Below are 229,699 nucleotides of genomic sequence, written 5' to 3'. Positions count from 1 at the left end.
GTAGCCGACTACCAGCTCTGACCCGCCAGCCGCGCAGAAAACAGCGCCCCGGGTTTCCGGGGCGCTGTTTTGTGCTTTCTGGAGTTGCCCGACGGCGGTCCGGCGGCACATTGACACGGACGCGCCGGGATTTGGCCGGGAAACCAGCGCCGCGGCCCTCAAAGTGCCCCCGGACCGCCGCCGGCGGCGGCTACTGCGGGACGTGGAGGCCGTGGAAGGCCATGGTGATGATGTCGTCGGCCAGCTTCTCGGGGGAGAGGGAGCCGCCGGGCTTGTACCACTCGACGATGGAGTTGATGGTGCCGAACAGCAGGCGGGTGACGGTGCGGGGGTCGATGTCCTTGCGGAGGGAGCCCTCGTCGCGAGCCGCTGAAATCAGCGCCGCCACCTTGTGGTCGAAGGTGCGCCGGCGTTCCATGGCGTCGCGCTCGATCTCGGTGTTGCCGCGCAGGCGCAGGAGCAGGGTGACGAACGGGAGCCGGTCCACCAGCACCGAGATGGTCTCGCGCAGCACAAACTCCAGCCGGGCCTCGGCCGTTCCAGTTTGAGCTTGCGGCTGGTCCAGAATGGCCTCAAGGCCGCCCAGCGCGTGGTCCAGCGCGAGCTTGAGGAGGTCGCCCTTGGACGGGACGTGATGGTAAATGGCGGACTTGGAGATGCCCAGGTTCTCGGCCAGGATGCCCATGGACGTCGCGTCGTAACCATGGCGGTTGAAGACGTCAACAGCGATCACCAGCACCGACTGCTGGTCGTATCCGGGGCGGCCGCGTTTGGTGGTTGCTGTGGTGGGCATAGTCGCTATTTTCTCACGATCGGGAGAGCGGTCAGCCCCGGCGGGCGGCGTCGCTTTGTGGGCTGCGCCGCCCGCCGGGGCTTCACGGGACGGGTGTCAGGCCTTGGGGCGGAGGTCGTAGATCCGGCGGAGCTTGCCGTTGGACCGCTCCAGGGAGCCGGGCTCGACGACGTCGACGGCGCAGGAGGAGCCGACGTGGATCTTGATCTGCTGCTGCAGGACCTTGGCGGCCGAGGCGACATCCTCCACCGTGACGGTCTCGCGGCGTTCGATCCTGACGGTCAGCTGGTCCATCCGCTGGCCTTCGGGGCGGGTGAGCTCGAGCTGGAAGTGCGGGCTCAGCTCGGGGATGCGGAGGGCGATCTCCTCGATCTGCGAGGGGAACAGGTTCACGCCGCGCAGGATGATCATGTCGTCGCTGCGGCCGGTGATGCGGCCCATGCGGCGGTGCGCGGGGCGGGCGGTGCCGGGCAGCAGGCGGGTGAGGTCCTTGGTGCGGTAGCGGATGATGGGCAGCGCTTCCTTGGTGAGGGAGGTGAAGACCAGCTCGCCGGGTTCGCCGTCGCCCAGGACCCTGGAGGGGTCGAATGCGTCGATGATTTCGGGGCGGAAGTGGTCCTCCCAGATGTGGCTGCCGTCCTGCGTCTCGACGGCCTCGCCGGCGACGCCCGGGCCCATGACCTCGGAGAGGCCGTAGATGTCGCAGGCCTTGATGTTCATGGTGGTCTCGAGCTCGTGGCGCATTTCCTCGGTCCACGGCTCGGCGCCGAGGACGGCGTACTTGAGCGAGGTGGACGCGGGGTCGATGCCCTGCTTCATCATGGCGTCGGCGATGGTGAGCAGGTAGGTGGGGGTGGCCAGGATCGCGTCGGGCTTGAAGTCCTGGATCAGCGTGATCTGGCGTTCGGTCTGGCCGCCGGAGATGGGGATGACCGTGCAGCCCAGGGCCTCGGCGCCGGCGTGGGCGCCCATGCCGCCGGTGAACAGGCCGTAGCCGTAGGCGTTGTGGACCTTCATGCCGGGGCGGACGCCGGAGGCGCGCAGCGACCGTGCCACGAGCTTGGCCCAATCCGCGAGGTCCTTCTTGGTGTAGCCCACCACGGTGGCGCGGCCGGTGGTGCCGGAGCTGGCGTGGATGCGGGCCACCTCGTGCTGCGGCACGGCGAACATGCCGAAGGGGTACTCCAGGCGGAGGTCTTCCTTGGTGGTGAAGGGGAACTTGCCCAGGTCGGAGAGCTCGCGGAGGTCTGTGGGGTGAACACCGGTCTCGTCGAACTTGCGCTTGTACAGGGGCACACGGTCGTAGGCGTACGCCACGGTGTGCTGCAGGCGGCTGAGCTGCAATGCCTCAAGCTCGTCGCGGGAGATGGTTTCTTCGCGGTCCAGGACGGCTTCGCTGGCGGGGGCGACGGTTTCTTGGGTCATCTGGGGTTCCCTGTTTCTATTTCTTGGAGATGGTGCGGCTGCGGCCGCGGAACTCGGCGACGAGTTCTCCGGCGGGGAGGTCGGTGGGAAGCTGGCCCGGCGCCGTGGCGGCAGGAGCCGTGCCGGGTGCCGCCGTCGGGGTTCCCGCAACGGGATCGGCGGCGTAGATCTGGATGTCGTACAGGCCGCTGCGCCCGGTGCTGGCGCGGCGGTTGGCGACGGCGGTCAGCACCTGGCCGCGGAACGCCGGCTTCAGGAAGTTAATGTCGACGCCGGCAGCCACCGTGATGTTTCCGGCGTCGGCCGGGCCCGGGTTCGCCGGGTTGCAGGCCAGTGCGAAGGCTGTGTCACCAAAGGCGAAGATCATTCCGCCGTGGGCCATGCCGAAGCCGTTGAGCATTTCCTGCCGGAGGGTCATGCGGATGGTGGCGTGCCCCTCGTCCAGGGCCACCACCTCGATGCCCATCCATTCCGAGGCGTAATCGCCGTCAAGGATGGGGTGGGTGGTCGCGGAAACCGTCAGTTCAGCCATGCGTCATTGCCTCCAGCTTTATTTACCGAATGTTCATTAGGTAATCCCAAAAGGCGCTTTCTGTCAAGAGTTGGCGGGGTTGTGAAGCCCCCGGGGAGGCCCGCCGGCGGCAGGAACCCGGCGGGAGAAAGTAGGCTGGGAGGGAAGCATTCCTCCACAGCAAAGGGCGGGCCATGGCCAAGGGGATCTACGTCAGCGCGACTACGCCGGGATCCGGAAAGTCGCTGATCGCGCTGGGGCTGGCGGACACGCTGCACCGGCACGCGGACCGGATCGGCTTCTTCAAGCCGGTGGTCCACGGCTCGGACGCGGCGTCGGACCCCATGGTGGCCCTGATGAAGGCCCGGTTCGACCTCGATGACCAGCGCTGCCGCGGCGGGCTGACGTTCGCCGAGGTGCGGGCGCTCCTGGCCGAGGGAAACCGGGCCGAGATCGACGCCCGCTGCGTGGAGATCTTCGCCGAGATGTCGCGCCACTGTGACGTGGTGATCGTGGAGGGCACCGACCTCACCGGCCAGGACGCCGCCGTCGAATTCGACCTCAACGCACGCCTCGCCAACAACCTGGCCGCCTCCGTGGTCGCCGTGGTGGGCGCGAAGGGGCGCACCGTCGAGGAGGCCGCCGACGCCGTCGAGGTTGCCCGGAAGGAACTGGCAGCCGAGCGGTGCAGCCTGCTGGCCATTATGGTGAACCGCGCCGACCCGGAGGATGTGGACGGGATTGTGGCGGCGGTGAAGCCGGGCACGTCCGGCCGGCCCGTGTACGTCTTCCCGGAGCTCGACGACATTGCCCGGCCCACCACCGGCGAGGTGGCCGCGGCCCTGGGGATCCGCCAGGTGGCCGGCCGCCAGGACATGGAACGCGACGTCCGCTCCATCAAGGTGGCGGCCATGAACGTGGCCAACTTCCTGCACGTGCTCGACGACGGCGCGCTGGTGATCGTTCCGGGTGACCGGGCGGACGTGATGGTGGCGTGCCTGGCGTCGTCGTTCTCGCCGGAATTCCCGGTGCCGTCGGCGCTGATCCTCACCGGCGGCCTGGCCCCGGACCCCAACATCTACTCGCTGCTGGCGCAGGCGCCGTTCCCCGTGTTCGCCGGCCCGGACGACACCTACACCACCGCGAAACAGGTCTCCGAGGTCCGCAGCGAAATCTGGTCCGGGCACCGCCGCAAGGTGGCCTCGGCCGTGGGGCTGTGGGCCAAGCGCGTCGACGAGGCGGAGCTGGTGGAGCGTCTGCACCTCCCGCGGCTGGAACGGATGACGCCGCTGCGGTTCCTGCACGACCTCATCGAACGGGCGCGGCTGCAGCGCCGGCACATCGTGCTGCCGGAGGGCAACGACGTGCGGATCCTGCGCGCCGCGGAGATCCTGCACCGCCGGGACGTCTGCGACCTCACCATCCTGGGCAAGGAATCGGAGGTCCGCGAGCTGGCGTCCACCCAGGGCATCGACATCTCCGGCATCACCCTGGTGGACCCGGCCACGTCCGAGCTGCGCCAGCAGTTCGCCGAAAAGTACGCGGAGCTGCGCGCCCACAAGGGCGTTGACCTGGCCCGGGCCCTGGAAGTCATGCTGGACGGCAGCTACTTCGGCACCATGATGGTGCAGCTGGGCGTGGTGGACGGCATGGTCTCCGGCGCCGCGCACACCACCGCGCACACCATCCGCCCTGCGCTGGAGTTCGTGAAGACCCGCGACGGCGTGAAGATCGTCTCTTCGGTGTTCCTGATGCTGATGCCGGACCGGGTGCTGGTCTACGGTGACTGCGCCGTCAACCCGGACCCGAACGCCGAGCAGCTGGCCGACATTGCGCTGGCGTCGGCGGAGACCGCCAAGCAGTTCGGCGTGGAGCCGCGGGTGGCTATGCTGTCCTACTCCACGGGCGGGTCCGGCAGCGGCGAGGCCGTGGACAAGGTCCGGCAGGCCACCGACGTCGTGAAGACGCGCCGCCCGGACCTCGCCGTCGAAGGTCCCATCCAGTACGACGCCGCCGTGGACGCCGCAATCGCGCAGTCCAAGATGCCGGGCTCGAACGTCGCAGGGCAGGCCACCGTGTTCATTTTCCCGGACCTCAACACCGGCAACAATACGTACAAGGCCGTGCAGCAGTCCTCCGGTGCCGTCGCCGTCGGGCCGGTCCTGCAGGGGCTCCGCAAGCCGGTGAACGACCTTTCCCGCGGCTGCACCGTGGAGGACATCGTGAACACGGTGGCCATCACAGCGGTGCAGGCGCAGTCGGTGGAGCCCGCCGTCGAACCGGCCGCGGCGGGCGCCCACGCGTAGCCTCCGGTCAGCTGTTTTCCGGCTCGACCGGACTGTCCGGATCCTCCTGCCGGGCCGGTTCATCCGCCAGGCCCTCCGGCGTGAGGTCCAGGTCCTCCACGTTCTCCGGGGGCTCGGGGGCCTCGCCCACCTCGGGGGCCTTGTAGTTTCCCGTGTCGTTCAGGGCGGGGTTGGCGCCCTCGACGCCGGTGGGGTCCTTCGTCCCTGATCCGGTGCTGGCGTCGGCGTCGTCGGGGTTGGTGCCCTCGGGCTGGGTGGCGTTCTCGGTCACGGGAGTCCTTTCATGGGTTGCGGCAGTGGTCCGCCGACTCTAAGTGCCAGCCCGGCCCGATGCAATGGCGATACGATCGAACTTCACCGACCACCGCTGCAGCCAAAGGCTTAGGAGGCCCAGTGCTCGTCCTCGTCATCAACTCAGGTTCGTCCTCACTGAAGTACCAGGTCCGCGACGTGGAGGCAGGCAGCGTCCTCGCCGAGGGGCTGGTCGAGAAGATCGGGATGGGCAACGGCGGCGAGGGTGACGGCCAGATCGAGGGCCCCCGGGACCACGCGGAGGCGCTGGAGCAGGTGGACGCGGAGATCCACGCGGCCCTCGGCGACCGGACGCTCGACGCCGTCGGGCACCGGGTGGTGCACGGCGGCGAGCGCTTCGCCGAGCCGGTCCTGGTCAACAATGAGATCACCCGCGCCATCGAGCGGCTCAACCCGCTGGCGCCCCTGCACAACCCGGCGAACGTGCTCGGCATCCGCGCCATCTCCAAGAAGTGGCCGGACATGCCGCAGGTGGCCGTGTTCGACACCGCCTTCCACCGCACCCTGCCGGAGCACGCCTGGCGCTACGCGGTGCCGGACGAGCTCTACACCAACCACGGGATCCGCCGCTATGGCTTCCACGGCACCTCGCACGAGTATGTTGCGCACCGGGCGGCGGCGCTGCTGGACGTCCCGGTGGACGAGTTCGACGCCGTCATCGCTCACCTGGGCAACGGGGCCTCGGTCACGGCCATCCGCGGCGGCCAGTCCGTGGACACGTCCATGGGCTTCACCCCGTTGGAAGGCCTGGTGATGGGCACCCGGTCCGGCGACCTGGACCCGTCCATCCTGGTCTTCCTGGGCCGGGCCGGCTGGTCCCCGGAGGACATCGACGCCATGCTCAACCGCCAGTCCGGGCTCAAGGGCCTGGCCGGCAACAACGACATGCGCTCCGTGGTGGAGGCCTCGGAAGCCGGCGACGCGAAGGCCGCCATGGCGCTCGCCGTCGCCTCCTACAGGCTGGCGAAGTACATCGGCGGCTACCACGTGGCCGTCGGCGGGGCGAAGGCCATCGTCTTCACGGCAGGGATCGGGGAGAACTCGCACCAGTTCCGCGCCCTCGTGGCGGAGCGGCTGGGGGCCCTGGGTGTGGAGCTCGACGGCGGCCTGAACCGGGAGCGGTCCAAGGAACCCCGGGTGATCTCGTCGCCGTCGTCGGCCATTCCGGTGCTGGTGGTGCCCACGGACGAGGAGCGGGCCATCGCCGAGGCCACAGCTGCCGTCGTCACCGGGGCCCGGATATGACCGAACCCAAACAACTCCCTCCACTGCCCCTCCGCACAAAGCGATTGGTGCTGCGCCGCTTCGAGGCCGGGGACCTGGACGCGTTCCACGCCTACCATTCGCTGCCCGAGACCGCCCGGTTCCTGCCGGGGGAGGCCAAGAGCTACACCAAGTCCATGGAATCCGTGGGCAAGTACGCCAACTTCGTCTTCGAGAAGGAGGGCGACTGGATCTGCTGGCCATCGAGGCCGCGGACTCGCCCGGCCTTCTCGGCGAAGTGGTGCTGAAGTGGCTGCCGGGCTGCGGCCAGGCCGAGATCGGCTGGAGTCTGGCCCCGGAGGCCCGAGGCCGGGGCATCGCGTCCGAGGCCGCGGCGGCCCTGCTGGATGTGGGCTTCGGGGAACTCGGCTTCCACCGGATCGACGCCAAGCTGGACGCCCTCAACACGGCCTCCGCGGCCCTGTGTGAACGCCTCGGGATGCGGCGCGAATCCGTCCAAATCGACAAGTGGCATTACAAGGGTCAGTGGGCCACGGAAGTCGTCTACGCGATCCTCGACCACGAATGGACGGCCCGCCGGCAGGCTTAGGGCGCCGCGGCAAATGTCCCATGACGCGCTAAAGGCCCAGCGCTACGGGTATACCGCAGCGCTGGGCCTTTTCCGCATCGCCAGTCAGGAACCGCGTCGCCAGTCAGTAACCGCGCCGGCCTACGGGGCCGGTGCAGTGCCCGTCGGGGTGGGCGACGGCGTAACCGTTGCCGGTGCGGTGGCCGTCCCCGCGGACTGCGTGGGCTGCGATCCCGCCGGTGCCGTGGCCGTGGATGTAGCAGCCGGTGCGGAACCCGTCGGGCGGGGAGTGGCGCCGGAGGTCGCACCCGAAGAGGCCCCGGGAGAGGCACCAGTAGTCGCGCCCGGCGTGGCCGAGGGGCTCGCGGTCTGGCTGCTCCCGGGCGCCCTGCTGGGAGCAGTGGTCCCGGAACCGCCCGGCGTGGCACTGGGGTCGCTCTGGATGACCTCCATGATCTGCGCCTTGAAGGCATCCAGGCGCCCCTGGATCTCCGAGAGCGGCACATTCTGCAGGTTCCGGCCGAACTCCGCGATCTGCTGCCAGAGCTCGTTAAGCCGGGCCGAGCTGTCCGCGCTCAGCGGCCCGTCCAGGGTGAGGACCAGCTGGTCAGCCAGGGCATAGGTCAGGCAGCGCAGGCAGTTGTAGTTCGCGGCGGCGGACAGGTTCTCCGGCACCACCACATCGGCCTGGCCCACAATCAGCACCACCTGGAAGCCCACCGCCACGGCGGCGCAGTCCGCGCAGCTGGCGAAGGCGTAGGCCTCGTTGCGGGTGGTGACGTCCTCGCCGTCGTCCGCCCACACCAGCGCGAAGGCGACGTCGTACACCACCGAGCCGTCCGTGGTGTTGACGGCGAGTGCCTGGTTGCCGTCCTCCTCCGCCGCAGCCGGCCGGTCGAAGGGGAACACCCACGACGGCGCCTCGGCGGCGGTCCCGGCGTCGCGCGGTACCAGGACCATGCTGAGCTGCGGCTTCTCACGGGTGGGCTTCTCCGCGCCGGCGGGCCAGAGGACGACGGTCCGCCCGGCCTGGCCTTCCCGCATGACGGTGGTGGACCCGGCCGGGAAGATGGCGGTGGTGGCGTCGGCCAGGGTGCCGCGCTCGTAGGGCTGGACCGGGCGGTAGGTCTCGCCGCCGGGCCACCAGGCCCAGGCGAGGCCGGCCACCATGGCGCCCATGACGGCGAGGGCTGTTCCGCGCTGGAGGGCCTTGCCGCGGGTCTTCGTCCACAGGGCCGTCACCACCTGGCGGACCAGCCGGACCAGGATGTACAGGATCCCGAGGACGGGAAGCGCGACGGCGGCGATCGCCAGGAGCCGCACTGCGGCGTCCAGGATGTCCCCGCTGGCGAGGGCGTTGTTGAACATGGCGTACTGCTTCTGCCCGCTGTCCCAAGCGGTGCCGAGGAGCCGTGGCAGGGACACCACCATCATCACCAGGCTGAACGCCAGCAGCGGCACGGTGATCAGCACCCATGCCGTGACCACGGCGCGGGCCCACGGCTTGAGTACCTGCGCTTCCGGGTCCTTCCGGCGCCACGGCAGCAGGCTGAGCAGGGTGGGCTTGATCCGCTGGAACAGGTCCGGAACGCCGGTGGCGTCGGCCAGGATGTGGTACCCGTCAAAACGGACCAGCGGCAGGAGCTGCCGCACCATCTGCAGCACCTGGGTCACCACCACCAGCAGGAGCGCGTCGAACCCGGTGGCCCACCAGATGCCCATGATGGCCACGGCCACGATCGCGTTGAAGTAGAGCCCGCCGAGGTCGGTCCGGATCCGGCCGGCCCGGCCCAGCCGGTAGGAATCAGTGACGTCGGTGAAGAACGCGGGCCAGATCAGGTACAGCCCGGTGCCCATGGCCCCCGGGGTCGCGCCGCCGCGCCGGGCAGCCGCGGCATGGCCGAATTCGTGGAACCCGGCGGACAGCACGGTCACAGCCAGGATGAGCAGCACCAGGCCCGGGTTGGCGAACGCCTCATGCGTGGCCGAGGCCAGGCCTTTCACCATCAGCACCCACCAGCAGCTGGCGAGGAACGCCACGGTCACCAGGACCACAATCAACGGGCTGAAGAGCACGGCGAAGGGCGCGGTGATGCGGCGGGTGCGCTCCGGGTCCGTCACGGTATAGCGGAGCTTCATGCCCAGCAGCGGGTCGGCCTTGCGGACCTCGGGCTGGGAGCCGTCGGCCAGCCGCAGCAGGCCCAGGGGCAGCAGCTGCTTGTCGATCAGCGTCTGGACATTTTCGGCGCTGATGAGCCGTCCCGACCCGGCGCTGGCGTGGCTGGCGATTTCCTCCGGGCCGCGGGAGCCGTCCACCGCCTCCAGCACCTGGTAAAGCAGCGGCGTAAGCTGCAGGGTCTGGCCGTCGGCGCGGCGCACCAGGGCGGGCGGTTCGCGGTAGCCGGAGCCCTGGGTCGCACCGAGGAGCTGGACGCCGTCGGCCAGGGCCGGAGGAGGCTGGGTTGCGGTGGCGGTGCCGGCCGCCGTCGGGGTCCCGACGGCGGCATTTCCGGCGGAGGGCTCGGCGGCCGTACCGGCGGACGACGGCTGGGCGGACGCCTGCTGGGCAGGGGAAAGCGGCGGGCCGTCCGGGGTGGACGGCCCGCCGTGCGGGGTGCTCATCCGGGAAGCTACTGCCGGAGGTCGGACTGCTGGTCGGCGGAGGCGGTGGCCTCGCCCGTGATGTCCTGGTTGATGATGGCGTCCTGCTGGGACACGGCGAACGCGTTGCTGTCGATCGAGCCGATGTTGGCGGCGACGGCGGCGTCGATCGGGGCGGCGACGTTGGCGTTGGCGGCCACGGCACCGTTGATCGGGGCGGCGAGATCGGCGGCGGCGTCCAGGTCCACGTTGACGTTGAGCAGGTTGGAGTTGAGCGCTCCGGCCACATCGGTGGGCAGGGCGCCTTCCTCGACCGTGGTGTCGGTGGTGCCGGTGTCGCTGCCGTCGGTGCTGCCGGTCTCCTGGTCGATGGTGCTGTCCTGCGTGGAGTCGGCGGTGGCGTCGGCGTCGATGCCCTGGTTGATCACCACGCCCTGGTCCGAGAGGGCCTGGGCGTCGGAACCGAAGGACAGGATGTTGGCCGAGGCGGCGGCGTCGATCGGGGCGGCCACGTTGGCGTTAGCTGCGACAGCGAGGTCGATCGGGGCCGCGGCGTTCAGGCCGAGGTCCAGGTCCGCGTTGAGGTCCAGGACGGAGGCCACTTCCTTGTCCGGAAGAGCGGTGCCTGCCTCGGCCATCAGTTCGGCGTCGCTCAGCGGGGTCATTCCCTGTTCAGTGCTCACGATTTAGCTCCAGTTCCGGCACGGATTCTGCTGCCCCCAGTGAGCAGTTTCTAACCGTCGTGCCTGATCAGGGTCAATAGTAAGCATGATGAGCATTTATTCGGTAGAAGACTTTCACAAATTCCCCGCCCCTGGGGGAGGCCGGTACCCGCCGATTTGACGCGAATGGCCGCTATGACGGGCGTCATAGCGGCCATTTGTGGTGAATGGGCGCACCCAACACCGAACTGCGGTGAGTCGGCTACTTCAGCCCGGCGCCGGGCAGCAGCTCGGTCGCGCCCAGGGAGTCGGCGACGAACGCGTAGTCCCACGCCCGTTCCTTCCACTGCACGTACCGGCCGGAGGCGCCGCCGTGGCCGCCCTCCATCTCGATCTTCATGACGATCGGCTCGCTGCCGGTGTTGAGTTCGCGCAGCCGCTGCACCCATTTGGCGGGCTCCACGTAGAGCACGCGCGTGTCGTTGAACGAGGTGACCGCCGCGATCTTGGGGTAGGCCACGGCGCGGACGTTCTCGTACGGGGTGTAGGACTTCATGTACTCGTACACGGCGCGGTCGGTGATGGGGTTGCCCCATTCCTCCCACTCCAGCGCGGATAGCGGCAGTTCGGGGTCCAGGATGGTGGTGAGGGCGTCCACGAACGGGACGGCGGCCACCACGGCGGCGTACTTCTCCGGCGCCAGGTTGGCGACGGCGCCCATCAGCAGGCCGCCGGCGGAGCCGCCCATTGCCGCGATCCGGGCCGGGTCCACCCAGCCGGACTGCGCCAGCCAGTCGGTGGCCGCGATGAAGTCCGTGAAGGTGTTCTTCTTGTGCAGCTTCTTGCCGGTGTCGTACCAGTTCCGGCCCAGTTCCCCGCCGCCGCGGATGTGCGCGATCACAAACACGATGCCGCGGTCCAGGAGGGAGAGCCGGGGGATGCCAAAGCCGGGGTCCATGCTCATCTCGTAGGAGCCGTAGCCGTACACCAGGCCGGCCGCCGTCGAGTCCTGCGCCACCGAGGCGTGCCGCAGCACCGACAGGGGGATCCGGGTCCCGTCGGACGCCTCCGCCCACTCGCGGGTGGCCACGTAGTCGGAGGCGGAGTAGCCGCCCAGCACCGGGCTTTCCTTGCGCAGCAGCAGCTCGCCGGCGGGCTGCTCGGCGGTGGGCAGCACAAAGTCGTACACCCGGGACGGGGTGAAGTAGGAGGTGTAGCCCATCCGGATCACGGGGGCCTCGTAGTCGGAGCCGGCCACGCCCGCGGTGTAGAGCTCCTCCTCGAAGGCGGGCTCCACCGGCGCGCCCTGCTCCGGCGTGCCCAGCCCGGCCAGCGGCAGCACCTGGACCCGCTCGATGGTGTCCTTGCGGATGGAGACCACCAGGTGCGTCGACGTGACGCCGGCACCGTTGACACGCACCAGGTCGGAATGTTCGACGACGGCGGTCCAGTGCTGCTCGGCCAGCGGCTTGGCGAGTTCGGCGGGGTCCACGAGGGAGACCATGGAGTTGACGGCGTTCTTGTTGTGCGTCAGCAGGATCGCCTCGGACGTCTGCCCCGCGGCGTCCGCGAGCAGGAACGGCTCGGCCTCGTAGAGGATGCGCTCGTCCCGGGAGATCACGGTGGCCAGACCGGCGTCGAGCGCGTCGAAGCGCAGCAGCCGGGTCTCGCTGAACTCCGAGCAGCCGATGCTGAGCACCAGGTGGCGCCGGTCGGCGGAGAGCTCGAAGCCCAGCCACATGGCGACGTCGTCCTCCTGGTAGATCAGCTCATCGTCGGCGACGGGCGTGCCCAGGACGTGCGCCTTCACCTGATACGGCCGCCAAGAGTCGTCCACCACGGTGTAGAAGATGCGGCTGCCGTCGGGGGAGAAGGCGATGCCGTAGAAGACGTTCTCGATCACGTCGGGCAGGAGCTCCCCGGTGCGCAGGTCCTTGATGCGCAGGGTGAAGCGCTCGTCCCCGGCGTTGTCCACGGCGTAGGCGTACAGATTCCCGTCGAGGGTGACGGCGGCCCCGCCGACGGCGAAGAACGGCTTGCCCTCGGCTTCGGCGTTCCCGTCCAGCAGGATTTCCTCGCCGGGGATCCCGACGCCCACCTCGACGGCGGGCGGCGTCCAGTCGGCCACCCGGTCACCGGTGTCCTCGGCCCGGACGCGGCACTGGATGCCGTACTCCTGGCCCTCCACCGAGCGGGTGTAGTACCACCAGCCGTCCTTGCGGTTGGGCACGGAGAGGTCCGTCTCCTGGGTGCGGCCCTTGATCTCCTGGAAGATGGCCTCGCGCAGCGGCTGCTGGTGGGCGGTCACCGCCTCTTGGTAGGCGTTTTCGGCCTTGAGCAGCTCCACCACTTCAGGGGATTCCTTGTCCCGCAGCCACTCGTAGTTGTCCTCGAAGACGTCACCGTGGTGCGTGCGGAGGGCGGGGATTTTCTTGGCAACCGGGGGCTGCGGGGACTGCTGCACAGGAGTCTGGGTCATGGCTCCAATCTACCGGCCGGGCGGCCGACGGCGGGCTGGCGCCGCCGCTGTGCGTGGCGGGGCTCGTCTAGGCTGGCGGGCATGGGGGAATGGATGGCGGCTCACCGCAGAATCGTTGTGCTGGTGGTGCTCGTGGCCGCTTGGGGTGCGGGTTCCGCCCTTTTCATCAGCTGGGGCCGCCGGCCGGAGGACGTATTCTTCAACGCCGCGATGTGGGCCGTCTTCCTCGCGGGCTCCTGGTACTTCGACGCACGCCGGCAGCGCAAGATGGAAGCCAAGCTGGAAACACTGGGCGGCATGCTGGTCTACGTCCGCTATCCGGACTCGCTTCCCGGATCCCTCAGCGGAATCTGGAACATGGGCGTCGCCTCGTTAGCCGGGACTGGCGAGATGACTTTTCAGCCGGCTGTCTACGACACGCTTGAGCCCTCCGGCCGGCCCACCACGTTCAGCGCCATGACTGCGGTGTCCAACGAGCCCAGAACGTTGGACCGCAAGGACAACAAATACGTCACCCAGCGTGGTTTTCAGACCATCAGGCTCGCGACCGACAAGGGGGACATTGAAGTAGCTGCCTTGCCGGAGACGCTCCGCAGGATTCACGACGCAATCCGCGAGGGCGACGGGACAGACTGAGCCGGGGCGCTGGCGCGCCTTTAGTTCCCGTTCTGCAACCCGTTCGCCGCGATGTACTCGCCGAGAGTCCCGGAGGCCAGCGCGGCGGCCACCGCGGCGGTGGCGGCGCGGTCCTCCACGATGATGGACTGCCCGTCCCGGCTGAAGCCCGTGCCGGCAGTGGGGAGGGTGAAGAACATGGCATTGCCCGGGGGTGTGCTGCGCAGGCTGAAGGCGAGCTGCTCCAGGGCCTCCACCGTGAGCCCGGGGGACACCGTGACGTGGGGGAGGACCGTGGACACCAGCTGCTTCACCGTATTGCGGTCCGTCAGCCCGCCTTCGGCCGCCATCTTGGCCATCACCGCCTTGAGGAAGGTCTGCTGGTTCCGCACCCGCTGGTAGTCGCCGTCCGAGAAGGCGTGGCGCTCGCGGACGAACGCCAGCGCCTGCACCCCGTTCAGCCGGTTCACCCCCGGCGGGAAGTACACAAAGTCGTCCACCGTCCCCTGGAACGGCTGCCTGATGTCCACGTCCACCCCGCCCAGGGCATCGGTCATGGCGGCGAAGCCCTGGAAATCCAGCATCACAGTGTGGTTGATGGGCTGGCCCAGGAGCGATTCCACGGTCTGCGTCATCAGCGGCACCCCGCCCAGCTCCAGCCCGGCGTTGACCTTGGCCGCGCCGTAGCCGGGGATGGTCACCCAGAGGTCGCGCATGATCGAGATGCCGTAAATGTTCTGCCGGTCGGCCGGGATGTGGATGAGGACCAGGGCGTCCCCGCGCTGGTCCGACGCGGCGCCGGACGCCGCGACGGCCCGTTCATTGATCCGGCTGTCGCTGCCGATCAGCAGGATGTTGAGCGCCTCAGGCGGCGGATCAGGCGTGGGCGTGGGGGTGGGTTCCGGTGTGGGGGCTGCAGTGGTCTCCGGTGCCGGGGCGGAGGTTTGCACCGGCGCCGCGGTTTCGGTCCGCGGCCTGTTGATCAGGAGCGTGGCCACCACAATTCCCATGACCGCCAGCACGGCAACAACAGCGACGGCGATGGTCCGGCGGCGGTTCCTGCCGCCCGGGGCCGCGGCGGAGCCTGCGGCTGCTTCAGCTGGTTCCGGCGACGTTCCCATGGCCGGACATTACCACCGCGATACGCACAGTAGGGGCAGGATGCGCGTTTGATCGGGAGGCGAAATACAGGCGTCCTGTTCCTCGCAGCCCACCGCGGGCAGAGGCTTTGGTGCTTGACGCATCTCCGCCCTTCCGCATATCCTGAACGAACGGTCGGTAATTATTTATCGGATATGCATAGGAGCAACCATGGCAGCGCAGACCCTGCAGTCAGTGCCCGGAGAGCCCACGTCGGCGCGGCACGAACAGAGCCTTGAGGATGTGGCCCGGCGCGACGCTGAAGGCCAGGCATACTTCGACAAAGTCATGGCGGAGGATTCGCGGATCGAACCCCGCGACTGGATGCCCCCGGCATACCGCAAGACCCTGCTGCGCCAGATCTCGCAGCACGCGCACTCGGAGATCATCGGCATGCAGCCGGAAGCCAACTGGATCTCCCGTGCCCCCAGCCTCAAGCGCAAGGCCATCCTCATGGCCAAGGTCCAGGATGAGGCCGGCCACGGCCTGTACCTGTACTCCGCCGCGGAGACCCTCGGCCAGCCGCGCGACCAGATGATGCAGGACCTGATGGACGGCAAGGCCAAGTACTCTTCCATCTTCAACTACCCCGCCCGCACCTGGGCTGACATGGGCGCCATCGGCTGGATGGTGGACGGCGCCGCTATCGCCAACCAGGTGCCGCTCTGCCGCGCCTCCTTCGGCCCCTACGGCCGCGCCATGGTCCGCGTCTGCAAGGAAGAATCCTTCCACCAGCGCCAGGGCTTCGAGATCCTGCTGGAACTCTCCCACGGCACGCCGGAGCAGAAGCAGATGGCCCAGGACGCCGTCAACCGCTGGTACGCCCCGGCCCTCATGATGTTCGGCCCGCCGGATGACGATTCGCCTAACTCCAAGCAGTCCATGGCCTGGAACATCAAGCGCTTCAGCAACGACGAGCTCCGCAACCGCTTTGTCGGCATGATGATGGAGCAGGTCAAGGTCCTGGACCTCACGCTCCCGGACAAGGACATCCGCTTCAACGAGGAAACCAAGAAGTGGGAGCACGGCCCCCTGGACTGGGACGAATTCCACGAGGTCCTTGCCGGCCGTGGCCCCTGCAACGCCCAGCGCCTGGAACGGCGCCGCGAAGCCCACCACAACGGCGCCTGGGTGCGCGAAGCCGCCGCCGCATACGCGGCAAAGCAGGCCAAGAAGCAAGCAGAGAAGGAAACCGCAGCATGACCACCCCCGAACCCCACGCAGGCAACGTCTGGCCCATCTGGGAAGTCTTCGTCCGCTCCAGCCGCGGCCTCTCCCATGTCCACGCCGGCTCCCTGCACGCCCCGGACGCAGCCATGGCCCTGCGCAACGCCCGCGACCTCTACACCCGCCGCAATGAGGGTGTGTCCATCTGGGTGGTCCCGGCCGACGCCATCGCCTCCAGCGACCCGGACTCCAAGGGCGCCTTCTTCGAATCCCCGCAGGGCAAGGACTACCGGCACGCGACGTACTACACCAAGAGCGAGGGCGTGAAGCACCTGTGAGCACCTCACCTGAGACCACGGCAACCCCCGCACCCGCGGAAGAAACAGGCGGCCACGGCGACCTCAACGTCGGCGTCAAGGCAGCCGGCGGCAGCGGCGAGGCCACGGCCAGCGCCACCCGCATCACGCCCGGCAACGCCCTCCGCCCGGAGGACATCGCCCTGGCCGTGAGCAGCGGCAGCGCGAAGCCCACCGAGGACGTGGCCGAAATCGCCCTGCGCCTGGGCGATGACGCCCTGATCCTGGCGCAGCGCCTGGGTCACTGGATCTCCCGCGCCCCGGAGCTGGAAGAGGACATCGCCCTCGGCAACATCGCCCTGGACCAGCTGGGCCACGCCCGGTCCTTCCTCAGCTACGCCGGGGGACTGGACGGCCGCTCCGAGGATGACCTGGCCTACTTCCGCCGCGAGCACGAGTTCCGCTCTGCCTCGATCTTCGAACAGCCCAACGGCGACTTCGCCGTCACCATCGCCCGCCAGTTCGTGGTGAGCTACTACCAGTTCGAGCTCTACAGCCAACTGACGCAGTCCACGGACGCCACCCTGGCCGGCATCGCCGCCAAGGCCGTCAAGGAAGTGGACTACCACCGGGACCACAGCGCCCAGTGGGTGCTGCGCCTTGCCGGCGGCACGGACGAATCCCGCGAAAAGATGATCCACGGTTTCAAGGTCATCTGGCCCTACGTGGACGAGCTGTTCCGCGACGACGAGCTGACCGCCCGTCTCAGCGCGAGCGGCGCCGCCGTCGAGCCCTCCAGCCTGCGCGCCGAGTTCGACCGGCTCACCGGCGAGGTCTTCGCCGAGGCCGAACTGGAGGTCCCCAAGGTCCAGCCCGCCCCCGGCGGCGGACGCAGGGGCCTGCACTCGGAGCACCTGGGCTACATCCTCGCCGAAATGCAGGTGCTCGCCCGCGAGTACCCCGGAGCCAGCTGGTAACCACCATGGAGATGTACGTCAGCCACCCCACTGCCGCGGAGGCCCGCCCCGCGGAGCAGAAGACTCCCGAGCAGAAGGCCTGGGACCTCGCCGCCACCGTCACCGACCCGGAAATCCCGGTCCTCACCATCGAGGACCTGGGAATCCTGCGCGACGTCAAGGTGACGAAGGAGCCCAACCCGGCCGACGGCGGTATGGTCCCCACGGTCCATATCACCATCACACCGACGTACTCCGGCTGCCCGGCGATGGACGCCATCCGCGATGACCTGAAGGCTGCGTTCAACCGCGAAGGCTACCCCAGCGTCAGCGTGGACATGGTCCTCTCTCCGGCGTGGACCACGGACTGGATGAGCGAGGCCGGCAAGGCCAAGCTGCAGGAGTACGGCATCGCCCCGCCGTCCGGCCACTCGGCCGCCGTGCGCCACGCCGGGCCGGTCCGCCTGTCCCTCGCCGTCAAATGCCCGCAGTGTTCCTCGCTGCACACCAAGGAACTCACCCGCTTCGGTTCCACCTCCTGCAAGGCCCTGTACGTGTGCCAGGACTGCAAGGAACCGTTCGACTACTTCAAAGTTTTGTAAGGAAAAGCCATGACTGTTGTCCGCCAGACCGCCGCCGAGCAGGCGGCAGCCACCGGCCGCCGTCGTGCGTCCTTCCACCCGCTGACGGTCGATGAGGTCCGCCGGCTCACGGACGACGCGATCGAGGTGACGTTCGGCGTCCCCGCCGAGCTCGCCGGCCAGTTCGACTACCTCCCCGGCCAGTACGTCGCCCTGCGCACCACGCTGCCGGACGAATCGGGCGAGCCGAAGGAGATCCGGCGCAGCTACTCCATCTGCGCCGAGCCGCGGAGCTTCGCGGACGGCAGCAGCGAGATCCGGGTTGCCATCAAGAAGGACCTGGGCGGGCTTTTCTCCAACTGGGCCAACTCCGAGCTCAAGGCCGGAGACGTCCTGGACGTGATGAGCCCCATGGGGGCGTTCATCTCCAAGCACGGCCGGGACGGCAAAGAGCAGAACCTCATGAACTCCATGAACCACCCGGAGGAGATGGCCAGCGAACGGGCGGGGGAGCCCGGCTCCTTCGTCGCGATCGCCGCCGGATCCGGCATCACCCCGGTGATCGCCATTGCCCGCACCCTACTCGCCGCGCACCCGGAGACCCGCTTCGACCTCGTCTACGCCAACAAGGCCGCCATGGACGTGATGTTCCTCGAGGAACTGGCCGACCTGAAGGACAAGTACCCGTCCCGCCTGGCCCTGCACCACGTGCTCTCCCGGGAACAGCGGATCGCCCCGCTGCTGAGCGGCCGGATCGACGCCGAGAAGCTGCAGGCGCTGCTGGGCACCGCCATCCACGCCGACGACGTGGACGAATGGTTCCTCTGCGGCCCGTTCGAGCTGGTCCAGCTCTGCCGGGACACCCTGGCCGACCGCGGCGTGAACCCGGACAACGTCCGGTTCGAGCTGTTCACCACCGGCAAGCCGGACCGCCCCGAGGGCAACGCCGGCCGCCCCGTGGTAGTGGACGAATCCCAGGCCACGTTCAAGATCACTTTCAAGCTGGACGGTCTCCAGGGCGAGGTGGCCAGCCCCACGCACGCCCGCGAATCGATCCTGAACGCGGCGCTGCGGGTCCGCCCGGACGTGCCGTTCGCCTGCGCCGGCGGCGTGTGCGGAACCTGCCGCGCCAAGGTGGTGGCCGGGTCCGTCACCATGGACGAGAACTACGCGCTGGAGCAGGACGAACTGGACAAGGGCTACGTGCTCACCTGCCAGTCCCACCCCACCACGCCGGAAGTCACCGTCGACTTCGACGTCTAACAGCCCGCCCGCCTTCCGCCCCCACCTCAGGAGCCCCATGATTTCCCTCTCCATCGACGGCGGCATCGCCGAGATCGTCCTCGACGCACCGTACAAGCTCAACTCGCTGGACGAGCAGGCCCTCCGGGACCTGTCGAAGGCGTACGACGACGCCGCTGCCGCCGCCTCGCGCGGCGAGGTGCGGGCGCTGCTGCTCAGGGGAGAGGGCCGGGCGTTCTGCGCTGGCCGGGACATCGCCGGCGTCACGCCGGAAACGGACGATGTGCAGGGCTACCTGGGCGGGCTGCTGCAGCCGCTGCTGAAGAAGATGAGTGAATTCCCGGCCCCCACGTTCGCGGCTGCCCAGGGCGCCTGCCTGGGCGTCGGGCTGGGCCTGCTCCTGGCCACGGACGTGGTCTATGTGGCGGAGAACGCCAAGTTCGGCTCGCCGTTCGCGAACCTGGGTGCCACGCTGGATTCCGGCGGCCACTGGTACTTCACCGAACGGCTCGGCATGCACCGCACGCTGGACCTGATCTACACCGCCGAGCTGATGAGCGGGGCCGAGGCCGTGGCCCAGGGGATGTTCAGCCGCGCCATGCCCGCGGCCGAGCTGCTGGAGTCCACCCGCGCCATCGTGGCGAAGGCCGCCACCGGCGCCACCAGTGCGTTCAACGCCAGCAAGGAGCTGGTGGCGCACATCCGGGACCAGCGGCTGGGCCTTTGGGAGTCCATGGCCGAGGAGAACGCGGAGCAGGCACGGCTCTGCAAAACCGAGGACTATTCAGAGGGGTTCCGGGCGTTCCAGGAGAAACGGAGACCCGTCTTCAAAGGCTAGCGGCGCTGGCAGAGGGGGCCGACAGCGTCCATGATGTCTAAGTACTCGTATTTTGTTGAAGCCATTCTCAACTAGAGGCTGCGCTTGTAGGGTTCCGTTATGACTTTGGGGAGAGCTGTAACAAAGGCTGTTATTCCTGCGGCGGGCCTCGGCACACGTTTCCTGCCGGCCACCAAGGCGATGCCGAAGGAAATGCTGCCCGTGGTCGACCAGCCGGCCATCCAGTACGTTGTTGAGGAGGCTGTCCGCGCTGGCCTGACCGATCTCCTGATGATTACGGGGCGCCAGAAGCGCGCGCTTGAAGATCACTTTGACCGGGAGCCCAGCCTGGAACGGGCCCTGGATCTCAAAGGCGATGTTGAGAAACTTGAAGCCGTCCGGCGCGCCTCAGCTCTGGGACCCCTCTACTACGTCCGCCAGGGCGACCCCAAGGGGCTGGGCCACGCCGTGCTCTGCGCCCGCCAGCACGTGGGTGACGAGCCTTTCGCTGTCCTTCTGGGCGATGACCTGATCGACGAACGGGACGAGCTGCTGAGCACCATGATCGAGGTGCAGGCCCGGACAGGCGGCTCGGTGATCGCCCTGATCGAGGTGGACCCCGCTGAGATCAGTGCCTACGGCTGCGCGGACATTTCAGCAGTCGACGGCGAAGGCCACGTGCGCGTCAACCGTCTGGTGGAGAAACCTGCCGTGGCCGACGCGCCGTCCAACCTGGCCGTCATCGGACGGTACGTGCTTCACCCGGCAGTTTTCGACGTGCTCGAGGAGACGGAGCCCGGCCGGGGCGGTGAAGTCCAGCTCACGGATGCCCTGCAGACTCTGGCCACCTCGGACTGCGAGGGCGGCGGTGTCTACGGTGTGGTTTTCAAGGGCCGCCGATACGACACGGGCGACAAGCTGAGCTACCTGAAGGCCGTCATCTCCATCGCGTCGGAACGGGTGGAATTCGGCGAGGAGCTCAAGGCCTGGATGAAGGCCTTCGTCAGCTAGCGACGGCGGCGCCGCTACCGCGTATCCAAATCCTCGAACACCAGAAACGTCTGCGTATCCAGTACCCCGGGCATGGACTGCAGCTGGTCGAAGATCACTCGTCGCAGGTCGATGTTGTCCAAAGCGCGCACCAGCAGGATGACGTCGAAGTCCCCGCCCACCAGCGCGATGTGGTGCACCTCGGGAATGGCGCGGAGCAGCTCGCGCAGTTCCCGCCAGGAATGCTGCCGGACCTTGAGGGTCACGTAGGCCGACGACTTGAGGCCGGCCTTGATCGGATCCACCAGCGCCGTGAACTTGGTCAGCACGCCCTCGCCGGTCAGCCGGGCAATCCGCGTGTAGGCGTGGGCGCGCGAGATATGGACGTTCTCCGCCACCTGCGTGACGGACATCCGGCCGTCCCGGGTCAGCTCGGCAATGATGTTCCGGTCCACGTCATCCAGCGGCACCGCCGTCTGCTCCGGCTCGTTCTCTGCCATTTCGTCCACAACCTCCGCCGGTAACCCAGCTCACACTTACGATTCGTCTTCCAGAATAGTCCATTTTTTGGGTCTTCTCCACGATTTACCCCTGGGCTGGATACGAAACAGCGCATCGCCCCATACTTGGAGGTAATAGTGGCTACAGAAGGACGGACCAATGACGATCTCCGCAGACCACACTGCGCAGCCCCCGGCAGCCGAGGAGCAGACACCCGGCCCCGCGGCCCCGGACGCGGCCGCCCCGACGGGCGCATCCAACAACGCCGCCAGCGAGGCCGTGCGGAAGTTCGGCATCTCGGTTGAGGACTACATGCTGCCCGCACGGCACCAGATCCAGATGGTGGGCCCGGACGGCACCCTGACCCCGCACACCGAGCAGGGCACCCAGCCCGGCCACGAATACTCCCTCCCGGGAGATGAGGAACTGCTGGCCGCCTACGAGCAGTTGGTGGTCGGACGCCGCGTCAACGACCAGAACTCCGCCCTGGTCCGGCAGGGCCGCATGGCCGTCTACCCGTCCAGCCACGGCCAGGAGGCCTGCCAGGTGGCCGCCGCCCTCTGCCTGTCCGGCGGCGACTGGATGTTCCCCACCTACCGCGACTCCGTTGCCGTGATGGCCCGCGGCGTGGACCCGGTCCAGACCATGACCCTCTTCCGAGGCGACTGGCACGGCGGCTATGACCCCGCCAAACACAAGGTCGGCATCCAGTGCACCCCGCTGACCACCCAGCTGCTGCACGGCGTGGGCGTGGCGCACGCCGCCAAGCTGCGCGGCGAGGACACCGTGGTCCTGGCCATGTGCGGCGACGGCGCCACCAGCGAAGGCGACTTCCACGAGGCACTGAACTTCGCCGCCGTCTTCCACCTGCCGGTGGTGTTCTTCGTCCAGAACAACCAGTACGCCATTTCCGTGCCGCTGGCGCACCAGTCCGTGGCGCCCTCGCTCGCCCACAAGGCCGTGGGCTACGGCATGGCCGGCGAACGCGTGGACGGCAACGACGTCGTCGCCCTCCTCGCCGTCCTGGGCCGCGCCGTCCGGCTCGCCCGCGAAGGCTCCGGCCCGCTGCTGGTGGAGGCACACACCTACCGCATGCAGGCCCACACCAACGCCGACGACGCCACCCGGTACCGCCAGGACAGCGAAGTCGCCGAATGGGTGGCCAAGGACCCGCTGAGCCGGATGAAGACCTACCTCACGGACCGCGGGCTGCTCGACGACGACCGCGCCGGACGGATCGCCGAGAAGGCCGAAGCCGTCGCCGCCCAGCTCCGCGAGGGCCTGAGCGAGGACGTCCCGGTGGAACCGCAGGACCTCTTCAAGTACGTCTTCTCCACCCCCACCCCGCAGCTGCAGGAACAGTCCGCCCTGCTCGCCGACGAACTCGCCCGCGACGCCGCATTGACCTCGGAGGCCGCACGATGAGCCCCACCATCACCACCTCGTCCGAAGCCAACGGCAACGTCAGTGCCGCCACCGCCCGCGCTGCCGCCACCGCCGCAGCCGTGGCAGAACAGAGCGGCCCGCAGACCATCACCCTGGCCAAGGCCCTGAACACGGCCATGGCCGACGCCATGCACGCGGACCCCTCGGTACTGGTCTTCGGCGAGGATGTCGGCATGCTCGGCGGAGTCTTCCGGATCACCGACGGACTGACCAAGACCTTCGGGCAGAGCCGCTGCTTCGACACTCCGCTCGCCGAATCCGGCATCGTGGGCATGGCCGTCGGCATGGCGATGAACGGCATGCGCCCGGTCATCGAGATGCAGTTCGACGCCTTCGCCTACCCGGCCTTCGAGCAGATCGTCAGCCACGTCGCCAAGATGCACAACCGCACCAAGGGCGCCGTGAAGCTGCCCATGGTCATCCGCGTGCCCTACGCCGGCGGCATCGGGGGAGTGGAGCACCACTGCGACTCCTCCGAGGCCTACTACGCCCACACCGCCGGTCTCAAGGTTTACACCCCGGCCACCGTGGCCGACGGCTACCGGATGCTCCGCGAGGCCATCGACTCCCATGACCCCGTGATGTTCATGGAGCCCAAGAAGCTCTACTGGTCCAAGGACCAGGTGGACCTGGACGCGCTCCGCGCCGAACACGCCGAGAACACCGAACGCGGCACGTCCTCCGAGGGACGCGCCGCAGTCGCCCGGCCCGGCACCGACGCAACCCTGATCGCCTACGGTCCGTCCGTCCCCACCGCCCTCGCCGCCGCCGCGGCCGCCGCCGAGGAAGGCCGCTCGCTCGAAGTGGTGGACGTCCGCTCGATTGTGCCGTTCGACGACGAGACGGTCTGCGCCTCGGTCCGCAAGACCGGCCGCGCCGTGGTCATCGCCGAGGCCCACGGGTTCGCCTCCGTCGCCTCCGAAATCGTGGCCCGGGTCCAGGAACGCTGTTTCCACCACCTCGCCGCGCCCATTCGCCGGGTCACGGGCTTTGATGTCCCGTTCCCGGCGCCGAAGCTCGAGCACTACTACCTGCCCGGCGTGGACCGCATCCTCGACGCCGTTGACGACCTCCAGTGGGAAGACTGACCATGAGCGAACCGAAAGTATTCCTCCTCCCGGACCTCGGCGAAGGCCTCACCGAAGCCGAACTCGTCAACTGGCTGGTGGCCGTGGGCGACGAAATCCGCGTCGACCAGCCCATCGCCGAGGTTGAAACCGCCAAGTCCATGGTGGAGGTTCCCTCCCCGTACGCCGGCACCGTCGCCGTGCTGCACGGCGAGCCCGGCCAGACCCTCGACGTCGGCAAGCCGCTGATCTCCGTGACTCCGGTCGGGGCCGCGTCGGCTGAGCAGGCCGTGGCTCCGGCGGCCGCGCCTTCCGCAGCTGCGGACGCCGCCGCCGAGGTCTACCGCGAGGAAGAGAAAGCCGGCTCCGGCAACGTCCTCATCGGCTACGGCACCCCAGGCGGCCACGGCGTGGCCCGCCGGACGCGGCCGCGGAAGGCCGCCGCGGCAGAGTCTGCCGGTGCCTCGGCTGTCGCCACTGAGGTGTCCGCGGCCGAGAAGGCAGCCGATGACCTGCTCCTGATGCGGACCCGGGTGCCCGGCAAGCTGGGGGCCGTTATTTCTCCGCTGGTCCGGCGGATGGCCAAGGACCATGGGGTTGATTTGGGGGAACTCCAGGGGTCCGGCGCCAGCGGGCTCATCATGCGCCGCGACGTCGAGGCGGCCATCAAGCCCTCCGCGCTTGAGCGTCCGGCGGCAGAGCCTGCTGCAACCACGCCGGCAGCAGCGGTTCCAGCCACCGGTGACACCGACGCCCGCACCGGGCTCGGCATCACCGGCCGGACTCCGGTGCGCGGCGTGCGGAAGGCTGTCGCGGCGAACATGACGCGCAGCCGCTCGGAGATCCCGGAAGCCACCGTATGGGTGGACGTGGACGCCACAGCCCTCGTGGAGATGCGTGCCGCCCTGAAGAAGGCGGACCCGCACCACACCCCCGGCCTGCTGGCGTTCATCGCGCGCTTCGTCACCGCCGGGCTGAAGAAGTTCCCGGAGCTGAACACCCGGATTGTCACCACCGAGGACACCGCCGGCGGAGCATCCCAGGAAATCGTCGCCTTCGACGGCGTCAACCTGGGGTTCGCGGCCCAGACCGACCGCGGCCTGATGGTCCCGTCGGTGCGCAACGCGGACAAACTCAGCGCCCGCGAACTGGACGCCGAGATCCGGCGGCTCACCGCCGTTGCACGCGACGGCAAGGCGACCCCAGCAGAGCTCGGCGGGGGCACCTTTACCCTGAACAACTATGGTGTCTTCGGGGTGGACGGCTCCGCCGCCATCATCAACCACCCCGAGGTGGGAATCCTGGGGGTCGGGCGCATCATCGACAAGCCTTGGGTGGTCAACGGCGAGCTCGCGGTCCGAAAGGTCACCGAGCTGACCCTCACCTTCGACCACCGCGTCTGCGACGGCGGCACCGCCGGCGGGTTCCTGCGCTACGTGGCCGACGCGATCGAGAACCCGGGAGGCGTGCTAGCGGACCTCTGAGGCGGTAGGGACCGTGCGGGCGGAAAGGCCGCTCGCGCGGTGCCGCCTTCCAGCATCCGGCCAGCTCCGGTGGGTAGACTCGAGGGCAGAACATCGCACCAACGACGCCGGACCAACACCCGGCATACGGAGATTCTTCATGTCACGATGGCTCGAGGTTGGCCCGGACAACTACGTCCTGACCACCCAAGGTTCCCTGCTCAACACCGGCCTGGTGATCGGCTCCGAGCGTGCCTTGGTGATCGATACCGGCAGTGGGCCCCGGCAGGGGCGCGAGATCCTGGACGCCGTGCGGGAGAAGACCCAGCTGCCGCTGGTGGTGGTGAACACCCACGCCCACTACGACCACTTCTTCGGCAACGCCGTGTTTGCCGAAGCCGGAGTGACCGAGTTCTGGGCGCACGAGAACTGCGCCGCCGAGATCGCGGAAAACGGAGATGCCCAGCGCTGCGCCGTGGGCGCCGATGAGCCCGAGATGGCAGCCGGGGAGGGCGACCACGTCGAACTCGTGGTCCCGAACGCGATCGTGAAAGACCAGCCAGTCCTTCTGGATCTCGGCGGCCAGAACGTTACGCTGTTTTTCTTGGGCCGCGGGCACACCGACGGCGACCTCCTGATTGGCACGGCCACCACCCTGTATGCCGGCGACCTAGTGGAGCAGGGCTCCCACCCGTCCTTTGAGGATTCTTACCCCGAAGAGTGGGCCGACGTTCTCAGGCACGTCTCCGCGCTCCGCCACCGTTACGAATTCCTGATCCCCGGGCACGGGGAACCCTGCAGCGACCAGTTCGTGAAAACCATGGCCAACACCATGACCACGGCGGTACGGCAGGCCACCCAAGCGACCCGCGAGACCCCCGATGACGCCACCAAGGCCATCCCGATCCTGCCCTACGGGCCGGAGCAGTCCCGGTGGTTCATCAAGCGCCTGCAGGAGACCCGGGCGCACCACTAAGTCCGCGGCTTGGGGCGGTCAATGGTAAGGGTACTCACGACTGCCCCTAGAATTGCGGTTTGGACCAATTCAAACGAGCACCGCAGCCGCCTGTGCTGTGAGTCCCAGGGGGGACCAATATGCCCGATCCGGTGGACAACAACACAGTCAACGCTGCCACAGAGGCAGAGCAACCCGAACTCCGGCGCCGGCGCGACCGCCGCCGGGGCGGCGATTCCGACGCCCGGACAGGAACCATGCCGATCACACCCTCCGACGTCGCCGACACCACAGCGGGCAACAGGACCGCGCGTCCGTTGCGCCGCAATTCCTGGGCGGAAGCCGCCGAGGCGGCGGACGAACGGAAAGCCGCCACTGGCGCAAACCCCGTGATCCGGCAGGTGCCGACAGCGCCGCACCAGCCGGTGTCCCCGCCGACGGTGGCCGCGCCGGCGCCGGCTCCGTCCAATCCCGCCCAGCAGGACCCTGAGGTCCCGGATGAAGGGACGGCCGCCGTCGACAGTTCCGTGGTCCCAACGCGTCGATCCGCGGTGCCGGCGGTGCCCGAAAGTGCCCCCGCCGTGCCCGCACTCCCGGGCCGGGCGGCCCGTTCCGCCAGCCGGGCAGCGGCACTGACCGCGCCGACCCCCGATTTCATCAATTCCCCGGGTCTTTTCGTCCGCGAGCAGAAGCCCCGGCCTGTCGGAGGCCTTCGGGGAGCGATCTACACGCTGACCGGCGGCGGGGTAAACCTGGGTCCCAGCGCCCGGCAACGCGAAGAGGACGAACTTGCCCGCCGCATCTCTCGCCAACTCCAGGGCAGCTACAACACCGCTGTCCTGAGCCTCAAGGGCGGCATCGGCAAGACGTCAACGACGGTCGGGGTGGGCCTCACCCTGGCCGAGTTCCGCGGCGATCCGCCGTGCGCGATCGACGCGAATCCGGACTCCGGCGATCTGGTGGAACGTGCTCTTGGCGAGGGCATCTACCAGCAGCAGAGCCCCCGTACCATCACTGACCTGCTGAGGAACATTGAATCCATCGATTCCCTCACGGCTTTGGCCCGCTACATGCACCACGCCGGCCGGCTGCACCTGATCGCCGGGGAGCAGGACCCCGAAGTCTCCGATTCCCTGACGGCCGAGGAGTACCTGCGGATCCGGAAGCTCATCTCCGGATATTACTCAGTTGCCCTGACCGACTGCGGCACTGGGGTGACCCACAATGCGATGAAGGGCATCCTGCAGTCCGCGGACAACCTGATCATCGCCGCGGGCTACGCCGTCAGCGGCGCCAAACGGGCCCGCAGCACCCTGCACTGGCTGGCCGACCACGGGTACGAGGAACTCGCCCGCAACGCCATTGTGGTCATCACCGACAAGGATGAGGTCTCCTCACGGGTCGACAAGGACGCGATCGAAGACCACCTTGCCGGTATCTGCCGCCAGCTGATTGCCGTACCGCATGACCGCGGCGTGGCCGACGGCGACCTGGTCACCCTCGATGTGCTCCGCCCGGAGACGAGGCGTGCGTACCGTGAGATCGCCGCCGCAATTGTGGACGGCTACGTCTAACGGTGGGGCGGGGTAAACAAGTTGTCTCTCGCCGGGGACCGGCTTAGATTTAGGCATGACCAACAACCTCGGGGATGACGCCGCCCTGCAGCTGCAGGACCTCCTGATGGGAACGGAGAACGTCGAGGATTTTCTCGGCCGCCTCGCCGAATTCTCGGCGGCCATGCTCAGCCGGGCCGCCGGCGCGGGGATCGAATGCGGCGTGACGCTGCAGCGGCGGAAGAAGATCACCACCGTGGCCGGGAGCAGCCCCCGGGCCGTCATCCTGGACCGCATCGAGCAGCACCTCGGCGACGGTCCGTGCATCGAAGCCCTGCGGACCCGCTCCGTGGTGCTGCTGGCGGACGTCGATACCGATCCGCGCTGGCCCGAGTACCAGCTCCAGCTCGCGGCCCAGGGCGTCCGCAGCACTCTCGGCGTGCCCCTGGAAATCGGCGACGACGCGTCCGCGGCCCTGAACTTCTTTGCGCCCGACACCGGCCTGTTCACCGAGGACATCATCGTCGAGGCTGCCGGGTTCGCCGACCTTGCCGAACGGTCCCTTCGCCTCGCCGTCCGGATTGGGACCGCTCAGTCCCGGGCCGAGGACCTGCAGGCGGCCATGGAGCACCGCACCTCGATCGACCTGGCTTGCGGCGTGGTGATGGCACAGAACCGCTGCTCCCAGGAGGAAGCCATGGCCATCCTCACCCGGGTGTCCAGCAACCGGAATCAGAAGCTCCGGGATGTCGCCGCCGACGTGCTACGGAACCTCACCGCAGAGGAAGTCCGCACGCACTTCGACGCCTGAGCCGGCGGGCCACCGGGTGGACCCTAGGATGAAGGGGATGACCACCACCAGCACCGCGCCGTTCAGCCTCCGCAGCATCGCCGTCCCCGCGTTTGGCCCGGCCCTGCTATTCAGCATCGGCGAGGGCGCCATCCTGCCCGTGGTGGCACTGACCGCCCGCGACCTCGGCGCCTCCGTGGCCGTCGCCGCCCTGGTGGTTACCCTGATCGGCCTGGGCTCCTGGTTCTTCAACCTGCCCGCCTCCCTCATCACGCTGAAGTTCGGAGAACGCTGGGCGATCGTCGGCGCCGCGGCCGCCAGCGCCCTCGCCCTGGCCGCCGCGGCCCTGTCACCGCTGGTCCCCGGCGGGCTGTGGCTGCTTGCTGCGGCGATGCTGGTGGTGGGCATGGCCGCGAGTGTCTTCAGCCTGGCCCGTCAGAAATACCTCACCGAGGCGGTGCCGGTTCTCCTGCGGGCCCGGGCGCTGTCCACCCTCGGCGGTGTAAACCGGATTGGCATCTTCCTTGGCCCCTTCATCGGCGCCGCCGCGATGCAGGTGGCCGGCATCACCGGCGCCTACTGGGTGGGCGTCGCCGCGATGGCCGCGGCCGCCGTCGTCTCCGTCCGCATCCCGGACCTGGTGGCCGCCCCCGCACCCGAGGAGGGCGTCCCCGCCCAGCAAGCGACGCTGCGCAGCGTGGCCGTGTCCCACGCCGGGGTGTTCCTCAGCGTGGGTGTGGGCGTTCTGCTCCTAAGTGCGCTGCGGGCTTCCCGGCAGGTGGTGATCCCGCTCTGGGCCGAGCACCTCAGCATGGATGCAACACAGGCATCGCTGATCTACGGGCTCTCCGGCGCCATCGACATGCTGGTGTTCTACCCGGCCGGGAAGCTGATGGACCGCAAGGGCCGGCAATGGGTAGCCATCCCGTCCACCCTCATTATGGGCACGGCCATGCTGCTGATCCCGCTGAGCGCCGGCTTCGTGGGGCTGCTGCTCGCGGCACTGCTGATCGGCTTCGGCAACGGCATCAGCTCGGGCCTGAACATGACGCTGGGCGCCGACTTCTCACCCGACAACGGCCGCGGCCAGTTCCTGGGCATCTGGCGGTTCATGGCCGACGCCGGGGCCACCGGCGGCCCGGTGCTGCTCTCCGGCGTCACCGCCGCGGCGTCACTGGGGGCCGGCGTGGCCGCCACCGGCGCGCTGGGCTTCGCCGCCGCCCTGGTGTTCGCTGTCACCATCCCGCGGCTGAAACACCGGCGCAACTACTGAGGGGGCCGGGACGCGCCGCGCCAGCTGCCGAACCACGTATGCCGCGTCCCGATCCACGCCGCCGATCAGGCCCGAGGTGAGCGCGTACTGGAAGGGCATGCCCACGAAGAACAGCCCCGGCGTCCCGGGCGCGGCGCCCCGCCGGGTCAGCGGCCAGCCCGACGGCGCCAGCTCCAGCCCGTCGATCCAGCCCAGGTCCGGGAGGTAGCCGGTCGCCCAGATGACGGTCCGCACGGCGGCGGAGCTGCCGCCGTCGAACACGGGCTGGCCGTCCGCGGTTCCGGTCATCCGGGGCACACGCTCCACCCCCGCGCGGTCCAGGTCCTTCGGGGAGATCCGGATCAGGGGTGCGCCGCGCCGGTGGAAGTCCGCGGCCACCTTGCGCCCCACCGGCGTGCTCAGGGTCAGAACCGAGTGGATGAACCGCCAGTAGACCCCGCCGGTGTAGCGGAGCAGGGGATCGGGAATGTGCGGGGTGGGCCGGCCGGACAGGAGCACCCGGCGGGTGCCGGCCAGCTCCAGAGCGATTTCAGAGCCGGAGGTTCCGGCACCCACCACCAGCACGTCGCCGTCGGGGATCTCGGCCGGGCTGCGGTATTGCGAACTGTGGAGCTGGCGGATGGCGGGGTCCAGCCCGGCTGCGGCGCCCGGGATGCGGGGGAGCGCATTGGCTCCGGCCGCCACAATGACGTTTCGGGCCAGTACCGTGCCGGACGCGGTCTCAACAGCGAAGCTGCCCCCGGCCCGGCTGACGCGCTCCACCCGGACCCCGGTCCGCACCGGCAGCCTGAAATGCTCCGCGTAGTCCTCGAGGTAGTCCGCGAACGCCTCCTTGCCCGGGAACGTGTTCCGCGGCGCCGGGAAGGGCAGGCGGGGGAGGCCATCGTGCTGGGCCGGGGTGAACAGCTCCAGGGAATCCCAGCGGTGGCGCCAGGCGTCGCCCACCCGCGGGGCGCCGTCCAGGATCTCGAACCGCAGACTGGTCCGGGCCAGGTGGTACCCGGCGGCCAGGCCTGCCTGGCCGGCTCCGATCACTGCGGCATCCAGCTGCCGACTGTTCTGGTTCATGGCCTGCTCCTTCGTGCGAGCCCTCCGACGTCCTACTCACTAGAATACCGTTCTACTGAGTGGAGCGATAGTCTAAATTCATGGTCAAAACCACGCGGAGAACGGTCCAGGCAGCCGGCACCCGGGACGTGATCGTCGAAGCGGCCGGGCGGATGTTCGCCGCCGACGGCTACGTCCGCACCACCATCGACGGGATTGCCGCGGAGAGCGGCGTGGCCGTCCAGACGGTGTACAACTCGGTGGGCAACAAGGCGGCCCTGCTCTCGGCCGTGCTGGACCGCGCCGCCGCGGGGCCCGGCGCCCCGGCGGGCGTGCTGGACTTCATGCGGGAGCGCACGCGCCAGGCCGCCGACTTCAGCGCCCTGGTGGACGTGCTGGCGGACTGGTTTGCCGAGGTCCACCCGCGCACCGCCGGGATCAACGCCGTCATCAGCCAGGCCGCGGCCGTGGACCAGACGGCGGCACGGCTGGAGGTGGACCGGGCGCAGCAGCGGCTCCGGCGCTATGAGGAGGCCGCCGCCGCTGTGCGGGCCCGCGGCGGGCTCAGCTCCGGGCTGTCCGACGCCGAGGGGGCCGCCGCCATCTGGTCGCTGGGGCACCCGCAGGCCTACCGTGCCCTGGTGCACGACGCCGGCTGGTCCGTTCCGGCCTACCGTGCGTGGATTGCCAAGGCGCTGGCGGCAGCGCTCGCCTAGGGTGCCGCCGCCGTCGTCCCTCCCGTCCGCTGGATGGCCGCGGCGAAGACCGGCAGGGCGCGCCGGATCATGTCCTCGCTGGCTGTGAGCGAGATCCGGAAATAGCCCGGGGTCTCGAACAGGGTGCCCGGCAGCACAAACACGTCCCGGTCCGCGAGGGCGGCGGTAAACTCCTCATCGTCGCCGGCCGGGGTGCGGACAAACAGGTAGAACGCCCCCTCCGGCCGCGTCACCTTGTAGCCCAGGCCCGTCAGGGCGTCCACCATGAGGTCGCGCTTGTGCTGCAGCTGCCCGACGTCGATGGAGAACTGTTCCAGCCGCGGCAGCGCGTACTGCAGGAGGGCGTTGGGGTAGATCCAGCCCATGGACATCTGCAGGGCGCTGACCGCGTCCCGCAGCGGGCCGCGGTCCGGCATGGTGGGCGGCAGCGCCAGGTACCCGATGCGCTGCCCGGGCGCCAGATGGGTCTTCCCGTACGAGTAGGCCAGGAGCGTGTACGGATAGTACTCGGCGGGGCTGTGGAAGCGGGCGCCGTCGTAGACAATCCGGTTGTACGGCTCGTCCGAGAGCAGGTACACCCGCCGCCCGTTGCTGCGCGAGGCGCCCTCCAGCATGGCCGCCAGATCCTTCATCAGCGACGGCGGGTAGATCCGGCCGGTGGGGTTGTTGGGCGTGTTGACGATCACCACCCGGGTGCGCGGGGTGATGGCCGCCCCCAGTGCCGCGAGGTCGACGTCGAACGTGTCCGCGTCGCAGCGGATCTTGACCGGCACCAGCCCGGCCTCCAGCACCAGCGGCTCGTAGAAGAACCACGGCGGCAGGGTGAAGATGACCTCGTCGCCCGGATCGGCCACGGCCTTCAGCGCCAGCGGGATCGCGGTGAAGCCGCCTGTGGTGAGGTGGATGTCCGCCGGCTCGAACGGCATGCCCAGCAGGCGCTGCAGGGACGCCGCCGCCGCGGCCTGCGCCTCCGGCTCGTTGGTCTTGTAGGCGAACCAGCGTTCGTTCCGGGGCCGCAGCGCGTCGGCCAGCGCCTCGACGTAGGCCGCCTGCGGCATCTGGTGCGGGTTGCCCAGGGCCAGATCGCAGATCCCCGGGACGTGCTGGCGCCGGGCGTAGACAGAGTCGCGGAGGAAGGTGTTGATCCGCTGCTGCGAGGGGACGGAGGCGAGGGTGGCGGCGCGCCGGGAGATGCCGGGCGGGACGGTCGATGCATCGCTCCGGGATGGCGAAGAATCTCTGCTCATGGCAGCCCCTCAAGACGTGGCGGCGTGGCCGGACGGATGGGCAACGCGCTGCTGAGGCAGTGGCTGCGCGGGACCTATTGTGGCCCTCGGCGGCCCGGATGTAAACGGCCTTTGGCCGCGGGTATCCGGGCGCTCGAATTCGAGTACCGGGTACTCGGGCGGAAGCTAAGGGGCCTTAGTACCGTCTGCTGAGGGCGCCGGAGCCTCCACTCCGGCCCCGCGTTGGACGGCACGGAAGTGCCGCCGTCAGGGTGCACCCGTGACTATCTGCGCATGGAGTCCGCCCGTCCGGGTGATGCGCATCGACGTAAAAATGAGGAGATCCACATGTTTGGAAAACAGTCCCGTTGGTTCGCGCCGCTCGCTGCAACAGCAGCCGTTCTTCTGGCCGCTTCGCCCGCGAGTGCAGCAGTCGAGCCCGATGTCATCATTCCGGCCTCGGAGTCGTGCAAAACATTTGATCTCGGCCTCGCAGCCGAGGGCGGCAACATCAGGCAGATCGACTTCAGTAACGGCGACTTCTTTCAGGTCGGTACGGGAGTGGTCCTCACCTGGATCAACATGAGCACCGGGAAGACGTACACGGTGAAGACGTCCGGTTCCGTGAGCAAGTACACCCAGAATGCGGACGGAACGTGGACGTTCACCGCCACCGGACACAACGGCTATGTCTACTTCTCCGGAGACAGGCCCGAGGGGCCCGGGGCCTACCAGTACACCGGACGGTTGGTGCTCACCATTGACTCGCCCATAACCAACAACGTGAAATCCGTGGACGCCACCGCGGGTAAAGCCGTGGACATCTGCGCGCGGCTCAGTTAACTGCCGTTGCACCTGACGAGGCCCTGGCGTCGTGGTGGCGCCGGGGCCTCGACATCACCGGAAATTGCGGCAGAATGATCCTGCCGGTCCAGCACAGGGTTCACCCGGGCTCACTCCCGGACCAGCGCCGACACATCCAGTGATTGCGAATGACCAGCACTTCAGGAGATGACATGTCCCTCGTCCGCGTGCACAACTTCTCAGTCTCCCTCGACGGCTACGGCACCGGCGAAGGCCAGAGCCTCGACGCCCCGTTCGGCCATGCCGGCTCACGGCTGATGGAGTGGGCGTTTGAAACGCTCACCTTCCGCGATATGGGCCTCCACGGGGAGACGGCGGGATCCCGCGGCGTGGACGAGGCGTTCGCCAGCCAATGGGGGCGCGGGATCGGCGTGGAGATCATGGGCCGCAACAAGTTCGGCCCGCAGCGCGGCCCCTGGGAGGACGAGGAGTGGAAGGGGTGGTGGGGCGACAACCCGGTCTTCCACACGCCCGTCGTGGTGCTGACGCACCACCCCCGGCCGGTCCTGGAAATGGCAGGCGGAACCACCTTCCACTTCGTGGCCGCCGCGGCCGCCGCCGCGCTGGAGCAGGCCCGCGCTTTGGCCGGGGATGCGGACGTGCGGATTGGCGGCGGCGCCAGCACCATCCGGCAGTTCCTCGAGGCCGACCTGATCGACCACATGCACGTGGTGCTGGTGCCGATCATCCTGGGCCGCGGCGAACGGCTGTGGGACGGGCTGGAAGGACTGGAAGAACGCTACGAAATTGAAGCGACCCCGTCGCCGAGCGGCGTGGTCCACTTGGTCTTCACCCGCCGCGCGGGCGGGTAGGGCTGCCGGCCGGGCCGCCCGGGCGCCTGTCAGCGGCGGGGTGCGTGGCGCCGTCGGGCAGCATGCCCGAACAGCCAGACGCCGGTGACCGTCGCGAGGTACCCGGCGATCACAATCAGCGCGGTGCCGGCCCAGAAGTAGTGGGTGGTGCTGTCCTCCACGCCGCTGCCCGCGGCGACGCTCAGCAGGGAGAAGCCGGCGACGGCGGCCGCGGCGAGGCCCGCCAGCAGGGACAGCCCCAGCCACAGGTGCGAGGACGCCCAGTGGTGCCCGTACCCGTCCCAGACGTTCCAGCGCGGGCCCTTGCGGATGATCAGCCAGCCCGCCGGGATCATGAACACGGCCACCACCAAGAACGCGGCCACCACGTCGGCGGGCCGGTGCCACTGGTTGATCAGCGTGGACACCCCGGTGGCGACGGCGAAGCTGCCGCCCAGGAATCCCACCATCGGCCGCCAGCGCGGGGAGACCATGAGGAACACGGCCGCCGCGGCCGACGCCGCCAGGGTGGTGTGCCCGGACGGCAGCGAGTTCAGCTCCAGCGTCTCGATCCCGCGGTAGGGCCGGTCCGGGCTGAGGTTCTTCAGGATCTGGGTGGCCACGTTGGAACCGACGCAGGCCGCCACCGCGATGCCCGCGGCCGCCCAGCGGCGCTTCACTACCGTGACAATGAGGACCACCACGGCGGAGATCAACAGGGACACCGCGGGCAGCCAGTCGAGCAGCTTGTTGGCGGCCTTGCCGGCGGTGCCGTGGATCTCCACCGCCTCCACGAGGGCGGATTCGTCGATGAACTGGCCCGTGGTGGTGCGGACAAAGAAGTAGTACGTCGCGGCCAGGGCGGCCATGCTGGCGAGGGTGGCCAGCAGGAACAGGAAACCGGTGCCCCGGCCCTGGCGGGGCTCGGGCGCGCGGGACGGCGGCTGCGGGTACCCCGGAGCCTGCTGCGTGCTGGTGTGTTCCTGCCGAAAAATCACCATCACAGGTTCCCACAGAACCCTGCGAACTTTCTGAGGACGCCGCAGCGGCGCGCAGGTAAGGTTTGGCCCATGGACACCGCTGCTCCGCACCCGGACCCCGCCTTCCCCCGGTTCCACCCGCGGCCGGCGCAGGGCTGGATCAACGATCCCAACGGGCTCTGCTATACGGACGGCCGCTACCACGTGTTCTTCCAGCACAACCCGGACTCGGCGCGGCACCACAGCATCTGCTGGGGGCACCTGAGCTCCCCGGACCTGGTGCGCTGGGAGGAGGAGCCCCTGGCGCTGCGGCCCCAGCCCGGCGGGCCGGACGCCCTGGGCTGCTGGTCCGGTGTGGTGACGGACGACGGCGGCGTCCCCACCGCCGTCTACTCCGGTGTGGACATCGACGGCGGCCACTCCCGGGTGGTCCTGGCGCGCGGGGATGCCTCACTGCGGACGTGGACGCAGGACGGACATGTCGCGGCCGAGGTGCCCCCGGACCCGCAGGTCACCACCGTCCGCGACCCCTTCCTCTTCACGTTCGGCGGCCGCCGCTTCGCCCTGCAGGGCGCCGGGCTGGCCTCCGGCCACGCCGCCGTGCTGCTCTACAGCGTGGACGACCTGCGCTCCTGGCGGTACGAGGGGATCTGGTTCAGCTCCGAGGACCCGCTCGCCGCCCGGCATCTGCCCGCGGCAATCTGGGAGTGCCCGCAGCTGGTCCGGCTGCCGGACTCCTCCGGCGCGGAGACCTGGGTGCTGATGGCCTCGCTGTGGCACCCCGGTGATCTGCACACCCACCCCCACGGTGTGGGCTACCTCCTGGGCTCCCTGGCGGCCGGGCCTGCCGGGCTGCCGGTGTTCATACCGGCGTCGGGCGGGAAAGCGGACCTGGGGCCCGAGTTCTACGCGCCGCAGATCCTCGCGCTGCCGGACCGGGCGCTGCTGTGGGGCTGGTCCGCGGAGCTCGAGGACAGCGAGGACCGTCCCGGGCGCAGCCAGGCCGAGACGGACCGCGCCGGCTGGGCCGGGATCCTGACGTTCCCCCGCCAGCTGTCCGTGCACGGCGGGGTGCTCGCGGTGGAACCCGCCCCGGAGCTCCGCGGCTACCGCGGGGCAGTACTCCACCACGGCGCCGCGGGGACCGTGGCGCTGCCTCCGTTTGCCGAGGTCCGGGTGGCCGGGGGAGAGGGCACCCTGCGGCTGGTCCTGGTGTCCGTGGGGGATCCAACGGACGGCCGGCGGCGGACTGTGTTCGCCGACGCGGTGGCGGGCGGCGACGAGCTGCGGATCTTCCTCGACGCCTCGATCGTGGAGGTCTACCGCCACGGGTCCGTGCCCACCACCCTGCGCGCCTACCCGGGCCCCGGCGAGGAGTGGCACCTGGAACTGCCGCACGGCGCCGCGGCCGACGTCTGGGAACTGCGGGACCCGGAGCGGGCGGAGACCGTCTTGTAGCAGCGCAACCAGCCCGTCCGCGGCAGGCGGGGCGCTTCAGCCTCAGCCGTGGCGAGGGGGTACGGAAAGGCTGAAGACGTTCGGTTCGGCACCTGATCCGCAACCTTCGCAGCAGCCGTCGGCTCCGCCGTCGCGCTCGGTGGCGGCGGCTGGGACGGCGCAGCAGGCATCGCCCTTCCAGGCGTTGATCCCCTCACGGACAGCGATCCCGGCGATGACCAGTGCGGCGCCCGCGTCCGCCCACCACCAGCCCAGTGCGGCGTTCAGCACCAGGCCGACCAGCAGCACGGCGGAGAGGTAGGTGCACAGCAGGGTCTGCTTGGAATCTGCCACCGCGGTCCTGGATCCGAGCTCCCGTCCGGCCCGCCGCTGGAGCCAGGACAAAACGGGCATGATGGCCAGGCTCAGGGCGGCGATGACAATGCCCGGTGTGGAATGCCGGGCCTCGCCGCCTCCGGCCAGCGATCTCACGGAGTCCACGGAGACGAACAAGGCCAGCGCGAAGAAGGAGATCGCGATGATCCGCAGGGTCAGGCGCTCGCGGAGTTCAGGATCTTTGGCGGAGAACTGCCAAGACAGGGCGACGGCGGAGGCGACCTCGATCACCGAGTCGAGGCCGAAGCCGATCAGGGCCGAGGAATCCGCCGCGTTGCCCGCCCAGAGCGCGACCACGGCCTCGACGAGGTTGTAGGTGATGGTGGCGGCGGCGAACAACCGGATGCGGCGGCTCAGGATGGCGCGGCGCTTGGCCGCGGGCATGGCCGGGGTTGGTGTGCTCATGCCAGGCACGTCCCGTCCGGGGCGCAGCAGGCCGGGTCGACGGCCAGCACCACGCCGAGCAGGTCCCTGATCGCATGGCCCAGCCGGGCGTCGGCGAGCTCATAGCGGGTCCGCCGGCCGTCCGCGGTAGTAACGACGAGGCCGCATCCCCGCAGGCACGTCAGGTGGTTGGACATGCTCTGCCGCGAAACCCCCAGGGAATCCGCCAGGTCCGACGGGTACGAGGGCGCATCCGCCAGGGCCAGCAGAATGCTCGCCCGGGTGGGGTCCGAGACCGCGTAGCCGAAGCGCGCCAGCACCGGGGCGTGGGTGAAAGTTTCCATCCACCCAAAGTACAGCTGGGGCTGTATTCACGCAATCGTGTAGTGCGGCGCTGGGGTTGTCCATCACCCCTGTGACCTGATCCGCTGCGGGGTGCCGGTATGAAAGGATGATCCGGTGACTTCCCCTGCCCCCGCCCTGCTCCGCCGCGCACGCGGCCGCCGGTCCGTGGGCCTGGTCGCCCTGGTGCTTCCGCTGCTGGTCGGTCTGGCAGCGTGTTCAACCCCCGCCCCCACAATTGCCTCCGGCCCGGCCGCCTCCCACAGTGCACCCGCGTCCGAGGGCGCCGCCCCGGCCGCCCCGGCCCCGGAAGCCGGCGGCGCGGCGTCGTCCGCTGATCCGTCCGGACCCGCCGCCTCCGGAGTTCCCGCTGCGGTGGAAGCGGCACTGCAGGCGCTGGTGGCCTCCGCACCGCAGCCCAGCACGGCGCAGGTCCGCGAGAGCCTGGCTGCGGCGGGGTTCGCGCCGGCCGCCGTCGAGGTGTCAGCGGCCCGGACCCCCACCGGACTGGCGGCGGACGCCGTCGAGGTCGGAGTCCTGGGCGACAACAACGAATGTGTGATGGCGCAGCTCCGGGCGGGAACGGTGGCCACGTCGGTCTTGCCGGTTCTTCCGAACGGGCGCTGCTTTATCGGCAGCGTCCAGCGGTAGGCGACAGGAGAGGGCATGTCCAACGTACTGAACCGCCGCGCCGTGGTTGCGCAGGAAACCCGCCGCACCCGCCGCGGGCGCTCGCTGATGGTTGTCCAGGTGGCCGGCGAGCTGCTGATCACCCTGGGCGTGATTGCCGTCCTCTTTGTCGCCTGGCAGCTGTGGTGGACCAACGTGGAGGCCGACGCCGCCCAGGAGTCCGCCGTGAAGCAGTTCGTCCAGCAACACCAGGCGCCCATCCCTGACGCGGCTGCAGCCCCGGCCCCGGCCGCGCCCGTGGATCCCGCGAACGTGCCCGTGGCCAGCGCGCCGGCCCATGGCGCGGCGATCGGCGTCATCTACATCCCCCGGTTCGGCGAGACCTACAGCCGGCCCATCATCGAGGGCACCAGCCGCGACGTGATCGACACCCTGGGCCTGGGCCGCTACGCCGGAACCGCCATGCCCGGGGCCGTGGGAAACTTCGTGATGGCCGGCCACCGCCAGACCCACGGCGCCGTCCTGGACAACATCCACACCCTGGTGCCGGGCGACAAAATCTACGTCCAGACCGCCGACGGCTTCTACACCTACGTCTTCCGCAACCAGGAGATCGTGCTGCCGGACCGGACAGACGTGATCGCGCCCGTGCCCACCCAGCCCGGCGTCGCGCCGGACCAGCGGCTCCTGACCCTGACCAGCTGCAACCCGCGGTTCGGGTCAGAGGAGCGCATCATCGCATACTCGGTGTTCGACTCCTGGCAGCCGCTCAGCGCCGGGCCTCCGGCGGCCATCGCACAGCAGCTCGCCGCGCTGCAGGGGAAGGCATAAACCATGTACCTCTGGATTTTCCGCCACCTCCCCGGACCCCTCTGGGTGCGGATCCTGCTCTCGGCCGGGCTCCTGGCCGGGGCCGTTTTCCTGCTGTTCGACGTCGTGTTCCCCTGGCTGGCCGACGTGACCAACCTGACCGACGTGACGGTGGGCTGACCCGTGCCCGCCAGCCCGCCGCCGTCGTCCCCGTCCGCTGGCCCGCCGCCCCTGCCGCCGCTGGAGGAGCTCCTGGCCGCCGCGCACGTGGTGAGCCTGCCCATGCGGGTGAAGTTCCGCGGTATCACCCGGCGGGAGGCGCTGCTGCTGGACGGCCCGCGCGGCTGGGGCGAGTTCTGTCCCTTCCCGGAATACGGCGACGCCGAAGCATCCCGCTGGCTCGCCGCCGCGGTCGAGGCCGGGTGGCACGGCTTCCCTCCGCCGGTGCGGACGCTGGTTCCCGTCAACGCCACGGTCCCCGCGATTCCCGCGGACCGGGTGCCGGAGATCCTGGTCCGGTTCGGCCGGGTGGACGCCGTCAAGGTCAAAGTCGCCGAGGCCGGGCAGACCCTCGACGACGACGCCGCCCGGGTCGCCGCCGTCCGCGCCGCCCTGCCCGACGCCGCGATCCGGGTGGACGCCAACGGCGGCTGGGACGTGCCGGCCGCCGTGGAGGCACTGACCCGGCTGTCCGCCGTCGGGCTGGAGTACGCCGAACAGCCGGTGCCGGGCATCGCCGGCCTGGCCGAGGTGCGCCACCGGCTGCGCGCCGCCGGGGTCCCGGTGCTGATCGCCGCGGACGAGAGCGTGCGCAAGGAGGACGACCCGCTCAAGGTGGCCCGCGCCGGCGCCGCTGACCTGATCGTTGTGAAGGTGGCGCCGCTCGGGGGAGTGCGGCGCGCCCTGGACATCGTGGCGCAGGCCGGGCTTCCCGCCGTCGTCAGCTCCGCGCTGGACACCTCCGTGGGCATCCGCGCCGGCCTGGCGCTCGCCGCCGCGCTGCCCGAGCTGCCCTACGCGTGCGGGCTGGGCACCGTCTCGCTGCTCGCCGCGGACGTCACCCGGGACTCGCTGGTGCCCGACGACGGCGCCATCCGCGTCCGCGACGTCGCCGCCGACCCGGGGCTGCTGGCGGAATACGCGGCCGCCCCGGAGCGCCGGGACTGGTGGCTGGAGCGCCTGCGCCGGGTGCACGCGGTGCTGGCTGCCGGGGAAGCACGCGCGTGCTAGTAAAGTAGGTGCGGAAGCGGCGAAGCAGCCGTGGAAAATGGCTTGTGGAATGGAATATTTGTTAATGACGACTCCTGGATCCCTGCACGTTGACGAGGCGTCAGATGCCAAGGCCGCGGACGGCCAGGCCGCTACCAAAGACGGGCTGCTCCGCATTGTGCAGGGCCTGCGGCGGGTGGACACCGGAACCTACGCGCTCCGCATCCGGCTGGCCGAGAAGCTGGGCATCGGCACCATCGACATCAACGCCATGGCCTTCGTGGGCGAGGTGGACGGCCTTACCCCCAAGGACCTGGGCAAGACGCTGAACATCACCACCGGCTCGGTCACCGCCATGGTGGACCGGCTGGAATCCAAGGGCTTTATGGTGCGCAAGCCCAACCCCACGGACCGCCGCAGTGTGCTGCTGCACCTCAGCCCGGAGGGCAACGAGGCCATGCAGTGGGCCAACGACCACTTCGCCGCCGCCGCCCGGGCCCTGCTCGAGTCCTCCTCCAAGGAGAGCGTGGCGGACATCGCCGAGTTCCTCGAGGGCATCGGCCAGCGGCTCATGGACGCGGCCAACGCCCCGGAAGCGGACTGACCTTCCCCCGCGACGCTCCCTCAGATCCGGCAGGCTCCGCCGCGACGCTCCGAGTTCACCCGGACTTCATCTGAGAGTCGACTCCACGTCGCCCGCGGCTGGAACGTTAGGGAGGCCCCCAATCCACCGTGGAAGGTCTCCCATTGTCTGTTTCCTCCGGACGCAAGTTCTCCCTGCTCCCCATGCTCGGCCACACCAAAGGCAAGCGCAGCGCCGTCACCTGCGCGCTGAAGTGCGACAACGCCTGCTCGGGCGAGGTGTGCAACACCAGCTCTAACAGCTACTTCCGGGACATCGCCTCGGCCACCATGTCCCGCCGCGCCGTCCTGGGCTTCGGCGCCGCGGGTGCACTCGCCGTCGCGTTCGGGGATGCCCTCACCACGGCCGGACCCGCAGCAGCCGACGGCGGAACGGGACTGTCCGCGGCAGCCAAGGACGGCTACGGCGCGTCCAAGCTCCGGTTCTCAGCGATCGCCCCGGTGGATGCCGCCGTCGACCGTTTGACCGTGCCGGAAGGCTTCACCTGGCAGCCCGTGATCCGCTGGGGCGACCCCATCTTCAACGACGCCCCGGACTTTGACCTGGGGAACCAGACCGCGGCGGCGCAGGCCCGGCAGTTCGGCTACAACAACGACTACACGGACATCACGGAGCTTCCGGGCAGCAAGGGCCGCCGCGCCGTCCTGTTCGCGAACCACGAGTACACCAACGAGGCCATCATGTTCCCGGCGTCGATGGCGGCCGCGGACGTCCGGGCCGTCGGCGCCGCCGCGCACGGGCTCTCCGTGGTGGAACTGGAGCGCAAGAACAAGAACAAGCCGTGGTCCTACGTCAAGGGCGCCCGGCTGAACCGCCGCTACCTGAACTCGACGGCGTACGAGCTCACCGGTCCGGTAGCCGGCTCGCCGCTGGTCCGCACGTCCGCGGACCCCTCCGGCCGCCGCATCCTCGGCACGCTGGGCAACTGCTCCGGCGGCACCACCCCCTGGGGCACCATCCTCTCCGGCGAGGAGAACTTCAACGGCTACTTCGTGGCGCCGGGCACCTCGGACGCGGACAAGCGCTACGGGCTGACCAGCAAGCCCACGGCCCGCCAGTGGGAACTGGACGACCCCCGCTTCGACACCCGCAACCCCGGCTTCGAGAACGAGGCCAACCGGTTCGGCTGGATCGTGGAAGTCGATCCGTTCGACCCCGACTCCACCCCGAAGAAGCACTCCTCCTTGGGCCGCTTCAAGCACGAGGGCGCCAACGTGATCGTGGCCGAGTCCGGCCACGTGGTGGCCTACTCCGGCGACGACGAGCGCTTCGACTACCTCTACAAGTTCGTCTCCGCCGAGAAGTACCGCGAGGGCGACCGCAAGCACAACATGACCCTGCTCTCCGCGGGCGACCTCTACGTGGCCCGCTTCACCGGCAACTCCCCGTCCTCCGAGATCACCGGCACCGGCGAGGTCCCGGCCGACGGCGGCTTCGACGGCACCGGCGAATGGCTTCCCCTGGTGGTGGGCGGGAAGTCCAAGGTGCCCGGGATGTCCGTCGAGGAGGTGCTGGTTTACACCCGCCTGGCCGCCGACAAGGTGGGACCCACCAAGATGGACCGCTGCGAGGACGTCCAGCCCAGCCTGCACACCGGCAAGGTCTACGTCGCGTGCACCAACAACTCGGACCGCGGCAAGCTCGGCAAGGAAGGCGCCACCGAGGTCAACCCCCGCAACGCCAACCGCGACGGCCACGTCGTGGAAATCACCGAGACCGGCGACCAGACCTCCACCGCGTTCACGTGGAACCTGCTGATGGTCTGCGGCGACCCCTCCACCGGCGACGTGACCTACTTCTCCGGCTTCCCCGCGGACCAGGTCTCGCCGATCTCCTGCCCGGACAACCTCGCGTTCGACTCGGTGGGCAACCTCTGGATCTCCACCGACGGCGCCCCCTCCGGCATCGGCAAGGCCGACGGGTTGTTCAAGGTCACCCTCGACGGCGCCGAGCGGGGCCGGGTGGAGCAGTTCCTCGCCGTCCCGCGCGACGCCGAAACCTGCGGGCCCATCATCCACGACCAGGAACGCAGCGTGTTCGTCTCCGTGCAGCACCCGGGCGAGGACGGCACGTTCGACGCGCAGCTGTCCTTCTTCCCGGACTACGTCCCGGCAGGCACGACGCCGGCGCGCGGCCAGGCCCGTGCCCCGCGCCCGTCCGTGGTGCAGGTGTTCCGCACCGACGCCTAGCTCCTCCTGCATAGCAACGCGGGGTCAGATCCGGCCCATGTCGGGGCCCTTCTTGGGCGATATCTGACCCCGCGTTGCTTCCTGCGGGAGCGTCGGCGGGTGGGCGGAACTGCTAATTTGAACAGTGTGAATAATCCGGCCGAAATGGTTGTCCCCAGAGTCCAGGCAGCAATTGCAAGCGCGTTCGGCGAAGAGTACCGCGGGACGGATCCCGTGGTGCGGCCCTCGCAGTTCGCGGACATCCAGATCAACGCCGCCATGGCACTGGCCAAGAAGGTCGGCCTGCCGCCGCGGGACGCCGCCGCCCGGATCGTCGAGGCCCTGGACCTGGACGGCATCTGCACCGGAACCGAGATCTCCGGGCCCGGCTTCATCAACCTCACCTTCGACGGGACCTGGATCGAAGAGCTGCTCAACGCCGAGTCTCCCGGCACCCGGCCGCTGCCGGCCGCGGAGGCCCAGCGCGTCGTCGTCGACTATTCCTCCCCGAATGTGGCGAAGGAAATGCACGTGGGGCACCTGCGCACCACGGTGGTGGGCGACAGCCTGGTCAAGGTCCTTGAGGCCCTGGGCGACACGGTGATCCGGCAGAACCACATCGGCGACTGGGGCACCCCGTTCGGCATGCTGATCGAGCACTGGCTGGAGATCGGCGAGGACTCCCCGGAAGCGGCGCTGCTGGTGGATGACCCCAATGCGTTCTACCAGGCTGCCCGCGCCAAGTTCGATGCCTCGGCCACGGACGAGGACGGCTTCGCGACCCGCGCGCGGCTCCGGGTGGTGGCCCTGCAGGGCGGCGACGCCGAGACGTTTGCCGTCTGGCAGCGGCTAGTGGCGCAGTCCAAGCGCTACTTCAACGCCATCTACTCCATGCTGGGCATCAGCCTCACCGACGACCACATCGCCGGGGAAAGCTCCTACGACGAGCATTTGGCACAGCTGTGCCAGGAACTCGAAGACCGCGGCATCGCCCGCATCAGCGACGGCGCCCTGTGCACGTTCCCGGCCGGGTTCACGGGCCGCGACGGCGAGCCCATGCCGCTCATCATCCGCAAGTCCGACGGCGGCTACGGCTACGGCACCACGGACCTCGCCACCATCCGGTACCGGGTCCGCGAGCTCGGGGCCAACCGCGTCCTGTACGTGGTGGGTGCGCCGCAGAACATGCACCTGCGCATGGTGATGGCCACCGCCCGCGAGGCCGGGTGGCTGCCGGACACCGTGGAGGCTGTGCACGTGCAGATCGGCAACGTGCTGGGGGAGGACGGGAAGATCCTGAAGTCCCGCTCGGGCGCCCCGGTGAAGCTGATGGCGCTGCTGGAGGAGGCCGTGGACCGCGCCCGCGCCGTCATCGACGCCGGCCGCCCGGAGCTCAGCGAGGCCGAACGCGCCGTGACCGCCCGGCAGGTGGGCATCGGCGCCGTCAAGTACGCGGACCTTTCCACCGGGCACGACACCGAGTACGTCTTCGACTTCGACCGGATGCTGGCCCTGAGCGGCAACACCGGACCCTACGTGCAGTACGCGGCCGCGCGGATCCGCTCGATCCTGCGCAAGGCCGGGGTGCTGGAGCGGTACACCGGGCTTGAGTTTGGGGTGTCCGACGGCGGGTCGACGGCGGCGGTGATCTCCGTCGTCGAACCTGCCGAACGCGCGCTGGCACTGCACCTGCTCGAATACGGCGCCACGCTGCACAAGGTGCGCGAGACGCTGGAGCCGCACCGCCTGTGCACGTACCTGTTTGAGCTGGCCCAGCTGTTTACGTCCTTCTACGACCAGTGCCCGGTGCTGAAGTCGGAGGACTCGGTGCGGGAATCGCGGCTGGCGCTGTGCGCGCTGGTGCTGCGCCGGCTGTCCGAGGGGCTGGACCTGCTGGGTATCGAGACGCCGGAGAACATGTGAGCGCAGGGGAGCCGGACCCGGGCGCTGCAGAGCTGAGCGCGGTCGATGCCGCGCGGATCGCCGTCGCGGCCCTGCTCCTGGAAGGGGTGCGGTACGTGGTGGTGGCGCCGGGGTCGCGCTCGGCGCCCATGGCCTACGCGCTGGCCGAGGCTGAGGCCGCCGGGCGGGTGGAGCTGCTGGTGCGGATCGACGAGCGCGACGCCGGGTTCACGGCCCTGGGCCTGGCCCTCGCCACCGGTGCGCCCGCGGCTGTGCTCACCACGTCCGGGACTGCCGTCGGCAATCTCCTGCCCGCCGTGATGGAGGCCAACCACGCGGCCGTCCCGCTGGTGGTGGTCTCGGCCGACCGCCCCGTGGAACTCCGCGGCACGGGCGCCAACCAGACCACCGTGCAGCTGGACCTGTTCGGGGAGCATGTCCGTTTCGCCGCCGACGTGCCCGCCGGCAGCGACCCGCGGCGCGCCGTGGAGACCGCGCTGAGCGCCGCCACCGGGGCGTTCGAGGACACCCCGCCGGGGCCGGTGCAGCTGAACCTGGCGTTCCGCGACCCGCTGGTCCCTGCGCCGGGCGACGGCTTGCCCGCGGAGTCCGGCCGCCGCGTCTACCGCACGCCGCGCGGCCCGCTGGCGCTCGACTTCCCGCCCGCCTCTCCCGGCCTGCCGGAGCGCCGCACCGTGGTGCTGGCCGGGCACGACGCCGGCCCGGTCGCCGAGGCGTTCGCCCGAGCGCACGGCCTGCCGCTGCTGGCCGAGCCGTCCTCCAACGCCCGGTTCGGGCCCAACGCTGTGGGGCCGTACCGGATTGTCCTCGACGCGTTCGGGCCGGAGTCGGCGCAGCCGATCGAGCGGGTGGTGCTGTTCGGCCGGCCCACCCTGTCCCGGCCGGTGAGCGCACTGCTGGCCCGCGCCGACGTCCCCTCCGCGCTGTACCAGCCGGTGCCTGTGGCCTGGTACGAGCCGGGCCGCCGAACCGAATTGCCGCTGAACAATCTGGCGGACCTGGCCGACTTCGCCGGCCGCGGCTCGGCGGCGTGGCTGGATGCCTGGCTGCTGGCCGGCGCCGCCGCGCAGCACGCCGTGGACGTGGTGCTGGCCGGGCCGGCGGACGAGCCCGATGCTGCTCTGCCTGCTGTGACTCGGGCTGCCGCGTCCGGTCCCGCCGTCGGGGCCCTGGTCTGGAAACACACGCGCGGCCAGCTCGTGCTGGGCTCCTCCAACGGCATCCGCGACGTCGACCTCGCCGGGGCGCCCGCCGCCGAGCCGGCAGCCGTCGTGTTCGCCAACCGCGGCCTGTCCGGGATCGACGGGACGCTCGCGACGGCCACCGGCATTGCCCTGGGCGGCCGGCAGGAAACCACGGTGCTGCTGGGCGACGTCACGTTCCTGCACGACGCCGGCGGGTTGCTGCTGGGCGCCGGGGAGGAGGAGCCCGACCTGCGGATCGTGGTCCTCAACGACGCCGGCGGGGCCATCTTCGGGCTGCTGGAGCACGGCGCCGTCGAGGCCGCGGGCCGGTACGGGACCGCCGTCGAACGCCTCTTCGGCACCCCGCATTCGGTGGACCTGGCGGCACTCGCGGCGGCCTACGGCGTGGTGCACCACTCGGTGGGCACGACGGCGGAGCTGGACGCGGCGCTCTCTGTGCCGGTGGCCGGCCGCAGCATCATCGAGGTGCGGACGGACCGGCGCGGGCTGCGGGACCTGCACGGACGCATCCGGGCCGCAGTAGGCACAGCTGTGTCCGGAGTCCTCGCCCCGGAGTAAACCCCGGGCCGTTAGCCCAGCGCGACGAGGCGTGCCCTGCGATGCGCTTCATGCTGGGCGACTCGCTTCATACCCCACGCGCCGGTACACCCGCCGCGTCAGGACTTTCGCGCGTCGCAGGACAGGAACCGCGTCGCAGGCTGAGGCTGCGCCGCGGGACGGGACGGGACTCTGACGATGCGAATTGCAGCCGACGACGCGGATCGTGGCTAGCGCCCCGACGCGTGGCTGGCGACGCGTCTGGTGCTGGGCGACTCGCTTGATACCCCACGCGCCGGTATACCCGCCGCGTCAGGACTTTCGCGCGTCGTGGGAGAGGAAGCGAGTCGCAGGCTGAGGTCCGGCCGGTGTGAAGAAGCCAGATGACGCGGATCGTGGTTGGCGCGCCGAAGCCTGCCCGGCGACGCGTCTTGTGCTGGGCGACTCGCTGAATACCCCACGCGCCGGTACACCCGCCGCGCCAGGATTTTCGCGTGTCGCAGGACAGGAACCGCGTCGCATGATGAGACTGCGCGGCGGGACGAGACTCTATCGACGCGGATCGTGGCTGGCGCTTCGATGCGCGCCCGGCGACGCGTCTCGTGCTGGGCGACGCGCTTCATACCCCGCGCCGGTACACCCGCCGCGTCAGGATCTTTGCGCGTCGCAGGGCAGGAAGCGCGTCAGGATCTTTGCGCGTCGCAGGGCAGGAAGCGCGTCGAGGGTATGGCGGCGACGCGGGGAAGGGTGATCGCATCGCAGGGCAGGGCGCGCCGCGCGGGGTAGGGAGCGCGCCGGGTTGTCCACATAGGCGCGATGGGTGATGGTGTGGGGCGGCGGCGAGGTGCGACCTTCGTGGGATGAAAGAGCTCCCCAAGTTGATCCTCACCCGCGAGAACGTCCAGCAGGGCCTGACGCCCAAGGACCTGGCCAGACGCTGCCGCTCCGGGGCGCTGGTTCGGGTGCGCCGGGGCGTGTATGTCGACGGCGGCATCTGGCGGGCGTTGGAACCTTGGGACCAGTACCGGGTCCGGGTCAGTGCAGCGGCGGAGACCTTTGTTGCTCCAACCATCTTCGCGTGGCACTCCGCCGCATCGGTGTGGCGCGTTCCGACCATCGGGCTCCGGCACCCCGTCCACGCTCTGACCTTGCAGAACGACGGCGGACGCTCGCGGGCGGGAATCCTCCGGCACTACGTTCCGGCGGCCGGATTGAAAGCCGTCCGGCGGGAAGGACTCCTAGTGACCGAGAGGGTCCGCACGGTCCTGGATCTCGCTGCCTTCACACCGTTCGCCGAGGCCGTTGTGCCTTTGGACCATGTACTCAAGCCCGACGACGGCCAAGGACTGCCGGCTCTCACGAAAGAGCAGCTCCTGGCTGGAGCCGACGGTCTCTACACTGCCGCCGCCATGAAGCGGATCAGGACTGCGGTGGACTTTGCCGATCCAAGGTCCGGATCCCCGGGGGAGTCGTACGGCCGGGCACTCATGTGGATTGCCGGGTTCGAGCCGCCGGAACTCCAGCGCGAGATGCGTGACGGTTCGGGGCTGGTTGGTTACACGGACTACTTCTGGGAGCGCGTGCGGCTGGCCGGCGAGTTCGACGGCGTCGAGAAGTACGTCAAGCCCGAATACCTGAAGGGCCGGACCGTTTCACAGGCGGTCGTGGAGGAGAAAGCACGGGAGGATCGGATCAGGGCCCTGGGAAACGGTGTGGTCCGCTGGGTGTGGGCTGACCTTATGGCCGCCGGGCAGCTCGAGCGCAGGCTGGCAGCGGCGGGCGCGCCCCGACGTCGTGCGCGTTCTGCCCGGTGACGGCGACGGGCGAATTGCCTCATGACGCGCAAAAGCCCTGGCGCCGCGGTATTCCGGTAGCGTCAGGGCTTTTGCGTAGCGTCAGGCAGGAAACGCGTCGCCGAGGGGGGTCCGCTGGGTGTGGGCTGATCTGATGGTTGCCGGGCAGCTCGAACGGAGGCTGGCAGCGGCGGGCGTGCCCCGGCGTCGTGCGCGTTCTGCCCGGTGACGGCGATGCGCATTCTGCCTCATGACGCGCAAAAGCCCTGGCGCCGCGGTATTCCGGTAGCGTCAGGGCTTTTTCGTAGCGCCAGGCAGGATGCGCGTCGCCGAGGGGGATCCGCTGGGTGTGGGCTGACCTTATGGCCGCCGGGCAGCTCAAGCGGAAGCTGGCAGCGGCGGGTGTGTCCCGCCGTCGTGCGGTGTCTGCCCTGTGAGGGCGATGCGCTAACTGCCTCATGACGCGCAAAAGCCCTGGCGCCGCGGTAGGCGAATTCTAGGGGTCGTTGCAACACCTGTTGGTTAGGTGGTTAGTAGTAAATCACGCAGACGCTCGGCTGGGGTATCCCAGCCGAGCGTTTTGCGTGGGCGGCCGTTGAGTTCCTGGGCGACGTGTTCGAGGTCTTCGGGCCCGTATGCGGACAGGTCGGTGCCTTTGGGGAAGTATTGGCGCAGCAGCCCGTTGGTGTTCTCGTTTGACCCGCGTTGCCAGGGGCTGGCTGGGTCGCAGAAATAGACCTGCATGTGCGTGGCCATGGTGAAGGACTTGTGGCCGGCCATTTCGGCTCCCTGGTCCCAGGTCAGGGAGCCTCTCAGGTGCTCCGGCAGTGTGCTCATGGTCTTGATCAGTCCGTCGCGAACGGTTTCGGCGGTGTGGTCGCCGGGGAGGTGGACGAGCATCACGTAGCGGGTGGTGCGTTCGACCAGGGTCCCGATCGCGGACTGGTTATAGGCGCCGGTGATCAGGTCGCCTTCCCAGTGTCCGGGGACGGCGCGGTCCTCGATCTCGGCCGGGCGTTCCGAGATCATGACCATCGGGTCCACGAACCGGGAGGCGCGCTGCTCTCCGGTCCGGTGGGGTTTCCGGCGGGTCCGGCCGGTGCGCAGGGCTGCCTGGATTTCGCGTTTGAGTCCGCCTCGTGCCTGGATGTAGAGGGCCTGGTAAATCGTTTCTGGGCTCACACGCATCTCCGGGTTGTCGGGGAACTCTTCGACCAGGGTGTGGCTGATCTGCTCCGGTGACCAGCGTATGAGCAGTTTGCCCTTCACATAATCGCGCAGGTCGGACTCGCCAGCGAGCTTGGCGTCCTTGGGCCGTGCGCGCCGTGCGGCGGCTTTCCGCTGCGCCCCGTGCGGCATATAGCCCATCACGACATCGGTATTCCGGCCCAGCTCCCGACTGATCGTTGAAGGCGCACGGCCCAGCGTTTGCGCGATCGCCCTTACCGAGGAACCTGCGCTCTTCAGGTCCCGGATCATCTCCCGCTCCTGCACGCTGAGGAAGCGCGGATCGATGGCTTTCTCCAGTGCTGATACCGGCATCGGTGGGATCAGAACCGTTCCGGTGGTGCCGGCGGAAGAGATCATAGTGGTCACACCACGTTTGTAGCCGACCACCCGGCCATCGGGGTAAATGCGTCGGCCGCCGGACTTGCGGATCCCCTGGTCCCACTCTTCCGCGGTCCGCAGATGGATCCCGACCGCCGCGGCAGCCTTCCGCCGACTCACCCCGGTCGTACGCAGCCGGAAGTACTCACCCCGTCCCGGGTGAGGACCCGCCCCCGGTTTCCCATAGCTTTTCAACCCGGCTTTACGCACCCAGCCGGCGCACGTGTCGGGGCTCAAGCCGAGCTCCCTTGCAGCCTGCCTCGTGCTCTTGAGCCGGTCGAACACGACGAAGAACTCATCCTTCTGCTCCTGCGTGTAAATCCTCTGGCCAGCCTGCCGGTTCCTCGGTGCCCTCACAGGGAGCCGCGATTTATGGACCCACTGGTAGCACGTCATCTGATTGAAGCCGAGTTCCCTCGCAGCCGCGCCCACACTCCCACACCGGTCCAGCACCGAAAAGAACTGTTCCTTCTGCTCCAGCGTGTACTTCCTTCGCCCCGCTGTTTCTTCCGTTAAAGACGGCACGGTCGTTGCAACTCCCAAAAATCTTGGGTGTTGCAACGACCGCTAGAACCCGCCGTATTCCGGTAGCGTCAGGGCTTTTGCGTGTCGCCGGGCAGGAAGCGCGTCGCCAAGCGGCACGCGGACCCGCCGCGGCGCGGAACCTACTCCGCGATGTCGATGTGCGTCGGGTCGAGGACGCGGCGCAGGAACTCCTTCGTGCGGTTGTGGGTGGGGGCGCTGATGACCTGCTCGGCCACACCCTCTTCCACCACCACGCCGCCGTCCATGAAGACCACGCGGTCGGCCACTTCGCGGGCGAAGCCCATCTCGTGGGTCACCACCAGCATGGTCATGCCTTCGCGGGCCAGGTTCCGCATGACGGCGAGCACGTCGCCCACGGTCTCCGGGTCCAGGGCCGAGGTGGGCTCGTCGAACAGCATGAGCTCGGGGTCCATGCTGAGCGCACGTGCAATAGCGACACGCTGCTGCTGGCCGCCGGAGAGCTGGTCCGGGAAGCGGTCGGCGAGGTGTCCCAGGCCCACGCGCTCCAGGTTGCGCATGGCCACGGCGGACGCGTCCGACTCGCTGCGCTTGAGCACCTTGGTCTGCGCGATGGTGCAGTTCTTCAGCGCGCTCAGGTGCGGGAAGAGGTTGAACTGCTGGAAGACCATGCCCACCTTGCGGCGCATCTTGTCGATGTCCACATCCGGGTCGGTGGCCTCGAAGCCGCCCACGTGGATGCTGCCCTCATTGGGCTGCTCCAGCAGGTTGACGCAGCGGAGCAGGGTGGACTTACCAGAACCGGACGGGCCGATCAGGCAGACAACCTCGCCGGGCTCAACGTTCAGGGTGATGCCCTTGAGCACTTCGTTGGATCCGTACGACTTGCGGAGGTCCGTGATGGCCACACCCGCGGCCTTGACGGCACCGCGGTCATCGGCGTTCTGTACGACGTCGTTCATGACTGTCCTGCCTATCGCTTCGTCCGCGCGGAGCGGCTTTCGAACTTCCTGGCCAAGAGGCTCAGCGGGATGGTGATCACCAGGTAGAAGGCACCGGCCACCAGGAGCGGCGTGAGGCCCGCGCCCAGGCTGGAGATGCCGTCGCGGCCGAACTTGGTCAGCTCGTACTGCGAGGCGGTGAGGCCCAGCACGTAGATCAGCGAGGAGTCCTTGGTCAGCAGGATGACTTCGTTGGTCAGCGGCGGCAGGACGATCCGGAACGCCTGCGGGATGACGATGGAGACCATCGCCCGCCACTGCGGCATGCCCAGGGACCGGGCGGCTTCCATCTGGCCCTTGGGCACGGCCTGCAGGCCGGCGCGCAGGGTCTCGGCGATGTAGGCGGCGGCCACCATGCCCAGGGAGATCATGGCCACGACGGTCACGTTCCAGGAGACGCCGAAGGCCAGCGGCACACCGTAGCCGAAGGCGATGAACACCAGCAGGGCCGGGATGCCGCGGAAGAACTCGATGTAGCCCGTGGCCAGCCAGCGGTACAGCGGGAACGAAGAGAGCTTCATGAGGGCCAGGAGCAGGCCGCCGGAGAGGCCCACCATAAAGCCGAGGGCCGTGTAGATGAGGGTGTTCTTCAGGCCCACAAGGATGATGTCCGGGAACATCGGGCCGATCTTGCCGAAGTTGAAGACGCTGGTGCTGATGGTCTTCCAGTCGGTGGCCAGGATCAGGGCGACGACGGCCACCACAAAGATGCCGGCTTGGACGTACAGACTGACTCTGGCTCGTTGACGTGCGGTCATTGCCATGGTGTTCTCACATTCGTTTCGCGCACGTGAGGCCCCGTACTGGCTGATATCCAGCGGTACGGGGCCCCAACTGCGTAGGTCTCAGGCCAGGGTGCGGCTACTTGGTGGCTTCGCCGAACCAGGTGGTCTCGAACTTCTTCAAGGTGCCGTCGTCGGTGATGCGCTTCAGCGTGCCGTTGACCTGGGTGGCCATGGCGGTGTTGCCCTTCTTGATGGCGATGCCCAGCTTTTCGCCGGTGGTGAAGTCCTCCACGCGCTTGAAGTTCGAATCGTCCTTGATGGCGTAGCCGAGGACGGACTGGTTGCCGAGGGCGGCGTCGATGGTGCCAGCCTTCAGTGCCTGGACCAGAAGCCCGGTGTCCTCGAACTGCTGGGCGTCGAGGCCATTGTCCTTCGCGTACTGGGCGCCGGTGGTGGCCTGCTGGACGCCCACCTTCTTGCCCTTGGCGCCGTCGAGATTCGTGATGCCGGAGGCCGTGCTGGCCACCAGGGTCAGGTCGTCGTCGAGGTACGGGTCGGAGAAGTCCATGACCGACTTGCGGGTGTCCGTGATGGAGACAGAGGAGATGGAGACATCGCACTGGGTCAGGGCGGTGCCGGTCTCGATGGCCTCGAAGGAGCTGTCCACAACGTTGAGTTCGGCCTTCAGGTCCTTGGCCACCTCGGCGGCGATGTCCATGTCGAAACCGACAATCTTGCCGTCCTTCTGGAATTCGAACGGCTCGTAGGGGACGTCCGAGCAGACGGTGAGCTTGCCGGCGTTGATGAGCTGCACGCCTCCCTCAGAGGTTGCGGCGGGGGTGGAGCTGCCGCCGCAGGCGGTGAGGGTGAGAGCGCCGACGGCGAGGAGGGCGGCTGCCTTGGCGGACATCTTTGCCGTGGCGAGGGACTTGAGCTGCATGGTTTCTTCCCTTTTGTTGCAGGTTATTGCAGGAGCAGGCGTGACTTAATCGGCTTATAGTGTATCGCCGAAATAGAGATGTGCATCACAGGAAACTTAGTTTCACCATTGGATAACTATTGTCGAGACTAGCGCAAGCCTGCCCTGGCCCCCGGTGTCTCTTATCCCGGACTCTAGCTGTTGATGCCGAGCGACTCCAGCATGGGGCGGAACTTCGCCCACGTCTCGGCGAGCTCGGCTTCCGGCACCGAGCCCTCCACAACGCCGCAGCCGGCGTACAGCCGCACGGTCTCCGGGGACTCGATGACGGCCCCACGCAGTGCGATGCCCCATTCCCCGTTGCCGGCCGCGTCTAGCCAGCCGACCGGCCCCGCGTAGGGGCCGCGGTCCAGGTGTTCCAGCTTGCGGATCAGTGCTCCGGCCACCGTGGTGGGCGTGCCGCAGACCGCCGCGGTGGGGTGCAGGGCGTTGATCAGGGCCAGGCACGTGGGGACATGTCCCTCCACCTCGGTCAGCTCGGCCTTGACGTCCGAGGCGAGGTGCCACACGTTGGGCAGCTCCAGGATGAACGGCTCGCTGTGCGCATTCATGGCCTCCGAGAACGGCGCCAGCTGCGTGGTGAGCGACTGGATGGCGATGTCGTGCTCGTGCCGCTGCTTCTCGGACCCGGCCAGCACGCGCTCGGCGAACTCCAGCGGGGAGCCGGCCATGCCGTCGGCGTCGCGGCGGTCCAGGGTGCCGGCCAGGACGCGGGCCTGTGCGGTGCGGCCCTCCACCTGGATCAGCATCTCCGGTGTGGCGCCCACCAGACCGTCCACGCCGTAGGTCCAGCATTCGCGGTACCGGGCGGCCAGCTCGCGCAGCACCTGCGCGGCGTTGACGCCGGTGGGGAGCGTGGCCACGATGTCGCGGGCCAGCACTAGCTTCTCCAGGGCGCCGGCCCGGATCTCCTCGACCCCGGCGGCGACGGCGGCCATCCAGTCTTCCTCGCTGAGCGACCCCGTGTGCAGCGTTGCCCCCGCAGCCAGGGGCAGGGGGCGGACGACGGCGCGCCCCGCCGCTGCGGCCGGGTCCCCGCCAGACCCGTTCCCCACGGTGCCGTCCCCGGCCAGGCCAGGTTCCGACGTCGGGCCGTCCGCCGCGTTGCAGGGGAACGTGCCGCCGCTTCCGAGCCAGCGGTCCAGGGCGGCGCGCGCACCCGCTTCGGTGAGTTCGACGTCGTCGAACGTCAGATGGGTGAGCCATGCCTTGCCGTCGCGCAGCCCCACGACGATTTCGGGGACGATGAGCCGGGACTCGTGCGCGGAGGCCTTGGAGAACGCGAAGGAACCGAACGCCACCGGGCCGGTACCGGGCCACTCCACGGTGTCCTCGATCTGCGCCTCGAGCACCAGATGGCGCCACCACATGTCCGCCTCAAGGAACCGCTCGGGCCCCGTGGCGGTGAAGCGGGCCACCTCGCCGAAGCCCACCAGCCCGGCTTCGCGCCGGGACCAGCAGAGGACGTCGTCGCGGACCAGAAACGACGGCAGCCCCCCGGGGAACGATTCGGCATCGAGGGGGACTGTCAGTGTTCTGATAATTCGGGTGGAGAACGCGCTCGTCATAGTGAGACCACACTACTCCCGCCGGGCGTGGCGGCCCGCTCACGCCGTGCTCCGGCCGTGCTCCGGCCCTGCTCAGGCCCTGTTCAGGGCGTGGTTCGTGGGTGTCCCGAACATTTGAGACAATGGCAGGGTGAACCGAGCATCCTTGGATAAGCGTCCGGACGAAGTAGCCACGATGTTTGACGACGTCGCCCCCAAATACGACGTCGTCAACGATGTCCTTTCCATGGGACAGACGCGCCGCTGGCGCAAGGTTGTGGTCGAGGCCATGGATGTGAAGGCGGGCCAGCGGGTGCTGGACCTCGCTGCGGGCACCGGCACCTCCAGCGAGCCGTATGCCGACGCCGGCATCGACGTGATTGCCTGCGACTTCTCCCTCGGCATGCTCAAGGTCGGCAAGCGCCGCCGCCCCGACATCGACTTCATCGCCGGTGACGCCACGCGCCTTCCCTTCGCGGACAACTCCTTCGACGCCAGCACCATCTCGTTCGGCCTGCGCAACGTCAACGAGCCGAAGAAGGCGCTCGAGGAGATGCTGCGGGTCACCAAGCCCGGCGGCAAGCTGGTCATCGCCGAGTTCTCCCAGCCCGTGGTGCCGCTGTGGCGCACCATGTACACCGAATACCTCATGCGCGCCCTGCCCGCGATCGCCGTCAAGGTGTCCTCCAACCCGGACGCCTACGTCTACCTCGCCGAGTCCATCCGCGCCTGGCCGGACCAGGACCACCTCGCCGCCTGGCTGAAGGACGCCGGCTGGGAGTCCGTCACCTACCGCAACCTCAGCGGCGGGATCGTGGCCGTGCACCGCGCCGTCAAGCCCGGCGGGCCGGCCACGGACCCTGCCGCGGGCGCCAAGGCGCTGGCCAACCACACCGGACCGGTCGCGAAGCTGCGCCGCAACACCCGGCCCGCGCGTTAGTCCAGCCGCCGTGAAAGTACTGATCGTCGGAGCGGGTCCGGCCGGGTCCACCGCCGCCTACTACCTGGCCAAGGCAGGCATCGACGTCACGGTGCTCGAAAAAACCAGCTTCCCGCGCGAGAAGGTCTGCGGCGACGGGCTCACCCCGCGCGCCGTCCGCGAGATCCAGAAGCTGGGCCTGCCGCACCCCGAAAGTGACGGCTGGCGCCGGAACAAGGGCCTGCGCCTCCTGGCCGGCGGCCGCAGCATCGAACTGCCCTGGCCCGAGGTGTCCGACTTCCCGCAGTACGGCCTCATCCGGACCCGGCTCGGCTTCGACGAGGAACTGGCCGTCCACGCCCGGTCCGCGGGCGCCGTCGTGCTGGAACGGCACAGCGTTACCGAGGCAATGCGGAACGACGACGGCCGGGTCACCGGCGTCCGCGCCGCCCTGCTGGACGAGTCCGGGCGCAAGACGGGGGAGACCCGCGACTTTCCTGCCGACGTCGTCCTCGCGGCGGACGGCAACTCCACCCGCACCGCGGTGTCGCTCGGCATCCGGAAGCGCGACGACCGGCCGCTGGGCGTCGCCGTCCGCACCTACTTCACCTCGCCGCGGCACGACGACGACTGGATGGAAGGCTGGCTGGAGCTCCCCGGCCGCGACGGCAAGCTGCTGCCCGGCTACGGCTGGGTGTTCGGCGTCGGCGACGGTACGTCCAACGTGGGCCTGGGCATCCTGAATTCGTCGAAGGAATTCGGCAAGCTGGACTACAAGCAGGTCCTGCGCGAATGGACCGCCGGCATGCCTTCGGAGTGGGGCTTCACCCCGGAGAACCAGGTGGGCGAGATCCGCGGCGCCGCGCTGCCCATGGGCTTCAACCGCACCCCGCACTACTCGCCCGGTCTGCTGCTGTTGGGCGACGCCGGCGGCATGGTTTCCCCGTTCAACGGCGAGGGCATCTCCTACGCCATGGAGTCCGCCCGGTTCGCGGCCGAGTTCATCATTGACGCCTCGGCCCGCGCCGCGTCCGGCGGGTGGGATGCGTCCGACGCCGACGCCCGGCTGGCGGGGTACGCGGACCATGTGCGGGACCAGTGGGGATCGCACTTCACCCTGGGCCGCGCGTTCGCCACGTTGATCGGGAAGCCGGCCGTGATGAAGCTGGCCCTCCGGACGGGCATGCCCATTCCTGTGCTGATGCGGTTCGTGGTGCGGCTGCTGGCCAACCTGACCGATCCTGCTGCCAAGGGGTTCGAGGACCGGGTCATCCGGGTGCTGGAATCACTGGTCCCGGCAACGTCCAACTCGGCGCCCGCACCACTGGACATGTCCAGTGCGGACACGGCTTCGCACTCCAGCGCCAACTCCGCGGATTCCGCCACAAAAGTTAGGGTTAACCCGTGACCAACTCTGCAGACCAAAGCTGGAGGCACGCCGGACACGGCACGCCGAGCTCCGAGCCCAGCCTCAACACCACGGCCATCGCCACCGGATTGCAGCTGCCGGCCGGCTTTGCCGCGATCGCGGGGGACCCCGAGCTGGGCCCGGCGATCACCACCAACCTGGCGCGGGTGGAGAAGAAGCTGCGCGAGGCCATTGCCAACTCCGATCCGCTGGCTGACGCGACGTCGCGCCACCTCGTGGAAGCCGGCGGCAAGCGCATCCGCCCCCTGCTGACGCTGCTCTGCGCCCACCTGGGTGACGCCTCCCGGCCCGCCGTGGTGCAGGCCGCCGTCGTGGTTGAACTGACGCACCTTGCCACGCTCTACCACGACGACGTGATGGACTCCGCGCCGTTCCGCCGCGGCGCCCCCACTGCGCACGAGGTGTGGGGTAACTCCGTGGCCGTCCTCACCGGCGACCTGATCTTTGCCCGCGCCTCCATCCTGGTGTCCGAGCTGGGGTCCCGCGCGCTGGGCATCCAGGCCCGCACCTTTGAGCGGCTCTGCCTAGGCCAGCTGCACGAAACCGTCGGCCCCCGCCCGGACGAGGACCCGGTGGAGCACTACCTTTCGGTCATCGCGGACAAGACCGGCTCGCTGGTGGCGGCCTCCGGACAGCTCGGCGCGATCTTCTCCGGCGCCGACGAGGCCTATGAGCCCGTGCTGGTGGAGTACGGCGAGAAGGTGGGCGTCGCGTTCCAGCTTGCCGACGACGTCATCGACGTCACCGGCGTCAAGGTCAAGTCCGGCAAGTCCCCGGGAACAGATCTGCGCGAGGGTGTGCCGACGCTGCCCGTGCTGCTGCTGCGCAAGAAGGCCGACGCCGGCGACCAGTCTGCCGTCGAACTGCTGAAGCTCATTGACGGTGACCTGAGCTCGGACGAGGCCCTGGCTGCCGCCGTCGCCGGTCTCCGGGAGCACCCCGTGACGGCGGAATCCTGGGTGGTGGCGCGGGCGTGGGCCGACGAGGCGATTGCGGCCCTGGCGCCGCTGCCCGAGGGTGTGGTGAAGGCCTCGCTGACCAACTTCGCGCTGGCCGTGGTGGACCGCGCCAGCTGACATTACTCCGGTCCCGGGTCTACCGGGCTGCCAGCCTTAAACGGAATGGCCCCGGTTCCTCACAACGTTTCGATCCGTTGTGCGGAACCGGGGCCATTTCTCCGTTCGCATCAGGTCCACCGGAGGCATTTAGTGAACCCATGAACGAGCATATGACAGGAATGTCACATTGTCTAGCCCGTTTGTAAATTCACTGTCACGGGCTTTCCGCGGCCCGGTCGTGCGGAATCTCCCCACCTCTGGGCTGACCTCGGCCTGGGACTGGCTGACACGCCGTCCGGCCCGTCCAAACGTGGGGAAACCCGGCGCCGGAACTGTCCACATAGGCGGCTGCGCGCCTGTTACTCCGCCGCGTCCGGGACTGTGCTGGGTGGATGGACCTCGCAACATACCTGAAGTATGCCGGTTCGGTGGCCCGGACGGGGACCCTGCTGCAGGCAGGATTCTCCGAGCGGACGATCCGGAACGCGGTGTCAGCCGGGGAATTGGTACGCCTGCGCCATGGAGGGGTGGCACTGAGTGGCGCGGCCCCAGACATGGTCGCGGCCGTGCTGGCCAACGGGCTGCTGTGTTGCGCGTCGGCAGCCCCGTGTCAGGGACTGTGGCGGCTTCACGCCCCTGTTCGGCTGCATTTGCTGTGCCGGCATGGCGCCGCCGCCGGCGTCGTTATCCACCGAGGAAGCCTTGTTCCGCCGGAGTTTCCCCGGCCCGTGGCCGGGCTGACTGACACCCTGCTCCACGCCCTGCGGTGCCTGCCGCCGGTAGAGGCTGCCGTGATGGTGGAAAGCGCGCTCTTACAAGGGCGCACGACGCTGCCCTACCTGAGGCAGCGGTTGCCGGGCAACCGGAACGGGGCCGCCCGCGGGGTCCTTGAGCTGGTCGACGGCACGGCGGACTCGGCGATTGAAGTCGTCGCCAGACTTTTATTCAAAAACCAGGGAATCCACACGCAGACGCAGGTTGAGCTGCCCGGGATCGGGCGGGTGGACTTCCTGCTGGAAGGGTTCCTGATTGTGGAGATCGACGGAAGCACCCACCTTGAGCCGGCGCAGGTGAAGAAGGACCGGCGGCGGAACAACGCCAGCACCCTTTCAGGCTATGTAGTGCTCCGCTACGGGTATCAGGACGTGGTCTACAACCCGCAGAAGGTCATCGACGAGGTGTGGCAGGTGCTGCGCGGACGAGTCATCCGCTGAAACTCCCCAAGTATGAATTTCCGGTGCCGCAGATCACCGGCGGTTTGGCTCGACACTCCGGTGGAGGCCGCCAAACATGGGGAGGACCAGCGGCCGCCGGAGAACCAGCCCCTAGTCTTCGTCCTCGAAGGCCCACTCGAACATGTCGAAGACGAACTCGGAGAAGGTTCCTTCTTCGCTCTTCCACTGGCCGCGGGCGTTGTTGCGGCGGTACACGATGGGGTCCGGGATGCTGAGGTCGGCCACCCGGAAGCCCCAGGTGAACTGTTCTTCCTCGTCCTCGAGGAACATGAGGAAGCCTTCGTCGTCGACTTCGAGCTCTTCGGGGTCCCAGAAGTAGTGGTACGCCTCCATGATGTCCTCGCAGCCGCCCACCGCGAGGTAGAACTCCCGGAGGACCAGCGGGACCTGGAACTGGTGCTCGGCGAGGGCCGAGTCGAGCTCATCGGGGGCCAGGCCGTCCTCTTCCTGCCATTCGTCTTCGAGATACTTCGGAACAAGCGCGCGGAACTTCTCGAGGAACATGTCAGTCATGGTTCCCATCCTAGCTAATCCCGGGGCTTGCCCTCGGCCGTGTCCAGGCCGAGCCGGTGCCAGCCGCGGACCGCCAGCGGGACGAACCACTTGCGCCGCCACGCCGTCACCCGGAAGGCGAAAACGACGACGGCCACGGCACCGGCGGTCACGGCGTTGAAGGTGCCCGTCACGGACAGCGCCACCGTCAGGGCAGCCCCGGTAAACGCCGGCAGCGCATAGATGTCCTTCGGGTCGAACAGCTGCGGCACCTCGTTGGCCGTGATGTCGCGCAGCAGGCCGCCGCCCACCGCCGTCGTAACCCCCAGAAGCACTGCCGCCACGGGGTTCATTCCGGCCGCCATCGCCTTAAGCGACCCGGTGATACAGAAGAGGGCCAGCCCGCCGGCGTCGAACAGCACCAGCAGCGACGTGTACCGCTGCACACTGGAGAACAGGAAATACACCAGCACCGTGGCCAGCAGCGGCGGCGCCAGGTAGGCCGGGCTGATGAAGGCCGTGGGCGGGCCCGCATTGATGATGATGTCGCGGATGACGCCGCCGCCCAGGCTGACCACCGAGGCCAGCAGCAGGGAGCCGATGATGTCGAACTGCTTCCGCGCCGCGAGCAGGGACCCGGAGACGGCGAAGAAGAAGACGCCGGCCAGGTCGAGCCAGATCAGGACAGCGCTGAAGGAAAAAGTCATGGAGCGTCCCGGTCGGATCTCGAGGGGCAAATGGGGCGGCTCCAAGGTTACGCTAACGGCTATGAATAGCCCCATCCTGATCGCCTGCGCCCATGGCACCTCCAGCGCCCAGGGTGCTGCCGAAGTCAACGCCCTCCGCGACGGGATCGCCGCGCTGCGGCCGGGACTCGACGTCCGCGAGGCCTACGTGGACGTGCAGAACCCCGAGCTGCCAGCCGTCGTCGAGGGCCTCCCGGCGGGGGAGACCGCCGTCGTGGTCCCGCTGCTGCTCAGCGTCGGCTACCACGTCAAGGTGGACATCGCCCGGGCCGTTAAGAGCCGTCCGGGCACCCGCGCCGCCGCCCCGCTGGGCCCGGACCCGCGGCTCGCCGCGCTGCTGGACCAGCGGCTCCGGGAAGCCGGCGTGACGGACAACGACGCCGTGATCGTCGCCGCAGCCGGGTCCTCCGACCCCACGGCAGCGCAGAACGTCGAGGTACTCGTGGAACAGCTCCGCGCCCTGCGGTCCAATCGGATCGTGGCCGCGTACGGCGCATCGGCCAGGCCCTCCGTGCCTGAGGCCGTCGCCATGCTCCGCGAGGAGGCAGCGGGTGGGGCCGGCGCCGGCGAATCCGCCGGGGGAGTGGACCTGGGCGGCCGCGTGGTGATCGCCGCGTACCTGCTGGCCCCGGGGTTCTTCCACGACCAGCTCGCCAAGGCCGGCGCGGACCTCGTGACCGCGGCACTGCTGCCCTCGCCGGTGCTCGCCGAGATCGCCCTGGAACGCTACGACGCCGCCCTCGCCGCGGGCTGAGCACCTCCTGTTTCAAGCACGATTCCATGCACACCACCCCTGCCACATCAAGGCCCTCCGGCACTTCGTGACGATTTATTGCCCAAGGTGACCTAGCGTTTCCGCACCGTTGGAACGGCCCAAAAGCCCGCCCTACAGTCGATCCATGACTGATACAGCTCTAGCCGGAGCGTCCCCGGACCAGGCCGCACCGGCCCGCGCCAAACGCCCCACCAGCCGCCCCGCCGCCAAGCCGCACGGGCAGTGGAAGGTGGACGGCACCGCCCCGCTGAACGCCAACGAAACCTGGAAGCAGGAGGACAACGGCCTCAACGTCCGCGAGCGTATCGAGTCCCACTACTCCAAGCACGGCTTCGACTCGATCGATAGCACCGACTTGCACGGCCGCTTCCGCTGGTGGGGCCTCTACACCCAGCGCAAGCCCGGGATCGACGGCGGCAAGACCGCCACGCTGGAACCGCACGAGCTCGAGGACAAGTACTTTATGCTGCGCGTCCGGATCGACGGCGGCGCCCTTACCACCGAGCAGCTGCGCGTCATCGGCCAGATCTCCGTCGACTTCGCCCGCGACTCGGCGGACCTCACCGACCGGCAGAACATCCAGCTGCACTGGATCCGGGTGGAGGACGTCCCGGAGATCTGGCGCCGCCTCGAAGCCGTGGACCTCTCCACCACGGAAGCCTGCGGCGACGTGCCCCGCGTCATTCTCGGCTCCCCGGTGGCCGGCATCGCCACGGACGAGATCATCGACCCCACGCCGCTGATCCACGAGCTCGCCGAACGCTTCATCGGCGACCCGGAGCTGGCCAACCTGCCGCGCAAGTTCAAGACCGCCATCACGGGCCACCCCAGCCAGGATGTGGTCCACGAGATCAACGACGTCGCCCTGGTGGGCCTGGTGCACCCCGAACTGGGCATCGGCTACGACCTCTGGGTGGGCGGCGCGCTCTCCACCAACCCCATGCTGGGCAAGCGCCTCGGCGCGTTCGTCCGCCCGGACCAGGCCGCCGACGTCTGGCTCGGCGTCACCAGCATCTTCCGCGACTACGGCTACCGGCGCATGCGCACCAAGGCCCGGCTGAAATTCCTGCTGGCCGACTGGGGCCCGGTGAAGTTCCGCCAGGTCCTCGAGGACGAATACCTCGGCTACAAGCTCGACGACGGCCCCGCGGCGCCGAAGCCCGCCACCCCGGGCGACCACATCGGCGTGCACGAGCAGAAGGACGGCCGGTTCTTCATCGGCGCCACCCCGCTGGCCGGCCGCCTCTCCGGCACCCAGCTGGTGAAGCTCGCCGACACCCTCGAATCCCGCGGATCGCAGCGGCTGCGCACCACCCCGCACCAGAAAATCGTGGTCTTGGACGTGCCCAAGGACGAGGTGGAGCCGCTGGTGGCCGAACTGGACGCCCTGGGCCTCTCCGCCCGGCCGTCCGTGTTCCGCCGCGGCACCATCGCCTGCACCGGCATCGAGTACTGCAAGCTGGCCATCGTCGAAACCAAGGTCACGGCCGCCACCGCGGTGGCCGAGCTGGAACGCCGCCTCGCCGACCTCGTCGAGACCGGGCAGCTCCCGCAGGCCCTCTCGCTGCACATCAACGGCTGCCCCAACTCCTGCGCCCGGATCCAGACCGCGGACATCGGCCTCAAGGGCATGATGCTTCCCACGCCCGACGGCGACCCCACCCCGGGTTTCCAGGTCCATCTGGGCGGCGGGCTGGCTTCCAGCAGCCGCGAGGAGGCGGGCCTGGGCCGCACCGTCCGCGGCCTCAAGGTCACGGCCGGCGAGCTGCCCGACTACGTGGAGCGTGTGGTGCGGAAGTTCGTGGCCGACCACACCGAGGGCCAGACCTTCGCCGAGTGGGCGTTCGCGGCCGACGAGGGTGACCTGCAGTGACCAGCGCGCTCCGCACCCACGACGAGCTGAAGGTCCTCGCCGAGTCCGGCGCCGCCGAGCTCGGCTGGGACGCCCCGGCCCGCGAGGTGATCGCCTGGGTGGCGCGCAATTTTGAGCTGCCCGCCGTCGCCGTCGCCTGCTCCATGGCCGACGCCGTCCTCCCGGCGCTGGTCGCGGACCAGCTCCCCGGCGTCGACGTCCTGTTCCTGGAGACCGGCTACCACTTCCCGGAAACCTACGCCACACGCGACGAGGTGGCCGCGAGCCTGCGCATCAACGTGGTGGACGTGCTGCCGGAGCAGACCGTGGAGCAGCAGGACCGGCTCCTCGGCAAGGACCTCTTCGCCCGCGACGCCGCCCAGTGCTGCGCGCTGCGCAAGGTGGCCCCGCTGCGCCGCACCCTGGCCGGCTACGAACTCTGGTTCACCGGGGTCCGCCGCGACGAGGCCCCCACCCGCACCAACACCCCGCTGGTCACCTGGGACGAGGCCAACGGCCTGGTCAAGGTCAACCCCGTGGCCGCCTGGAGCTTCGACCAGCTGGTCCAGTACTCCGACGACAACCTCCTCCCCGTCAACCCGCTGCTTTCACAGGGCTACCCGTCCATTGGCTGCCAGCCCTGCACCCGCAAAGTGGCGCCCGGCGACGATCCCCGCGCCGGACGCTGGGCAGGAACCGACAAGACAGAATGCGGACTACACGTATGAGCACTTTCCTGACTGAGGAGCCCACACAGGTGACTGACGCTCCCGTTTCCACACGCCTCTCGTCCCTCGACACTCTTGAGTCGGAGGCGATCCACATCATCCGCGAGGTGGTTGCCGAGTTTGAGCGGCCCGCGCTGCTCTTTTCCGGCGGCAAGGATTCTGTGGTGATGCTGCACCTGGCCACCAAGGCGTTCTGGCCCGGGAAGGTGCCCTTTCCTGTGCTGCACGTGGACACCGGGCACAACTTCCCGGAGGTCATCGACTTCCGGGACCGGACCGTGGAGCGGCTGGGGCTGAAGCTCGTCGTCGGCAGCGTGCAGGAGTTCATCGACTCAGGCGAGCTGGCCGAACGTGCCGACGGCACCCGGAACCCGCTGCAGACCGTGCCGCTGCTGGACGCGATCCAACGCAACAAGTTCGACGCCGTTTTCGGCGGCGGCCGCCGGGACGAGGACAAGGCCCGCGCCAAGGAGCGCATCCTGAGCCTGCGCGACGAGTTTGGCCAGTGGGACCCGCGCAACCAGCGGCCCGAGCTGTGGAACCTCTACAACGGCCGGCACACCGTGGGCCAGCACGTCCGCGCGTTCCCCATCAGCAACTGGACCGAACTCGACGTCTGGCGCTACATCGAGCGCGAAAACATCGAGCTGCCGGGCCTGTACTACGCCCACGAGCGCGAGGTCTTCGCCCGTGACGGCATGTGGCGCGCGGTGGGCGAGGTCTCGCAGCCCCGCGACAACGAGGCCGTCACCACCAAGACCGTCCGCTACCGGACCGTGGGCGACATGTCCTGCACCGGCGCCGTCGAATCCGCCGCCGCCACCGTGCGCGACGTCGTCATTGAAGTTGCCGCCTCCACCATCACCGAACGTGGCGCCACCCGGGCCGATGACCGCATCTCCGAAGCCGCCATGGAAGACCGCAAGAAGGACGGCTATTTCTAATGAGCACGGAAACTTTCCTCCCCGACGCCGGGCAGGACGCCCTGCCCACCACGCTGTTCCGCTTCGCCACCGCCGGATCGGTCGACGACGGCAAGTCCACCCTGGTGGGCCGGCTCCTGCACGACTCGAAGGCGATCCTCGCCGACCAGCTCGACGCCGTCGCCCGCACCTCCGCGGACCGCGGCTTCGGCGGGGACGGGGCCACCGACCCCAGCGGGAAACAGCGGATCGACCTGGCGCTGCTCACGGACGGCCTGCGCGCCGAGCGGGAGCAGGGCATCACCATCGACGTCGCCTACCGCTACTTCGCCACGGGCCGCCGCAGCTTCATCCTCGCGGACTGCCCCGGGCACGTGCAGTACACCAAGAACACGGTGACCGGCGCGTCCACCGCGGATGCCGTCGTCGTGCTCATTGACGCCCGCAAGGGTGTGCTGGAGCAGACCCGCCGGCACCTGTCCGTGCTGCAGCTGCTGCGCGTGGCGCACGTGATCGTGGCCGTGAACAAGATCGACCTGGTGGACTTCAGCGAGGACGTGTTCCGCGCGATCGAGGCCGACGTGCAGCAGGTGGGCCGGGAGCTGGGGCTGGGCCGCAACGAACTGAACACGGGTGGGCTCGCCGATCTTTTCGTCATTCCTGTCTCCGCGCTCGACGGCGACAACGTGGTGGACCGCTCGGACCGCACGCCCTGGTACGACGGACCCGCGCTGCTGGAGGTCCTGGAGACCCTGCCTGCCGCGGACGAGCTGGAGAGCCACCTGGAGAGCTTCCGCTTTCCTGTCCAGCTGGTGGTTCGGCCGCAGGGTGCGCTGGCGCCCGACGCCGTCGCCGCCGGGCTCGACGCCGCGGCGTACCGCGACTACCGCGCCTACGCCGGCCAGATCACCGAGGGCTCGGTGAAGGTGGGGGATACGGTCAGCGTGCTGACGCCCGGCCAGGACCCGCGCACCACGACGGTGGCCGGCATCGACTTCGCCGGCCATTCGCTGCAGGAGGCCACGGCCCCGCAGTCGGTGGCGATCCGGCTCTCGGACGAGATCGACGTGGCCCGCGGGGACACCATCGCGGCTGCCGGGACCATCCGGGAAGCCTCGGCGGACCTGTACGCGGCGCTGTGCTGGCTCTCGCCGAAGCCGCTGCGTGAGGGCGCCAAGGTGCTGGTCAAGCACGGCACCCGCACGGTCCGTGCGATGGTCCGGAACGTGACGGGCAAGCTGGACCTTGCCAGCTTCCAGCTGGAGCCCACGTCCACGCTGGAGCTCAACGACATCGGACACGCCCAGCTGCGGCTGGCCGCGTCGCTGCCGCTGGAGAACTACCTGCACCACCGCCGCACCGGGGCGTTCCTGGTGATCGACCCGCTGGACGGCAACACCCTCGCCGCCGGCCTGGTCAAGGACCACCCGGGCGACCACGAGGACGAGCGCTACTCCATCTGAGCGGGCGGGAACTGCCGGCCCTGCACGGCCGGCAACGATCTGGCGCTGCTCCAACGATCTGGCGCTGCGCTATGGGTTCTGCGCCCACGAAAGGCGCTGTCGACGCGGGAATACGGCAGCGCCCGCGCCGTTGCGCGTCGCGAGGAAATTTGCGCCGCGGAGAGCGCACGAGGTCGCCGGACACGTGCGAGGTCGACGGAAGCCTCCGGCGGCGACCTCGCAGGTTTCCCCCGAATTGGGCGCCCGCGCCCCCTTGCCACCGCCCCCGCGGACCACGATCATCGTGAGGGGAGGCGCCGTGGAGGTCATCAACAGCAGGCTCATCAGCTGGGCGTCGATCCTGGATGACGCCACCCGCCAGCAGGCGATTGCCACCGCGCAGCTGCCCATCATCTATCCGCACCTGGCGCTGATGCCGGACGCCCACCTGGGCCTGGGCGCCACCGTGGGGTCCGTCATCCCCACGCTGCACGCCGTCATCCCCGCGGCCGTGGGCGTCGACGTCGGCTGCGGCATGATCGCCGTCCGCACGCAGTACGCCGTCAAGGACCTGCCCAAGGACCGCAAACCCCTGCGGGAGGGCATCGAACACGCCGTGCCGCTGTCCGCCGGGCACTACAACCACCGCATCAGCCCCACCGCCGTGCCGCGGATCGCCGAACTGCGGCGCCAGGCGAAAGCGGCGGGCTTCGACCCCGCCCGGGACGCCGCCAACTGGGAGCTGCAGCTGGGGTCGCTGGGCTCGGGCAACCATTTCATTGAGGTCTGCGCGGATGAGGCGGACACCGTCTGGCTGTTCCTGCACTCCGGCTCGCGCGGCGTGGGCAACAAGCTCGCGCAGCGGCACATCGCCGAGGCCCGCAGCGCGGCCCGGGCCCGGCACATCGTCCTGCCGCACCCGGACCTGGCCTACCTCGAGGAAGGCACCCCGGAGTTCGACCGCTACATCACGGAACTGCACTGGGCCCAGCACTTCGCCCTGCTGAACCGCGAGGAGATGATGGACCGCGTGGTGCGGCAGTTCGAGGCTTGGACGGGCGGGTCCGTCCGCGAGGCCGAGCGGATCAACTGCCACCACAACTTCACCGCCAGGGAACAGCACTATGGCAAGACCGTCTGGGTCTCCCGCAAGGGCGCCATCCGGGCGCAGGCGGGGGACTCCGGGCTGATCCCCGGCTCCATGGGCACCGCGTCCTACGTGGTGGTGGGCCGCGGGAACCGCGAGTCCCTGAACTCCTCGCCGCACGGCGCCGGGCGCGAGTACTCCCGGAACGCTGCCAGGAAGGCCTTCTCCATGGCCGAGCTGAGGGCCGCTATGAAGGGCATCGAGTTCCGGCCCAGCGAGGCGTTCATTGACGAGATCCCGGCGGCCTACAAACCCATCGACCAGGTGATGCGCGACTCCGCGGACCTGGTCACGGTGCGGCACAAGCTCCGGCAGTTGGTCAACGTCAAGGGCAACTAATCCCAGTTGCGCCCGGCCCGCGGCCGCGTCGTTGGGGCCCGGATGTGACGCTGCATGAACTCGCGTGACCCCCGGTTTCCGGGCCGTTGAACCCAGTTAAGAGCTGTCCCTATGGTGAACCAATGACAACAACGGAACGGCTCTACAGCAGCTCCCGCCGGGATTTCCGGGGCCGATGTAGCCGGCGCTGACCACCCGCCCGGCCATCCCCGAACCTCCTCGAAGGACCCCTTCCCATGTCATCCACTCCTGAACCCGAAACCAAGTCCGGCACGTCCGGCACCAAGCCCGCCACGCCCGGCACCACCCGGATCGTCGCCGGCGAAACCGCCAAACCCAAACGCAAACGCACCCTGGAGATCAGCCTCGCCGTCGGCCTGGCGCTGCTCATCGGTGCCGGAGCCGCCGTCGCGTCCGTGAACCGCACCAGCGAGAGTGCCGCACCGGCCGCCGTCACGCCCGCCACCGAACTCAAGCTCGGCTACTTCGGGAACATCACCCACGCCCCGGCCCTCGTCGGCGTCAGCCAGGGCCAGCTCGCCAAGAACCTGGGCGGGACCAAGCTCAGCACCCAGGTCTTCAACGCCGGCCCCGCCGCGATCGAGGCCCTCAACGCCGGCGCCATCGACGCCACCTACATCGGTCCCAACCCCGCCATCAACTCCTACGTCAAGAGCAAGGGCGAATCGATCAGCATCATCGCCGGTGCCGCCGCCGGCGGAGCGCAGCTGGTGGTCAAACCGGAGATCGCCTCCGCCGCGGACCTGGCGGGCAAAAAGCTCGCCACCCCGCAGCTGGGCGGCACCCAGGACGTGGCCCTGCGCGCCTGGCTCGGCGCGCAGGGCTACCGGACCACCACGGACGGCGGCGGCGACGTCGCCATCAACCCCACCGAAAACGCCCAGACCCTGAAACTGTTCCAGGACGGCAAGCTCGACGGCGCCTGGCTGCCGGAACCGTGGGCCTCCCGGCTGGTGCTCCAGGCGGGCGCCAAGGTGCTGGTGGACGAGAAGGACCTGTGGGAGAAGGGCGAGTTCATCACCACCGTCCTGATCGTCAACAAGAAGTTCGCGGCCGCGCACCCGGACACGGTCAAGGCGCTGCTGAAGGGCCACACCGAGTCGGTGGACTGGCTCAACGAAGCCCCCGCCGCCGAGAAGTCCACGGTCCTGAACGCAGCCCTCAAGGAATCCGCCGGCGCGGCCCTGCCGGACGACGTGATCGAGCGGTCGCTGCAGAACATCACCTTTACGGCCGACCCGCTCGCCGGCACCTACCGGAAGCTGCTCCAGGACGGCGTCGACGCCGGCACCACCACCCAGGCCGACATCAACGGCATCTTCGACCTCACCGCACTGAACAGTGTGCTGGGCGCGAGCCCCGCCGGGACGAAGGTCTCCGCCCAAGGACTGGGCCAGGACTAGCCAGTCCTGTTCCCCGGCCCGCCAACAGAAGTAAGGACGTGACCATGCCAGTCGTACTGGAAAACCTGGGCAAGCGCTTCGGCGACGGCGCCCCGGTGCTGGACGACGTCAACGCCACCATCGGGCAGGGCGAATTCGTCGCCCTGCTCGGTGCGTCCGGCTGCGGCAAGTCCACCCTGCTGAACATCATGGCGGGACTGGAGGCGCCGACGTCGGGCGCCCTGGAGGTGCCGAGCGACGGAGCCGCGTTTATGTTCCAGGACGCGGCGCTGTTCCCCTGGCTGACCGCGCGGGAGAACATCGAGCTGGCCCTGAAGCTGCGCGGTGTCGGAAGGGCCCAGCGGCGGGTGAAGGCGGCCGAGCTGCTGGACCTGGTGCATCTGGGGGGCGCGGGGGACAAGCGCCCGCACGAGCTCTCCGGCGGGATGCGGCAGCGGGTCTCCCTGGCCCGGTCGCTGGCCCAGGACCGGCAGCTGCTCCTGATGGACGAACCGTTCGCCGCACTGGACGCGATCACCCGCGACCTGCTGCACGACGAGCTGGAGCGGATCTGGAAGGAAACCGGCCGCACCATCGTTTTTGTCACCCACAACGTGCGCGAAGCCGTCCGGCTGGGCCAGCGTGTGCTCCTGCTGTCGTCCCGGCCCGGCCGCGTGGTGCGGGAATGGCACGTCAGCGAAGAGCACCGCACCGACGCCGGACTGGCTGGAGCGCTCACCGGCGAAATCACCGCCCGGCTACGCGAGGAGATCCGCCGCCATGCCAAGTAAACACACCCCACTGCTGGAACCAGCCGGCGCGCCGTCAGTGCACGCGGCCCTCACCCGGTCTTCCACTGGTTCGGCTGACCTGCGTGAGCTTGAGGCCGGGCTGGATTCTTTGCAGTCCGACGCCGTCCGCAAGGTCAGCGTCGACTGGAGCCGGATCCTGCTGCCGGTGGCCGCGATCGTGGCGCTCATCCTGGTCTGGCAGCTGTACGTGTCACTTGGTTTTAAGCGCCAAGACCTGGTGCCCGGGCCGCTGGATGTGGCCGCGCAGTTCGGAAGGCTCTGGTCGGACGGCGCACTGCAGGAGGCGGTGTGGACCTCGCTGCAGCGCGGGCTCGCCGGGTTCCTCATCAGCGTTGCCATTGCCACCCCGATCGGGCTGCTGCTGGCGCAGGTGGCCCCGCTGCGCCGCGCCTTCGGCCCACTGATCTCCGGGCTGCAGGTGCTGCCCTCCGTGGCGTGGGTGCCCGCGGCCATCATCTGGTTCGGCCTGACCGACGCCACCGTCTACTTTGTGGTGTTCATGGGCGCCATCCCCTCGATCATCAACGGGCTGATCTCCGGGGTCGACCAGATCCCGCCGCAGTACCGCAGCGTCGGCACGGTCCTGGGCGCGTCCCGGCTGCAGCTGGCGCTCCAGATCATCCTCCCGGCCGCCCTGCCCGGGTACCTGGGCGGGCTCAAGCAGGGCTGGGCCTTCTCCTGGCGCTCGCTGATGGCCGCGGAAATCATCGCCGTCGGAGGCTCCATCGGCTTCGGCCTGGGCTCCATGCTGAACCAGGGCCGCGACCTGTCCGACATGGCCATCGTGATGTCCGCGATCCTGCTGATCCTCGCCGTCGGCATCCTGATCGAGCTGCTGGTGTTCGGCCCGATCGAAAAGCGGCTGCTCCGCCGTCGCGGGCTCCTCGCCGGCAGCACCCGCTAAGCCCGTCCCGCACACATCCCGCACACAGCAACGCGGGGTCACTTACAGCCCAATATCCCCGGATTTATGGACCGCAGGTGACCCCGCGTTGCTGTTGTCTGCCGCCGCGGACAGGCCTACACTCGCGGCTATAGGCCGGTATGCGGCCCATCCAGCCACATTCTGAGGAGACAGCCGTGGCACCAAAATATGGAGTGCTGGCACTGGTCGAGGCGAAACCGGGCAAGGAACAGGAGGTCTGGGACTTCCTCAACGAGGGCCGGGACGTGGTGCTCAAAGAACCCGGCACGCAGACCTGGTACGCCTTCCGGGTCAACGAGTACACCTTCGGGATCTTCGATACCTTCGACACCGAGGAGGCCCGGCAGGCGCACCTCAACGGCGCCATCCCCGCGGCCCTCGGCGAACACGGCCCCACACTGCTGTCGAAGGACCCGGACATCAAACTGGTGGAGCTCATCGCCGTGAAGTAGCCCGCCGCCGCCCCCGCCGGGCACCTCGACGCCGGGCACCTCGACGGCGGGGTACTTCACTAGCAGTTCCCAGCACGCGCCAACGCGTACGACGGCGGGCCCCCGGGTATCGGTGGGCTGCGGGCGGTGCGTCGATTTACCGAGAATGGCCGCCATCCGGGATGGTTTAGCGGCCATTCGTGGTGAATGGGTGGGTCCGGGCGGTTGGTGGCGGCCATTCGTGGCAAATGGGTGGCCCCTAGGAGGTCCTGGAGGTCCAGTGCGCGTCGATTTACCGAGAATGGCCCCTATACGGGGTGGCGCCCCTATCCGGGGTGGCGGTCCGGGGGCACATTGACACGGACCCGCCGCCAGGCGGGCCCGGAAAGGCTCCTGCGGCCGCCAAAGTGCCCCCGGACCGCCGACCGGCCGCCGACAGACCGCTGACCGGCCGCTGACAGGCCGCCGGCGGCAGGGCTTTGTGACGCGGCATTACCCTGCGTGAACGGGTGTTTCCGGACCGTTGTTCCGCCTGATGACGCCGCCCTATCGTCGATGCATGGCACTTCAGGACATATACCCCACGGCGCTGCGCCTCCTCGGCCGGCCCGTTCTGGTGGTTGGCGGCGGCCCCGTCGCCGCACGCCGCGCCAAAGGACTGCTCGACGCCGGCGCCCAGGTCACGGTGGTGGCGCCCCTTGCCTGCCCGGCCCTGGAAACCCTCGCCGGCGCGGGCCTCCTCGCCTGGGAGCCGCGCGCGTACCGCAGCACCGACGTCGACGGCGTCTGGTTTGTGCAGACCGCCACCGGCGATGCCGCCGTGGACGCGCAGGTCGCGGCCGACGCCGAGGCGCAGCGCATCTGGTGCGTCAACGCCTCCAGCCATGAGGCCTCCGCCGCCTGGACCCCCGCCGTCGCCGTCGTGGACGACGTCCACATCGCCGTGAACGCCGGGGGAGACCCGCGCCGCGCCATGGCCCTGCGCGACGCCGTCGCCACCGCCCTGGACACCGGCGACCTGCCGCTGCGCCGGCAGCGCGCCACCACCGCCGCCGGTTCCGTGGCCCTGGTGGGCGGCGGACCCGGCGACACCGGGCTCATCACCGTCCGCGGCCGCCGGCTCCTGGGCCAGGCCGACGTCGTCGTGGCAGACCGCCTGGGCCCGCGCGACCTGCTGGCCGAACTGGCCCCCGACGTCCGCGTGATCGAGGTCGGCAAGACCCCGGGCCACCACCCCGTCCCGCAGGCCGAGATCGACCGCATCCTGGTGGACGAGGCGCTGCAGGGCCACCGGGTGGTGCGGCTCAAAGGCGGCGACCCGTACGTCCTGGGCCGCGGCGGCGAGGAAGCCGAATTCTGCCGGCAGCACGGCGTCGAGGTTGAAGTGGTCTCCGGCGTCACCTCCGCCATCTCCGTTCCCGCGGCTGCGGGGATCCCGGTCACCCACCGCGGGCTGGCCAAGGGCTTCAGCGTGGTCACCGGCCATGAGGAACTGGCCGAGGTGCCGGCCCGCGCGGACCACACCGTGATCCTGCTCATGGGAGTGGGCCAGTTGCGCGAATCCGCGGCCTCGCTGGGACGCGCCGGTTTGCCAGCGGAGACGCCTGTTGGCATCGTAGAGAATGGTTATCTGCCGGACCAGCGGGTGACCATAGGAACGCTCGGGACCATCGCGGACCAGGCGGAGGCCGCAGGCGTCGCGAACCCCGCCGTGATCGTGATCGGTGACGTGGTCCGCGTCAGCCCGTTCGCGCCGTCGCACTTCAAGACCGCGGACTACAGCACCACCACCCCGAACGCGCCCCGCTCCACCCAGACCCGTGTACTGACCCCCTAACCCGTCGCTTGCAGAAGAACGAAGGAACACAGCCGTGTCAACGAACACCCCTGTAGGAACTGCCGCCCGCCCGCTGCGCATCGCCGTCGTCGGCTCCGGACCCGCCGGTGTGTACGCCGCGGACATCCTGACCAAGAGCGAGGCCGTCAAGAGCGGCGAGCTCACGGTGAGCATCGACCTCTTCGACCGCTACCCGGCGCCCTACGGCCTGATCCGCTACGGCGTGGCCCCGGACCACCCGCGCATCAAGGGCATCGTCAACGCCCTGCACAAGGTCCTGGACCGCGGCGACATCCGCTTCTTCGGCAACGTGGACTACGGCACGGACCTCTCCATCGAGGACCTCCGCACCCACTACGACGCCGTCATCTTCGCCACCGGCGCCATCAAGGACGCAGACCTGAACATTCCCGGCATCGAACTCGAGGGCTCCTACGGCGGCGCCGACTTCGTCTCCTGGTATGACGGCCACCCGGACGTCTCCCGCGAATGGCCGCTGGACGCCAAGGAAATCGCCGTGATCGGCAACGGCAACGTGGCCCTCGACGTCGCCCGGATGCTCTCCAAGCACGCCGACGACCTCCTGGTCTCCGAAATCCCGGACAACGTCTACGCCGGGCTGAAGTCCTCGCCCGTCACCGACGTGCACGTCTTCGGCCGCCGCGGCCCGGCCCAGGTGAAGTTCACCCCGCTGGAGCTGCGCGAGCTGTCCCACTCCAAGGACGTGGACATCATCCTCTACGCCGAGGACTTTGAGTTCGACGCCGAATCGGACCGCCAGATCCAGAGCAACAACCAGACCAAGACCATGGTGGGCACGCTCACCAACTGGATCGCCGAGCAGCCCGAGGACCTCTCCGAGCTCACGGCCTCCCGCCGCCTGCACCTGCACTTCCTGCACAGCCCGGTGGAGGTCTACGGGGACAATACCGGCGAAGCCGGTGCTCCCGGCCGCGTCGCCGGCATCAAGTTCGAGCGCACCGAGCTGGACGGCACCGGCAACGCCCGCGGCACCGGCGAGTTCATCGACTACCCGGTGCAGGCCGTGTACCGCGCCATCGGCTACTTCGGGTCGGCCCTGCCCGAGGTCGAGTTCGACCACAGCAAGGGCGTGGTCCCGAACGACGGCGGCCGCGTCCTGGATGCGTCCGGCGCCCACGTCCCGGGACTCTACGCCACCGGCTGGATCAAGCGCGGACCCGTGGGCCTGATCGGCCACACCAAGGGCGACGCCCTGGAAACCGTGACGTACCTGCTGGAGGACCGGGAGAACCTGCCGGCCGCCGCGGCGCCCGCCCCGGAGAAGATCGTGGAACTTCTGGAGAGCCGCGGCGTGCAGTACACCAGCTGGGAAGGCTGGCTGGCCCTGGACGCACATGAGCGGTCCCTCGGCGAGCAGGCCAGCGCCGAAGACGGCAGCGTCCAGCGCGAGCGCATCAAGGTGGTTCCGCGCGAGGATATGGTGGAGATTTCCCGCGGCGGGGTTGCCGCGGAGGTCTAAGCCACGCCTGTTTCAGTCAACGCGGGGTCATTCCGCGCCCGTCCCCGAGGGGATTATGGGCGCGAAATGACCCCGCGTTGTTTGTTGGGGTGGCCGCAATCCGGGGTTTGGTCAGTAGGCTTACTGTCATGGATGAACAGCGCACGCCAGGAGCCCGCCGGTGAGGCTCCGGCACAGCAACGCGTCGGGCCGCGGCTACCGCCGGGTGGCCGCCGGGACCGGCTTCAGCTACAAGGACCTGGACGGCTCCACCCTGCCTCCCGGGCCGGTGCGGGACCGGCTGGAAAGCATCGGCATCCCGCCGGCGTGGACGGACGTCTGGATCGCTCCCTACGACAACGGGCACATCCAGGCCACCGGGCTCGACGCCGTGGGCCGCCGGCAGTACATCTACCACCCCAGCTGGCGCGAGAAGAAGGACCGGCTGAAGTTCGACCGGTCCCTCCAGCTCGCCGAAACCCTGCCGGCCGCCCGGCGCCTGGTCACCATGGACCTGCGCTCCGAGGGACTGGGCCGGGAGCGGGTGCTGGCCGCCGCCTTCCGGATGCTGGACAGCGGCTCGCTGCGGGTGGGCTCCGAGCGGTACACCAACGAAAACGGCAGCCACGGCCTCGCCACCCTGCTGTGCGCGCACGTGAGCGTGCGCAAAGACGTGCTCAAGCTCAGCTTCCCGGCCAAGAGCGGCAAGACCTGGGAGTCACGGATCACCGACGCCGACCTGGCCGCCGTCGTCCGCCAGCTCAAGCGCCGCGGCGGCAACGCACGGCTGCTGGCGTACAAGGAGGGCCGCACCTGGCATCCGGTGTCCAGCTCCGACATCAACCAGTACGTCAAGGAGCGCACCGGCCAGGACTTCACCGCCAAGGACTTCCGCACCCTGCGGGGGACTGTGGCTGCGGCGGCCAGCCTGGCGCGGACCGGACCGCAGCCCAAGGTGGCCGCCCGCAAGCGCGCGGTGAGCCGGGCCATGGTGGACGCCTCTGAGGTCCTGGGCAACACACCCTCGATTGCTCGGAAAAGCTACGTGGACCCGCGGGTGCTGGACCACTTCGCCGCGGGGGAGACCATCGACCCGAAACGGCTGGACTCCGCCGAATCCGAGGTGCGGGCACTGTTGTACCGCGAGGGCGACGTGGTTCCGCTGCGGAAGGCCTCGGGTCAGTAGCATCCTGCCCAGTAGGGGCCCAGCCCAGTAGCGGGCTGCCCAGTAGCTGGGTGTCCGCCCTCAGAAAACGGCGTTCAGGAACCCGACCACGATCGCGGTCCACCAGCAGGCCTGCGAGATGACCAGGCACACCAGCAGGTGGGTCCGCTGCCCGGTGCTGAGGTCCGCGAACCGGGCATCGCCGGGCAGCCGGGCCAGCCGCCGCATCAGCGGGATCAGCATGATCCCGTTCAGGCTGAGAACCAGGACGGCGGCCAGCTTGAGGTCCGTCATCGGGCTGGCCAGCCGCGGGGCCAGGAACGCGCCGGTGGCCAGCATGACGGCGAGGCCGCCCCAGATCAGGGGCGTGGCGGCGCCGTCGAGCCGGATGGTTTCGGCGAGTTTCCGCCGCCCGATGAGCCACAGGAAGCCGTGCCAGTCCAGCAGGATCACGGCCCCGAAGGCCACCACCATGCCCAGGACATGCAGCACGACGGCGAGGTTGTGGACCAAACCGTCAGGGTGGACGGCGGTGGACGCGGTGACGGACAGCAGCCACGCCGCAGTGGCGGCAAAGCAGAGGAGAATGACGAGGCGCCGGGTGGACCGTTCGGATTCACGGTGCCGCCGGAGGGTGCGCCTGCTGACGGGAACGTAACTCATGGGTGGGGCCGATCGTGGGGCTAGCTCAAACTTTATCCCCAAAATTTAGGCCCCAACAGGGAGGGAACCTACATCCGGCCGAAGCGGGCCCGCACCAGCGCGAACACCCCGTAGGCGATGAAGCCCGCACCGATTGCCAGGAGCAGCGCGGGCCCGAACGGGTGGTCCCGCAGGGCCTTCAGGCTTCCGTCCAGGCCGGTGGAGGAGGCGGGATCGTTGGTGGCGGCGGCGATGACAAACAGCAGCCCGGTCAGGACCAGCGCCACGCCCTTGGCGATGTGGCCGGCGACGCCCAGGCTGCTGACCAGGTGGCCCCGCCGGGTGCCCTCGAAGTGGGCCAGTTCCTCCTTGAACTTCTTCCCCAGGCCCTTGACCACGAAGTAGACCCCGATCCCGATGATGGTCAGGCCCAGGGCGATCAGCGCCGGCACCCCCAACGGATGGCGGACCAGGGCGGCGGTGAAGTCCCGGGTGGAATCGCCGGAGTCACCCGGGTTGCCCGTCGCGAACTGGGCGAAACTCAGCCCCACACTGCCGTAGGCGATGCTGAGGAAACCCGACGAGATGAGCTTGCCGATGCGCTGCTTGCGGGGGAGGTGCCTGGCCCGCAGCGTGGCCTCGCTCAGCTGCCACAGCGAGAGCCCGGCGCAGGCGATGAACCCCGCCCACATCACCGCCGGCCCCCACGCGTTGGCTGCGAGCTGTTCGATGGCGCCGGTGGGCTCGGCCTGGCCCGGGGCGCCGAGGACCAGGGCCACGGCGATCGCCCCGATCACGATGTGCAGCAGCGCCATCACGGCAAAACCGGAACGGGCGACGACGTCGAGCGCCGCGCTGTTCGACGCGGACTCCGCCGCGTCCACGGCATCGCCGAGGGTCTCGCCTTCCATGCCGTCGAGTCTACGCAGTGAGGCGTCCGGACCCGGAACTATCAGGTTCTTCATAAGTGTGCTTACTATAGCCGGGTGCCCGCCTTTCCGGAGGCGGCAGTTCCCGGTTCGAATGCAGACGATAGGAAGCTCGACATGGCAGGTAATCTTGTTGCCCGATCCATCCACGACCTCACCGCAGGCGCCTGGTTCGGCGGTTCGCTTATGGGCGCCATCGGATTGAACGGCGCGACGGCGGAGGCGAAGGACCCGGCCGAACGCACCCGGCTGTCCAGCCTGGGCTGGAAGAAGTGGGCCCCCGTCCAGACGGCGGCTTTCGGTGCGCACTTCGTCTCCGGCCTCGCCATCATGTGGGAGAACAAGGGCCGCATGGCGAAGCAGGACGGCGTGATGCGCCTCAGCGTCGTCAAGTCGGTTGTTACGCTCGCCGGTGCCGCAGTCAGCCTGTACGCGGGGCTCCAGGGCGCCAAGGTGGACAAGTTGGCCAGCGAGGGTGCCAAGGGCGCCACGGAGCCCAAGCCCGGCGCCTCGGAGGAACTGCGTTCCGCCCAGCAGCAGCTGAAGGTCCTGCAGTGGGCCATCCCCGTTTTCGCCGGCACCGTGATTGTCCTCGGCGCCAAGCACGGGGAAATGCAGCGCCCCAAGAACGTTTTCGCGGGTCTCGCACGCTAAGAGCGCACGGCCTCGAAGCCAAAGGCCCCCGCGCCGGACGTCCTGTCCGGTGCGGGGGCCTTTGTTCTGCCGCGGCTACTGCTGGATCCACTCCGCGCAGGAGTTGAGGTTCCGCTGCACGCTGTCGACGGCGGCCGCCTCGTCGTGCGCGGCGATGGCGTCGGCGAGTTCGTCGTGGCCTTCGTGCGGGAGGCCGTTGAAGCCGGCACGGCCCTGCTGCCGGAGCAGGTCGGCATGGAAGACGGCGCCGAAGCTGATGTAGAGCTCGTGCAGCAGGGGATTGCCCGAGGCTTGGGCCACGAAGACGTGGAAGTCCCAGTCCGCCTGTGCCCACGCGCTGAAGTCCCCGGCCAGCCAGGCGTCACGGCGGGTGGCGAGGAGCGCGCGCATGGCCGCGACGTCGTCGTCCGTCGCATGGCGGGCGGCCAGCCGGGCGGCCTGGGTGTCGAGCCCCACCCGGACCTCCAGGATGTGCACCTGCGAATGGTCCCGGTACATGCGCCGGGCGGCGCCCGAGATTTCGCTGGTGGCCCGGACGTACGTGCCGTCACCGCGGCGGACTTCCAACATGCCGCTGTGTGCCAGCGCCTTCACCGCCTCGCGCAGGGTGCCGCGCGAGACGCCGAGGGCTGCCATCAGTTCAGGTTCGGCCGGGATCCGCTGCTGCAGCGGCCACTCGCCCGAGTGGATCAGTTCCCGAAGCTTGGCGGTGACTTCCTCGACCAGCGGCGGCCGGTGCGACGTGCTGAGTGTCATCGCCGGACCTCCCCGGCCGGCTGCGGTGCCGGCTGCGGTTCCGTGGGCCGGGGCGCCTTCGCCCGCGCGGTGAGCAGATGCCCGACGGCGATCTGGCCGAGTGCCACGGCCAGCAGCAGGACCAGCGGCAGTGTCCAGGATCCGGTGGAGCTGTGCAGCAGCCCCATGCCGAAGGGCCCCAGCGTGGCCAGCAGGTACCCGACGGACTGTGCCACCGTGGACAGCGCCGTGGTTTCCGCGGTGGTGCGGCCGCTGCGGCTGATCATCACCATCACCATCGGGAAGATGCCCAGCCCGAAGCCCAGCAGCACCGCCGTCAGCGGCGCCCAGTCGACCGGGAGGACCAGCATGGCCAGGACGCCGGCGGCCATGGTGATGGTGGACAGGTAGAACGCGGTGCGCTGCATCCGGGGCCGTGAGCCGATGGCCACCAGCACCATGCCCGCCGGGACGGAGACCAGCTGCATCAGGCCGAACATCAGCCCGCTCTCGGAGGCCGTGAGGCCCAGGGTGACCAGCATGTACGGGAACCAGCTGAGCACGGAGTAGGCCAGCAGGGCCTGCACGGTGAAGCCGAGCGTGATCAGCACGCCGGTGCGGGTCCGCAGCAGGGGCCAGGGCGACACCCGGCCGGCCTTGACGGCCGGGGCGTTGCGGTGGGCGTGCAGGGCAATCGGCAGGAAGCCCAGGCAGGCGCCGAGCGCCAGGAAGCCGATCGCGCCGACCCCGGCCGACGGCGAGCCGAGCTGCTGCGCCACGGGGACGATCAGCACGGCCACCGCCGTGGCGCCCGTGGTCATGGTCACCGTATACAGGGCAGTCATCAGCGACGTCCGGTGCGCGAAATGGACCCGGATGAAGGACGGCATCGCCACGTTGCAGATCGCCAGCCCGGACATCCCGACGACGGTGCCCGCCAGCAGCATGCCGGTGGACGGAATGCCGCGGACCAGGAGGCCGCCCGCAAGCAGCACGAGCGAGAGCAGGATGGCCTTTTCCAGGCCCAGGAGCCGGGTGAGCCAGGAGGTGGCGGCGCCGGCCACGGCGAAGCAGAGGGTGGGGACCGACGGGATGATGGCGGCCACCAGCGGCCCATAGCCCAGGACCTGCTGCAGGTCGTGCAGCAGTGCCGACGCGCCGGTGATGCCGGCGCGCAGGTTGAGGCCGATCAGCACAATCGCCACGACGCCGGCGATAGCGACGCCGCGGGGTGGGCGCGCGACGGCGGGAGGTGCTGTCTCGGGGAGGGCGGATGTCGCCGTGCTGCTTGCCATAACCAAAGGTTAGACGTTTGATGTTTGCCGACTAAACTTTAGTGGCGAATATCTCGGCAAGTGACACGGCCCGGAGGGGCAGGCATTCGGAGGCCGCCACGGCCGCGGCATAGCCCTCCGGCGCCGGAACGGGTGTAACCAGGAGGCCGTGGACCGCGGTATTGCCCGCGCATTCCGCAAGGAACGGGCCGGCCGGGCCAGCGGGGCCGGAAGTGCCGCCGATGCCCGCCGGGACCAGCCGGACGCTGGAAGGTGGCACAGCCAGGCCAACACCTGCGGCTTTCAGTACGGCTTCCTTCGCCACCCACCATCGGATCCGGCCTGCGTTCGACAGTTGAGGGGAGGGCAGCCCAGGGCCGTCCGGCGCCTCGCGCTCCTCCGGGGCGAGGACGAACTCGTCGAAGCCCGCGAACATCTTGCCGGGAACCCTTTCGATGTCCGCGCCAAGGCTGGTTCCCGCAGGACCTGCGGCCGCCATGACAGTTCCGTGGCTGCGGGACATGCTCAATGCGACGCCCTCGATCGCGGGTTTGCCGTGGTCGGCGGCGCCGCAGCTGCCGCAGATCCGCCGGACCGCCAGCCCGGCGGCGTCGGCTGGCCGCAGCCCCAGCCGCCGCGCTGCCAGCAGCCGGAACAAGGCATGGGATGCGTGGTAGTCCAACCGGTCCTCCGGACGCCGGAACCGGTGCGAGGCGTCGCGTTCCCGCGGAGACAACCCCCCGAGGCTCCCGGACAACCCGGTCTCTCCTCCCAACCCGGCACGGCCCGCGGCCTCCTGGAGCACGGTGGACGGCATCGCCACGTACTCGATTCCGGCGCCAGGGTGGCCTGGCCCCGTCACCGCTTGCTGATCCTTCGGTACTGCGCAATCGCCAGCGGGGCAAACACGGCGATGATGCCGACGCTGCACAGCACCGAATACAGGAGGGCGTTTTCAGCCGGCCAGCCGCCCGGGGCGCCGAATCCGGCCGGGGCCGCATTCCCGAAGAGGTCGCGGGCGGCGGTGGCGACGGCGGTGACCGGATTCCATTCCGCAATGACGCGGAGCGGGCCGGGGAGGGAGCTGACGGACACGAAAGCACCCGAGACGAAGGTGACGGGGAACAGCCACACGAGGCCCAGGCTCTGGGCGACTTCAACGCTCCTGGCCGTCAGGGCAATAACAGCCCCGATCCAAGACACGGCAAAGGCAAACAGGAGGAGCAAGGCCAGCGCGGCCAGGGCGGAGACCGGCCCGGTGGTGATCCGCCAGCCGATGGCCACGCCGCAGAGGAGCGTTACAGCGACGGAGAGCACGCTCGTGGACAGATCGGACGAGGTGCGGCCCAGGATGACGGCCACGCGGGACATCGGCAGCGAACGGAAGCGGTCGATCAGCCCGAGCTGGAGGTCCTTGGCCAGGTAGACGGCCGTGAACGAGGCGTTGAAGGTCAGCGTCTGCGCCAGTATGCCGCCGATCAGATAGCTGCGGTACTGGTCGCCGCCGAGGGTGCCGCCGAAGACGAAGCCCAGCAGCAGCACGAACATCACGGGCTGCACGATCCCGGTGACCAGCGCGCCGGGAGTGCGCAGGACATTGATGAGGTTGCGCCGGGCAATGACGGAGCTGTCCCGGAAGGCTGCGGTGATGGCGCTCATGCGGGCACCCGGGCTTTCTCCGGAGTCAGCACTTCCGTAGTCCCGGAATCCGGGGCCGCCGCCGCGGCGTGTCCGGTCAGTCGCAGGAAGACGTCGTCCAGGGTGGGGCGGCGCAGGGAGGCCTCGTCGACCGGCAGGGCGCGGGCGTCCAGTTCGGACAGGACCCGGACCAGCAGCCGGTGGCCTTCCGGGGCGGCGATGGAGACGCGCAGGTTCTGCGGGTCCTGCTCGGCCCGGAGACCCAGGCCGGCGGCCCGCTCCAGCACTCCGGCCGCGGCAGAGAGGTCGGCGGCGTCGCGCATAACGACGTCGATCCGTTCCGTGCCGGCGCTTTGCTTAAGTTCCGTCGCCGTTCCCTCGGCAATGACGCGGCCGTGGTTGATGACAGCAATGTGGTCCGCCAGCCGGTCGGCCTCCTCAAGGTACTGGGTGGTGAGGAGGACAGTGGTGCCGTCCGCCACAAGGCTTGATACGACATCCCAAGTGTCCAGGCGGCCGCGCGGGTCGAGCCCGGTGGTGGGCTCGTCCAGGACCACCACCTTGGGCCGGGCCACGATGGCCCCGGCGAGGTCCAGCCGCCGCCGCATGCCGCCGGAGAAAGTGCCGGAGCGTTTGCCGGCCACGTCGGTCAGCCGGAAGCTTGCGAGCAGTTCGTTCGCCCGGGCAGCTGCGGTCCGCCGGTTCATGCCGTACAACCGGCCCACCATGTGCAGGTTTTCGAAGGCCGTGAGCTTCTCATCCACAGCGGCGTACTGCCCGGACAACCCGAGGTTGCGGCGGACCAGGTCCGGATCGGTCAGGACCGAGTGGCCGGCGATCCGGGCGTCACCGTTGTCCGGGGACAACAGCGTGGTGAGAATCTTGACGGTGGTGGTTTTGCCGGAACCGTTCGGTCCCAGCAGGCCCAGCACGGTCCCTTCGCCGGCGTGCAGCGTGAGGCCGTCCAGGGCCTTGAAGCTGCCAAAGCTCTTGCTGACGTTCTCGACCCGAATCACTGCGAGGCGGCGAGTTCGGCGACCTTGCGCGGAGCCATGTCCGTCCAGGTCCGGGACACGTAGTCGAGACAGGCGTCGCGGCTGTCCGGGCCGAACATTGTCACCCAGCCCTGCGGTACAGCGGCGAAGGCCGGCCAGAGGGAGTGCTGCTGGTACTCGTTCACGAGTACGGAGAACGTTGCGGACTTGTCATCGAATGGATTCGTCACGGTGACCTTTCCTGTCGGTGCTTGCGTTCGGACAGCCCCTCTTGTGGAGCAGAGGCATCATTGGTTATTCGTCTCCGCCGTCCAGGCGGATGGCCAGCGCGGGCATAATTGCGCTGAGAGCCACCTCACTCAACATCTGGGAGTGCCGGTCCGCCACGGGAACGTCGGTGATGGCCCCGGTGATGAAAGGCCGCCACGCATCGCTGCCGGGAGTGCCTGAAGGCACGGCACGGGTGGCCCGGAAAAAGAGCAAGTCGCCGTCGAACATCTGCGGCTGCTCGTTGCGGATCAGCCGGGCAAGTTCAGGGAAGTTCCCCACCATGGCGTTGACGGAGTCCAGCGGAACGGTACCCAGCGGGTTGTGGTGTTCGCGCAGGATTTCCTGGGCGCGCTGCCCGTCCAGCCCGGCGATGTCCTCGTCCTGCAGTTCATAGCCCTGGGCGTCGAGGTAGCTGGCCCACAGTCCCGGGCCGGTCCCGACGTCGGCATTGTCCTCCTGGTTGCCGGGGAAGGCATCAAGGATGGACAGGAACGCCACCTTCTCGCCGATTTCCTGCAGCCTCGTGGCCAGCCGGTGGACCAGGTGTCCGCCGAAGGACCAGCCGATCAGGTGGTAAGGGCCCTGGGGCTGCACGGAACGGATCTGGGCAATGTAGTCGTCCGCCAGGTCGGTCAGGGTTGCGGCCCCGACCGGGTGGGTGTGGCCCGGTTCCGTCCCGGGCATCTGCAGACCGATCAGGGGCCGTTCGGGATCCAGCGTGCCCAGCATGGAGGCGTAGCCCCAGCTGATGCCGGAGGCCGGGTGCACAGCGAAGAGCGGAAGTTTGGTTCCCGCGGACCGCAGGGGCAGCAGCTGCCGCAGGCTGTCTGCTGCGCTCTCCTCCGCGCCCTTGGCAGCCTCGCGGAGCAGGGCCTCGACCGTGGGCGCCCGGAACAGTGACTGGACCGTCAGATCCGTGCCCAGGGCAGCGTTGACCTTGGCGATCAGTGGCTGCGCCAGGAACGAGTGCCCGCCGAGCTCAAAGAACGATTCGTCCACGCCCGCCCGGTCCAGGGACAGCACCTCGGCGAAAATCCCGGCAACGGTCTTTTCCCGCGGGGTCCGCGGACCCCGCCCGGCGCGGCGGCCGGTGCTGCCGGGATCCGGCAACGCACCCGCGTCCACCTTGCCGTGTGGAGTCAGGGGCACCTCAGTGATGATAACGACGGCGGCCGGCACCATATAGTCCGGCAGCAGCCCGCGCACATGGTTGCGGACGGCGTCGGACAGGTCCCTGTCATCGATTCGGCTGTCATCGCCGGTGTCCGCCTCCTCGGAGGCGTCCGCCGGCACGACGTAACCGATCAGGCGCACACCGCTGCCGGCGTCAGTACCGCCGTCGCTTCCCACGGTACGCACCACAGCGGCGCGGATGCCTGGAGCGCTGCGCAGGGCCCGCTCCACCTCGCCTGGCTCTACGCGGAAGCCGCGGATCTTCAGCTGATCATCGTTGCGGCCGGCGAAGACCAGCCGGCCATCGGCGTGCCGGTACACCACATCGCCGGTGCGGTACATTCGTTCGCCACCGCCGGCGAAGGGATCCGCGACGAACCGCTCGGCCGTCAGCTCGGGCCGGCCGCGGTAGCCGCGGGCCAGTTGCCGGCCGGCGATGTAGAGTTCGCCCGCCGCGCCGGGCAGAGCGTGCTGCAGCCTGGCGTCCAGGACGTAGAGCCGCGTCCCCGCGGTGGGTGTGCCGAGCACGGGTTCCCCGCCGCCGCCGACACGGGCCAGGGTGGTATCCACCGTGGCCTCGGTGGGGCCGTAGAGGTTCCAGCCCTGGACGCCGGGGTGCGCCGCCACCATGTCCCAAAGCCCGGCGTCGAACGCTTCCCCTCCGAGGGCCAGGCTGAAGGGGCCGGCTTGGCAGCCCTCGGCCGCGTGCGCATCGAGCAACCGGGTGAAGACGGGCTCGGCCAGGAGCTGCCTCAGGTAGCCGGGCGTGGTTTCCCAGGCGTCGATGCGGTGTTCCGTGAAGTAGGCGGCGAGCTGCCGGGAGTCGCGGCGGGTCTCGTCGCTGATCAGATGCAGCTCGTGGCCGGCCACCATCCAGAGGACCGGGTCCCAGGAGGCGTCGAAGCCGACGCCGGTGGTGTGGGCCACCCTGCGGTGACCGGCGATCGCCAGCAGCGTGCCGCGGTGAGAGGCGAGCAGCGCGGCCAGGGCGCCGTGGCTGACTTCGACGCCCTTGGGCCGGCCAGTGGAGCCTGAGGTGAACATGACGTAGGCCAGCTCGTGCGGGGCCGGCCTGGTATGTGCAGCCAGGCCGGCGGAGTCGCCGCCCAGGTCCTGGCCGGCCGCCTGCCCCTTGCCCTCCGGCGCCCGGAGGTCTTCCAGCACCAGCAAACGCGGCCGGACCGTCAGGTCCGCGAGGAGGGTGTCCGCCCGCTCCGCCACCGCACGGCAGGTGAGGATCACCGGCGGGGCGGCGTCCTCGATGATGGCAGCGGCCCGCTCGTCCGGGTATTCAGTGTCGATCGGGTTGTAGACGGCGCCTGCAGCCAGCACGCCGAACATGCTCTCGACCGTTCCCCGGGAACGGGGCAGCAGCACAGAGACCACATCGCCGCGGCGGACGCCGGCCCCCGCGAGGGCCGCGGCAATCCGGGACGCGGAGGCGGCGAGGCCCGCATAGGTCAGCGTTCCGTCCTCCGCGACCAGCGCGGTGCCGTCCGGTGTTGCGTGGACCGCCGCGGCGAGGGCCGACAGGATGTCGGGCTCCGCGCCGGAGCTGGCTGCCGGTGCGGCCCCTTGGTCAGACCGGGACCCGGCGGTGGCCGCCATCAGGGTGCGGGCGTCCTCTTCACCGAGCAGGGGGAGCGCGGAGACCGGGGTGTCCGGGGAAGCCGCGGCGAGTTCAAGGAACCGCCCGAAGCCATCGGCCAGCCGCCGTGCGGTTGCTTCCTCGAACATCGCGGCGTTGTAGTCGACCGTGCCGGTGAGTCCGGCGCCGCCGTCGCTGTCAGAGCCGTCGCCGTCGGGCCGGAAGGTGAAGGAGAGGTCAAACTTGGCCTCGCCCGACGCCGTCTCCGGCTCGGGGTCCACGCGGACTCCGGGCAGTTGCGGAACCGCCGGCACCTCGTTGTCCACAGTGAGCATGGTCTGGAACAGCGGGTGGCGGCCCAGCTCACGGTCCGGATTCACGGCTTCGACCAGACGTTCGAAGGGCACATCGTCGTGGTCGAACGCTGCCAGGATACTTTCGCGCGACCGGCTCAGCATGGTCCGCAGGCTGGGGTCGCCCGCAGCGCCGACCCGCAAGGGCAGCGTGTTCACAAAGAACCCGACCAGTTCGCGCAGCGCCGGGTCCGTCCGTCCGGCCGTGGGGGAGCCGATGACAAGGTCGTCCCCGGCGCCGCTGCGGTGCAGGAAGGCGGCCAGCGCGGCATGGAGCGCCATGAACAGGCTCGCGTTCGACGCCGAGGCCAGGCCGTTGAGTGCGGTGACGCTGGCGGGATCCAGCCGGAACAACAGCTGCCGTCCGGGCTGGCGTGATTCGCGGGGCCGGCGGTGGTCCGCCGGCAGCATGAGTTCGGCCGGGATGCCGGACAGGGTGCGGCGCCAGTGCTCCAGCTTGGCGTTGAGCGCGGTCCCGTCGAGCTGCTGCCGCTGCCAGTTGGCGTAGTCGGCGTACTGCAGGGGCAGCGGGGCCTGACCGGCAGCGGGGTCGCTCCCGCGGGCCGTCGTGTAGGCGGCGGACAGGTCCCGCGCCAGCGGGGCGAGGGAGGCGCCGTCGCTCGCGATGTGGTGCATCACGAGGTGCAGGACCCACTCCGGCGCGTCGGCCGCCGCGACCCGGATCAGCCTCGCCCGTAGCGGCAGCTCGGTGCGGACATCGAACCCGCGTTCGGCGTCGTCCTGCAGTATTCCGGGGACTTCGTCGGGGGTGGCGGCGCTGACGGCCAGGCGCATGCCGGCGCCGTGGGTGGCGTCGGACGGCTCCAGGACCAGCTGTTCCGGCACACCGCCGTTCTCCGGATAAATGGTCCGGAGGACTTCGTGGCGCCGGAAGAGGTCAACGACGGCGGAGGCCAGCGCCTGCTCGTCGAGCGCCCCGGTGAGGCGCACCGCCAGGGAGATGTTGTAGTCGGCCGACCCCGGATCCAGCTGGTTGAGGAACCACATGCGGGACTGGGCGTAGGAAAGGTCCAGCCGGGCGGGCCTGGCGGCATCGGCGCCGGACAGCCAGTCCGTGAGCGACGCCGGCTCCGCTGTGTGTTCCTGCGACGCTTCTTGGGCAGCGCCCGGCGCCGTGGCCGATCCTGCGGATGCCGCGGCGCCCAGGGTGCCCGTCTGCCGGTGCACGGCAGCCAGCAGTCCGGCGGGTGTGGGCTCATCGAAAAGCCTGCGCAGCGGAAGTTCGGTGCCGAAAGCCTCGCGGATGCTGCCCATCATTGAGACCGCGAGCAGGGAATGCCCGCCCAGCACGAAGAAGTCATCGTCCATCGAGACCCTGTCCACGCCCAGGATTCCGGCGAAGATCCCGCACATGGTGCGTTCGTCCGCGGTCCCGGGAGCGGCACCCCGGCCGGTGCCGGCAGCGGCGGACGGCGCCGGAAGGGCCTTCCGGTCCAGCTTGCCATGGGGCGTCAGGGGGATGGCGGGCAGGTGCATCAGAACGGCCGGGACCATGTAGTCGGGCAGGCCGGCCGCGGCCCGGGAGCGCAGCTCTTCGGGCGTGGCCGCGCCCGTGTAGTAGGCCACGACGCGGTGGGCGGGATCGCCGTCGGCCACGGCCACGGCACGGTCAACCTGCGGATGGCTGGACAGCGCGGCCTCGATCTCGCCGAGTTCGATCCTGAAGCCGCGGACCTTGACCTGCTCGTCGGTGCGGGAGAGGAACTCGAGCGAGCCGTCCCGCGTCCGGCGGACCAGGTCGCCGGTGCGGTACATCCGGCTGCCGTCAGCGGCGAAGGGGTTGGCCACGAAACGGGAGGACGTCTCGGCTGGGCGGCGGTCGTAACCGCGGGCCATGCCGGGACCTGCAAGGTACAGCTCGCCCGGGACGCCGGCCGGAACAAGCGCCAGGTACTGGTCCAGGACAAACGTGTCCGTGTTGGCGATGCCGCGGCCGATGGCCGGTGAGCTGCCGCTGATCTCCGCGGTCACCGAGTCCACGGTGAATTCGGTGGGGCCGTAGAAGTTGTGGGCCGAGACCTCCGGTGCGTTGGCCAGTTGCTTCCACAGTCCGGCGGTCACCGCCTCTCCGCCGAGGGCCAGGAGCAGGGGCTGCTTGCGGGTCGCGTCGAGCAGGCCGCTCTGCAGGAGCTGGCCGGCATAGGACGGGGTGGTTTCCAGCACGTCGATGCCGTGGCCGCGGCAGTACCCGGCGAGCGACTCGGCGTCCCCCCGGACGTCGTCGGCAACCATGTGCAGCTCCGCCCCGGCGACCAGCCACAGCATCGGATCCCAGGCGGCGTCGAAGCCGAGCCCGGCAATGTGGGCCACGGACACGGTTCCGTCCTGTCCTGCCGCCTCAAGGCGCGGGGCGTACAAGGTGCGGTGGTGGTGCCGGTAGAGGTTGGCGAGGGCGCCGTGCGGCACGGCCACCCCTTTGGGGCGGCCGGTGGAACCGGAGGTGTAGAGCACGTAGGCCAGATCTTCGCCGCCCGGGCGGCGCTGTGCCAGGGCCGCATCGGTGATGCGCGCACCCGCCGCCAGCAGGCTGCTGACGTCCAGCGTCCGCGGCCCTGCGGAGCCGTCCGCACCTGCCGCCGGCGCACCGGAAATCACGACGGCGGGAGCGCCGTCCTCGAGGATGATCCGGATGCGCTCCTCCGGGTAGGAAAGGTCCACCGGGATGTAGACGCCGCCCGCGGCCAGTACGGCCAGCGCGGCAGCAACGGCGTCCGCCGTGCGGGGAAGGGCCACCGCGACCCGGTCGCCCGGCTCCACGCCGGAGGCCACTAGTCCCTTGGCGATCGCCTGGACCCGGCCATGGAGCCCGGCGAAGCTGGAGCCGGCGCCGGCTCCGGCGCTATCGACGAGCGCCGATGCCTCGGGGGTCCGCGCCACCGTGGCACGGAAGGCGTCGACGACCGTTTCGGGGGTATCGCCGTCCACGCCTGCATGAAGGCTCTGTGCCAGGGCGAGCCGGTGCTGCTCCGGGGACTGGATCCGGAGCCGGTCCAGGGTGATCCCGGGATCGGCGGCGAACTGGTCGACGGTGGCCAGGAAGCCGGCCACGAGCTGCTCGACGGTGGCCCGGGTGAACAAGGCCGGGTTATAGGCCAGCGAGCCGCGGATGCCGGCCGCGGCGTCGTCTTCGCCGGGGTTTCCTTCAACGCCGGGGTTTCCTTCAACAAGGTCCAGCAGCAGGTCGAACTTGGCACCGCCCGGTTCCTGGCTGAGGTCCGCGGTGGCTTCGAGACCGTCCATGGAGAGCCCGGCCGCTGCCGTGTTCTGCAGGGTGAGCATGACCTGGAAGAGCGGGTGCCGGTGCTGGGAGCGGCCAGGGTTCAACTCCTCGACCACACGCTCGAAGGGCGCGTCCTGGTTGGCGTAGGCGTGCAGGTTGGTATACCTGACGCTCTCCACGAGCTCCGCGGCGGTGGGGTTGCCGGACGTGTTGGTCCGCAGCACCAGGGTGTTGACGAAGAAGCCCACCAGTTCGTTGAGCCGGGTGTCCGTGCGCCCGGCCACCGGCGTGCCCAAGGGGATGTCCTCGCCCGCCCCGGACTTGGTGAGCAGGGCCGCGAGCGCGGCCTGCAGCACCATAAAGAGGCTGGCGTTGTGTTCCCGGGCCAGCGCGTTGAGTCGGGCGCCGGTTTCCGGGCTGATGGTGAGGGGAACCGACGCCGCCGGTCCGGCGGCGCTCTGCGCACCGCGGATGAAGTCGAACGGCAGCCGCAGTTCGTCGGGCGCACCGCGCAGTTCGCGGGTCCAGAACTCAAGCTGGCGGGAGATGGCGCTCGCCGGATCTTCCTCGCTGCCCAGTTCGTCGCGCTGCCAGAGCGTGTAGTCGGCGTACTGTACCGGCAGTGGCGCCAAGGGGGTATCCGTGCCGGCCGCAAGTGCGTTGTACGCGAGGGAGAGATCCTGCGCGAGCGGGGCGAGGGACCAGCCGTCCGCGGCGATGTGGTGCAGCGTCATCGCGAGAACATGGTGGTCCGGTGCAAGCTGGAACAGCACGGCGCGCAGCGGCAGCTCTTGGGTGACGTCGAAGCCGCGCCGGGTTTCAGCGGCGAGGGCACCGGCCAGCGACCCGGCGGTGCACTGGACGGCCAGCAGCTCCACCGGCTGCTCCGACAGGATCCGCTGGGCGGGTTCGCCGTCGACCAGCGGGAAAACCGTCCGCAGGGATTCATGCCGGTCCGCGACCCGGTTGATCGCACCGTGAAGCGCCGGGACATCGAGGGTGCCCACCAGGTCCAGCACCACGGGGATGTTGTAGGCGCCGGACCCGGGATCGAACCGGTTCAGGAACCAGAGCCTGCGCTGGGCAAAGGAAAGCGGAATGACGGCCGGGCGTTCCGCCGGCCCCAGGGTGTTCGTGCTGCCTTCTGCCAGCTCCAGGGTCGCGGCGAGGGCGGCCACGGTGGCCTGTTCAAACACGGTCCGCAGGGCCGGAGCAACGCCGGCCCGGTCCCGCAGCAGGGCCACCAGCCGGGTCGCCAGCAGGGAGTGTCCGCCGAGGTCGAAGAAGTCGTCGTCCAGCCCCACGGCGTCGAGCCCCAGGACTTCCTTGAAGGCCTCGGCCACGATCCGTTCCCGCTCGTTGCGTGGCGCGGAGACCGCCGATTCCGTCTCCGGTGCGGGAAGCGCGCTGGTGTCCAGCTTGCCGTTGGCGGTCAGCGGGATGGCCGCGATCTGCTGTACTGCGGCGGGCACCATGTAGTCGGGCAGCTGCCGGCGGAGAAGCTGGCGCAATTCCGCCGTGTCCAGCTCCGTCATATCCGGGTCTGCGGCCGTGACGTAGCCGAGCAGCTGGTCGTAGCCGGCGCGGTTCCTGGTGACGGCGACGGCAGCGTGCTCCACGCCGTCGAGGCTGCGGAGGACCTCTTCGATTTCGGCAAGCTCGATCCGGAAACCGCGGATCTTGACCTGCGCATCCATCCGCCCGCGGAATTCGAGCGTCCCGTCCGCGAGGCGCCGGACAACGTCGCCCGTGCGGTACATGCGGGAGCCGTCCGGGCCGAACGGGTCCGCGACGAACCGTTCGGCGCTGAGACCCGGCATGTCCAGGTAGCCGCGCGCCAAGTTGATGCCGGCGACATAGAGCTCACCAATAGCGTTATCGGGGACGGGGTTCAGCCCGGAGTCCAGGATGTAGTGCCGGCTGTTGGCCACGGAACCGCCGAGCGTTGGTCCGGTGCCGGGCTGCATCACGGCGGTCAGGGAATCGACTGTCGTCTCGGTGGGACCGTAGAAGTTGTAAGCCACCAGCCCGTCCTTCTCCGCGAGGGCGTTCCACAGCGGGGGGTCCACGGCCTCGCCGCCCAGGGCCACAACGGACGGGTGGCTGCCCTGGTCGAACAAGCCGCCGGCGAGCAGCGCCTTGGCGAAGGAAGGGGTGGTTTCGATCGAGTCGATGCCCGTGCCGGACAGATAGGTGCTGAGCGCTTCCGGGTCGCGGCGGGTCTGGTTGTCCACGAGGTGGAGCTCATGGCCGGCGATCAGCCAGAGGATGGGGTCCCAGGATGCGTCGAAGGAGAGCCCGGCGGTGTGCGCGACCTTTAGCTTCCGTCCGAGGCGCTCTTCCGCGGGCAGGAAGATGCTGTCCCGGTGCGAGGTGTAGAGGTTGAGCAGGGCGAGGTGTTCGACGCCGACTCCCTTGGGCCGGCCGGTGGAGCCGGATGTGAAGATGACGTAGGCCAGATCCTGTTGCCCGGCGGGGCACTCCAGCGCCGACCCGTCCTTGCCGTCCAGGCAGGACGCCATGAGGGGGGCGTCCAGCACCGTGACGGGAACATCCGTCGCGAGTTCGGCATGGCCGTTGTCCCCGCCGGTGAACGCGGCGGACGTCAGCAGCCGGGCCGGGGCAGCGTCTTCGAGCATGCCCTCGACCCTGCCCGCGGGATAGTCCGGGTCCAGGGGCAGGTAGGCGGCCCCGGATTTCAGGATCGCCAGGATCGCGACGGGCAGCAGGACGCTGCGGTCCAGCCGCACGGCGACGGTCTGCCCCGGTCCTGCCCCGTGGCTCCTGAGGAACCGGGCCAGCTGGTTCGAGCGGGTTTCCAGCTCGCCGAAGGTGAGTTCTCCGTCGGGCGCGATGACGGCGGTCCGGGTGCCGCAGTCCTGCGCATTGAGCCGGAATTCCTCCATCAGGGTGTGCCGGGGCAGGGCCGCGTCCCCGGCGTCTCCGGCGGCCAGCAGCGAGCGTTCCTCGACGGCGGTGGTTACAGACAAGCCGGCGAGGAGGGAATCGGGCTGGCTGGCCACCTCGGTGAGGAGCCGGACAAAACGGGTCAGGTGCTCCTCCAGCTGCGTGGTGCTGTAGAGGGCGGCGTTGGCTTCGAACTGGGCTCTAGGTCCCGGTTTTGGGGGCGCGGCTGAATCATCGGCGGATCCGGCGTCGAGCCCGTGGAGGATGATCGAAAGGTCGTCGATGGGGCCGGTGGAGAGGATGTTCATGGTGCCGCGGGCGGGGCCGAAGCTGATGTCGTCCAGGACGGGCAGGATGTTGACTGAGGGGCCCCGGTAGCCGCTGTGGGTGTTGAACTCCTCAAAGCGGCCGCGCTGGTGGATCACGGCTCCGCGCAGGGTGGTACCCGCGGCAGTGATGGTGTCGCGGACAGTTGCGCCGGGCTCGACAGCAATCCGGATGGGCACGATGTTGGAAAGCATCGACGGCGTGGATTTGGCCAGTTTGCCGCGGCGTGCGGTCACGGGCAGGGCCACGGAAACATCGCGTTCGCCGGTGATCCGGTGCAGGTACAGTGCGGCCGTGGTGAGGACCAGGGCCGGCGCGGAGCCGGCGGCGGCCTGGAGGGCCGTGGCGGCAGTGGCCGGCAAGGTTGTGGCGGCGCGGACCAGCGACGTGGCTGCGCCCGTGGGCCGGCCGGCAAGTCCTACTGCGGCCGGCGCATCCCGCAAGTGGTCTTCCCAGTAGGCCCGGTCGGCGTCGGCGGCATCCGAGCCGGCGTAGTCGTTTTCGGCTGCCAGGAGGTCGGCGAGGGCGCCGAACGCCGGCGTGTCTGTGTTTTTCCGGTTCGGCGGACTCTCCAGCAGCCCTTGGTAGAGCTCCGCCACACGACGGAGCACCAGCACGGCCGAGTAGCCGTCCAGCATCAGGTGGTGGACCCGCTGGTAGAAGAAGTGCCGCTCGTCGGAGAGCTTGATGAGTTCCGTGTGGAGCAGTTCATCCGTGACGACGTTACGGGCGAGGCCCAGGTCCGAGTCCATCAGCGCCCTGGCTTCGGCCTCCGGGTCCTTCGCACCGCTCAGGTCCGTGACGTCCATCCCGGCCGAGGTGGGGCGGGGGAATTGGAACGGACCGGCATGGTCCTCTCCGAAGGACATGTTGAGGGCATCTGTCCCTGCCACCGCCCGCGCCACGGCGTCGGCGAGGACCGGTACATCGAGTGGGCCCTTGATCTCGACGAACTGGCCGATCTGGTACATCGGATTCTCCGGAGCCAGCTGCTGCGCGTACCAGATACCACGCTGGGCGGGACTCAGGTCGAGCCGGCCGCCGGAGTAGTCGGGCTGGGCATTCGCGTGATTCGGGGACATGTTCCTTCTCGGGTATCTCGAGGGGCTGGGTGGGCGCATCCAGGGCACACGAATGGGACCTGCGCTGTGATCTCAGACAGAATGATCCCCGGCAGGCCGGCCAGTGCGGCCGGGCTGCCGGGGATCAGGGGGGTGCCGGCAGTGTTACTGGAACTGCCCAAACTGGAAGGGGCCGGTCCCGCCCGTATCCACGAGCGGGCCGTCCACCAGAGGACCGTTGATCAACCCGCCGTCAATCAGCGGACCGTCGATCAGCGGACCGTCGGTCAGCGGGCCAAAGGTGACCTGGTTGTTGGACACGGGGTCGCTGGCCAGGTCAGATACGGCGGCCTGGGCCGGCAGCGACGTGGCGGCGAAGGCAGAGAAGGCCAGTGCTGATCCTGCAGCGATCCGGGTAGCGGTCTTGAGGGTCCTGTTCACGTTCATCTCCAGTCAGGTAGCCGTATAGATTCCACACACCAAAAAGGCGTCATAGGGTCATTCGGACCTGCCGGGAAACCGGATGGGTGGGGCCGGGCGTCAGCCCTTGTGCCGGGCCCGCAGGATCAGCTTGAACAGTTCGCCCAGGAGCAGCAGCAGCACGGCCGGAACCAGGCAGGCCAGCCACTGCTGGCCCGTGAGCGCCACGGTGCCGAACAGGTCCTGGAGCACGCGCATCTGGGTGATCAGCATGGAGCCCACAAAGGCCCAGGCGAACGCCCAGAGCAGCTTCGGGTTGGAGATGGTCGAGGGCCCGAAGGCGCTCTCGGTGGGGAACCGCAGGTTGAGGGCGACGGCGATGTTCATCAGCCCCAGCCCCACGATGGCCATGCTCTGGCCGACCTCGAGGGAACCGTAGGAGGTCTTGCCGATCTCCACGAGGACCAGCGTCGCGGCCGCCATGAACAGCCCGGCGATGAACAGGCGCACCATCATCGACCGGACGATGATCGGCTGGTTGAACGGCCGGGGCTTGCGGTCCATGATGCCCGGCGTCGCGAGGTCCAGGCCCATCACGGCGCCGATCGGCGCGACGATCGCCATGTGGATCCACAGCACCTGGGCGGGGCTGAGCAGCGCCGTGCCGGCGATCGCGAACGCGGAGGACCCGATGAACGCGAGGATGAACATAAACAGGTTGGCCACCTGGATCCGGATGAACTTCTGCAGGTTGTCGTACACCAGCCGGCCCTGCTCGACGGCGGAGACAATCGTGGCGAAGTTGTCGTCCGCGAGGATCATCTTCGCCGCGCCCTTGGCGACATCGGTGCCCGTGATGCCCATCGCGATCCCGATGTCGGCGGCGGCGATCGCCGGTGCGTCGTTCACGCCGTCGCCGGTCATGGCCACCACGTGGCCCTTGCGTTTGAGCACCTCCACCAGGCGGACCTTGTGCTCGGGCGCCACCCGGGCGATCACGCCGATGCCGTCCACCTGGCTGTCGGCCTCGGCGTCGCTCATGGCCGCGAACTCGGCGCCGGTGACCGCGCGGCCCCGGATGCCCAGCTCTTCGGCGATCGCGGCCGCGGTGACGGCGTGGTCGCCGGTGATCATCCGGACCCGGATGCCGGCGTGCTTGGCCTTGGCGATGGCGGCCACGGCCTCGGCCCGCGGCGGGTCCACCTCGCCGATCAGCGCGCAGATCTCGAGGTCCTGCATCAGGGCCATCAGGTCGCCCGTGGGCTGGAACGTGGCCGGATCGAACTCGCGCTGCGCCAGGGCCAGCACGCGCCGGCCCTTGCTGGCAATGCGCTCGTTCGCTGCGAGAACCTTCGCCCGCATCTCCTCCGTGAGCGTCTCGGCGCGGCCGCCGGGCATCCGCCCGGACGAGGACCTGTTGAGCACCACATCGGGGGCGCCCTTGACGTAGGCGCGGATCACGGGCCGGCCGTCGGCGCCGGGCATCCGGTGGAAGGTGGCCATGAACTTGTAGTCGGAGTCGAAGGGCACGGACGCCACCCGCGGGTTGTTCCGGCGGAACTCCTTGACGTCCACACCGCCCTTCTGCGCGAGCACGTACAGCGCCGCCTCCGTGGGGTCGCCGATCACGGTCCCGTCGTCCTGGATGTCCGAGTCGTTGCACAGCGCGCAGGGGAACATCACATAGTCCAGGTCCTTCTCGGCGTCGCCGTCGGTCCGCTGGACCTGCCCGTCGAAGCTGTAGCCCTCACCTCCCACGGTGTAGTGGTGCTGCACGGTCACGAACTCGCGTACGGTCATCTGGTTCAGGGTGAGGGTGCCGGTCTTGTCGGAGTTGATCGCCGACGTCGACCCCAGTGTTTCGACGGCGGGAAGGACCTTCATGATGGCGTTCCTCTTGGCCATGTTGACGGACCCCACCGACAGGATGGTGGTGACGACGGCGGGCAGCGCATCCGGGATGGAACCGACGGCCAGCGCCACGCCGATCCCGAAGAGCACCGCGAACGAGTCGCCCTGGGCCAGCCCCATCACCACGATCGCGACAAACGCGAACAGTGCCGCGATGATGATGAAGATGGTGAGCCGGTCCACCTGCTTGGTGAGGGGTGTCTTCTCCTCCTTCTGCCCGGAGAGCAGGTGCGCGATGTGCCCGACCTCCGACCCCATGCCGGTGGTGGTCACCAGGATTTCGCCGTGGCCGCGCGTCACGTTGGTGTTCATGAACGCCATATTGAGCCGGTCACCGATGCCGACGTCGTGCCGGTTGATGGCCGCGGTGTCCTTCTCGACGGCGACACTCTCGCCGGTCAGGGCGCCTTCCTCGATCTGCAGGGTCGCGGCCAGGATGATCCTGCCGTCGGCGGGGACCCGGTCGCCGGCGTCCACCACCACAATGTCGCCGGGCACAATCTGCTCGGCGGGGATTTCCGCCATGTCGCCGTCGCGCCGGACCTTGGCCATGGCCTTCATCATCTGCCCCAGGGACGCGGCGGCCTGCTCGGCCTTGCCCTCCTGGTGGTAGCCCAGCCACGCGTTGAACAGCGTCAGGATGGCGAGTCCGATCGCGGTCCCGTATTCCGCGATCAGCAGGCTGACCAGCGCCGCCACCACGAGCACGATCTGCATGTAGTCCCGGTAGTGCTTGAAGAACCGTTTCCAGGTGGGCTCCTGCTCCGCGGCGGCCAGGGCGTTGGGCCCGTACTCCTGCAGCCGCTGCTGCGCTTCGGCCGCGCTCAGCCCGCGGGCCGGGTCCACCCCCAGTTGGGCCGCCACCTCCGCCGGAGCCAGCGTGTACCACGTCGCTTCCGCCTCGGTGGAAGCGACGGCAGCCGCTGCTCCAGGGTTGTCGTTCATGGGGTCCTCCTCATCACGGCGCTGCTCAGAACGGGGTCGGAATGTGCCGCACCGCGAGCGTTGACTCGCGGTAGTCTCCGGCCTTCTGGCGCTTCGGCAGTTCGACGTCGAGCCCCGGGAAGGGGTCGTAGGGCACCTGGCTGAGCAGGTGGGTGATGATGTTGAGCCGGCCGCGCTTCTTGACGTCGTTGTTCGCGACGTACCACGGCGCCCAGGCCGTGTCGGTGGCCTCGAACATGGCGTCCCTGGCCCGGGAGTAGTCGTACCACCGCTTGTAGGACTTCAGGTCCATGGGCGAGAGTTTCCAGGTCTTGCGGGGATCGTCCATGCGGCTCTGCAGCCGGCGGGTCTGTTCGTCGGCGCTGACCTCCAGCCAGTACTTCAGCAGGATGATGCCGGAGTCCACCATCGCCTTTTCCACCAGCGGGGTCATGTTGAGGAACCGTTCGGTCTGCTCCGGCGTGCAGAAGCCCATCACGCGCTCCACGCCCGCCCGGTTGTACCAGCTGCGGTCGAAGATGACCACCTCGCCGGCGGCCGGGAAGTGCGCCATATAACGCTGGAGGTACATCTGGGATTTCTCCCGGTCCGTCGGTGTGGGCAGGGCCACCACCCGGAACACCCGGGGGCTCACCCGCTCCACGATGCGCTTGATGGTGCCGCCCTTGCCGGCCGTGTCGCGCCCTTCGAAGACGATGCAGACCTTGGCCCCGGTGTTTTTCACCCATTCCTGCATGGCCACCAGTTCGCCCTGCAGGACGGCCATCTCGGCCTCATATTCCTTGCGGGGCATCTTGGTCCGGCCGTCGTCGCCGGCACTCTTTTTGTTCTTCTTCTTACCCACGATCGGCCTCCTGGACGGGTTCTTCCTAGGACGAATCCGGCAACCGTTGCGGAACCCCCGGCGGGACGCATCCTGCGCCCACGGCACGGGGCGGCGGGCGCCGGCACCGGTCGGTGGATCAGGAGCGCTGGTCCGTGGCACTGGTCCGTGGCACTGATCAGGCACTGTCGGGGCACCGGTCGGAGGCACTCTTGCGCAGCGTGATGTCATTCCCAGTGTTCTCCCGCGCAGGAAGCACGGTCTACGGCACTAAGACCCTAATCAGCGCGGGTGGCGGGCGCTCAGCCGCTGCACGGCCAGCGCGAGCCACAGCTGCACCCGGTCCGAGGTCTGGGCCGGGTCGTAGCCGGTGAGCTCGGTGATCTGGGCCAGCCGGTAGCGGACCGTGTTCCGGTGCAGCGTCAGCTCCTCGGCTACCGCGGCCACGGAGCCGTTGTTGTTCAGGTAGCTCTCCAGCGTGGCCATCAGGTCGGCGCCATGGGCGGCGTCGAAGTTCCGGAGCGGGTTCAGGGACTCGTTCGCCATGTCCGCGAGCGGCACATCCTCGCTGGCCAGCAGCAGCGATGTCAGGCTCAGCCGCTCCGGTTCGTTCACTGGCAGGCCGTGGCTGGCGGCGTCGCGGGCCTCAAAGTAGCTCCAGCGCAGGCCGTTTGGTTTGGTGTACGCGCCGCCGATGCCGATGGTGGCATGGATCCCGGCCTCGGCCAGATGGTCGCTGAGGCCCTTGGCCAGCGCACTGGCGCCGCCGCCGTCGTCGGGAATAACGGCCACCAGGTCTTTCCCGACGACGGCGGTCACCGCCTTCTCCAGCGGCTGCGGCAGGGAGGACGCGCCCAGCTGTTTGAAGTGCGCGGCGGATTCGGCCAGCAGCACCACGTTCCGGCGGGTGCTGTTCACGCCGATGCCGGCGAGGCGCCGGGTGGCTTCGCTGGGCTCCAGGGTCCCGTGGATCACGTCTTCCAGGACCTGCCCGGCCAGGGCGCGCTGGGACTGGCGCTGCTTGACCATGTTGTTGAGTTCCACGCTGATTAGGTTCTGCGCGTAGCCCACAATCCCGGAGTCCTCGAACGGCTGCTTGACCCAGAGGGTGCACGCGTCGCGCCGGCCGGTGGGGATGGGGAACGAGGCCCAGCCGTCGGCGGTCGGCGCGGGATGGCCCGGCACGCTGTTGTAGAGCTGGGCGGTGAACTGGGTCAGCACAATGTCCGTGCGCAGCATCGACCCCAGGTGTTTGAGGAGCTCAGCCAGCCCGCCGCCGGTCAGCAGGGCACGGGCCAGGATCTGGTGCCCTGCAATCAGCCGCTCCAGCTTGGTGAAGTGGTCCGCGGACTGGGCATCCGCCACCAGCTTGCCGATCGCGATGAACGGGGTCTCGTACGGCACCTCCACCACGGGCAGGCCCCAGCGGTTGGCCTCGGCAATCAGCGCCGGCGGCACGGCGTCGTGCGTCAGGCCGACGCCGAAACCGATGCCCACAGCGCCGGCGCGCTGGACCTGGCGGACGAAGCGGCGCTGCTCCGGGGCGCTCTTGAGCCGCATGCCCGTGGTGAGGACCAGTTCGCCGCCGTTGAGGAACCGCTGCGGGTCCTCCTGCTCCGTGACGGCCACCCACACGATGTCCTGGTGCCAGGTGGTCTCGGCGAGGCCTGCCTTGGCGAGTTTGAGGGAGGGAACCCCCAGCAGGGCAGCGAGTGAAATGGCCATGGATTCAGGATAGCCGGGGGCTGGTCAAGCGCACTAAAGCCCTGCGCCGCGGGTGTGCAGCTGCCTATTCCCTGACTTGGCCCCCTGGCATAGGCTCGGACCAGTCGCAGGTCCCGTCCTGCCCGCCCTTCCCCGCCAGCACGAAAGAGGTTGTACACCGTGGTTCAAACCTTGCAGAACTTCATCAACGGGGAGTTCGTCACCCCCGCCGGCACCGTCCAGCTGGACATCGTCAACCCCACCAACGGGGAAGTGGTGGCCAAGTCCCCGGTCTCCGTGCAGGCCGACGTCGACGCCGCGATGACCGCTGCGAAAGAGGCTTTCGCCAGCTGGAAGCACGTCACTCCCGGCCAGCGCCAGCTGATGCTGCTGAAGCTCGCTGACGCCGTCGAGGCCAACAGCGACGAACTGGTCGAGGCCCAGCACCGCAACACCGGCCAGGTCCGCTCCCTGATCGCCTCCGAGGAAGTGGCCGCCGGCGCCGACCAGCTGCGCTTCTTCGCCGGCGCCGCCCGCATCATGGAGGGCAAGTCCGCCGGAGAGTACTTCGAGGGCCACACCTCCTACGTGCGGCGCGAACCGATCGGCGTCGTCGCCCAGGTGGCACCCTGGAACTACCCCTTCCTCATGGCCATCTGGAAGATCGGCCCCGCCCTGGCCGCTGGCAACACCGTGGTGCTCAAGCCCTCCGACACCACCCCGGAATCCACCCTGGTGCTGGCGCGCCTCGCCGGCGAGATCTTCCCGGCCGGCGTGCTCAACGTGGTCCTGGGCACCGGCGAGACCGGCGCCATGATGGTGGAGCACAAGGTCCCGGGCCTGGTCTCCATCACCGGTTCCGTCCGGGCCGGCATCGCCGTCGCCTCCGGCGCCGCCAAGGGCCTGAAGCGCGCCCATCTGGAGCTCGGCGGCAAGGCCCCCGCCATTGTCTTCAAGGACGCGGACATCAAAAAGAGCGCCGCGGCCATCGCCGAATTCGCGTTCTTCAACGCCGGCCAGGACTGCACGGCCATCACCCGCGTCCTGGTCCAGGACGAGGTCCACGACGACGTCGTCGCAGCCATGGTGGAACACACCAAAACCCTGCGCACCGGTTCGCAGAACGACGAGGACAACTACTTCGGCCCGCTCAACAACGTGAACCACTTCAACGCCGTGACCTCGGTGGTGGAGCACCTCCCGGCGAACTGCCGGATCGAAACTGGCGGCCACCGCGCCGGCGAAAAGGGCTTCTTCTTCGAGCCCACCATCATCACCGGCGCCAAGCAGACCGACGACATCGTGCAGAAGGAGACCTTCGGCCCCGTCATCACGGTGCAGAAGTTCAGCACCGAGGCCGAAGCGATCGAGCTGGCCAACGACGTCGACTACGCCCTGGCCTCCAGCGTCTGGACCACGGACCACGGCACGGCCATGCGCGTCAGCCGCGACCTGGACTTCGGCGCGGTGTGGATCAACACCCACATCCTCCTTACCGCCGAAATGCCGCACGGCGGCTTCAAGCAGTCCGGCTACGGCAAGGACCTCTCCATGTACGGCGTGGAGGACTACACGCGCATCAAGCACGTGATGAGCGCGCTGGACGCATAACGCAGTCGCGTAACGCCCCCATCCCGCTCCGCTTCGGCCAGGAACCCTGCCGGCGTGGCCCGAATCAATCCTGAAAGGCTTTCCCATGACCACCACCGCCCATGACATCACCTACCGTCTTGAGCAGAAGCGCCGCGTCCAGGCCGACTTCCCGGGCCCCAAGTCCGTCGCCCTGACCGAGCGCCGCAAGTCCGTCGTCGCCGCCGGCGTCGCCTCCAGCGTCCCCGTTTACGTTGCCGACGCCGACGGCGGCATCATCCACGACGTCGACGGCAACTCGTTCATCGACCTGGGCTCCGGCATTGCCGTGACCAGCGTCGGCGCCTCCGACCCCGCCGTCGTCGGGGCCGTGAAGGAAGCCGTGGAGCACTTCACCCACACGTGCTTCATGGTGACGCCCTACGAGGGCTACGTCGCCGTCGCCGAGCAGCTGAACCGCCTCACCCCGGGCGACCACGAGAAGCGGACCGTGCTGTTCAACTCCGGCGCCGAGGCCGTGGAAAACGCCGTCAAGGTGGCCCGCCTGGCCACCGGCCGGGACGCCGTGGTCGCCTTCGACCACGCCTACCACGGCCGCACCAACCTCACCATGGCGCTGACCGCGAAGGCCATGCCGTACAAGACCAACTTCGGCCCGTTCGCGCCGGAGATCTACCGCATGCCCATGAGCTACCCCTACCGCGAGGAAAACCCGGAGATCACCGGTGCCGAGGCCGCAAAGCGCGCCATCACCATGATCGAGAAGCAGATCGGCGGCGACCAGGTGGCCGCGATCATCATCGAACCCATCCAGGGCGAGGGCGGCTTCATCGTTCCCGCCGAGGGTTTCCTGCCGGCGCTGGCGGCCTGGGCCAAGGACAAGGGCATCGTGTTCATCGCCGATGAGGTCCAGTCCGGTTTCTGCCGCACCGGTGAATGGTTCGCCGTGAACCACGAGGGTGTTGTCCCGGACATCATCACCATGGCCAAGGGCATCGCCGGCGGTATGCCGCTCTCCGCCATCACCGGCCGCGCTGACCTGCTCGATTCCGTCCACCCGGGCGGCCTCGGCGGCACCTACGGCGGCAACCCGGTGGCCTGCGCCGCGGCCCTGGCGTCCATCGGCTCCATGGAGCAGTACGGCCTCAACGCCCGCGCCCGCCACATCGAGGAACTTGCCCTCGGCAAGCTCCGCGAACTGGCGGCTGAACAGCCGGTCATCGGCGACGTCCGCGGCCGCGGCGCCATGCTGGCCATTGAGCTGGTCCAGGCCGGCTCCAAGGAGCCCAACCCGGAGCTGACCAAGGCTGTTGCCGCGGCCTGCCTCAAGGAGGGTGTCATCATCCTCACCTGCGGCACCTACGGCAACGTGATCCGCCTGCTGCCGCCGCTGGTCATCAGCGACGAGCTGCTGCTGGACGGCTTGGCTGTCCTGGCCGCGGCCATCAAGGCCCACGCCTGACCCCACGGGGAAAGCACAACGCTAAACACGCAGCAGAGCCGCGGACTCCGGTCCGCGGCTCTGCTGCGTTAAGCGCGGCTCCGCCTCGGCTGGGCCGCCCGGAGCCCGCGCCCGGAATGGGGCCGAAAGTCACGCACTTTGCACGCCATTTCCGCGCTGCGCTGGGCTAGAGTCGTTCCTACCACTGCAGGAACGCAGACCGGCCGACGTCGCCCGGAACCCCCGGAGCTCGGCTGGCCTCTGCCACAGACCCATAAGGGGTTCATACATGCGATACGTAGTTGGCTACACTCCCACCGACCGCGGCGCCGACGCCGTCGCGCTTGCCGCCGCCGTGGCCCATGCCCAGGGCGCGCAGCTGGACCTGGTCTACGTCGTGGACCGGAAAACCCCTTACGTCGCGATGAACCCCGACGGAAACCGCGTCAGCGCCGAGGAACAGAAGGTGCTCAGCGCCGAACGGGAGGGGATGTCCCTCGTCCCCAAGGACATCGAGGCCCGGTTCCACGTCCGCCAGGCCGACTCGCATGCGGCCGGTCTCATCGATGCGGCGCTCGAATACCAGGCCGGCCTGATTGTGGTGGGCGCCGCCAGCGCCGGACTCTTCAAGCGCTACACGATCGGCAGCGCGGCCAACGCACTGCTCCACGCCTCGCCCGTCCCGGTGGCGCTGGCACCGCGCGGCTACCGCCGCACCGAGCCCGTCACGCGGCTGACCCTCGCGGTGGGCCAGCGCACCGGCGCGGAGGCGGCGATCGACGTCGCGGTTGAGTCCGCCAAACGCCGCGGCGTTCCGCTGCGGCTGGTCTCCCTTGTGGAGCTGGACGCCGAGGGGGACAGCGGCGAAAACATCAACGCGGCGCATGTCCACGCCAATACCGTCCTCACCGCGGCGGCGCACCGGCTCCCGGAGGGACACCACGTCAGCGTGGAGGTGGCGCACGGGCGCACGATTGAAGAGGCGATTGACGATCTCGAGTGGGACGAGGGCGAGGTCCTGATCGTGGGTTCATCCCGCTTGGCAGAGAAAAACAAGCTGTTCATCGGCAGCACGGCCCACAAGGTGCTCCTGGCCCTGCCGGTGCCCATGGTGGTGGTCCCGCGCGAGTACGAACGGACCACCACGCACCCGGGGGTCTGACCAAGGAGTCTGATCAACGACAGGGCCGGCTGCCCTTCCGGGGCGGCCGGTCCTCTTTTGTGCGGCGTTGTTGTGCGGGGCCTCAGGCGGCGGCGCGGGCCAGCTTGCGGTTCAGCGAGTTCTTCCGGGCCGTGAGCAGCATGTCCACCGTGAGCACCAGCAGGGCCAGCCAGACGACGCCGAAGCCGATCCAGCGGTCCGTGGTCATGGGCTCGTGGAACACGGCCAGCGCCACGATGAACTGCAGCACCGGGGCGAAGTACTGCAGCAGCCCGATCGTGGTCATCGGCAGCCGCCGGGCGGACGCGCCGAAGAACAGCAGCGGGACGGCGGTGATGATGCCGGACGCCGCGAGGAGCCAGAAGTGTGAGGCGCCGTAGGCCGTCAGCGTGGCGGCTCCGGTGAGGGCCAGGACGGTCATGGCGACAGCCGCCACGGGCGCCAGCACCATCGTCTCGACGGTGAGGCTGGTAATCGCGTCGGCCCGCGGGCCCACACGCTTCTTGACGAAGCCGTACAGGCCGAAGCTCATGGCCAGCGTCAGGGCAATCCACGGCAGCTTGCCGTAGGACACCGTCAGGACGCCCACGGCGATGAAGCCGATTCCGACGGCGGCCCACTGCAGCGGCCGCAGTTTCTCCTTCAGCACCACCACGCCCAGCAGCACCGAGACCAGCGGGTTGATGAAGTAACCCAGCGAGGCTTCCACGGCCTGGCCCGTGGTGACGCCGTAGACGTAGGTCAGCCAGTTCACCGCGATCAGGACCGAGGCGATGATAAGCGGCCCAATCACCGTGCGGTTCCGGAACGCCGCCCCCAGGACCCGCCACGTCCGGGTGATGGTGATCAGCAGGACGCAGAACACCAGGGACCACAGCACGCGGTTGGCCACGATCTCCACCGCGCCCGCCGGCTGCAGCAGGAAGAAGTACAGGGGCATCAGCCCCCACAGGCCGTAAGCGCCGATCCCGAAGATGATGCCCGCCGTCGTATCCGTGTCCACGGCCTTGAGGGCGGCGGGAGGCCGCCGGGACGGGCTGCCGCCGGGAGCGGAAGCGGCGGCGTCGCTCAGCGCGGCGGGGGAGGGGGAACGGTCGGGGGTAGGCACAAGATCAATAACACCACCTGCGGGACCCCTATTCCTGCCTTTGGGCAGCGGGGCATGCCGGCGGCGCGCCCCGCGGGTTGGGTCACTGCCGCGCGGCGCCCTGCGAGTTGGGCCACGGGGACGCCCGTAACGCCGGGCGGACACTTAGAATAAGGAATTGTGCGCTGCTCGACTGGCGCAGCCGCCAAGACTTACGAAGGGCTTCCGGTGTCCAACTCGGCCGAAAACACGTCCAAACGTCCGCTCCGCGTCGCGATTGTCGGCGCCGGACCGGCCGGCGTCTACGCCGCGGACATCCTGACCAAATCCAACGAGGTCAAGGACGGCGACTTCGAGGTCAGCATTGACCTGTTCGAGGCCTACCCCGCCCCCTACGGCCTTATCCGCTACGGCGTCGCGCCGGACCACCCCCGGATCAAGGGGATCGTCAACGCCCTGCACAAGGTCCTGGACCGCGGGGACATCCGCTTCCTCGGCAACGTCACGTACGGCCGGGACCTGACCCTGCACGATTTCCGGGCGTTCTACGACGCCGTGATTTTCTCCACCGGTGCCATCAAGGACGCGGACCTGGACATCCCCGGCGTCGGGCTCCAGGGGTCCTTCGGCGGCGCCGATTTTGTCTCCTGGTACGACGGGCACCCCGACGTGCCGCGGGACTGGCCGCTGAATGCCAAGGAGATCGCGGTGATCGGCAACGGCAACGTGGCTCTCGACGTCGCCCGCATGCTGGTCAAGCACGCCGACGAACTGCTGGTGACCGAGATCCCGGACAACGTGTACCAGGCCCTCAAGAACTCCCCGGTCACAGACGTGCACGTGTTCGGCCGCCGGGGTCCGGCGCAGGTCAAGTTCACGCCGCTGGAGCTGCGCGAGCTCAGCCACGCCAAGGACGTCGACATCGTCCTGTACCCCGAGGACTTCGAATTCGACGAGGCCTCGGACGAGGCCATCCGCGGCAACAACCAGATCCGCACCATGGTCACCACCCTGACGAACTGGCTGGTCGAGGAGCACGCCGAGGCCGAGGAACCGTCCTCCCGCCGGCTGCACCTGCACTTCCTGCACAGCCCCGTCGAGATCCACGACGACCCCGAACACCCCGGCCAGGTCTCCGGCATCAAGTTCGAGCGGATGCAGCTGGACGGCACCGGCAACGTGAAGGGCACGGGGGAGTTCCTGGACTACCCGGTGCAGGCCGTCTACCGGGCGATCGGCTACCACGGTTCCCCGCTGGACGAACTGGAATACGACGCCCGCCGCGGCGTCATCCCCAACGAGGGCGGCCGGGTGCTCGACGCCGACGGCAACCCGGTCCCGGGCATCTACGCCACGGGCTGGATCAAGCGCGGCCCCGTCGGCCTGATCGGCCACACCAAGGGCGACGCGCTGGAGACCATCGGCTTCCTGCTTGAGGACCGGCTGAACCTGCCGCCGGCGCAGAACCCGGACCCCCAGGCCATCATCGACCTCCTCGAGGAACGCGGGATCGAGTACACCACCTGGGAAGGCTGGAACAAGCTCGACGCCCACGAACTGGCCCTCGGCGCGGAGTGGACCGAGTCCGCCGGCGCGGACGGCGTTGCGCGGGAACGCATCAAGGTGGTTCCGCGCGAGGAAATGGTGCGCATCTCCCGCGGCTAGTGCGGGACCGCGCGGCGTGCGCTGCTCCCTCCATCTTGCGACGCGGTTGTTCTCCTGCGATGCGCTAAAGCGCCGACGCGCCGGTATTCCGGTGTCGACGGCGTTTTAGCGCATCGCGGGCTCGTTGCCGCGTCGTGGGTCTGTAAGCGCAGCGAGCAAGTACGACGTCGGGATCCGGCATAGTGGGCAGCTCCGCAACCCTGGGTCCATGCTGCGCCCGCCGTCTTGCGATGCGCTCGTTGCCGCGTCGTGGGCCTGTAAGCGCAGCGAGGAAGTACGACGTCGGGATCCGGCATAGTGGGCAGCTCCGCAAGGCCAGTGTCCCCCCGTTGCGCTCTCTGTCCCGCGCTGCGCTCGCTGTCCCACGACGCGCTCGTTGTCTTGCGACGCGCGAAAGCGCTGGCGCGCCGGTATTCCGGCGTCGAGAGCGTTTTAGCGTAGCGCGGGCTCGTTGCCGCGTCGCCAGGCCGACGGCGCAGCGCGGGCTGGCTCTGGCGGGCGCCCGGAACGCCCAGTAGACTCGGTTCGACCTGGCTGCTTCTGGCATGCCGTCGCGCCCGTCCGGTGGGAGTTCAATGAGGAATCCGATCCATCCGGCAGTGCTGCACCCGCCGGCAGGCGGGGTTCCCGCGGCGCTGCGCCAGCAGTATGCCAGCGCCGGCCACGAACAGCTGGACGCGCGGGGCCACGGGCTCCCGGCCAACCTGCAGCTGCCGGGCCTCAGCACCCTCATCCAGGAGTCCTGGCGGCGCTCCGCCGAGCTGCACGCCAACCCGGACAACCCCGAGGCCCCGCTGGCGATGGACCGCGAGGAACTCGAGGAATACCGGCGGCAGCACCCGTTGGCGGCCATCATGCCGGTCATCCACAAACTGCTGGTCCTGCCCAGCCACGACAGCGGGATGCTGGTGGCCGTGGGCGACGAGGTGGGCCGGCTGCTCTGGGTGGAGGGCGACGCCGTTATGCAGCGCCGGGCCGAGGGCATGATGTTCGTTCCCGGCGCCGACTGGTCCGAAGCCACCGTCGGCACCAGCGCCCCTGGCACTGCCCTGGCCCTGGGCCGCGGCATCCAGATCTCCGGCGCCGAACACTACAAACGCTCCGTCCACCCCTGGAGCTGCACCGCCGTCCCCTTCCACGACCCGGATTCCGGCGCCCTCCTGGGGGTCGTGGACATCACCGGGACCGAGTCCGCCGTCGCCCCTCACACCCTGTCGCTGGTGGAGGCCACCGTGGCCGCCGCCCAGGCGCACCTTCGCGTGGAACGGCTCCAAGCCGCCGCAGCGCGCCAGTCGGCCGCGGCGCGGCGCCGGAGCCCGGCACCAAAAACCGCGGACACACCCTCGGCCACCAGCCTGTACCGCAACAGCCTCCAGCTCCTGGGACGGGACCAGGCACTCCTCAGCATCGACGGCAACACCGTGGCCCTGTCCGGCCGGCACAGCGAGATCCTGGCCCTGCTCAGCACGCACCCCGAGGGCCTCAACGCCGAGGAACTCTGCGCGCTCCTGTACCCGGGCGGCGGGTCCACCATGACGCTCCGCGCCGAAATGGTGCGGCTGCGCAAGGTCCTCCAGCAGCTCAACCCGGCCGCCGTCCCGGAATCCCGGCCCTACCGCCTGCCCCTTGACCTGGTGCCGGACTCCGGGCAGGTCCTCAACTGCCTGCAGCGCGGCGCCCACCGGATCGCCCTCGAGATCTACCGCGGCGCGGTCCTGCCCCGGTCCGAAGCCCCCGGCATCGCCGAACTACGGCAACGGGTGTCGTCCCTGCTCCGCGAGGCGGTGCTGACCGACGGCAGCGCCGAATCGCTCCTCAGGTACGCCGAACTGCCGGAGGCCAGGGACGACGTCGAGGTCCGGCTCGCGGCGCTGAGGCTGCTGCCGCCGCGCTCGCCCCGGCGGGCCGCCGTCGTCGCCGATCTGGAGCGGCTCGACGCCGAACTGAGCGCCTGACCTGCGACTGACCCGCTCCCGGGGAGCCGGCGTGACCTGCGTCACGCGGCTGCAACCTGATTGCAACCTCCCGGCTCCTAGGCTGAACGCAACGGCGGCGCCGTCACCTGGCCGCCCTTCATCTTGCACAGCAAAGGAGCTGCAATGACTGTCTACGCACAGCCCGGTACCGAGGGCTCGAAGGTCACCTTCAAGGACCGCTACGAGAACTGGATCGGCGGCGAATGGGTTGCCCCGGTCAAGGGCCAGTACTTCGAGAACATCACCCCCGTCACCGGCAAGGCCTTCTGCGAGGTCGCGCGCGGCACCGCCGAAGACATTGAGCTGGCGCTGGACGCGGCCCACAAGGTGGCCCCCTCCTGGGGCAAGACCTCCGTCGCCGAGCGCGCCGCGATCCTGAACAAGATCGCCGACCGCATTGACGAGAATCTCGAGATGCTCGCCGTCGCCGAATCCTGGGACAACGGCAAGCCGATCCGCGAGACCCTCAACGCGGACATTCCGCTGGCGGCGGACCACTTCCGCTACTTCGCCTCCGCCGTCCGCGCCCAGGAGGGCCGGCTGTCCCAGCTCGACGACGACACCACCGCCTACCACTACCATGAGCCGCTCGGCGTCGTCGGCCAGATCATCCCCTGGAACTTCCCCATCCTGATGGCCGTCTGGAAGCTGGCCCCCGCGCTCGCCGCCGGCAACGCCGTGGTCCTGAAGCCGGCCGAGCAGACCCCGTCCTCGATCCTGGTGCTGATGGAGCTCATCGGCGACCTGCTGCCCGCCGGCGTGGTCAACGTGGTGAACGGGTTCGGCGTCGAGGCCGGCAAGCCGCTCGCCTCCAGCCCGCGCATCCGCAAGATCGCCTTCACCGGCGAAACCTCCACGGGCCGCCTGATCAGCCAGTACGCCAGCCAGAACCTGATCCCGGTCACCCTGGAGCTCGGCGGCAAGAGCCCCAACATCTTCTTCAACGACGTGGCAGACAACACCAGCGACGCGTTCTACGACAAGGCACAGGAAGGCTTCGCGCTCTTCGCCTTCAACCAGGGCGAAGTGTGCACCTGCCCCTCCCGCGCCCTGATCCAGGAAGACATTTACGACTCCTTCATGGCCGACGCCGTGGCCCGCGTTGAGAAGATCATCCAGGGCAACCCGCTGGACACCGACACTCAGCTCGGCGCCCAGGCCTCCAACGACCAGCTGGAGAAGATCCTCTCCTACATCGACATCGGCAAGCAGGAGGGCGCCAAGGTGCTCACCGGCGGCGCCCGGGCCGAGCTGCCCGGGGACCTGGCCGGCGGCTACTACGTCCAGCCCACCATCTTCGAGGGCCACAACAAGATGCGGATCTTCCAGGAGGAGATCTTCGGCCCGGTGGTGTCCGTGACCCGCTTCAGCGACTACAGCGATGCCATGGGCATTGCCAACGACACGCTCTACGGCCTCGGTGCCGGCGTCTGGTCCCGCAACGGCAACGTCGCCTACCGTGCCGGCCGCGAGATCCAGGCCGGACGCGTGTGGGTGAACAACTACCACGCCTACCCGGCGGGCGCGGCGTTCGGCGGCTACAAGTCATCCGGCATCGGGCGCGAGAACCACGCGATGATGCTGGACCACTACCAGCAGACCAAGAACCTCCTGGTCAGCTACAACGAGAACAAGCTCGGCTTCTTCTAAGCCGCAGCATCCCGGGCGGGGCGGGCCACCATCCGCCCCGCCCGCACCACGCGGGCCATATGGCCCGACGGCGGCCGCAACCGGGTGCCTTGGTGAGCACGCCGTGCGGTTCCGGTGAACGCAGTTCCGATGAAGGAGGGGCACCTGATGCCTGACACGACGCTCCATGCGGCGGTGACCCGCCCCGGGGAGGACTTCTCCCGGGTGGCGCTCACTGCCGAGGCGGTGGAGCTGCTGCGCAAGCTGTGGCTCCAGCACGGGCCGCTGATGTTCCACCAGTCCGGCGGCTGCTGCGACGGGTCCTCGCCCATGTGCTACCCCGCAGGGGAGTTCATCACCGGCGACTCGGATGTGCAGCTGGGCCTGTTCGACATCTCGGACGGCGTGCAGCCGCAGCCGATTGAATTCTGGATGTCGAAGGAACAGTTCAACTACTGGAGCCACACCCACCTGACCGTGGACGTGGTGCCGGGCCGGGGGAGCGGGTTCTCGGTGGAGGCTCCGGAAGGCAAGCGCTTTCTGATCCGCTCCACCCTGATGGATTGGCCGGTCCAGGCGGCTGTTTGAGACTGGGCTTCGGCGGACGCCGCGGCAGCGGGCTGTGCGGGGAAGACCCTGCATGGCCCGCCTTTTTCGTCTCACGATGTGGGACAAATCGGGCCGTCCAGTGGATGGACACTACGATAGATAGGTCTGTTTCCACTACGCTACCGAGATTTTGGACTTTCCTATGAACCTATTCCGGACCAAGTCGATCGAGCAGTCCATGGCGGACGCCGACGAGCCCGGCCGCAAGCTGAAGCGTTCGCTCAGCTCCTGGGACCTGATGATCATGGGCGTCGCCGTCGCCGTCGGCGCCGGGATCTTTTCGGTCGGGGCCAAGGCCGCGGCAAACTTCGCCGGGCCGGCGGTCACCATCTCCTTCGCCGTCGCCGCCGTCACCTGCGCGCTGGCGATCATGTGCTACGCCGAATTCGCCACGGCCATCCCGGTGGCAGGCTCCGCCTACGTCTTCACGTACGCCACCATGGGCGAGCTGCTGGCATGGATCATCGGCTGGAACCTGATCCTTGAGCTGTTCACCGCCGGCGCCGTGATCGCCAAGTACTGGGGCATCTACCTCAGCAAGGTGTTCGCGCTGATGGGCGTGGACATCCCGCCGTCGATCTCCCTCGGCGGCGTGGACCTCTACTGGGGCGCCTTCCTCATTGTCGCCGTCTTCACGGTGCTGCTGGTGCTCGGGACCAAGCTGTCCGCGCGCGTCGGCAACATCTTCACGCTGGTCAAGATCGCCGTGGTCCTCTTCGTGATCGTGGTGGGCTTCACCTACGTGAAGTTCGAGAACTACACGCCGTTCGTCCCGACGTCGGAGCCCACCGGCGGCACCGGCGCCGCCGACGTCATGAAGCAGTCCTTCTTCGCCTTCCTTACCGGCGCCGCCCCGGCCCAGTACGGCACCCTCGGCATCTTCGCGGGAGCTGCCCTGGTCTTCTTCGCCTTCATCGGCTTCGACGTCGTCGCCACGTCGGCGGAGGAGGTCAAGGACCCGCAGAAGACGCTGCCCCGCGGCATCTTCGGCGGTCTCGCCGTCGTCACCGTGCTGTACATCCTGGTGTCGCTGGCCCTGACCGGCATGGTGTCCTACACCCAGCTCGCCGAGGCCGAGAACCCCACCCTCACCACCGCCTTTGAGGCCGTGGGCAACACCGACGCCGCCAAGATCATCGCCTTCGGCTCCCTCGTGGGCCTGACCACCGTGATCATGGTGCTGCTGATGGGGCTCTCCCGCGTGGTGCTCGCCATGAGCCGCGACGGCCTGCTGCCCCGCTCGCTGTCCAAGACCAGCACCATCCGGGCGACGCCGGCCCGCCTGCAGATCATCTGCGGTGCGGCCGTGGCCCTGGTGGCCGGGCTCACCAACGTGGACCTGCTGGAAGAGATGATCAACATCGGCACGCTGTCCGCGTTCGTCACGGTGAGCATCGGCGTCCTGGTGCTGCGGAAGAAGCGCCCCGACCTGAAGCCGGCCTTCCGGGTGCCGTTCGGCAAGGTCCTCCCGATTCTCTCCGCCGTCCTGTGCCTGTACCTCATGACCAACCTGGCAGTGGAGACGTGGATCTTCTTCGCCATCTGGCTGGTCATCGGCGTGGCCATCTACTTCGCTTACGGCCAGCGGCACTCCCGGCTGAACGAGAAGTTCGCCGAGGCCAGGGCCTCCGTCAGCGGACCCGTCGGCAAGAGCGCCGCCGTCGCCGACGCCAAGAACCACCCCGGGGCGGCAGCAGACGCCGACGCCGAGGAGGCCGTGAACACCCGCTCCTGACGGGCGCGCAGCCGGGTTCCGACCCCTTGCGGCCGGTCCCGACACCTCGAAATCGCCGGAGACGTGCGAATTCGCCGGAATTTTCCCGCGAATTGGCATGGTTCCGGCGATTTCGGCGTTTGCGGCCGCTCCCTATGATGGAACCATGGCCCGACCGGCACGACCTGAACGCAAGGCAGAGCTGCTGGCCGCCATCCTGGACTACCTCATGGACAAGACCCTCGCGGAGCTCACCTTCCGCGGCCTGGCCGAGGGGCTGGGGGTCAGCAGCTACGTGCTGGTGTACCACTTCGGGCACCGCGAAGAGCTGGTGAACGAGATCATCCGCACCATCGAATCCCGGCTGGACAGCATCCGGGCCACGGACGTGCGCGACATCGACCGCGAGGCGTGGCGGGCGTTCATGCTGGAGGCCTGGCGGTGGACCATGGCGCAGCGCAACCGCCACCTGGCCAGGCTCGAGTTCGAGGCCACCGCGCAGGACATCGTGGCGCCCGCACCGCGGGGGACGGCCCAGGAGCATTTCAGGATGCTGCACCACAAAGCCCGTGACTGGCTGATGCTGCAGGGCATCCGGGAGGAGTTCGCGGACACCGACGCGCGGCTCTTCACCGCGGCCTTCTACGGGCTCCAGTTCGACTTTGTGGTGAACAACCAGCCCGAGGACGCCAGCAAAGCCTTTGACCTGATGTTGCTGGTCTTCTTCAACAACCTGGACCGGCGGCTGGCCACGGACGGCGAGCACCTCTGAGCCGGAGCCCGACGGCGGGCAGCGTGCGGTAAAGCGGTCGGGGTCGGGGGGCGGGCGGCAGGCCGCGGCCACCGCCTGACCTCGCCTCACGGCGCGGCGTAGCGCCCGGTCCACTCCACCAGGGGCCGCAGCTCCTCCCAGCGCTTGGCGACCTCACCTGCGGCCTCCGGGGTGGAGAGCCAGCCGGGCCGGCCGACGTGGGTTCCGGCAGCCAGCGACTTGTACTTCAGCAGCTCCGCGCGCGGATGGTCCTTGGCGAAACCCCGCGGGACCGTCTTCAAGGTCTCGCCCTCCACCTCGAAACCCTGCGCCTCGACGTGCGCGAGGATCTCCTGCAGCACGCCGCCGCTGGACGGGGCGTCAACGGCGCTGCGGAAACGGGCCAGCTGGGCCGGCGTGGAGATGTGGTATCCGCCGCCGATCAGCAGGCCGTCGGCGTCGAGCTGGACGTAGAAGCCCATGCCCTCGGCAACGGCCGCGACGGCACCCTGAGCGGTTTTGTAGGGGGACTTGTCCGCGGAAAACCGGATGTCACGGTTGGGCCGGAACAGCTTGGCTTCACCGAACTGCGGCTCAAGCCCGGCCAGCAGCGCGGCAAGGGGTTCCTTGACCGCGGAGTCGTAGGTGGCTTTGTGCTCCAGCCACCAGTCCCGGTTGTTGTTGTGTTCCAGCTCGGCGTAGAACTCAAAGGCTGCGTCGGGAAAGCCTGCAAAAGGGGTCATGCCTGCATCCTAGGGACCCGCCGGGCTCCGCCGCGAGGGGCCGCCGCTTCTATGTGGAAAGATGCCTGAGATCGCCCCTGTCTCAGAGCTACACCAATGCGCCCCTGTGGTTGAACCCGCACGCCGCCACACCCAGGCTCGGCGCTCCGGGGGCACATTGGCACGGACACGCCGCCGTCGAGCTCCGGATTCCATGGCCGAGCCCGCAAAGTGCCCCCGGACGGCCGCCGCAACCGGCCGAGCCGCAAGAAAACACCCCGCCACGCCAGAGGCGGGACGGGGTGTTGACCGGGCCCAGAGGCCCAAGTGATGCAAGGTGATGCCGGAGGATCAGACCTTGTTGGCTGCCTCGGCGTCGGACTCGACCTGGCCGGCACCGAGGTTGGCGCGCAGCTTGGCGCCGAACTCGGCGTCGACGTTGGTCCAGTACTGGATGGCGCGTTCCTTGATGCCGGCGTCCTTGACACCGCTCACGGCGCCGGTGACGGTCTCCAGCAGGCGGGCCTTGGCGCCGTCGTCGAACACTTCGCGGTACAGCGTGCCGGCCTGGCCGAAGTCGCTGTCCTCAGGGTGCAGGGAGTGCGCGGCGAGCGTCAGTTCGCCGTCGTTCTCCCAGCGGCCGCCAACAACGGACGGCTCCACGGCAGCCGGGCCGCCCACCGAGTTGGGAGCATACACGGGAACGGACGGGGCGTTGAAGTGGTACCGGCCCGCGCCGTCCTGGCTGTAGTTGTTGACCTGGCTCTTGGGCAGGTTGACCGGGAGCTGGGCGTGGTTGGTGCCAACGCGGTAGCGGTGGGCGTCCGCGTAGGAGAAGATGCGGGCCTGCAGCATCTTGTCCGGGGATGCGGCGATACCCGGCACGAAGTTCGACGGCGCGAAGGTGGCCTGCTCGATCTGCGCGAAGTAGTTCTCCGGGTTCTTGTTCAGCTCCATGGTGCCGACCTTGATCAGCGGGTAGTCGCCGTGCGGCCAGACCTTGGTGAGGTCGAACGGGTTGAAGCGGTAGGTCTTGGCGTCCTCGTACGGCATGACCTGGACGTGGAGGTCCCAGGAGGGGAAGTTGCCGGCGGCAATGTTCTCCTGCAGGTCGCGGATGTAGAAGTCGGCGTCGGAGCCGGCGAGGGCCTCGGCCTGATCACCGGTCATGGACTTGACGCCCTGGTTGGACTTGAAGTGGTACTTGACCCAGAAGCGCTCGCCCTCGGCGTTGATCCACTGGTAGGTATGCGAGCCGTAGCCCTGCATCTCGCGCCAGGAGGCCGGCAGGCCGCGGTCGCCCATGAGCCAGGTGACCTGGTGCGCGGACTCGGGGGAGAGGGTCCAGAAATCCCACTGCATGTCGGCGTCGCGCAGGTGGGTGCCCGGGAGGCGCTTCTGGCTGTGGATGAAGTCCGGGAACTTGATGCCGTCGCGGATGAAGAAGACCGGGGTGTTGTTGCCGACCAGGTCGTAGTTGCCCTCGGTGGTGTAGAACTTCACGGCGAAGCCGCGGGGGTCGCGCCACGTGTCGGGGGAGCCGCTCTCGCCGGCGACGGAGGAGAAGCGGATGAGCATGTCCGTCTCGGTGCCGGGCTGGAACAGCGCGGCCTTGGTGTACTTCGAGACGTCCTCGGTGGTGGTGAACGTGCCGAACGCGCCGCCGCCCTTGGCGTGGACTACGCGCTCCGGCACGCGCTCGCGGTTGAACTGCGCGAGCTTCTCGACCAGGTAGTGGTCGGTGAGGATGATGGCGCCGTCGGCGCCGACGGTCTGCGAGTGGGCATCGGAAGTGACGGGAGCGCCGGACTGTGTCGTGGACACGGCGGGCGCAGAGATGTTCAGAGTCATCTTTCTCCTATTTGTTGTTTCTACTGTTGGACGTTCGAGGGAAGTTTTTGGGTGCGCTGGCACTCCTGGCAGATGCCCTGGTACAGGACGTCCGCGATCTGGATGGTCATCGGCTTGGCGTCCTCATCCCAGTGCGGGGTCAGGCACGGCGCGTGGCCCACGGCGCATTCGACGTCCTCCACCCGGCCGCAGCTGATGCAGACGGCGTGGTGGTGGTTGTCTCCCACCCGCGTCTCATACAGGGCGGGGGAGTGGGGAGGCTCAAAGCGCCGCAGCATGTGCAGGTCGGTGAGGTCGCCCAGGACGACGTAGACGGACTGTGCCGTTAGTTCCGGCAGCTCCTCGCGGGCGGCGGCCAGGATGTGCTCCGCGGGGGAATGCGGGTGGCGTTCGACGGCGGCCAGAACGGCCAGCCGCTGTTTGGTCACCCGGCGGCCGTGGGCACGCAGGGCGGCTGCCCATGCTTCCTGGGGGCCGTTGGATTCCGTCATGGACCCATTGAAGCACTTATTTTGAATCAATCACAATAAGACACACGCAGTGGCCGTTTCGGTTTCTCCGGCCGCGCCCCGCGGCGCAGGCCGGGGTCGCCGGGGCTGCGGTCCGGCGCCACTAGAGTGTCCGGGTGGGGAAATTTCTGGCGGACATCACGCCGTTGCGCGAGAGCCCGGCCTTCCGCCGCCTGTGGCTGGGGTCCGCCGTCGCCGCCTTGGGCAGCCAGTTGACCCTGGTGGCCGTGAGCCTTGAGGTGTACCGGCTCACCCAGGACAGCCTCTACGTGGGTCTGCTGAGCATCTTCGCCCTCGTCCCACTGGTGTTCTTCGGGCTCCTGGGCGGCTCGATCGCGGATGCGCACGACCGCCGCAAGGTGGCGCTGCTGGCCTCCTCCGTGCTGTGGCTGACCACCGCCTGCCTGGCCCTGCAGGCCTGGCTGCAGCTCGGCAATGTCTGGGTCCTGTACGCCCTGGTGGCAGTCCAGAGCGGCGCGCAGGCCATCAACCAGCCCGCCCGGAGCGCCATCATCCCGCTGCTGGTCCGCAAGGAGCTCCTGCCGGCCGCCAACGCCCTGAGCATGATCAGCTTTGGCCTCACCCTGACGGCCGGGCCGCTGCTGGCCGGGCTGCTGGTGGCCACGGTCGGGTTCGCCTGGACCTACACGATCGACGTCGCCACGTTCGCCTTCGCGCTGTGGGCGCTGCTGAGGCTGCCGGCCATGCCGCCGGGCGAACACGCGCGGCCCGCGGGGCTGCGCTCGGTGGTCGAGGGTTTCCGGTTCCTGGGCACACGCCCCAATCTGCGCATGACTTTCGTGATCGACCTCGTCGCGATGATCTTCGCCCAGCCGCGGGCCCTGCTGCCCGCGATCGGGGCCGTGATGATCGGCGGCGGGGAAGCCACGGTGGGAATCCTGCTGGCCTCCACGGCAGTCGGCGCGTTCCTTGCGGGCCTGTTCTCGGGGCCGCTCGGATCCGTGCGGCGGCAGGGCGCCGCCGTCGTCTGGTCGGTGATGGGCTGGGGAGCCTCGATCGCCGGCTTCGGCCTGGTGGTGGTGCTCGCCGGGAACTCCGGCGCCGACGGCGTGACGTGGTGGCTGCTGCCCGCCGCCCTGTGCTGCGCCCTGGCCGGCATTGCCGACTCCGTCAGCGCCGTCTTCCGCACCACCATCCTGCAGGCCTCAACGCCGGACCACCTGCGCGGCCGGCTGCAGGGTGTGTTCATCGTGGTGGTGGCCGGCGGGCCCCGGGTGGGGGACATGCTCGCTGGCGGCGGGACTAAAATAATTCTGAGTGAAGGCTGGGTTCTGCTGCTGGGCGGCCTGCTGTGCATTGCGGTGGCCTGGGCCGTGGCGCACTGGCAGTCGGGCTTCCTGAAGTACGACGCGCGGAACCCGGTGCCGTAGCGGGACGTTTCCCAGGTGTGGTCCACCGTGCGACGACTTGTGGAGGAACAGTGCACCAGCATCACAACGGACTGAAGACCGCGGGGCTTTTCGGGGTGCTGTGGGCGGTGCTCCTGGCCTTCGGCGCGCTGATGGCCACCAGCCTGCGCAGCGCCGCGCCCATCTGGATCATGGCCCTGGTGGGCGTCGCCACCACGGCCTACGGCTACTGGAACAGCGACAAGATCGCCATCCGGTCCATGCAGGCCTACCCGGTGACGGAGGCCGAGGCCCCGCAGCTCTACCAGATGGTGCGCGAGCTCGCCGCCCAGGCGCAGCAGCCCATGCCGCGGATCTACATCTCGCCCACCATGGCGCCCAACGCGTTCGCCACCGGCCGGAACCCGCAGAACGCCGCCGTGTGCTGCACCGAAGGCATCCTCCGGCTGCTCGACGCGCGGGAGCTCCGCGGCGTGCTGGGCCACGAGCTGATGCACGTCTACAACCGGGACATCCTGACCTCCTCCGTCGCGGCCGCCGTCGCCGGTGTTATCACGTCGGTAGCGCAGATGTTCCTGATTTTCGGCGGCGGGGACCGGCGCAACGCCAACCCGCTGGCCGCCATCGCGATGGCGCTGCTGGCCCCGTTTGCGGCGTCCCTGATCCGGATGGCCATCTCCCGCACCCGGGAGTACGACGCCGACGAGGACGGCTCCCGGCTCACGGGCGATCCGCTGGCGCTCGCTTCCGCCCTGCGCAAGATCGAGCAGGGCGTGCAGCTGGCGCCGCTGCCGCAGGACCAGCGCCTGGTCAACGCCTCCCACCTGATGATCGCGAACCCGTTCCGCGGCGGCGGGGTGGCGAAGATGTTCTCGACGCATCCGCCGATGGATGACCGGATCGGCCGGCTGGAACGGATGGCGGGGCGGCCGCTGGGCTAGACCCCGGCTCCCCGGCGAGCGGCGCCATCCGCCCAGCGACGCGTCATCCGCCCTGCGACACGCCATCCGCCCAGCGACGCGCCACCCGCCCAGCGACGCGTCATCCGCCCTGCGACACGCAAAAGGGCTGTCGACGCCGGAGTACCGGCGCGACAGCCCTTTAGCGCAGCGTCAGAATTTCTGCGCAGCGACCAATGCCTAGCTGCGGAAGTTCACGAACTGCAGGTCGGCCTCGTCGAAGTCCTTGAGCAGGTTCATGGTCTCCTGGAGATCATCGCGGGACTTGGAGGTCACGCGGAGCTCATCGCCCTGAATCTGCGACTTGACCGACTTGGGGGCCTCGTCACGGATGAGCTTGTTGATCTTCTTCGCGAGGTCCTGGGCAATGCCCTCCTTGATGGTGGCCTCGAGCCGGAACTCCTTGCCGGACGGGTACGGCTCGCCGGTGTCGAGGGACTTCAGGGAGATGCCGCGGCGGATGAGCTTGGACTGCAGGACGTCCAGCACAGCCAGCACGCGCTCCTCGGAGTTGGCCTTCATCAGGATCTTCTCGCCGCTGAAATCGACCTCGGCGCCGACGCCCTTGAAGTCGTAGCGCTGGGTCAGTTCCTTCTGCGCCTGGTTCAGCGCGTTGGCGACCTCCTGCTTGTCTACCTTGCTGACGACGTCGAATGTGGATTCGCCTGCCATGACTGTCCTCCTGATCGTTGGGGGTGAGGCCCGGTGAGGGGCCGACGGTGTCTGGTTTCCAGCCTAGTACGGATGCTCCCGTTGTGCCCGGGCTGCTGTTCACAGTCCGCTCAAAGCTGGGTCAGGGCGGGAACGAAGTTTTCCGCGGAAGAGTTGCAGGAGTTGGAAGAGTCGCTCGAAAGGTGCCACCCCATGCAGCACAAGGCCGTCCGCTATGTCATCCGCTCCACCGCAGCCGCCGCCGGCGGACTGGCGACAGCCGCAACCTCCGTGGCCGCTGCGACGCTGGCCGCCTCGGTCATCCTCAGCCCGGCTGCGGATGCCTCGTCGCGGCTTGACGGTGTGCACGCGGATCTCGCCCGTGCCGTGCAGCTGAACCAGATCACGGCGGAGCAGGCGGCCAGGTTTGAGTCCAAGCTCGCCGGCCGCATCCTGGGCGAAGCCTGATTTTCCGGGCCTTTTGGGGCCCTAAAGCGCCGATTCGATTCTTCGGCAGAAGTTCTGTAAAGTGGTCATGCCCGCGGTTGCTGGAAGCGGAACGGACTGGAAACAGGCGTTCTGATCATGGAAGCCGCGAGTGATCTTCTTTTGAAGTTCGGCAGATTACCCGAGCGGCCAAAGGGGGCTGACTGTAAATCAGCTGGCAACGCCTACGGGGGTTCGAATCCCTCATCTGCCACCCTTGGAAAAGCCTCCGGAACCATTAGGTTCCGGAGGCTTTTTCTTTGCCCCCACCATGTCGGCGACGGGCTCGTGATCCGCCTGTCCGAACAGGAACTGGGCCGGCGTCGAGGCTGGGGTTGCGGTTAGCGCGCGGCGAGGGCGGACGCCAGTGCTGCGGCGGAGCTGGTGCTGCTGTTGATCCGCCAGTCTGTCTCTTTGTTGAAGTTGAACCAGACCACCGCTGTGACGTCGGCCCGGGCCGCGAGATAGCTGATCAGTGCTGTATTCCAGTCCGCCTTGGAACCGCCCTGTTCCGCGGACGCCGTCTCCGCCACGAGCACTTCCTTGCCGGGGGCCAGGCGGCTCAGTTCGGCCAAGCCGTAGCCGAAGAGCTCCGACGGCGAAACCCAGCTGCTCCACGCCGCCGACGTGCCCCAGTTGTACCCGTCGAGGGCGACCGCGTCGACATATGCCGAGCCGGGATACAGCCCGTCGAGCGGGGTTGAGCCCCAATAGGGGACGTTGGGATTCCAGACCCAAGTGATGTTCGTGGCGCCGGTTGCAGCGACGACATCGTGAACGTGCCGCCACGCGGCAGCGAAGTCACCGGGTTCGTTGCCGTTGATGCCCTCGGCCCAGGGGTACCAGTTGCCGTTCATCTCGTGCCCGAAGCGCAGCATCACAGGGTGGCCCCAGGAAGCCAGCGCCGTGCCCCACTCTCGAAGGTAAGGGTCGAAGTTCCCGGCGGATATTCGCTTGAGCGTATAGGCCGGCTGTTCTGACCCGCCGCCCCAGGCCCAGGGTTCCCACGTCAGAAGGGTCGTGGCGCCGCGGCTGCGGACGGCATTCAGTTCCGTGATCGGCGGGGCCTGGTTGAAGTCCTTGTAGGACAGGATGACCGACGGCGCCTCCCCGGCGAGGGACGCCACCTGGTCCAACTCGCTTCCGGCTAACGGCCCGCCCGGTGTTCCGACGCCAAAGCGCAGCGGCGAGCTGCTGATGCCCGGCGGAGATGGTTCCGCCGCAGGCGCGGCAAGGAGTGTGAAGCCCGTCGACGCCCTGACCGTGCCGGACACTGCCTGGACGTCAAGGACCGGCTGGGACGTTTGCGGAATCACGATGTCGGCGGTGAAGTACCCGGAGGCGCTGGCCTTGAAGGCGGCGGAACTGGTTCCGGCACTCACGGTTCCGGAGCTTTTCTTAGGGAAACCCGTGCCGGTGACGGTGACAGTGGTTCCGGCGGGCCCCTTGGCCGGGCTGAGGCTAATCGACGCGGCAGCGGCCTGGGCGGGTGCGGCCATTAGTGACAGTCCTAAGATCACCAAAGCAACGACGCATGCCAAGCTTCTCAGTGGCTTCAAAGGGGACTCCTCGGCCGGGCCCCGGCCAGGCGGGGCATTTAGACGGTACGCAGACCACCTGCCGGAAGCCCGCTATCCAGTGTCCGTCACAACGTTTCCCTGGGGGCGTCAAAAAGAGGCAGGAGTTACAGAGGATTGCCCAAGGATTTCGTTCAGTCGTGCAGCGGTGACTTGGACAGGATCCAGGTGTTGGTCCCGTCCTGGCGCTTGAACGTCACGGTGGTGACCAGCGCGCGGATCAGGGCAAGGCCGCGCCCTGATTCAGCCTCGCCGCCAGGCATCACCGGATCGGTGTCGATGGGGTCGGGGCAGACCGCTCCGAAAGCGCTGACCCGGGCTTCCAGCCTCGCGGGCGTGACGCTGATGTCCACCCCGAGCTCCACCGGCTCCGTGGACTCGGGCACGGCATGCTGCACCACGTTGCTGGCAGCCTCGATGACCGCGGTGGCGAACGTCATGCGGTCCATGTCCGGAACAAAGGACGCCGCATCCCAGAGGCTGTCCAGCTCGGCGTGGACGTCCTCGATGGCTTGCGGACGTGCCGCCTGGCGCATTGTCCGCCGGGCGAGGACTTCAGTCATCGCCGAAAGCCTCGGCCGCGGAGGGGTAGGACGTCAGGACCTTGTCCATGCTGGTCAGGCCGAGGACCATCTGGACCTGGGGCTGGACCGACGCGATCCGGAGGTCGCCGCCGGCCTGCCGCGCCGCCTTGAGGCACCCGATGAGCGCGCCGAGGCCGGAGGAGTCCATAAACGCCGTCTGTTCGAGGTTGACCACAATCCGGGAGGTGCCCTTGGCAACGACCTCCGCCACCATGTCCCGCAGTTTGGGTGCCGACACCATGTTGAGCCGGCCGGCGGCCGTTATCTCGGCGTAGCTGTCTTTCACTTCATAGCTCAGGTCCACGGGCGGCCCTTTCATTGGATGGTTCGGTAATGCTGCTGGTCTCATCGTCAGGTTCGTCGGCCTGGTAGCCGCGATACAGGACGGCCCTGACCAGGATGCTCATGACGACGAGGTCAAACACCACCCACAGTACGTTGACCAGCGTGCCGATCGGCTCGGACATTCCGGCGGCCAGCCGCCCAATCCCGACCACCGACGCGATGACCAGGAGGACGGACACGATGATCTGCGGCCGGATCAGGCTCCACCGGGGGCCGCCGGACTGCCGGTCCTTGGGGGTGACGGCAAAGCCAAGGGGGCGTCCCAGCCAGACGTTCCGGGCCGCCGTCGTGCAGGCCTTGATCCAGGTCGGGAAGAGGGCCAGGCTGTACTGCTGCCCCCGCCACGTGGGGATGCCCTTGCCGGCAATGGCAAACAGGAGCTGGTTCACCACCATGAACGGGATGAACCTCAGGAAGAAGTCCGCGCTGAGGCTGGTGACGGGCAGGATGCCGAGGAGCAGGTAAACGATCGGAGCGGCGAAGTAGACCACCGCGGCGAAGCCGCTGAGGTAGGTCCACATCGTGGCGAAGTACATCAGCCGCTGGCCCATTTTGAGTCCCCGCTGGACCAGGGGGTTTTCCCGCAGGAAGACCTGCATGGTGCCCTGGGCCCAGCGGAGCCGCTGGGTCAGCATGGTGCCGATGTCCTCGGGTGCCAGGCCGTAGGCGAGGATCTCGTGGTGGTACACGCTCTGCCATCCCAGCGAGTGGAGCCGCATGGCCGTCGCCATGTCCTCCGTCACCGAGATCGTGGCCAGCGGCATTACCGGCTGGGCCTCGTCGGTCCGCTCCACCGACAGCGCGTCCAGCACCGCCTGGACGGACTCGATGGCGCCGAGCGGGGACCAGTCCCGGGCAGCCATCCGGTGCACGGCGTCCTCGGTCACCACGGGCACTCCGGCCTCGCCGACCTGCACCGGAGACATCGCGGCGATCTCCTCCAGGTCGGCCTGCAGGGCAGTCACGTCAGCCAGCACCAGCGACTGGACCGCCCGGTCCACCCGCCGCCGCGCCCGGTAGGTGATCTCGCTGAGGGACTCGCCGGCGTCGAGCTGGCGGCGCGCCTCCAGGGTGGCCGCCTCGACTTCGTCGAGGGTCTGCAGCAGCAGCGGGGATTCGTTGGAGGCCGCCTTGCGGGCCTTCCGGATGGCGGCCTGGGAGGCGCTGAGCGCCCGCCGGACGCTCTTCTCCGTTTCCTTGACGTAGCCCACCAGCCCCAGCTGCATCAGGGCCTCCCGCCGGAGCACAGCGTTGGAGCCGCAGAAGAAGGCGGCGTTCCAGCCGTCCTTGCCCTGCTGGATGGGTCCGTAGAACAAGGGCGCCTGGCTGCCCAGGGGATCGCTGTCCGGAACGTTGCTGAAGTACTGCGGCGTCTGCACCAGGGCCACGCGGCGGTTGTTGAAGTAGCCCAGCGTTTTGTCCAGAATGTCCGGCTCGGGGATCTGATCCGCGTCCAAGATGAGCAGGAACTCCCCGGAGGTCATCATCAGCGCGTTGTTCAGGTTCCCGGCCTTGGCGTGCCGGGGCATTCCGCTCCACGCCGCACCGCGCGTCACGTACCCCAGCCCGTGCGCGGCTGCCAGGTCCCGCAGTTCCTGGCGGTCGCCGTCGTCGAGGATCCATGTGCTGTGCGGGTGCCGGATTCTCTGGGCGGCCAGCGCGGTGGCCATGACCATGTCCAGCGGCTCGTTGTAGGTGGTGACAAAGACGTCCACAGTGGCGTCCGCAGATTCCGGCGACGGCGGTGTGCGTTCCTTGAGCCGCCAGACCGTCATCCCGAAGAGCATCACATCGATCAGGCTGTACGTTTCCGCGATGACCAGCGGCACGGCGATCCACCAGGCGTCCCAATTCAGCGACGCCACCCAGCGCCAGGTCACGTAGTTGATTCCGGTCAGCACCGTCAGGACGACGACGAGCCGGACCCAGAACGGCCTCATGGTGCTTCCCTTCGGACGGCAAGGATGGTGACGTCGTCGGGATTGGCAGAGCCTTGCGCCCGCCGGCGCACCGCCTCCACCAGCGCTTCCGCAGACCTCGCGGAGACGGCGAGTTGGCCGATTTCATCCACCGCAGCGAGTGTCCCGTCGTAGAGGTCCAGGACGCCGTCGCTGAAGCTGACGATCATGTCCCCGGGGTCCAGCCGGGTTTCGGATGTTTCCCAGTGGGTGTCGGGGAGCAGGCCGACCGGGAAGTTTTCAGAGGCAAGCCGCTCCCAGGTGCCCGCCGCCCGGACCACCAGGGTCAGGCCGTGGCCGGCGTCCGCGAACAGGATGCGCCCGTCGGAGGCGTTCAGCCGGGCGTGGAAGAGCGTCGCAAAGGTGCCGGCCTGGCTGAGGTCGGTGGCCAGGCAGTCCTGCGTCAGGGCCAGGGCGGTCGCGGGGTCTGCGCTGCTGCGGGCGCTCCGGATCACAGCCCGTGTGGTGGCGGCGATCATGCCGGCCCCGGCACCTTTGCCCATCACGTCGCCGAGGGTGAACCCGAGTCCCCCTTCGATGGGATACCAGTCAAAGAAGTCCCCTCCCACGGCGGCGGAGGGAACGCAGGCGCCGGCGGTCTGGTAACCGGGCAGGGCGGCGGCGTTTTTGGGAAGCAGGAAGCGCTGGATCTGGGCGGCCCGGCTGAGTTCGGCGGTGGCCGCGGCCGCCTGTTCGTGGGCGTTATGGAGCCGGCGCCGGGCCCGGCGGGCCAACTCGTTGACCACCAGTGCTCCCAGGACGAAGATCGTGGTGCTGAACAGCCCACGGAAGAGTTCATTGGGGTTCGCGTCGATGCTGGATCCGAGGGCGAACGGGACCATGATTGCCACCGTGGCGCCCATGGCCGCGTAGAGCACGTAGCGGCGGCCCTCCATGGCGGCGAGCCACAGCACCGGCAGCAGGACAATCGAAGCGTAGATGGAGTGGCTTTCCCCTGTGCCATGCCGCAGGGCTCCGGCGGCGAGGAAATCAAGGAAGGGCACGGCGATGGCCCACCGCGCCAACCCGGGCCTGGATACCAGAGCGGCGAGGCACGTGGCCGCCGCCGTCAGGCCCGCCCCGGCTGCCAGGGCCGCCCAGTCACTGACCGTCAGCGTCGCGATGCCGCTGCTCATTGCCGCGGCGACAATGAAGAAGACCACAAATGGCAGCTGTTTGCGCATGGCTGACAGTTCGTCCACGCCCGTCAGGAGAGAGGGCACCGGCTGCCGCGCCGACGGTTGCTTGTGGCCGCCGGTCATGACCGCGCCACGCGTTGCAGTTACCCCCACTAAATCCCCTCAACCCAGACTTCCCCAGCTGTCCCCATGAATCCTACCGACTGATCCGCGGTGACAGCCCCGGCGGGACGCCGGCCGCCCCGGCGCGGCGCCGGAGGCTCCGGCGTGTCCTAGGCGCGCTGGAAGAGGACGGCTGTGATGTCGTCCAAGACCACGGACTTACCCCGGCGGTCACACAGCGCCCTGACGGCTGCGTCCGCATCGCCCTTGGTCCGGCAGTCCGTCATGGCGGCGGCCAGCCGGGCGAGGTCGCCGTGGAGGTCGAGGAGGCCGTCGGTGGGTACCAGGATTGCGTCTCCGGGGAACAGGGTGAAGGGGCGCTGCTCCCACGCCGCTCCGGCCACCAGCCCCAAGGGAGGCCCGGTGGGGGACAAGCGCTCCACGGTGCCGTCGGCCCGCAGGATGTGGGTGAGGCCCTGCCCCGCGTCCGCATAGCGGCCGGCACCGGTGTCCGGATCGACGACGGCGTGGAAGACCGAGGCGAAGGACCCGGCCCGGGCCAGGGTCCCCTCAAGGCGGTCCGAGACGTCCCGGAGGATCGCTGACGGCTCAGCATCCCAGCCGGTATCGGCGAAAGCGGAACGCGCGGCCCCAGCCACCAGCCCCGGACCGACCCCCTTGCCCATGGCGTCGCCGACGGTCATGCGGAAGTGTCCGGTCCCGGTGGTACCGAGGTCGTAGAAGTCCCCGCTGAGCCCGAAGGCAGGGTAAAAGCAGACCCCCAGCGAGTATCCAGCAGGTGCGGGCGGAGTGACCGGCAGCAGGGCCCTTTGCGTGCGGGCCCCCTGGTCGATGTCCCACGACAGGTTCATCTCACGCTGGATGATCTGGGTGAGGTCCTCCAGAATTTCCTGCTGTTCGGCGCTGAAGGACCGGGGCGCCTGGTCGATGATGCAGAACGTCCCCACATGGGTCCCGCCCGGGCCGGTGAGGGGGTGGCCTGCATAGAACTGGATGTGCGGGTCGCCTGTGACGAGAGGGTTATGCCTGAAACGGTCGTCGGCGCGGGCGTTCTCCACGATCAAGGTTTCGGAGGACTTCAGCGTCTCGGCGCAGAAGGCGTCTTTCCGGTCCGATTCGCGGGACAGAGGACCCACGAACGATTTCAGGTACTGCCGGTTCTCGGCGATGAGCGACACGCTGGCCCCGCTGACCCCGAACAGGCTCTGCGCCAGCCGCGTGATCCGGTCGAAGCGTTCCTCAGAGGGTGTGTCCAGCAGGCGGGTCCTGGCCAGGTCCTCCAGCCGCGCCCACTCCGGGGCGTCAGGACCCCGGAGGCGGCTGTGGGAGGGGTGTTCGGTGCTTGTCATTCGTCCTCCAACGTTCAGGGGCCTCGAATGAGCTTACAGCCCGGCGCGGGGGACTCCCGGCGTGGCTCACCCGAAAGGGGTGATGCGGCCATCCCCGGCGGACGCTGTAGTGGTCTTTAGGGCCCTCAATGATTCGTTGTGGCGCGGGCCGGGTGGAAACCGGTCCGGCAGCGGGCGCCCGATCAAGACAGAAACGGAGGAACGCCAGTGACAACCACACCGGAGACCGAGGCCCATGGGCCGGTCGACTTTGTGCTCCTCGAATTCCCGACGGCGGGACTGACGGGACGGGTGAGCGAGGAACTCGTGCGGCTCGTTGAGCAGGGTGTGATCAGGCTCTTCGATCTGCTCGTCGTCATGAAGAACGAGGACGGCACCGTAGAGGTGCTTGAACTCACCGACCCGGGCGGCCCCGCGGAGGCCTTCTCGTACTTCGACGGCGCACAGTCGGGGCTTCTTGGCGATGAGGAGATCTCGGAAGCGGCCGAGGCGATCCTCCCCGGGAGCGTCGCCGCGCTGATCGTGTACGAGAACATCTGGGCGGCGCCCTTTGTGGACGCTGTCCGCGACAGCGGGGGCGAGCTTGTGGCGAGCACACGGATCCCCGCGCCTGAGGTGATGGCGGCACTTGAGGCCCTCGAGGCCGATTCGCCCGTTTCCTGACACCCACTACGCCACACACGAGGAGAGAAACCATGGGACTGCTTAGAGGAATGGCACGGACGGCAGTGGTTGCCGGAACGGCGTCGGCGGTCAGCGGCCGCGTCCAGCGCCGGCAGGCCAACAAATTCGCCGAAAAGGACGCCGCGACCGCGGCGAAACAGCAGCAGGCCTACGATGCGCAGGTAAGCCAGCAGCAGCCGGCTTACGAGCAGCCGGTCTACGCCCAGCCGGCACCGCCGCCGCCCGCCTCCGGCGGCATCTCCAACGACGCCATCCAGCAACTTAAGGAGCTGGCGGCGCTCAAAGAACAGGGGATCCTGACGGAGCAGGAGTTCGGGGTGCAGAAGGCGAAGATCCTGGGCGGATAGCACCGCCGTCGCGTTCCCGGGGCCAGCACACCCCCGCGGCGGCCGTTGAGGCCACCCGCGGGGGTGTTGTGTGCGCTTTGGGGACCGGCTACTTGGCCATGCCCGGACGGACGGCGACGAACTCGATTTTGTGCGAGGGCTGCATCTTCGGCGCGCGGGAGTATCCCTTGGCGTCGAGGTGGTTCTCTGCCCGGTAGACGGCGACGGCGTCGTCGTAGATGGCGTTGAGTTGGGCGCCCGTGAACTCTTCCGAGGACCCGTCGTTGAACGTGACGGAGATGACCGTGCTGGCGGGGAAGTGGCGCTTCATGCGGATGAAGCCTTCGGCGTCCTGCTGGAGACTGATCATAGTGGTCCTGCCTTTGCGATCGGGGACTTCCAGTCTCCCGCACGTTCGCCGCTGCCCCGGCACCTTCCGCTTTGGCCGGGGAGCGGGTTTACTGAACACTGACAGACACAATGGGGGGAAAACCATGAAGTCCAAAGGAACATGGCAGATTGCGGCGGGGAGCGTAGCCTTGGCCGCTACTCTCTTTGTCCTGCCCGCGCCGCTATTTCAGGTGGCCTCCGGAGATGCGGATGCCGGGGTGACCGCACTCTTCATTCTCGGACTGGCGCTGCTGGCCGGCGGACTGGGGTTCCTCGGCTACGGGCTGCGCCGGCGTTCACGCGAGCTGAACACGGCGCGGAGTTACGCCACCAGGGAGCCGTCCTCCCTGGATGAGGACCGGCCCGTCAACCCGTACGGGCTTCCCAAATCGTACGGGGCGGTTCCTCCTCCGCCGGCCTGACGCGGTCCCGCGGAGTCGGCCCGGGGAGCTTCGACCGCCGGTGACCGGCCCTGGCCTAGCGTGCGACCGTCCGGCCGCCTCCACAACACAGAAGCAGTTGCCCTCGGGAGCGGCCAGGAGGAGGTAGTCCGCATCCGCGGGACGCCTGTGCCATTTCACGCGGCTCGCCCCCAGTCGCAGGAGCCGTTCCACGTCGTGCGTCTGCTGCTCGGAATAGAGGTCCAGTTGACGCTGGAGGTCATCGACACGGATGACGATGGAGCCGATCCTGATCATGCAGCCGAACTACACCGCCAAGCGGCCCGAAACGCCCGGCGGCGGCGGGTGGATATCGCGGAAATTGGCCGCGGCGCAGTAAGGTGGTGCAGTTCGCCGTCGAATAGAAGGAGCCTTCGTGAAATCGTTTGCATGTGGTGATGTGGTGCCCGGCTGTGACGCCAAATGGGTCTGCAGCTCTGATGATGAGATCCTGGTCAACGTCGCCGCGCACGCTGCGTCCGCGCACGGGCTGGTGGAACTGCCAGCCGGAGTGGTCCAGGCGGTCCACAAAGCAATCGTCCCTGTCGGTTGAGCGGTCCCGCTGTAGGCGACTCCGCCCGCAGCTCCGGTGAGGCCCCGGCCGCGGGCTGGGAGCGGCTTCTGGATGCCGCCAGCCGTGGTGACGGTCTGACCGCCGCCTTCCAGCCGATCATCGACACGGCCCGTGGGGCGGTGGTGGGCTACGAGGCTCTGGCTCGCTTTCCCGGCTACGACGAGAAGAATCCCGAGGCGTGGTTCTCGGCTGCCCGCGTGCACGGAAAAGCGGCACAGCTGGAATCGGCAGCCTTGCGGGCTGCGCTCGCAGCCAGGTCCACACTGCCGCCCAATTGCTTTCTGACCCTGAACGTCTCACCCGAACTGTTGACTACCGAGGAAATCCGAAGTGTCTGGCGCGACGAGGGGAACCTGGGCGGACTCATCATCGAACTCACCGAGCAGACGCCCATCGATTCCTACGTTCGGCTGGAACCGGATCTGGACCAGTTGCGTGCTGCCGGGGCGCTGATCGCCGTGGATGATGCCGGTGCCGGCTATGCGGGATTGCGCCACCTGCTGTCGCTCCGGCCCTCGCTGATCAAGATCGACCGGGAACTGATCCAGGACGTGGACCGCGACGAAGCCAAGCGGGCCCTGATCGAGATGCTGGGCATTTTTGCCGGCCGGGTCGATGCGTGGATCCTTGCCGAAGGCGTGGAGCGGGTGGAGGAGCTCGATGCGTTGGTTTCCCTCGGTGTTCCGCTGGTGCAGGGCTACTATGTGGCCCGTCCAGGGCCGCCGTGGGCCGGCATTGACCTTGACCTGGCTCACCGTCTCGCGACGAAACCTCCGGTGACCCACAAAGCCGTCATCCGTGATGTCGTCGAGTCTGCGACGACGGCCTCCACCGCCGAGCTCGCCGCCGAAGCCTTCGCTGGAAACCCGGCGCTCCAGTCGGTGGTGCTGATCGGGGACCATTTCCGGCCGATTTCCGTGCTGAACCCCGTGGCAGCGGACGTGGGTGTGATCAGCCCCGGAATGTGTGTAAATCTGGACACACCGCTGGGCGAAGCGCTGGCCCGTTCCATGACCAGGCCCGCCTCCAGCAGGTTTGAGCCCCTTTTGGTGACGGACAATGCCGGCCGTTACGCCGGAGTGGCACGCATGGAGCGGATGATTACCGCGGTGGCGGTGACGGGCGGTTAGGCCGGATCACGCCTCGCCTGCCAGAAGCCGGTCCGTGGCCGCGTCGGGGACGCCCGCGAAGTATTTCTCCAGGACCGCCTGGAAAACAGGCTGTTGCGGGTCCGCACGGAGGAAAAGTGTCATGGAGGAGTGCAGCTTCCGCTCGTCAATGCCGCCGAAGATCTGGAGCGCGGTGCGGCCGTCGAGTCCGGCCACGGCGCGGGCGCATTCTGCCAGCCGCGCACCCAGCACCGGGTGCTGCAGGTAGGCCCACGCCTCATCGATTCCGGTGATGGCATATTTCCGTGCGGTGGGGCTCTGCCCCAGTCCGGCGATCTGCGGGAACACGAACCACATCCAGTGGGTGCGCTTGGCGCCGCCCCGGAGTTCCGCCAGGGCGTGCTGGAACGTCCCGCCGGTGTCCTGGGCTGTCACAAACCGTTGCAGGTCGTACGGATCGTCCATGGTGGTCTCCTTGCTCCGGTGGCGGTGTGGCGGTTTTTCCATCCTAGGGCGGGGATTCGGACTGGGTCCGAAATAGCCGACGACGGCGGGCGGCTGCCTTGCTAAAGTCACCTTAGGGGCAGCGATCTCCGGCCGGTCCGCTGCTGGTTGACCGGCCACGGAAGGCGGGCGGCATGTTCGAACTCTTCACTGACACAAGTCTGGTGGAAGCCGGGCTGCTGCTCGCAACGTTCGTCCTGTGCTCCCTGATCGGCATTGAACGGCAGGTGCGGCAGAAGAGCGCCGGCTACCGGACCCACGTGCTGGTGGGCCTGGGCTCGTGTGCCTTCACCCTGGTGTCCGCCTACGGCTTCGCGTTCGTGATGGAACCCGGCGCCGTGCTGGACCCGTCCCGCATCGCCGCCCAGATCGTCAGCGGCATCGGGTTCCTGGGCGCCGGCGTCATCTTCAAGGGCCGGGACGTGGTCCGCGGCCTCACCACCGCCGCCACCATCTGGGTTTCCGCTGCCGTGGGCATGGCGTGCGGGGCGGGCATGGTGTCCCTGGCCGCGGTACTGACCGTCTTCCACCTCATCACGCTGTTCGTGATCGCCCCCGCCGTCCGCAAGATCCCGTCCGTGGACAGGAACCGGGTCATGCACATCGACTACGCCGACGGCCAGGGCGTGCTGCGGCAGATCCTCGAGATTGCCACCACCATGGGGTTCAGCTCCTCCATCCTGAACACCCGCCGCACCGGGGACGAACAGAAGCCGATGGTCTCGATGGAGGTACGGTTTTTCGGACGACACCCGCTGCGCAACCTGGTGATGCCGCTCATGGACCTGCACGGCGTCGCCAGCGTCACGGTCCGGGGCACCGATTCGAGCGAGGACGACGACGATGACGATGACGAAGAATGAGGCCCGGCCGCGGCCCCTGCCCGCGACCGGTCGCGCCCGCGGGTGACCGCTAAGAGCGAGCCCTTGGCCGGAACCGTCCGGATCCGGGTGTTGAGGGCCGACGATGCCGAGCTGCTGTGCGCCGCCTACGTAAGGAACCGGCAGCACCTGGCGCCCTGGGAGCCCCTGCGGGCCGAGGAGTTCTTCACCCCGGAGGGCCAGATGATGAGCGTCCAGTCCAAACTGTCCCTGTTCATCGCCGGATCCGATGTGCCGTGGGTCCTGACGGACAGCGGGGACATCGTGGGGATGATGACGCTCAGCGGCATCGTCCGGGGCCCCTTCCTCAGCGCCCACCTCGGGTACTGGGTGGCCAAGGACTACGGCGGGCGAGGGATCGGTTCGGCGGCGGCCGCCTTCGCTGTTGACGCAGGCCGGGACGACCTGGGGCTCCACCGCCTGCAGGCCGCGACGCTGCCGCACAACGCGGCGTCGCAGAAGATCCTCCGGCGCACGGGGTTCACGGAAATCGGCACGGCGCCCGCCTACCTCAACATTGCCGGCGCCTGGCAGGACCACATCCTTTTCCAGCGCATCCTGTACTGAGGCGCAGGATCCCTCCCGAAACACCGAAACACCGAAACACCGAAACACCGAAACACGGACGGCCTCTGCCGTGCGAGACTCTCCGGGTGACTGATGACTCCCGCGGGGCACTGCACCACGTCGAACTCTGGGTGCCGCATCTTGGCCGTGCCAAGGACGAATGGGGCTGGCTCCTGGCCCGGCTGGGCTACGAGGCGTACCAGGACTGGCAGCACGGGTGCAGCTGGCGGCGCGGGCCGACGTACATCGTGGTCGAGGAATCCCCGGCCCTGAACAGCCGCGTGCATGAGCGCACCGCCGCCGGACTCAACCATCTGGCGTTCCATGCCGGCAGCAGGCAGCAGGTGGACGCCCTGGCGGCAGACGCCGTCGGGCACGGCTGGCGCGAACTGTTCCCGGACAAATACCCGCATGCCGGCGGCCCGGACCATTTCGCCGCGTACCTGGTGAACTCAGACGGCTTCGAAGCCGAACTGGTCGCCACAAACTGACGCAGCGGACATAAGATTCTGCGGGCGCGCGGCACTCCGAACACCGGGCCTGCCGGACCGCGGCGACGCGGGTACCTTAAAGCCATGAGCATCTTCCTGGTCGGCGGTGGTCCGGACACCACAACAACTCCCGTCATCTTCGACCAGTTCGTGGCGGAGGTGGTGCACCGCGCGGGGGCCAGCCGGCCGCCGCGGATCGCCGTGGTCCTGGTTGACCACGAAGGCAGCGCCGCGTACTTCCTGCCGGCCTACCTGGAGCCGCTGAACCGCCGGCTGGCTTGTGACACGGTGCCCGTCCTGCTCCGCCGCGGGGAGCCCGTGGACCCCGGCGTGTTCGACGGCGTCGACGCGATTGTGGTCGGGGGAGGACCCACCCCGGTGTACGCCGAGGGCCTGCGTCCGGCGGGCGCCGCCATCCGCCAGGCCGTGCAGGCGGGCGTTCCGTACCTCGGGTTCTCTGCGGGTGCCATGATCGCGGGGGAACGGGCGATCGTGGGCGGCTACCTGGTCCGCGGCGCCGAGGTGTGCCCGGAGGACGCCTCCGAGGGGCTCGGCGAGGTGGAGCTCCGTGAGGGGCTTGGCCTCGTGCCGTTCGCCGTCGACGTCCACGCCGCACAGGCCGGCACGCTGGGCCGTGCCGTCGCCGCCGTCGTGCACGGCATGGCCGGGAAAGCCGTGGCCGTGGACGAGAACACGGCGCTGGTCCTGCCCCACCTCGATCCGGGGGAGCAGCGGGCCATCGGGAGCGGCAACTGCTGGCTGGTCCGCGGTCCCGGGCCACGGGCCACCGTCTCAATCCTTGGCAGCGTAGTTACTGGCGGGTAACATAGTCCCATGCACCTGCTTCTCCGCACGCTTCTCCTGCTCTTTACGTCCTCGCGCCGTCCGCCGCTGAGTATCTGGGACGAGGCGTCCCTGCCGCTGAAGGTCCTGCCCACCGACATTGACATCGCGATGCATGTCAACAACGGCATGTATTTCTCCCTGATGGATCTGGGCCGGTTCGACCTGATGGCCCGCAGCGGAACCTGGAAGGCCATGCGCCGCCGGGGCTGGAGCCCGGTGGCGGCGGGCGAAACCATCGCTTTCCGACGCTCCCTGCAGCTTTGGCAGCGGTACACGATCGAAACGAAGATCATCGGCCTGGACGAGAAGGCCATCTACTTTGAACAGCGCATGGTGGTGGACGGGGAAATCTATGCCCGTGCGTTCATCGCCACCCGTCTGGTCAGCAAGGGCAAGCCGGTCAGCCAGGAGGAGATCCTCCGTGAGTTCGGGGAGCCGCCGGCGGATCTGGTGCTGCCCGAATGGATCCACGAATGGCGCGAGACCAACGCCCTGCCCGGGGCGCGGCGGCCCGCGCCGCACGTCTGGGCCTGATCCCGCCCGGCGTTTATGCCCGACGCCGGGCGGCGGCTACGTCCCGACGTCGCGCCGGCTCAGGGCGAGTGCGCTGAGCGCCACGAGCGCGGCGGACAGTCCCCACAGCCAGGCCACGGACGCCCAGTCGGCCCCGTTGGCCACCGGGTTGTTGCCGTAAGCCCAGTTGTAGGGCGAGAAGTCCAGGAGCCACTCGACGTCCCTGCTCTGCCGCCCGACGGCGTTGAACACGTATCCCAGGACGCCGACGGCGGCCCCGGCGGCCAGCCCGAACGTGTTCCGTCCCGTCACCGTCCCGGCGCACAGCGCCGTGGTGCCGGAGAGCATGGTCAGCCCGGCGAACAGCACCGAGGTGCCCAGGAGGTTCTCCGGCCTGATGTCCAGCTCCGCGGAATCGTTCAGGAGCAGGATGAGCACGGACACGAGCCCGGCGAGGAGCAGCACACGCACCAGGATGGCCAGCGCCCGTTCCAGGACCACCTGCGTCCGGGTCACGCCGTGCGCCAGGGTGAGTTCCAGCTGGCCCGACTCCTCGTCCCCGCCCACCGCCGCCGCACCCCAGGCCACCGACGCGATGGTCATCAGCAGGAAGCCGATCAGCCCGAACATGGTGGCCTGGGTGTAGCCGGGGCCCGAGGTGATCTGGTCGTAGTTGAGCGCCTTGATCATCTCCGGCGGGAAGGCCTTCATCACCTCCTGCATTTCCGGGCTTCCGCCGATCGAGGGGTAGAGCGGAAGGTAGAGAAAGATCGTGGCGGCGAGCCCTGCCGCCCACCCGAGTGTGGAACGCCAGGAATCCACGAACGCCCGCCGGAACAGCGGCAGCGGCTTTGTCATGCCCCGCGCCCCTTCCGCCGGCGGCGTCCGGCGCCGGCGCTTCCGGCACCGCCGCCGTTCCCGTTGCTGCGGATGGTGCCGTAGAGCGCCAAGACGGACTCCTCCAGGTCCGGCTCCTCAAGCACCAGTTCGGTGAGCTGCAGGGAGGCCAGGGCCTGGAGCAGCGGCTGGATCGCGCCGCCCAGTGTGGCGGTGAGCTCGACGCCGTCGCCCGCGGGCAGCACCTCAAGCTGCCCGACGCCGGGCACCCGGGCCAGCAGCGCGCCGGCGTCGGCCGCTGAAATCCCGGTAGCCGCCAGGCGCAGGTGCCGCACCGCGCCCTCCCGCAGGCTGTCCACGGTGGCGACCGTGATGATCCGTCCGTCGCGGAGGATGGCCACCTGGTCCGCGGCCTGCTGGATTTCACTGAGGACGTGGGAGCTCAGGAAGACGGTCTGCCCGTTGGCCTGGGCCTCCCGGACCATGGCCAGGAATTCCTGCTGCACCAGGGGATCCAGCCCGCTGGTGGGTTCATCCAGCACCAGCAGTTCGGGATCGTGCATAAAGGCCTGTACCAGCCCCAGCTTCTGCTTGTTGCCCTTGGAGAGCTTGCGGATGTTGCGGTCCAGGTCCAGGCCCAGCCGCTCCGCCAGGGCGTCGATCCGGCCCGGCCGGACGGGTCCGCTGATGTCCGCGTAGTGGGCCAGCAGGGTCCGGCCGGTGACCCGGCCCTCCAGGAACAGTTCGCCGGGGAGGTAGCCGATCCGGCGGCGGAGCTCCGGGCCGGCATGCCTGGGGTCCTGCCCCAGCACCAGAGCCGTGCCAGCGGTGGGCCGAATGATGTCGAGGAGGCACCGCATGACGGTGGTCTTGCCCGCGCCGTTGGGGCCGATCACGCCGAACACGGACCCCTTCTCGATCCCGAAACTGACCGCGTGCAGCACTTCGCGGCGGCCGAATTTCTTGGTCAGGGAGCGGACGGCGATGGCCTGGCTGGTGGTGGTTCCGGTGTCGGGAGGCATGCCGCAGATGATAGGCGCCGGTTCCCTGCGGGGCCAGAGCCGGAGGCCCCGCGGCCGCGGGCGGGGTGCGCCGGGGGCGCCGGCGGGAGCTGTCACATGGATGTGCCAACAGCGAAATGCAGGGGACAAGCCGGGACGGCTCGCGTACCGTTGACCCATGGCTACCGTTGACATTACAGGTGAACAGTTCGCATCTACCGTGGAGGACAACGACATTGTCCTCGTCGATTTCTGGGCCGAATGGTGCGGCCCGTGCAAGCAGTTCGGCCCCACTTACGCCGCAATCTCCGAGAAGCACCCGGACGTGGTCTTCTCCAAGGTGGACACCGAGGCCGAGCAGCAGCTCGCCGCCGAGGCCGGCATCACGTCCATCCCGACCCTGATGGCGTTCCGCGAAAAGGTGCTGGTGTTTTCCCAGCCCGGCGCCCTGAACGCCCAGCAGCTGGAGCAGGTGGTGGAAGCCGTCAAGGGCCTCGACATGGAGGAAGTCCACGCCCACGTGGCCCGGTCCCAGGCCGAGGCTGCCGCCGCAGCAGGCAAGCAGGACGGCAGCCAGATTCCGGAGGCCTAGGCCCTCCCGTCTAATTTACTGACACAGCAACGCGGAGCCACTCCGCGCCCGTGGTCCCCGGACCGCCCGGCGCGGATTGGCTCCGCGTTGTTTTTGTTCGTGGTTCCGGGCCGTGCCCGGCGTTGGCTAGAGCCGGACCAGCTGGACCGGCTCGGCCAGGAGGGCGCTAAGGGACTCGTTGAGGTCCTGCACCGCGGTGCCCTTGGAGTGCTTGTCCAGGTCCTCCTGCGAGGCCCACTGCTCGGTCAGCACCAGCCGGTCCTCCGTGGCCTCGGTGAGCTCATACCGGATGCAGCCGGGCTCGTTGACCACCTCGTCGATCGCGATCTCCAGCGCGAGCTTCACACGGAAGAACTCGCCGTCGTTGGGGATAAAGATGGCCTGCAGGTCAATGGGTGCGCTCATGGATTTCACAATACCGGGCCACGGTTTTTCTTCCGAAAAAATTTCCTAGGACATCCAAGCTTTAGTCTTTTTTTGGCGTCCGAGTGTTGGTAGCGTCACACCATGCTTTCATATACAGCCGGGGACACTGACGTCCCGCTGCTCGAGGAAACCATCGGTGACAACTTCGAACGGATGGTGGCCAGGTTCCCGTACCAGGACGCCCTGATCGAGGCCGCGGCCGTGCCGGGCGCGGAAGCCCGGCGCTGGAGCTACACCAAGCTGAACGACGACGTCGACCGGGTGGCCCGCGCGCTGCTGGCCCTGGGCGTGGCCAAGGGCGAACGGATCGGCATCTGGAGCCCGAACTGCGCCGAGTGGACCATCCTGCAGTACGCCACGGCCAAGATCGGCGCTGTCCTCGTCAACGTCAATCCCGCCTACCGCAGCCATGAACTGGAGTTTGTGGTCAAGCAGAACGGCATGCGGATGCTGGTGGCGGCCCCCTCGGACCGCAACAGCGACTACACCGGCATGGCGCGGCAGGCGCTCGCCGAATGCCCCGAACTGCGCGAACTGGTGTTCCTGCCCGACGCCGGCCAGCCCGGCCTCACTGCCGGCGTCCCCGGCACTGACGCCGAGCGCACCTGGGCGGAACTGCTCAGGCGGGCCGACGACGTCGCCCATTCCACGCTGAAAGCGCGCATGGCAGAGCTTGACCCGCACGACGCGATCAACCTGCAGTACACCTCCGGCACCACGGGATTCCCCAAGGGTGCCACGCTCTCGCACTACAACATCCTGAACAACGGCTACTCGATCGGCGAGCTGCTGGGGTACACCGAGCACGACCGCGTGGTGCTGCCGGTGCCGTTCTACCACTGCTTCGGCATGGTGATCGGAAACCTGGCCGCCCTCAGCCACGGCTCCGCCACCATCATCCCGGGCCGCGGCTTCAGCCCCGCCGCGGCGCTGGAGGCCGTGCAGGACTTCGGCGGAACGTCCCTCTACGGCGTGCCGACCATGTTCATCGCCGAACTGGCCCTGCCGGACTTCGCGTCCTACGACCTGTCCACCCTGCGCACCGGGGTGATGGCGGGCTCGCTGTGCCCCATCGAGGTGATGAACCGGGTCATTGCGGAGATGAACATGCGCGACGTGGCCATCTGCTACGGCATGACCGAGACCTCCCCGGTGTCCACCATGACCCGCGACGGGGACACCCTGGCCCAGCGGACCGAAAGCGTGGGCCGGACCATGCCGCAGCTCGAAAGCCAGGTGGTGGACCCGGTGACCGGCGAGGTGCTGGAGCGTGGCGAGATCGGCGAGCTGTGCACCCGCGGGTACTCCGTGATGAAGGGCTACTGGAACCAGCCGGACAAAACCGCCGAGGCGATTGACGCCGAGGGCTGGATGCACACCGGGGACCTGGCCCGCATGGACCAGGACGGCTACATCGTGATCGAGGGCCGGATTAAGGACATGGTGATCCGCGGCGGCGAGAACGTCTACCCCCGTGAGATCGAGGAGTTCCTCTACACGCATCCGGCCATCCAGGACGTGCAGGTGATCGGGGTGCCGGACGCCAAATACGGCGAGGAGCTGATGGCCTGCATCATCCTCAAGCCGGGCGCCGAGCCGCTGGACGCCGGCGGCGTGGCTGATTTCTGCCGCGGGAAACTGGCGCACTACAAGATCCCGCGGTACGTGGACGTGCGCGAGAACTTCCCGATGACCGTCTCCGGAAAGATCCGCAAGGTGGACATGCGGCAGGAAGCGGTGGCCCGGCTGGGACTCTGACTCCAACGCGGGGTCACTTAGCGCCTGTAAGTGGCCCCCTGATGGGCCGGAAGTGACCCCGCGTTGGGGTGCTTCCCTCCGGCCTGTGGATAACCTCTGCAGCGGGAATTGTCCGCGGCCACAATGGTGCGCATGGTCCGCATTGTGCCCCTCCCCGCAAGTCTTGCCCGGACGCCGTTTACCGTTTACGAGTCACGCCTGCTGGGTGTCCCGCCCAAACGGCTGCGGGCAAAGGACCTGTCCGACGGCGGCCGGCTCATCTACCTGCCCGCCGGCGGGCATGTGGGGATTATCGAACGCGCCCGGGTGCTGGCCGCCGCCACCCCCGGAGCCTGGGTGTCCCACGAAACCGCCGCCGTCCTGACCTTGCTGGGCCTGCCGCCGTGGCTGGGGGACTGCGCCAGCATCCACCTCAGCAAGCCGCATGAACTGCCCAGGGTCCGCCGGGCCGGAGTGGTAGGCCACCGCGTCCGGTGCCACCCGGGGGAACTGACCGACGTCGACGGCATTCCCGTGACGGCGCCGCCGCGGACGTGGCTGGATCTGGCCGCCGTCCTGCCGCTCAACTACCTCATCGCTTTAGGGGACCAGATCATCCGCATACCCTGTCCCGGACTCGAACAGAGGTCTGAACCGTACGCGGAGAAGGAAGGGCTGCGCCTGCTCATCCGGCAGCATCCCAACATGAAGGGTGTCCAGAAAGCCAGGCTGGCCCTGGAGGAGATGCGGGTGGGGGCCGACTCCTTTCCGGAGACCTTCCTGCGGCTGGCCATCCTGGATGCGCGGCTGCCCGAGCCGGAGCTGCAGGTGAAGCTTGATCCAAGTGACCGGCGCTCGCCGGCTGCAGACCTGGGGTACCGGCGGTACCGGATCGCTGTGCAGTACGACGGCGCCACCCACCTCACGCGGGAACAGCAGTCACGGGACAACCGGCGGGACGAAGCATTCCTCAGCGCCGGGTGGGCGTACTTCAAGGTCAATGCCGACGACCTGGCCGAGGGCTTCGAAAGCGTCATCGCCCGGATCAAGAGGACCCGGCCCCGTCGCGTGTGACCCACCCCAGGCAACGCGGGGTCACTTGGCGCCCATAAAGAGCCCCCGGATGGGCCGGGAGTGACCCCGCGTTGCTTTGTGGCGCGCGTCAGTGGCCCCGGTGGTCCTGGATGGTCATGCGGGGGCCGAAGGTGGGCTTGCGGAAGCCGCTGAGGCCGATCATCCGGACCACGCGCTGCCGGTGGCCCGCCCACGGCGCGAGCAGCCGGAGCATCCCGGCGTCGTCGGTCCGGCGGCCGGTCAGCGCCGCCCCCACATACGCCGCGAGGTGGTAGTCGCCCACCGAAATCGAGTCCGGGCAGCCGTGTGTGCGCTGCACGACCTCCGCCGCCGTCCACACCCCGATGCCGGGGATGGTCTGCAGCTTCGCCGAGGCCTCCACGGCCGGCAGCGGGGCGAGGCGTTCCAGCGCGGCGGCGGAGCGCAGCGCGCGCATGATGGTGGCCGAGCGCTGCGGACCCACGCCGGCCTTGTGCCATTCCCACGAGGGGATGCGCAGCCACTGCTCGGGCGTGGGCGCCACCAGCAGGTTCTCCGGCGCGGCCGTTCCCGCGCCGGGCGCCGGCGTCCCGTACCGGTACATCAGGTAGCGGTAGCCGCGCCGGGCCTCGATTACGGTGACCTTCTGCTCCAGGATGGTGGGCACCAGGGCGTCCACCAGCCGGCCGGTGGAGGGCAGCCGGACCGCCGGGTGACGGCGCCGGGCCTCAGTGACCATCCGGGGGAGCGTGGCGTGGAACGCGGGCTCGTCAAACGCGGACCAGTCGTCGTCGCAGCCCAGCAGCCGGGGCGCGGACGCCACGGCGTCGGCGGCGCCGGGACCCCAGCCCTGGACGTCGACGGCGGGGTGCGCCGCGGATGAGCCGGGCGGATAGACCGCGGCCAGCCGGAGCGTGGCCGGGCCCGACGGCGTGGTGAACGCCATCCAGAAGCCGCCCGGCGCGGTGCGGATGGACGGATCGCCGAGCCCCCGCAGGAGCGTGCCGAGGGTCCGCGACAGATCGAACGGACCGCCCGGGTGCCACCGCAGCGAGGCGTCTGCCGCGGCGGCCAGGCCGGCGGGCACGTCTGCAATGGTCATCTGTCCATGATTCCACGAACGCCTGACAGCAACAGGAGCCGCCCGTCCCGGGCAGCCGCCGGAGGGCCCTTAACGCGCGGGTGGCGCGGGACTAGACTGCGGCTGTGGCGTGGAGCCACCACGCCTGCCCGAAGGCCCCATCCCTGTTGTGAGGAGCGTGTGATGGCTGGTGGAGTTGTACATTTTGAGATCCCCGCGGACGACGAGGGCCGCGCGCGGGAGTTCTACAGTTCGGCGTTCGGCTGGACCATCAATGCGCTGCCGGAAATGGGGTACGCCATGCTCCTGACCACGCCGTCGGATGAAACCGGCGCGTCGTCCGTGCCGGGGTCCATCAACGGCGGCATGTTCCGCCGCGAAGGGCACCTCACCTCGCCGCTGGTCACCGTGGACGTGGACGACATTGACGCGTCGCTGGAGAAAATCAACGCCCTCGGCGGCAGCACCGTCCAGCCGCGGCAGCAGGTCGGCAGCATGGGCTGGGCCGCCTACTTCCGGGACACGGAAGGCAACGTCATCGGCCTGTGGCAGAACGCCGAACCGGAATCGGAATCCGCAGCCGGGTCCGCGGACGCCGCCCGAAACGACACCGGCGCCTGAGGCGCCCACCCTGCCCCCGGAGCCGGGTGGGCATGCCGGCAGGGTCAGGGCATGCCCGAGGCGAGCCAGAGCGCCACAACGGCCAGCGGGACTGTCAGCACGACGGCGGCGAGCCCGGCGAGTGCGAACCCGCCCCAGCGGATTTCGACGTTGAGCGAGCGGAGCCGCTCGTGCCAGAGCAGCGTGGCCAGCGACGCCCACGGGGTTACCAGCGGGCCCAGGTTCACGCCGATCAGCAGGGCCGCGAGCCGCACCGGCGAGTCGCCCACCGGTTCCAGGGCGAGGTAGGCCGGCAGGTTGTTCACGGCGTTCGCGGCGCCGGCGCCCAGGCCTGCCAGCTGCAGCAGGGCGGGCAGGCTTTCGCCGGAGCTGGCGATTCCGGTCAGGAACTCGGTCAGGCCGTTTGCGTGCAGCGCTTCCACCACCATAAAGAGCCCGGCCGTGAGCATCAGCGGCCGCCAGGGAACCATGGACCAGTGCAATGCCGTGCGGCGGCGCCACAGGAACAGGCCCAGCAGGACGGCGGCCGCCGCCATCGCCGGGATCTGGACGGGCACGCCGGAGACCAGCGCGGGCAGAAGCACCGCCATGACTCCCGACGCCGCGTACAGCAGCACCCTGTCCCGCGGCTTGTGCACCGGCTGCGGCCCGTACCGGCCGGAGAGGTCCTTCCGGAACGCCAGCCACAGGAGCCCGATCGGAACCAGGATCCCCACCAGGGCCGGCGCCCAGACCAGGCCGGCGAAGCCCGCCGGGCTCAGGTTGAGCCGGTCCTGGGCCAGCAGGTTGGTCAGGTTGGAGACCGGCAGCAGCAGCGACGCGGTGTTCGCCAGCCAGATGGTGGTCAGGGCGAAGGGCAGCGGGGGAATCCGGGCATGGACCGCCAGCAGCACCACCACCGGCGTCACCAGCACCGCCGTCGTATCGAGGGACAGGAACAGGGTGGAGACGGTGGCCAGGCCCACCACCAGCAGCCACAGCAGGAACACCCGGCCGCGGCCCAGGGCGGCGAGGCGGTCCGTCACCACCCGGAACAGCCCGGCGTCGTCCACCATTTCCGTCACCAGGGACATGGCCACCACAAACGCCAATACCGGGACGGTGCGCCCGGCCAGTTCCTCGAACGCCGGCCACGGCAGGAAGCCGGTGAACAGCGCGGCACAGCCTGCCGCCAGCATCCCGGCAGGGAGCAGATAACTCTTGAGCCTCATCGGCCGGACCCACGCTTCACCGCCTCATCTTCGCACCCGATGCCCGGAGCAGGCCGCCCCGGCGTGCGCGAATCCGCCCCGGGCCGGTGGAGACGGTAACTTTGTACCTATGAAGTACGCCCAGTCCGTTCTGGACCTCATCGGCAATACGCCGCTCGTCAAGCTGCAGCACGTTACCGACGGCATCGGGGCCACGGTCCTGGTGAAGCTGGAATACCTGAACCCCGGCGGTTCCATCAAGGACCGCATCGCGGTCAAGATGATCGAGGAGGCCGAACGCACCGGCAAGCTCCAGCCCGGCGGCACCATCGTGGAACCCACGTCCGGGAACACCGGCGTCGGCTTGGCCCTGGTGGCCCAGCAGAAGGGCTACCGCTGCATCTTCGTGGTGCCGGACAAGGTGGGCGAGGACAAGCGCGCCGTGCTCCGGGCCTACGGCGCCGAGGTGGTGGTGACGCCCACCGCCGTCGCCCCCGACAGCCCGCAGAGCTACTACGGCGTCTCGGACCGGCTGGTCCGGGAGATCCCCGGCGCGTACAAGCCCGACCAGTTCTCCAACCCCGCCGCCCCGGCCAGCCACTACGAAACCACCGGGCCGGAAATCTGGCGCGACACGGACGGCCGCATCACCCACTGCGTGATCGGCGCCGGCACCGGCGGCACCATCACCGGCACGGGCCGGTATCTCAAGGAAGTTTCCGCGGACCGCGCACAGTCTGACGGCGGCATGGTCAAGATCATCGGCGCGGACCCGGCGGGCTCGGTCTACTCCGGCGGCACCGGCCGGCCGTACTTCGTCGAGGGTGTCGGCGAGGACATGTGGCCAGCCAACTACGACAAGACCGTTCCGGACGGCGTCATCGCCGTCAGCGACGCCGAGTCCTTCGAGATGACGCGCCGGCTGGCCCGCGAAGAAGGGCTGCTGGTGGGCGGTTCCTCCGGCATGGCCGTGGTGGCCGCCCTGCAGGTCGCCAAGGACCTGCCGGACGACGCCGTCGTGGTGGTCATCCTGCCGGACTCCGGCCGCGGCTACCTGGCCAAAATCTTCAACGACCAGTGGATGCGGTCCTACGGCTTCCTGGCCAGCGGCGACGAAGCCTCTGTGGGGGAGATCCTCAAGGCCAAGACCGGGGAACTGCCGGACCTGGTCCACATCCACCCCAACGAGAGCGTCCGCGACGTCATCAACATCATGAACGAGTTCGGCGTCTCGCACATCCCGGTGCTGTCCCAGGAACCGCCCGTGGTGATGGGCGAGGTCCTCGGCGCCGTGGACGAGCGCACCCTGACCGCGAAACTGTTCCGCGGCGAGGCCAAACTGTCGGACAAGATCTCCGAACACATGGAGGCCCGGCTGCCCGTGATCGGCTCGCTCGAATCGATCACCACGGCCCGTGAACTCCTCTCCGACTCGGACACCCTCATGGTGACGTTCGTCGGCGCGCCGGTGGGGATCCTGACCCGCCACGACCTGCTCGCCTACCTGAGCAACTGACCTGCAACTGACCGCCCACTGACCCGGACATCCGGCCGCCTCCCGGGGCGGCCGCCGGCCGAAAGGAACGCACATGTCTTTGCCAGAAAACCCCTCCGCCCACGGCTTTAACACCCGCGCCGTGCACGCAGGCCAGGCCTTCGAGCCGCGTACCGGCGCCGTGGTGCCGCCCGTGCACTTCTCCTCCACCTACGCGCAGGAGGCGATCGGCGTGCTCCGCGACGGCTACGAGTACGGCCGCGGCACCAACCCCACCCGTGACTCCCTGCAGGAACAGCTCGCGGCGCTGGAAGGCGGCACCGCCGCGTTCTCCTTCAGCTCCGGCCTGGCCGCCGAGGACTCGATGATCCGCGCGCTGACCCGCCCGGGCGACCACATCGTGCTCGGCAACGACGCCTACGGCGGCACCTACCGGCTGATCAGCCGGGTGCTGGGGGAGTGGGGCATCGGCAACACCCCGGTGGACATGTCCAACCTTGACGCCGTGGCCGCGGCCGTGGCGGCCAGCAAGACCCGCCTTGTGTGGGTGGAGACGCCGTCGAATCCGATGATGAAAATCACCGACATCGCCGCGCTCGCCAAGGTGGCGCACGACGCCGGGGCCCTCCTCGTGGTGGACAACACCTTCGCCTCGCCGTACCTGCAGAACCCGCTGGCCCTCGGCGCCGACGTGGTGGTGCACTCCACCACCAAGTACATCGGCGGGCACTCCGACGTCGTGGGCGGCGCCATCATCGTCAAGGACGCCGAGCTCGCCGAAAAGATCGGCTTTGTGCAGTTCGCCGTCGGTGCCATCTCCGGCCCGATGGACGCCTTCCTCACCACCCGCGGGCTCAAGACCCTCGGGGTACGGATGGACCGGCACAGCGACAACGCCCAGGCGGTGGCCGAGTGGCTGCTGGAGCGCCCCGAGGTGGAGGCCGTGCTGTACCCGGGCCTGCCCTCGCACCCCGGCCACGAGCTGGCCCGCAAGCAGATGAAGAAGTTCGGCGGCATGATCTCCGTGCAGTTCAAGGGCGGCGAGGCGGCGGCACGCACCGTGGCCGAATCGACCTCCGTTTTCACCCTCGCGGAGTCCCTCGGCGGCATCGAATCCCTGATGAACTACCCCTCGGAAATGACGCACGCCTCCGTCAAGGGCACCGAGCTGGCCGTCCCCGTCAACCTGATCCGGCTCTCCTGCGGCATCGAGGACGTCGAGGACCTCATCGCCGACCTGGAGCAGGCGTTCTCCAAGATCGCCGCTGCGGCCGGCGAGTAAAGGCAGTTCAGCACCCGTGACCATCACCACCACCAGGGCCACGCCCTCCACCATGCGCGGCTGGCTCGCGACGGCGGCCGGCGCGCTCGCCGTCGTCGTCGCCCTGGTGGTGCTCTACTCGTCCTACATCCCGCTGATGAACGACTTCGAGGTCTACTTCTACGGCGGTACCCGTGTGCTGCAGACCGGCGAGACGGGCGTCAACGAGCTGTACGCGCCCCGGGACGGGCTGCCGTTCACGTACCCGCCGTTCGCCGCGCTGCTCTTCGCGGCCATGGCGACGCTGGGCCAGGGCGGCGGCAGCCTGGTGTTCATCACCACCGCGCTGCTCGGCGCCGGGGTGGTGTCCGCCTGGCTGGCACGGCACTACTTCCGCCTCGGCACGTGGCGGAACGCCGCCGCCGACTGGCGGTTCCGGGCCGTGGCCCTGGCCGGGACCGCGGCGATCCTGCTCCTGGGGCCCTGGCGGGACACCTTCGACTTCGGGCAGATCAACATCATCCTGATGGGCCTGATCCTGGCCGACTTCGCGCTCTACGGGAAATCCCGGGCCGGGGAGATGCGCTGGCCCGCGGGTCTGCTGATTGGAATTGCTGCCGGCATCAAGCTGACCCCGCTCGCGTTCGGGCTGTACTTCCTGGTCCGCCGGGACTTCAAGGCCCTCGGCTGGATGGCGGCCGGCTTCTTCGGCTCGATTGGCCTGGCCTGGGCCATCCTGCCCACCGCGTCGGTCACCTTCTGGACCAAGATCCTGCCGGACACCGGACGGATCGGCGGACCGGCCTACGTGGACAACCTCTCCCTCAAGGGACTGCTGCTGCACCTGGGCCTCCCGGACAGCAGCTCCACCAGCCTGCTGTGGCTGGTGCTGTCCCTGGCGCTGGCCGCACTGGCCGCGCTGGTGATCGCGTGGGCCGTGGCCGCGGACGAGAACTTCGTCGCCGTGTCCGCGACCGCCGTGTTGATGCTCCTGGTCAGCCCGGTGTCCTGGTCCCACCACTGGGTATGGATGGCCGTGGCACTGCCCTGCATGGGCTTCGCGATCCACCGGGTGCCGTCCCGGGACGGCCGGATGCGCCTCGCCGGGTGGATCATCGTGGCGTTCTCGGCCCTCGCGTTCTACCTGACCCCCAAGTACCTGTCGGTGATGGCCGGCGCGGCCGAGTGGGGCAAGGATCCCCAGACCCAGTGGCAGCTCACGGTGGCGAGCCTCGGCGTAGTGTGCGGCATGGCCATGCTGGTCTACTGGGCGCTGGCGTACCGTCCCTCCCGCGCCGCGCTCCGCCCGGTGCTGTAACCCCGCCCGGCCAGTCCCGCTGTAACCCCGCCAGCCCCGCGAGTTGGCATTTCGCGGCAATGTTACGCGGCAACACTGCCGCGAACTGCGAACTCAGCGCGAGCTCTAGCTTTCTTCAAGAGAGTCAGCTAGCTTGGTGCCCATGCCACTCCGATCCGACTGGTCCCAGAGGACCTGCAGCCTGGCCCGCGGCCTGGACGTCCTTGGCGACCCGTGGGGCATGCTGGTGCTCCGCGAGGTCTTCTTCGGCAACGGCCGCTTCGACGCCATGAAGTCCCGGCTGGGGGCGGCGGATTCCGTCCTCTCCAAACGCCTGCAGGACCTCGTCGACGCGGGGCTCCTCACCCGGCGCCCGTACGACGACGGCGGCCGCACCCGCCAGGAGTACGTGCTCACCGACAAGGGCGAGGATGCCCTGCCGGTGCTCAACGCCGTCGCGATCTGGTCCGAGAAGCACCTGCCCGCGCCCTCGGAACAGGCCCACATGTATGTGGTCCACACCGGATGCGGCGCGCGCACCACATCCGCGGACACCTGCACCGGCTGCGGCGAGCGGCTGACGGTGCGCAACACCAGCTGGCACAGCCCGGTCAGGACCCCGCGGCCGGTCCCGCTCGCCGCTGCCGCCCCCGCACCCGCCATCCACCCGAACGGACCTGCCGCATGAGCGCCCCCGAGACCACCCTCCTCCCCGCGCCGAAACGGCGGATCCACCCGGCCTGGATAGTGGCCGCGGTGGCCTTCCTGGCCTTGGTCGGGGCAGCGGGGTTCCGGGCCGCGCCGGGTGTGCTGATGGTGCCGCTGCAGGACGAGTTCGGCTGGTCCACCACGGTGCTGTCGGCCGCGGTCAGCATCAACCTGGTGCTCTTTGGCCTCACGGCACCCTTCGCCGCGGCGCTGATGGAGCGCTTTGGCATCCGGGCCGTCACCGCCGTCGCTCTCCTGCTGATCGCCGCCGGCAGCGCCCTGACCGTGCTGGTCACGCAGTCCTGGCAGATCCTGCTCACGTGGGGGCTACTGATCGGGCTCGGGACCGGGTCCATGGCGCTGGTCTTCGCCGCCACCATCGCCAACACCTGGTTCGTCAAAAGCCGCGGGCTGGTCATTGGCATCCTCACCGCGGGCAGCGCCGCCGGTCAGCTCGTGTTCCTGCCGTTCATCGCCGCCCTGGCCCAGGACCCGGGCTGGCGGCAGGCGTCCATGCTGATCGCCGCCGGGGCGCTGGCCGTGGTGCCGCTGGTGCTGAGGTTCCTGAAAAACTCACCCGCCGACGCCGGCGTCCTGCCCTACGGCGCCGAGCCCGGCGACGAGTCTCTGCCCGCGCCGGGCAGCGCAGCCGCCGGCGAACCCCGCCAGAACGCCGCCGTCCGCGCACTCCAGGTGCTGCGGAGGGCCAGCAAGGTGCGGACCTTCTGGGCCCTTGTTGCCGGGTTCGCCATCTGCGGCGCCACCACCAACGGCCTGATCGGCACCCACTTCATCCCCTCCGCCCACGACCACGGCATGGCCCAGACCACCGCGGCGGGCCTGCTGGCCGTCGTCGGGATCTTCGACATCGTGGGGACCATCGCCTCCGGCTGGCTGACGGACCGCTTCAATCCGCGGATCCTGCTCGCGGTCTACTACCAGTTCCGCGGCATCGGCCTGCTGGTGCTGCCCCTCCTGCTCAGCGCCACCGTGCAGCCCAGCATGATCGTCTTTGTGGTGATCTACGGGCTGGACTGGGTGGCCACCGTGCCGCCGACTGCCGCCATCTGCCGCCAGGTCTTCGGCGCGGACGGCAGCGTGGTGTTCGGCTGGGTGTTCGCCGCCCACCAGCTCGGCGCGGCCGCGGCGGCGCTGGGAGCCGGCGCGATCCGGGACGCCACTGGCCAGTACACCTACGCCTGGTTCGCCGCCGCAGCGATGTGCACCATCGCCGCCGTCGTGAGCGCCACCATCCGCAAGGACACCGCCGCGAAGGACACCGCCGCCGTCCCCGCCTAGGTTATGGGCGCGGTGCTGCGGCAGGGGTTCCGCCCCGCACAGCGCCCGGGCGCTAGGCTGGTCCGCATGCATGCCGCCCCCGACGCCAACCAGCCGCCCCCGCCCGCAGCCCCGCCGCGGAAGACAGCCCTCGTGACCGGCGTCGGCCGGCTGGCGGGCCTCGGCGCCGGCATCGCGCGCCGGCTCGCCGCCGACGGCTGGGACCTGGTGCTGACGTACTGGCAGGACTATGACGCCCGCATGCCGTGGGGCGTCCAGCCGGACGACGTCGAACGGCTCACCGCCGAGCTGCAGGCCACCGGCGCCGCCGTGGTGGCCCTGCCGGCCGATTTCGAAGACCCGCAGGCCGTTGCCCGCCTGATGGAGGCCGCCGCGGCGGAGGCCGGGCCGCTGCAGGGCCTGGTGCTCAGCCACGCCGAATCCGTGGACTCGGGCATCCTGGACACCACGCTGGAGAGTTTCGACCGGCACTTCGCCGTGAATGCCCGGGCCAGCTGGCAGCTGATCGCGGCGTTTGCGCGGCAGGTCCCGGACGGCGGCGGCGCAGTGGTGGCGCTGACCAGCGACCACACCGCTTTCAACCTGCCCTACGGCGCGTCCAAGGGGGCGCTGGACCGGATTGTGATCGCGGCCGCGCGGGAACTCGGCCCGCAGGGGATCAGCGCCAATGTCCTCAACCCGGGCCCGGTGGATACCGGCTGGATGGATGACCAGTTGCGGGAGGACCTGGCCGCGCGCCATCCCGGCGGCCGGCTCGGCACGCCGGCGGATGTGGCCGGGACGGTGGCGTTCCTGCTCTCGCCCGAGGGCCGGTGGGTGTCCGGCCAGCTGGTCAAGGCCGACGGCGGCTTCTCCGCCTGATGCGCCCGCCCGCCCCCGCCGAGTTGGCACTTGACGGCAGTCGCGGCGCGCAACACTGCCGCGAAGTGCACACTCGACGCCGGGTCGGCTAGCGGAAGGCGGCCAGCCCGGTGATGTGCTGGCCGAGGACCAGGGTGTGCACCTCGTCGGTGCCTTCGTAGGTCCGCACGGACTCCAGGTTGGCGGCGTGCCGCAGCGGCGAATGGTCCAGGGTAATGCCGTTGCCGCCCAGGATGGTCCGGGCCTCGCGGGCGATCGCGATGGCCTCCCGCACATTGTTCAGCTTGCCGAACGAGATCTGCTCCGGGCGGAGCTTCCCGGCGTCCTTGAGCCGGCCCAGCTGCAGCGCCAGCAGCGTGCCTTTCTGGATTTCCAGCAACATGTTCACCAGCTTCTCCTGGGTCAGCTGGTACCCGGCCAGCGGCCGGCCGAACTGCAGCCGCTCCTGCGAGTACCGCAGTGCCGCCTCGTAGGAATCCCGGGCGGCGCCCATGGCACCCCAGGCGATACCGTACCGTGCCTCGTTCAGGCAGCTGAAGGGACCGCGCAGCCCGCTGGCTGCCGGCAGCAGGGCCTCGGGGCCCAGCCGGACGCCGTCGAACGCCACATCGCACTGGATCGAGGCGCGCATCGAGAGCTTCTGCCCGATCGGCGTCGCGGTGACGCCCGGGGTGCCGGCGGGGACGAGGAAGCCGCGCACGCCGTCGTCGGTCATGGCCCACACCACCAGGACGTCCGCCACCGAGGCGAGCCCGATCCAGCGTTTGGCGCCGTCCAGGATCCAGCCGGCGGAGTCACCGGTACCGTCGCGGCGGGCGAAGGTCTTCATCGCGGCGGGGTCGGAGCCGGCGGTGGGCTCGGTCAGGGCGAAGCAGCCGATCAGCTCGCCGGCGGCCATCCGGGGGAGCCACTCCTGTTTCTGGTCCTCCGAGCCCCACTTGTGGATGGCGGTCATGGCCAGCGAGCCCTGCACGGAGACAAAGGTGCGGATGCCGGAATCGCCCGCCTCCAGTTCCATCGCGGCCAGGCCGTATTCGACGGCGGAGCGGCCCGGGCAGCCGTAGCCCTCCAGGTGCATGCCGAGGACGCCGAGTTCGCCCAGTTCCGGCGCCAGCTCCAGCGGGAAGACGCCGTCCTCGTACCAGGCAGCGATGCCCGGGCGGATCCGCTGTTCGGTGAAGTCGCGGACGCGCTCCCGCACGCCGAGCTCAGCGGCGCTCAGCAGCGAATCGATGGCCAGGATGTCGGACACATCGGAACCAGTGGAGGCGGGGGAGAGGCGGGCGTCGTTGCTCATTTCAGCATCCTACGGTCTGGCCCGTCCGGCGGCCCGGCAGGGGGACATGTCCAACCCGGTTGCCTCCCGGCGGCGACGCGGGGTCCCGGCCTACACTGGTGCCATGGACACCGCATCCGTTCTCGCCGTCTGCCGCGTACACCAGCTGCTGGATGACCCGGGCAGCGTCGGCGTGACAGCGATCGACAAGCGTCCCGCCGAGGGGCCGGTCAAGGTGCACCGGCTGGGCCTGCACGGTGACATCCAGGCCAGCCGCGTCCACCACGGCGGCGTGGACCAGGCGCTGTACGCCTACTCCCAGGACGACGCCGACTACTGGGCGGCTGAGCTGGGCCGCGACCTGCCGCCGGGGATCTTCGGGGAGAACCTGCGCGTGGCCGGGATCAGCGCCACCGGTGCCGTGATCGGCGAACGCTGGAAGGTGGGGCTCGACGTCGAACTTGAGGTGACCTCGCCGCGCACCCCCTGCGCCACGTTCCAGCGCAGGATGAAGGAGCCGCACTGGGTCAAGAGGTTTGGTGAGGCAGGGCGCGTGGGCACCTACCTGCGGGTGGTGCGGACGGGCAGCATCGCGGCGGGGGACCACATCCACCGGGTCTTCGTCCCCACCCACGGCGTGACAATCGGCAAGTGGTTCAGCGATCCCACGGCTGAGGACATGGAGGCCCTGCGCGACGCCGACGCCGACGGGGAGATCCGCCTGCAGCCCGAGTACCTCCGGGAGTTCGAGAAGCTGCAGCGCCGCCTCGGCGTGTAGGGTGTTGCGGGGCAGTGTGCGCAAGCTCACCGCCGCTGCGGGCCCCTCGAGTTCACCTTGGGCGGGTCCATGCCCTACACTTGAAATATCCCCCACTCCGGAAATCCCTTATTCCTGCCCAATTCTTGAGGCAGGACTGGCAAGTGTTGGGGCCCGCAAATTGTGATGCGGGCATTTTCATAGGGAGAGCCGGCTAAAGAAAACGCTGTACAGACTGCTGGGATAGCAGCCAAGAGATGCAGCGGGAAGTCCTGCCACGGGATTGCGAAAGCGCCGGACTTCTATGTGACCGGCCGGTCAAAGTACGCCCGGCGATTACGGTCACGTGTACTGCGGCTCCGCTCACCTCGGGTTGTGCCGCTTGGCCCCTATGGATGAGGATATTTCACCTATGCCCGAAAATCAGAACAACTCCGTCGAAACCGAACTCGCCACCGCGAACACCCAGGCCGACGTCGAGACTTCTGAAACGGCTGCCCCCGCAGCCGGCTCCGCCCCCGAATTCACCGAAGCTCCCGCGGAGACCGCCGCTCCGGCCGCCGCCGAAGCCGCACCGCAGGACGACGCCAAGGCTGAGACCAAGGCCGCCCCGCCCGCGGATGCCGAAGAAGAAGACGGCGTCAAGTTCGCCGACCTCGGCATCGACGGCCGTGTCCTCGCCGCCCTGCAGGACGTCGGCTACGAGAAGCCGTCCCCCATCCAGGCAGCAACCATCCCGCTGCTGCTGGAAGGCCGCGACGTGGTGGGCCTCGCCCAGACCGGCACCGGTAAGACTGCAGCATTCGCAGTACCGGCGCTGTCCCGCCTGGCCGAACTCCACGACCTCAACGGCCCGTCCCGCAAGACCCAGGCCCTGGTGCTGGCACCGACCCGCGAACTGGCCCTCCAGGTCGCCGAGGCGTTCACCTCCTACGCCAAGCACATTGACGACTTCACCGTCCTCCCCGTCTACGGCGGCTCCGCCTACGGCCCCCAGCTCGCCGGCCTGCGCCGCGGCGCCCAGGTTGTTGTCGGTACCCCCGGCCGCGTGATCGACCACATCGCGAAGGGTTCCCTGGACCTGTCCGAGCTCCAGTACCTGGTGCTGGACGAGGCTGACGAGATGCTGCGCATGGGCTTCGCCGAAGACGTGGAGCAGATCTTCCAGCAGACCCCGTCGGACCGCCAGGTGGCGCTGTTCTCGGCCACCATGCCGGGCCAGATCCGCCGGATGTCCAAGCAGTACCTGAACAACCCGGCCGAGATCTCGGTGAAGTCCAAGACCACCACCGGCGCCAACACCCGCCAGCGGTACCTGCAGGTCATGGGCCCGCACAAGCTCGATGCCCTGACCCGCATCCTCGAGGTGGAAGAGTTCGACGGCGTCATCGCCTTCGTGCGCACCAAGATGGCCACCGAGGACCTGGCTGACAAGCTGAAGTCCCGCGGCTTCCAGGCTGCCGCAATCAACGGCGACATCCCGCAGCAGCAGCGCGAACGCACTGTTGACGCGCTGAAGGAAGGCCGCATCGACATCCTGGTGGCCACCGACGTCGCGGCCCGCGGCCTTGACGTGGAACGCATCAGCCACGTGGTCAACTACGACATCCCGCACGACACGGAGTCCTACGTCCACCGCATCGGCCGCACCGGCCGCGCCGGCCGTTCGGGCGACGCCATCCTGTTCATGACGCCGCGCGAGAAGTACCTGCTGCGGTCGATCGAGAAGGCCACCCGCCAGCCGGTGGAGCAGATGCACCTGCCCACGGCCGAGACCGTCAACACGCTGCGCCTGGGCAAGTTCGCCGAGCGCATCACCGAGACGCTCGCGTCCGAGGATGTTGCGCCGTTCCGCGACCTCATCGCCTCCTACGAGGAAGAGCACAACGTTCCGGCTGCAGAGATCGCGGCTGCGCTGGCCGTCATGGCCCAAGGCGGCCAGCCGCTCCTGGTCAAGGAGCTGCCCGCAGCTCCCGAGTTCCAGAAGCGTGAGCGCTCCAAGGACGGCTTCGGATCCCGCGGCCCGACCCGCGCCCTGACCGAGGGCAACGCCACCTACCGGATCGCCGTCGGACGCCGCCAGCGCGTCATGCCGGGTTCCATCGTGGGCGCCATTGCCAACGAAGGCGGCATCTCCTCGGCCCAGATCGGCGGCATCGACATCCGTGCGGACCACTCCCTCGTGGAGCTGCCGGCGGACCTGAGCCCCGATCAGCTGAAGGCCCTGTCCCGCACCCGGATCGGCGGCGAGCTGATCCACCTCGAGCTGGACAACGGCCGCAAGCCCTCCGGCGACCGTGGCAGCTACCAGGGCGGCAGCCGCGGCGGCGACCGTGGCGGCAACTTCAAGGGCAACGGCGGGTTCAAGCGCGAGTTCCGCAAGAACGACGGCGAGCGGTCCTCCGCTGACCGTGGCGGCCGCTCCTACAGCGACCGCAACGAGCGCAGCTTCGGCTCCGACGCGGGCCGCAAGCCCCGCACCGAAGGCGGCTTCAAGCCCCGCAACAAGTGGTAACTCCTAGCAGCATCTGAGAACGGGCCGGCCCAACAGCTGGCCCGTTCTTCTTTTTAGTCGCCTTGGTCACATCCCGGGGAGCCAGGGCGGCCGCGGCCCGGTTTTGGCGTCCCGCAGCGGCCCGGAAGCCCCGGATTTCCGGCATTTTAGGCCCGTTTCCGGCCCCTGCAGGGCCCCGGCGGCGCCGATTTGTTGGGTGGGGAATCTTCCGGTAGAGTATTTACTCGTTGCCCCCCTAGCTCAGTGGTAGAGCGCGTTCTTGGTAAGAACGAGGTCACCGGATCGATTCCGGTGGGGGGCTCTGAATGAGGGCCTGTGTCAAGGCGGTTTTTGACCGGCTTCACACAGGTTTTCCTCATTTATGGCGGCGTAGCTCAGTTGGTTAGAGCGCACGACTCATAATCGTGAGGTCGGGAGATCGAGCCTCCCCGCCGCTACAGAAAGACCCTGCAGGCCCAGCCTGCAGGGTCCTTTTGTTTTAACCCGATGCCTATCAGTCGCAGGGCTTAACCCGGCCTGTGATGTCTCACCTGATCGTTGACACTTCATGTCTCACCTGATCGTGGACATTTCATGTCTCAGGACTTCGTGGACGGTTGCTTGCCCGGGCCGTTGAGGCCGATGTAGACGGTTCCTTTGGGCGGGCGTGGGTGGCTGATGATTTCCGTTCCCCGGGCGTCGAATGGCGCCGACAATCGCTTCGTGCCGGAAGTCGATGGGGTCATCGCACACGGCCTGGCCCTTGAGGTGGTTGGAGATGGCCCAGACCTTGAGGTTGTACTTCTCCAGCACGGCGAGTTTGGAGTCGACATACCCGGGCTCGTCCCAGCGCCAGGCGTCCAGGTGGTCTCCGGAGACGGCGATTTCGAGGCCGTCGTAGCCCCAGCCGGACGCCAGCCGCGCGACTTCCTCGAAGGGCAGGTCGGCCCACTGGCCGGTGAACAGGGTGTACGGGCGGGCCATGTCAGGCTCCTTCGGTGATGGTGCAGCCATTTTTGAGTGAGGGGCAGGGATCTACGAAAGCGGGTTGAGGCGGTGCACTCTGAGGTTCCAGGCCAGGACGTGTTGCGCGGCCACGAGAAAGTCTTTGACGTGCTGCTGCTCATTGTGCATGTCCAGGGCAGTACTGCTTGTCCACTTTTCGTAGAGCAGGAACGTGCCCGGTGCCTCCGCGTCGTTGAAGACCGAGTACTCCAAGCAGCCGTCGTCGCGGCGGCTGGCATTTTGAAGTTCGGACAGGAGCCGGACCAGTTCACGTTCGAGGCCGGGTTTGGCTTCGAACACCGGAATCAGATGGACAGGGGTGGTGGTCGCCGGCGCACCGGGTACGGCGTTGGTCATCAGGGGTCCCTCTCGTTGTGATCGCAAAGGTGGGCGCATGGCGGGTGCGCCGCCTTCCTCGAGGCGGCGCACCTCCCGTGCGGTGAGTCGCGGTGAGTCGGTTAGGAGTCGATCTTGGCTACATCCACCCAGGCGCCGGTTTCCGCGGAATCGATGATGGCGTCATCGATCAGCGCCGTCTGGTAGCCGTCCGCGAAGTTCGGGCTGACGCTGCCGCCTTCGGCGATCGCCTTAAAGAAGTCGTAGGCTTCGATGATCTTGGTTTCGCCGTAGCCAATTCCCAGCGCAGGGATGGGCCACAGTCCTTCGCCGTAGGGGGTGGCGGGACCGGTGTAGACGGTCCGGAAGCCCTTACGGTCGGCCTGGTCACTGGCAAAGGCGACCTGAAGCTCGTCGCGGCGCTCATAGTTGAACACGATGCTGCCTTCGGATCCGTGGATTTCAAAGGTGAGGAAGTTGTTGCGGCCGTGGGCGTTGCGTGTGGCTTCTATGGATCCGATCGCGCCATTTGCGAACTTGACCATGGTCAGGACCTCGTCGTCGACGTCGACGGCGCCGCGCGGTCCGTCGCCGCCGGACACGTTGCCGAGTTTGTCGGCACCGCCGGCCTGCAGCGGCCGTTCCGGAATCCAAGTAGACATGATGGAGTTGACCGAGCTGAATTCGCCGACAAGGTACCGTGCCATGTCGATCACGTGGGTTCCGATATCACCGAGGGCGCCGGATCCTGCTATCGATTTCTGGAAGCGCCACGAGAGGGGGGAGTTCGGGTCTGCGCTCCAGTCCTGGAGGTAGGTACCGCGGAAACTGATGACCCGGCCGATGGCGCCTTCATCGATGTATTTCTTGGCCAGTGCGACTGCCGGCGTGCGACGGTAATTGAACGCAACCATGTGGACAAGGTCGGTGTTCTTCACCGCGTCGTACATTGCCTTCGACTCCTGCCCGGTCCGGGCCAGGGGCTTCTCGCAGATAATGTGTTTGCCGGCCTCGGCAGCCGCGATGGCGATCTCGGCATGGAGGTGGTTCGGGGTTGCGATGTCGACGACGTGGATGTCCGGATCGTCGATGATGCTACGCCAGTCGGAGGTGGACTTTTCGAAGCCGAAGCGGCGGGCGGCTTCACCGGCAAGCTCATCTGTGGCTTCAGCGATCACCTTTCGCACAGGCATGGCGGGGGCCGGCCAAAAGAACATCGGCATAGCGGCGTATGCGAGGGAGTGGGCCTTGCCCATGAAACCGCCCCCGATGAGGCCTACGTTGAGATTCTGCATTGATTCTTCCTTTGGGTTAGAGGCCAAGATCGGCGAGGATCTTGTCGAGGTATTTTTTGCTGAGTTCGGCGGCGGCACGAGGATCACCCGCATAGTTGTCGAGTTCGACCATCAACCAGCTGTCGTAGCCGCTTTCCTTCACGGCACGGATGATGTCCGGGAAATCCAGGTCACCTTCGCCGAGCGGCAGGAACTGGAACGGGTCTGCGCGGAAGTCCTTGAGGTGGACGTGGCGGATCCGGTCCGGGTATTGACGAATCACAGCGGCGGGGTCGCCTCCGCCCGCGGCCAGGTGCGCCGTGTCCGGGCAGAAGCCAATGCGCGTGGTGCCCATCAGGCGTTCGAGTTCGCTCGGGCTTTCCACGATCGTGGACAAATGCGGGTGATAGCTGGCGCTCAGACCGAAACTTTCGGCGATGTCCGTTACTTGGTCCAGGCCGCGGGCGAGAAGTGTGTAGTCCTCGTCCGTCGTGCCGGCGGCGCGGCGCGCGCCGCCGCCCACCACCAGCCGCTCGGCGCCGAACGTGGCCGCGAGCTCGGCAGCGCGGTTTATGCGGTGCAATTCCTCCGGGAGGACATCGGCGAAGATGAAGTTGGCGCCGGAGTAGACCGAGACGAGCTTCACCCCCGACTCCGACAGCAGCCCGCGCAGCTCTTCAGGGCGGTTCGCGTACTCGACCAGATTGCCGTCGAACATTTCCGTGCCCGCATATCCCGCGGCCGCGATGTCCCGTACGGCCGTTTCCATAGACCCGTTGGTCTGGTAGAAGAGGTCCTTGATGCTCGTGACGCCGACGGGATGGCCGACGACGCCACCCCAGGTGATGGTGTGATATCCGAGTTGCATTATGATTTCCTTTCCAAAATTGGTGCGGCGCCGCTGCCGTGGAGGGCTGACGATCCCTGGTCCCTGCCCGGCACGTCGACCCAGCGGCCTGCCGCTGCGGACTCCAAGACGGCCTCGGTGATGCGAGCAGCCCGGAGCCCGTCGCGGAAGTCCGGCAGGCCATCCGGTGCGGCACCGCGAACGGCGGCGTAGACGTCGACTACGAACGCGTTGAAGCTGTCCTGGTAACCCTGGGGGTGGCCGGAGGGGAGAGTGGCATACCGCCTGCCTTGCTCGGTTGAGAGGCTGTCGGAACCGCTGGAGATGGTTCTGCTGTAGGTGTTGCCGCCAACCCAAAGGCTGTCCGGCTTTTCCTGGTTGAAGGAGAACGTGGCCTCAGGGCCCTCAAACGAGAACCAGAGCCGGTTTTTCCGTCCGGGACTGACCTGGCTCACCAGCAGCGACCCGATTGCGCCCTGGTCGGTTTCGAACATGACGGTGGCGCCGTCTTCGGTATCGACAGCCGCCGTCGTCCGCGGGGAGATCCGGCCCGTCTGCGGCCGTTCCGTGAAGGCGCGGCCCGTTTGCGCTACCAGTCGCTGTATTCGGTGCCCCGTCACGAACTCCATCAGGTCGCACCAATGCACGCCGATGTCGCCAAACGCCCGGGAACCGCCGCCGAGCGTCGGGTCGACCCGCCAGTTGCTGGCGCCGGCATCTGCCAGCCAGTCCTGTAGGTATGAACCGTGCAGCAACCACAGCGGGCCGGCTTCGCCTGCCTGCAGCCGTGCCCGGGCTTCCCGCACGGCGGGATAGAAGCGGTAGACGAACGGCACGGCGTTGACTACGCCGGCGTGTTTGGCTGCCGCGTGGAGAGCCTCGGCGTCCTTTGCGGTCGTGGCCAGCGGCTTCTCGCAGATGACGGATTTCCCGGCGGCGATCGCCAGGTTGGCCAGCTCGGCGTGTGTCGAGTTCGGGGTGCAAATGTGCACCACGTCCACGTCGTCCGACTCGATGAGAGCCCCGGCGGATTCTGCGGCTGCAACCCCGCCGAGCCTTGCCAGCGACTGAACGGCTGCGGCATGGCTTCGGCCGGCCACGCGGGTCACTGTTCCTCCCGCTGCCCGGACGGCGGCGGCGTGGACAGAGCCCATGAACCCGGTGCCGATGATTCCTGAGCGCAGCGGGTGGGTTGGGTTCGTCATTTCTTGCGGGCCAGGGCGACGGCCAGAATGATGATGGCCCCGCGGACCACTTGCTGTTGGCTGCTGTCGAGACCGGCAAGGATAAGGCCGTTGTTGATCAGGCCAATGAGAAGGGCGCCGAACAGGGTTCCAACAACCGAGCCTGCTCCGCCGAAGAGGCTGGTGCCGCCCAGAATCACGGCCGCGATGGCGGAGAGTTCGTCGCCGGCGCCCCACTGGAAGCGGCCTGACTCGAGCCTTCCTGCGTACAGCATGCCGGCGACGCTGGCGACCACTCCCGAGATCAACAGAACCTGGAACTTGATGCGCTTTGTGTTGATGCCCGTGAAGTCAGCGGCGTTCCGGTTGCCACCGGTTGCCAGCACCTGGCGGCCGAATTTGGTCCGGGAAAGCACGACGGCGCCGATCGCCACGAAGATGGCGCTCCACACGATCAGACCCGGAACTGGACCGAAGTTTCCGGACCCGAACAGCATGTTGAAGGTCTCATTAAGGATCGGCTGAGGCGCCGATGCGGTGATCCACTGCGCCACACCGACGGCGATCCCGAGCATGCCAAGGGTGACCAGGAATGAGGGGATCCCCAAGAGGCTGACCAGTGCACCGTTGATCGAGCCGACCACCAGCCCGACCGCAAGGCCGGCCAGGATGCCCGGGACGATGCCCCACTGGGAGAGGGCCATCGCCGTGCAGACGCTTGATAGTCCTGCGGTTGAGCCAACACTGAGGTCAATCTCAGCGCAGGCGATGACGTACGTCATTCCCACCGCAATGATGGTGATGGTTGCGGTCTGCCGGAAGATGTTCAGCAGGTTGGTGGGGGAGAGGAATCCCTGGTCGCGCAGGAGGACAGCGAAAAAGATGAAAACTACAACGAATCCGATGTAGATGACATAGCGGCGCCAGTCGAGCTCACCGAGCGTGCGTTTGACTGCGTCCAAACCCCCGGTTTTGGGAGCTTGGGCGGAAATGGTGGTGTTGTTCATGGTCAGACTCCCTGAACTGCGAGTTGTAGTGATTCTTCGTCGGCGATTTCGCTGCGTTTGAGTTCACGCGATATGGATCCATCCCTCAGGACCAGAACCCTGTCGCTGACCGCGAGCAACTCGGGGTACTCCGAGGAAATGACGATGACTGCCTTGCCGGCATTGGCGAGTTCCCGGATCATGTCCAGAATCTCGCTCTTGGTGCCGATATCGACGCCGGCCGTCGGCTCGTCGAGAATGAGGACATCCGGCTCCGTGCCGAGCCATTTGGCCAACACCACCTTTTGCTGGTTGCCGCCGGACAGCAGCCGCACGGGCTTGTTCGGATGGGCAACCTTTACGGCGAACTTCTTGATGAGGGAGCTGGACAGTGCCCGGCCCGCCGCCGCATTGAGCAGCGGTCCGCGTTTGATGTTGTCCAGCAACGGCAACAGCAGGTTGTCCCGGACGGAATGGTCGAGTACCAGGCCCTGGTCGCGCCGGTCTTCGGGAATGAGAGCCAAACCCGCGGCAATGGCATGTTGCGGGCTCGTGATGACGGCCTTTTTGCCCCGCACCAGGATCTCGCCGCTTTCGAGCGAATCGATTCCGAACAAAACCCTGGCCAGCTCCGTGCGACCACTTCCCATGAGTCCTGCCAGCCCGAGGATTTCTCCCGCGTGAAGGGTGAAGGAAACGTCCCGTACCCTCTTGCCGCATGTGAGGGACCTTGCTTCAAGAACGGGCGAAGCCGACGCAGGATCGTGCTCCCGTTGCCGGTAGGTGAGCTGTCCTTCGACCTTCTTCCCTACGATGCCTTCTACGATCTGCTCCGGCGTGACGTTGCTGAGAGCCTCCGTCAGCAACCGGCGGCCGTCGCGAAGGATGGTGATCCGGTCGGCGATCCGGTAAACCTCATCCATTCGGTGAGAGATATAGATGATCGATATCCCCCGGGTCTTGAGCCTGGACACAAGGTCGAAGAGGGCCTCCGTTTCGTGCTTGGCCAGGCTCGCCGTCGGCTCATCCATGATGAGTACCCTTGCGTTCTGGGCAAGGGCCTTGGCGATTTCCGTCAACTGCCAGTACGCGGTGCCCAGTTTTGAAACTTGTGCCCTCGGATCGACCACGACCTCCATCTCCGTGAAGACGTCGCGCGCCCGGCGGACAGCTTCCCTGTCGTCGATTAGGCCGATCGGGCCCTGCGGTTCCGCGCCGAGGAAGATATTCTGGGCAACGGTCAGGCTGGGCACCAGGCTGAACTCCTGGAAGACCATGCCGATGCCGGCGGCCTTGGCGTCCTGGATTGACGTGATCTCGACTGGTTTTCCGCCGACGTGGATACTGCCGGAGTCACTCTGGTAAACGCCCTGAAGAATTTTCATCAGCGTTGACTTGCCGGCGCCGTTTCCCCCGGCAAGCGCGTGTACCTCTCCGGCGCGGACCTCGAAGTCCACCTCATTGAGGACGGTGACGCCGTTGAATCCCTTCGAGATCGACCGCATCTCGACGGCTGGCTCTCTTGTGTTCATGGTGCAATCCTTTTTCGGTTGTTGGGGCAGGCCCTGCGGCCTGCCCCAACCCCGCTATTTTTTGAAGGAGTCCTGGATATCCTTGGGGGCATCCTCGTGGTAAACCTGCTTCCACGCTTCGAGGACATTGGTGTGGTCCACGGGCACGGCACTCAGGGCGACGTACGGCGGCGGAGTTTTTCCGAGCAGTGCCATCGCGGCGAGCCGCGCTTCGGTAACACCCTGGTCAAAAGGCACTTGGGCGCCGAGACCGACGATGAGTTGGTTCTTGGCCAGGGCAATCGCAACGTTCTTGCCCAGGTCCTCGGTGGCGATCTTCAGATCAGTCCGCCCCGCGGCGCGGGCTGCAGCCATGACGCCTTCCGCCGGAACGTCCCAGACGGCCCAGATCCCGGAGAGATCGGCGTACTTACTCAGCATGGCGTTCGCTGCACTCTGTGCGTCGCCAGCAAAATCCGGGCCCGCGATGCCCTTTTCCTCGACGATTTTGATGTCCGGGTACTCTTTGGTGATGGTTTCTTTGAAGCCTTGGTAGCGCTGCTTGGTGACGAAGAAGTCGGCCTCATGGAAGATCATGCCGATTTTCCCTTTGCCGCCCAGCGCCTTCGCCATTTGATGGGCCGATACGACGCCGTTGCCGAAATTGTCCGCCGATACGACCGAGACATAGTCCTTGCCGGCCGTGAGTCCCTGGGGGACGTTGTCCATGAAAACCAGCTTTGCTCCTTCTGCCGCCGCTTTCTTGTACGCGGACGCGGTAGCGACCGGGTCGGTGGGGATTGAAATGACGATGTCGGGCTTCTGCGTCATGACCGTTTCCAGGTCTGAGACCTGCTTGTCCGGTTTGAAGTTGGCGTCCGTGGTGGCAATGACGTCGACACCCAGACGCGAAAATTCGCTCTTTAGCCCCGCGATCTGTGCGTTGGCCCAGTCGTTGCCGCCGTAATGCATTACGATGGCCGCCTTGGCTCCCATGGCCTTGACCTTGGTGACGTCGTCATCACTAAGCTCAGCTACGGAGGCGGGGGCAGGCTCTTCGCCGTTGGGGCCCTTGCTCAAGACTTGGCCCTTGATTTTGGCCAGTGCTTCGTCGGCTTTGGCTGAAACGCCGGTGTCCTGTGTTGTGGTGGTGCTCGCCGCTGAGCTGCAACCGGCGGTGGCGAGAGCAATAGCTGTTGCCACAGCGAATAGCGTCGTCCTGCGGATCATGGTGTTCTCCAGTCCTGATTTGTGATGTGGGTGATGAGTAAAAAGGGTGTTCTTCGACGCCGTTGGGCCCGAGGGGCCCACGGTGAAATGGGTGGTGATGAGGTCTTAGGCCAGGGCCGTCGCCAGAGGAGGGGGTACGGGGGACAGGATCAGGCCGCCGGCGGCCGAGGCCGTACGGATTGCAGCGGCCTTGTCGGAGGCGTTCAAGAGCCCCTCCGCGTGTGGTTTCTCGAGAAACAGTCCGAGTGAGCAGAGTCCGCCATTTGTGTGGATCCATCGCACAACATCGCGGGCCACTTTGCCCATGTCCCCGTGCAACGAGACCGCGGAGCCGTCGACGGTTGTCACGGATGTGATCGCAGCCGTGTTGTCGACAGCAACGACCAGGCTTGCCCAGAGGGCGCTACCGTCGAAAACACCGACGACGGCCGACGAATTTGCGGGGACGAAGGCCCGGACAGCGCGTGTGACGTCATCGTCCGGGCATGCTGCCTCTGCCAGGAGCTTTCCGACGTTTTCCCACTGGGCCTCGTCGATGTCGTGAGCCTCAACGTCGGGGAGAAGCGTCAAACGTTTTGCGCTGGGTTCGCCTTGCACCGGGTCTTCTTTCCTCGCCGTTGAGTATGACTTTCCGTGACCGGTCACGGAACTCCTTAAGCGTGACCGATCACGGAACATGTGTCAACCCTCACATGACGAATATTTCGGACATGTGGAGCATCATCGCCGCAGACGGCGGTTGCCTGGGGCGCGGCAGGACCAGGGGGCCCAGGTGGGCGCTAAGGGCGCCCCGGCCGGGCCGGAATGGCGCTGGCGCGAACCACCAGTGTCGGCTCGCTGGGCGGGCGGTCTACTTCACGGCCCTCAATCGCGCCCAGGAGCACTTCTATGCTGGCGTGGGCCAGTGCGCCAAAATCCTGCCGCACCGTGGTGAGCGGCGGAAGGAAGAAGTCTGAACCTTCGACGTCGTCGAATCCCACAATGCTGACATCCTCCGGGACCCGGATGCCGCACTCGGCAAAGGCGCGGATGAGACCCAAAGCGGTGTGGTCGCTGGCGGCGAAAACCGCCTGCGGAACCTTTTTCTCACTGACCAGCCGGTGTCCGGTCGCGTGGGCCCACCCAGGGCTCCAATCGCCCTCCAGGCACAGCCCCTGCGGGAGGCCGCTGTCGCGGAGCGCGGACTCCCAGCCCCGCTTCCGGACCCGCCCGTCAAACCAGTCCATGGACCCGGCGAGATGTGCGATGTCGGTGTGGCCCAGATCGACTAGGTGCTGGGTGGCCATACGCGCGCCTAATTCCTGGTTCTCCGAGTATGTGAAGACGTTCGGAGTCGATGATGCTCCAGCGGCGATCATCTCGACCGGAACCTGGATCGTCGCCTCCCTGACAGCCGCGGCCATGGACAGGAGCGGTGCGATGACAATGATGCCGTCCACCTCGATCTCGTCCAGGGTGGCCAGCGCCTCTGGGATTGAATCCTTGTAAGGCTCCTCGACCGTGACGACGGTAGTGAAGTATCCCTTCTGCCGGGCAACTTTCTCGAGGGCCATCAGCGTACCGACCGGCCCGAAACGCGGCGAGCCGTCGGTCAGGATGCCTATGGCCGTCGAGCGGCTTGTGGAGAGCGCGGTGGCCGCCCTGCTTCGGCGGTACCCCATATCTTTGATGATTTGCTGGACCCGCTCGCGGGTAGCAGCGCTCACATCCGGAGCGTTGTTCAACACCCGCGAGACCGTTTGGTAGGAGACGCCGGCGTGCTGGGCGACGTCGCTGATGTTCGGTTTCCGTGGCCTGGTTGGGTGTGAACGCGCAGTCTTCGCGTCGTTCCCTCTCGCTGCTCCAGCCACGGGCTCCCCTGTCTCGCCGCCACCAGCCTCCGGCGGAGGCCATCGTCTGTAGTTAACCTTACGTGGTTTGGCGCTCCCCACGGGCGCCTTCGGCGCCGGACGGACTATTCGCCTTCGTCGGCCGACTGGCGACGATGACGTTCCCGTTGTCCGTAGGCCGCCCGAAGAATGTCGTCCTTTGATTCGAATCCCGAACCCAGCGCGCCACCTATGAGCGCAGCCGAGGCCGTCATCCACGCGACTTCCGCGAAGTCCCAGACAGTCACGGGATGCTGCAGGGTCAGTGCCAAGAGGGAGTCGTCGATAGTGAAGGCCGCGGCCAGCAGCACGGCCACGAACAGCAGGACGTAGCTGATCACGACGCCGATGGTTAGGGACCATACTGTCGAGACGTTGTACAAGGAAGCCTTGTAACGTTCGATGGAATCGTCGCGTCTGGGGCTTTCCCACAAATCGTGCTGGGTGATAATCCAGGAAACCATCGAACCGATCGAAAGGAGCATCAGCAACGTCAGCCTCGGCGCGCCCAGCAGGTCTGCGAGTTGCCAGATAGTGTCCGTGACCAAACCAAAGGCGCCAGTGGCGATCGCGGCAGCCATAGCACTTCTTAGTCCGAAGACCAGTCGCCAAGGACGGTTTGCCCGCAGCATGCCCGCCAGCAACCGTCCCCGGCCGAGGCGGGTTGCTGAGACGTACCGGAATCCGATCGGCCCCTCGTCAAGAGCCGCGCTTTCTATCCGCCGCGACTGCTGCAGCGAGGGCGGGCCGAATTCCACGGCGTCATCATCGGGATCAAAATGACGGTGCATCGCCCAGCCGAGATCGGCGACGGTGGTGCGGACCCGGCGGTCGAGGTTGACGGCGCCGAGCGCGGGAAGGGAAACCAGGGACACCGGCTCTGCGAGCGCAACTTCCGCGACCACAGTCCGGCCATCCAACCGAATCGGAAGATCGGTCAGGCACACCATGACATCCCATGCGCGGCGGATCCGGTGCTTCGCTAAGGAGTCCAGCATCGGTGCCAACCCATTGCCGGCCGTAAAATCCTGGTACTCGATCACCACGGACCAGTCGTGGCACTCATCGGCGAGGTTGAGGAGATGGCCCACTTCGCGTCCGTTGCGCTCGGCAAACTCTGCGGTGACCTCCGGTTCGGCAAGCACGCCCAGCGTACGGTCACTGTTGGGGTTCACGTCGTCCGAATGTTCCGGCATGCCCGGCCTCCTGTGGTTCCGTGTCCATGACCAGCGAACGGGATGTCACCGTCGCGGCGGACACCGCTCCCGATGCCCGAATCCGCGGGGTATTCAGCCGGAAATTTGAGCATTGGCTAAGGCCCGTGAAAAGGGGCTCCGCGCCGGCGCAGACGCCACGCTCGCGTTGCGACGTGCAGGTTGAGGCGGGCTTCGGGGTCGGCAAGGTCAAAGCCGGTGATCTCTCGAATGGCCTTCAAGCGGTAACGCAGGGTGCTTCGATGGATGTTCAGGCTCTCGGCCGTATTTTCATAGTTGCCGCCGTGGTCCAGGTACTGGGCCAAGGTGTGTACCAGCTCAGACCCCCGGCTGTCGTCGGTGCGTTGAAGGGGGCCGAGCCACTGGTCGACGTAGCCAGCCAGATCCGGTTTGCCCCCGGCTGTGTCCAAGATGCGGTAGATCCCAAGTTGATCAAAACGCGTGGCGCCGAACCGGTCGATTGAGCTGGCCCGAATGTGCACCGCGCGCAGGGCTTCCGAGAAGGAGCGCGGAATCTGGGCGACTTCCAGGCTGGGACCACCGATGCCCACGGCTCCGGTGGCACTTCGCAGGGTCCTGGCAATAACGGGAAAGAGCTCGGCACCCAACGGATCGCCACGGACCACGGCAACAGCCATGTCCGAGCGCGATGAGACGATTGCGGACAAATGGAGTTCCAGGAACGTCGTCCGCAGCGCCACTACTACAGAATCGTCAGCTCTTGGCGGCTGCCACTCCGCCACGATGACGTGCTGCGGACCACGTATGTCATACCCCAAGGCCTTGGCACGAACGACTGCGGTCGCGCTGTCCATTCCAGACACGAGTTCGTCCACGAGGTCGCGCCCCAACCTGAGTTCCAGCTTGACCAGGCTGCGGCGGTGCGACAGTTCGATCTCCAAGAGCCGCGTTGCATACTTCAAAGCGAAGATTTCCCCAGCCGAGAACGGCCTGTCGGTCTCCAGCATGCAAATTGCGCCCAGCACCTCGCCGCGCGACAGAGCAGGAGCCACGAGCCTGCGCGGTTCAGGGACTGGGGCACCTGAGGCGAGCCAGAGTTGCACAGTCCGCGATCTTGCGGCCGCGGCAAGCCTGGGATACGGGCGTCTGGACCCGGTCCCGGCGGCCGCGCTGATGTGCCCGAACGCGTCCTCAATGCAGACGGGCCGCGCCGTCAGCCGTGAAAGGATCTCCGCCAGTAGGCGCTCGCTGGAGTCACTGTCCCCGAGATCGGGAGTAGCGCCCTGGTCCAAGGCGTCGCGGATCCTGACATGATCTTCAAGCTCTTGTACCGTCGCCGAGAGGGACAGGAGACGCTGGTCCCTGTCGTCACGGCGGAGTGACTGACCGTTTGCGTCTGTTGATTGTTCTCCGGGGGACTCCCGGGCGTGCGCCATACCGGTCGTCCCCGCAACCGCCCGGAGCTGCATCAGCTGCGTCAGGCGCGGCGGGCGGGCGGCGGACAACACCAGGCACCCGTAAAGTTCGCGACTGAGGTTGAGGGTGAACAATGCGTATCGCCAGCCCGGCTTGGCGCAAGGAAGAACGGAGTCCCTGCCGTCGAGGCGCCGGATGTCCCGGTCCAGGGGCAAGGGCGCACGTTTGGGGACGGGGCTTAGTTGGCCATTCACCGCGAGGTAGCGGTCCTCGATTTCACAGAACCCTATCTCGGACACGGCCTGCGCGGCCGTGTTGAGGGATTCCTCTGCCACAGATCGATTGAACACAGGGATCTTCGCCTCCGTCCAAGCAAACGGTGGTGGTGCCGTCGGCAAATGTCGGGCGGCCGGTGACGAGCTGTCGGTACGTTAGTCCGTTTGCTCCGGGCGGTGGCTTATCAGGACCAAAGTTCCCCTCGATGATTCCCGTTCCGGACTCCGGCTTCCACGGGGCGTCGTCCTGAACGGGACCTTGCGACGTCGGTTATTCAACACCACCAAACTACGCCCGTATATCGCCGTTGGTAAGCCCTTGTTCTGCTCCCCGGGGTGGCCCTTGAAGGCCGGGCCCCGGCGGCGTTTCGGAACGCCGGGATGTTGCCGCGGAGTAGTCCCTGTCCCCGGCCTAGTCGCTTGTCACTGTCCGGTACTTCAACGCCCACCGGTTGGTCCATCCCGGAGGAGGCGCAGGTGCTCGTGGATCATCGCGACGGCTGTCGATCCCTCACCGGCAGCCGCCGTTACGCGTTTAACCGATCCATGCCGAACATCGCCCACCGCAAACATCCCTGGAACGCTGGTTTCCAAGGGCAGCCGTTTGCGGCCCAGATGGCTGAACTCCGGCGGAAAGTCTTCGAGATCGGCCCCGGTGAGCACGAAGCCGTTGTCATCAAGTACAAGCGTATCCTGGAGCCATTCCGTGTGCGGTTTGGCTCCGATGAAAATGAAGAGGTACCGGGTGTCGAGGACGCGCTGTTCGCCGGGAGCTGCCAGATCAACGACGATCCGTTCCAGGCTTCCCGAACCGTCAACGCCCACGATGTTGGCCCTCAGCAGCACCTCGATGCCCGGATGCGCTTCGATCCGTTCCGCAAGGTACCTCGACATGTCGGCTCCGAGGTCCGCCCCGCGCACCACCAGCCGCACCGGCGCTCCCGCGCCAGCCAGGAACAGCGCTGCCTGCCCCGCGGAGTTTCCACCGCCGACCACCGTCACCTGCTGTAATCCGCAGAGTCTGGCTTCGTGGACAGTGGCTGCGTAGAAAACACTGATCCCCTCGAATTTCTCAAGACCGGGAACCGGCAGCCGGCGGTAACGAACGCCGGTAGCGAGCAGTGCGGCCCGCGAGGAGGCAGGGCCGCTCTCGTCGAACTCGGCGCGGAACGCGCCATCCGTCAACTGGATGGTGTTTGCCCGGCAGGCGACATTGATCTGGACCTGGAACTTCCGCGCCTGAATGACTGCCCGTTCCGTGAGTTCCCCGCCGGAAATGCCGGCGGGGAAGCCGAGAAAGTTCTCAATCCGCGACGACGTGCCGGCCTGCCCACCTATGGCGAAGCTTTCCTTAAGGACTACCGACAAGCCGTCAGACGCCGCGTAAACGGCGGCCGCCAGGCCGGCTGGACCGGCACCGATCACCATAAGGTCATACGCCGCCGGGTGTTCTTTCGCAGCCCGCAGGCCCATGGCAAGGGCGAGGTCTGCGTTGGACGGGTTTTTGAGCACCTCCGATGCGTTGAGCACCACTGCCGGCAGGTCACCTGCAAGGATTCCGGCCCGGTCCAGGATGGCCTGCGCGTGCTCGTCATCCTCCAGATCGACCAGCCGGTGAGGGAGGCGGTTGGCGCCTGCGAATTCCAGGAGGCGAAGGGTGTCGCGGCTGAAGCGGGACCCGACGATGCGAATGCCCGCACCCGTGCTGATCAGAAGGATCCGGCGCTGGAGGTATGCCCGCAGAATGGTCTCGCCCGCCGCAGTGTCCGTTAGCACCACGCGGCGCAGATCGTCCCCGCTGATCTGGAGCACTTCACCCGCCTCAGCGGAGACAGCGGTGACGAAGGCGGGTTGCCCCTCGACCAGGCCCAATTCCCCGAGGAACCGTCCTGGTCCGTGCACTTCCAGGATGCGTGTGCCCGGCCCCAGCTCGGCGGGCTGTGTGCTGGCTGCGCCGTGCAGGCCCTCCACGACCATGACCGAGCCCTGCAGGATGACGAAGAAGTCAGTGTTGACGGTTCCCTCCTGTATCAGGACTTCTCCGGCGGAGGTAGCCCGCCTGGTGCCGGCTCGGCCCAACAACTCCACCTGAGCCTGGCCCAGCCGTGGATAGGCCCCGGAGACGTCCGGCGTTTCAATCAGCCTCGGGCCTGCGGTCGGTTCCATCAGCTGGATCCGCCCGCCGGCATGCTAGACGAATGCCTCATGGGGATAGCACCAGCGCCATTCCTCGCCGGGCTCCAAGGAACGAACGATGGGGTGCAGCGCGGAGGCGTGAGCCCGGGCGTGCCGCATAGGGGAGGCATCACAACACCCAACATGGCCGCAGGAGAGGCACAACCGCAAATGAACCCAAGGCGTGCCCAATGCAAGGCATTCCTCGCAGCCCTCCGGAGTGCGCACGCGAACGGGACGAATTTGGGAAAGATGCGGATCAGGAAATCCAGGAATCATGGTGGCTCCTATGCCGGTCCGGCCGTGGTGCCGGCCACGCCTGGACGATTGACACTTTGCGTGGCGTGGGCACTGACCGGCTGCATGGCCGCCGTCAGACTGGCGATGGGTGCCCCTGATAAGCACAGTTCTAGACCCGGCTCCTTGGGCTGTCAAGTGTGGATCCACGGAGGTCCGCATCGAGCAAGGGACCGGACGACGGCGTCCCTTCCCGCCGTCGTCGTACCTTGCGTGACGGAAGTGCAGGGCGGGCCCTAGCCCTGGCAGGTCACATTCGGAGAGCAAATTGGACCCCGGAGGGTCATGCCGTGGCCCCATGCAAGGTGCAGACTCAACCCCATAGGGCCCCGCGGAAAAGCCCTTTAAGCCTCAAGAACCAGCAGGACTGGGCGTGGAGTCATGCAGGGAAATCTCGGGCGGACGTCGCCATAGGACCGGTCGCCCTCTAGGACCGGAGTGCGTCATGGCCAAAGCAGTAGGAATTGATCTTGGAACCACCAACTCGGTGATCGCCGTCTGGGAAGGCGGGGAAGCCCGCGTCATCCCGAACGCGGAAGGAGCCCGCACCACCCCATCAGTTGTGGCGTACACGGACAGCGGTGAACGCCTTGTGGGGCAGCTGGCCCGGCGGCAGGGGATTCTTAACCCCAAGGGAACCATCACGTCGGCGAAGCGCTTTATTGGCCGTCACTATGATGAGATCTCGGATGAAGCCATGGCCGTGAGTTTCGACGTCGTGGCGAACGACAACGGCGTGGCGCGTTTTCATGTTCAGGGCAAGAAGGTGGCACCCGAAGAGGTGAGTGCGCTCGTACTCCGCAAGCTGGTGGACGACGCAGCGAAGCAGTTGGGCGAAAAGGTAACGGAGGCCGTTATTACGGTTCCCGCGTACTTCAACGACGCGCAACGCACCGCGACCAAGGACGCGGGCAAGATTGCCGGGCTGGAAGTCCTGCGCATCATCAACGAACCCACTGCCGCGGCTCTGGCCTACGGGATTGACAAGCGTGAGCATGAGACGGTGTTGGTGTTCGACCTCGGCGGCGGAACGTTCGACGTGAGCCTCCTGGACGTCGGCGACGGGGTAGTAGAGGTCCGCTCAACCGCGGGCGACTCACATCTCGGTGGCGACGATTTCGACCGCCGTCTTGTCGACTACCTCGCCGATGACTTCCAGAAGGAGTCCGGCATCGACCTCCGAACGGACCCCCAGGCGTTGCAACGCCTGTTCGAAGCGGCCGAGAAAGCAAAGGTCGAGCTGAGCTCTGTCGCCCAAACTCAGGTCAGTCTTCCCTTTGTTACGGCCGACGCAACAGGTCCCAAGCACCTGACCACCACCATCCGGCGGTCCGTCTTCGAGGACCTTACCCACGACCTCGTCGAGCGCACGATGGGCCCGGTGCAGCAGGCGATGACGGACGCCAAAGTCACGGCCAATGACATCGACGAGGTAATTCTGGTGGGAGGCTCCACGCGCATACCTGCGGTGCAGAATCTTGTGCGGCGGCTGACGGGTGGCAAAGAGCCGAACATGAGCGTCAATCCGGACGAAGTGGTGGCCATCGGTGCGGCGATCCAGGCCGGTGTGCTCAAGGGTGAAGTGTCCGATGTCCTGCTGTTGGATGTTGTGCCGCTTTCCTTGGGCGTCGAGACCCGCGGCGGCGTCATGACCAAGATCATCGAGCGCAACACGACCATCCCCGCCCGCCGCAGCGAAGTATTCTCCACCGCCGACGACAACCAGCCCGCCGTGGACGTGGTGGTCTTGCAGGGCGAGCGGGAACTCGCGGCCGATAATCGGGTGCTGGGCCGGTTCCAGCTGACCGATATCCGGCCCGCGCCCCGCGGCGAGCCGCAGGTCGAGGTCACGTTCGACGTCGACGCCAACGGCATTCTGAACGTCACCGCCCGCGACAAGGACACGGGCAAGGAACAGGGCATCACCATCAGTGAAGGCTCCAACCTCGACGCCAAGGAAGTCGAGCGCATGATTACCGAGGCCGAGTCCCACAGAAGCGAGGATCTGCAGAACCGGGAGCGGATCGAAACCCTCAACGAGCTCGATGCGGTGGCCTACAGGGTTGAGAGGACCGTGAACGAACTCGGAGACGCGGTCCAGACGCACGACAAAGCCCGGGCGGAACTGCTGATCGGGCAGGCACGCGACGCGGTGAGCAACCAGGCGGAGGTGTCCACGGCGAGGGGACTCATCTCCGAGCTTCAGCAACTGCAGGCGGCGCTGAGTGCCTCTGCTGCCTCTGCGGCCACAGCAGGGGCAGCCCAGGGAGCCGCATCACAACCCGGAGCCTCCAGCGCTGTGGATGACGATGACATCGTCGACGCAGAATTCGATCGTAGCTAGGACCGGCCATGAGCGACCAGGCAGGGCCGTCTGGACAGGCCCACCAAGGAAGTGACGAGGCACGGGCTGCCGCACGCGATGAAAGGGAAGCCGAAGCGGAGGCGCAGGCAGACGCGCTGGCCAAAATGGAGGATCAATGGCGCCGTGCGCTGGCTGACGCAGACAACGTTCGAAAGCGCGCCGCCCGGGACGGCGCGCAGCTGAGGGCGCAGGAGCGCGCCGCGGTTTCCTTGGAGTGGCTGCCCGTCCTGGACAATCTGGAACTGGCAGTGGCCCACGCGCCGGCGGGTGCGGATGACCCGTTCGTGGAGGGCATTGACTCAATCCGAAAACAGGCCATTGATACCCTGGCCCGTCTGGGCTACCCCCGGATCGACGAGGAGAACGTCCCCTTCGATCCGCGCGTCCATGAGGTCGTCAGCGTGGTGGATACTGACGAGGTTCCCCCGGGGACACTGGTGAGCGTGCTGCGTCCGGGATACGGAAGCGCGGACAACACTCTCCGGCCAGCCGCCGTCGTGGTCAGCCGGGCGGTGACCCCGGATCGTGGCTAAGGATCACTATTCTGTTCTCGGCGTCCCGCGCACAGCCAAGCCCGACGAAATCCAACGCGCCTACCGAAAACTGGCAAGAAAATACCATCCGGACGTCAACCGCGAGCCGGATGCCGCCGACAAGTTCAAGGAGGTCGGCGAGGCATACGATACGTTGTCGGATCCCGAAACCAGGGCGCGCTATGACCGTTTTGGCTCCGATTACCGGCAGTACGCCGGAAGCGGCGGGCGTTCGGGCCCCGGCGGCGCGGGGCCCGGCCCCCGGCCGGGTCCGCGCCCGGGCCGCGGCGCGTACGGCAACGCCCACGTCGATATGGGAGGCGACGTCGACTGGGACGATCTGCTCGGTGGCTGGTTCCGGCAACAGGCAGGGGGCCCGTCCCAAGGGCCGGACCACGAAGCCGATCTTTGGCTAACCCTCGAGGAAGCTGTCCGTGGCGGAAAACGCACCGTCAGGCTGGCTCAGCCGGACGGGGAGACGCGCAACTACGACGTCGACGTGCCCCCGGGTGTGCTGGATGGGCAGCGTATCCGTCTGGCCGGCGAGGGCGCCCCAGGACGCAACGGTGCTCCGCCGGGGGATCTATTCCTGACCGTACGCCTCCAGCCCGACGCCAGATACCGTCTCACGGGCCGGGACATTCACCTCGACCTCTCTGTCACGCCGTCGGAGGCGGCACTCGGGGCCAGGATCAAGACCGAGGCACCAACCGGGACGGTCACCATCACCGTGCCCGAGGGCTCTTCCAGCGGGCGCAGACTGCGGCTGCGAGGCCAGGGCATGCCCAACCCGCGGGGATTACCTGGGCACCTGTACGCGGAGATCAGGATCATGGTGCCCCCGAGCCTTAGCAAGGAGGAGCGCAAGCTGTACGAGAAACTCGCCAGCGTCTCCGACTTTAACCCGAGGGAGGACCAATGAGCGGAGTGTACGCCCTCGCCTACCCGTGGCGCCTGAATCTCGAGGCGGTGGCGCGCAGCAGCGGTACGCATCCCGACGTTGTCATGCGGTTTGTGGAGCTGGACCTGATCCGGCCCCTGGGCGGCGACGATCCGGGCGGCCCGTGGTTCAGCCCCCGGGCGCCGGAGCTGGTCGCGCGCGTCATGCGGTTGCATTCGGAGCTGGCGCTGAACTACGCGGCAATCCCGCTGGTACTGGACTTGATGGCGCGGGTGGACGCGCTGGAACGACGTTTGGTTGAAATCTCGCAGGTGGAAAGGACTGCTTCGCGATGAATATGGAGAGTTTGACGCAGAAGTCGCAGGAGGCCTTGGCTGAGGCCCAGCGGATCGCCCAGCAACACGGCCACACTGAGACCGACGGCGAGCATTTGCTGGCGGCCTTGCTGGTGCAGGAGGGGGGCCTCGTTCCGAGGCTTCTTGTGGGCATGCAGGTTGATGTGGACGAGCTGAACACGGCGGTCGAAGCCGAGCTGCGGCGCAAGCCGAAGGTGACCGGCCCGGGGGCTGCGCCAGGGCAGATATACGTGAGCCGCAGGCTCGGCACACTTCTCGATGCCGCGGAACGAGAAGCCAAGCGGCTCAAGGATGAGTACGTGTCCGTGGAACACCTGCTGGTCGCGCTGGCGGAGGAAGGCCGGTCCACGGCGGCCGGGAGAGTGCTGGCCGAGCACGGAATCACGCGCGAGGCGTTCCTCTCGGTCCTGACCCAGATCAGGGGAAACCAGCGCGTCACCTCGGCAACACCGGAGCAGACGTATGAGGCGCTGGAGAAATACGGCCGCGATCTGGTGGCGGACGCCCGCACCGGAAAGATGGACCCGGTCATCGGCCGCGACGCGGAGATCCGCCGGGTTGTTCAGATACTTTCGCGCAAAACCAAAAACAATCCGGTGCTTATCGGCGAGCCTGGCGTGGGCAAGACCGCCATTGTGGAGGGACTGGCCCAGCGGATCGTCCGGCAGGACGTGCCGGAAGGGCTGAAGAACAAGACCATCTTCTCCCTAGACCTGAGCGCACTCGTGGCAGGCGCCAAGTACCGCGGCGAGTTCGAGGAGCGGCTGAAGGCGGTGCTGGCCGAGGTGCTGGCGGCGGAGGGACGGATCCTGCTCTTCGTCGACGAGTTGCACACCGTCGTCGGTGCGGGTGCGTCCGAGGGGTCTATGGACGCCGGGAACATGCTGAAGCCGATGCTGGCCCGCGGCGAGCTGCACATGATCGGTGCGACCACCCTCGACGAATACCGTAAACATATCGAGTCCGACGCGGCCCTGGAACGCCGTTTCCAGCCGGTCCTGGTTGAGGAACCCGACGTGGAGGATGCCATTTCCATTCTCCGCGGGCTGCGTGAGCGGTTGGAGGTCTTTCACGGAGTCCGGATCCAGGATAGTGCTCTGGTGGCAGCGGCCACCCTGTCCCACCGGTATATCACTGACCGGTTCCTTCCGGACAAGGCCATTGACCTCGTCGATGAGGCGTGCGCCCGGCTGCGGACGGAAATTGATTCGATGCCGGCCGAACTTGATGAGCTCACACGGAAGGTCACCCGGCTCGAAATAGAAGACGCGGCTCTCTCCAAGGAGACCGATCCGGCCAGCAAAGCCCGGCTCGAGGAGCTGAGGCGTGAATTGGCGGATCTACGCGCCGAAGCCGACGCGAAAAGGGCCCAATGGGAAGCCGAGCGCCAGGCGATCCATAAGCTGCAGGATATCCGCAGTGAACTGGAGCGGATGCGGCAGGAGGCTGAGGAAGCAGAGCGGAACTACGACCTTAACCGGGCGGCGGAGCTACGCTACGGCCGACTTGCCGACCTCGAACGGCGGCTGGCTGCCGAGGAGGAACGGCTGACCGCTAAACAGGGTGAAAAGCGCCTGCTCCGCGAGGTGGTCACGGAGGACGAGATCGCCGACATTGTCGCGGCCTGGACAGGCATACCGGTCGCACGGCTGAAGCAGGGCGAACGTGAAAAAGTCCTGCACCTGGACGAGATCCTGCGCGACCGCGTCGTGGGGCAGGAAGAAGCGATTAGCGCGGTCACGGACGCTATTATCCGCGCCCGCTCCGGTATCCGGGATCCCCGCCGGCCCATCGGCTCCTTCATCTTCCTCGGTCCGACCGGCGTCGGGAAGACCGAGCTCGCGAAGGCTCTGGCCTCGGCGCTCTTCGACAGCGAGAACGCGATGATCCGGCTGGACATGAGTGAGTACCAGGAGCGGCACACCGTGAGCCGCCTGCTGGGGGCGCCTCCTGGCTACATCGGTTATGACGAAGGCGGCCAACTCACCGAGGCGGTACGCCGGAAGCCATATTCCGTGGTGCTGTTCGACGAGGTGGAAAAGGCCCATCCGGACATATTCAACACTTTCCTGCAGGTGCTCGACGACGGACGGATCACGGACTCACAGGGCCGGACCGTCGATTTCCGCAACACCGTCATTATTATGACCTCCAACATCGGCTCGCAGTATCTTCTGGAGGGTTCGGCCGAAGGCGGGTCGATCACCGAGGAGGCGCGCGGCCTGGTCATGGGTGAGCTCCGGGCGCATTTCCGCCCCGAGTTCCTCAACCGCGTGGACGATACGGTCCTGTTCGCGCCCCTGGGACTGCCGCAGATCGAACGCATTGTAGATCTGCAGTTCCAGCAACTGCGGGAACGGCTGGCTGAGCAGCAAATCGAGCTGCACCTCACCGAGGACGCACGCCTTCTGATAGCCGAACGCGGCTTCGATCCGGTCTATGGAGCCCGGCCATTGCGCCGCTATATTTCCCATGTCGTGGAAACGCAGGTGGGCCGCGCACTGCTGCGCGGCAGCATCGCGGAGGGCGGAGTGGTCACAGTGACCGCAGCCGGAGGGGAACTGGTGGTCGACTACACCACAATGGAGCTGGAAGGAGCCGGAGCCGCATGAACAAGGCCATCATCAAGTGTCCCCACTGCGCCAAATCCAACCGCGTTCCCGCGGCCGCCGACGGCCGGCCGCGGTGCGGGAATTGCCACCGGGAGCTTCCCTGGGTGGTTGAAGCGGGTGACGACGACTTCGGCGAAATCGCCGAACGGTCCGGTGTTCCGGCCCTGGTCGACTTTTGGGCGGTGTGGTGCGGACCCTGCCGGATGGTGAGTCCAGTGCTGGACCAGTTGGCACACGAACGTCCGGGGCAGATCAAACTTGTAAAAGTTGATGTGGACCACTCGCCGCAGCTCTCCACCCGATTCGCCATTCAGGCAGTGCCAACGTTGATGGTCATCGTCGACGGCAAGATTGTCGCGAGGCAGGCCGGCGCGGCTCCCGCACCGGTGCTGAGGTCCTGGCTGGAGGGGGCCCTCGCGAAGTAGCCTACGAACTGCCGACTACCTCCACAACGCCCTGAACTGCGGCCGTCACCGGGGCTAATTGGACTGGAACGAAGTGGAAACCGTGGCAGGCCGACGGGAGTCGACGAGATTGGGTACGCCTCCGAAGGCGGCCAGGGTCCGGGCGGTCTCCACGAACTCACGTGCCAGCCCGTCATTGACATCAGTACGCCATGCAATCGACAGCGGCGAGGGCGGGACGTCTCTGACCGGGATGAAAGATAGCCCCGGACGGTCATAGAAACGCTGCGTGGAGGCCTGGGTGAACGCAATGCCCCGCTCACCCATGATGGCTTCGAAACACTCGTCGACGGTGGCTACCTGAGTGCCCAGACGGACCGGCTGCCCGCCGCGGGCCTGGGTTGCGAGCCAGAAATCCCTCCACTTATCCGGAGCCTTGCGGGCGACGAAAGACTCATCAACGACCTGTTCCACCGACACCTCAGACAGCCCGGCAAAACGGGAACTGCTGGCAACTACGAGGACCCGCGGCTCAATGAACAGTGTCTCCATGGCGAGCCAGTCAGCCGCCGGCAGGGGCGGCCGCACAAATGCCACGTCAGCGCTTCCATCGGCCAATCCCGCTGTGGGATCAGCGAAATCGAAAGACCTCATCTGCACGTGAATTTCCGGGTGGTTGTTCTTGAAGGCGGCGAGGATTCGCGGGGTCAGTTCGGCAGCCGCGTTGGCCTGAAAGCCGACTATGAGGGTGCCCCGCACTCCGCTGGCCACCTCACGCGTCAGCGAAACGGCGCGCTCGGCGGCGGCTAAAAGACGCTTGGCTTCACCCATCAGGACATCCCCGGCACTGGTCAGGGAGACGCTGCGGCTGGTCCGGAGCAGCAGGGGAGTGCCCAGGGCGTGTTCAAGCTTCCTTATTTGCACGCTGAGGGATGGTTGCGCGATATGGAGCCGCGCAGCGGCTCGACCAAAGTGCAGTTCTTCCGCAACGGCGACGAAGTACTGCAGGACGCGCAGGTCTAGCTGTGGCTGCTGCATCGTTCAACTGTAAGGTCCGCCACAATCGGGGTCCAATAGTTTCAGGCTATCGGTGGATAGGGCACAGGTATTGGACCGTTCGGGGCAACGGGGGCTGCAATGGAAACAGCGAAGGGTTGCCAACGGAGACAGCCGCCAAAGGCACTCCAGGAACCCCGCATTCGAGGCTCGGGCAGAGAAGCCCGACCCTCAGCGAGACCAATGAGAGGAACAAAGACATGACGGTCGCAACACGTGCCCCTTCCGTGGAATCCTGGATTCAGAGCTTCACCGAGGCCAACAACCAGGATCCGGAAATCCAGGCCCACGGAAAGTACTTCACCTGCTCCTACCTGCTGGACATGGAGGCGCACACCTTTGTTGTTCGGGTGGTGTCGGGCACCATCGCCCAGATTTCCGTGGACCCGGGACCCATCGAGGTGCCCTACCAGTTCGCCATCCGGGCCAGCGCCCACACCTGGGGTGAATTCGGCAAGCCCGTCCCGGCTCCCATGTACCACGGCATCTGGGCCGCCACTTTCCAGCGCGACATGAAGCTGGAAGGCGATGTCCTGGTCCTGATGCAGAACCTGCGCTGCCTCACCCGCCAGATCGAACTGCTGCGCTCTACCGGCGCACCCGTCTAGACCATAGGAGTTCCTGACATGAGCAAAATTTCCCCCGTCACCGGCCACTACGTCACCGTCGACGTGGACGGCCTCGAATACAAGGTTTTCTACCTCGAAAACGGCCAGGGCCAGCCCCTGGTCTGCCAGCACACCGCCGGAGCCCACAACCACCAGTGGCGCGGTCTGCTGGAGGACCCGGAGATCACCGCCAAATACCGCGTCATCGCCTACGACCTTCCCCGCCACGGCAAATCCGACCCCCCTGAAAACACGGAGTGGTGGACTGAGGAGTACCAGCTCAGCGCGGACCACTTCGCTAACTTCATCGTCGCCCTCGTCGATGCACTGGAACTGGTTGACCCCATTTTCATGGGATCCTCCTTCGGCGGCAACATAGCGCTGCAGCTTGCCCACCGCTTCCCGGAGAGGTTCGACGCCGTCATCCCTGTGGAGGGAGCGGACCACTCACCGGGCTTCTACCTTGACTGGTGGCAGCACCCCCATGCCAATGCCGCGCAGGTGTGCGGCAGCGGCACCTGGGACCTCATGGCACCGCAATCGCCGGAGGCGGACCGCTGGAAAACGTGGTTCTACTACACTCAGGGTTCCGAGGCGTTCAAGGGTGACCTGTACTTCTACTCGGTCGACCACGATCTGCGCGGCAAACTGGGCGAGATCCAGACCGACAAATGCGCGGTTGTCCTGATGACCGGCGAGTACGACTACCTCACCACCCCCGAAGACGGAGCCCGCACGGCCAGCCAGATCCCGGGTGCCGAGTTCATCGAGATGAAGGCCATCGGGCACTTCCCGATGAGCGAGAACTACCCGGTGTTCAAGGGATACCTCGTTCAGGCTCTGGACCTGATCCGCACCAAGACAACGGTCGGAGCCTAGCCGATTCTCACCTAAGGCGTCGGTGCCGACCCAAGAGGGTCGGCGCCGACCCTGCCTCCTCAATGTGAAAGACACACAGAAGATTTAACCTCCTCATGCCCTGCCTCTGGCAGCCGGACCGTACCAAACTGCTGAAGGTCGGGCTGCACACCCCTAAGACTTCCTTAAACCCCCTTGGAGATAGAACGATGTCAATAAACGCCCAGCGTGAAGCCGCCCTGCTGGCGTCCGTGCCGACAGGTCTGCTGATCGACGGCGAGTGGCGACCGGCCGCGTCCGGGAAGACCTTCGACGTCGAGGACCCTGCCACCGGGAAGGTCCTGCTCAGCATTGCCGACGCCGGCCCGGAAGACGGGGCGGCGGCACTGGATGCCGCGGCCGCCGCGCAGGATTCCTGGGCGAAGGTTCCCCCGCGGGAGCGTGGGGAGATCCTGCGCCGCGCCTTCGAACTCGTCACCGAACGGGCCGAGGACTTCGCGCTGCTGATGACCCTGGAGATGGGCAAGCCGCTGGCCGAGGCCCGCGGTGAGGTCACCTACGGCGCGGAGTTCCTGCGCTGGTTCTCCGAGGAAGCCGTCCGCGCCTTCGGCCGGTACTCGGTGTCCCCGGACGGGAAGTCCCGGCTGCTGGTGACGAAGAAGCCGGTGGGCCCCTGCCTGCTCATCACACCGTGGAACTTCCCCCTGGCCATGGCCACCCGAAAGGTCGCCCCCGCGGTCGCCGCGGGCTGCACCATGGTGCTGAAGTCCGCGAACCTGACCCCGCTGACCTCCCAGCTGTTCGCCGCGGTGATGCTGGAGGCCGGGCTGCCCGCGGGCGTGCTCAATGTCATCCCGACCTCCACGGCCGGTGCCACCACGGGTCCGCTGATCAAGGACTCCCGGCTCCGGAAGCTCTCCTTCACGGGTTCCACCGAGGTGGGCCGCCGGCTGCTCTCGGACGCGTCCGAGACGGTGCTGCGGACGTCGATGGAGCTCGGCGGGAACGCACCGTTCGTCGTGTTTGAGGACGCCGACGTCGACGCCGCCGTCGCAGGGGCGATGCTGGCGAAGCTGCGGAACATGGGCGAAGCCTGCACTGCCGCGAACCGGTTCATTGTCCACGAATCGGTCGCGGAGGAGTTCGCGAAGAAGTTCGCCGCCAAGATGGCCGGCATGACCACCGCCCGCGGCACCGAGGCGGAGTCCAAGGTCGGCCCGCTGATCGATGCCAAGAGCCGGGACAAGGTCCACGAGCTCGTCACCGACGCTGTAAGGGATGGTGCCGTCCTAATCATGGGCGGGTCACAAATTGACGGTCCAGGGTATTTCTACCGGCCAACGCTTCTCCTCGACGTGCATGAAGGGACCCGGATCCTGTCCGAGGAGATCTTCGGGCCCGTTGCGCCGATCATCACGTTCGACACCGAGGACGAGGCCATCCGGCTGGCGAACAACACCGAGTACGGCCTGGTGGCCTACGTCTTTACGCGGGACCTGAACCGGGGCATCCGGATGGGCGAACGCCTGGAGACCGGCATGCTGGGCCTGAACGCCGGTGTGGTCTCCAACGCCGCGGCGCCTTTCGGCGGGGTCAAGCAGTCAGGACTGGGCCGGGAAGGCGGCCTCGAGGGCATCGAGGAATACCTCTACACCCAGTACATCGGCATCGCCGACCCCTACGCCGGCTAACCCGCGGCGGTCGACTTAGACCCCAGACCGCAAAGGGTCTCCCGTCCTCGCAAGATGGGAGGCCCTTTGCTGCGCGCTTGGTTCTGGCATCGGGGGAGAGGTTCTGAGGGGCACTCCCCGGTCATGCGGCTCTCGACGCTGCGGACCATGAAGGGATGAACGGAGGTGGAAGCGTTATGAGAAGCCTAGCGACGGACAGCCCTGCGCGGTCTGCCCAAGAGCCCGCAATGAGCGAGGTCATGACCAGGTTGCTGCCGCACGTGGAGTCCTACGGCTTCTTCAACTTTGTCGAGACAGAGAAATGCCGCACCCCGTCCATGCGGGGGTGCGGCTGGGTGCCTTTAGCGGGGAGAATTGGGGGTGTGGACAGTGTCCACACTTTGGGTCACGGACTGGGTCGTATCGGTGCCGGACTGGGCCGGATTCCGTATGTTTCGGCGGGAGTCCAGTGTTTGCAGGGGCTGGAACCCGGTTCGAGTCCCACCTCGGGCACAAGATTTCTGCAGGTCAGGGCCTTTTCTGGTGTTTCTTCGTGTGGACAGTGTCCACACTCTCGCCACTGATCTGATGTTCCGGGTGTGTGGCGTCCCGGACCGGCCTATTCGGTTGTGTAGGTGAGCGGGCTGACTACGGCAGCCCGGGTGCCGCCCTGCGGGGTGCGTTCTGGGTGTTCATCCTCGTTCGTCCTTCCGTTGGGTTTCGCGTTCACAGCTCCCGCTAAACTCTCTTCATGCGCAGAACGTCGGCACGAGGCCCCGACGCCGCTGGGAGGGAGCGCGTACTTATCCTGTCAGCAGGGGTAGGAGCGGGGCACAACAGCGCCGCGGCGGCGGTGCAGCAGGCGTGTGCCGCGCGCGCCGACATCGACGAAGTGCAGGTGCTGGATGTGCTGCAGGTGAGCAGCGTGCTCTACCGCACACTGCTGGGCAAGGGTTACTTCGTCCTGGTCGAGGACTTGCCCTGGCTGATCGAGTGGGGCTACGACATCAACGACCGTCCGTTCCGGCGCCGGGGCCCAGTAGACCCGTGGACACGGGTGAACGCCCTTCCAGTGATCGGTGCGATCAAGCGATTCCGGCCGACCGCGATCGTGTGCACGCACTTCCTGCCAGCCCAACTGCTGGCGTCACTGCTCCTTCGCGGCGTGATTGACGCGAGGACCGCCGTCGTCACGACGGACTACGACTTCCAGGGCCTATGGCTTACGGGCGCGTTCCACGCGCTCTTCCTGGCCAGGGAGGAGGGGAGGGTTGAACTGATGGCGCTGGGTTTGCCCCCCGACCGCGTCGCGGCCACGGGCATCCCGATCGCCACCCAGCTGAACGTAGCGCCTGCGCGCGATGCAAACGACCCCCCGAAGCTGCTGATCTCGGCGGGCGCGACTGGCGGCGACTATGCCGTCTCCGTCGTGCGGCAGACGCTGCACATGCGCTCGTCCTTCACTGCCACGGTAGTGTGCGGACGTAACGATGCGCTACGGCAGCGTATCGAGGAGCTGGTGGCGCCCGCTGGCGACCGCTACCGCGTGCTCGGCTTCACGGCGGAGATGCCGCAGCTGCTGCGCAGCGCCGACCTGTTTGTGGGCAAGCCGGGCGGGCTGTCGGCGTCGGAGTGCATGGCTGTAGGGCTGCCCATGGTGCTTGTGAACCCCATCCCGGGGCAGGAGGTTCGCAACGGCGATTACCTGATGGAGCAGGGGGCAGCGGTCCGCTGCAACACTCCCGCGACGATCGGCTGGAAGATCGACGAGGTGCTGCGGGAGCCGGGTCGACTTCAGCGGATGCAGGCGGCGGCGCGGAGAACGGGCCGCCCTGACGCTGCGGCGGACGTGCTGACCGGACTGCTGGACGGGCCATCCCGTCCCTTGGTCGTGACACGCGCAGCGCAGAAGACAATCCTCGCCGAGAGCGAGCGGCGCGTAGTTGCGACCGATCTGAGGGGACCCTCCTCGCTGGTCCGCGTGGTCGACTCGGCTGCGGGTAGCACGGTCGCGCTGCTGCGAGCCGAGGAGCTGGGAGATCTGCAGAAGCGGTACGCCACCCGGAACGGGGGTCTGGTACTGCGGCGCGGCCACGCGCTCAGGTCGCTCAGGTGGGAGGAGCGGCGGCTGCTCCGCGCCATTCTTCGGGGGGACGACGAGCTGCCCATCCGCGTCGAGGAGCCCTCGCCACCCCCTCGCATCCTTCCCACGAGACCGGCGGGACACGACACCTAACGACTTCCGGCGGGCCGGCCGTCCGGGACGCCTCCCTCGTCGATCGCTCCGTCACGGCGCCGCAACCGGTCCGCGCCCGCCCGGCTGACCGGGCTGTGCTGGGCGGGGAGCAGGGCCCAGTCGTCCGAGCGGTTTACGGACACCTCCCAGGCCCTCGCGGCTTAGGATCCATTCAGCCAGTCCAACTTTCAGGGACCATTTCAATAAAAGCGGGCGCCCGCCAGTGAGTTTTCTCGACGCTAACCTGCCAGCCCGGCAAGGAGGAAGATCACGGCGGCGATGGCGAAGCCCATGACGCCGATGAGGGTTTCCATTACGGTCCAGGTCTTCAGGGTGGTCTTGACGTCCATCCCGAAGAAGCGGCCCACCAGCCAGAAGCCGGAGTCGTTGACGTGGGAAACCACCACGGAACCCGCGGCGACGGCGATGACCATGGCGGCGACCTGCATTTCGTTCAGTCCTGCCAGCGCCACGGCCGGGGCGATCAAGCCCGCGGTGGTTGTCAGCGCCACGGTGGCGGAACCCTGCGCGATGCGCAGGATGGCTGCGATCAGGAAGCCGGCCAGGATGAGCGGGATGCCCAGGTCACCCAGGACATCGGAAAGTGCGGTGCCGATGCCGGAGGTGCGCAGGACGCCGCCGAACATGCCGCCGGCACCGGTGATCAGGATGACGGAGCAGACCGGGCCCAGGGAGGATTCGAGCAGTTTCTCCAGCGCACCTGCATCCTTGCCGCGCCTGAGGCCAAGAACGTATATGGCCACGATCACGGAAATCAGCAGGGCCACCGGGGTTTCACCGAGGGTGCGCAGGATCTGGAACCACTGCTCGTCCTTGACGCCTTCACTCAACACACCGGAGGCGGCCAGCGTGTTCAGCCCGGTGTTCATGAAGATCAGGACCAGCGGCAGGAGCAGCAGTCCCACAATAGTGCGGAAGCGCGGCGGGTGGCTCTCGGCTTCGGCGCTGGCGTGGCCCAGGATTTCCGGAACCGGCAGCACGAGCTTCTTGCCCATGTACAGGCCGAAGAGGTAGGCGGTGACGTACCAGGTGGGGATGACGACGATGAGGCCGGCAAGGGTTACCAAGCCAACGTTGGCTTCGAAAAAGGCGGATGCGGATACCGGCCCTGGATGCGGCGGCAGGAAGATGTGCATTACGGAGAATGCGCCGGCGGCGGGCAGGCCGTAGCGGAGCACACCCCCGCCGAGGCGGTGGGCGACGGCGAAGATGACAGGCAGCATGACCATCAGGCCGGCGTCGAAGAAGATGGGAAAGCCGAAAATCAGGGACGCAATGCCTAGCGCGAAAGGGGCACGCTTTTCGCCGAAGAGGCCGATCAGGTAGTCGGCCAGGACCTTGGCGCCGCCGCTGGTTTCCACGATGCGGCCGAGCATTGCGCCAAGTCCCACGAGGAGCGCCACTGTGCCCAGGGTTGTGCCGAAGCCGTTGATCAGTACGGGCACCACCTGGTTGGCGGGGATGCCCGTGGCGAAGGCGGTTGCGAGGCTGATGAGGATCAGCGCGAGCAGCGCGTGCATACGAAGCTTGATGATCAGGAACAGCAGCGCGGCGATCGCGGCCGCGGCGATGAGCAGCAGGGGGCCTGCTCCCATCGTTTGGGTCCATCCTTCGATGACCATGGTTCTCCTTTGAAACTGGATGGTTGGGGGTGGAAAGGTTAGGACGCGGGCGCGGCCGGGAGCTTCAGCGAGGCGACGATGGTGCTCACGAGCTCTTCAGGGGATTTGGAGATGTCCAGGCGGAGGCTTCCGGTGGCGAGTTCGTCGTCGCTCAGCGGTTCCAGGGTTGCCAGCTGGCTGGGCAGGAGCGTGGGCGGCATGAAGTGCCCTTCGCGGCCCTGCATGCGCTGGCCAATCAGGTCCGCTTCGCCGTGGAGGTGCAGGAACAAGACGCGGCCCTCCGCCTGGGCGAGCAGCTGCCGGTACCTCTGCTTGAGGGCGGAGCAGGTGAGCACTGTGCTTTTGCCAGCCTTGGCCTGGGTGGTCATCCAGTTCTGGATCTGCTGCAGCCAGGGCCAGCGGTCCTCGTCCTGCAGGGGAATGCCTTGGCTCATTTTCTGGATGTTGGTCTGCGGATGGAACTCGTCGGCTTCCGCACATGCCCAGCCCAGCTGCTGGGAGAGAGCTGCCGCAATGGTGGACTTGCCGGAACCGGCAACGCCCATCACCACCAGGTGCGTGGTGGGATACTGCATGTTTTACCTCCGAAGAAGACGCCGTTGGCTTAGTGAAGAACGCTCATCGCGCATCGCCGGGGAGGTGCGCCTGGAAAAAGGTAGCACCTTTTCACCAAATAGATACTACCTTTGTGTGTCAAAAGTCATATCTTTCGCTTCTTTTGAGTAAGCTGGAGGTGCGCGCAGGCGCAGAGGAAGGCAGGAAAGATGTCGACGGCGACAGCACAGGACGCGGGCAACGCGCACGACGGCGGGGCCTCCCCGGCGATGACTGAACGCGTTTTGGAGGCGGTTGGCGTTGCCATTGCTTCCGGCGAATTACCGCCGGGAAGCCGGCTTACCCTTGAGGGAATCCAGCAGGAATACGGCATTTCCCGGACCGTGGCACGCGACACTATGAAGGTCCTCGAGTCCATGAACCTGGTGTACTCGCGCAGGCGGGTGGGCATCGTGGTGCAGGAGCGCCGGCTCTGGAATGTCTTTGACCCCAAGCTCGTGCGCTGGCGGCTCGCCTCAGACCGGCGCGAGATCCAGTACAGCAGCCTCACCGAGCTGCGCATCGCCGTCGAACCTATTGCTGCAGCCGGCGCCGCCCGCCGGGCGAGCGCCGCCGAGCGGGCAAAGCTGACGTCGCTGGCCGCGGATCTGCGCCGGCTCGGGGACGCCGGGGAGCTTGAGGCATTCCTGGCGGCAGACATCGAATTCCATTGCCTGCTGCTGCAGAGCTGCGGCAATGAGATGTTCCTGGCCCTGGAAGGCATGGTGGCGGAGGTGCTCACCAGCCGCACCCGGCAGGGCCTCATGCCCTTCAAACCCAGACCCGAAGCCCTCGACGCCCACGAGGACGTGGCCGCCGCCGTCGCCGGCGGGGACGCGACAGCAGCCGAGACTGCCATGCACCACATCCTGGATGAAGTACGCAACGCTATGGGCCTTCACTAGGCCCTTCCCTAGAACCCGCCGAGCCCGCGTCAGTGATCCTTCCTAGTCCTTTTCCAAAGTCAAGAGTTCGTGCATCCTCGCCTCCGAGTCGACATGACTTTCAGGTTTGGTGTCCTGGACAGTCCATTTCGGTTGTGGGGGAGTGGCTGACTACGGCGGACCGGGTAACGCCCAGCGGGGTTGGCCGGTCAGGTTGTGGACCGCGTTGGTTTTCTAGTGGACGATTCTCATCTCGTGCGGGGTCTGGTTGAGTCGGCGTCCGCCGTCGGGAACGACCGTCACAATGTCCTCGATCCTCACGCCGAACCTGCCCGGCAGGTAGATTCCGGGCTCGATTGAGAAGCACATGCCGGGGTGGAGGACCTGGGTTTCGCCCTCAACCATGTACGGCGGCTCGTGTGTTGTCAGTCCGATTCCGTGCCCGACGCGGTGAATGAAGTAGTCGCCGTAGCCGGCTTCAGTGATCACCGCCCGGGACACGCGATCGATCTCCTGGCACTCGACGCCCGGCCGCACGGCCTCGAACCCGGCCTGCTGCGCCTGTCTGACAACGTCGTGAACCTCGCGCTCCTCGGCGGTGGGTTCGCCGACATGCACCGTCCGCGTCGTGTCTGATCCGTAGCCGTGTTTGAGGCCGCCGAAGTCGAGCACCACCATGTCGCCGTCCTCAATGATCCGCGGCCCGATCTCGTGGTGAGGGTTGGCTCCGTTCGGACCCGAACCGACGACGGTGAAGTCCACCTGCGAATGACCGAACCGGCGAAGCAGGGCGGCGAGATCAGAGCCGACGTCGGTCTCGCTGCGCCCGGCGAACCGCACGTTGACGATCTCCTCGTACGCCTGGTCCGCGGCCGCTCCGGCCGCCGCAAGCCGTTCGATCTCGGCGTCATCCTTGATCGCCCGAAGCATGGGCAGGGCGGTCGTCATCGAAACATAGGACGACTGGGGCAGCCGATCCTGCAGGCCGAGTCAGAGACGGCATAACGCCCGGAGCCGGCCATCAGCGCCGCAGATTCCGTATAGGGGTCACTCCCGTCGGTCCAGTCGGTGATCCGCAGAATCGAGGCACCGGCGGCCGCTTCCGCATCGGGCCTCTCGAGCCTCGGAACGATCAAGGCGGGCTCCGCGTCGACGGCGACCACCAGCATGGTGATGCGTTCAGTGATGGCCACGGGGGCATAGCCGGTGAGGTACAGCAGGTCCGGTCCGGGAGTGACCAGGATGCCATCGAGACCGGCAGCGTCGGCGGCCTGGGCCGCCCGCCGCATCCGCGCGGCGTAGTCATCGGCGGTGAACGGAACCGGCTCGGAAGGGCTGCGATGATCCCTCATGGTTCGCATTCTCGTGCGCGGGGCATCACAGGTCAACCCATCGCCCGGACAGCCACTGACCCTGGACGCATCCGTCGCGAGGGAGACGGTCGTCTGTGGGCCAGACGCCAGGGGGCTGGCGTTGCCCGCTGCGAACGGTGATAGTGATGTGTATCGACCGGAATTCGGAGGTGCTTGATGGTCATGGCGCTGTTGGTCATCCTCGGCTTCGACCTGAACCGGGTGTCTGGACCATTCCGGTCTGCCGAAGTTGGGCATGCGTGATTCCGATGGTTCAGCCGGCGGTGAACCGATTGATGCGGGCCACCGTGCGCTCGACGGCCGGACGTTTAGTGCTGCGTGTTCTTCGTGACATTCGTGACCTCGAGCTGTTCGATCGAGCAATGACGCTCGCCGCACAGGCGTTCACCTCGATCCTGCCGGTCCTCATTGTCGTAGGTTCGTTGCGAGCGAGCCTGAATCCCGAGGCGGATGCGATGTTCGCTGAGAACCTCAGCCTCGATGATGACACAGCAGAACTTGTGAAGCAGTCGATTCCCCAAGCAATTGGAGGGGTAACATTCACGCAAGTTTTCGGCGCGCTGCTGCTCATCCTCGCCGCGACCGCCTTCTCCCGAGCTCTCGAGCGGTGCTTCCGCAGGATCTGGAAGACACCGAAGGCCTCCATCCGCTTCGCGTGGCGCTGGGTCGTCGCGATTGTCGCGATCCTCATCGGGCTCGTCCTCGTGCTGATGACCCGCTACGTCATGCGCGGCGCGGACGCCTTGTCATTGCTCGAGTTCATCATCGAGGTGGCGGTCTGGTCCGCGCTGTGGTGGTTCGCATCCTGGATCGTGATCAACCGGAGCGTCAGCCTGCGGGCACTCCTCCCGGGATCAGTGCTCGCCGGATTCGGATTCGCCGTAGCCGCGGTGGTGGGGCGCCTGTATCTCCCGCGGACGTTCGCCTCCTCCGCCGATCAGTTCGGTGTCCTCGGGCTCGCCTTCTCGTACATCGGGTGGCTGTTTGTGTTGATGTCCGTGCTCCTCGTCGCAGTGACCACCGGCCGCGTAATCCACCTCACCCTGATCGGGCAGCTGTGGAGCCGCTCAGGCGGGGCCGCCGCAGCTCCGGCCCCACCGGGAAGCCTGGACTGAGACGGCTTCTAGGCGCCATTCTGGCGCCTCTCATTGGCGCAGGCCTGGTGCCCGCCTTCCAAGAAGCTGCAGGTAGGCCATGTTAAGCAAGTGGCCTCCACACCTGATGGTGCGGAGGCCACTTGTGCGCACTAGTCACCGTGCGGATTTAGTGGATTTCTTTATAGCCCTCTTGTGCCTGAGCGGTTCTGTGGCTGTGATGAGGGACCTTTGGTGAACTGCGATTCGACGGCGGCGGCAACTTGGTCGGCTACGTGTTCCAGATACTGCTCCTCCATGGAGTCCTGGACGTCTTCGGATACCTGGGCTGCCAGTTGCTCACGAGCAAGCTTCCGTTGGGCACGCATGAGCATGGCGTGTTCCTGGTGGAAGGCCTTGGCCGTGGCGACGCACATCATCAGGATGACGACGCTGAAAGGCAGTGCGGTAAGAATCGCGGCCGTCTGTATGGCCGCGAGTCCGTTGGCCACGAGCAGGGCGATTGCCACGGCTGCGGCGGAGAGTGCCCAGAAGATGCGGATCCAGTTCTTGGGTTCGACGTCGCCGCCGGTCGAGAGCATGCCCATGACCAGGGCACCGGAGTCAGCGGAGGTAATGAAGAAGATTGCGATCAGGAGGATTGCGCCGATGATGAGTATGGTCCCGCCGGGAAGTCCGCCGAGCATACCGAAGAGCGCCCCCTCGGTATTAACGGTTCCGTCCGCACCGACCAGGCCGCCGCCGCCGAAGATCTCGCGGTGGAGGGCGGTGCCGCCCAGGACAGCGAACCAGAGGAACCCGACGGTGCTGGGGACCAGCAGGACACCGGCGACGAATTGGCGGACGGTGCGGCCTTTGGAGATGCGTGCGATGAAGATGCCGACGAACGGGGCCCATGAAATCCACCAGCCCCAATAGAACGTGGTCCAGGCCGCCTGCCAGGCTTCGCCCTCGGCTCCGGCGAACGCGAGTGTGTTGAACGTCAGGCCCATAACGTTCTGGAGGTAGTTGCCTATGGCTTGCACGAACTCACGCAGCAGGAACAGGGTGGGGCCCGTGAAGAGCACGAAGACCAGCAGCGCACCGGCGAGGATGAGGTTGGTGTTGGACAACCACTTCATGCCTTTGCCTACACCCGAGACGAGCGAGACGATGGTGAGGGTGATGATGCACAAGATCAGGCCGATCTGGGTCATCTGGGTGGCCTGCATGATGTTAGCTTCTTCGAGTCCTGCTGATATCTGAAGGACGCCCAGGCCCAAGGACGTCGCCACACCGAAGAGCGTGCCGACGAGCGCGACAACGTCAATGAGGTTGCCCCAGCCCCCGGCAACGCGCCGCGTGCCCAGCAGGGGCTCCAGGGTCCAGCGGATGGAGATGGGCCGTCCTTTACGGTGAACGGCGTAGGCGATTGAGACGCCCACGACGACGTAGATGGCCCAGGCGTGCAGCCCCCAGTGGAGGAATGTCTGTGTCATAGCCTGTTGGGCGATCTGGATCGGGGTTCCTTCGACCCCCGGACGCGGCGAAGCGAAATGGTTCAAGGGTTCGGCGACACCAAAAAAGACAAGACCGATGCCCATCCCTGCGGCGAACAGCAGTGCAAACCAGGACATAACCGAGAATTCCGGTTCATCTTCATCCGTGCCGAGCTTGATGTCACCGTAGCGGCTGAGCCCGATCCAGAGAGCGAAGGCAACGAAAACGGCGACGGCGGCGACGTAGTACCAGCCGAACCACTTGATGACGTTGCTTTGGATGGAACTGAACATGTCCGTCGCTGTTGCGGGGAACAAGATGGCAAAAAGTGCGAAGACCAGGATGATGCTGGCTGCGGGCCAGAAGACCCGCTTGTCGATGCTCTTGCCCGGCTGCGTCGAGTTGGCGGGCGGTTCCCGATCCACCCGGGCGTTGACCACGGACTCTTTCGGTTCGTTCGGGGGACGTTGATCGGTACTGACGCCTGGTGTGGCAGACATTCCCATTTTCTCCTCCTGCGCTCTTGAGCGCTCAGACTGCTCTGACGGATTTTTCTTCTGTGGGCGTTATGTGCAGCCTGCAACTCTACGGATCATGTACCGCGCGGAGACCATCCGTAGCCGGAACTTCCGGTATCGATGCCCGATTGAGACGTGGACGGGTTCTGAGTTTGCCGCTTCGTTGATGTCCCTCGGAGGGCAGCTGCCGGATGTCTGCCAGGGGCTGAAGCTGCCTTCCCCTGCGGTCCCAGTCTGCTCTGCGGGCGTCGCGATAAGGAACCGGTGGGGCGTCTTTTCCGAGCCGATCGAGCATATTCCTTACTAGGCGCCTGCGTATGGACCGGTTAGCGTGACGGCAAAAGCCAACTCGTGGATGTGGAGCCCAATGCTCAGGCGTTCGCTGCAGCACATGCCGCCACCGGTGCAAGGCTGTCTCGTCGGGGCCGGGCAAGGAACTGCCCAGAATGCTGACGTGCCGGGCTGGCGGACCGGCGGGACGTGCGGCCGCTGCCCCACATTCTCGGCGACTCAGGGGGGCAGGCTCACGTGAAGCGCCGAGGGCTGCTCCTGATCGCCCTGGGTGGTTGCGCCGCCTTGGTGTCCCTCGCACTGCTGTTCGGTGAGACGCTGCCGGGCAGCAAAGTCTGCCCGGCAGTGGGTTACGGGTTTGATGGTCATGTGGAGCTGATCTTCTCCCAGGAGCCGGCGTCGGTTGCGGCATGCTTCGGAGAGGGATGCACCCCGGAACCCGTGGTGAAGAGCGACGTCGGCCGGTGGCTGGTCCCGCAGTCCCGGCCATACCTGGTTCCGCCCGTAAATGTCACATCCATCAATGTGGAGGTGGTCGCCTTGTCAGGGGCCCGGAACGGCGGCGAGCTGCAGATCGAAACGGAGTCGACCGGGGAGTACCCGTTCGGGAAAGAATGTGGTGGTCCGTTCAGGTTCAAGCCCGTAAGAGTCCCGTTCAGCTGACCTGGTGCAGCCAGCTTTTCTCCCGTCCTGACGGAGCATCTTGAGGATCTTTCAGAGTGATTCCAGAAGCGCCCGGCCGGGCCCCGCTGCCGCAGCTCAGCCGGGAAGGATTGCTGCGACCTGCTCCCGGATGTCCATAAGCAGGTCCTCCACCGACCACGCGACGTTGGTCGCCGCGGCCATGCTGACGAACATGATGGCGGAGACCACACGGGCGAGCGTGGCCGCAGCATCGGGCGTGGTGCGGCCGTCACGCTGCAGGACGCCGGCGATTGCGGCCTCGGTCCCCGCGGCGTGCGTCAGGGCAGCGTGGTGGTGGGGTTCGCTGGGGTCGCCGAACACCATCTCCCGCAGGTAGGTGCGGCCGTTGTCGATCTGGGTCCGGTTGCACTCCACCACCGGCCGGATGATCGCCATCACGGCGTCGAGCGGTTCCGTGGTTTCCGCAGCGTCCGCGGTGCCCCTGGTGAGGGCATCCGCGTAGGCCGAGTTCTGGACCAGCAGCAGCAGCTCGCCCTTACTCTTGGCGTACAGGAACAAGGTGCCCGTGCCGATGTCGGCCTTGTCCGCGATCTGCTGCGTGGTGACGTCGTCAATGCCGTGCTCGGCGAACAGTTCACGGGCAGCCGCCGTGATCCGGTCAAGCTTGGCCTGCTTGTTCCGTTCCCGCCGGCCGACGGGCTGCGAAGCAAGGTGCATGGCGGTGGGTCCTCCGGGACGGTCCTGTGGTTGAACTGACTTCGAGTGTAGCCAATGGGGCGCCCGCCCGGCGTCAGCTTTTCAGGAACCCGACGGCCGCGGGAACGAACTGCCCGTGGAACTGGAAGATGCCGCCGTGCCCTGAGTCCTCATACATCACCAGCTCGGACCCCGCGATGCGCCGGTGCAGGTCCATCGATAGGTTGGACGGAACCATCCGGTCATGGTCGCCGTTGGCGATCAGCGTTGGCTGCCTGATGGCCGACAGGTCGGCCGGCTCGGCACGTCCCCAGTCCCGGATGGCCTTCAGCTGGGTCCGGAAGGCACGGATCCGGACCGGCCGGTCGCGGCCGGCGGTGCGTTCCTGAAGGCGTGCGATGAACGCCCGTGCGGCCTGCTTGCCGGCGGCGTTGCGGTTGAAGAAAAGGAACTCCTTCGGATCAGCCCGCACCAGGGCAGCCCGCAGCACGTCGAGGTACGTTACCCGGGCAACGTTGTCGATGCCCTTCCCGCCTCTGGGGCCGGTGCCGGCGAGGATGAGTTTCCGGACCAGCCCCGGGTGCTTCCCGATCAGCTCCTGGGCCACCATGCCGCCCAGCGAGAAGCCGAAAACGTCCACCTCCTCAAAACCGAGGGCCCGGATGAACGTGGCTGCGTCGTCCGCCATGGCCTCGATGCTGTCCGGCACCGCCCCGGTGCTGGCGCCGAGGCCGCGGTTGTCGAACGTGACCACATGATGCTCCTGGGCTATGGGGTCGATGATCCGCGGGTCCCAGTTGTCCAGGTTGGCGCCGAGGTGGTGGAAGAAGACCACCGGAACCCCGCCTTTGGGCCCCAGCTCCCGGTAGGCGTAGCTGACGCCGTCGGCGTCGATACTACGGGTGGGCGCCGCCGCATAGGAAGTGGGGACGCCGGTGCTGGAGGCGCTCATGCCTGTTCTCCCTGCCGGTGCTGACCCGCGACTTCGGACCGGGTTGCGGCGGGGGAGTCACCCGGGGGATTGACGATCACGGCCTTGCCACGCAGCCCTCCGGTTCCCAGCGCCTGCAAAGCCTCCGGAGTCTGGGCGAACGGGTGGACGCGTCCGACGACCGGGCGAAGCACGCCGTCGTCAACCAGCCGTGCGATCCGCTCCAGTTGCCCGCCGCTGGCATGCATAAACAGGAATTCGTAATCCACGCCCAGCCGGCGCGCCTGGCTGCGGATCTTCCGGCTCAGCCCGGCAATGCCGAGGCGGAGCAGCGGGTTCAGGTTGGACTCCCGGGCGAAGGCGGGGTCCGGCGGTCCGGCAATTCCAATCGCCTCGCCGCCGGGCCGGAGGATGCGGAGGGACTTTTCCAGGTTCCGCCCGCCCAGGCTGTCGAGGACCAGGTCAAAGCCGCTGAGGATCTGTTCGAAGTCCTCGTCCTTGTAGTCGATCACGGTGTCGGCGCCCAGCCCCCGGACGAAGTCCGCGTTGGCGGCGCTGGCGGTGGTGGCGACCGTCGCACCAAGGTGTTTGGCCAACTGGATTGCGACAGTGCCCACTCCGCCGGCGCCCGCATGGATGAGGACCTTCTGCCCGGGCTGCACGTTTCCGCGCTCCACCAGGGCCTGCCAGGCGGTCAAGGCCACCAGCGGAAGCGAGCCTGCCTCGGCCATGGTGATCGATGACGGCTTCATCGCCAGATCCGCCTCTGCGACGGCGATGCGCTCGGCGAAGGTGCCAATGCGGGCCGCGTCCGGCCTGGCGAAGACCTCGTCGCCCGGCTTGAAGCCGTCCACCTTCGCCCCGACGCGAAGCACCGTGCCGGCCAGGTCGTTGCCGAGGACCAGCGGCAGCGCATAGGGGAGGATCTGCTTGAACTCGCCGAGGCGGATTTTCTCGTCCAGCTGTTTGAGTCCGGCTGCCTCGACCCGGACCAGGACATCCCGGTCCCCGAAGACCGGCTCGGCCACCTCAGCCATCCGGAGGCCGGCTTTGTACTTAACGATGACGAACGCTTTCACGGTGCTGCCCTTTTCTGTTGAGTACAATCAATTATGAGTGCACTCAGAAAAGATGTCAACGTGACAAGCGCCACCGTGCGGCAAGCCCGCTTCATGCGGGTCAGTATGGAGTGTCAGGCTTCGTCAGGGCAGGGATACGAACGAGCTGGCCATGTCGTTGAAGTCGAAGCGGCCCAGGTCGGCGAACTCCACATACGGCAGCCCCACAAGGTAGAGCCGGCGGCCCCCGTACCACGTGTGCTGGAACAGGATGTTGCCGCCCCACGCCTTGGCCGACGATGCGGCGTCGTTGAACTTGTATGGCCACCACTTGAAGTTCGGCCAGGTGACAGTGAAGAACTTCGATCCGCCCTTGAAGTCGCGGTCCTTGTAGAGAAGCGCCGATCCCACCTCGGCATAGCGGTGGTACTGGTCCACCCGTGCCCGGTGCTCCTCGGGGTCCAAATGCTCGAGGTCGTGGCTGAGCAACTCGCCCACACGGCTCTGTGCCCGCTGCAGCAGGAAGTACTCCACGGTCATGTCGGGATCGCCCACCACCTCGGCACGGATGGCTCTCACCCGCTCCTCCGCGGCTTTGAGGCGCCGGGCCATACCCTCGTCGGCGCGGGCAATCATCCCCATGACATCGTCCGGCGAGACGCCGTCATGGACCTCCGGCTCGCTGTCGCCTACCTGCATGACCAACGCAGCACTGTTCTCTTCACTCTGGGAGGACATCGCCTTTATCCTTTCGCTCTGGGGGAGGGGCCGCTAACGGCTGCAGCAATCACACCAGCCATCCCGTTACCGCGCTGTTACCGGCCTGCCCGGGTGCCGCCGTCGTTCCCGTGGAAACATCCGTCCGCTTCCGGACATCCCGGGGTCTTCCCTGAATCGGCGGCCGACAGTAAAGTCGCGGCATAGCCAGTAATCGGACTTCCCCCTTCATCCGAGAGCGAGCCCCAATGGACCGGCCAGAAAAGCGCGGTGTCCAGCGCCGCAGCATGAACCCAACAACTGGTGTGCAGGGCGTGACGGGATGAGCGGCCAGGCTTCCCCCTCCGCAGCGCCAGAGAAGCGCGAAACCTTTTCCACCCGCAGGCTGTTCATCCTCTCGGCCATCGGTTCCGCGGTGGGCCTCGGCAACATCTGGCGCTTCCCCTACATCGCCTACGACAACGGCGGCGGCGCCTTCCTGATCCCGTACCTCGTGGCGCTGCTGACGGCGGGCATCCCCCTGCTGTTCCTGGACTACGCCGTGGGGCACAAGTTCCGCGGCTCCGCCCCGCTGGCCTACCGCCGGCTCCACCGCGCGGCCGAACCACTGGGCTGGTGGCAGGTGCTGGTCTGCTTTGTGATCGCCGCCTACTACGCCGTGATTATCGCGTGGTCCCTGATGTACACCATCTTTTCGTTCACCGAGGCATGGGGGGACGACGCCGAGGGCTACTTCTTCGGGACGTTCCTCGCCCTCTCCGAGGCGCCGGGCGTCGGCTTTACGTACGTGCCGGCCGTCTTCTTCCCGCTGCTGCTCATCTGGATCACTGTCATCGCCATCATGGTGGCCGGAATCCGCAAGGGCATCTCACGCGCCAACTCGATCCTGCTGCCGCTGCTGATGGTGATGTTCCTGCTGCTGGTGGTCCAGTCCCTGTTCCTGCCGGGCGCAGCGCAAGGGCTCAACGCCTTCTTCACCCCCGACTGGGCCGCGCTGGCGGATCCGGCGGTGTGGGCTGCAGCCTACGGTCACATCTTCTTTTCGCTCTCGGTGGGTTACGGCATCATGGTCACCTACTCCTCCTACCTGAAGCGCAGGACCGACCTCACCGGTTCAGGCATGGTGGTGGCGTTCTCCAACTCGGGCTTCGAGATCCTGGCCGGCATCGGCGTGTTCGCCGCCTTGGGATTCATGGCGCAGGCCGCCGGAACAGGCATCAACGATGTGGTCACCCAGGGCATCGGGCTGGCCTTCGTGGCTTTCCCCACCATCGTGTCCCAGGCGCCGCTCGGGCCCGTCATGGGGGTCCTGTTCTTCGGATCCCTGGTATTCGCCGGTGTCACGTCACTGATTTCGGTCCTGGAAGTCATTGTGGCCGCGGTGCAGGACAAGCTGGGCTGGGGACGCATCAAGGCTTCCGTCGTGGTCAGCGGGCTGGTGGCGGCCGTATCGCTGGGACTCTTCCCGACGGCGACCGGCCTCTACCTGCTGGACACCTCCGACGCTTTCGTCAACAGCTTCGGCATCACCCTGGGAGCGCTGGTGACCGTCATGGTGCTGGCATGGTTCCTGCGCAAGCTCCCCCTGCTCTCAGCCCACCTCAACCGCACCTCGACGATCAAGATGCGGCGGACGTGGATGGTGCTGGTGGCCGGCGTGGTGCCGCTCGCCCTGATCTACATGGTGGCCAACGAGTTCATCAGCAAGATCACTACGACCTACGAGGGCTATCCGGCCTGGTTTGTGGGCCTGTTCGGCTGGGGCATGGCCGGCGGACTGGTGGTGCTGGCCCTGATCTTGACCGTCATCCCCTGGAGCCGTAAATCCAAGGCCCACCATGACCCGGAATACCAGTCCATCGTGGACGAGGAAGCCGAAGAGGAAGAGGAGCAGGCCCGGTGACAACCATCGCCATCACCATGATGATCATTGCCATCCTCACCGTTTGGGGTGGCCTGGCGCTCTCGCTGCTGAACCTCAAGCGCCACCCCGAGGATGAGGGAGCGCTGCCCGAGGAGCACGCACCGGAGCTCTGACGGCTATCCCTTCAGGTGCCGGGCGAAGTGGTCTTCGATCCGGCGCCAGGCCTCGGGCGCCGACTGCGGGTCCGGCCCCACGCCGAGGACACGGAACAACGGGCGCAGCGGACGGGGACCGATCTCCGCATCGTTGAGGAAGGCGTGCCCTGCGGTCTCGAATTCCTTCACATCGTGTTCGGTGCCCAGTGCCTCCAGGACCGTGGAAAGCTGTGTTGCCGCACCGCGCAGGCTGCGGTCCCGCGCGCCGAAGTTGGCGACAATCGGGCAGGCGCCGGCCAACTCGGTTTCCGGGTTCTTGGGGAGCCGGCCGTAGTTCACGGCCGCGGCGTCGAAGCCGTCGTTGGCCAGCAGCAGGGCGAAGCCGCCGCCCATGCAGAACCCGATCACCCCGACCTTGTCCGTGGAGTCGCCGGAATCCAGCAGCCACTGCCGGGCCGTCAGCAGGTCCGTGAACGCCCGTCCCTCTCCGGCAGCCAGGGACCGCATGGTCGATACAAGACAGCGGCGCGCCCCGCCGTCGCTGAACAGGTCCAGCGCCAGCGTCAGATATCCGGCGGCTGCCATCCGCTCGGCATGCCGGACTGTGATGTCGTTGAGGCCGAAGGCCTCATGGACCATGAGAACGGCCGGGAACGGTCCCTTCCCCTCAGGCTTCGCCAGGTAGCCGTACAGCCGGGGCGACCCGCCGGCTGCGGCGCTTTCCCGGCTCAGGTCGACGTTGTGGAGATCGTTGCCCGCGGTGCTCACCATCCGAACGTTCCCGGGCCGCCTTTGAAGGGACCAACAATTTGCGAGGTGATCCAGCCCCCGTAGAAGTCGCCTTCCTGGGATGTCACCCGCTCGCCGTCGACCTCGCACGAGTCCATGTGGCGCGGATAGAGGGCCACCCGGCTGCTGAGCGCCTCGAAGCCCCGGGCGGGGTCCGGATAGGTCCACCCTGCGCGGCGGGCCACCACGCCACCGGAAACGACGTCGAAGTAGTGCGCTTCCCCCTTGAACTCGCAGAAGGTGGTGCCGTCAACCGGGACGAGCACGCCCGGCGGGAAGGCGTCCAGCGGCAAGTAATAGACGGGCGGATGGCTCGTCTCCAGGACGCGCACGGCATCGGTGGTGTCGGCAATAACCTGCCCGCCAAGACGCACCACAACCCGTTCGGACCGGGGCTCGATCCGGGGTGGCCGCGGATAGTCCCACACCGACTCCTGGCCGGGCATGGGTTTGACGGGCTGGGGACGCCGGAACAATCCGGAAATACCGTGATCTGGAGCCATGTCCCTATGCTAGCCGCAGCTTCCACGGCCGCGGAGGGTCCGGTCGGTGCGGGCAGTGCCGCCCGGGCGTGTCAGGAGGTACTCCCGGAAAAACGGGGGATCCGCATAATTAAAAAGTGACATCCCTATGAAAATTTCTCCCTAGGGTCTTTCGGCCCTGATGACAGATCATAAATGTTTGTTTTCGAGCCGCGTGCATAACGTACCAGCGTGCAGCTATCTGATTGGCCTGTTTCATAAAATTCGCCGCTTTCACGGGACATTGACATGCCCGGCCTAAATGCGGATCCTCAGTGCTAGAACTATTCCAGCTCACGGTTGTGCTGGATCTGGGGGTATCAATGGGAAGCGGCAACTTTTGCCATTTTCAGCTGAGCCTTTTCCAATCGTGGAAGCTCCGCAGCGGCTCGTGCGTTCTGCACGTCGCGGCACGGCAGCAGCGGCTCATCACTGCCCTGGCGATCCACGGCCCCCGGCCGCGGAGCTACTTGGTGGGGCTGCTGTGGCCGGAAAGCTGTGAGAGCCGCGCCCTGGAAAGTCTTCGCGTGAGCATGCATCTGGTGTCGCGGCAGGCTCCGGGCCTGCTGGTCAACGGGGGTCCCGAGCTTTCCCTCAGCGAATTGGTGGACGTGGATTTGCACCGTGTCCGCGCCTGTGTCCGGGACCTAAACCAGAACGGACTCAGCGGGAGCGCGGCCGCCGCGCTGATCCTCCTGCGCGACGCCGAATTGCTGCCGGGCTGGTATGAGGACTGGGTGCTCTTTGAACAGAGCAGATTGCGGCAGGACCGCCTTCACGCTTTCCATATCATTGGCCGGGAGGCACTGGCGCGGCGGGATTATGAGATTGCCGTGGAAGCCTCGGAGGCGGCACTCCAGCTTGAACCTCTTTATGAGAGTGCGGTGGGACTTCTCATTCAGGCGCAGACGAAACAGGGCAATAATGCTGCTGCCATTCGCGCATTCAATATATATCGGGAAAACCTGATGGAGGACATGGGCCTCGCTCCGTCAGAGCATATTCTGCGCCTGGTGCGTGATTATTTCTGATCCCGCCTGCCAGGCGTCAGGCCCCCGGGCGCCCCGGCCACTCTTTCCCCGCCCAAGGGTCGTAGTCGGCGATCAGCTCCTCTTCGGGTGGTCGCAGGCTTTCGGGGACGTGCTGCAGGTTCACCCGCACCCGGTACCAGAGGGAACTCGATCCGCGCATGCCGTCGACCAGGATGTCGGCCGGATGCAGGGCGGCAACGACGTCGGCATGCCGGTTTTTCCATTCGTCCAGCGCCGCGAGCGCCTCGGGCTTGGTCTTCGTCCGGGCCACTTCGATCAGCGGCATCACGGACTGCCGGCGGCCTGAACCGTTGCGGCCGGGCGGCGGTTTCTCAGCGGGGCCGAGCCCGGCGGCCACAGCGAGGAGTTTGTCCAGCTTCCCGGCCTCGTCGTCGATGCCGGCGTGCGGGTCACCAAGTGCCGCAAAGCGCTTGAGCACCGTGGGCACGGTGAAGTCTTCCGGCCGGGCGGAGGCAACCTCTTCCCAGGTGAGGGGTGTCGAGACCCGGGCGTCGGGCAGGGGCCGGATGGAATACGCCGATGCCACGGTGCGGTCCTTGGCGTTCTGGTTGAAGTCGACGAACACACTCTCGCCGCGCTCTTCCTTCCACCACCGCGCGGTGGCGAGGCCCGGAGCCCGGTTCTCCACCTCGCGCGCGAGAGCCTCGGCGGCGAGCCGCACATCCCGGTAAGGCCACTGCGGGGCGAGGCGCACCAGGATGTGGAGTCCCCGCGATCCGCTGGTCTTGGGCCAGCCCACCAGCCCGACGTCGTCGAGCACCTCCCGCACGATATAGGCGACGTCGACAATCTGCTTCCAGCCGACACCCGGCATGGGGTCCAGGTCGACCCGGAGCTCGTCGGGGTGCTCCAGGTCCTCGGCGCGCACGGGGTGCGGGTTGAGGTCCAGGCAGCCGAGATTGACCACCCACGCCAGACCCGCGGCATCCCGGATGACCGCCTCTTCGGCTGACGTCCCCGACGCATAATGCAGCGTTGCCGTGTCGATGAAGCCGGGGTGGTTCTCCGGGACGCGCTTCTGGAAGAACGGCTCGGCGCCGATCCCTTTCGGGAATCGCTTCAGCACCATGGGACGTCCGCCGGCGCCCCGCAGCGCACCATCCGCGACGGCGAGGTAGTAGCGCACGACGTCGAGCTTGGTCAGCCCGGGCTCCGGGAAGACCACCTTGTCCGGGCTGGAGATGCTGACTTCGGCGCCGGCAACCTCAATGACCTGGGGAGGGGTTTTGGACGGGTTCATGCCGCCACGCTAGCTGCGTGCCTGCCAGCTGACCGGGAGCGCCTTCACCCCGTAGACGATGGTGCTGTCCATCCGTTCAAGGTGAGCATCCGGGGCAAGGGCGAGTCCGGGCAGCCGCGACAGGATGGCGTCGAGGGCGATTTTCGCTTCCAGCCGTGCCAGCGGGGCGCCGAGGCAGAAGTGGATGCCGTGGCCGAACGCCAGGTGCCGGGTCTGGCCGCGGTCGACGTCGAACTCCGCCGGCCGCTCGAACTGCCGCTCGTCGCGGTTCGCGGAGCCGATCCAGGCCACCACCGGGGCGCCGGCGGGAATCCGGACGTCGCCCAGGTTGGCGTCGGCAGCAGTCACCCGGTACATGGACTGGACGGGGGAGCGGAAGCGAAGCACTTCTTCTGTGGCCTGGGGAAGCAGGGCCGGCTCCTGCAGCAGCCGGTCTACGGTGCCGGGCACTTCGGTAAAGCAAAGAACCGCGTTGCCGATCAGGTTGGTGGTTGTTTCATTGCCCGCGACGAGCAGCAGGGCGCAGAAGCCCAGCAGTTCGGCCACGTTCAGTTTCTGTCCGTCGATCTCTGCGGCGAGCAGGTTGCTGATCAGGTCATCGCCCGGACGCCTCCTTCGCTGCTCGATCAGGTCCAGGAAGTACCCGGTCATCTCCTGGTTTGCGGCATGGTGGTCCTCAGTGGCCGCGCCGGTCCGCGTCTGGCTGACGATCGCATCGGACCACTGCTTGAAGCGGTCGCGGTGCTCCGCGGGAATCCCCATGAGTTCCGAGATCACTATGACCGGCAGCGGGTAGGCCAGCTCCTCGATCAGGTCGGCTGATCCGCGGGAGGCGATCCCGTCGAGAAGCCCGTCGGTCAGCTCGGAGATGCGGGGAGCGAGAGCGTCGACGGCCCGCGGCGTGAACGCCTGGGTCACCAGGGAGCGCAACTGCCGGTGCCTGGGCGGGTCGGTGGTGATCAGGCTCGAGGCGAACAGGTGCCCCACCTCGGATGACTCGTCGCCGCCCATCCGCGAGGAGAACGTGGCGTGGTCGGACAGAACCCGTTGCACGTCGTCGTACCGGAAGACGTGCCAGCTTCCCGTCGGCTCGTCGAGATAGACGGGTGCGGCTGCCCGCATGCGCTCGTAGTGGGGAAAGGGATCCAGCGGATGTTCAGTGGCCGGGTCGAAGTCCATGGCTGGCCTCTCTGCTCAGCCCGGCGGTCCGCCGGCCTGGCCGACTGGTCTGGCCGTACGGTTTGGGGCGTCGGGTTAGTGGACCGTGAGACCCTGAGTTTATCCGACGGGGCCCCGCACGTCAGCGGGAAATGCGGGCCAACCTTCCTACGGCGCCTGCTGCCGGCGCACCATCTCAGCGATCCAGGCGGGCGCGTACGGGGAGGTGCATCCCGGGGGAGTCGGGTAGTCCTTGAGCACCCCCAGGCGCTCGCCGATCTCAAGGGCCCGGGCTCGGTGCCCGGCGTGCTCGATTCCGATCTGGGCCAGGCAGTGGTTCATCGCCCACTGCAGCCGGTCCGGGGCGTCCTTCATATCCGCCTCGATGATACTAAGGAGCTCGGGGAGGTCCAGGCCTTCTGGGTTTTTCGCCACCCGTTCGGTGGTCAGCGCCCAGCCGGCACTCGCGACCACCGGATCCGGATCGGCCAACCAGGCCACGCGCAGTTCTTCGGAGTGCGGGTTCTTTTTAACGACGTAGTTCACCAGCCAGTCGTGCACCTTGGGTGAGCGGGCCCCGCGGAGCATGCCGTCCAGTTCGTCCCGCCCGTATGCCTTCGGGCGGGAGACCAGGACCGCCAGCAGCTGCGCCGCGGTGTCATCCGTCGCCCAGAGCTGCCGCGCAAGGTCCGGCTGCGTCTTCAGCCGCTTCGCGATTGCCCGCAGCTTGCTGAGGTTCACGCCGTGATCGTCGCCGTGCCGCTCATTCACCGCACGCACCCGAGGGTCCTCAAGCGCGGCCAGCTCGGCCGTTACCTGGGCCAGCGTCGAGTCTGCCGATGTAGTCCCGGGCACTTGGATCTCCTGTTCCTCGCGTGTGGGACCCAGCCTAGTGGAACTGCCGGTTCACCCCCGGCAGGGCATCAGGCGTCTGCCTGACGGCGTGATGCCCATTTGGTTGCCTTTTTGGGCGCTCTTTTCACCGCGTAGGCCGCGAAGATAAAAGTCAATACCGGGAGCAAGATTCGGGTGAGGGCTGTGTTCAAACGCCAACGCGGGGATGTCTTTGACAGCCCATCGGGCCGATGGCCCGCGTCGCCTTTCCCGGCCGTGGTGTTCATCGCCGTCATCTTTGTGGCCCTCGGGTTCGAGGATGCGTGGTTTTCGGTTCTTCCGGAGCCCGCAGCCGCCTCGATCGGTCCGCTCGGCCTGACGGTGAAGTACGCAGGCGAGCCCCCGGCCGCACCGCCGGAAGCGCCTCCCGTGATGGCGGACCCGGACGGGATCCTCTCCTTTGAGCGGGTTGACGTCGATACGATCGCCGCGGACGGTACGCGCAAAATGACCGTCGCCTCACGGGCGCTGGTGCGTCCTTCATCGGGATCGTTGCTTGCCCCCTTGGAGGTACTGCGGCCGTCGTCTCCGTTCGGAGTCCGTATCAATTCGCTCAGCGGCGCTGCCGGCGAGTTTCACTGGGGGCAGGACTTCGCGGCACGGTGCGGGACGCGGGTCTACGCGGCCGACGCCGGCGTGGCACGGGCTGTCGGATGGCATCCTTGGGGCGGTGGAAACCGCGTGGAAGTCGACCATGGCAACGGCATCATCACCACCTACAACCATTTGGAGTCCAGCACTGTCCAGCAAGGGGAGTCTGTAAAAGTAGGGGAAGTTATCGCACACGTCGGCACCACCGGGTCGTCCACGGGCTGCCACCTCCATTTCGAAACAATCTCAAAAGGCATCCACGCGAATCCCCTCAATTGGACCCTGTTGCCGGTGTCCCAGCTGGACCGCCTCGATGATCTTCCTGAGTTGGACTTCGAGCCGGGCCGCGGTGCCCAAGCTGACCTGAAACCGGTCTGGGCAGTTCCCATGGGAGATGCCAGCAAACGCAGCGTTACCGGCGGCGACCACGAGGCGCCAGTGGTCAAACCGCCCGAAACGGACGGCCCGGGGCCGGCAGGGCCGGCTTCACCGGCCGGTCCAGTCGACCCGACGGCGGACCTGCCGGTCACCCCAACGGACACTCCGCCGGTCGACCCGCCCGTGGACCCGCCTGCGGACCCGCCCGTGGACCCGCCTGCGGACCCGCCGATGGACCCACCTGCTGACCCTCCGATGAAGCCGGCGGACCCGGAACCCGATCCGGCCGTCTCGCCGCCCGGCCCGGTCAAGCCCTGATCGTAAGAGCGGACCAACAACAAAGAAGCACGACGGCGGGGCTGTTCCCGCCGTCGTGCTCCCGGATTCCATTGGCTGCAAGCAGCCGGCCTGTTACTTGGTGACCTGAAGTCCCGTGTCCCAGTTGAAGTCGGCGAACTCCGGGTTGGCCTGCATGGTCATGAGGACAAACTGGAAGCCTTCCAGTTCGCGGGCGCGCTTCAGCGGACCGACCACCAGGGGGCGCATGCCGCCGGCGTCGACGAGGCTGCTGACAGCAGCGTTGGCTGCCCCGTTGTCGCCGGCAATGAAGACGTCCAGCGGCTGTCCGCCGGACTCGCCGGCCACCAGGGTGCCGGCGAAAGTGGTGTTGAATGCCTTGACCACGTGCGCGCCGGCGGGGGCAAGCTGCGAGATTTCCTCGGCGGCGGAGTTCCCCGGCTCAACCACCAAGGAATCGAAGGTTTCGAAGTTCACCGGGTTGGTGATGTCCACGATGGTCTTGCCGGCCAGGGCATCGCCGTAGGCCCGGACGACGGACTTGGCGGCGTCGAAGGGGACCGCCAGGACCACGATGTTGCCCTGCGGAACGTCGACGGTGGAGCCGGAGGTGACGCCGGCACCAAGCTCCGCGGCCAGTTCCTGCGCCTTGGCGGCGTCCTGTCCAAGGATCTGGACGGACTGGCCGCCGGCCAGGGCGCGGGTTGCGATGCCGCGGGCCATGTTGCCGTTGCCGATGATGGTGAGGTTCGTCATGGGGGTCTTCTTTCCGAATATGCGGGCCAGGAGGGTTTTCATCAGAATCTGTTCTGCCGGGGAATGTTTGTTGAAGCTACAACTAATGTACGCCGGAGAAGTTGAAGCGTCAACTATCGCGTGTGGACTCCGCCCGCGGCGCTGCCCACATAGCGGAGAACGGCGGGAAGTTTCCCGCCGTTCTCCGCTGTTCGTGCCCCTTATCGACGCCCGCCCGCACCACGCCGGGCCGGCGAACCTGTGCCGCCTAGATGGCGTCGGTGGCCGGAAGCCGGCCGGACCGCACAGCCTCGGCGAAGGCCTCGTAGTCCTTTTCGTTCTGGTCCGCGTACCGCCCGGAGAAATCGGTGATGGACTGGTCGAACTTGTCGCTCTTGCCGAGGTAGGACGCGATCGCCACCGGGTCGCCGGACCTGGCGTGGGCCCGCGCCAGCGTCCAGCCGCAGGCGTTGGCATAGAAGTTCATGCCAAGCGGCTTCATCCCCTCCACCACGGCTGAGCCCTTCATGTCGCGCAGCTGGCGCCAGTACAGGTACCGGTTGTCCTGCACGCCCTTGGTCCAGCCCAGGAAGATGTCGCTCGCGGCCTGCATCATCCGCTGCCCCTGCACCACGCGTTCGCCCGGCTGCTTGTACCGGCTCTTCGGCAGGTGGTCCTCAAGCACGGATTTGGTGGCTTCCTTGACCTGGAGGAACAGGGGGTCCTCCTGGTCGCGTCCCTGGAGCAAGGCGATAAACGCCCGCGTGCCGACGCTGCCCACTCCCACCACTTTGCGGGCGACGTCGATGACCTCGAACCGTTCCAGGAGGTGGCGGCGGTCGTCGGGCAGCGTGGCCCGGTAGGAACGCAGCTGGTCACGGACCGCCTTCTCAACCTCATCGCCGGACATGCCGTAGGTGTCCGCCAGTTCCCTGACGGGCACAACCATCGGTGGCTGGCTGACAATCCGGTACTTCCCGTCGACACGCTCGGCCAGCTTGGACAGCGCCTGCAGGCTGTCCCTGGTGTGCGCCTTCGCCACGTTTTGCCGGGCGGACTTGCCCATGCCCTGCGCAGCCTTCTTCAGGGCCTTACCCTTCTGGCTCGCCACGGCCAGGTCGATGGCTTCCAGCAGTTGCTCCTCGGACAGGCGCGCGTACCAGACGTCCAGGGCGCCCATCTGCGCGAACTGGGCCATTGCTTCGCGGTACGCCCGGACCCCCGTGAGCGTCACAGAGAGCGTTTCTTCGGCGCTGAACCCGTTGTTCCGCCCCGCAATGGTGAAACTGGCGGCCATCCGCTTGACGTCGTACTCGAACGGGCCCGGGAGCGTCTCGTCGAAGTCGTTCAGGTCGAACAGCAGGGTCCGTTCCGGCGAGGCAAACACGCCAAAGTTGGACAGATGGGCATCGCCGCACAGCTGGACGTCCAGCCCGGCCCGCGGAGTGTCCTTCAGGTCGGCGGCCATAATCTTGGCGGCGCCCCGGTAAAACGTGAACGGCGAGACCAGCATCCGGCCGTGGCGCACCGGTACCAGGTCCTGTTCCCGGGTCTTGTTCTGCTCCTCGAGGAGCCCCACCGGATCGGGCCGGTCGGCAGCAGGCGTCCAGCCGGTGTGGCTGGTGACAGGGGTCTTCTTGCGGCTGCCCTTGCCCTTCGACGCACGGTCCTCAACGCTCGGGTGTTTGACTTTGGTCCCGGCCATGATCGGTGACCTCCCACTTACCTCAGGACCTGCCCCGGCAACACGTGCCCGGCGTCGGTACCGGCTGTGCGCGCGGACGCGCCTTGGTTTCCGGCTCATCAGAATCGCTGCACCATCACATACCAGGCGGCCGGTGCGGCCCGGGCCGTCCGCCCACAATGCGATTGTGGCCCTGCGGCGGCCCATCGTCAACGCGCCGGGGCAGAACCGTGGCAGGATCAGGTATGCCCCAGCGCCTGATGCTGCTCGATACCGCGTCCCTGTACTTCCGCGCCTTCTACGGCGTCCCGGACACGGTCCGCCGTGCCGACGGCACCGCCGTGAACGCCGTCCGCGGGCTGCTCGACATGATCGCCCGCCTCACCACGGATTACGAGGCGACGCACCTCGTGGCGTGCTGGGACGACGACTGGCGCCCGCAGTGGCGGGTGGACCTCATTCCCGGCTACAAATCGCACCGGGTGGCCGAAACGGTGGCCGGCTCGCCCGACGTCGAGGATGTCCCGGACGCGCTGGAGGCGCAGATTCCCCTGATCCGGCACGTCCTGGGCCTCGCCGGGATCGCCGTCGTGGGGGCCGCCGGACACGAGGCCGACGACGTCGCCGGCACCTACGCCAGCCATGCGGAACTGCCCGTCGACGTCGTGACGGGGGACCGCGACCTCTTCCAGGTCGTCGACGACGCCCGCCAGGTCCGGGTGATCTATACCGCGCGCGGCATGCGGAACCTGGAGGTCCTCACCGAGGTGTCGGTGGTCGGCAAATACCGCGTGCTGCCCGCGCAGTATGCCGATTACGCGACCCTCCGGGGCGATACCTCCGACGGGCTGCCGGGAGTCGCCGGCGTCGGCGAGAAGACCGCCGCGTCGCTGCTTGGCGAGTACGGCACCCTGGACGGGCTGCTCGCGGCGGCGGCCGACGCCGGAAGCGGGCTGTCCGCGTCGGTGCGGTCGAAGCTCGCGGCGGCCGCGGACTACCTCGCCGTCGCGCCGCCGTCGTGAACGTTGTGCGGGACCTGGAACTGCCGACGCTGGAGGAGGCGGGCGCGCAGCTGAGGCCCGTCGCGGGCGGTGACCGCGCCGAACTGGAGCGCCTCGCCACTGACTGGAACCTCGGCAGCTCGGTCAGGCGGCTCCTCGAGGCACTCGACCGGCAGCAGTAAACGCGCCGGCTACGGCCAGGATGCGGCTGCCAGGATGGCGAAGAGCGGTTCGAAGTCGTACATCCGGGTGCTGTTGCTCATAACGACGATGCCGAGACCCCGCTCGGGGTAGAGGCGCATGACGTTCCAGAAGCCCGCGCCGGCGCCGAAATGCTCCACCCACTGCCCGGCGGTCCCGGCCGGCCGGCGGAACCAGCCGGTTCCGTGGTCGAACGGCTTCCCCGGCTGGTCGATGATGCGCATGCGGCGTGCCGACCCGGGCGACAGGACGCGGACGCCGTCGATCTCGCCGTCGCGAAGGTGCATGCGGAGGAACCTGGCCGCATCCAGAACATCGCCTACCAGGCCGCCGTAGGCGGGACCGTCCACATAGAACGGGTTCAGTGACAGGTACGGCCCGTGGCGGCCTCCCGCGACCCCGCGGGGCAACAGGGCGCGCAGCAGGGGGTCAGCGATCCGGGGCGCTTTGACGTACCCGGTCGCCCTGACCGCGCCGTCCGGGTAGCGGAACGCGGTGTGGTCCATCCCTGCAGGCCGCAGGACGGAGGTGCGGACGTAGTCCTCGAAGGCCATCCCTGCCGCGGACTCGATGACCTGTCCGGCGGCAAGGTAGCTGACGTTGGAGTACCTCGCTGCGTGCCCGGCTGGATAGCGGTAGGCGGTGCGCCTGCCCACCAGGCGCCGGAGCAGGGCCCCGGGGTCCGGTCCCTCAGCGTCGGCCGGGTGCACCCAGCGGAGGGGGAGGGGGTTGCCGAATCCGGCGGTGTGGCTGAGCAACTGGCCCACGCTCGGCGCCGGGGTTCCGGGACCCCGGAGGTAGGCAACGTAGTCGCCGGCAGGGGCGTTGAGGTCGAGGCGGCCCTCGTCCACAAGGCGGAGCGCGGCCGTCGCCGTCACGATCTTGGACATCGAAAACCACAAGTACGACGTCGACGCGGTCGCCGCCGTGTGCGTCGCCCGGTCGGCGAGGCCGTAACCGGCGGCGAAGAGCACACGGTCGCGGTCTGCCACGGCCAGGGAGAGTCCGGGGATGGTGCCCCTGCGCATCATTGAGGTGACGGCCGCCGGCACACCGCGCGGTGGCGTCCCCACTGCGATAGTGCCGGCCGCCCCGTCCGGGTCGTCGCCGTCAATGTCCATGGCTTGTCTTCCGTCCGGCGCTAACGCCCCAGCCCCCGCGCTCCCATTCTAGGAACGGCGGCCGCGCGGGTCGAGGGGGTGTGGAGTGCTCCGCCGGACCTGCCGGGGATATCTCGCAGGGCCCGTTCGGGTCTAGCGTGTCCCCATGACGGACGTCGCCATCACCGCACTGGTCCTCGTGGTCTCTGTCGCGGCGTCCGTGTGGAACCGGCTACCGGTCGAGATCTGTCAACGGACCATGCAAAGTGCACCAGGGAGGCCTGCCCGATGCCCCTGAAGTATGCCTTCACAGCGCGGCTGTGGCTCTATCCAGGAGAAGCCGGGTGGCACTTCCTGACGGTTCCGCCCGAGGTTTCGGACGAGATCCGGGAGGACGCCGCCACCCTCCGGCGGGGCTTCGGCTCCATCAGAATTACGGCCGTCATCGCCGGGCACCGCTGGTCCACGTCGCTCTTCCCGGACAGCCAAAGCGGTTCCTACCTGCTTCCGGTCAAGAAAGCGGTCAGGACGGCGGCCGGTATCAAGGCAGGGGACCAGCTCAGGGTGCAGCTCGAGGTGCCCGAAGCCGGCTGAGCTGCGCCGCTGCACGCGGGCAGGGCCTTGGTGCTCTGGCGCGGGCAGCCGAGGGGGACGAGAATGGGCTGGTGGTCCACCCTCGCTCCGGCGGGGTCGGCGAAGCCATGAACCCCGCCGCCCGGAAGATCCAGCGCGTCTACCTCACGCTGACGCTGGGCAACACCCTCGCCGCCTCGTTCATTTGGGGAATCAACACCCTCTTCCTGCTGGACGCCGGACTCACCAACCTTGAGGCTTTCGCCGCGAACGCGTTCTTCACCGCCGGCATGGTCCTGTTCGAGGTGCCCACCGGAGTGGTGGCCGACGGGTGGGGGCGCCGCGCATCCTTCCTCCTTGGCACCGCCACGCTGGCCGTCTCGACCTACCTCTACTACCTCCTGTGGCAGTTCGCCGCCCCCTTCTGGCTGTGGGCCGTCGTGTCGGTGCTCCTGGGCCTGGGGTTCACCTTCTTCTCCGGCGCGGTGGAAGCCTGGCTTGTCGATGCCTTGCGGTCCTCCGGCTACGAGGGCGAACTGGAGACGGTGCTTGGCCGCGGGCTGATGGTGTCCGGCGTCGCCATGCTGGGCGGCTCGGTGGCCGGCGGTGTGATTGCCCAGGCCACCAACCTCGGCGTTCCGTTCCTGCTGCGGGTGGGCGTGCTGGCGGTGATGTTCGCGGTCGCGTTCCGGCTGATGCACGACGTCGGTTTTGTCCCCGAGCGCTCGGCCCACCCGCTCCGGGCCACCCGTGCCGTACTTTCCGCGTCCATCGAGAACGGATTGAAGAATCCGCCGGTGCGCTACGTCATGCTGGCCGCACCGTTCAGCGCCGGCGTCGGGATCTATGTGTTTTACGCCCTGCAGCCCTATCTGCTGGAGCTCTTTGGCGACCCGCGCGCGTACGCCGTGGCAGGCCTCGCGGCGGCGATCGTGGCCGGCGCGCAGGTGCTGGGCGGCTGGCTGGCCCCGCGGATCCGGCGCCTTGTCCGGCGCCGCACCACTGTGCTGATCCTGAGCAGTGTTGTGAGCGCCGTGCTGCTGGTGGCGCTCGGGTTCACGCAAGTCTTCTGGTTGGCACTGGCCCTGCTGGCACTCTGGGCCGTGGTCTCCTCGGCAGGAACCCCGGTGCGGCAGGCCTACCTGAACGACATGATCCCGTCGAAGCAGCGGGCCACGGTACTCAGCTTCGATTCGCTGATGGGCTCAAGCGGAGGGGTGGTGGTGCAGCCGCTCCTGGGCCGGGCGGCCGACGTCTACGGCTATCCCGCGTCGCTGGCGATCGGCGGCGTTATCGAGCTGATCGCGGCGCCCTTCCTGCTGGCCAGCCGGCGGCAGCACCCCAAAGCGGACGGCGCAGGCTCCTCCGCCGGCACGCCGAATGCCGAGACCCAGCCGTCGTAGAAAGCCGGTGGCCGGGCCGCTGCGGCGGTGCTTTCCGGACGCTATTGACTCTCCCGGACCCGAGCCTACGATGGTGCGCATCAGCACCTGTGAGGCGGCGATCGGGGGTGCCCGCGGCCGGTGCTGGCAACGAGTCAAATCCGGAATTCAAGGGAGTGTTTGTCATGCTGAAGGACCTGGAAATCACTGCCGTCCTCCCCGCCAAGGACATCGGCCGGGCGAGGACGTATTACCGCGACGTGCTGGGACTGGAACCCGCAGAAGCCGCGGACGAGGACAACCTGATGTACCGCTGCGGCAACGGAACCACCTTCCTGCTGTATCAGACCGACAACGCGGGCACCGCCAAAAACACCCAGATGGGCTGGGGCACCAAGAACTTCGACGCCGACGTGGAGGACCTGCGCAGCCGGGGTGTGGTGTTTGAGGAGTACGACTTCCCCGGCCTGAAAACCGAAAACGGGGTCGCCACCTCGGCGATGGGCAAGGCGGCCTGGTTCCTCGACAGCGAGGGCAACATCCTCGGCCTCTTCGAGAACTGAGCAGCCCGGGACCGCGTCAGCGTTTCGCGCGCAGCCACGGTCCCAGCAGCCGGGTGGTCACCGGAAGGAAGATGTAGGTCATCAGCGGGGTGAGAACGCAGGTGGCCAGCAGCACCTGCAGGGGGAGCGGCCAGTCCTGGGTCAGCGGATGCAGCAGGAAATTGGCCAGCAGGCTCAGCGGGAAAAACGGCAGGAAGATGCTGACCATCTGCTTCCAGCGGGGAGGCACCACGGTTTCGGGGACGGTGAGGAGGGCATCCCCGGGTTCGGCGAACCAGCCCTCGATCCCCGTGCGCCGCTCAATCCGGGTCACTTCCACGAGATCTGCGGCGCTGTCAATCCACCAGCGCCGCTCGTCGGACTGCTCCCAGTCGTTCAGCAGGCCCGCGTCCGCAAAGCGGTACAGCATGTGCCACTCGTTCGAATCCGCCGCCGAGCGGACCCAGCCGGAGCCGAGATAGCCCGGCCATTCACGGGCCAGCTCCTGGCCGGCGTGGGCCCAGGCGCTGGCCTGGCGGGTCCGGCCGGGCTGGACGGTGCGGGCTACGGAAACGGTGACGGGCTGGGGACGGACATCAGAGAGGGACACGGCAAGAATCTTACAGAGTGGGTGCAGTCCCGGACCGCCGTCGGACTTGGTCAGCCCCCGTTTCCGGCGTCGAGTTGCGCCTCAAGCTCTGCCTCCATGACGGCGACGGCGAAGCCCAGTGCGCGGGCGAGGTTGCCCGACGCCGCAACCACCTTGGGCGTACCGACCACCGGAGCGACCGCGATGAGGATGCCCTGGACATCCTCCATGGTGATGCCGACGTCGCTGGCGGTACCGGCGTTGAGCAGGTAGGAGGCAGGCGGGGCGTCGACCGCCACCAGCGCCGCAATGCGGGCCAGCATAACCTCGCGGGCCTCTAGTGTGCAGCGCTCAAGCGATGCGGCGGTGATCTCGGCGAGGGCGTCGAGAACCGGGGTTTCTTGATCGGCCATGGTGATGTCTCCAGTACAGTCGGGGCCGCCGTCAGGCAGCAGCGGTTGGGGGAACGGTGGACACCCGCAGTGCGCCGGTGCCACTCCTCCCGCAACGTATCCCCGAGCAGAGGTTCCCGGCATCACCCGGAGCGAATGAGCCGCCGGCACCGGCAGGGAGTCGGGGCAGGTCATCGCCTTCACCGGAGCTGTCGAGCCGGGAAAAGAGCGCCGGTCGGCTCCTTACCTTCAAGGGGCTTTCGGGCCTACAGTTGGGCACGGAGAACTGTCGACAGGAGCGCCCCATGATTACCCTGCAGATCGAACACCAGGTCCGGGACTTCGACATGTGGAGGAGGGCCTTCGACAGTGATCCGCTGGGCCGAGCCGCCTCCGGCGTGCGGTCCTACCGGATCTCCCGGCCGCTGGACCAGCAGGACTACGTGATGCTGGAAATGGACTTCGATACGCAGGCTGCCGCCGTGGACTTCCTCGGGCGGCTGCAGAACGACACCTGGAAAACGGGGGTGACGGCGCCGTCGCTGGTGGGCGAGCCCTCAACCAGGATCATCGAGACGGTCGCCGTCGAACAGGTGCCCGCACCCTGAACCTGGGACCCGCAGCCGGTGGTGGCCGGCACCGGAGCGGCCGGCGGCGCCGGGGGATATTCTGGAGGTATGACTGCCGCAGGCCCCTCAACCGTCACCTTTGACGGACGCTTCGCCCGGGAACTCGCGGAGATGGCCATTCCGTGGCAGGCGGACGAGGCGCCGGACCCGCAGCTCCTGGTCCTCAACGAGCCGCTGGCCGCCGCGCTGGGCCTCGATCCCGGCTACCTGAGGAGCGCCGAGGGACTGCGCCTGCTGACCGGTTCGCTGGTGCCGGGCGGTGCCACGCCGGTGGCCCAGGCCTACTCGGGCCACCAGTTCGGCTGGCCGGCTCCCCGCCTTGGCGACGGGCGCGCGCTCCTGCTCGGTGAGGTCACCGACTCGCGGGGCCGCCTGCGCGATGTGCACCTCAAAGGCTCGGGCCGCACTCCGTTTTCCCGCGGTGGGGACGGCCTCGCCGTCGTCGGGCCCATGCTGCGCGAATACATCGTCAGTGAAGCGATGCACGCCCTGGGCATCCCCACCACCCGCTCACTCGCCGTCGTGGCGACCGGGCGCCCCGTGCAGCGCGAAACGATGCTGCCGGGGGCCGTGCTGACGCGGGTCGCCAGCAGCCACCTCCGCGTTGGAAGCTTCGAGTACGCCGCAGGCACAGGTGACATCAGCCTCCTGCGCCGCCTCGCCGACCATGCGACCAGCCGCCACTATCCCGGCGCCGCGGAGGCGGGCAATCCCTACCTGGCGCTGTTCCAGGCCGTGACCGCCGCGCAGGCCTCGCTGGTGGCGCAGTGGATGTTGGTGGGGTTCGTCCACGGCGTGATGAACACCGACAACATGACCATCTCCGGCGAGACCATCGACTACGGTCCCTGCGCCTTCCTGGACGCCTTCGACCCCGCCTCGGTGTTCAGCTCGATCGACGAGGCCGGGCGCTACTCGTACCGCAACCAGCCGGTCATGGCCGAGTGGAACCTCGCACGGTTCGCGGAGTCCCTGCTGCCGCTCTTCCACGACGTCCCGGAGGAAGCGGTGGCCATGGCGCAGGACGCCCTGGGGGCGTTCCGCCGGCAGTACAGTGCGGCGTGGTCGGCCGGCATGCGGGCGAAGATCGGCCTGCGGGACGCCGACGACGCCGTGACGTCGCCCCTCGTGGATGAGCTGTTCGAACTCCTTGGTGCAGGCCGCCCTGACTACACCTCATTCTTCCGGGCCCTCGCGGGGGCTGCCCGGGGCGATTCCGGCGCCGCGCGGAACCTGCTGCCGGACCCTGCCACGTTCGACGCCTGGGCCGGACGGTGGCGCGCGCAGGGGCCCGACGCCGGCATGATGGACCGGGTCAACCCCGCCTACATTCCGCGCAACCACCTGGTGGAGGAAGCCCTCGAGGAGGCAACAGCCGGCGACCTGGCTCCGCTGGGCCGTCTCCTCGAAGCGGTGACCAGCCCCTACGACGAGCGTCCGGGCCTGGAACGGTATGCCGCCGGAGCGCCGGGCGACTTCGGCCCCTACCGGACGTACTGCGGAACGTAAGTTACGCGGGACCTGAGTTACGGAGGACTTGGCCGGCACACTGCCCGCATTACGCGAGGGAGAGGAAGAGCTTCTCCAGGTCCTTCGTGTCCATGCTGGAGTCTTTCCTGACGGCGCACTGCTCCAGGCCGCTGGCGATGATGGCGAAACCGGCGCGGTCCAGCGCCTTCGAGACGGCAGCCAGCTGCGTGACCGTGGCCTTGCAGTCACGCCCTTCCTCCAGCATGCGGATCACCGCTGCCAGCTGCCCTTGGGCACGCTTCAACCGGTTGATGACGGGGAGCAGTTCTGCGGAATCGAGGTCCATGGCGGTCTCCAAAGCTAGGGTGGATACGATCAACTTTATACCCCCATGGGTATTTTTGACTACCCCCTGGGGTATCTGTAATACTCGGTGGGGTATTCAGTTTTTGTTCGTCTCGAAAGGACACCCATGACGCCCTCTCCCTCTTCGTCAGCCCAGTCTTCGTCCGCACCGGCGGTCACCGCCCTGGCTCCCGAAACCCTGCAGGGCTGGTTCCAGGAACACCAGGACCTCATCGTCATCGACGTCCGCTCGGCTGCGGAGTTCGAGAACATGCACATCCGCGGCTCCTACAACGTCCCGCTGCCGCTGCTCTCGGAGCACACCGAAGAACTGGCCGCCCGCCTGGGCAGCCGCGTCGTCCTGGTGTGCCAGTCCGGAGCGCGGGCTGAGCAGGCCCGCCAGCGGCTGGGTGGCGCCGGGATCGGCACCGCCTACGTCCTGACCGGCGGCGTCCCCGGGTTCGCAGAGATCGGCGGAGATGTGGTCCGCGGCAAGGCCCGCTGGGACCTTGAGCGCCAGGTCCGCCTTGCAGCCGGTTCCCTCGTGGTCCTCGGCCTCGTCGGCGGCAAGTTCGTCTCCCCGAAGGTCCGGCTCCTCGCCGGCGCCATCGGCACCGGCCTGACCTTCTCGGCCGCCACCAATACGTGCGCCATGGGCCAGGCCATCTCCGCCATGCCGTGGAACAAGGCTGCCGAGGAGCCCACGCGCGAGTCCGCCATCCTGCAGTTCCCGGTCGCCAATGCCGCCACCGCGGAGTCCAAGGCCTCATGACCACCACGCTGATCCTCGTCCTCGCACTGTCCGTGCTCATCGGGCTCTCGCTCGGTGTGCTCGGCGGCGGCGGTTCCATCCTGACGGTGCCGATCCTGGTCTACGTGGCCGGATTCGATGCCAAGGAAGCCATCGCGGCCTCCCTGTTCGTGGTCGGTGTCACGTCGGCCGTCAGCGTCGTCAGCCACGCCCGCGCCGGACGTGTGATGTGGCGCACCGGGCTGCTCTTCGGCGTCGCCGGCATGGCCGGCGCCTTCGTTGGCGGCCTCCTGGGCGGTCATATCCCGGGCCAGATCCTCCTCATCGCGTTTGCCCTGATGATGGTCGCCACCTCCATTGCCATGATCCGCGGACGCAAAAAGAAGGCTGACGAGGGCACCGAAGCGCCCAAGCACACCGAACTGCCCCTGTTCCGGGTCCTGCTGGACGGCCTCGTGGTCGGCCTGGTCACAGGCCTGGTCGGTGCCGGCGGCGGATTCCTGGTGGTGCCCGCGCTGGCGCTCCTTGGTGGACTGCCCATGGCAGTCGCCGTCGGGACCTCGCTTGTAGTGATCGCCATGAAGTCCTTCGCCGGACTCGCCGGTTACCTCACCACCGTGGAGCTGGACTGGGGAATCACACTGGCCGTGACCGGGGCCGCCATCATGGGCACGCTGATCGGCTCCAAGCTGGCCGGGCGCATCCCGGAGGCGGCCCTGCGCAAGGGTTTCGGCTGGTTCGTGCTGGTCATGGGCGCGTTCGTCCTGATCCAGCAGGCTTCCGTTGACCTGCGCGGACCGATCGCCCTCGGTGTCGCAGGCGCCGCGCTCGTCGCAGCCGCTGTCTGCTGGTTCTTCGTCAGCAGCTGCCCCCTGCGCAAGTCCAACCGGGCTGCCCAAAAGGATATCCAGCCCACGCCGGTCTGATCCGGCCACAACCATCGGCATCCATTCACGAAAGGCAAGACCATGGCAGAAATCACCATCACCGAAGCAGATCAGCGCCGTAATGAGGCCCAGATTCTCGATGTCCGCGAGGACTTCGAAGTCGCCGAAGGCATGATCCCGGGCGCAATCCACATCCCCATGGGCGAGCTGAAGGCCCGCCTGGCCGAGCTGGACCCGAAGGTTCCGGTCATCGCCATCTGCCGCAGCGGCAACCGCAGCGCCCGCGTGGCCGATGCCCTCAACGGTGCCGGCTTCACCGCGGACACCATGGACGGCGGCATGATCGCGTGGACCCGCGCGGGCCTGCCCACCACCTGACCCGCCCCTGAACCGCATCACGCAGCCCCACGACCCGGAGGAACGGTAAGCACATGGCAACCATCGACATCACCGAAAAGACCCTCGCCGAAACGCTGGAGTCCAACGACATCGTCCTGATCGACTTCTGGGCGGGCTGGTGCGGCCCCTGCCGCATGTTCGCACCCACCTACGAGGCGGCCTCGGAGAAGCACCCCGACGTGGTCTTTGCCAAGGTGGACACCGAGGCGGAGCAGGGCCTGGCCGCCGCGGCGGGCATCACCTCGATCCCCACGCTGATGGCCTTCCGCGACAAAACGCTGGTCTTCTCGCAGCCCGGCGCGCTCAACGCGGCCGGCCTGCAGCAGGTCATCGAGGGCGTGAAGAACCTCGATATGGCCAGCGTGCGGGCCCGGGCGGCGCAGCCGCAGGCCTGACCGGAAGCGGGGCTGAGAGCTGATGCGCACCATCACCACCGATGACCTCGCCGCCAAGTGGCCCCGCGCCGCGCTGGTCGATGTCAGGGGCGCGGATGAATACGCCACGGTCCACATTCCGGGAAGCATCAGCATCCCGCTGGATGAGCTGCCCGGCCGCCTGAAGGACGTGCCCAACAGCACCACGGTGTACGTCCTCTGCGGGTCGGGTAAACGCAGCACCCAGGCGGGCGCGCTTCTTGCCGGGCGGGGCTACGACGTCGTCAACGTCGCCGGCGGCATCACCGAGTGGTACCGCGGCGGACATCCCGTGAACTATGCGCCGCCGCCGGCGGACGCCCCGGCCCGGGGCCGCTGGCGGTCCCTCGCAGACCGTCTTCGCGGGCGCCGGACGGGCTCCCCCTGACGGAGGGATCCGCCGGCAACCAATACCTTTGCAAGATACCCCCGGGGGTATTATTGTTGTTAGTAGTCAACCGGGGTTTCCCCGCTGTTTTTCGAAGGAGAGCACATGCTGCTGGAACGTATTTATGATGAGGATCTTGCCCAGGCCAGCTACCTGATCGGCTGCCAGGCTAAAGGCGAAGCAGTGGTCGTGGACGGCCGCCGGGATATTGCGGTGTACCAGGAGCTGGCGGCGAAGAACGGCATGAAGATCGTGGCGGTCACCGAGACCCACATCCACGCCGACTACCTCTCCGGCACCCGCGAGCTGGCCGCAGCCACTGGTGCGAAGATCTACGTCTCCGGCGAAGGCGGACCGGACTGGCAGTACGGGTTCGAGGGGGAGCGGTTGTTCGACGGCGACACGATCACCCTGGGCAACATCACGATCAAGGCCCTGCATACCCCGGGCCACACCCCGGAACACCTCTCGTTCCTGGTCACCGACGGCGCGTTCAGCGACCAGGCCGGGTACCTGCTCTCCGGTGACTTTGTGTTCTCCGGCGACCTGGGCCGCCCGGACCTGCTCGACGAGGCTGCCGGCGGGGTCGATACCCGCTTCGTGGGAGCGAAGCAGCTCTTTGCCAGCCTGCGGGATAAGTTCCTGACCCTGCCGGACTACGTCCAGGTCCACCCGGCCCACGGCGCCGGCAGCGCCTGCGGCAAGGCCCTGGGCGCGATCCCGTCCTCCACGGTCGGGTACGAGCGGCTCTACGCCTGGTGGGGCCCCTACCTCGCCGCGGACGACGAGCAGGGCTTCATCGACGAACTCCTCGACGGCCAGCCCGACGCGCACGCCTACTTCGGCCGGATGAAGCGCGAAAACCGCGAAGGCCCGGCCGTGATGGGCGAACGCGCACCCCTGCAGGAACTGGACCTCGCCACGGTCGCCAAAGACCTCGCAGCGGACACGGTGACCTTCATTGATACCCGTTCGAACGACCAGGTCCACCAGGGCACCGTGACCGGTTCCCTGAACGTTCCGGCCGGCAAGTCCGTGGCCAGCTTCGGCGCGTGGGTCGTGAACCCGGAAACCGATAAGAACCCGCTGGTGCTGCTGGCCCCGGACCAGGACTCCGCGCAGGAGATGTGGGATCACCTGGTCCGCGTTGGCATCGACAAGGTCGCCGGCTACGTCACCGGCTTCGAGGGCCTGCCCACGAGCACCCCGAAGCTCATCCAGCCCGAGGAGCTCGAGGGCTTCGACGCCGCGATGGTCCTGGACGTGCGCAACCGCACCGAGCACAAGGCCGGGCACATCCCGGGCTCGTACCAGCTCAGCGGCGGCCGGGTGATGTGGCACCTGGACGAACTCCCCGCCCAGGGCACCATCGTGAGCTACTGCCAGAGCGGGGTCCGGAACTCCGTCGCGGCCAGCGCGCTGCGCCGCGCCGGGTACGACGTCGTCGAACTCGACGGCAGCTACGCCGCCTGGACCGCCCACCAGCAGGCACCGGCCACCGTCTCCGCCCGCTAACCCCCACCAGCAATACCTGACACACACCGCAGGCGGCCCCGGCACTGGGGCCGCCTGCAGTGTTCGTCCCCGACCACGTGGAGCACCATGACTTCCGGCAACACCGACTCCCTGCGCCGCAGGCCGCGCCGCACCGGCACCACGCTGGGCCTGCGGCAGAACCTGGGCCAGTTCATGCTCCTCGTGGCCGTCAACGCCCTCGTCGGAGGCACCCTGGGCCAGGAGCGCACCGTGCTCCCGCTGCTGGCCGGGCAGGTCTTCCAGCTGGACCTCTACACGTCGGCGCTGACCTACATCCTCGCGTTCGGCGTCGCCAAGGCCGCCACCAACTACTTCGCGGGCACCCTGTCGGACCGCTACGGCCGCAGGCCCGTCCTGATCACGGGCTGGGTCATCGCCCTGCCCGTCCCGCTGATGCTGATCCTCGGACCGAGCTGGGGCTGGATCGTCGCCGCCAACGTGATCCTGGGCATCAGCCAGGGCCTCACGTGGTCCACCACCGTCGTGATGAAAATGGACCTGGTGGGCCCCTCCCGTCGCGGCTTCGCCATGGGCCTGAACGAAGCGGCCGGCTACCTCGGCGTCGCCGGAACCGCGCTGGCCACCGGCTACATCGCCGCCACATACGGACTGCGGCCCGGGCCGTTCCTGCTGGGCGCCGCCTACATCGCACTGGGGCTCGGGCTGTCGGTCCTCGCCGTCAAGGAAACCCAGGGCCACGCCCGGCTCGAAGCGGCCAACCACACGAACGCCCACGCCGCCGCCCACGGGCAACTCAGCAACCGGCAAATCTTCACCCTCACCAGCTTCCGGGACAAGTCGCTTTCCTCAGTCAGCCAGGCCGGCATGGTCAACAACCTCAACGACGGCCTCGCCTGGGGGCTTTTCCCCGTCCTGTTCGCCGCCGCAGGGCTGACTATCGAAAAGATCGGCATCCTCGCCGCCGTCTACCCTGCGGTCTGGGGCGCCGCCCAACTCTTCACCGGCGCGCTGTCGGACAAGTACGGTCGGAAATGGCTGATCGTGGGCGGCATGCTGGTCCAGGCCGCCGCCCTGGCGATGATCGCCGCCGGCCAGGACTTCGGAATCTGGCTGGCCGCGGCCGCCCTCCTGGGCCTGGGCACCGCCATGGTGTACCCCACCCTGCTCGCGGCCATCGGCGACGTTGCGCATCCCGAATGGCGCGCACGGTCGGTGGGCATCTACCGGCTGTGGCGCGACGGCGGGTTCGCCGTCGGCGCGCTGCTCTCCGGCGTCGTCGCCGACGCCTACGGCATCCCGGTCGCCGTCGGCGTCGTGGGGGCACTCACCGCACTGTCGGGAATCCTGGTGGCCATCCGCATGCGCGGCACCGACCACCACCCGGCCTGACGTGGAGTTACGCCAGTCCGGCCGTGACGCGGCTGCTCCGGACCCTGCGTTCACGGCGGTTCCGCGCGTACCTGCGGGAACGCACGCTGGAGAGGGCGATGATGAGGAGGATATCCAGGGACAGGCCCAGCAGGTTGGTGCCGAAGTCGATGGGCGGGCCGCCGCCCAGGACGCTGGCAGCCTGAACCACGATTGCTGCGGTACTGAGAAGCATCGCCACGACCCTGGCGAGATTGCCGCCCCGCAGAATACCCCAGGCCAGGAACATCTCTCCGACACCGAACACCGCCAGGACCGTCGCGGCGGCCGGCGGCGGTCCGGCTGATACGGCTGCCGCGGCGGGATGGACGCCGGTCAGCAGCGAGACAGCCAAAACGAGGGCAGCGATTCCGCGCAAAAATACGAGAACACCCCCGAACAGGGTAGGGGCAGGCCGCCTGTTCCGGCCGTTCGCCGGCGCCTGCGGCGGCCCTGCCGGTACCCCGGACAGCCGCGTGAGGTCCACCACCGGCAGGTCCCCGTCGGTGGAAATCGTGTCACCGCCTCCGTTGCGCGCGTGGTAACCGGTCGAAAAATCCCGGATCACCGTGACGTCGGCCTCGGGCACGGCCGACTGCAGCGAGGCCACGACGTAGTCCCTTTCGTCGTCCGTGTTCTCCTGGATCTTGTGGGTGATCTGCAGGGTGAACAGCGACAGCCCGACGGACCGGTCGTACGTGCCGGCGGCCAGCCAGTCCACCCTGGCGCCGCCCGGCAGCGCCCAGCCCGGCGGGCAGTGCCAGAAGCGGATGTGATGCCGTTTGCCGGGGCTCCCGCCCACCTCCTGCTGGTAGGCAAAGTCCTGCTGGCGGCCAAAGATGAACAGCGGGCTCACCGGCGCCTCGTCATAGCTGCGCCGGGTCAGCGTCGACAGGATGATCCGCCGACTGCTGGCCAGATCGACGTCGTCAGCCCGGGTCCAGCCCGCCCGGCGCATGGCGGCGTGGATCTGGTCTTCGCTCCCGAGCAGGGCCACGTTGACGGGGTCGCCCAGCAGGCCGTCGCTGGTCCGGGCCCGGCCAATGAAGTAATCAGGCAGATAGATCCTGGTCAGGATCCGGTGCACCCGGGGCAAAACCAGGTACGCCAGGGCGGCCCAGAACACGATCAGGAACCAGGCCATGGACGGCCGCAGGCTTTCCTCGAGGAGCAAGGTGGCCAGCCAGAGCGCGGCCACGCCGCTGAAGACAAACAGTGCCGTGTCCAGCGCGGCGGCCGGGTTCCAGGGAAGCCGGCGCAGCATTACAGGCGCTTTCCGCCGGTTTCGGCCCCACGCGGGACCACCGTGACGGAGGAGACGAGTTTCAGCCCGGGGTGCAGGTGGTCGCCGCCCTCCACCACGCCGGTCTGCCACCACAGTTTGAGCCCTTCGGGGGCGGCTTCCAGGCAGGCGAGGTTGTTGTCGAACCACGGCCCCTTGACGCCGGACCAGCGGAACGGCGGGTCCGGGACCTTGGCCGAGCGCGCCACCAGGGCGCCCACGGGCGTGGCCAGGCCGTAGGACATAACGGCGGCAAAGGACCTCATCAGCCGCGGCAGGGGGTTGCGGATGGGGGAGCAGACGGCCTGCACGATCCGGCTGCCGGAGGTGCGCTCCACCTCCGAAACGTAGGAGTAGTGGACGTCGCCGGAGAGGAAGGTGATGGTTTCCGGTGCCGGGCCGCGCTTGCCGTCGGCCACCTCGGCCACCATCCCCGCGACGTCCCGGAAGCTGTTCTGGAAGGCCCCCCAGTGCTCAAGGTCCACGGCCTGGCGCAGCGTTTCGCCGGCCCGGGCGGCGCGTTTCCCCCACGCCCCTTGGGAGATGGCCTCATTCCAGGACTCGACGTAGTGCAGGCCCATCGGCAGCAGGAAGGGCAGCGACGTTGCCACCAGCAGGTGGCGGAATCCGCCGCGCATCCGGTCGTTGAGCCAGTCCATTTCCGCCCGGTCCACCAGAGCGCGGCGGTCCGGCGTCAGGTCCCGGGCCGCGCGGGAATCCACCACGACGAGCCTGGTGTCCCCGAAGTCCCTGCAGTAGCTCCACCGGTAGGACCCGGGATCCTGGTCGGCCCGGTCCGCGAACCGGTCCAGTTCGTCGCTCACATCGATTTCGTCCCCGCCCGCGTGCCGGGTGATGATTTGCCAGATGGCATCCGCGGCGCGCTCCTTCGGGGACATGTTGCCCAGGTGCTGGTAGACCCAGTACGAGGCCAGCCCGGCGACGATCCTGCCGTGCCACCAGGACGTCGCCTCCATCTCCTTTTTCCAGCTGAGGGACGTGTTCCAGTCGTCGCGGATGTCGTGGTCGTCAAAGATCATGGCGCTGGGCAGTGTGGAGAGCAGCCACCTGTTGGTCGGGTCGGACCACGCCAGGTAATAGAGGTGGGCGTATTCCTCGTAGTCCTTGAGCTCCTCCCCGGGCGGTTCCTTGATGTCGCGCCGGGCGCGGATGAACTCCTGCATCTGCTCGCTGGTGAGGTCGGCGTACACCTGGTCGCCGAGGAAGGCCACCAGGTCCGGCCAGGGCAGGTCGCCGCCGGACGCCATCGCCAGGGCGTAGGCCCGCAGGGAGTCGACGCCGTGGGTCCGGTTGCCCGATTTGTCGTGCGGGACGCTGGTCCGGCAGGAGCCGAAGGCCATCCGCAGTGGCTTGCCCGGCTGCAGCGTCGCGATCATCGACGGCGGAAAAGGAAACGGAAACGGAGACACTGCTCCGGAATCGGGCCATGCCTGCGTGCCATTGATGTCGAGGGCGTATGGCGTGACCGTTCCCGGCTCCAGCCCGTCCAGCTCCAGCAGCGCGTAGTGGTGCCCGTGAACGGCAAACGTGCCGGCCTCCCAGCACCTGCCGCCGGCGCGGATGGAGACCCGGGCGGCATCCCGGGTCTCCACCCAGACACTCGCGGAGGTCTCATCCACGTACCGCATCATGGGGCCGAGCACGAGAGGAGAGGTCGCCATGACTTATTTGTACCTGCTCGGCACCGCGCACGGCCATGGTCTGCAGGAAATGATCAGGCGGTGGGTGCGCATGTCCGGCGGTCAGCCCCGGGCGGCAGCGTAGGACGCCGTGGCGTAGGCCAGAGCGGCGGCCATCTCCTTGAGCAGGTCAGCATTGGTGTTTTTGATGGTGTCGCAGGCCTCGTGGTAGCAGGAATCCATGACCTTGCCGGCGGTCCCGCCGAAAGACTGCACCTGGGCCTTGGACTTTTTCTCAACGTCGCCGCTGAAGAGCCCGCCGACAGGTATCCCCGCCCGCAGGAACGGTTCGTAGTCGGAACCGCCGTCAAAGACCGTGGACTCCGCCGGCAGGGAGACCTCCTTGAAATACCGGGCGAAGACGTCCTCGATCCTGTCCGAGCCCGACGGTCCGGCATCGCCGAAGTCGGAGCCGTCGCCGTCATGGTAGGACCGCAGGCCGTTGGGTGAGGCGGCCATATCCACGTTCAGGTAAGCGGCGATCTGGTTCTTTTCGGCCTTGCTCAGCTCGTCCACGTAGTGCTGGGAACCGTCGAGGTCATTCTCCTCGGCACCCCAGAAGGCGAACACCAGCCGGTTGGCCGGGGTGGTCCCGCTTTCCTTCATCCACTTGGCGGTCTCCAGCACGGCAGCGACGCCGCTGCCATTGTCGTTAATCCCCGGGCCGTCCTCCACCGAGTCCAGGTGTCCGCCCACCACCACGGTGTTCTCGGCATTGCCGCCGGTCTCGGCGATGATGTTGAAGCTTTCCACGTCTTTCCGGTTCTTGCCGCCGCCCCGGAACTTGAACGTCTGCCGGACCGGCGTGTACCCGGCCGCACGCAGCTGCTCCTCGACATAACGGCCGGACTCCTCGTATCCGGAGGTCCCGGACGCGCGGTTGCCGTCATTGTCGTCAGCGATCTTTTGCAGCGCCTCGAGGTGGCCCACCAGATCACGGGATTCAAAGGCGTCCAGCACCGCCCGCGCACCCACCCCGGCCGCCGGTTCCAGCCGGGGCGCGTCAACGTTGGGTTCGACGAACCTGTCGGCCGCGCCGCCGGGCGGGGAACCCGCCGCGGACTCGGACGTGCAGGCCGTCGCCGACAGGAGCAGCACCGCCAGGACCGCCGGAAGGACGTTCTTGCGCAGAGTCAGCATGCGGGGCAACCCATCACTAGTCGGTGCAAGTCCGCGTCCTTACGGTCCGGGAGGCCACGACGCTTGCTCCGGGGGCGAAGTGCACCGCCAACAAGTCCGCGGATTGCACTATCGGTTGCGTTTCATTCTCGTGGATCCCGCTGTATCTGCAATAGCGCTTTCCTGTGAAAGTGCTGTGCGAACGCCGCTGCCCTTGGCCGCGGTGAACCAGCGGCGGGCTGCGGGCCACCGCGCGTTTCGCCCGCAGCGGAGCGCTCCCCGGCGGAACGGCCGATACGGATAGACTGGCAGGCACTATGGACGACCCTCCTTCACATATGCCCTCGCCCCTCGACTTCCTGGCCGGATTGCCGGCCACTACAGGAGAGGGGCGCCCGAATGTATGAATGGATCATGATCGGCGTTGGCCTCATCCTGACGGTCGGCACCGGAATGTTTGTTGCCTCCGAGTTCGCCCTCGTGAACCTGGACCGCAACGACCTGGAGACGCGCCAGGCGCGCGGGGAAAAGCGGCTCGCCCCCACCATCAAGGCCCTCAAGATCACGTCGACGCACCTCTCCGGGGCGCAGCTCGGCATCACCCTGACCACGCTGCTCACCGGCTACACGTTTGAACCGGCCATCAGCAAGCTGCTGAGCGGGCCGTTGACGGCCGCCGGGCTGCCGGAATCGCTGGTCCCCGGCGTGGGCGCCGTCGCCGGCATCTTCCTGGCCACTGTGTTCTCCATGGTGATCGGCGAACTGGTTCCGAAGAACTTCGCCCTGGCCCTTCCGCTGGCCACCGCCAAAGTGGTGGTCCCGTTCCAGGCCTTGTTCACCACCGTCTTCAAACCCGTGATTCTCCTGTTCAACAACACTGCCAACTCCATCATCCGGTCCTTCGGCATCGAGCCCAAGGAGGAGCTCTCCGGAGCGCGCAGCGCCGAGGAGCTGAGCTCGCTGGTGCGCCGGTCGGCGCTGGAAGGCGTGCTCGACGTCGACCATGCCGCGCTGCTGCACCGGACGCTGCGCTTCTCCGGGCACAGCGCCGCCGACGTGATGACGCCGCGGGTGCGGATGGCCACCATCGGATCCGATGACACCGCGGCGCAGATCGTCGCACTGGCATCCGCCACCGGCTATTCGCGCTTCCCCGTGATCGGGCGGGACCGGGACGACGTCCTGGGGGTGCTGCACGTCAAGCAGGCCTTCGCGGTAGCCCTCGGCGACCGGGACGGGGTGCTGGCCGCCGACATGATGATCGAGCCGCTGCGGGTCCCAGAGTCCATGGGGGTGGACACCCTCCTCGGCCTGCTCCGCCGGCAGGGCCTGCAGGTGGCCATTGTTTCCGACGAGCACGGCGGCACCGCCGGCATCGTGACGCTTGAGGACCTCGTCGAGGAAATCGTCGGCGAACTGGAAGACGAGCACGACCGTGCCCGGACCGGCGTCGTCCGGACCGGCCGCTCGCTGACCTTCGACGCGGCCCTCCGGCCGGACGAACTCCTGGACCGGACCGGCATTGCCGTGCCGGACGGTGAGGAATACGACACCACGGCAGGGTTCGTGACGGACCGGCTGGACCGGATCCCCGAACTCGGCGACGTGGTGGCCATCGACGGCGGAACCCTGCGCGTGGAGCGTGTGGTGGGGACCCACGTCGAGCGGCTCAGGTTCACACCGGACGAATCCGCGCAGCCTCCACGGAGTGCGCATGACCGGATCATCGACAACCTCACGCAGGAGCTGACCCATGAGTGAATATCTGCCAGGCATCATCTGGCTCGTCATCCTGCTGGTGGTCAACGCGTTCTTCGTCGGCGCCGAGTTCGCCGTCATTTCGGCACGTCGTTCCCAGATCGAGCCCAAGGCGGAGGCCGGCAGCAAAGCCGCCAAAACCACGCTCTGGGCAATGGAGCACGCCACCCTGATGCTGGCCACCAGCCAGCTGGGCATCACGGTCTGCTCCCTGGTGATCCTGAACGTGTCGGAGCCGGCGATCCACCACCTGCTGGAGATTCCCCTCGGGCTGACGTCCATGTCCGCGGAGACGATCGGCATCGTGGCGTTCGTCGTCGCGCTGCTGCTCGTGACGTTCCTGCACGTGGTCTTCGGCGAAATGGTGCCGAAGAACATCTCCTTCTCCGTGCCCACCCGGGCGGCGCTGATCCTGGCGCCGCCACTGGTGATGGTGGCCCGCGTCTTCAAACCGGTCATCTGGACCCTGAACGGCATCGCCAATTCGATTCTGCGGCTCTTCAAGGTGGAGCCGAAGGACGAAGCCACCAGCGCCTACACCCTGGACGAAGTGGCGAACATCGTGGAGCAGTCCACCCGGGACGGGATGCTGTCGGACACCAGCGGCACCCTGACCGCGGCGTTCGAATTCACCGCCAAGACCGTGGCCGACGTAGCCGTGCCGATCCGGTCCATGGTGCTCCTGCCGTCCGACGCCACGCCGGCCGACATCCAGCAGGCCGTCGCCCGCCACGGGTACTCGCGCTACATCCTCACGAACGACGACGGGGCCCCCACCGGCTACCTGCACCTGAAGGACGTCATGGACCTGACGACGCCGGCCGCGTTCAACGAGGCGGTTCCGGCCAAACGGATCCGCAAGCTTGCCTCCGCGTTCAGCGGCAGCGAACTCGAAGACGCCCTGGCCGTGATGCGCCGCACGGGGGCGCACGTTGCCCGGGTGTTTGACGCCCACGGCGTCACCACGGGTGTGCTGTTCCTTGAGGACATCATCGAGGAACTGGTGGGTGAGGTCCAAGATGCCACCAGTGCCTGAATTCCGCATACCATCTGATAACCGGACATCGCTGGACGCTGGTGCCGGCACCTTCACGGAAGTTGAGCAGCCATGACAGTTTCTCCCCTTATCTGGACCATTACCATTGCGGTGATCGTGGCACTGCTGGCCTTCGACTACTTCTTCCACATCCGCAAGGCGCACGTTCCCACGCTGAAAGAGGCGGCCGCGTGGTCAGCGCTCTACGTGGGCCTGGCCGTGGTGTTCGGCATCCTGGTGTGGGTGTTCGGCGGCACGGCGATGGGATCGGAATACTTCGCCGGGTACATCACGGAGAAGGCCCTCTCCGTGGACAACCTGTTCGTGTTCCTCATTATCATCGCCAGCTTCCGGGTACCCCGGGAAGACCAGCAGAAGGTGCTGCTCTTCGGCATCGTCTTCTCACTGCTCGCCCGCACCGGGTTTATCTTCCTGGGGGCCGCGCTGATCAACTCCTTCGCGTGGGTGTTCTACATCTTCGGCCTGATTCTGCTGATCACCGCCGGCAACCTGCTCCGGCCGGATTCCCACGGCGACGACCACGCCGACAACTTCATCATCAGGATCGCCCGGAAGCTCTTCCACACCACGGAGCACTACGACGGCGACAAGCTCTTCACCATCCAGGACGGCAAGCGGGCGCTGACGCCGATGCTGCTGGTGATGGTTGCCATCGGCGGCACCGACATCCTCTTCGCCCTCGACTCCATCCCGGCGATTTTCGGCCTGACGCAGAACGTCTTCATCGTCTTCACGGCGACGGCGTTCTCCCTGATGGGCCTCCGCCAGCTCTACTTCCTGATCGACGGACTCCTGGACCGCCTGATCTACCTCGCGTATGGCCTGGCGGCCATCCTCGCCTTCATCGGCGTCAAGCTGGTGCTCCATGCCCTGCATGAGAACAACCTGCCGTTCATCAACGACGGCGAACCTGTCCCCGTCATCGAGATCAGCACGGGGCTGTCCCTCAGCGTCATCATCGGGGTGCTGGTCATCACGGTGGTGGCCTCGCTGCTCAGCCCGGCCGGCAAGGCGCAGACGTCGATCAACAACGCCCGCCGCCACGCCGTCAACTACCTCGACCTCGAGTACACGGCGGATGCGTCCGAGCGTGAGCGCATCTACCGGGCGCTGACCGCGGAGGAGGCGCAGATCGTGACCATGGACATCAAGTACCGGAACAAGGCCAAGGACATCGACAAGATCCGCGAGCTGGTCGCCGAAGCGCACCGCCAGCACGAGGAGTTCCTGGCCCGTTAGGCCCGCATTGAAGCCCCGGAGATGGCCTTCTGCACCCGGACGAGCACCTCGTCCGGGTGCCCGCCGGCAGCGACTCTGGTGAATCCGGCAGACTCGGGGAGGGCCTGGTAGGCGTCGTGCAGCGCTGCCAGGTCCTCCAGCCGTTCGGAGTCGGTGCCGCGGGTGAGGATCCGTGCATGCGCCTCGCGCGGGTCGATGTCCAGGTAGATGACCAGGTCCGGCGCGGGGAGCGTGCGGAGGAGCCAGGGCAGGAACCGTCCCCGGGGCAGTCCGTACATTTCGCGGAGCGCGAGCTGGCACTGGAGGTGGCGGTCCATGACCACCAGGCCGCGGAAGTTCCGGGCACGCCGGTGGGAATTCAGGACGTTGACCGTGCGGATGGCAGTTTCGACGAAGTCCGCGGCCCGCGGCGGGAGCCGGCGGCCCAGGCGGGCGCCGAGTAGGGACATCACCCGGCGTCCGGCGTAGTTGCGGAGGAGGAGGGCGTCTGTCCCGGCCCGGCGGGCCGCCTCGAGTGTGGCCTCGGCCACCGTCGTCTTGCCGGACCCGTCAATTCCAATGAATACGATCAGCAAAAAGGGGGCTCCTTGGGATGGCGTGGTGGCGGGGGCTACCCGGTTCAACGAACGGGGCAG

General features: G+C 67.9%; 206 protein-coding genes, 3 tRNA genes and 4 pseudogenes (1 of these 213 running past the window's edge). 120 read left to right on the top strand and 93 right to left on the bottom strand.

What is annotated here, in order from left to right; genetic code table 11:
• Positions 1-21 carry the final stretch of a VOC family protein gene (locus AR539_RS15755; protein ID WP_066438951.1) on the top strand. 387 nt of this gene lie to the left of the window's left edge, so the window shows 21 of its 408 coding nt (coding positions 388-408); the start codon falls outside the window, past its left edge; it ends in the stop codon at positions 19-21.
• Between the two features lie 169 nt (positions 22-190).
• Here the strand turns inward: AR539_RS15755 and AR539_RS15750 are convergent, their stop codons facing one another.
• From AR539_RS15750 to AR539_RS15740, 3 genes are all read right to left on the bottom strand, one after another.
• Positions 191-793, bottom strand: coding sequence for a TetR/AcrR family transcriptional regulator (locus tag AR539_RS15750; protein ID WP_066438949.1), 603 nt, complete (start codon positions 791-793; stop codon positions 191-193).
• A 96-nt stretch (positions 794-889) separates the two neighbouring features.
• Entirely contained in the window at positions 890-2,218 is a 1,329-nt protein-coding gene (gene paaK / locus AR539_RS15745) for a phenylacetate--CoA ligase PaaK (RefSeq protein ID WP_066438948.1), read from the bottom strand.
• A 16-nt stretch (positions 2,219-2,234) separates the two neighbouring features.
• Entirely contained in the window at positions 2,235-2,750 is a 516-nt protein-coding gene (locus AR539_RS15740) for a hotdog fold thioesterase (RefSeq protein WP_066438946.1), read from the bottom strand.
• A gap of 173 nt (positions 2,751-2,923) precedes the next feature.
• Here AR539_RS15740 and pta point away from each other — a divergent pair, with 173 nt between their 5' ends.
• A complete protein-coding gene (gene pta / locus AR539_RS15735) occupies positions 2,924-5,035 on the top strand; it encodes a phosphate acetyltransferase (protein WP_066438943.1) in 2,112 nt (703 codons plus the stop codon).
• Positions 5,036-5,042: 7 nt separating this feature from the next.
• On the opposite strand, the gene AR539_RS15730 is transcribed toward pta, so the two are convergent.
• Positions 5,043-5,306, bottom strand: a complete 264-nt coding sequence (locus tag AR539_RS15730) for a hypothetical protein (RefSeq protein WP_066438940.1) — start codon at positions 5,304-5,306, stop codon at positions 5,043-5,045.
• A gap of 122 nt (positions 5,307-5,428) precedes the next feature.
• Between AR539_RS15730 and AR539_RS15725 the strand changes: the two genes are divergently transcribed.
• Both AR539_RS15725 and AR539_RS15720 read left to right on the top strand, forming a co-directional pair.
• Complete coding sequence (locus AR539_RS15725) at positions 5,429-6,592, top strand: acetate kinase (RefSeq protein ID WP_066438937.1); 1,164 nt, start codon at positions 5,429-5,431, stop codon at positions 6,590-6,592.
• Positions 6,589-7,160: pseudogene (locus tag AR539_RS15720) on the top strand (GNAT family N-acetyltransferase). The gene AR539_RS15725 and the pseudogene AR539_RS15720 overlap by 4 nt, the downstream one beginning before the upstream one ends.
• 120 nt (positions 7,161-7,280) lie before the next feature.
• Here AR539_RS15720 and AR539_RS15715 read toward each other — a convergent pair.
• The 3 genes from AR539_RS15715 to AR539_RS15705 all read right to left on the bottom strand — a co-directional run bounded on the left by AR539_RS15715 (position 7,281) and on the right by AR539_RS15705 (position 12,881).
• Positions 7,281-9,761: a hypothetical protein gene (locus tag AR539_RS15715; RefSeq protein WP_082699396.1), complete on the bottom strand. Its 2,481-nt coding sequence runs from the start codon at positions 9,759-9,761 to the stop codon at positions 7,281-7,283.
• 8 nt (positions 9,762-9,769) lie between these two features.
• Positions 9,770-10,423, bottom strand: coding sequence for a peptidoglycan-binding protein (locus AR539_RS15710; protein WP_231728633.1), 654 nt, complete (start codon positions 10,421-10,423; stop codon positions 9,770-9,772).
• A 241-nt stretch (positions 10,424-10,664) separates the two neighbouring features.
• A complete protein-coding gene (locus tag AR539_RS15705; RefSeq protein ID WP_066438930.1) occupies positions 10,665-12,881 on the bottom strand; it encodes a S9 family peptidase in 2,217 nt (738 codons plus the stop codon).
• A gap of 81 nt (positions 12,882-12,962) precedes the next feature.
• Here AR539_RS15705 and AR539_RS15700 point away from each other — a divergent pair, with 81 nt between their 5' ends.
• Positions 12,963-13,517, top strand: a complete 555-nt coding sequence (locus tag AR539_RS15700; protein ID WP_157361030.1) for a hypothetical protein — start codon at positions 12,963-12,965, stop codon at positions 13,515-13,517.
• Positions 13,518-13,537: 20 nt separating this feature from the next.
• Here AR539_RS15700 and AR539_RS15695 read toward each other — a convergent pair whose 3' ends face one another.
• Complete coding sequence (locus tag AR539_RS15695) at positions 13,538-14,617, bottom strand: LCP family protein (RefSeq protein WP_082699395.1); 1,080 nt, start codon at positions 14,615-14,617, stop codon at positions 13,538-13,540.
• Positions 14,618-14,807: 190 nt separating this feature from the next.
• On the opposite strand from AR539_RS15695, the gene paaA reads away from it, so the two are divergent.
• The 7 genes from paaA (at position 14,808) to galU (ending at position 20,706) form a co-directional block, all read left to right on the top strand.
• Positions 14,808-15,839 (top strand): 1,2-phenylacetyl-CoA epoxidase subunit PaaA, encoded by a 1,032-nt coding sequence (gene paaA, locus AR539_RS15690; protein WP_066438925.1) that lies wholly within the window; start codon positions 14,808-14,810, stop codon positions 15,837-15,839.
• Positions 15,836-16,141, top strand: a complete 306-nt coding sequence (gene paaB, locus AR539_RS15685; protein WP_136321706.1) for a 1,2-phenylacetyl-CoA epoxidase subunit PaaB — start codon at positions 15,836-15,838, stop codon at positions 16,139-16,141. Before paaA ends, paaB begins: the two co-directional genes overlap by 4 nt.
• Positions 16,138-17,076, top strand: a complete 939-nt coding sequence (gene paaC / locus AR539_RS15680) for a 1,2-phenylacetyl-CoA epoxidase subunit PaaC (RefSeq protein WP_066438924.1) — start codon at positions 16,138-16,140, stop codon at positions 17,074-17,076. Before paaB ends, paaC begins: the two co-directional genes overlap by 4 nt.
• Positions 17,077-17,087: 11 nt before the next feature.
• Positions 17,088-17,657, top strand: a complete 570-nt coding sequence (gene paaD, locus AR539_RS15675) for a 1,2-phenylacetyl-CoA epoxidase subunit PaaD (protein WP_066440072.1) — start codon at positions 17,088-17,090, stop codon at positions 17,655-17,657.
• Positions 17,658-17,666: 9 nt separating this feature from the next.
• On the top strand, positions 17,667-18,899 hold the full coding sequence (gene paaE, locus AR539_RS15670; RefSeq protein ID WP_066438918.1) for a 1,2-phenylacetyl-CoA epoxidase subunit PaaE: 1,233 nt from the start codon (positions 17,667-17,669) through the stop codon (positions 18,897-18,899).
• 37 nt (positions 18,900-18,936) lie between these two features.
• A complete protein-coding gene (locus AR539_RS15665; RefSeq protein WP_066438916.1) occupies positions 18,937-19,716 on the top strand; it encodes an enoyl-CoA hydratase/isomerase family protein in 780 nt (259 codons plus the stop codon).
• Positions 19,717-19,815: 99 nt separating this feature from the next.
• On the top strand, positions 19,816-20,706 hold the full coding sequence (gene galU, locus AR539_RS15660; protein ID WP_066438914.1) for a UTP--glucose-1-phosphate uridylyltransferase GalU: 891 nt from the start codon (positions 19,816-19,818) through the stop codon (positions 20,704-20,706).
• A gap of 14 nt (positions 20,707-20,720) precedes the next feature.
• On the opposite strand, the gene AR539_RS15655 is transcribed toward galU, so the two are convergent.
• Complete coding sequence (locus AR539_RS15655) at positions 20,721-21,185, bottom strand: Lrp/AsnC family transcriptional regulator (RefSeq protein ID WP_066440068.1); 465 nt, start codon at positions 21,183-21,185, stop codon at positions 20,721-20,723.
• 160 nt (positions 21,186-21,345) lie between these two features.
• Between AR539_RS15655 and pdhA the strand changes: the two genes are divergently transcribed.
• The 7 genes from pdhA (at position 21,346) to AR539_RS15620 (ending at position 29,733) form a co-directional block, all read left to right on the top strand.
• Positions 21,346-22,611, top strand: a complete 1,266-nt coding sequence (gene pdhA, locus AR539_RS15650; RefSeq protein ID WP_066438911.1) for a pyruvate dehydrogenase (acetyl-transferring) E1 component subunit alpha — start codon at positions 21,346-21,348, stop codon at positions 22,609-22,611.
• Positions 22,608-23,720, top strand: coding sequence for an alpha-ketoacid dehydrogenase subunit beta (locus AR539_RS15645; protein WP_066438908.1), 1,113 nt, complete (start codon positions 22,608-22,610; stop codon positions 23,718-23,720). Before pdhA ends, AR539_RS15645 begins: the two co-directional genes overlap by 4 nt.
• Positions 23,721-23,722: 2 nt before the next feature.
• Positions 23,723-25,183: a dihydrolipoamide acetyltransferase family protein gene (locus AR539_RS15640; protein WP_066438905.1), complete on the top strand. Its 1,461-nt coding sequence runs from the start codon at positions 23,723-23,725 to the stop codon at positions 25,181-25,183.
• A gap of 139 nt (positions 25,184-25,322) precedes the next feature.
• Positions 25,323-26,138: an MBL fold metallo-hydrolase gene (locus AR539_RS15635; RefSeq protein WP_066438901.1), complete on the top strand. Its 816-nt coding sequence runs from the start codon at positions 25,323-25,325 to the stop codon at positions 26,136-26,138.
• Between the two features lie 236 nt (positions 26,139-26,374).
• The gene (locus tag AR539_RS15630; protein ID WP_442854411.1) at positions 26,375-27,691 is read left to right on the top strand and encodes a MinD/ParA family ATP-binding protein; all 1,317 of its coding nucleotides are present in this window, start codon (positions 26,375-26,377) and stop codon (positions 27,689-27,691) included.
• Between the two features lie 55 nt (positions 27,692-27,746).
• Positions 27,747-28,481 (top strand): GAF and ANTAR domain-containing protein, encoded by a 735-nt coding sequence (locus tag AR539_RS15625; RefSeq protein ID WP_066438893.1) that lies wholly within the window; start codon positions 27,747-27,749, stop codon positions 28,479-28,481.
• A gap of 37 nt (positions 28,482-28,518) precedes the next feature.
• The gene (locus tag AR539_RS15620; RefSeq protein WP_066438891.1) at positions 28,519-29,733 is read left to right on the top strand and encodes an MFS transporter; all 1,215 of its coding nucleotides are present in this window, start codon (positions 28,519-28,521) and stop codon (positions 29,731-29,733) included.
• On the opposite strand, the gene AR539_RS15615 is transcribed toward AR539_RS15620, so the two are convergent.
• Positions 29,632-30,801 (bottom strand): flavin-containing monooxygenase, encoded by a 1,170-nt coding sequence (locus AR539_RS15615; protein ID WP_066438889.1) that lies wholly within the window; start codon positions 30,799-30,801, stop codon positions 29,632-29,634. The genes AR539_RS15620 and AR539_RS15615 overlap by 102 nt on opposite strands.
• Positions 30,802-30,881: 80 nt before the next feature.
• Between AR539_RS15615 and AR539_RS15610 the strand changes: the two genes are divergently transcribed.
• A complete protein-coding gene (locus AR539_RS15610; protein WP_066438881.1) occupies positions 30,882-31,496 on the top strand; it encodes a TetR/AcrR family transcriptional regulator in 615 nt (204 codons plus the stop codon).
• On the opposite strand, the gene AR539_RS15605 is transcribed toward AR539_RS15610, so the two are convergent.
• The gene (locus tag AR539_RS15605; protein WP_066438867.1) at positions 31,493-32,743 is read right to left on the bottom strand and encodes an aminotransferase class I/II-fold pyridoxal phosphate-dependent enzyme; all 1,251 of its coding nucleotides are present in this window, start codon (positions 32,741-32,743) and stop codon (positions 31,493-31,495) included. The genes AR539_RS15610 and AR539_RS15605 overlap by 4 nt on opposite strands.
• 273 nt (positions 32,744-33,016) lie before the next feature.
• Here AR539_RS15605 and AR539_RS15600 point away from each other — a divergent pair, with 273 nt between their 5' ends.
• Complete coding sequence (locus AR539_RS15600) at positions 33,017-33,565, top strand: hypothetical protein (protein WP_157361029.1); 549 nt, start codon at positions 33,017-33,019, stop codon at positions 33,563-33,565.
• A gap of 173 nt (positions 33,566-33,738) precedes the next feature.
• Positions 33,739-34,398, top strand: coding sequence for a dihydrofolate reductase family protein (locus tag AR539_RS15595; RefSeq protein ID WP_066438861.1), 660 nt, complete (start codon positions 33,739-33,741; stop codon positions 34,396-34,398).
• Positions 34,399-34,427: 29 nt separating this feature from the next.
• Here AR539_RS15595 and AR539_RS15590 read toward each other — a convergent pair whose 3' ends face one another.
• A complete protein-coding gene (locus AR539_RS15590; protein ID WP_157361028.1) occupies positions 34,428-35,378 on the bottom strand; it encodes a phosphatase PAP2 family protein in 951 nt (316 codons plus the stop codon).
• 69 nt (positions 35,379-35,447) lie between these two features.
• Between AR539_RS15590 and AR539_RS15585 the strand changes: the two genes are divergently transcribed.
• Positions 35,448-36,815, top strand: coding sequence for a glycoside hydrolase family 32 protein (locus AR539_RS15585; RefSeq protein WP_066438858.1), 1,368 nt, complete (start codon positions 35,448-35,450; stop codon positions 36,813-36,815).
• 42 nt (positions 36,816-36,857) lie between these two features.
• Here AR539_RS15585 and AR539_RS15580 read toward each other — a convergent pair whose 3' ends face one another.
• Together AR539_RS15580 and AR539_RS15575 are read right to left on the bottom strand one after the other, a co-directional pair.
• The gene (locus AR539_RS15580) at positions 36,858-37,595 is read right to left on the bottom strand and encodes a cation diffusion facilitator family transporter (RefSeq protein WP_066438850.1); all 738 of its coding nucleotides are present in this window, start codon (positions 37,593-37,595) and stop codon (positions 36,858-36,860) included.
• Complete coding sequence (locus AR539_RS15575) at positions 37,592-37,918, bottom strand: ArsR/SmtB family transcription factor (protein ID WP_066438847.1); 327 nt, start codon at positions 37,916-37,918, stop codon at positions 37,592-37,594. Before AR539_RS15575 ends, AR539_RS15580 begins: the two co-directional genes overlap by 4 nt.
• A 115-nt stretch (positions 37,919-38,033) precedes the next feature.
• Between AR539_RS15575 and AR539_RS19725 the strand changes: the two genes are divergently transcribed.
• The 9 genes from AR539_RS19725 (at position 38,034) to AR539_RS15535 (ending at position 48,855) form a co-directional block, all read left to right on the top strand.
• Positions 38,034-38,567, top strand: a complete 534-nt coding sequence (locus AR539_RS19725) for a DUF6993 domain-containing protein (RefSeq protein WP_231728632.1) — start codon at positions 38,034-38,036, stop codon at positions 38,565-38,567.
• A 15-nt stretch (positions 38,568-38,582) separates the two neighbouring features.
• Complete coding sequence (locus AR539_RS15565) at positions 38,583-39,377, top strand: class E sortase (RefSeq protein ID WP_066438845.1); 795 nt, start codon at positions 38,583-38,585, stop codon at positions 39,375-39,377.
• A gap of 3 nt (positions 39,378-39,380) precedes the next feature.
• Positions 39,381-39,536, top strand: a complete 156-nt coding sequence (locus tag AR539_RS19530; protein WP_197410649.1) for a hypothetical protein — start codon at positions 39,381-39,383, stop codon at positions 39,534-39,536.
• A 3-nt stretch (positions 39,537-39,539) separates the two neighbouring features.
• On the top strand, positions 39,540-40,586 hold the full coding sequence (locus AR539_RS15560; RefSeq protein WP_082699394.1) for an o-succinylbenzoate synthase: 1,047 nt from the start codon (positions 39,540-39,542) through the stop codon (positions 40,584-40,586).
• Positions 40,587-40,650: 64 nt separating this feature from the next.
• Positions 40,651-41,169: a MarR family winged helix-turn-helix transcriptional regulator gene (locus AR539_RS19525; RefSeq protein ID WP_066438843.1), complete on the top strand. Its 519-nt coding sequence runs from the start codon at positions 40,651-40,653 to the stop codon at positions 41,167-41,169.
• Between the two features lie 143 nt (positions 41,170-41,312).
• Entirely contained in the window at positions 41,313-43,397 is a 2,085-nt protein-coding gene (locus AR539_RS15550) for a PhoX family protein (RefSeq protein ID WP_066438840.1), read from the top strand.
• 144 nt (positions 43,398-43,541) lie between these two features.
• Positions 43,542-45,299 (top strand): arginine--tRNA ligase, encoded by a 1,758-nt coding sequence (argS, locus tag AR539_RS15545; RefSeq protein WP_197410648.1) that lies wholly within the window; start codon positions 43,542-43,544, stop codon positions 45,297-45,299.
• A complete protein-coding gene (gene menD / locus AR539_RS15540; protein WP_066438839.1) occupies positions 45,296-47,062 on the top strand; it encodes a 2-succinyl-5-enolpyruvyl-6-hydroxy-3-cyclohexene-1-carboxylic-acid synthase in 1,767 nt (588 codons plus the stop codon). Before argS ends, menD begins: the two co-directional genes overlap by 4 nt.
• Positions 47,063-47,901: 839 nt before the next feature.
• On the top strand, positions 47,902-48,855 hold the full coding sequence (locus AR539_RS15535) for a type IV toxin-antitoxin system AbiEi family antitoxin domain-containing protein (protein WP_066438838.1): 954 nt from the start codon (positions 47,902-47,904) through the stop codon (positions 48,853-48,855).
• 501 nt (positions 48,856-49,356) lie between these two features.
• On the opposite strand, the gene AR539_RS15530 is transcribed toward AR539_RS15535, so the two are convergent.
• The 5 genes from AR539_RS15530 to AR539_RS15510 form a co-directional block, all read right to left on the bottom strand.
• On the bottom strand, positions 49,357-50,562 hold the full coding sequence (locus AR539_RS15530) for an IS30 family transposase (protein ID WP_157361070.1): 1,206 nt from the start codon (positions 50,560-50,562) through the stop codon (positions 49,357-49,359).
• A gap of 545 nt (positions 50,563-51,107) precedes the next feature.
• A complete protein-coding gene (locus AR539_RS15525; protein ID WP_066438836.1) occupies positions 51,108-51,908 on the bottom strand; it encodes an amino acid ABC transporter ATP-binding protein in 801 nt (266 codons plus the stop codon).
• 11 nt (positions 51,909-51,919) lie between these two features.
• Positions 51,920-52,711, bottom strand: a complete 792-nt coding sequence (locus tag AR539_RS15520) for an amino acid ABC transporter permease (protein ID WP_066438834.1) — start codon at positions 52,709-52,711, stop codon at positions 51,920-51,922.
• Between the two features lie 97 nt (positions 52,712-52,808).
• A complete protein-coding gene (locus AR539_RS15515) occupies positions 52,809-53,612 on the bottom strand; it encodes an ABC transporter substrate-binding protein (RefSeq protein ID WP_066438829.1) in 804 nt (267 codons plus the stop codon).
• Between the two features lie 173 nt (positions 53,613-53,785).
• Positions 53,786-55,219 (bottom strand): isochorismate synthase, encoded by a 1,434-nt coding sequence (locus AR539_RS15510; protein WP_066438826.1) that lies wholly within the window; start codon positions 55,217-55,219, stop codon positions 53,786-53,788.
• Positions 55,220-55,349: 130 nt separating this feature from the next.
• Between AR539_RS15510 and AR539_RS15505 the strand changes: the two genes are divergently transcribed.
• The 4 genes from AR539_RS15505 to AR539_RS19520 all read left to right on the top strand — a co-directional run bounded on the left by AR539_RS15505 (position 55,350) and on the right by AR539_RS19520 (position 59,818).
• Complete coding sequence (locus tag AR539_RS15505) at positions 55,350-56,138, top strand: demethylmenaquinone methyltransferase (protein ID WP_231728631.1); 789 nt, start codon at positions 55,350-55,352, stop codon at positions 56,136-56,138.
• A gap of 10 nt (positions 56,139-56,148) precedes the next feature.
• Positions 56,149-57,525 (top strand): geranylgeranyl reductase family protein, encoded by a 1,377-nt coding sequence (locus tag AR539_RS15500; protein WP_066438820.1) that lies wholly within the window; start codon positions 56,149-56,151, stop codon positions 57,523-57,525.
• Positions 57,522-58,622, top strand: a complete 1,101-nt coding sequence (locus AR539_RS15495; protein ID WP_066438812.1) for a polyprenyl synthetase family protein — start codon at positions 57,522-57,524, stop codon at positions 58,620-58,622. Before AR539_RS15500 ends, AR539_RS15495 begins: the two co-directional genes overlap by 4 nt.
• A 710-nt stretch (positions 58,623-59,332) precedes the next feature.
• On the top strand, positions 59,333-59,818 hold the full coding sequence (locus AR539_RS19520; protein ID WP_197410647.1) for an endonuclease domain-containing protein: 486 nt from the start codon (positions 59,333-59,335) through the stop codon (positions 59,816-59,818).
• 111 nt (positions 59,819-59,929) lie between these two features.
• On the opposite strand, the gene AR539_RS15485 is transcribed toward AR539_RS19520, so the two are convergent.
• Positions 59,930-60,352: a hypothetical protein gene (locus tag AR539_RS15485; protein ID WP_066438805.1), complete on the bottom strand. Its 423-nt coding sequence runs from the start codon at positions 60,350-60,352 to the stop codon at positions 59,930-59,932.
• Positions 60,353-60,366: 14 nt separating this feature from the next.
• Positions 60,367-61,038, bottom strand: coding sequence for a trimeric intracellular cation channel family protein (locus AR539_RS15480; protein ID WP_066440056.1), 672 nt, complete (start codon positions 61,036-61,038; stop codon positions 60,367-60,369).
• A 61-nt stretch (positions 61,039-61,099) separates the two neighbouring features.
• Here AR539_RS15480 and AR539_RS15475 point away from each other — a divergent pair, with 61 nt between their 5' ends.
• The 13 genes from AR539_RS15475 to AR539_RS15415 all read left to right on the top strand — a co-directional run bounded on the left by AR539_RS15475 (position 61,100) and on the right by AR539_RS15415 (position 76,357).
• Complete coding sequence (locus AR539_RS15475) at positions 61,100-61,831, top strand: sirohydrochlorin chelatase (RefSeq protein WP_066438802.1); 732 nt, start codon at positions 61,100-61,102, stop codon at positions 61,829-61,831.
• Between the two features lie 145 nt (positions 61,832-61,976).
• Positions 61,977-63,725: a nitrite/sulfite reductase gene (locus AR539_RS15470; protein WP_066438800.1), complete on the top strand. Its 1,749-nt coding sequence runs from the start codon at positions 61,977-61,979 to the stop codon at positions 63,723-63,725.
• The gene (locus AR539_RS15465; RefSeq protein WP_066438796.1) at positions 63,722-64,432 is read left to right on the top strand and encodes a phosphoadenylyl-sulfate reductase; all 711 of its coding nucleotides are present in this window, start codon (positions 63,722-63,724) and stop codon (positions 64,430-64,432) included. Before AR539_RS15470 ends, AR539_RS15465 begins: the two co-directional genes overlap by 4 nt.
• A complete protein-coding gene (cysD, locus tag AR539_RS15460) occupies positions 64,429-65,376 on the top strand; it encodes a sulfate adenylyltransferase subunit CysD (protein WP_066438793.1) in 948 nt (315 codons plus the stop codon). The genes AR539_RS15465 and cysD overlap by 4 nt, the downstream gene beginning before the upstream one ends.
• Positions 65,376-66,818: a sulfate adenylyltransferase subunit 1 gene (locus AR539_RS15455; RefSeq protein WP_066438791.1), complete on the top strand. Its 1,443-nt coding sequence runs from the start codon at positions 65,376-65,378 to the stop codon at positions 66,816-66,818. Before cysD ends, AR539_RS15455 begins: the two co-directional genes overlap by 1 nt.
• 298 nt (positions 66,819-67,116) lie before the next feature.
• Positions 67,117-68,283 carry an RtcB family protein gene (locus AR539_RS15450; protein WP_066438788.1) on the top strand — a complete coding sequence of 389 codons (1,167 nt, stop codon included), beginning with the start codon at positions 67,117-67,119 and terminating at the stop codon, positions 68,281-68,283.
• A 236-nt stretch (positions 68,284-68,519) separates the two neighbouring features.
• A complete protein-coding gene (locus AR539_RS15445; RefSeq protein ID WP_066438785.1) occupies positions 68,520-69,707 on the top strand; it encodes an ABC transporter substrate-binding protein in 1,188 nt (395 codons plus the stop codon).
• A gap of 44 nt (positions 69,708-69,751) precedes the next feature.
• Positions 69,752-70,477, top strand: coding sequence for an ABC transporter ATP-binding protein (locus AR539_RS15440; protein ID WP_066440052.1), 726 nt, complete (start codon positions 69,752-69,754; stop codon positions 70,475-70,477).
• The gene (locus AR539_RS15435) at positions 70,467-71,402 is read left to right on the top strand and encodes an ABC transporter permease (RefSeq protein WP_082699392.1); all 936 of its coding nucleotides are present in this window, start codon (positions 70,467-70,469) and stop codon (positions 71,400-71,402) included. Before AR539_RS15440 ends, AR539_RS15435 begins: the two co-directional genes overlap by 11 nt.
• 176 nt (positions 71,403-71,578) lie before the next feature.
• Positions 71,579-71,875: a putative quinol monooxygenase gene (locus tag AR539_RS15430; RefSeq protein ID WP_197410646.1), complete on the top strand. Its 297-nt coding sequence runs from the start codon at positions 71,579-71,581 to the stop codon at positions 71,873-71,875.
• Positions 71,876-72,413: 538 nt separating this feature from the next.
• Positions 72,414-73,691: a uroporphyrinogen-III C-methyltransferase gene (cobA, locus tag AR539_RS15425; RefSeq protein WP_066438778.1), complete on the top strand. Its 1,278-nt coding sequence runs from the start codon at positions 72,414-72,416 to the stop codon at positions 73,689-73,691.
• Positions 73,692-73,725: 34 nt separating this feature from the next.
• A complete protein-coding gene (locus AR539_RS15420; protein ID WP_066438777.1) occupies positions 73,726-75,192 on the top strand; it encodes an FAD-dependent oxidoreductase in 1,467 nt (488 codons plus the stop codon).
• 160 nt (positions 75,193-75,352) lie between these two features.
• Entirely contained in the window at positions 75,353-76,357 is a 1,005-nt protein-coding gene (locus AR539_RS15415) for a DNA topoisomerase IB (RefSeq protein ID WP_066438775.1), read from the top strand.
• Positions 76,358-76,417: 60 nt separating this feature from the next.
• Here the strand turns inward: AR539_RS15415 and AR539_RS15410 are convergent, their stop codons facing one another.
• Together AR539_RS15410 and AR539_RS15405 are read right to left on the bottom strand one after the other, a co-directional pair.
• Positions 76,418-76,999: a hypothetical protein gene (locus AR539_RS15410; RefSeq protein ID WP_066438769.1), complete on the bottom strand. Its 582-nt coding sequence runs from the start codon at positions 76,997-76,999 to the stop codon at positions 76,418-76,420.
• A gap of 68 nt (positions 77,000-77,067) precedes the next feature.
• Positions 77,068-77,889, bottom strand: a complete 822-nt coding sequence (locus tag AR539_RS15405; RefSeq protein ID WP_066440050.1) for a DUF1206 domain-containing protein — start codon at positions 77,887-77,889, stop codon at positions 77,068-77,070.
• A 135-nt stretch (positions 77,890-78,024) separates the two neighbouring features.
• On the opposite strand from AR539_RS15405, the gene AR539_RS15400 reads away from it, so the two are divergent.
• Positions 78,025-78,561: a hypothetical protein gene (locus tag AR539_RS15400; RefSeq protein WP_066438766.1), complete on the top strand. Its 537-nt coding sequence runs from the start codon at positions 78,025-78,027 to the stop codon at positions 78,559-78,561.
• A 75-nt stretch (positions 78,562-78,636) separates the two neighbouring features.
• Here the strand turns inward: AR539_RS15400 and AR539_RS15395 are convergent, their stop codons facing one another.
• The 11 genes from AR539_RS15395 to AR539_RS15345 all read right to left on the bottom strand — a co-directional run bounded on the left by AR539_RS15395 (position 78,637) and on the right by AR539_RS15345 (position 99,947).
• On the bottom strand, positions 78,637-79,317 hold the full coding sequence (locus tag AR539_RS15395; protein ID WP_066438763.1) for a FadR/GntR family transcriptional regulator: 681 nt from the start codon (positions 79,315-79,317) through the stop codon (positions 78,637-78,639).
• The gene (locus AR539_RS15390; RefSeq protein WP_066438760.1) at positions 79,314-80,591 is read right to left on the bottom strand and encodes an MFS transporter; all 1,278 of its coding nucleotides are present in this window, start codon (positions 80,589-80,591) and stop codon (positions 79,314-79,316) included. The genes AR539_RS15395 and AR539_RS15390 overlap by 4 nt, the downstream gene beginning before the upstream one ends.
• Positions 80,592-80,622: 31 nt before the next feature.
• The gene (locus AR539_RS15385) at positions 80,623-81,432 is read right to left on the bottom strand and encodes a 4'-phosphopantetheinyl transferase family protein (protein WP_157361027.1); all 810 of its coding nucleotides are present in this window, start codon (positions 81,430-81,432) and stop codon (positions 80,623-80,625) included.
• Positions 81,429-82,229 (bottom strand): ABC transporter permease, encoded by an 801-nt coding sequence (locus AR539_RS15380; protein ID WP_066438757.1) that lies wholly within the window; start codon positions 82,227-82,229, stop codon positions 81,429-81,431. The genes AR539_RS15385 and AR539_RS15380 overlap by 4 nt, the downstream gene beginning before the upstream one ends.
• Positions 82,226-83,224: an ATP-binding cassette domain-containing protein gene (locus tag AR539_RS15375; protein ID WP_066438756.1), complete on the bottom strand. Its 999-nt coding sequence runs from the start codon at positions 83,222-83,224 to the stop codon at positions 82,226-82,228. Before AR539_RS15375 ends, AR539_RS15380 begins: the two co-directional genes overlap by 4 nt.
• Positions 83,221-83,433, bottom strand: a complete 213-nt coding sequence (locus AR539_RS15370; protein WP_066438753.1) for an MbtH family protein — start codon at positions 83,431-83,433, stop codon at positions 83,221-83,223. Before AR539_RS15370 ends, AR539_RS15375 begins: the two co-directional genes overlap by 4 nt.
• A gap of 64 nt (positions 83,434-83,497) precedes the next feature.
• Entirely contained in the window at positions 83,498-94,144 is a 10,647-nt protein-coding gene (locus AR539_RS15365; RefSeq protein WP_066438749.1) for a non-ribosomal peptide synthetase, read from the bottom strand.
• A gap of 144 nt (positions 94,145-94,288) precedes the next feature.
• Positions 94,289-94,564: a hypothetical protein gene (locus tag AR539_RS15360; protein WP_157361026.1), complete on the bottom strand. Its 276-nt coding sequence runs from the start codon at positions 94,562-94,564 to the stop codon at positions 94,289-94,291.
• A gap of 99 nt (positions 94,565-94,663) precedes the next feature.
• The gene (locus tag AR539_RS15355; protein WP_066438745.1) at positions 94,664-97,399 is read right to left on the bottom strand and encodes a cation-translocating P-type ATPase; all 2,736 of its coding nucleotides are present in this window, start codon (positions 97,397-97,399) and stop codon (positions 94,664-94,666) included.
• 25 nt (positions 97,400-97,424) lie between these two features.
• On the bottom strand, positions 97,425-98,243 hold the full coding sequence (gene ppk2, locus AR539_RS15350; protein WP_231728630.1) for a polyphosphate kinase 2: 819 nt from the start codon (positions 98,241-98,243) through the stop codon (positions 97,425-97,427).
• A gap of 261 nt (positions 98,244-98,504) precedes the next feature.
• A complete protein-coding gene (locus tag AR539_RS15345) occupies positions 98,505-99,947 on the bottom strand; it encodes a PucR family transcriptional regulator (RefSeq protein WP_066438743.1) in 1,443 nt (480 codons plus the stop codon).
• Positions 99,948-100,106: 159 nt separating this feature from the next.
• Here AR539_RS15345 and AR539_RS15340 point away from each other — a divergent pair, with 159 nt between their 5' ends.
• The 3 genes from AR539_RS15340 (at position 100,107) to AR539_RS15330 (ending at position 104,119) form a co-directional block, all read left to right on the top strand.
• Positions 100,107-101,537 carry a gamma-aminobutyraldehyde dehydrogenase gene (locus AR539_RS15340; protein ID WP_066440044.1) on the top strand — a complete coding sequence of 477 codons (1,431 nt, stop codon included), beginning with the start codon at positions 100,107-100,109 and terminating at the stop codon, positions 101,535-101,537.
• An 85-nt stretch (positions 101,538-101,622) separates the two neighbouring features.
• A complete protein-coding gene (gene gabT / locus AR539_RS15335) occupies positions 101,623-102,978 on the top strand; it encodes a 4-aminobutyrate--2-oxoglutarate transaminase (protein ID WP_066438739.1) in 1,356 nt (451 codons plus the stop codon).
• A gap of 268 nt (positions 102,979-103,246) precedes the next feature.
• Entirely contained in the window at positions 103,247-104,119 is an 873-nt protein-coding gene (locus tag AR539_RS15330) for a universal stress protein (protein ID WP_066438736.1), read from the top strand.
• An 82-nt stretch (positions 104,120-104,201) separates the two neighbouring features.
• On the opposite strand, the gene rarD is transcribed toward AR539_RS15330, so the two are convergent.
• On the bottom strand, positions 104,202-105,122 hold the full coding sequence (gene rarD / locus AR539_RS15325; RefSeq protein WP_442854415.1) for an EamA family transporter RarD: 921 nt from the start codon (positions 105,120-105,122) through the stop codon (positions 104,202-104,204).
• Between the two features lie 312 nt (positions 105,123-105,434).
• Here rarD and AR539_RS15320 point away from each other — a divergent pair, with 312 nt between their 5' ends.
• From AR539_RS15320 to AR539_RS15295, 6 genes are all read left to right on the top strand, one after another.
• Positions 105,435-106,871, top strand: a complete 1,437-nt coding sequence (locus tag AR539_RS15320; protein WP_066440042.1) for an FAD-dependent oxidoreductase — start codon at positions 105,435-105,437, stop codon at positions 106,869-106,871.
• Positions 106,872-107,446: 575 nt separating this feature from the next.
• On the top strand, positions 107,447-108,826 hold the full coding sequence (locus AR539_RS15315; protein WP_066438734.1) for a GAF domain-containing protein: 1,380 nt from the start codon (positions 107,447-107,449) through the stop codon (positions 108,824-108,826).
• A 144-nt stretch (positions 108,827-108,970) separates the two neighbouring features.
• Positions 108,971-110,497, top strand: coding sequence for an acetaldehyde dehydrogenase ExaC (gene exaC / locus AR539_RS15310; RefSeq protein ID WP_066438732.1), 1,527 nt, complete (start codon positions 108,971-108,973; stop codon positions 110,495-110,497).
• Positions 110,498-110,644: 147 nt separating this feature from the next.
• On the top strand, positions 110,645-111,064 hold the full coding sequence (locus AR539_RS15305; protein WP_066440041.1) for a DUF779 domain-containing protein: 420 nt from the start codon (positions 110,645-110,647) through the stop codon (positions 111,062-111,064).
• Between the two features lie 163 nt (positions 111,065-111,227).
• Positions 111,228-112,820 carry an amino acid permease gene (locus AR539_RS15300; protein WP_066438730.1) on the top strand — a complete coding sequence of 531 codons (1,593 nt, stop codon included), beginning with the start codon at positions 111,228-111,230 and terminating at the stop codon, positions 112,818-112,820.
• 145 nt (positions 112,821-112,965) lie between these two features.
• Positions 112,966-113,571 (top strand): TetR/AcrR family transcriptional regulator, encoded by a 606-nt coding sequence (locus tag AR539_RS15295; protein WP_066438727.1) that lies wholly within the window; start codon positions 112,966-112,968, stop codon positions 113,569-113,571.
• 86 nt (positions 113,572-113,657) lie between these two features.
• Here the strand turns inward: AR539_RS15295 and AR539_RS15290 are convergent, their stop codons facing one another.
• The 3 genes from AR539_RS15290 to AR539_RS15280 form a co-directional block, all read right to left on the bottom strand.
• A complete protein-coding gene (locus AR539_RS15290) occupies positions 113,658-114,293 on the bottom strand; it encodes a DUF2461 domain-containing protein (RefSeq protein ID WP_066438724.1) in 636 nt (211 codons plus the stop codon).
• A gap of 330 nt (positions 114,294-114,623) precedes the next feature.
• Entirely contained in the window at positions 114,624-116,123 is a 1,500-nt protein-coding gene (locus AR539_RS15285) for a catalase (protein ID WP_066438721.1), read from the bottom strand.
• 20 nt (positions 116,124-116,143) lie between these two features.
• Positions 116,144-116,614 (bottom strand): Fur family transcriptional regulator, encoded by a 471-nt coding sequence (locus AR539_RS15280; protein WP_066438718.1) that lies wholly within the window; start codon positions 116,612-116,614, stop codon positions 116,144-116,146.
• 134 nt (positions 116,615-116,748) lie between these two features.
• On the opposite strand from AR539_RS15280, the gene AR539_RS15275 reads away from it, so the two are divergent.
• On the top strand, positions 116,749-118,023 hold the full coding sequence (locus tag AR539_RS15275) for an MFS transporter (protein ID WP_066438716.1): 1,275 nt from the start codon (positions 116,749-116,751) through the stop codon (positions 118,021-118,023).
• Between the two features lie 50 nt (positions 118,024-118,073).
• Positions 118,074-118,943, top strand: coding sequence for a zinc metalloprotease HtpX (gene htpX / locus AR539_RS15270; RefSeq protein WP_066438708.1), 870 nt, complete (start codon positions 118,074-118,076; stop codon positions 118,941-118,943).
• A gap of 198 nt (positions 118,944-119,141) precedes the next feature.
• Here htpX and AR539_RS15265 read toward each other — a convergent pair whose 3' ends face one another.
• Entirely contained in the window at positions 119,142-119,633 is a 492-nt protein-coding gene (locus tag AR539_RS15265) for a YajQ family cyclic di-GMP-binding protein (RefSeq protein WP_066438705.1), read from the bottom strand.
• A gap of 192 nt (positions 119,634-119,825) precedes the next feature.
• Between AR539_RS15265 and AR539_RS15260 the strand changes: the two genes are divergently transcribed.
• Positions 119,826-120,080, top strand: a complete 255-nt coding sequence (locus tag AR539_RS15260) for a hypothetical protein (protein ID WP_066438703.1) — start codon at positions 119,826-119,828, stop codon at positions 120,078-120,080.
• 150 nt (positions 120,081-120,230) lie between these two features.
• Positions 120,231-120,312: transfer RNA gene (locus AR539_RS15255), tRNA-Tyr, on the top strand.
• 127 nt (positions 120,313-120,439) lie between these two features.
• Here the strand turns inward: AR539_RS15255 and AR539_RS15250 are convergent.
• From AR539_RS15250 to AR539_RS15225, 6 genes are all read right to left on the bottom strand, one after another.
• Positions 120,440-121,597, bottom strand: a complete 1,158-nt coding sequence (locus AR539_RS15250) for a glycoside hydrolase family 26 protein (protein ID WP_082699389.1) — start codon at positions 121,595-121,597, stop codon at positions 120,440-120,442.
• Between the two features lie 212 nt (positions 121,598-121,809).
• Positions 121,810-122,238, bottom strand: a complete 429-nt coding sequence (locus tag AR539_RS15245) for an ATP-binding protein (protein WP_066438699.1) — start codon at positions 122,236-122,238, stop codon at positions 121,810-121,812.
• Positions 122,231-122,563: an STAS domain-containing protein gene (locus tag AR539_RS15240; protein WP_066438696.1), complete on the bottom strand. Its 333-nt coding sequence runs from the start codon at positions 122,561-122,563 to the stop codon at positions 122,231-122,233. Before AR539_RS15240 ends, AR539_RS15245 begins: the two co-directional genes overlap by 8 nt.
• Entirely contained in the window at positions 122,547-124,544 is a 1,998-nt protein-coding gene (locus AR539_RS15235; protein ID WP_066438692.1) for a glycosyltransferase family 2 protein, read from the bottom strand. The genes AR539_RS15240 and AR539_RS15235 overlap by 17 nt, the downstream gene beginning before the upstream one ends.
• The gene (locus AR539_RS15230) at positions 124,541-125,764 is read right to left on the bottom strand and encodes a PP2C family protein-serine/threonine phosphatase (protein WP_231728629.1); all 1,224 of its coding nucleotides are present in this window, start codon (positions 125,762-125,764) and stop codon (positions 124,541-124,543) included. The genes AR539_RS15235 and AR539_RS15230 overlap by 4 nt, the downstream gene beginning before the upstream one ends.
• 209 nt (positions 125,765-125,973) lie before the next feature.
• Complete coding sequence (locus AR539_RS15225) at positions 125,974-127,173, bottom strand: PP2C family protein-serine/threonine phosphatase (RefSeq protein WP_066438688.1); 1,200 nt, start codon at positions 127,171-127,173, stop codon at positions 125,974-125,976.
• Between the two features lie 207 nt (positions 127,174-127,380).
• Between AR539_RS15225 and AR539_RS15220 the strand changes: the two genes are divergently transcribed.
• The gene (locus AR539_RS15220; RefSeq protein ID WP_066438686.1) at positions 127,381-127,836 is read left to right on the top strand and encodes a DUF6325 family protein; all 456 of its coding nucleotides are present in this window, start codon (positions 127,381-127,383) and stop codon (positions 127,834-127,836) included.
• 32 nt (positions 127,837-127,868) lie between these two features.
• Positions 127,869-128,204 (top strand): SHOCT domain-containing protein, encoded by a 336-nt coding sequence (locus AR539_RS15215; protein WP_066438684.1) that lies wholly within the window; start codon positions 127,869-127,871, stop codon positions 128,202-128,204.
• Between the two features lie 88 nt (positions 128,205-128,292).
• On the opposite strand, the gene AR539_RS15210 is transcribed toward AR539_RS15215, so the two are convergent.
• On the bottom strand, positions 128,293-128,553 hold the full coding sequence (locus AR539_RS15210; protein WP_066438676.1) for a hypothetical protein: 261 nt from the start codon (positions 128,551-128,553) through the stop codon (positions 128,293-128,295).
• A gap of 238 nt (positions 128,554-128,791) precedes the next feature.
• On the opposite strand from AR539_RS15210, the gene AR539_RS19720 reads away from it, so the two are divergent.
• Positions 128,792-128,995: a hypothetical protein gene (locus AR539_RS19720; RefSeq protein WP_066438673.1), complete on the top strand. Its 204-nt coding sequence runs from the start codon at positions 128,792-128,794 to the stop codon at positions 128,993-128,995.
• Between the two features lie 93 nt (positions 128,996-129,088).
• Here the strand turns inward: AR539_RS19720 and AR539_RS19715 are convergent.
• Positions 129,089-129,271 (bottom strand): annotated as a pseudogene (locus AR539_RS19715) (VOC family protein); the annotation flags it as partial.
• Positions 129,272-129,389: 118 nt separating this feature from the next.
• On the opposite strand from AR539_RS19715, the gene AR539_RS19115 reads away from it, so the two are divergent.
• Positions 129,390-129,566, top strand: a complete 177-nt coding sequence (locus AR539_RS19115) for a DUF1059 domain-containing protein (RefSeq protein ID WP_082699388.1) — start codon at positions 129,390-129,392, stop codon at positions 129,564-129,566.
• Positions 129,563-130,717, top strand: a complete 1,155-nt coding sequence (locus AR539_RS15200; RefSeq protein WP_066438669.1) for an EAL domain-containing protein — start codon at positions 129,563-129,565, stop codon at positions 130,715-130,717. The genes AR539_RS19115 and AR539_RS15200 overlap by 4 nt, the downstream gene beginning before the upstream one ends.
• Before the next feature lie 6 nt (positions 130,718-130,723).
• Here AR539_RS15200 and AR539_RS15195 read toward each other — a convergent pair whose 3' ends face one another.
• On the bottom strand, positions 130,724-131,161 hold the full coding sequence (locus AR539_RS15195; protein ID WP_066438667.1) for a DUF1810 domain-containing protein: 438 nt from the start codon (positions 131,159-131,161) through the stop codon (positions 130,724-130,726).
• Positions 131,162-131,334: 173 nt separating this feature from the next.
• On the opposite strand from AR539_RS15195, the gene AR539_RS15190 reads away from it, so the two are divergent.
• The 5 genes from AR539_RS15190 to AR539_RS15170 all read left to right on the top strand — a co-directional run bounded on the left by AR539_RS15190 (position 131,335) and on the right by AR539_RS15170 (position 134,519).
• Positions 131,335-132,063, top strand: coding sequence for an MgtC/SapB family protein (locus tag AR539_RS15190; RefSeq protein WP_066438665.1), 729 nt, complete (start codon positions 131,335-131,337; stop codon positions 132,061-132,063).
• 63 nt (positions 132,064-132,126) lie between these two features.
• A complete protein-coding gene (locus tag AR539_RS15185) occupies positions 132,127-132,648 on the top strand; it encodes a GNAT family N-acetyltransferase (protein WP_231728628.1) in 522 nt (173 codons plus the stop codon).
• An 86-nt stretch (positions 132,649-132,734) separates the two neighbouring features.
• Positions 132,735-133,139, top strand: a complete 405-nt coding sequence (locus AR539_RS15180; protein ID WP_066438660.1) for a VOC family protein — start codon at positions 132,735-132,737, stop codon at positions 133,137-133,139.
• A gap of 84 nt (positions 133,140-133,223) precedes the next feature.
• Positions 133,224-133,964, top strand: coding sequence for a Type 1 glutamine amidotransferase-like domain-containing protein (locus AR539_RS15175; protein ID WP_066438658.1), 741 nt, complete (start codon positions 133,224-133,226; stop codon positions 133,962-133,964).
• Positions 133,965-133,973: 9 nt separating this feature from the next.
• On the top strand, positions 133,974-134,519 hold the full coding sequence (locus tag AR539_RS15170; RefSeq protein WP_066438650.1) for an acyl-CoA thioesterase: 546 nt from the start codon (positions 133,974-133,976) through the stop codon (positions 134,517-134,519).
• 36 nt (positions 134,520-134,555) lie between these two features.
• On the opposite strand, the gene AR539_RS15165 is transcribed toward AR539_RS15170, so the two are convergent.
• Positions 134,556-135,356 (bottom strand): ABC transporter permease subunit, encoded by an 801-nt coding sequence (locus AR539_RS15165; protein WP_066438643.1) that lies wholly within the window; start codon positions 135,354-135,356, stop codon positions 134,556-134,558.
• Positions 135,353-136,357: an ABC transporter ATP-binding protein gene (locus AR539_RS15160; protein WP_066438628.1), complete on the bottom strand. Its 1,005-nt coding sequence runs from the start codon at positions 136,355-136,357 to the stop codon at positions 135,353-135,355. Before AR539_RS15160 ends, AR539_RS15165 begins: the two co-directional genes overlap by 4 nt.
• Before the next feature lie 157 nt (positions 136,358-136,514).
• Between AR539_RS15160 and trxA (AR539_RS15155) the strand changes: the two genes are divergently transcribed.
• Positions 136,515-136,928, top strand: a complete 414-nt coding sequence (gene trxA / locus AR539_RS15155) for a thioredoxin (protein ID WP_066438619.1) — start codon at positions 136,515-136,517, stop codon at positions 136,926-136,928.
• A 126-nt stretch (positions 136,929-137,054) separates the two neighbouring features.
• Here the strand turns inward: trxA (AR539_RS15155) and AR539_RS15150 are convergent, their stop codons facing one another.
• Entirely contained in the window at positions 137,055-137,333 is a 279-nt protein-coding gene (locus AR539_RS15150; RefSeq protein WP_066440039.1) for a putative quinol monooxygenase, read from the bottom strand.
• 102 nt (positions 137,334-137,435) lie between these two features.
• On the opposite strand from AR539_RS15150, the gene AR539_RS15145 reads away from it, so the two are divergent.
• Together AR539_RS15145 and AR539_RS15140 are read left to right on the top strand one after the other, a co-directional pair.
• Positions 137,436-139,112, top strand: a complete 1,677-nt coding sequence (locus tag AR539_RS15145; RefSeq protein WP_066438618.1) for an AMP-binding protein — start codon at positions 137,436-137,438, stop codon at positions 139,110-139,112.
• Positions 139,113-139,244: 132 nt separating this feature from the next.
• Positions 139,245-140,165, top strand: coding sequence for an endonuclease domain-containing protein (locus AR539_RS15140; RefSeq protein ID WP_066440037.1), 921 nt, complete (start codon positions 139,245-139,247; stop codon positions 140,163-140,165).
• An 88-nt stretch (positions 140,166-140,253) separates the two neighbouring features.
• On the opposite strand, the gene AR539_RS15135 is transcribed toward AR539_RS15140, so the two are convergent.
• Positions 140,254-141,246: a DNA-3-methyladenine glycosylase family protein gene (locus AR539_RS15135; RefSeq protein WP_066438617.1), complete on the bottom strand. Its 993-nt coding sequence runs from the start codon at positions 141,244-141,246 to the stop codon at positions 140,254-140,256.
• Between the two features lie 162 nt (positions 141,247-141,408).
• Here AR539_RS15135 and AR539_RS15130 point away from each other — a divergent pair, with 162 nt between their 5' ends.
• Positions 141,409-141,846 (top strand): VOC family protein, encoded by a 438-nt coding sequence (locus AR539_RS15130; protein WP_066438616.1) that lies wholly within the window; start codon positions 141,409-141,411, stop codon positions 141,844-141,846.
• Positions 141,847-141,890: 44 nt separating this feature from the next.
• Here AR539_RS15130 and AR539_RS15125 read toward each other — a convergent pair whose 3' ends face one another.
• On the bottom strand, positions 141,891-143,057 hold the full coding sequence (locus AR539_RS15125; protein ID WP_066438609.1) for an SLC13 family permease: 1,167 nt from the start codon (positions 143,055-143,057) through the stop codon (positions 141,891-141,893).
• 109 nt (positions 143,058-143,166) lie between these two features.
• Here AR539_RS15125 and AR539_RS15120 point away from each other — a divergent pair, with 109 nt between their 5' ends.
• The 6 genes from AR539_RS15120 to AR539_RS15095 all read left to right on the top strand — a co-directional run bounded on the left by AR539_RS15120 (position 143,167) and on the right by AR539_RS15095 (position 149,957).
• Positions 143,167-144,552, top strand: coding sequence for a cystathionine beta-synthase (locus tag AR539_RS15120; RefSeq protein WP_066438606.1), 1,386 nt, complete (start codon positions 143,167-143,169; stop codon positions 144,550-144,552).
• 73 nt (positions 144,553-144,625) lie between these two features.
• Complete coding sequence (locus tag AR539_RS15115) at positions 144,626-145,813, top strand: cystathionine gamma-synthase (RefSeq protein ID WP_066438605.1); 1,188 nt, start codon at positions 144,626-144,628, stop codon at positions 145,811-145,813.
• A 16-nt stretch (positions 145,814-145,829) separates the two neighbouring features.
• Positions 145,830-147,110: a glycosyltransferase 87 family protein gene (locus AR539_RS15110; RefSeq protein ID WP_066438601.1), complete on the top strand. Its 1,281-nt coding sequence runs from the start codon at positions 145,830-145,832 to the stop codon at positions 147,108-147,110.
• A 142-nt stretch (positions 147,111-147,252) separates the two neighbouring features.
• Positions 147,253-147,777, top strand: coding sequence for a winged helix-turn-helix transcriptional regulator (locus AR539_RS15105; protein WP_066438595.1), 525 nt, complete (start codon positions 147,253-147,255; stop codon positions 147,775-147,777).
• Complete coding sequence (locus AR539_RS15100; RefSeq protein WP_066438593.1) at positions 147,774-149,096, top strand: MFS transporter; 1,323 nt, start codon at positions 147,774-147,776, stop codon at positions 149,094-149,096. Before AR539_RS15105 ends, AR539_RS15100 begins: the two co-directional genes overlap by 4 nt.
• 66 nt (positions 149,097-149,162) lie before the next feature.
• The gene (locus AR539_RS15095; RefSeq protein ID WP_066440034.1) at positions 149,163-149,957 is read left to right on the top strand and encodes an SDR family oxidoreductase; all 795 of its coding nucleotides are present in this window, start codon (positions 149,163-149,165) and stop codon (positions 149,955-149,957) included.
• 88 nt (positions 149,958-150,045) lie between these two features.
• Here AR539_RS15095 and AR539_RS15090 read toward each other — a convergent pair whose 3' ends face one another.
• Positions 150,046-151,254 carry an acyl-CoA dehydrogenase family protein gene (locus tag AR539_RS15090; protein WP_066438589.1) on the bottom strand — a complete coding sequence of 403 codons (1,209 nt, stop codon included), beginning with the start codon at positions 151,252-151,254 and terminating at the stop codon, positions 150,046-150,048.
• 103 nt (positions 151,255-151,357) lie between these two features.
• Between AR539_RS15090 and AR539_RS15085 the strand changes: the two genes are divergently transcribed.
• The 4 genes from AR539_RS15085 (at position 151,358) to AR539_RS15070 (ending at position 154,942) form a co-directional block, all read left to right on the top strand.
• Positions 151,358-152,011, top strand: coding sequence for an MOSC domain-containing protein (locus AR539_RS15085; RefSeq protein WP_066440032.1), 654 nt, complete (start codon positions 151,358-151,360; stop codon positions 152,009-152,011).
• A 391-nt stretch (positions 152,012-152,402) separates the two neighbouring features.
• Complete coding sequence (locus AR539_RS15080; protein ID WP_066438587.1) at positions 152,403-154,505, top strand: DEAD/DEAH box helicase; 2,103 nt, start codon at positions 152,403-152,405, stop codon at positions 154,503-154,505.
• A 229-nt stretch (positions 154,506-154,734) separates the two neighbouring features.
• Positions 154,735-154,806, top strand: a tRNA-Thr gene (locus AR539_RS15075).
• Between the two features lie 62 nt (positions 154,807-154,868).
• Positions 154,869-154,942 (top strand) — tRNA-Met (locus AR539_RS15070).
• A 247-nt stretch (positions 154,943-155,189) separates the two neighbouring features.
• On the opposite strand, the pseudogene AR539_RS15065 reads toward AR539_RS15070, so the two are convergent.
• From AR539_RS15065 to AR539_RS19110, 14 genes and pseudogenes are all read right to left on the bottom strand, one after another.
• A pseudogene (locus tag AR539_RS15065) lies at positions 155,190-155,468 on the bottom strand (sugar phosphate isomerase/epimerase); the annotation flags it as partial.
• 51 nt (positions 155,469-155,519) lie between these two features.
• Positions 155,520-155,846 (bottom strand): putative quinol monooxygenase, encoded by a 327-nt coding sequence (locus AR539_RS15060; RefSeq protein ID WP_066438579.1) that lies wholly within the window; start codon positions 155,844-155,846, stop codon positions 155,520-155,522.
• Between the two features lie 101 nt (positions 155,847-155,947).
• Positions 155,948-157,120 (bottom strand): Gfo/Idh/MocA family protein, encoded by a 1,173-nt coding sequence (locus AR539_RS15055; protein WP_066438577.1) that lies wholly within the window; start codon positions 157,118-157,120, stop codon positions 155,948-155,950.
• A 16-nt stretch (positions 157,121-157,136) separates the two neighbouring features.
• Positions 157,137-157,967: a sugar phosphate isomerase/epimerase family protein gene (locus AR539_RS15050; RefSeq protein WP_066438575.1), complete on the bottom strand. Its 831-nt coding sequence runs from the start codon at positions 157,965-157,967 to the stop codon at positions 157,137-157,139.
• Positions 157,967-159,151: a Gfo/Idh/MocA family protein gene (locus AR539_RS15045; protein ID WP_066438572.1), complete on the bottom strand. Its 1,185-nt coding sequence runs from the start codon at positions 159,149-159,151 to the stop codon at positions 157,967-157,969. Before AR539_RS15045 ends, AR539_RS15050 begins: the two co-directional genes overlap by 1 nt.
• Positions 159,148-160,137, bottom strand: a complete 990-nt coding sequence (locus AR539_RS15040) for an ABC transporter permease (protein WP_066438568.1) — start codon at positions 160,135-160,137, stop codon at positions 159,148-159,150. The genes AR539_RS15045 and AR539_RS15040 overlap by 4 nt, the downstream gene beginning before the upstream one ends.
• Positions 160,138-160,139: 2 nt before the next feature.
• Entirely contained in the window at positions 160,140-161,648 is a 1,509-nt protein-coding gene (locus AR539_RS15035) for a sugar ABC transporter ATP-binding protein (protein WP_066438565.1), read from the bottom strand.
• Between the two features lie 54 nt (positions 161,649-161,702).
• A complete protein-coding gene (locus AR539_RS15030) occupies positions 161,703-162,830 on the bottom strand; it encodes a substrate-binding domain-containing protein (RefSeq protein ID WP_231728627.1) in 1,128 nt (375 codons plus the stop codon).
• A gap of 132 nt (positions 162,831-162,962) precedes the next feature.
• A complete protein-coding gene (locus AR539_RS15025; RefSeq protein WP_231728626.1) occupies positions 162,963-163,502 on the bottom strand; it encodes a hypothetical protein in 540 nt (179 codons plus the stop codon).
• Between the two features lie 134 nt (positions 163,503-163,636).
• The gene (locus AR539_RS15020) at positions 163,637-164,707 is read right to left on the bottom strand and encodes a LacI family DNA-binding transcriptional regulator (RefSeq protein ID WP_066438556.1); all 1,071 of its coding nucleotides are present in this window, start codon (positions 164,705-164,707) and stop codon (positions 163,637-163,639) included.
• 104 nt (positions 164,708-164,811) lie between these two features.
• A complete protein-coding gene (locus tag AR539_RS15015; protein ID WP_066438555.1) occupies positions 164,812-165,921 on the bottom strand; it encodes a hypothetical protein in 1,110 nt (369 codons plus the stop codon).
• 116 nt (positions 165,922-166,037) lie between these two features.
• Positions 166,038-167,651 (bottom strand): PucR family transcriptional regulator, encoded by a 1,614-nt coding sequence (locus AR539_RS15010; RefSeq protein WP_231728625.1) that lies wholly within the window; start codon positions 167,649-167,651, stop codon positions 166,038-166,040.
• A gap of 378 nt (positions 167,652-168,029) precedes the next feature.
• Positions 168,030-169,757, bottom strand: a complete 1,728-nt coding sequence (locus AR539_RS15005; RefSeq protein WP_066438550.1) for an FAD-dependent oxidoreductase — start codon at positions 169,755-169,757, stop codon at positions 168,030-168,032.
• Between the two features lie 24 nt (positions 169,758-169,781).
• Positions 169,782-170,045 carry a UBP-type zinc finger domain-containing protein gene (locus tag AR539_RS19110; RefSeq protein ID WP_082699386.1) on the bottom strand — a complete coding sequence of 88 codons (264 nt, stop codon included), beginning with the start codon at positions 170,043-170,045 and terminating at the stop codon, positions 169,782-169,784.
• A 463-nt stretch (positions 170,046-170,508) separates the two neighbouring features.
• On the opposite strand from AR539_RS19110, the gene dnaK reads away from it, so the two are divergent.
• Genes dnaK through trxA (AR539_RS14975) form a run of 6 tightly spaced genes read left to right on the top strand, consistent with a single transcriptional unit; the run spans position 170,509 to position 177,255 of the window.
• The gene (gene dnaK, locus AR539_RS15000; RefSeq protein WP_066438546.1) at positions 170,509-172,407 is read left to right on the top strand and encodes a molecular chaperone DnaK; all 1,899 of its coding nucleotides are present in this window, start codon (positions 170,509-170,511) and stop codon (positions 172,405-172,407) included.
• Positions 172,408-172,415: 8 nt separating this feature from the next.
• The gene (locus AR539_RS14995; RefSeq protein ID WP_066438542.1) at positions 172,416-172,961 is read left to right on the top strand and encodes a nucleotide exchange factor GrpE; all 546 of its coding nucleotides are present in this window, start codon (positions 172,416-172,418) and stop codon (positions 172,959-172,961) included.
• Complete coding sequence (locus AR539_RS14990) at positions 172,954-173,883, top strand: DnaJ C-terminal domain-containing protein (RefSeq protein ID WP_066438539.1); 930 nt, start codon at positions 172,954-172,956, stop codon at positions 173,881-173,883. Before AR539_RS14995 ends, AR539_RS14990 begins: the two co-directional genes overlap by 8 nt.
• The gene (locus AR539_RS14985; RefSeq protein WP_066438537.1) at positions 173,880-174,197 is read left to right on the top strand and encodes a chaperone modulator CbpM; all 318 of its coding nucleotides are present in this window, start codon (positions 173,880-173,882) and stop codon (positions 174,195-174,197) included. Before AR539_RS14990 ends, AR539_RS14985 begins: the two co-directional genes overlap by 4 nt.
• Positions 174,194-176,830 carry an ATP-dependent chaperone ClpB gene (clpB, locus tag AR539_RS14980; RefSeq protein ID WP_066438532.1) on the top strand — a complete coding sequence of 879 codons (2,637 nt, stop codon included), beginning with the start codon at positions 174,194-174,196 and terminating at the stop codon, positions 176,828-176,830. The genes AR539_RS14985 and clpB overlap by 4 nt, the downstream gene beginning before the upstream one ends.
• Positions 176,827-177,255: a thioredoxin gene (trxA, locus tag AR539_RS14975; RefSeq protein ID WP_066438529.1), complete on the top strand. Its 429-nt coding sequence runs from the start codon at positions 176,827-176,829 to the stop codon at positions 177,253-177,255. Before clpB ends, trxA (AR539_RS14975) begins: the two co-directional genes overlap by 4 nt.
• A gap of 54 nt (positions 177,256-177,309) precedes the next feature.
• Here the strand turns inward: trxA (AR539_RS14975) and AR539_RS14970 are convergent, their stop codons facing one another.
• On the bottom strand, positions 177,310-178,272 hold the full coding sequence (locus tag AR539_RS14970; RefSeq protein ID WP_066438526.1) for a LysR family transcriptional regulator: 963 nt from the start codon (positions 178,270-178,272) through the stop codon (positions 177,310-177,312).
• Positions 178,273-178,490: 218 nt separating this feature from the next.
• Here AR539_RS14970 and AR539_RS14965 point away from each other — a divergent pair, with 218 nt between their 5' ends.
• The 4 genes from AR539_RS14965 to AR539_RS14950 all read left to right on the top strand — a co-directional run bounded on the left by AR539_RS14965 (position 178,491) and on the right by AR539_RS14950 (position 183,662).
• Positions 178,491-178,898: a hypothetical protein gene (locus tag AR539_RS14965; protein ID WP_066438524.1), complete on the top strand. Its 408-nt coding sequence runs from the start codon at positions 178,491-178,493 to the stop codon at positions 178,896-178,898.
• Between the two features lie 18 nt (positions 178,899-178,916).
• Positions 178,917-179,777, top strand: a complete 861-nt coding sequence (locus AR539_RS14960; protein ID WP_066438522.1) for an alpha/beta fold hydrolase — start codon at positions 178,917-178,919, stop codon at positions 179,775-179,777.
• Positions 179,778-179,965: 188 nt separating this feature from the next.
• Positions 179,966-181,447 (top strand): NAD-dependent succinate-semialdehyde dehydrogenase, encoded by a 1,482-nt coding sequence (locus tag AR539_RS14955; RefSeq protein ID WP_066438518.1) that lies wholly within the window; start codon positions 179,966-179,968, stop codon positions 181,445-181,447.
• A gap of 730 nt (positions 181,448-182,177) precedes the next feature.
• Positions 182,178-183,662, top strand: coding sequence for an MGDG synthase family glycosyltransferase (locus AR539_RS14950; protein ID WP_066438516.1), 1,485 nt, complete (start codon positions 182,178-182,180; stop codon positions 183,660-183,662).
• A 239-nt stretch (positions 183,663-183,901) separates the two neighbouring features.
• Here AR539_RS14950 and AR539_RS14945 read toward each other — a convergent pair whose 3' ends face one another.
• Positions 183,902-185,305, bottom strand: a complete 1,404-nt coding sequence (locus AR539_RS14945; RefSeq protein ID WP_066438513.1) for a GntP family permease — start codon at positions 185,303-185,305, stop codon at positions 183,902-183,904.
• 38 nt (positions 185,306-185,343) lie between these two features.
• Positions 185,344-185,880 carry a gluconokinase gene (locus tag AR539_RS14940; RefSeq protein WP_066438510.1) on the bottom strand — a complete coding sequence of 179 codons (537 nt, stop codon included), beginning with the start codon at positions 185,878-185,880 and terminating at the stop codon, positions 185,344-185,346.
• 189 nt (positions 185,881-186,069) lie between these two features.
• On the opposite strand from AR539_RS14940, the gene AR539_RS14935 reads away from it, so the two are divergent.
• Complete coding sequence (locus tag AR539_RS14935; RefSeq protein WP_082699385.1) at positions 186,070-186,804, top strand: FadR/GntR family transcriptional regulator; 735 nt, start codon at positions 186,070-186,072, stop codon at positions 186,802-186,804.
• Positions 186,805-187,017: 213 nt separating this feature from the next.
• Here AR539_RS14935 and AR539_RS19860 read toward each other — a convergent pair whose 3' ends face one another.
• Positions 187,018-187,731: a M24 family metallopeptidase gene (locus AR539_RS19860; protein WP_331457494.1), complete on the bottom strand. Its 714-nt coding sequence runs from the start codon at positions 187,729-187,731 to the stop codon at positions 187,018-187,020.
• Positions 187,728-188,135, bottom strand: coding sequence for an aminopeptidase P family N-terminal domain-containing protein (locus AR539_RS19855; protein ID WP_331457493.1), 408 nt, complete (start codon positions 188,133-188,135; stop codon positions 187,728-187,730). The genes AR539_RS19860 and AR539_RS19855 overlap by 4 nt, the downstream gene beginning before the upstream one ends.
• Before the next feature lie 269 nt (positions 188,136-188,404).
• Between AR539_RS19855 and AR539_RS14925 the strand changes: the two genes are divergently transcribed.
• Positions 188,405-189,271, top strand: a complete 867-nt coding sequence (locus AR539_RS14925; RefSeq protein ID WP_231728664.1) for a YhjD/YihY/BrkB family envelope integrity protein — start codon at positions 188,405-188,407, stop codon at positions 189,269-189,271.
• Between the two features lie 161 nt (positions 189,272-189,432).
• Here AR539_RS14925 and AR539_RS14920 read toward each other — a convergent pair whose 3' ends face one another.
• Positions 189,433-191,229, bottom strand: a complete 1,797-nt coding sequence (locus AR539_RS14920; RefSeq protein WP_082699383.1) for a BCCT family transporter — start codon at positions 191,227-191,229, stop codon at positions 189,433-189,435.
• 546 nt (positions 191,230-191,775) lie between these two features.
• Between AR539_RS14920 and AR539_RS14915 the strand changes: the two genes are divergently transcribed.
• Complete coding sequence (locus AR539_RS14915; RefSeq protein ID WP_157361025.1) at positions 191,776-192,201, top strand: hypothetical protein; 426 nt, start codon at positions 191,776-191,778, stop codon at positions 192,199-192,201.
• A gap of 96 nt (positions 192,202-192,297) precedes the next feature.
• Here the strand turns inward: AR539_RS14915 and AR539_RS14910 are convergent, their stop codons facing one another.
• The 4 genes from AR539_RS14910 to AR539_RS14895 all read right to left on the bottom strand — a co-directional run bounded on the left by AR539_RS14910 (position 192,298) and on the right by AR539_RS14895 (position 195,606).
• Complete coding sequence (locus AR539_RS14910; RefSeq protein WP_066438494.1) at positions 192,298-192,900, bottom strand: TetR/AcrR family transcriptional regulator; 603 nt, start codon at positions 192,898-192,900, stop codon at positions 192,298-192,300.
• A gap of 73 nt (positions 192,901-192,973) precedes the next feature.
• Positions 192,974-193,831, bottom strand: a complete 858-nt coding sequence (locus AR539_RS14905) for an alpha/beta fold hydrolase (protein WP_066438490.1) — start codon at positions 193,829-193,831, stop codon at positions 192,974-192,976.
• Entirely contained in the window at positions 193,828-194,889 is a 1,062-nt protein-coding gene (locus AR539_RS14900) for an NADP-dependent oxidoreductase (protein WP_066438488.1), read from the bottom strand. The genes AR539_RS14905 and AR539_RS14900 overlap by 4 nt, the downstream gene beginning before the upstream one ends.
• A gap of 123 nt (positions 194,890-195,012) precedes the next feature.
• The gene (locus AR539_RS14895) at positions 195,013-195,606 is read right to left on the bottom strand and encodes a hypothetical protein (RefSeq protein ID WP_066438486.1); all 594 of its coding nucleotides are present in this window, start codon (positions 195,604-195,606) and stop codon (positions 195,013-195,015) included.
• 301 nt (positions 195,607-195,907) lie between these two features.
• Here AR539_RS14895 and AR539_RS14890 point away from each other — a divergent pair, with 301 nt between their 5' ends.
• Positions 195,908-197,488 carry a sodium-dependent transporter gene (locus AR539_RS14890; RefSeq protein WP_066438483.1) on the top strand — a complete coding sequence of 527 codons (1,581 nt, stop codon included), beginning with the start codon at positions 195,908-195,910 and terminating at the stop codon, positions 197,486-197,488.
• Positions 197,485-197,622: a methionine/alanine import family NSS transporter small subunit gene (locus AR539_RS19105; RefSeq protein ID WP_082699382.1), complete on the top strand. Its 138-nt coding sequence runs from the start codon at positions 197,485-197,487 to the stop codon at positions 197,620-197,622. The genes AR539_RS14890 and AR539_RS19105 overlap by 4 nt, the downstream gene beginning before the upstream one ends.
• A 3-nt stretch (positions 197,623-197,625) precedes the next feature.
• Here the strand turns inward: AR539_RS19105 and AR539_RS14885 are convergent, their stop codons facing one another.
• Positions 197,626-198,375 carry a dienelactone hydrolase family protein gene (locus tag AR539_RS14885; RefSeq protein ID WP_066438480.1) on the bottom strand — a complete coding sequence of 250 codons (750 nt, stop codon included), beginning with the start codon at positions 198,373-198,375 and terminating at the stop codon, positions 197,626-197,628.
• The gene (locus AR539_RS14880) at positions 198,369-198,896 is read right to left on the bottom strand and encodes a DUF427 domain-containing protein (protein ID WP_066438477.1); all 528 of its coding nucleotides are present in this window, start codon (positions 198,894-198,896) and stop codon (positions 198,369-198,371) included. The genes AR539_RS14885 and AR539_RS14880 overlap by 7 nt, the downstream gene beginning before the upstream one ends.
• Positions 198,897-199,189: 293 nt before the next feature.
• On the opposite strand from AR539_RS14880, the gene AR539_RS14875 reads away from it, so the two are divergent.
• Positions 199,190-199,945, top strand: a complete 756-nt coding sequence (locus AR539_RS14875; RefSeq protein WP_066438475.1) for an AfsR/SARP family transcriptional regulator — start codon at positions 199,190-199,192, stop codon at positions 199,943-199,945.
• Between the two features lie 16 nt (positions 199,946-199,961).
• Here the strand turns inward: AR539_RS14875 and ligD are convergent, their stop codons facing one another.
• The 3 genes from ligD to AR539_RS14860 form a co-directional block, all read right to left on the bottom strand.
• Positions 199,962-201,206: a non-homologous end-joining DNA ligase gene (gene ligD, locus AR539_RS14870; protein WP_066438468.1), complete on the bottom strand. Its 1,245-nt coding sequence runs from the start codon at positions 201,204-201,206 to the stop codon at positions 199,962-199,964.
• Positions 201,207-201,215: 9 nt separating this feature from the next.
• Positions 201,216-202,385, bottom strand: a complete 1,170-nt coding sequence (locus AR539_RS14865; RefSeq protein ID WP_066438465.1) for a cytochrome P450 — start codon at positions 202,383-202,385, stop codon at positions 201,216-201,218.
• A 147-nt stretch (positions 202,386-202,532) separates the two neighbouring features.
• Positions 202,533-203,219: a DNA alkylation repair protein gene (locus tag AR539_RS14860; protein WP_197410644.1), complete on the bottom strand. Its 687-nt coding sequence runs from the start codon at positions 203,217-203,219 to the stop codon at positions 202,533-202,535.
• A gap of 255 nt (positions 203,220-203,474) precedes the next feature.
• On the opposite strand from AR539_RS14860, the gene AR539_RS19100 reads away from it, so the two are divergent.
• Complete coding sequence (locus AR539_RS19100; RefSeq protein WP_066438460.1) at positions 203,475-204,545, top strand: M23 family metallopeptidase; 1,071 nt, start codon at positions 203,475-203,477, stop codon at positions 204,543-204,545.
• Between the two features lie 93 nt (positions 204,546-204,638).
• Here AR539_RS19100 and AR539_RS14850 read toward each other — a convergent pair whose 3' ends face one another.
• Positions 204,639-205,280 (bottom strand): NADPH-dependent F420 reductase, encoded by a 642-nt coding sequence (locus AR539_RS14850; protein ID WP_066440028.1) that lies wholly within the window; start codon positions 205,278-205,280, stop codon positions 204,639-204,641.
• Positions 205,281-205,527: 247 nt separating this feature from the next.
• Entirely contained in the window at positions 205,528-206,964 is a 1,437-nt protein-coding gene (locus AR539_RS14845; protein ID WP_066438458.1) for a DUF2252 domain-containing protein, read from the bottom strand.
• A gap of 224 nt (positions 206,965-207,188) precedes the next feature.
• Between AR539_RS14845 and AR539_RS14840 the strand changes: the two are divergent.
• Positions 207,189-208,126, top strand: a pseudogene (locus tag AR539_RS14840) (5'-3' exonuclease).
• Between the two features lie 9 nt (positions 208,127-208,135).
• On the opposite strand, the gene AR539_RS14835 reads toward AR539_RS14840, so the two are convergent.
• Entirely contained in the window at positions 208,136-209,266 is a 1,131-nt protein-coding gene (locus AR539_RS14835) for a serine hydrolase domain-containing protein (RefSeq protein ID WP_082699381.1), read from the bottom strand.
• A 267-nt stretch (positions 209,267-209,533) separates the two neighbouring features.
• Between AR539_RS14835 and AR539_RS14830 the strand changes: the two genes are divergently transcribed.
• The 3 genes from AR539_RS14830 (at position 209,534) to AR539_RS14820 (ending at position 211,763) form a co-directional block, all read left to right on the top strand.
• Positions 209,534-209,839, top strand: coding sequence for a DUF1905 domain-containing protein (locus AR539_RS14830; RefSeq protein ID WP_066438455.1), 306 nt, complete (start codon positions 209,534-209,536; stop codon positions 209,837-209,839).
• Positions 209,840-209,946: 107 nt separating this feature from the next.
• The gene (locus AR539_RS14825; protein WP_197410678.1) at positions 209,947-211,221 is read left to right on the top strand and encodes an MFS transporter; all 1,275 of its coding nucleotides are present in this window, start codon (positions 209,947-209,949) and stop codon (positions 211,219-211,221) included.
• A 164-nt stretch (positions 211,222-211,385) separates the two neighbouring features.
• Positions 211,386-211,763, top strand: a complete 378-nt coding sequence (locus AR539_RS14820; protein ID WP_066440025.1) for a VOC family protein — start codon at positions 211,386-211,388, stop codon at positions 211,761-211,763.
• A gap of 16 nt (positions 211,764-211,779) precedes the next feature.
• Here AR539_RS14820 and AR539_RS14815 read toward each other — a convergent pair whose 3' ends face one another.
• A complete protein-coding gene (locus AR539_RS14815) occupies positions 211,780-212,352 on the bottom strand; it encodes an antibiotic biosynthesis monooxygenase (protein ID WP_066438451.1) in 573 nt (190 codons plus the stop codon).
• A gap of 50 nt (positions 212,353-212,402) precedes the next feature.
• Positions 212,403-212,744 carry a carboxymuconolactone decarboxylase gene (locus AR539_RS14810; protein ID WP_066438449.1) on the bottom strand — a complete coding sequence of 114 codons (342 nt, stop codon included), beginning with the start codon at positions 212,742-212,744 and terminating at the stop codon, positions 212,403-212,405.
• 284 nt (positions 212,745-213,028) lie between these two features.
• Between AR539_RS14810 and AR539_RS14805 the strand changes: the two genes are divergently transcribed.
• Entirely contained in the window at positions 213,029-213,331 is a 303-nt protein-coding gene (locus AR539_RS14805; protein ID WP_066438447.1) for a hypothetical protein, read from the top strand.
• Between the two features lie 69 nt (positions 213,332-213,400).
• Positions 213,401-214,861 (top strand): protein adenylyltransferase SelO, encoded by a 1,461-nt coding sequence (locus tag AR539_RS14800; protein WP_066438445.1) that lies wholly within the window; start codon positions 213,401-213,403, stop codon positions 214,859-214,861.
• Positions 214,862-214,910: 49 nt separating this feature from the next.
• Here AR539_RS14800 and AR539_RS14795 read toward each other — a convergent pair whose 3' ends face one another.
• Positions 214,911-215,168 (bottom strand): metal-sensitive transcriptional regulator, encoded by a 258-nt coding sequence (locus AR539_RS14795; protein ID WP_066438443.1) that lies wholly within the window; start codon positions 215,166-215,168, stop codon positions 214,911-214,913.
• 126 nt (positions 215,169-215,294) lie between these two features.
• Here AR539_RS14795 and AR539_RS14790 point away from each other — a divergent pair, with 126 nt between their 5' ends.
• From AR539_RS14790 to AR539_RS14760, 7 genes are all read left to right on the top strand, one after another.
• On the top strand, positions 215,295-215,939 hold the full coding sequence (locus tag AR539_RS14790; protein ID WP_066438441.1) for a rhodanese-like domain-containing protein: 645 nt from the start codon (positions 215,295-215,297) through the stop codon (positions 215,937-215,939).
• Positions 215,936-216,844 (top strand): sulfite exporter TauE/SafE family protein, encoded by a 909-nt coding sequence (locus AR539_RS14785; protein WP_066438439.1) that lies wholly within the window; start codon positions 215,936-215,938, stop codon positions 216,842-216,844. The genes AR539_RS14790 and AR539_RS14785 overlap by 4 nt, the downstream gene beginning before the upstream one ends.
• Positions 216,845-216,886: 42 nt before the next feature.
• Positions 216,887-217,183, top strand: coding sequence for a rhodanese-like domain-containing protein (locus tag AR539_RS14780; RefSeq protein WP_066438434.1), 297 nt, complete (start codon positions 216,887-216,889; stop codon positions 217,181-217,183).
• A 53-nt stretch (positions 217,184-217,236) separates the two neighbouring features.
• The gene (gene trxA, locus AR539_RS14775) at positions 217,237-217,599 is read left to right on the top strand and encodes a thioredoxin (RefSeq protein WP_066438432.1); all 363 of its coding nucleotides are present in this window, start codon (positions 217,237-217,239) and stop codon (positions 217,597-217,599) included.
• A gap of 22 nt (positions 217,600-217,621) precedes the next feature.
• Positions 217,622-218,005, top strand: a complete 384-nt coding sequence (locus tag AR539_RS14770; protein WP_066438429.1) for a rhodanese-like domain-containing protein — start codon at positions 217,622-217,624, stop codon at positions 218,003-218,005.
• A 105-nt stretch (positions 218,006-218,110) separates the two neighbouring features.
• Positions 218,111-219,520 (top strand): MBL fold metallo-hydrolase, encoded by a 1,410-nt coding sequence (locus AR539_RS14765; protein WP_066438427.1) that lies wholly within the window; start codon positions 218,111-218,113, stop codon positions 219,518-219,520.
• 87 nt (positions 219,521-219,607) lie between these two features.
• Positions 219,608-220,891 (top strand): MFS transporter, encoded by a 1,284-nt coding sequence (locus AR539_RS14760; RefSeq protein WP_066438425.1) that lies wholly within the window; start codon positions 219,608-219,610, stop codon positions 220,889-220,891.
• A 7-nt stretch (positions 220,892-220,898) separates the two neighbouring features.
• Here AR539_RS14760 and AR539_RS14755 read toward each other — a convergent pair whose 3' ends face one another.
• The 3 genes from AR539_RS14755 to AR539_RS14745 form a co-directional block, all read right to left on the bottom strand.
• Positions 220,899-222,173 carry an LssY C-terminal domain-containing protein gene (locus tag AR539_RS14755; protein WP_157361024.1) on the bottom strand — a complete coding sequence of 425 codons (1,275 nt, stop codon included), beginning with the start codon at positions 222,171-222,173 and terminating at the stop codon, positions 220,899-220,901.
• Positions 222,173-223,873 carry an alkaline phosphatase D family protein gene (locus AR539_RS14750; protein WP_066438422.1) on the bottom strand — a complete coding sequence of 567 codons (1,701 nt, stop codon included), beginning with the start codon at positions 223,871-223,873 and terminating at the stop codon, positions 222,173-222,175. The genes AR539_RS14755 and AR539_RS14750 overlap by 1 nt, the downstream gene beginning before the upstream one ends.
• An 81-nt stretch (positions 223,874-223,954) precedes the next feature.
• Positions 223,955-225,031 carry a M20/M25/M40 family metallo-hydrolase gene (locus tag AR539_RS14745; protein ID WP_066438418.1) on the bottom strand — a complete coding sequence of 359 codons (1,077 nt, stop codon included), beginning with the start codon at positions 225,029-225,031 and terminating at the stop codon, positions 223,955-223,957.
• A gap of 378 nt (positions 225,032-225,409) precedes the next feature.
• Here AR539_RS14745 and AR539_RS14740 point away from each other — a divergent pair, with 378 nt between their 5' ends.
• From AR539_RS14740 to AR539_RS14730, 3 genes are all read left to right on the top strand, one after another.
• Positions 225,410-226,771, top strand: a complete 1,362-nt coding sequence (locus tag AR539_RS14740; RefSeq protein WP_066438416.1) for a hemolysin family protein — start codon at positions 225,410-225,412, stop codon at positions 226,769-226,771.
• Complete coding sequence (locus tag AR539_RS14735; RefSeq protein WP_066438413.1) at positions 226,764-227,804, top strand: hemolysin family protein; 1,041 nt, start codon at positions 226,764-226,766, stop codon at positions 227,802-227,804. The genes AR539_RS14740 and AR539_RS14735 overlap by 8 nt, the downstream gene beginning before the upstream one ends.
• Positions 227,805-227,876: 72 nt before the next feature.
• On the top strand, positions 227,877-229,064 hold the full coding sequence (locus AR539_RS14730; RefSeq protein ID WP_066438410.1) for a TerC family protein: 1,188 nt from the start codon (positions 227,877-227,879) through the stop codon (positions 229,062-229,064).
• Here AR539_RS14730 and AR539_RS14725 read toward each other — a convergent pair.
• Positions 229,061-229,639, bottom strand: a complete 579-nt coding sequence (locus AR539_RS14725; RefSeq protein ID WP_066438405.1) for a dTMP kinase — start codon at positions 229,637-229,639, stop codon at positions 229,061-229,063. The genes AR539_RS14730 and AR539_RS14725 overlap by 4 nt on opposite strands.
• Positions 229,640-229,699 lie beyond the last annotated feature (60 nt).

The organism is Arthrobacter sp. EPSL27, assembly GCF_001512305.1.
Taxonomy (GTDB): Bacteria; Actinomycetota; Actinomycetes; order Actinomycetales; family Micrococcaceae; genus Arthrobacter.
The sequence above is the reverse complement of the archived record's forward strand: the minus strand, read 5'-3'. Positions and strand labels throughout refer to the sequence as shown.

Coding starts and splice junctions, on each gene's coding strand:
- AR539_RS15750 (WP_066438949.1), bottom strand. CDS start 793: ATGCCCACCACAGCAACCACCAAACGCGGCCGCCCCGGATACGACCAG.
- paaK (WP_066438948.1), bottom strand. CDS start 2,218: ATGACCCAAGAAACCGTCGCCCCCGCCAGCGAAGCCGTCCTGGACCGC.
- AR539_RS15740 (WP_066438946.1), bottom strand. CDS start 2,750: ATGGCTGAACTGACGGTTTCCGCGACCACCCACCCCATCCTTGACGGC.
- pta (WP_066438943.1), top strand. CDS start 2,924: ATGGCCAAGGGGATCTACGTCAGCGCGACTACGCCGGGATCCGGAAAG.
- AR539_RS15715 (WP_082699396.1), bottom strand. CDS start 9,761: ATGAGCACCCCGCACGGCGGGCCGTCCACCCCGGACGGCCCGCCGCTT.
- AR539_RS15705 (WP_066438930.1), bottom strand. CDS start 12,881: ATGACCCAGACTCCTGTGCAGCAGTCCCCGCAGCCCCCGGTTGCCAAG.
- AR539_RS15700 (WP_157361030.1), top strand. CDS start 12,963: ATGGGGGAATGGATGGCGGCTCACCGCAGAATCGTTGTGCTGGTGGTG.
- AR539_RS15695 (WP_082699395.1), bottom strand. CDS start 14,617: ATGGGAACGTCGCCGGAACCAGCTGAAGCAGCCGCAGGCTCCGCCGCG.
- paaA (WP_066438925.1), top strand. CDS start 14,808: ATGGCAGCGCAGACCCTGCAGTCAGTGCCCGGAGAGCCCACGTCGGCG.
- paaB (WP_136321706.1), top strand. CDS start 15,836: ATGACCACCCCCGAACCCCACGCAGGCAACGTCTGGCCCATCTGGGAA.
- paaD (WP_066440072.1), top strand. CDS start 17,088: ATGTACGTCAGCCACCCCACTGCCGCGGAGGCCCGCCCCGCGGAGCAG.
- paaE (WP_066438918.1), top strand. CDS start 17,667: ATGACTGTTGTCCGCCAGACCGCCGCCGAGCAGGCGGCAGCCACCGGC.
- AR539_RS15665 (WP_066438916.1), top strand. CDS start 18,937: ATGATTTCCCTCTCCATCGACGGCGGCATCGCCGAGATCGTCCTCGAC.
- galU (WP_066438914.1), top strand. CDS start 19,816: ATGACTTTGGGGAGAGCTGTAACAAAGGCTGTTATTCCTGCGGCGGGC.
- AR539_RS15655 (WP_066440068.1), bottom strand. CDS start 21,185: ATGGCAGAGAACGAGCCGGAGCAGACGGCGGTGCCGCTGGATGACGTG.
- pdhA (WP_066438911.1), top strand. CDS start 21,346: ATGACGATCTCCGCAGACCACACTGCGCAGCCCCCGGCAGCCGAGGAG.
- AR539_RS15645 (WP_066438908.1), top strand. CDS start 22,608: ATGAGCCCCACCATCACCACCTCGTCCGAAGCCAACGGCAACGTCAGT.
- AR539_RS15640 (WP_066438905.1), top strand. CDS start 23,723: ATGAGCGAACCGAAAGTATTCCTCCTCCCGGACCTCGGCGAAGGCCTC.
- AR539_RS15635 (WP_066438901.1), top strand. CDS start 25,323: ATGTCACGATGGCTCGAGGTTGGCCCGGACAACTACGTCCTGACCACC.
- AR539_RS15630 (WP_442854411.1), top strand. CDS start 26,375: ATGCCGATCACACCCTCCGACGTCGCCGACACCACAGCGGGCAACAGG.
- AR539_RS15625 (WP_066438893.1), top strand. CDS start 27,747: ATGACCAACAACCTCGGGGATGACGCCGCCCTGCAGCTGCAGGACCTC.
- AR539_RS15620 (WP_066438891.1), top strand. CDS start 28,519: ATGACCACCACCAGCACCGCGCCGTTCAGCCTCCGCAGCATCGCCGTC.
- AR539_RS15615 (WP_066438889.1), bottom strand. CDS start 30,801: ATGAACCAGAACAGTCGGCAGCTGGATGCCGCAGTGATCGGAGCCGGC.
- AR539_RS15610 (WP_066438881.1), top strand. CDS start 30,882: ATGGTCAAAACCACGCGGAGAACGGTCCAGGCAGCCGGCACCCGGGAC.
- AR539_RS15605 (WP_066438867.1), bottom strand. CDS start 32,743: ATGAGCAGAGATTCTTCGCCATCCCGGAGCGATGCATCGACCGTCCCG.
- AR539_RS15600 (WP_157361029.1), top strand. CDS start 33,017: ATGGAGTCCGCCCGTCCGGGTGATGCGCATCGACGTAAAAATGAGGAG.
- AR539_RS15595 (WP_066438861.1), top strand. CDS start 33,739: ATGTCCCTCGTCCGCGTGCACAACTTCTCAGTCTCCCTCGACGGCTAC.
- AR539_RS15590 (WP_157361028.1), bottom strand. CDS start 35,378: ATGGTGATTTTTCGGCAGGAACACACCAGCACGCAGCAGGCTCCGGGG.
- AR539_RS15585 (WP_066438858.1), top strand. CDS start 35,448: ATGGACACCGCTGCTCCGCACCCGGACCCCGCCTTCCCCCGGTTCCAC.
- AR539_RS15580 (WP_066438850.1), bottom strand. CDS start 37,595: ATGAGCACACCAACCCCGGCCATGCCCGCGGCCAAGCGCCGCGCCATC.
- AR539_RS15575 (WP_066438847.1), bottom strand. CDS start 37,918: ATGGAAACTTTCACCCACGCCCCGGTGCTGGCGCGCTTCGGCTACGCG.
- AR539_RS15565 (WP_066438845.1), top strand. CDS start 38,583: ATGTCCAACGTACTGAACCGCCGCGCCGTGGTTGCGCAGGAAACCCGC.
- AR539_RS19530 (WP_197410649.1), top strand. CDS start 39,381: ATGTACCTCTGGATTTTCCGCCACCTCCCCGGACCCCTCTGGGTGCGG.
- AR539_RS19525 (WP_066438843.1), top strand. CDS start 40,651: ATGACGACTCCTGGATCCCTGCACGTTGACGAGGCGTCAGATGCCAAG.
- argS (WP_197410648.1), top strand. CDS start 43,542: ATGGTTGTCCCCAGAGTCCAGGCAGCAATTGCAAGCGCGTTCGGCGAA.
- AR539_RS15535 (WP_066438838.1), top strand. CDS start 47,902: ATGAAAGAGCTCCCCAAGTTGATCCTCACCCGCGAGAACGTCCAGCAG.
- AR539_RS15525 (WP_066438836.1), bottom strand. CDS start 51,908: ATGAACGACGTCGTACAGAACGCCGATGACCGCGGTGCCGTCAAGGCC.
- AR539_RS15520 (WP_066438834.1), bottom strand. CDS start 52,711: ATGGCAATGACCGCACGTCAACGAGCCAGAGTCAGTCTGTACGTCCAA.
- AR539_RS15515 (WP_066438829.1), bottom strand. CDS start 53,612: ATGCAGCTCAAGTCCCTCGCCACGGCAAAGATGTCCGCCAAGGCAGCC.
- AR539_RS15510 (WP_066438826.1), bottom strand. CDS start 55,219: ATGACGAGCGCGTTCTCCACCCGAATTATCAGAACACTGACAGTCCCC.
- AR539_RS15485 (WP_066438805.1), bottom strand. CDS start 60,352: ATGACTGACATGTTCCTCGAGAAGTTCCGCGCGCTTGTTCCGAAGTAT.
- AR539_RS15480 (WP_066440056.1), bottom strand. CDS start 61,038: ATGACTTTTTCCTTCAGCGCTGTCCTGATCTGGCTCGACCTGGCCGGC.
- AR539_RS15475 (WP_066438802.1), top strand. CDS start 61,100: ATGAATAGCCCCATCCTGATCGCCTGCGCCCATGGCACCTCCAGCGCC.
- AR539_RS15470 (WP_066438800.1), top strand. CDS start 61,977: ATGACTGATACAGCTCTAGCCGGAGCGTCCCCGGACCAGGCCGCACCG.
- cysD (WP_066438793.1), top strand. CDS start 64,429: ATGAGCACTTTCCTGACTGAGGAGCCCACACAGGTGACTGACGCTCCC.
- AR539_RS15455 (WP_066438791.1), top strand. CDS start 65,376: ATGAGCACGGAAACTTTCCTCCCCGACGCCGGGCAGGACGCCCTGCCC.
- AR539_RS15445 (WP_066438785.1), top strand. CDS start 68,520: ATGTCATCCACTCCTGAACCCGAAACCAAGTCCGGCACGTCCGGCACC.
- AR539_RS15440 (WP_066440052.1), top strand. CDS start 69,752: ATGCCAGTCGTACTGGAAAACCTGGGCAAGCGCTTCGGCGACGGCGCC.
- AR539_RS15435 (WP_082699392.1), top strand. CDS start 70,467: ATGCCAAGTAAACACACCCCACTGCTGGAACCAGCCGGCGCGCCGTCA.
- cobA (WP_066438778.1), top strand. CDS start 72,414: ATGGCACTTCAGGACATATACCCCACGGCGCTGCGCCTCCTCGGCCGG.
- AR539_RS15410 (WP_066438769.1), bottom strand. CDS start 76,999: ATGAGTTACGTTCCCGTCAGCAGGCGCACCCTCCGGCGGCACCGTGAA.
- AR539_RS15405 (WP_066440050.1), bottom strand. CDS start 77,889: ATGGAAGGCGAGACCCTCGGCGATGCCGTGGACGCGGCGGAGTCCGCG.
- AR539_RS15400 (WP_066438766.1), top strand. CDS start 78,025: ATGGCAGGTAATCTTGTTGCCCGATCCATCCACGACCTCACCGCAGGC.
- AR539_RS15395 (WP_066438763.1), bottom strand. CDS start 79,317: ATGACACTCAGCACGTCGCACCGGCCGCCGCTGGTCGAGGAAGTCACC.
- AR539_RS15390 (WP_066438760.1), bottom strand. CDS start 80,591: ATGGCAAGCAGCACGGCGACATCCGCCCTCCCCGAGACAGCACCTCCC.
- AR539_RS15380 (WP_066438757.1), bottom strand. CDS start 82,229: ATGAGCGCCATCACCGCAGCCTTCCGGGACAGCTCCGTCATTGCCCGG.
- AR539_RS15365 (WP_066438749.1), bottom strand. CDS start 94,144: ATGTCCCCGAATCACGCGAATGCCCAGCCCGACTACTCCGGCGGCCGG.
- AR539_RS15355 (WP_066438745.1), bottom strand. CDS start 97,399: ATGAACGACAACCCTGGAGCAGCGGCTGCCGTCGCTTCCACCGAGGCG.
- AR539_RS15345 (WP_066438743.1), bottom strand. CDS start 99,947: ATGGCCATTTCACTCGCTGCCCTGCTGGGGGTTCCCTCCCTCAAACTC.
- gabT (WP_066438739.1), top strand. CDS start 101,623: ATGACCACCACCGCCCATGACATCACCTACCGTCTTGAGCAGAAGCGC.
- AR539_RS15330 (WP_066438736.1), top strand. CDS start 103,247: ATGCGATACGTAGTTGGCTACACTCCCACCGACCGCGGCGCCGACGCC.
- AR539_RS15315 (WP_066438734.1), top strand. CDS start 107,447: ATGAGGAATCCGATCCATCCGGCAGTGCTGCACCCGCCGGCAGGCGGG.
- exaC (WP_066438732.1), top strand. CDS start 108,971: ATGACTGTCTACGCACAGCCCGGTACCGAGGGCTCGAAGGTCACCTTC.
- AR539_RS15305 (WP_066440041.1), top strand. CDS start 110,645: ATGCCTGACACGACGCTCCATGCGGCGGTGACCCGCCCCGGGGAGGAC.
- AR539_RS15300 (WP_066438730.1), top strand. CDS start 111,228: ATGAACCTATTCCGGACCAAGTCGATCGAGCAGTCCATGGCGGACGCC.
- AR539_RS15295 (WP_066438727.1), top strand. CDS start 112,966: ATGGCCCGACCGGCACGACCTGAACGCAAGGCAGAGCTGCTGGCCGCC.
- AR539_RS15290 (WP_066438724.1), bottom strand. CDS start 114,293: ATGACCCCTTTTGCAGGCTTTCCCGACGCAGCCTTTGAGTTCTACGCC.
- AR539_RS15285 (WP_066438721.1), bottom strand. CDS start 116,123: ATGACTCTGAACATCTCTGCGCCCGCCGTGTCCACGACACAGTCCGGC.
- AR539_RS15280 (WP_066438718.1), bottom strand. CDS start 116,614: ATGACGGAATCCAACGGCCCCCAGGAAGCATGGGCAGCCGCCCTGCGT.
- AR539_RS15265 (WP_066438705.1), bottom strand. CDS start 119,633: ATGGCAGGCGAATCCACATTCGACGTCGTCAGCAAGGTAGACAAGCAG.
- AR539_RS15260 (WP_066438703.1), top strand. CDS start 119,826: ATGCAGCACAAGGCCGTCCGCTATGTCATCCGCTCCACCGCAGCCGCC.
- AR539_RS15250 (WP_082699389.1), bottom strand. CDS start 121,597: ATGGCCGCACCCGCCCAGGCCGCTGCCGCGTCGATTAGCCTCAGCCCG.
- AR539_RS15245 (WP_066438699.1), bottom strand. CDS start 122,238: ATGACTGAAGTCCTCGCCCGGCGGACAATGCGCCAGGCGGCACGTCCG.
- AR539_RS15235 (WP_066438692.1), bottom strand. CDS start 124,544: ATGAGGCCGTTCTGGGTCCGGCTCGTCGTCGTCCTGACGGTGCTGACC.
- AR539_RS15225 (WP_066438688.1), bottom strand. CDS start 127,173: ATGACAAGCACCGAACACCCCTCCCACAGCCGCCTCCGGGGTCCTGAC.
- AR539_RS15215 (WP_066438684.1), top strand. CDS start 127,869: ATGGGACTGCTTAGAGGAATGGCACGGACGGCAGTGGTTGCCGGAACG.
- AR539_RS15210 (WP_066438676.1), bottom strand. CDS start 128,553: ATGATCAGTCTCCAGCAGGACGCCGAAGGCTTCATCCGCATGAAGCGC.
- AR539_RS15195 (WP_066438667.1), bottom strand. CDS start 131,161: ATGGACGATCCGTACGACCTGCAACGGTTTGTGACAGCCCAGGACACC.
- AR539_RS15190 (WP_066438665.1), top strand. CDS start 131,335: ATGTTCGAACTCTTCACTGACACAAGTCTGGTGGAAGCCGGGCTGCTG.
- AR539_RS15175 (WP_066438658.1), top strand. CDS start 133,224: ATGAGCATCTTCCTGGTCGGCGGTGGTCCGGACACCACAACAACTCCC.
- AR539_RS15170 (WP_066438650.1), top strand. CDS start 133,974: ATGCACCTGCTTCTCCGCACGCTTCTCCTGCTCTTTACGTCCTCGCGC.
- AR539_RS15165 (WP_066438643.1), bottom strand. CDS start 135,356: ATGACAAAGCCGCTGCCGCTGTTCCGGCGGGCGTTCGTGGATTCCTGG.
- AR539_RS15160 (WP_066438628.1), bottom strand. CDS start 136,357: ATGCCTCCCGACACCGGAACCACCACCAGCCAGGCCATCGCCGTCCGC.
- trxA (WP_066438619.1), top strand. CDS start 136,515: ATGGCTACCGTTGACATTACAGGTGAACAGTTCGCATCTACCGTGGAG.
- AR539_RS15150 (WP_066440039.1), bottom strand. CDS start 137,333: ATGAGCGCACCCATTGACCTGCAGGCCATCTTTATCCCCAACGACGGC.
- AR539_RS15145 (WP_066438618.1), top strand. CDS start 137,436: ATGCTTTCATATACAGCCGGGGACACTGACGTCCCGCTGCTCGAGGAA.
- AR539_RS15140 (WP_066440037.1), top strand. CDS start 139,245: ATGGTCCGCATTGTGCCCCTCCCCGCAAGTCTTGCCCGGACGCCGTTT.
- AR539_RS15135 (WP_066438617.1), bottom strand. CDS start 141,246: ATGACCATTGCAGACGTGCCCGCCGGCCTGGCCGCCGCGGCAGACGCC.
- AR539_RS15130 (WP_066438616.1), top strand. CDS start 141,409: ATGGCTGGTGGAGTTGTACATTTTGAGATCCCCGCGGACGACGAGGGC.
- AR539_RS15125 (WP_066438609.1), bottom strand. CDS start 143,057: ATGAGGCTCAAGAGTTATCTGCTCCCTGCCGGGATGCTGGCGGCAGGC.
- AR539_RS15120 (WP_066438606.1), top strand. CDS start 143,167: ATGAAGTACGCCCAGTCCGTTCTGGACCTCATCGGCAATACGCCGCTC.
- AR539_RS15115 (WP_066438605.1), top strand. CDS start 144,626: ATGTCTTTGCCAGAAAACCCCTCCGCCCACGGCTTTAACACCCGCGCC.
- AR539_RS15105 (WP_066438595.1), top strand. CDS start 147,253: ATGCCACTCCGATCCGACTGGTCCCAGAGGACCTGCAGCCTGGCCCGC.
- AR539_RS15100 (WP_066438593.1), top strand. CDS start 147,774: ATGAGCGCCCCCGAGACCACCCTCCTCCCCGCGCCGAAACGGCGGATC.
- AR539_RS15095 (WP_066440034.1), top strand. CDS start 149,163: ATGCATGCCGCCCCCGACGCCAACCAGCCGCCCCCGCCCGCAGCCCCG.
- AR539_RS15090 (WP_066438589.1), bottom strand. CDS start 151,254: ATGAGCAACGACGCCCGCCTCTCCCCCGCCTCCACTGGTTCCGATGTG.
- AR539_RS15085 (WP_066440032.1), top strand. CDS start 151,358: ATGGACACCGCATCCGTTCTCGCCGTCTGCCGCGTACACCAGCTGCTG.
- AR539_RS15080 (WP_066438587.1), top strand. CDS start 152,403: ATGCCCGAAAATCAGAACAACTCCGTCGAAACCGAACTCGCCACCGCG.
- AR539_RS15060 (WP_066438579.1), bottom strand. CDS start 155,846: ATGACCAACGCCGTACCCGGTGCGCCGGCGACCACCACCCCTGTCCAT.
- AR539_RS15055 (WP_066438577.1), bottom strand. CDS start 157,120: ATGCAGAATCTCAACGTAGGCCTCATCGGGGGCGGTTTCATGGGCAAG.
- AR539_RS15050 (WP_066438575.1), bottom strand. CDS start 157,967: ATGCAACTCGGATATCACACCATCACCTGGGGTGGCGTCGTCGGCCAT.
- AR539_RS15045 (WP_066438572.1), bottom strand. CDS start 159,151: ATGACGAACCCAACCCACCCGCTGCGCTCAGGAATCATCGGCACCGGG.
- AR539_RS15040 (WP_066438568.1), bottom strand. CDS start 160,137: ATGAACAACACCACCATTTCCGCCCAAGCTCCCAAAACCGGGGGTTTG.
- AR539_RS15035 (WP_066438565.1), bottom strand. CDS start 161,648: ATGAACACAAGAGAGCCAGCCGTCGAGATGCGGTCGATCTCGAAGGGA.
- AR539_RS15015 (WP_066438555.1), bottom strand. CDS start 165,921: ATGCCGGAACATTCGGACGACGTGAACCCCAACAGTGACCGTACGCTG.
- AR539_RS15005 (WP_066438550.1), bottom strand. CDS start 169,757: ATGGAACCGACCGCAGGCCCGAGGCTGATTGAAACGCCGGACGTCTCC.
- AR539_RS19110 (WP_082699386.1), bottom strand. CDS start 170,045: ATGATTCCTGGATTTCCTGATCCGCATCTTTCCCAAATTCGTCCCGTT.
- dnaK (WP_066438546.1), top strand. CDS start 170,509: ATGGCCAAAGCAGTAGGAATTGATCTTGGAACCACCAACTCGGTGATC.
- AR539_RS14995 (WP_066438542.1), top strand. CDS start 172,416: ATGAGCGACCAGGCAGGGCCGTCTGGACAGGCCCACCAAGGAAGTGAC.
- AR539_RS14985 (WP_066438537.1), top strand. CDS start 173,880: ATGAGCGGAGTGTACGCCCTCGCCTACCCGTGGCGCCTGAATCTCGAG.
- clpB (WP_066438532.1), top strand. CDS start 174,194: ATGAATATGGAGAGTTTGACGCAGAAGTCGCAGGAGGCCTTGGCTGAG.
- trxA (WP_066438529.1), top strand. CDS start 176,827: ATGAACAAGGCCATCATCAAGTGTCCCCACTGCGCCAAATCCAACCGC.
- AR539_RS14970 (WP_066438526.1), bottom strand. CDS start 178,272: ATGCAGCAGCCACAGCTAGACCTGCGCGTCCTGCAGTACTTCGTCGCC.
- AR539_RS14965 (WP_066438524.1), top strand. CDS start 178,491: ATGACGGTCGCAACACGTGCCCCTTCCGTGGAATCCTGGATTCAGAGC.
- AR539_RS14960 (WP_066438522.1), top strand. CDS start 178,917: ATGAGCAAAATTTCCCCCGTCACCGGCCACTACGTCACCGTCGACGTG.
- AR539_RS14955 (WP_066438518.1), top strand. CDS start 179,966: ATGTCAATAAACGCCCAGCGTGAAGCCGCCCTGCTGGCGTCCGTGCCG.
- AR539_RS14950 (WP_066438516.1), top strand. CDS start 182,178: ATGCGCAGAACGTCGGCACGAGGCCCCGACGCCGCTGGGAGGGAGCGC.
- AR539_RS14945 (WP_066438513.1), bottom strand. CDS start 185,305: ATGGTCATCGAAGGATGGACCCAAACGATGGGAGCAGGCCCCCTGCTG.
- AR539_RS14940 (WP_066438510.1), bottom strand. CDS start 185,880: ATGCAGTATCCCACCACGCACCTGGTGGTGATGGGCGTTGCCGGTTCC.
- AR539_RS14935 (WP_082699385.1), top strand. CDS start 186,070: ATGTCGACGGCGACAGCACAGGACGCGGGCAACGCGCACGACGGCGGG.
- AR539_RS19860 (WP_331457494.1), bottom strand. CDS start 187,731: ATGACGACCGCCCTGCCCATGCTTCGGGCGATCAAGGATGACGCCGAG.
- AR539_RS19855 (WP_331457493.1), bottom strand. CDS start 188,135: ATGAGGGATCATCGCAGCCCTTCCGAGCCGGTTCCGTTCACCGCCGAT.
- AR539_RS14925 (WP_231728664.1), top strand. CDS start 188,405: ATGGTTCAGCCGGCGGTGAACCGATTGATGCGGGCCACCGTGCGCTCG.
- AR539_RS14920 (WP_082699383.1), bottom strand. CDS start 191,229: ATGTCTGCCACACCAGGCGTCAGTACCGATCAACGTCCCCCGAACGAA.
- AR539_RS14910 (WP_066438494.1), bottom strand. CDS start 192,900: ATGCACCTTGCTTCGCAGCCCGTCGGCCGGCGGGAACGGAACAAGCAG.
- AR539_RS14905 (WP_066438490.1), bottom strand. CDS start 193,831: ATGAGCGCCTCCAGCACCGGCGTCCCCACTTCCTATGCGGCGGCGCCC.
- AR539_RS14895 (WP_066438486.1), bottom strand. CDS start 195,606: ATGTCCTCCCAGAGTGAAGAGAACAGTGCTGCGTTGGTCATGCAGGTA.
- AR539_RS14890 (WP_066438483.1), top strand. CDS start 195,908: ATGAGCGGCCAGGCTTCCCCCTCCGCAGCGCCAGAGAAGCGCGAAACC.
- AR539_RS14885 (WP_066438480.1), bottom strand. CDS start 198,375: ATGGTGAGCACCGCGGGCAACGATCTCCACAACGTCGACCTGAGCCGG.
- AR539_RS14880 (WP_066438477.1), bottom strand. CDS start 198,896: ATGGCTCCAGATCACGGTATTTCCGGATTGTTCCGGCGTCCCCAGCCC.
- ligD (WP_066438468.1), bottom strand. CDS start 201,206: ATGAACCCGTCCAAAACCCCTCCCCAGGTCATTGAGGTTGCCGGCGCC.
- AR539_RS14865 (WP_066438465.1), bottom strand. CDS start 202,385: ATGGACTTCGACCCGGCCACTGAACATCCGCTGGATCCCTTTCCCCAC.
- AR539_RS14850 (WP_066440028.1), bottom strand. CDS start 205,280: ATGACGAACCTCACCATCATCGGCAACGGCAACATGGCCCGCGGCATC.
- AR539_RS14845 (WP_066438458.1), bottom strand. CDS start 206,964: ATGGCCGGGACCAAAGTCAAACACCCGAGCGTTGAGGACCGTGCGTCG.
- AR539_RS14835 (WP_082699381.1), bottom strand. CDS start 209,266: ATGGACATTGACGGCGACGACCCGGACGGGGCGGCCGGCACTATCGCA.
- AR539_RS14830 (WP_066438455.1), top strand. CDS start 209,534: ATGCCCCTGAAGTATGCCTTCACAGCGCGGCTGTGGCTCTATCCAGGA.
- AR539_RS14825 (WP_197410678.1), top strand. CDS start 209,947: ATGAACCCCGCCGCCCGGAAGATCCAGCGCGTCTACCTCACGCTGACG.
- AR539_RS14820 (WP_066440025.1), top strand. CDS start 211,386: ATGCTGAAGGACCTGGAAATCACTGCCGTCCTCCCCGCCAAGGACATC.
- AR539_RS14810 (WP_066438449.1), bottom strand. CDS start 212,744: ATGGCCGATCAAGAAACCCCGGTTCTCGACGCCCTCGCCGAGATCACC.
- AR539_RS14805 (WP_066438447.1), top strand. CDS start 213,029: ATGATTACCCTGCAGATCGAACACCAGGTCCGGGACTTCGACATGTGG.
- AR539_RS14800 (WP_066438445.1), top strand. CDS start 213,401: ATGACTGCCGCAGGCCCCTCAACCGTCACCTTTGACGGACGCTTCGCC.
- AR539_RS14795 (WP_066438443.1), bottom strand. CDS start 215,168: ATGGACCTCGATTCCGCAGAACTGCTCCCCGTCATCAACCGGTTGAAG.
- AR539_RS14790 (WP_066438441.1), top strand. CDS start 215,295: ATGACGCCCTCTCCCTCTTCGTCAGCCCAGTCTTCGTCCGCACCGGCG.
- AR539_RS14785 (WP_066438439.1), top strand. CDS start 215,936: ATGACCACCACGCTGATCCTCGTCCTCGCACTGTCCGTGCTCATCGGG.
- AR539_RS14780 (WP_066438434.1), top strand. CDS start 216,887: ATGGCAGAAATCACCATCACCGAAGCAGATCAGCGCCGTAATGAGGCC.
- trxA (WP_066438432.1), top strand. CDS start 217,237: ATGGCAACCATCGACATCACCGAAAAGACCCTCGCCGAAACGCTGGAG.
- AR539_RS14770 (WP_066438429.1), top strand. CDS start 217,622: ATGCGCACCATCACCACCGATGACCTCGCCGCCAAGTGGCCCCGCGCC.
- AR539_RS14765 (WP_066438427.1), top strand. CDS start 218,111: ATGCTGCTGGAACGTATTTATGATGAGGATCTTGCCCAGGCCAGCTAC.
- AR539_RS14760 (WP_066438425.1), top strand. CDS start 219,608: ATGACTTCCGGCAACACCGACTCCCTGCGCCGCAGGCCGCGCCGCACC.
- AR539_RS14755 (WP_157361024.1), bottom strand. CDS start 222,173: ATGCTGCGCCGGCTTCCCTGGAACCCGGCCGCCGCGCTGGACACGGCA.
- AR539_RS14750 (WP_066438422.1), bottom strand. CDS start 223,873: ATGGCGACCTCTCCTCTCGTGCTCGGCCCCATGATGCGGTACGTGGAT.
- AR539_RS14745 (WP_066438418.1), bottom strand. CDS start 225,031: ATGCTGACTCTGCGCAAGAACGTCCTTCCGGCGGTCCTGGCGGTGCTG.
- AR539_RS14740 (WP_066438416.1), top strand. CDS start 225,410: ATGTATGAATGGATCATGATCGGCGTTGGCCTCATCCTGACGGTCGGC.
- AR539_RS14735 (WP_066438413.1), top strand. CDS start 226,764: ATGAGTGAATATCTGCCAGGCATCATCTGGCTCGTCATCCTGCTGGTG.
- AR539_RS14730 (WP_066438410.1), top strand. CDS start 227,877: ATGACAGTTTCTCCCCTTATCTGGACCATTACCATTGCGGTGATCGTG.